The sequence below is a fragment of the Staphylococcus equorum genome, from assembly GCF_029024965.1.
In the GTDB taxonomy this organism is placed as follows: domain Bacteria; phylum Bacillota; class Bacilli; order Staphylococcales; family Staphylococcaceae; genus Staphylococcus; species Staphylococcus equorum.
The window spans coordinates 865074-1095759 of sequence record NZ_CP118982.1; the positions used below are offsets into that span (position 1 = coordinate 865074).

Genomic DNA, 230686 nt, shown 5'->3' on the forward strand with positions numbered 1-230686 from the left:
GATGGAGATGGCTCAGTGGTAGACGACGTATCAAAATTACCACAAGCCAAATATCAAGTAGCATTACCAGCGGAATCATCTGGTTTCGTAACTGAAATTGTTGCGAATGAAATGGGCGTTGCCTCGATGATGTTAGGCGCAGGTAGACAAACAAAAGACGATGATATCGATTTAAGTGTTGGTCTTGTACTGCATAAAAAAGTAGGCGACAGAGTCGATGAAGGCGAACCTCTATTAACAATACACAGTAATCGCGAAAACGTTGATGATGTAATAGAGAAATTGAACCAAAGTATCACAGTAAGTGAACAAGGTGCAGAACCAACATTGATTCATAAAATTATTACTGAATAGGAGTTGAGATAATGACTACACCATTTAAACGAGTCCACTTAATTGTGATGGACTCAGTAGGCATAGGGGAAGGCCCTGATGCAAAAGCTTTTAACGATGAAGGCAGTCATACATTAAAACACACGTTAGAAGATTTTAATCAGTCATTACCTAATCTTCAAAAATTAGGTTTAGGTAATATTGAACCACTACCTGTAATTGAAAAAGAAGTAAAACCACAAGCTTTTTACACTAAAATGAGTGAAGCCTCTGTTGGTAAAGATACAATGACAGGGCATTGGGAAATTATGGGCTTAAATATCATGCAACCTTTTAAAGTATATCCTGAAGGGTTCCCTAAAGAGTTGATAGATGAAATTGAGTCATTAACTGGTCGTAAAGTAGTAGCTAATCGCCCTGCTTCTGGAACGCAAATTATAGATGAATGGGGCGAACATCAAATGAAGACTGGAGACTTAATAGTCTACACTTCAGCTGATCCAGTTCTCCAAATTGCTGCCCATGAAGATATTATTCCGTTAGAAGAACTCTATGATATCTGTGAAAAAGTAAGAGAATTGACCAAAGATCCAAAATATTTAATTGGTAGAATTATTGCCAGACCTTATCTTGGTGAACCAGGTTCCTTTAAAAGGACATCTAATAGACACGACTATGCTTTAAAACCTTTTGGCAGAACAGTTATGAATGAATTACAAGATGGTGGCTATGATGTCATTGCCTTAGGAAAAATAAATGACATTTTCGATGGCGAAGGTGTGACTGAAGCGGTTCGTACAAAAGATAATATGGACGGTATGGACAAATTAATAGAAACAGTACAACGTGATTTTAATGGACTAAGCTTTTTAAATCTTGTGGATTTTGATGCCTTATACGGACATCGTCGTGATAAAGCAGGTTATGCACAAGCGATTAAAGATTTTGATGAGCGTTTACCTGAACTTATCGAGCATTTACAAGAAGATGATTTAGTAATTATCACTGCTGACCATGGTAATGATCCAACTGCTGAAGGTACAGATCATACAAGAGAGTACATCCCAGTTTTAATGTTTAGTCCGAAAATTGCTGAGTATCATGAATTATCGGTAGATGCTACATTTAGTTCGCTAGGTGCAACGATTGCTGATAATTTTAATGTGAAATTACCAGAGTACGGAAGAAGCTATTTAAAAGAAATGGGCATTGAGTAATGAAGAAAATAATTAGAATTTTATTTGGCATTGGTTTTAGCGTAGCTGGCGTGCTTCATTTTAAAGATGAAGAAAATTTCAGAAATATTGTACCTGAATATTTACCATTTAGAAAAGCCGCAGTTTTAATCACAGGTGTGTTTGAAATCGTGTTTGGTTTATTATTATTAATCAAGCAGCCTTCAACATGTTTGAAAAAAACGATAAATGCTTTTCTATGGGCTGTATTCCCAGCTAATATTTATATGGCACGTAAAAATTTACCACTAGCTGGTAAGCAATTACCTAAATGGGCTTTGTATGGCCGTTTACCATTACAATTTATCATGATAAAAATGATTAGTAAGCTATAATCGGTTAAATAAAGAAAGTGGCTGTTAGTATCCTTATTGGGAATCTAACAGCCACTTTTTTATGCAATATAATTAAGTTAGGAATAAATGAACTCACAGTTATCTTAAGATAATTATTGGTTAGTATGATTATTTGTTTTCTCCGTATACATCTTGCCATACTGATTTTTGATCTAAGAAAGTTTGTGCAATTTCTTTAGCGCCTTCAAGAGAATGACTTGCTGCCCAGCCACATTGTACTTCGTTACAAGCAGGTACTTCTGTAGCGTTTAATACATCATTGATTGTTTGTTCGATGATGTTTAAGACATCTGCATAATCATCATGGTTAATGAATGAAACATAGAAGCCAGTTTGACAACCCATTGGGCTAATATCAACTACTTTATCTGAATGATTTCTAATATTCTCGGCCATTAAATGTTCTAAAGAGTGTAAACCAGGCATTTCCATATGCTCTTTGTTTGGCTGTTTGAAACGGATATCATATTTATGGATAACATCACCGTTAGCGCCCTCCATTTTACCAGCTAGTCTAACAAATGGTGCAGATACTATCGTATGATCTAAATTGAAGCTTTCAACGTTCATTTTTGGCATGTCATATCCTCCTAATATTATAAGTAAGTTAATTGTAACAAGACCGCAATGTATTTACAATTTCTGAAACGGGTATAAATATAAAGTGGTAAAATACTAATTTATTTAAAATTCAGAAAAGTAATGACAGAAGACGAGAAACCCGATAGAATAAATAATAATTAAACACGATATAAATATTTAGCATGATATGTGGTGTTATCTATAAAATTACTTAATGCATAGTGTATGGAAGTTGAAAGTGTTTTGGTAATTCAGGAGGTAGAGTGCAAACGATGGAGAAAAAACAAATTATTTTAGATTATATAGAAAATGAAAATCATAAATACTTAGAAATAAGTCATCAGATACACCAAAGACCAGAATTAGGAAATGAAGAGATTTTTGCTTCGAGAACTTTGATTGAAGATCTAATAGCACATAATTTTGATGTGGAAACTGATATAGCAGGACATGCAACAGGATTTATTGCACGATATGACTCAGGTATAGAAGGGCCTACAATTGGATTTTTAGCAGAATACGATGCTTTGCCAGGTTTAGGACATGCTTGTGGTCATAATATTATAGGTACTGCGAGTGTATTAGCGGGTACTGCATTGAAACAAGTGATTGATAAGATTGGTGGTAAAATTATTGTCTTAGGATGTCCTGCAGAAGAAGGCGGTGAAAATGGCAGTGCTAAAGCGACTTATGTTAAAGCAGGTGTTATAGATGAGTTGGATATTGCACTCATGGTCCACCCTGGAAATGAAACATATCGAACGATTGATACATTGGCTGTCGATGTTTTAGATATAAAATTTTATGGTAAAAGTACGCATGCATCTGAAAACGCAGATGAAGCGAGAAATGCTTTAGATGCGATGATTTCTTATTTTAATGGGATAGCGCAATTAAGACAACACATTAAAAGACGCCAACGTGTGCATGGTGTGATACTTGATGGTGGTAAAGCAGCGAATATTATACCTGATTTTACACATGCGCGTTTTTATACGAGGGCTACGTCTCGAAAAGAGCTAGATGTTTTGACTGAGCGGGTTGGACAGATAGCAAAAGGTGCAGCACTACAAACAGATTGTGACTTTGAATTTGGACCAATACAAAATGGGGTTAATGAATTTATTAAAACGTCTAAATTAGATGACTTATTTGCGAAATATGCCACTGAAATGGGTGAAGCAGTTATAGATGATGATTTTGGATATGGTTCTACAGATACTGGGAATGTCAGTCATTGTATACCAACGATTCATCCTCATATCAAAATTGGTTCACGAAATTTAGTTGGTCATACACATCGTTTCCGTGAAGCAGCAGGTAGTACCCATGGTGATCAGGCATTAATTAGAGGTGCGAAAATTCTCGCTTTAATGGGGCAAGAACTCATAGAAAATAAACCATTGTTTGAAGAAATCATCGAACAATATCAATATACAAAGGGGCACAAAAAATGACAAATCAAAGCTCTCTAAGACCTACATTAACACTTAGTGATCTTTACGATTCACATATTGTTTATACTTCTAGACCGTCTTATATATCGAATCCTTGGTTGGAACCCGAAGTACATCAATCTAATTTTTTGACTGGTAGAGAGCTGATTATTGCTAATGAGATGCCTGTAATCGTACACGCAGCAAGTGTAACTGATAAATTAAAAATGCTATTTGAAGCAATTGGTAAAGCTATGCCAACCAATACGCTTAAATTTCAAGATCAAAGTAGCTATGAACAATTGATACAAGATTTGGCACATGATTATAAAAAAGTTTACTTTCAATACATTCATGGTGAAGATATTTTGAATAAAAAGTATTACGCGTTGGATAAGGATATTTTTGTAGCTTTAAATAATAAAGCACGTATACCAGAATGGACAAACCATAAATATCTACCTATAAGAGAAGTTGTTGATATAGATAATTTTGTAGAAGCTGTAGCAAAATGGGAGTATCCATTTGTATTGAAACCTGGAGACGACCTACCAACAGCAGGTGGATATGGTGTGATGATTTGTTATAATGATGCTGATTTAAAACAAGCAAAATTGCGTATTGAAAATGCTAAAAACGAAACAGATACGATGATTATCGAACAAAAAGTAGAAGCAGTTGCAAATTATTGTGTTCAATATGCATATTCGAAGTATACTGGTGTGCGTTATATTGGGACTTCTGAACAGTTAACCAATAAATATGGGTATTATAATGGAAACGAAAATGTACAAGATGTGCCTGATGCTGTAATTCAAGCGGGTAAAGAGATTATGGAAGTCGGCGTTTCGAAAGGATATTTTGGAATAGCTGGTTTTGACCTTTTGGTAGATAGCAACGATGACATTTTTGCGATAGATTTGAACTTTAGACAGAATGGCTCAACAAGTATGTTATTGCTAGAACCGTTTCTTCAAGAAGGGTACCATAAATTTTATAGTTATTTGTCACATGTAGATAATTCAAAATTTTTCAACACAATTATGAAGTATGTAAATAAGGGTGTATTATTTCCGTTATCTTATTATGATGGGGATTGGTTTGATAATGAAGTTGTTAAATCAAGGTTTGGTTGCATATGGCATGGGGAAAGCAAATCATATGTGGAAAAAATGGAGCAACAATTTTTAAATGATTTAGAAGAAAAATAGAACAATTACTCACAAATATAATGAAACTCTCTAGTAAATTACATTAGACGTTAATTGACTAGAGTATAAGAGTCATTTATATTTTAAGTATGGGTAAATATTATAAATGAATTGAAGGTGCTATGATGTCTTATAAACAAAATTCATTTTTCCAAGAAATTTTAGTCAATGAAGTCTTTTACGTAGCTACAAAATCAAAAGAATTAATTAGACATGAAGTATTGGGAAAAAATGTAGTATGTGCGTGGTCGGAAAAATCTAAAGCGGAAACATTTTTGAAGAAGCTTAATATTGACTACAGCAATATAAAGAAAATTGATATAGACCGTTTTGTAACATACGAAATGGATAACTTATTTGAAGAAGGCGAAGAAGTACTCATTGATGCTACTGGTACTACAGATGGCGAATTGATTAATATTGTAGAAATTACAAATGAGTTAATGTCTGATTTAGACAATATTCGTTTGAAAGAATTTGTAAACGATGTTGCTAAAGAGGATGCAGTCTTTGGTTTATCTAATCAAAAAGAAAAGCATTTTATATTGATTAGTGATGATGAACATCAAAGACCACAAATTATGCCTGTTTGGAGCATTAAAAGTAGAGCTGAAAAGGTAAGGAACGAAGACTTTGAAGAATGTGAAATTATCGAAATCGAAGGTGAAGTATTCGCTGAATGGTTAGATAATTTACGAGATGATGATAAAGCTGTAGCAATAGACTTGAAATCTGGTGTTGTAGGCACAGTTGTATCTGCTCAAAAAGTGATTGACCAACTTACATTTTAATTATTTCTAAATGCGTTTCAATGCGCTAGTATTTTGTTTTTATATTATTTGAATAATGATTAATTATGATGAGTTGTTTTGAAACTATAGATAGAAATTTGGGACATTTGTATTTTGAATTACTAGTAAAAGCAGTTTTCTACTGAAAAACGTAGAAAGCTGCTTTTTTCATGTTGATATTTATAAATGAATTGCACCTAACGCACCAGAGAATGCACCATGTTCAATATAATAAGGTTTAAACCCGCGAAGTATTGTATAATCTGTAACAACTTTTTTTAATAAATCATTATTATGAAAAGATGAACCAATATAAGCGACATTTTCAGTATTATTTTCTCTAGCAACAGTAATAGACATTGTGGTAATAACTTCCCCAACAACACCTATAACAGATGCTAATTTATCAGCATCTGTAAAATTGGCATCCAAATTATGTAGGACATGGCCAAAGTTTGCTGCTGTAAGGTCACCTGAGATAGGTGGTTCACTGTCCTTATAAATATGTTTAACTTTCAAGTCAATAATCTCTCTATTTCCATTTTGAGCTGTATCAGTTAATTGTTTATAATCTTTAATACCAGTTAATAAATATCCAAGCCCTTGAATCATTCCACCACCTGCGCCAACGCCACCTACACGTTGTTGATGATTACCGTCTGAAAAGTGTAATGAAGTGCCGGTACCGACGTTAGTAAAGATGTAATCATCTAATAAATGCTCTTGTTCTACTAAAAGTATTTCTAAACCTTTTGCAGCTGCATCAAATTCGACAAAAATACGCGAAGGACAAGTTAAGTGTTCTTGTATTAATGCAGCTTGTCCACCAGTTAAACTAATGCTTTCACAATCTTGTTGATTTAACCATGAGATAACTTCATCAATTTCAGTAGTTGATTTTGTTGTATATACACGTTCCCCGTTATTGTCTTGAACTATCTTAATTAGAGTTCCACCAGCATCAATGCCAATCTTCATTTCTATTCCCCCCCAAATAAATTTACATTATAACTAATATTATAATAAAATGGGGGGAAATCAAATATGAAATTAAAAGGAGCGTTCTTTTATGATGCAATTAAGTCCGTTTATTAAAGTAGACGACGTTGATGAAGCTGTGAATTTTTATAAAAATGCGTTTGGTGGAGAAGAAAAAATATTAAACGAAACAAATGGACTACGACTGCATACAGAATTGCATGTGAATGCAACAGTGATATTACATATATCAAGTACATACGGAAAAGAATGGCATAATGATAATACTAATATTATTTTGACCTTTGACGATTTAGAAGTGCAACAACAAGTATATAACGCTTTGAGTAAATTAGGTGATCCACATATGCCGCTTGAAAAAACATTTTTCAATGCTATGCATGGTCAAGTTAAAGATCAATTTGGTGTGAATTGGCTCATGAATTGCTTTTTAAACTAAACCGTTTAATATAGGTTATAATTAGTTAGAAAGTGGTATTAATAAATAATTACTAAGTTTTAAATAGGGGATAGGATATGTTTATTAAAAAACAATTTGAAGGAATTACAGTTCAAGTGTATGAAGATAAATATAAAGATGCACTTTATAATTTTAAATTGAATGAACGCCAACAAATTTATTCATCTTTGCCGAGTGATGTTTTAGAAGATGCGTTGCACGATAAAGATAGAATTGCAAACATCGCATTGAATAAAAAAGGGGAAGTTGTAGGATTTTTCGTTTTGCATCAGTATTATCAACATGAAGGCTACGATACACCAAAACAAGTGATTTATGTTAGATCACTATCTGTTAACCAAAATTTTCAAGGTTATGGTTATGGTACTAAAATGATGATGTATCTTCCACAATATGTTCAATCTTTATTTCCAGATTTCAACCACTTATATTTAGTCGTTGATGCGGAAAATGAGAGTGCTTGGAATGTTTATGAACGTGCAGGTTTCATGCACACTGCAACTAAAGAAGAAGGACCACTAGGAAAAGAAAGATTATATTATTTAGACTTAGATTCAAACCATGTATCATCATTGAAATTAAAGCCAAATACGGAAGATGTGCCGTTCAACATTCATATTATTGATTTATTTAAAGATGGAAACAAAGTAGGATTTATTGCAGTAGAAAAACATGAACAACGTATGAATATTTCTTCTGTAGAGGTTAATAAATCAGAAAGACACAATGGTATTGCGGAAAGTGCTTTGAGACAACTTTCTACATATATCAGAAAGTATTTTGATGATGTCAGTCTGTTGACAATTACACTATATGGTGAGAATAATGAATTAAAACCGTTATGTATCAATAGTAACTTTGTTGAAATCGAGTCTGCGGATGATTTTAAAGTATTTGAAAAGCATATAAATTATTAATAGAGATTGCGAAATCACAAATTGTCATTTATAATTTACATTTGTTATTATTACTTAAGATGAACTTAGTACGAATTTGGATAAATGCCTTTGAAAGGAAGAATAAATAATGAGAATTCAAGATTATACAAAAGAAATGGTTGATGAGAAATCATTTATCGATATGGCCTATACGCTATTAAATGAAAAAAATAGTACTATGAATTTATACGATATCATCGATGAATTTAAAGCGCTTGGACATTATGAAGACCATGAAGTAGAACATAGAATTGTACAATTCTATACAGACTTAAATACTGACGGTCGTTTTTTAAACGTTGGAGAAAATATCTGGGGATTACGTGATTGGTATTCAGTAGATGATATTGAAGAAAAAATTGCGCCAACAATTCAAAAATTCGATATATTGGATGATGACCCAGAAGAAGATAAAAATTTAAAATTACTTGGTGAAGATGAAACTGATGACGATGATGACATCCCAGCTGTAACTGATGACCAAGAAACTTTGAATGATCCTGAAGAACCAAAAGAAGACGAAGTTGAAGAAGAAGGCATTGTTATTGATGAAGATGATGAAGACTTTGATGATGAAGACGAAGAAGAAGATGAAGACGAAGAAGAAACTGAAAAATAATTATTTGAGATTTAATTGACTTTTCTCGTGAAAATGATAAAATTTTATTCGGGCTCCTTTAATTAGGACGACGTGTATAAATATTATACGCTCCCCCTTACAACGATGTGAGAGGGAGCGATTTTTTTATTTAAATGACTATAAAAAATTTATGAATTCTTTGAAATTAGGTAATTGCTTAGAGCAATAATTTATACATATGAAAATAATAAATGATAATTATAATATGTAAAACACGCTATTACACAAAAAAATAAGCAATTGATTTTAAAAATTCGATGTCAATATCGGTATTGATTGAAAAAACTGTTTTAATAACTAGGAGGCAGAACATGACAAAATTTATTTTTGTAACTGGTGGAGTTGTTTCTTCATTAGGAAAAGGTATCACAGCAGCATCTTTAGGAAGACTATTAAAAGATAGAGGGCTAAAAGTAACAATCCAAAAATTCGATCCATATTTAAACGTAGATCCTGGAACGATGAGTCCATATCAACATGGTGAAGTTTTTGTTACTGATGATGGTGCAGAGACAGACTTAGATTTAGGACACTATGAACGATTTATAGATATTAACTTAAATAAATATTCTAATGTTACAGCTGGTAAAGTGTATTCTCACGTATTGAAGAAAGAACGTCGTGGTGATTATTTAGGAGGAACAGTACAAGTTATCCCGCATATCACAAATGAAATTAAAGAACGTTTACTTTTAGCAGGAGAAAGCACAAATGCTGATGTTGTTATTACTGAAATCGGTGGAACAACAGGGGATATAGAATCATTACCATTTATTGAAGCTATTAGACAAATTCGCAGTGACTTAGGTCGCGAAAATGTAATGTATGTACACTGTACATTATTACCATATATTAAAGCTGCTGGAGAAATGAAAACGAAACCAACACAACATAGCGTAAAAGAATTACGCGGTTTAGGTATTCAGCCTGATTTGATTGTGGTTCGTACAGAATATGAATTAACACAAGATTTAAAAGATAAAATCGCTTTATTCTGTGATATCGACAAAGCAAGTGTAATCGAATGTCGTGATGCAGAATCACTATATGAAATTCCTTTACAGTTAAGCAAACAAGATATGGAAAACATAGTGATTGATCGTTTAGAACTTAATCCAAAATACGAAACACAGTTAGATGAATGGCAATATTTACTAGACACAGTGAATAATTTAGATGGCAAAGTGACAATTGGTTTAGTTGGTAAATATGTAAGTCTTCAAGATGCTTATTTATCGGTTGTTGAATCATTAAAACATGCAGGTTATCCATTTAAAAAAGATATTGAAGTAAGATGGATTGATTCTAGTGAAGTGACAGATGATAATGTGTCAGAAATATTATCAGATGTAGATGGTATTTTAGTCCCAGGTGGATTTGGATTCCGTGCAAGTGAAGGAAAAATTTCTGCGATTAAATATGCACGTGAAAATAACGTACCGTACTTTGGTATCTGTCTAGGTATGCAATTAGCAACAGTTGAATTTGCTAGAAATGTACTTAACCTTGAAGGTGCGCATTCAGCAGAATTAGATCCAAACACGCCGTATCCAATTATTGATTTACTACCTGAACAAAAAGATATTGAAGATTTAGGCGGTACGTTACGTTTAGGACTTTATCCTTGCCATATTAAAGAGGGTACATTAGCACACTCAATTTACAATGAAACTGATATTGAAGAAAGACATCGTCATCGTTATGAATTTAACAATGAATATAGAGAACAATTAGAAGCAAACGGTATGGTATTCTCAGGTACGAGCCCTGATGGTCGCTTAATTGAAATGGTGGAAATTCCTGAAAATGACTTTTTCGTAGCTTGTCAATTCCATCCTGAATTTTTATCAAGACCTAACCGTCCACAACCAATTTTCAAAGCGTTTATTGAAGCTTCTTTAAAAAATAAACAATCTAAATAAAATAAAAATGACGCATGTTAGCTAAGTAATTAAAGGTTACAGTTAGCAATGCGTCTTTTTTTATATCCTTAATTGTTAAATGTCATTATACATTAACGATAATTGAATTTTTTATAAAGGTTTCAAAATTCGTGTTATTTGATTCAAACGATTTCATAATTATATTTTTATAATTACTGTAAAATAAGATGTATAGTATAACAAATTTACAAAAATTAGAAGAAAAATGTCTATTTTTAAGGTTTTAAAAAGAAAAAAACAATTAAAAGCGCTTACAATTGTTTAGAAGAATGCAAAAGGTTTCTAATTTTGATATAATTAGATTGTAAAAATATGTGCTTAAAGCACCAAGGAGGAACTTTCATGCCTTTAGTTTCAATGAAAGAAATGTTAATAGACGCAAAAGAAAATGGTTACGCAGTTGGTCAATACAACTTAAATAACTTAGAATTTACACAAGCTATCTTAGAAGCTTCACAAGAAGAGAATGCTCCAGTTATTTTAGGTGTATCTGAAGGTGCTGCTCGCTATATGGGTGGTTTCTACACGGTAGTTAAAATGGTTGAAGGGTTAATGCACGACAAAGAAATCACTGTCCCTGTTGCAATCCACTTAGACCACGGTTCAAGCTTTGAAAAATGTAAAGAAGCAATTGATGCTGGATTTACATCAGTAATGATCGATGCTTCTCATGGTTCATTTGAAGACAACGTTGAAATCACTTCAAAAGTGGTTGAATATGCGCATGAACATGGCGTATCAGTTGAAGCTGAATTAGGTACTGTAGGCGGACAAGAAGACGATATTATCGCTGAAGGTGTTATCTATGCAGATCCTAAAGAGTGTCAAGAACTTGTTGAAAGAACAGGCATCGATACATTAGCACCAGCATTAGGTTCAGTACACGGACCATATAAAGGTGAACCTAAATTAGGATTTAAAGAAATGGAAGAAATTGGTGCTTCTACAGGATTACCGTTAGTATTACACGGTGGTACTGGTATCCCAACTACAGATATCCAAAAAGCTATTCCTTTCGGCACAGCAAAAATTAACGTTAATACAGAAAACCAAATCACTTCTGCTAAAGCAGTACGTGAAGCTTTAGACAAAGATAAAGAAGTATATGATCCTCGTAAATATTTAGGACCAGCACGTGAAGCAATCAAAGCAACAGTTATTGGTAAAATTAAAGAGTTTGGTACATCTAACCGAGCAAAATAATTTAATCTATATTACAAATGAGACTGAGACATGTAATTATGTCCCAGTCTTATTTTTTTATGTTATAATTGCTATCGTTTGGTAAAGAGGTTATTATTAAATCCAAACTATTTACATAAATCTCAAACAAAATATATATAATTATGATTTAAAACATAAAATAATGGGAAATAAAAACTATAGTAAATAATTTATATGTAACTTGCATCACTTAATTTTAATTTTAAAAAGTTTTAGTAGACTGATGTACTTTGCAAACTGGAAAAAGTAATTTATAATGCAAATAATGATTGAAAGTCAAAGGAGAACAAGCGAATGGCTCAAGAAGTGATAAAAATTAGAGGTGGACAAACACTTAAAGGTGAAGTGGATATCCACGGTGCTAAAAACAGTGCAGTAGCAATTATACCTGCAGCAATCCTGGCTGAAGATAAAGTAACAATTGAAGGTCTTCCAGAAATTTCTGATGTAGAAACATTGGTTAGTCTATTAGGGGATTTAAATATTAAAACAGAATTAGATGGTATGACATTAAAGGTCGACCCTACTGACATTGAAAATGCACCATTACCTAATAATAAAGTCGAGTCTTTACGTGCCTCTTATTATATGATGGGTGCAATGTTAGGTAGATTTAAAAAATGTGTCATTGGTTTACCTGGAGGTTGTCCATTAGGACCAAGACCTATTGATCAACATATCAAAGGTTTTAAAGCTTTAGGCGCGAAGATTGATGAATCAAGTGAGACTTCTATGAAAATTGAAGCTGACAAATTAACTGGTGCAAATATATTTTTAGATATTGTGAGCGTTGGTGCAACAATTAATATTATGCTTGCAGCTGTACGAGCTGAAGGGCATACTGTCATTGAAAACGCAGCTAAAGAACCAGAAGTTGTAGACGTAGCAACGTATTTAATTGGTCTAGGTGCAGATATAAAAGGTGCAGGTACAAGTACGATTAAGATTAATGGTGTGGATCGTCTTCACGGTTCTCATCATCAAGTTATTCCAGATAGAATAGAAGCTGGTACGTATATGTGTATAGCTGCAGCTTGTGGTGAGGATATTCAAATTAATAATATTATCCCAACACATGTTGAACCATTAACTGTAAAGTTAAAAGAATTAGGCGTGGATATTCAAGTTGGCGATGATAGTGCTAAAATTAAACGTAGTGCGCCTTATTCAAGCGTCGACATTAAAACTTTAGTTTATCCTGGATTTGCTACAGACTTACAACAACCTATTACACCGCTATTATTTATGGCAGATGGTGTATCCTTTGTGACCGAAACAATATACCCAGCGCGTTTTAGACACGTTGATGAATTAAAAAACATGGGTGCCAATATCAATGCAGATGATGGTACGGCAACTATTAAGCCATCTAAATTAACAGGAGCAGAAGTATATGCGAGTGACCTACGAGCAGGCGCATGTCTTATTGTTGCAGGACTTTTAGCAGAAGGTGTTACTACAATTTACAACGTAAAACATATTTATCGTGGCTACACTAATATTGTGAGTACTTTAGAATCATTAGGTGCAGATATTTGGACTGAAGAAATTTAGAAAATGTGGTATACTAAATATACTAAGCACTTGAAATATATTTTAGTAACTCAGATTATAGAATAAAAACGATATGAGGTGATGACCATGGAGGTTTGCCCTTATCTTGAAGAGACCTTTAAAATAGTAGGTAGAAGTTGGAATGGTCTAATTATTAATTATTTGTCTAGGTGTCCAGAAAAATCTGCTCATTTTTCGGATATGAAACGTGATTTGAAAACAATTACACCACGTGCACTTAGTATAAAATTAACAGACCTAAGTGAATGGGGTCTTGTAGAGAAAAAAATAGTATCTACAAGCCCGATGAACATATTATACCAACTTACGGATAAAGGTGATGCACTAGCGGCAGCATTAGTACCAATGGAAAAGTGGGCGCAAGATTTTATTGAACTTGAAAATCAATAATATCAATGTCTATGAACGAAGATTTAAAGCGTTATAATAAGAGAAGAAGTCTATGACATGTCATAGACTTCTTTTTTTGTTTTTAAAAAAAGAAAATATATATATATTTTCTTTTAGCTTATAAATTGTGAGGTTCAAGGTTTTTGTTGGGACTAATTATTAATGTGAAATGATTAGAAAACGCTTAATAACAACGTTTGTCGTCATATAACGTGAGCATTAATGTTTAAAAATACAGAATCTCGGTTAAAATATAATTATCAACACAAATTAAGGAGTGAATTATTGATGAGAAATTTCACTAAACAATATATTAACGGAGAATGGATTGAAAGCACTAGTGGAGAAACACTAGAAGTTATTAATCCAGCGACAGAAGAAGTAGCAGGTACAATTGCGAAAGGTAATAAAGAAGATGTTGATAAGGCAGTAGACGCTGCAGAAAATGTGTATCTAGAATTTAGACACAGCTCAATAGAAGAAAGAAGAACATTATTAGATAAAATAGTACAAGAATATAAAAATAGAAAAGATGATCTTATAGAGGCAATTACAGACGAATTAGGTGCGCCTTTATCAGTATCAGAAAAAGTACATTATCAAATGGGACTAGATCACTTTGAAGCAGCACGTGATGCATTAGATAATTTTGAATTTGAAGAACGTCGTGGTGATGATTTAGTTGTGAAGGAAGCTATTGGTGTTTCTGGCTTAATCACACCTTGGAATTTCCCAACGAATCAAACTTCATTGAAATTATCTGCCGCTTTTGCAGCAGGAAGTCCAGTCGTATTAAAACCATCTGAAGAGACACCATTCGCCGCAATTATTTTGGCTGAAATTTTTGATAAAGTAGGCGTGCCAAAAGGTGTGTTTAACTTAGTGAATGGTGATGGACAAGGTGTAGGTAATCCATTAAGTGAACATCCGAAAGTAAGAATGATGTCGTTCACTGGCTCTGGTCCAACTGGTTCAAGCATTATGAAAAAAGCAGCTGAAGATTTCAAAAAAGTGTCACTTGAATTGGGCGGTAAATCACCATATATTATTTTAGATGATTCAGATATTGATGGTGCAGCAAGTGCAGCAACTGGTAAAGTTGTTAGCAATACTGGTCAAGTTTGTACAGCAGGTACTAGAACATTAGTACCAGCAAGTCTAAAAGAAGAATTCTTAACAGCTGTAAAAGAAAAATTCAGTCAAGTTAAAGTCGGTGATCCACGCGAAGAAGGCACTCAAGTTGGTCCAATCATTAGTAAAAAACAATTTGACCAAGTACAATCATATATCGATAAAGGTATTGAAGAAGGTGCAGAATTATTCTATGGTGGACCTGGCAAACCTGAAGGCTTAGAAAAAGGTTACTTTGCTCGCCCAACAATATTTAATAATGTTGATAATAGTATGACAATCGCGCAAGAAGAAATTTTTGGCCCAGTGATGTCAATTATCACTTACAATGATTTAGATGAAGCAATTAAAATTGCAAATGATACTAAATATGGCTTAGCTGGATATGTATACGGTAATGATAAAGACACATTACACAAAGTAGCACGTTCAATTGAAGCTGGTACAGTAGAAATTAATGAAGCTGGCCGTAAATCGGACTTACCATTTGGTGGTTATAAACAATCTGGTATTGGACGCGAATGGGGCGACTACGGTATCGAAGAATTCCTAGAAGTTAAGTCCATTGCTGGCTATTATAAATAATAAAGTTTAGCAGTAATTAAATAATTTAAATGAAGCAAGGCAGTTTAACTGTCTTGCTTTTATAATTTATAAAAACTGAAATACATTTTGTAATTAAATAAGAAATTTGCTATAGTTATAAAAGTAAGTAGCGTAGTACGTTGCGTTATTTAAAAACTTATTTATGAAATGGGTGCAAGATAATGCCTGATAAAGTACGAACATCACCTCAGTATGAATCGTTCCACGAATTATACAAAAATTACACTACAAAAGATCTCACTCAAAAAGCAAAATCTCTAAAACTAACAAATTATAGTAAACTTAATAAAAAAGAACTTGTTCTTGCAATTATGGAAGCGCAAATGGAAAAAGACGGTAACTATTATATGGAGGGTGTATTAGATGACATCCAACAAGATGGCTATGGTTTCCTTAGAACAGTTAATTATTCAAAAGGTGAAAAAGATATTTATATCTCTGCCAGTCAAATACGACGTTTTGAAATCAAACGCGGCGATAAAGTTACTGGTAAAGTAAGAAAACCAAAGGATAATGAAAAGTATTATGGTTTGCTACAAGTTGATTTTGTTAACGACGAGAATGCAGAAGAAGTTAAAAAAAGACCTCACTTTCAAGCGTTAACGCCATTATATCCTGAAGAACGAATCGTTTTAGAAACAACGAAGCAAAATTTTTCGACTCGTATTATGGATTTAATTACGCCAATTGGTTTGGGCCAACGTGGACTTATTGTTGCACCACCAAAAGCAGGTAAAACATCTCTATTAAAAGAGATTGCTAACGCTATTGCTATCAACAAACCAGATGCAGAATTATTTGTATTATTAGTCGGAGAACGTCCAGAAGAAGTAACAGATATTGAACGTTCTGTTGAATCTGCTGAAGTTGTGCACTCTACATTTGATGAGCCACCACAACACCATGTTAAAGTTGCAGAACTTTTATTAGAACGTGCAAAAAGACTTGTTGAAGTAGGAAAAGATGTCATTATTTTAATGGATTCAATTACAAGGTTAGCTCGTGCATACAACCTTGTCATACCACCAAGTGGACGCACATTGTCTGGTGGTTTAGACCCTGCGTCATTACACAAGCCAAAAGCATTTTTCGGAGCTGCAAGAAATATTGAAGCTGGTGGCAGTATGACGATACTAGCTACAGCGTTAGTTGATACAGGATCACGTATGGACGATATGATTTACGAAGAATTTAAAGGAACGGGTAACATGGAATTACATCTAGATCGTAAATTGGCAGAGCGCCGAGTATTTCCAGCTATTGATATCGGTCGTAGTTCAACGCGTAAAGAAGAACTACTTATTTCTCCAAAAGATTTAGAATCATTATGGCAATTACGTAATATGTTTACAGATTCAATTGATTTTACAGAAAGATTTGTACGCAAATTAAAACGTACAGAAAATAACCAAGAATTTTTTGAACAATTACAAAAGGCTGCTAAAGAAAGCACTAAAACAGGTAAACCAATTATTTAAGTTGAAATTAGCAAAGTGTTATCAAGCTAATATATGATTTAGGGTTGCGTTTTGGTTTTAAAGCAATTATAATTATCAAGTATTGGGTAAAAACTCACAAACAACTCTGTTCCAGATGGTTCAGGGCAAAGGAGCTGAAAATAATGAGAAAAAATATTCATCCTGAATATCACAGTGTAATCTTTTTAGATACAACTACGAATTTTAAATTCCTAAGTGGTTCAACAAAATCTTCAAAAGAGACTATGGAATGGGAAGATGGCAACGAATACCCAGTTATTCGTTTAGACGTTTCATCTGATTCACATCCATTCTACACAGGACGCCAAAAATTCGCTGCTGCGGATGGCCGTGTGGAACGTTTCAACAAAAAATTCGGAATCAAATCAAGCGACGAGTAATCGTTGTTATAAGGCATTCTCATTATATGAGAATGCCTTTTTGTTTTTAGAAATATAAGTCTCTAATTGAGAATATTACAGTTTTAATAGTTTTTATACATAAAAATAACTCAATATCTTGAAGAAATAGCATATTTCAATTAAAAAAATATGCTATAATGAATCGATTATGTTTTGAAAAAGGTGGAACGCATAATGTATGAAACTTATCATTCCGGGTGGATTGAATGTATTACTGGAAGCATGTTTAGTGGTAAATCTGAAGAGTTAATTCGTCGATTAAGACGAGGCCTTTATGCTAAGCAAAAAGTAGTTGTATTTAAACCGGCTATAGATGACCGCTATCATAAAGATAAGATTGTTTCTCATAATGGCAACGCTATTGAAGCAATTAATATTTCAACAGCGGCTGAAATACTTAAGCACGATTTGTCAGATACAGATGTTATAGGTATCGATGAAGTGCAGTTTTTTGAAGAAGGTGTAGTTAATATTGTTGAACAATTAGCTAAAAAAGGCCATAGAGTCATTACAGCGGGACTAGATATGGATTTCCGAGGGGAACCGTTTGAACCTATACCACACCTACTAGCAGTAAGTGAAGAAGTGACTAAACTACAAGCTGTTTGTGCTGTTTGTGGTGCATCTTCAAGCCGCACACAAAGGTTGATTGATGGTAACCCAGCAAAAATAGATGATCCAGTTATATTAGTTGGTGCAAATGAAAGTTATGAACCAAGATGCAGAGCGCATCATATTGTTGCACCAAGTAATAATATGAAGGAGGAAATGTAGTGTTTGATCAATTAGATATCGTAGAAGAAAGATATGAACAATTAAATGAATTATTAAGTGATCCAGATGTAGTAAGTGATCCAGATAACTTAAGAAAATATTCAAAAGAACAATCAGATCTACAAAAAACTGTAGAAGTATACCGTAATTATAAACAAGTCAAAGAAGACATTGTTGAAATAGAAGAAATGTTAAAAGAAACAAAAGACAGTGATGAAATTGAAATGTTAAAAGAAGAACACCAATCACTTAACAATCAAGTTCCGAAACTAGAAGAAAATCTTAAATTTTTACTTATTCCGAAAGATCCTAACGATGAGAAAGACGTTATCGTGGAAATACGTGCTGCTGCTGGTGGAGATGAAGCTGCAATTTTTGCTGGGAACTTATTTAGAATGTATTCTAAATACGCTGAAGCACAACGTTATAAAACAGAAATTGTAGAAGCCGCTGAAAGTGACCATGGTGGTTATAAAGAAATCAGTTTTTCAATTTCAGGATCAGGTGCTTACAGTAAGTTGAAATATGAAAATGGCGCCCATCGTGTACAACGTGTACCTGAGACCGAGTCAGGTGGACGTATTCATACATCGACTGCTACAGTTGCAGTACTACCAGAAGTTGAAGATGTAGAAATTGAAGTGCGTAATGAAGATATTAAAGTAGATACTTACCGCTCTAGTGGTGCGGGTGGACAACATGTCAATACTACGGATTCAGCTGTACGTATCACACATGTGCCGACCGGAATCATTGCTACGTCTTCAGAAAAATCACAAATTCAAAACCGTGAAAAAGCTATGAAAGTTTTGAAAGCACGTTTATTTGATATGAAATTACAAGAAGAGCAACAAAAATATGCTGCCCAACGTAAATCAGCAGTAGGTTCTGGTGATCGTTCAGAACGTATTAGAACGTATAATTATCCTCAAAGTCGAGTGACTGACCACCGTATTGGTTTAACGATTCAGAAGTTAGATCAAGTTATGGAAGGAAAATTAGACGAAGTGATAGATGCATTAACTTTAGCTGAACAAACTGATAAATTGAAAGAACTTAACAATGGTGAATTATAAAACACGACTTTCTAATGCAAAAATGAAATGCTTTGAACTAGATATTGAAACAACTCGAGCAGAATGGTTAATGTTAGATTTATTGCAATGGAGTAAAGCGGATTATTTGATGCATAAGGATGAGGTAATGTCGGACATACATTTAGAATTATATAACGACGCTGAAGTTAGAATGTTAAAAGGTGAACCGATTCAGTATATTGTTGGAAGCCAATCATTTTACGGTGAGACATTCAAGGTGACTGAAGATTGTTTAATACCTAGACCTGAAACTGAGGAAGTCATGTTACACTTTTATAACGAGATTCATTCTGATGATACAATTGTTGATATTGGTACAGGTAGTGGTAATATTCCAATTATACTAAAAAAGATGAATCAATCATTAACTGTCTATGCTACAGATTTATATGCTACAGTATTAGCAGTAGCACAAGAAAATGCCCTTAGCCATCAAGTAGATATTAACTTTTTGCAGGGTGATGCATTAGCACCTTTAATAGAAAGAGGTATAAAAGTGAATGGTCTAATTTCTAACCCGCCTTATATTGATGATAATGAGGCTGTACTGATGGATGACACAGTATTGAAATATGAACCACATTCTGCATTATTTGCAGAAGATAATGGGTATAAGGTTTATGATGCAATATTAAACCAATTGCCAAAAGTACTTCTGCCGAATGCAAAGGTCGTTTTTGAAATTGGTTATAAACAAGGTCAAACATTGAAGCAAAAAATACAATCTAAATATCCTTCATTAGATGTTCAAATTATAAAAGATATTAATAATAACGATAGAATTATTTCTTTCGAGTGGTAATAAGAAGTTATGTACTGAACATGATAAATCATGAGAGTGCATAACTTTTTATTTTATTCTAAAATAAAATCATGAGAAGAAAGGGCGGGGCTAAATGGAAACGAAGATTTGGGATTTACGACAGTATAAAAATGAAATCAATCAATTTCCGGATATAAATGAAATCAAGCACATCTTTGAACAAGGAGGCTTGATTGCAATACCAACAGAAACAGTATATGGTCTTGGTGCAGATGCGAGAAATGCAGAAGCAATCAAAAAGATATATGAAGCGAAAGGTAGACCTTCAGATAACCCTTTGATTGTGCATATACATGATTTAAAACAAATAGAGCATTTTACACATGATATAACAAACGAAATTAAATTATTGATGAAGCATTTTTGGCCTGGACCAATTTCTTTTATATTACCGCTTAAAAAAGGATATTTGTGTGAAAGTGTAAGTGGTGGTTTATCATCAATTGCTGTTAGAATGCCAAGTCATTCAATCGGCAGACAAATTTTGCAATTCGTAGATATACCCATAGCAGCACCGAGCGCAAATTTAAGTGGTAGACCGTCACCTACAACATTTGAACATGTTTATTCAGATTTAAATGGTCGTATTAATGGTATGGTAAATGGTGATCAAAGTGAAGAAGGATTGGAAAGCACTGTATTAGATTGCACACAGTTTCCATTTAGAATCGCTAGACCTGGTTCAATTACGAAACCGATGATTGAAGCGGTGTTACCTCATAGTGTATCTACAAGAAAGACTTTGGATAGCGATAAGCCAATTGCACCAGGGATGAAATATAAACATTATGCGCCAGATACACCGTTACAAATTGTTCAAGCATTCAATATAAAGCCTTCAGAAGAAAAAGATTGGAGCCAAACAGCATTTATCGTTCCAAGTGATAAGCGAGATTTCGTGCCTGACGGGTCTATTTTTATAGAATTATGTAAAAATGAAAATGATATTAAAGGGGCAAATCATAACCTTTATAAAATATTGCATCATATTGATCAAGATGAACAAATTAAAACAGCATATATTTATGGTTTTGATATTACTGACCATACCATAGCGATTATGAATAGAATGATGAAAGCTGCAAGTCAAACTATTGTTAAAGGAGACCAACTATGAGAATAATATTTGTTTGTACTGGTAATACGTGTAGAAGTCCGATGGCTGAAAGTATTGCCAAAGCGAAAATGCCTGAATATATCATAGAATCACGAGGTGTTTTTGCTCAAGATGGCCAGCCTACGTCTCAGAATACACTAAGTATCATAAATGAACATCATTTACCATCACCTAGTAATGCTAAACGTTTTACAGCGGAGGATTTAAATGCAGATTTAATATTAACAATGTCACAATCTCACAAAGAAACGATACAACAAGTATATGGAGAGACAGAGAAAATTTTTACTATCACTGAATATGTTCAACGAGAAGGAGAAATCACTGATCCATATGGTGGATCGTTATATGATTATAATAAAATATATAATGAATTAAATTTGTTGATAGATACTTTAAAAAATAAAATATTAAAGTAATAATTTTGTTAAATTAGTATGAGTGAGTAGCTAAATACGTTATAATAAAATACGTATAGCAAAATTGCTATCGTCTAATCTTGTATGTCTCATAGCATTGAGGTGTTTAAATACTTTTTTTAAATCATTATTTTAAAAGGGGTGGGAGAATGGAAGATCTAAAGTTATTGTTAAATGAATTAAAGACTAAATCTTTCTTTAAAGCAAATGAATTATGTGTGATTGGTTGTTCTACATCCGAAGTAATTGGTGAACGTATAGGTAGTGTAGGTTCTATGGATGTAGCACAAGAAATATTTGAAGCATTAAAGCAAATTGAGAATGATACAAATGTTTCTTTTGTATTTCAAGGCTGTGAACATATTAACAGAGCAATAACAATTGAAAGGTCTAAGTTCAACCCCCTTACGATGGAAGAAGTGTCTGTAATACCAGATGTTCATGCAGGTGGTAGCTTAGCAACTTATGCTTACCAACATATGCAAGATCCAATGGTTGTTGAACGAATAATAGTGCCAAAAGGTATTGATATTGGTCAAACATTAATTGGCATGCATATTGCGCATGTAGCCATTCCAGAACGTACAAGTGTTAAACAGATTGGTGAGGCAGTTGTTACAATCGCTTCTTCAAAACCTAAGAAAATTGGTGGCGAAAGAGCAAAATATAACTAATACAGAACGAGGAGGATTTACCTATGTCATTTATTCAAGAGCAAGATAAAGAAATATATGAAGTGATTCAAAATGAATTTAACCGTCAAAATAACAATATAGAGCTGATTGCTTCAGAGAACTTTGTTTCGGAAGCAGTTATGGAAGCGCAAGGTTCAGTATTAACGAACAAATATGCTGAGGGCTATCCGAACAGAAGATACTATGGTGGATGTGAATACGTGGATGTGTCTGAAACATTAGCTATCGAACGTGCCAAACAACTTTTTGGTGCTGAACACGTTAACGTACAGCCACACTCTGGGTCACAAGCAAATATGGCAGTTTATCTAGTAGCATTAGAACATGGTGATACTGTATTAGGTATGAATTTAAGCCATGGTGGTCATTTAACACATGGTTCGCCTGTTAACTTTAGTGGACAATTTTATAACTTTGTTGAGTATGGCGTAGACAAAGAAAATGAACAAATTGATTATGATGAAGTGTTAAGATTAGCTAAAGAAAATAAACCTAAATTAATTGTCGCAGGTGCATCTGCTTATTCTCGAGCTATTGATTTCAAACGATTCAAAGAGATTGCAGATGAAGTAGGGGCAAAATTAATGGTAGATATGGCGCATATTGCAGGTTTAGTTGCAGTTGGTTTACATCAAAACCCTGTTGAATATGCAGATTTTGTAACTACTACAACACATAAAACATTACGCGGCCCTCGTGGTGGAATGATTTTATGTAAAGAAGAGTACAAAAAGCAAATTGATAAAAAAATATTCCCTGGTATTCAAGGCGGACCGTTAGAACATGTTATTGCTGGGAAAGCAGTTGCTTTTGGTGAAGCATTACAAGGCGACTTCAAAACATATCAACAACAAGTAGTTAATAATGCTAAAACATTAGCAGATACATTAACTAAAGAAGGCTATAGAGTCGTTTCAGGCGGTACAGATAATCATTTAGTATCATTAGATGTTAAAGGTTCAGTAGGTATCACAGGTAAAGTAGCTGAAGAAACATTAGATGCTGTAGGTATTACTTGTAACAAAAATACAATTCCGTTCGATCAAGAAAAACCATTTGTAACAAGTGGTGTTCGTTTAGGTACACCTGCTGCAACAACACGTGGATTTGACGAAGCTGCTTTTGAAGAAGTTGCAAAAATTATCAGTTTAGTTTTAAGAAATCCAGAAGATAAAAAAGCTTTAGACGAAGGAAAAGAAAGAGTTAAAGCATTAACTACAAAACATCCTTTATACAATTAAAATTGGAGGAAGTAAATTATGGGCAAAGTACATGTTTTTGATCACCCACTTATTCAACACAAATTAAGTTACATTCGAGACGTACATACAGGGACTAAAGAATTTAGAGAATTAGTAGATGAAGTTGGTATGTTAATGGCATACGAAGTGACAAGAGATTTAGAATTACAAGATGTAGAAATAGACACACCAGTAACTAAAATGGTAGCTAAAAGATTAACGGGTAAAAAATTAGCATTTGTACCAATTTTAAGAGCTGGCTTAGGTATGACACAAGGTATTTTAAACTTAGTACCAGCAGCGAGAATAGGTCATGTGGGTCTATATAGAGATCCTGAAACACTTGATGCAGTTGAGTACTTTGTGAAATTACCACAAGATATCGAAGAAAGAGAAATTGTAGTCGTAGACCCAATGTTAGCTACAGGTGCTTCAGCAATTGAAGCAATCAATTCTCTTAAAAAACGTGGCGCGAAAAACATTCGTTTTATGTGCTTAGTTGCTGCGCCTGAAGGTGTAGAAAAATTACAAGAAGCACATGAGGATGTAGATATTTTCATAGCTGCATTAGATGAAAAATTAGATGACCATGCATATATTACACCTGGTTTAGGTGATGCTGGAGACCGTTTATTCGGAACAAAATAGTTTTACCCAGGAGTGGAGTAGAATGAAGAAGATAATGACTGTGTTCGGGACACGTCCTGAGGCAGTGAAAATGGCGCCGCTTGTATTAGCATTGCGAGATGATGCTGAGTTGGAACCGATAGTAGTAGTTACTGCGCAGCATAGAGAAATGTTAGATTCTGTACTGGAAAGCTTTCATATTACACCAGATTACGATTTGGATATTATGAAGCAAGGCCAATCATTATCTGAAATTACTTCTCGTATATTGACTAGACTAGAGGACGTTATTAAGGAAGAACAACCAGATATGATACTTGTGCATGGTGACACCATGTCAACTTTCGCTGGAAGTTTGGCAGCATTATATAATCAAATTCCTATAGGCCACGTGGAAGCAGGGTTAAGAACTTGGGATAAATATGCTCCATTTCCTGAAGAAATGAATAGGCAAATGGTAGGGGTAATGGCAGATTTGAACTTTGCCCCTACTAATAATGCTGCAGAAAATCTTATTGCGGAAAATAAACCGTCAGATACTGTAGTGGTTACTGGAAATACTGCAATTGATGCTATGAAGACTACCATACATGAACATTATCAATCTGATATTATCGACAGACATAAAGATAAACGCATTATTTTACTAACTGCTCATAGGCGTGAAAATATTGGAGAGCCTATGGAACATATTTTTAAAGCAGTAAGAGATATTGTCGATAAATATGAAGATGTAGTAGTCGTTTACCCTGTACATAAAAATCCAAAAGTAAGAAGTATTGCAGATTTATACTTATCTAATCATGATCGAATTGAATTGATCGAACCATTAGAAGTAGTAGACTTTCATAATTTTGCGCATCAGTCTTATTTGATATTAACGGATTCAGGTGGAGTTCAAGAAGAAGCGCCATCTCTAGGTAAACCGGTATTAGTTTTAAGAGAAGCAACTGAAAGACCAGAAGGTGTAGAAGCAGGCACACTGAAAATTGTTGGTACAAATGCACAAATGATTTTTGATGCTACGCAGGCATTATTGGAAGACGAGCAATTGTACAAAGCAATGAGTGAAGCGCGCAACCCTTATGGCGATGGAAATGCATCAAATAGAATTTGTGAAAATATAAAGTATTATTTTCATCTAATTCCCCAAAAACCTAGTTTTTTTAAATATTAATAGTGGTAAATGTGTCATTTTTGTGACAAGTGTGCAAAAAATTAAACTACATTTTGAATAGAATTGACACCTTTACCGCCCTATATTATTATTAAAACTGTATGATTGAAATGGTTTTCATCATTGAATGAAAAAATGAAGTGAGGCACAGTAATGAAACGTTTCAACATCAATTTTCAACAGTATATACAATTTTATTTATATGGTATAGTTGTACTGTTATTTGTGTTTATTTTCACAAGTTCGCCATTTATTTTAGGACTTATCATAGGCATGATTGGATCACTTATTAATACTTTTACTTTCGAGTTTTACTTAGCGAAAGCTAAACAAAAAGATAATATACATATTTCAACGGGCAACGTTTGGAGATATTTGATTGTGATTCTTGCATGTTGTACTTGGTATTTTTATAAGGACTATATAAATATAATTGGTGTGGTTGTTGGTTTAATGATTTCTTATGTGTTAATGGTTTTGAAACCGTTTTTGCACAAGGAATAAAATCTTAATATGAAAGAGGTGAGAAAGCATGGATCATAAAGACCCTCTAGTCAGTTGGAATGTGTTCGGTCTAGACATCGTGTTTAATCTATCATCAATTATGATGTTGGTTATTACAGCGCTTATTGTTTTTGTCATAGCTATTATTTGTACACGCAACCTCAAGAAACGTCCATCTGGTAAGCAAAACTTTATAGAGTGGGTTTTTGACTTTGTAAGAGGAGTTATTGAAAGTAACATGGCATGGTCTAAAGGTGGTCAATTCCATTTCCTTGCTGTTACATTAATATTCTTCATATTTGTCAGTAATATGATTGGATTACCTTTTCAATTAATTTCAGGTCATACACTGTGGTGGAAATCACCAACAGCTGATGCAACTGTTACTTTGACATTGTCAACTTTAGTTATCCTTTTAACACACTATTACGGTGTTAAAATCAAGGGTCCAAAAGGATACTTCCAGAACTATACTAAACCTATATTCTTATTACCTATTAATATCTTTGAAGAATTCACTTCAACATTGACATTAGGTTTACGACTATACGGTAATATCTTTGCAGGTGAGTTACTACTTGGATTACTAGCAGGTTTAGTTATCGGTTTCCCAGCATGGGGATGGTTGATTGGTATCCCAGGTTTAATTGTTTGGCAAGGGTTCTCAATATTTATTGGTACGATTCAGGCTTATATTTTTGTAATGCTTTCAATGGTATACATGTCCCATAAAGTTCAGGACAGTCATTAATTTAAAATTTAAAAAAGAAAAATTAGGAGGATTTATAAATGAATTTAATCGCAGCAGCAATCGCAATCGGCTTATCAGCACTAGGTGCAGGTATTGGTAATGGTCTTATCGTTTCAAGAACAGTAGAAGGTGTAGCACGTCAACCAGAAGCACGTGGTCAATTAATGGGTATTATGTTCATTGGTGTTGGCTTAGTTGAAGCATTACCAATCATCGGTGTAGTTATCGCTTTCATGTCACTATAATTAAACCAGTTTTATGGCGAAGTCTTGTAGGCTTTCGCCGTTCGTTTTTATCAATATGACTTATAATTATAATGAATGAAAGGAGTGTCTATGTAAGTGACTGCTACGACAAATATGTTCGTACTTGGTGCGGCTGACACTAGTGGTGTTCAGTGGGGAACAATTCTTGTTACCCTTGTAACTTTTCTTATATTAGTAGCTTTATTGAAAAAATTCGCTTGGGGTCCATTAAAAGGTGTAATGGATCAACGTGAACATGATATTAATAAAGATATAGATGATGCTGAACAAGCTAAATTAAATGCACAGAAGTTAGAAGAACAAAACAAACAAACGCTAAAAGAAACACAAGATGAGGTTCAAAAGATTTTAGAAGATTCTAAAGTCCAAGCTCGCAAACAGCATGAAGAAATTATTCATGAAGCAAATATTAGAGCAAATGGTATGATTGAAACAGCACAGAATGAAATCAACAGTGAAAAAGAACGTGCAATTGCTGATATTAATAATCAAGTTTCTGAACTTTCAGTATTGATTGCATCGAAAGTACTGCAAAAAGAAATATCAGGCAAAGATCAAAAAGAATTAGTTGAAAAGTACATTAAAGAGGCAGGCGATAAATAATGGCTATCATAGCAAAAAAATATGCCAAGGCTTTATTTGATACTGCTAAAGACACAAACAATCTTGAAATGATGTACGAAGAATTTTCAACAATCAACACAGCAGTACAACCTGAAACAAAAAAATTACAAGCATTGGATGCAGATCCACAAAAAGATGTACAACAGCGTCGTAGTTTTGCAAAAGTAGTGTTTGGTCATGCCAATCAATACTTGCAAAACATGTTAACGATTCTTGCAAGTAACCGTCATCTTTCTTACATTCATGAAATCTATATAGAATTTGAAGCTTTATTTAATCAACATCACAATCAAGAATATGCTGTAGTTGAATCAGTGTATGAATTGTCAGATGAAGATTTAGAACGCATTGATACGATAATTAAATCACGTACAAATTACTCTAAAATCATGATTACAAATAAAATCAATCCAGAGCTTATCGGCGGGGTTCGAGTTAAAGTTGGAACGAAAGTCATGGACGCAAGCATTAAAAATGACCTTGCACAATTAGAGAAACAATTTATTAGAGTGAAATAAAAACTTAAGGAGTGACATAGATGGCCATTAAAGCTGAAGAAATCAGTGCATTACTTCGCTCACAAATAGAAAATTATGAGTCAGAAATGGCTGTTACTGATGTAGGTACAGTACTACAAATAGGTGATGGTATAGCATTAATCCACGGATTAAATGATGTTATGGCTGGTGAGCTAGTAGAATTTAATAGCGGCGTTCTAGGTTTAGCACAAAACTTAGAAGAGTCAAATGTAGGTGTCGTAATTTTAGGCCCTTACGATGACATAAAAGAAGGGGACGAAGTAAAACGTACTGGACGTATTATGGAAGTTCCTGTTGGTGAAGAATTACTTGGCCGTGTTGTTAACCCATTAGGACAACCAATAGATGGACAAGGTCCTGCTAACACAACAAAGACACGCCCAGTTGAGAAAAAAGCAACTGGTGTAATGGATCGTAAATCAGTTGATGAACCATTACAAACGGGTATTAAAGCGATTGACGCATTAGTACCAATTGGCCGTGGACAACGTGAATTAATAATAGGTGACCGTCAAACTGGTAAAACAACAGTTGCAATTGATACGATTTTAAACCAAAAAGATCAAGATACGATTTGTATTTATGTTGCAATCGGTCAAAAAGATTCAACTGTACGTACGAACGTTGAAAAATTACGCCAGGAAGGCGCGTTGGATTATACAATTATTGTTTCTGCTTCTGCAGCTGATCCGGCACCAATGCTTTATATTGCACCGTATTCTGGTGTAGCTATGGCTGAAGAATTCATGTTCGATGGTAAGGATGTATTAATAGTTTATGATGATTTAACAAAACAAGCTGCGGCTTATCGTGAATTATCATTACTATTACGTAGACCTCCAGGCCGTGAAGCTTACCCTGGTGACGTGTTCTACTTACATAGTAGATTGTTAGAAAGAGCAGCAAAATTAAACGATGAATTAGGTGGCGGTTCAATTACTGCATTACCAATTATCGAAACACAAGCTGGCGATATCGCAGCATATGTACCAACAAACGTTATTTCAATCACTGATGGACAAATTTTCTTACAATCAGATTTATTCTTCTCTGGTGTAAGACCTGCAATCAATGCTGGTCAGTCAGTATCACGTGTTGGTGGTTCTGCACAGATTAAAGCAATGAAAAAAGTTGCCGGTACTTTACGTTTGGACTTAGCGTCGTTCCGTGAATTAGAATCATTTGCTCAATTTGGTTCTGATTTAGATGAATTTACTGCACAAAAATTAGAACGTGGTAAACGTACTGTAGAAATTTTAAAACAAGATAAAAACCAACCACTACCTGTAGAGAATCAAGTATTAATTATTTATGCTCTAACTAAAGGTTATTTAGATGATATTCCAGTTGAAGACATCACTCGTTTTGAATCAGAATTAAATCAATGGGCGAAATCAAATGCCTCTGAATTATTAGACGAAATCAAAACTTCTGGTGCTTTACCTAACGAAGATGCATTTGAATCAGCTATTACTGAATTTAAAAAAAGTTTCAGTAAAACAGAAGCATAGTAGTTATAGTAAATAAAAGGTGGTGAGATAATGGGATCTCTTAAAGAGATTGATACACGTATAAAATCAACTAAAAAAATGAAACAAATTACGAAAGCAATGAACATGGTTTCAAGTTCAAAATTGCGTCGTGCTGAAAGAAATACAAATCAATTCAGACCTTATATGGAAAAAATGCAAGATGCAATTACTGCGGTTGCTGGTGCAGATAAAAATTCAAATCACCCAATGTTACAACAACGTGAAGTGAAGAAAAGTGGCTATATTGTCATTACAAGTGATCAAGGATTGGCAGGCGCATATAATGCAAATGTATTGAAGCATTTAGTTAACGATATTGAGAATAAGCATGCTAGTAAAGATGAATATTCAATTTTAGTCTTAGGACAAACTGGTGTGGATTTCCTTAAAAATAAAGGTTATGAAGTTCATGATTCACTTGTTGAAGTACCTGATCAACCTTCATTTAAAGAAATACAAGCTATCGCTAAAAAAGCGGTAGATTTATATAGCGATGAAGCAGTAGATGAGGTTAAAATCTATTATAGTCATTTCGTCAGTGTATTAGAAAATACACCTTCCATGAAAACTGTACTTCCATTGTCTCCAGAAGATTCAAGTTTAGGACATGGTCAAATGTCTTCATATGAATTTGAGCCAGACAAAGAAGCAATCTTAAGCGTTATTCTACCTCAATATGTAGAGAGTTTAATATATGGAACGATTTTAGATGCGAAAGCAAGTGAGCATGCGACTCGTATGACTGCTATGAAAAATGCATCTGATAATGCGACAGAGATTATTGATGATTTATCAATTGAATATAACAGAGCTAGACAAGCAGAAATCACTCAACAAATTACTGAAATTGTTGGTGGATCAGTTGCGCTTGAATAATTATTAAAGGAGGCAAAAAAGCATGGGATTAGGCCGTGTAACACAAATTATGGGTCCAGTAATTGATGTTCGCTTTGAGCACAATGAAGTTCCAGAAATTAACAATGCTTTAACAGTCGACGTTGAAAGAGATGAAGGTACTGTCACGCTTACATTAGAAGTTGCATTACAACTTGGCGATAATGTAGTACGTACGATTGCAATGGATTCAACTGATGGTGTTAAACGTGGTACAGAAGTTCGAGATAGTGGTGAAAGTATCAGCGTACCAGTTGGAGATATTACATTAGGTCGAGTATTCAACGTACTTGGCGATACAATTGATTTAGATGAAAAAATCGAAAATTCAGTTCGACGTGATCCAATTCATAGAGAAGCACCTGCATTCGATGAATTATCTACTAAAGTTGAAATTTTAGAAACAGGAATTAAAGTTATCGATTTATTAGCACCATATATTAAAGGTGGTAAAATCGGTTTATTCGGTGGAGCCGGTGTTGGTAAAACTGTATTAATTCAAGAATTAATTAATAACATTGCTCAAGAACATGGTGGTATTTCTGTATTTGCCGGTGTTGGTGAACGTACACGTGAAGGTAATGACTTATACTTCGAGATGAGTGATAGTGGTGTTATTAAGAAAACTGCAATGGTATTCGGTCAAATGAACGAACCGCCTGGTGCACGTATGCGTGTAGCATTATCTGGTTTAACAATGGCAGAATATTTCCGTGACGAACAAGGACAAGATGTATTACTATTCGTTGATAACATTTTCAGATTTACACAAGCTGGTTCAGAAGTATCAGCATTGTTAGGTCGTATGCCTTCAGCTGTTGGATATCAACCAACATTAGGTACGGAAATGGGACAATTACAAGAACGTATTACATCAACAAACAAAGGTTCGGTTACTTCAATCCAAGCGGTATTCGTACCTGCCGATGACTATACTGACCCTGCGCCAGCAGCAGTATTTGCTCACTTAGATGCAACTACAAACTTAGAACGTAAATTAACTGAAATGGGTATTTATCCAGCGGTTGATCCGTTAGCATCTACTTCAAGAGCACTTGACCCAACGATTGTTGGACAAGATCATTATGAAATAGCACGTGATGTACAATCTACTTTACAAAAGTATAGAGAGTTACAAGACATCATTGCTATTTTAGGTATGGATGAATTATCGGAAGAAGATAAACTAACTGTAGAACGCGCACGTCGTATTCAGTTCTTCTTATCACAAAACTTCCACGTAGCAGAACAATTCACTGGTCAAAAAGGTTCTTACGTTCCAGTTCAAAAAACTGTAGAAGGTTTCAAAGCAATTTTAGATGGCGATTATGACCATATCCCTGAAGATGCATTCCGTCTTGTTGGTAGTATGGAAGAAGTAATTGCTAAAGCTAAAGACATGGGTGTTGAAGTTTAAAAATTAGGAGGTATGGATAATGAACACATTAAGCCTAAATATTGTCACTCCTAATGGTTCTGTTAACAACCGAGAAGATGTTAATCTTGCAGTGTTCCAAACTACTGCAGGTGAGATCGGTGTCATGTATGGACATATTCCAACAGTTGCAGCACTTGAAATTGGCTATGTCAAAATTAATTTTGATAATGGTTCAGAATATATTGCAGTGAGTGAAGGTTTTGTTGAGGTTAGACAAGATAAATTATCGGTTATTGTACAAACTGCAGAACCTGCTAACGAAATAGATGTAGCTAGAGCAGAGTTAGCTAAATCTAGAGCAGAATCTCATATAAATAATGAAGAAGATAATAGTGATATTAGTAGAGCTAAGCGTGCGTTAGAACGTGCTAACAACCGTATTCGTGTCGCTAACTTACAATAAATATTATTTGAAATTTGAAGTTCCTAATAGAAGGAACTTCATTTTTTTTTGATTATAAAACGCATTAATATCCTCGCATTTCATTATTTTATTGAAGGATGTCCTATAAATAAACGATTTTAATTCCTATATAGAATATTTTATTACGAGATATACATAAAATATTTTTATCTTTATATTTAATATGAATATCTTTTATGCTATTAGGGAATAGCAAAATATAACATTTAGTTATATTAGGGGATTTACCGTTGTTCTTAAGTATCTTTTAGAGCCAATTTCGTGTAAAATAGTTGAATAGTATGAAGTGAGGAGCATGGCTTATGGAGTATTTAGGACAGTTCTCAGTTGTACATCTTATCTTACATGTGCTTTGTATTTGTGTTGCTTATTGGGCACTTAACTCAATAAGGTTAGATCAATTTTTTAAAAAAGGGTATCCAGTTCAAGTTCAGATATGTATGATATTTTTAGCAATATTATTAGGTACAGCAGTAAGTAATTTTATTGTAGATTTACTACAATTTTCAACTCAAATAAAATATTTAGCACAATAATTCAAATATCTGTATATTTGTTTGGTTTACAGATATAATAATTTAAGAGTACATAAAAAAGATGAATTTTAATGAAATATAAAAGTAGTTAAGTGGAGGATTTAAGATGGATATGATAGAGATTAATGGTGGAAATAGATTAACTGGTGAAGTGAAAGTATCAGGTGCAAAAAATGCTGTATTACCAGTATTAACTGCTTCACTATTAGCATCAAAAGGTGTTAGTAAACTTATGAATGTACCAGCACTTAGTGATGTGGAGACGATTAATAATGTAATTTCAACATTAAATGCAGATGTTTCATACAATAAAGAAGAAGAATCTGTCACTGTTGATGCCACAAAGGAATTAAATGAAGAGGCACCATATGAGTATGTGAGCAAAATGAGAGCAAGTATACTTGTAATGGGTCCATTATTAGCTCGTCTAGGTCATGCAAAAGTTGCGTTGCCAGGTGGTTGTGCAATTGGTTCAAGACCTATCGAACAACATATCAAAGGCTTTGAAGAGTTGGGTGCTGATATCCATATGGATGGTGGTTTTATTTATGCCAGCACTGAAAATGGATTGAAAGGTACATCAATTCACTTAGATTTTCCAAGTGTAGGAGCGACTCAGAATATCATTATGGCTGCATCATTAGCTGAAGGTAAAACAGTGTTAGAAAACGTAGCACGTGAACCAGAGATTGTTGATTTAGCAAACTATATCAATGAAATGGGCGGTAATGTAGTAGGCGCAGGTACAGATACGATAACTATTCACGGGGTTGAAGCATTACATGGAGTAGAACATTCAATTATCCCTGACAGAATTGAAGCAGGAACGCTACTTATTGCAGGAGCAATTACACGTGGTGATATAATTGTAAACGGAGCTATCAAAGAACACATGACAAGTTTAGTTTATAAATTAGAAGAAATGGGCGTAAACTTAGATTATCAAGGTGACACGATACGTGTTACAGCAGAAGGCCCATTAAACCCTGTAGATATTAAAACACTACCTCACCCAGGTTTTCCAACTGATATGCAATCGCAAATGATGGCATTGTTACTTACAGCAGACGGTCATAAAGTAGTGACTGAAACAGTTTTTGAAAATAGATTTATGCATGTTGGAGAATTCAAACGCATGAACGCTAAAATACAAGTTGAAGGTAGAAGCGCAAAAATTGAAGGTAAAAGTGAACTTCAAGGTGCTCAAGTAAAAGCAACAGATTTACGTGCAGCAGCGGCCCTTATTTTAGCAGGACTTGTAGCTGATGGAACAACCCAAGTTACTGAGTTAATACACTTAGATAGAGGTTATGTTGATTTACATGGTAAATTAAAATCTTTAGGTGCCGATATCAAACGTACACAAAAATAATACTTCAATGTATTAATATAAAACTCGCAACGAAAGAAGATTTGGAGGAAGCAAATAATGGAGACAATTTTCGATTATAATCAGATTAAAGATATTATTCCACACAGACAACCATTTTTATTAATTGATCGCGTGATTGAATACGAAGAAGGCGAACGATGTGTAGCTATTAAACAAGTTTCTGGAAATGAGCCGTTTTTCCAAGGGCATTTTCCTGAATTTGCAGTTATGCCAGGCGTATTAATTACCGAAGCCTTAGCACAAACAGGTGCGGTAGCTATTTTAAATAGTGATGCAAATAAAGGCAAACTTGCATTATTTGCAGGAATCGATAAATGTCGATTTAAGAAACAAGTCACACCAGGTGATACTTTACAATTAGAAGTTGAAATTACGAAGATGCGTGGACCAATTGGAAAAGGGACTGCGAAAGCAACTGTTGATGGTCAACTTGCATGTAGTTGTGAATTAACATTTGCAATACAAGATAAAGCATAAATAAAAATGCCTTAAGGATTTGTGAATTCCACTAAATCCTTAAGGCATTTTTGTGTTTAATATTTACTTTACTTTTCGAATTTTTCATCTTTAAGTCTTGGTTTAGATTGCATCATACGATTAAATGATTTTTTCAGTTCTTCACCAGTTAAGCCTTCATCAATCAACTGTTCTAATAAGCTTTCTGCATAAACTTGTCTCAAAGTATAGATGTGACATTCAAATACTACAGAAATAGTGTCATCTAATTGGCTAATATTTTTTATTGTTGCGTCAAATAGCGCAGGGTCATTAGCTGGACGTGTAATGACAACACGAATATCTAAGAGATCTTCATTATTCATATATTGTTTCATGGTTTCATAATGGAAGTCTGAAATGACGATTTCAAGCAACCAGCCAGTACCACTATTTTCTTTATTTATAATGACTCCATCTTCTAATTCATATTCAGTAACTCCGCCATTTTCTGATACGATTTGAAATCGAACGGCTTTAAATGTTTTCATCGTCTTCACATCCAATTGATTAATTTAAAATCTACTATAATTGCATTTATATAATCATTATAACGTAATTTCAAAAGAGAAAGGTGAAATTTGTAGAAATTAGTAGTAATTTACTTTTTGGTTTATGAAAATATGAGTTTTGACTCAATTTATAAATTTAATTATGATTAAAACACAAAGGAGGTGACCTATGATAAATAACATCGTCATTGTAGGAAGATTAACAAAAGATCCCAAAATTTATGAAAAGGAGGGGAAGAAGTTAGCTACCTTTTGTGTAGCAGTAAATAGAAATTATAAAGATAAAGATCAAAATACAGTCTGTGATTATTTGTATTGTAAAGCATTTGGTAAAATTGCTGACAATATTGAAAAGTATATCAATCAAGGATCACTTGTAGGTATTACTGGACAAATGCAATCACGTAAATTTGAAAAAGAAGGACAGATGCATTTTGTATCAGAAATTTATATCGAAACAATTAAATTCATGTCTCCACGAACTAAAAATGAAACGGATGAACTTTTTGAACCATTCCCATTAGAGCAAGATCATGAATCATTCAACGAAATTAATATTCAAGAAAATGATATATACGAAATTGTATAAAACTCCCACTTAAAACTTATCCCACATTAAACTATTCCAATTAATATACATTAAATCCTACTATCAATTATACTTCTTTCAGGCTATTCCTCTTAATAATGCCCAATCTAGAGGAATAGCTTTACATATTATATCTATCCATATATACATCTAAAAAATAAGTGAACGTAAAAGTACTGTAAAATTCAATTCACAAAACTTCTTGAAAATGCGATTTATAGCATTTACATAATACAGAATAATCAGTTTAATTACGAAAATATTACAAGGATATAAAGTCAATTATAGTACAAAAGGTTATCATGGTAGTACTTATATGCTTAAATATACATAAAAATGAGTATTGGTGATGTAATTAGGTTGTAAAAAAAAGGTTTGTTTTTTTATTTCACTGTAACCTACAAAGAACTTTTGAATGATATAGTTGTACTTGCAAATTAATCATAAAATAAATTAATCACCTTATAGGAGGACTTTTTAACAATGAAAAAAACAGTAATCGCATCAACTTTAGCACTAGGATTAGGCGTAACAGGAGCAGCAAATTCAGCTGACGCTTCAGAACAAGGCGTAGACAAAGCAGAATTAGCTCAATTAGCTCAATCAAACTCAGAACAATTAAATGAAGCACCTGTACAAGAAGGCGCTTATGACATAGATTTCAATTATAATGGTACAGACTATAGCTTTGAATCAGATGGTACAAACTTTAGCTGGAGCTTTGGCGGAGGCTCAACTGAAGCACCTGCTCAACAAGAAGCACCAGCTGAACAAGCAGCAGAGCCAGCACAACAATCAGCACCAGCTGAACAAGCTGCAGAACCAGCTCAACAAGAAGCACCAAAAACTGAAGCAACTCAACAACCACAACAAGAATCTACTTCAAAAGAATCAAGCTCAAGTGAAGCTTCAAGTGGTTCATCAGTAAATGTTAACTCTCATTTACAAGCAATCGCTCAACGTGAATCAGGCGGCGATCTTAAAGCTGTTAACCCATCATCAGGTGCAGCAGGTAAATATCAATTCTTACAAAGCACTTGGGATTCAGTAGCTCCAGCAGCTTACCAAGGTGTATCTCCAACAGAAGCACCTGAATCAGTACAAGATGCTGCAGCAGTTAAACTTTATAATGAAGTTGGCGCTTCACAATGGGTTACTGCATAATTTAGTCAGTAATTAACTATAAATACTATAAACGTATGCCAATAAAGTCACCGACTTTGTTGGCATTTTTTTGTCCACGATTTCCACTAATACAACTACAGCTTGTAGTTACTGTGTCATCGCTATAATATTTACAACATAGACGCTTCATTGAAGTACGTTCTTTTGCAATGTCACACTACATTTGTTATGTTTAAAGAAATAATATATGAAAATCTACTAGGGGAGCCTTTATGGCTGAGATGATTTAGTTCAGACCCTTACGACCTGATTTGGTTAATGCCAACGTAGGAAAGTAGTTTAATTTATAATTGAATTGCTTAGCCTTTCTATTAATTAACTACATTCTTACTTGGAATGTAGTTTTTTAATATTTAGGAGGACTTAACGTGTTATTTTCAAAAGAATTAAAAATAGATGCCAAGCCAATTATTGATGACATTTATAATGACCCATTTATACAAGAAATGTTACAAGGTCATTTATCTAAGGATGCTACTAAATTTTATTTAAGAGCAGATGCATCTTATTTAAAAGAGTTTGCTAATATTTACGCATTACTCATACCTAAAATGGAGCAAATGGAAGATGTAAAATTTTTAGTTGAACAGATACAATTTATTGTTGATGGAGAAGTAGCGGCACACGAAATATTAGCTGAATATGTAAATGAACCTTACAATGAAATTGTACAAGTGAAAGTTTGGCCACCGAGCGGCGATCATTATATTAAACACATGTATTTTAATGCTTTTGCTAAAGAAAATGCAGCATACACAATTGCTGCCATGGCGCCTTGTCCATACGTATATCAAGTTATTGCACAACAAGCGTTACAAGACCATACTTTAAATACCGATTCTATTTTGGCAAAATGGTTTGAATTTTATAGTACCGAAATGGATGAACTTGTGCATATTTTTGATAATTTAATGGATAAATTGACACAAAATTGCACAAAACAAGAGAAAGCTGACATCAAAGATTGTTTCTTACAGAGTACAGTTCATGAACGCAAATTTTTTAATATGTCATTCATTGAAGAAGAATGGCTTTATGGAGGGGTTAATAATGAATAAACCTAAAATTGCTTTAACTATAGCAGGCACTGACCCAACGGGTGGCGCAGGTGTCATGGCAGATTTAAAATCATTTCATGCTTGTGGCGTATACGGTATGGCTGCGATAACGAGTATCGTAGCGCAAAACACAAAAGGCGTTCAACATATTCATAACATAGAAACAAGTTGGTTATCCGAGCAATTAGAAAGTATCTTTGATGATGAGTTACCTCATGCGCTGAAAACAGGCATGATAGCTTCAAAAGAAATGATGGAATTAATACAATATTATTTAAAGCAATATCCAGAGATTCCTTATGTAATAGATCCTGTAATGTTAGCTAAAAGTGGTGACTCGTTGATGGATGAGGATGCTAAAGCTGACTTGCAAAATATTCTATTGCCTTATGCTACTGTGGCAACACCAAACTTGCCCGAAGCAGAGGAAATAACAGGATTAACGATACAAGACGAATCATCAATTTATAAAGCAGGCGACATTTTCATTAATGAAATTGGCAGTAAAGGTGTTGTTATCAAAGGTGGACATTCAGAGGATTTAGACTTCGCTAAAGATTATTTATTCACTAATGAAAATGTATATACTTTTGAAGAACCTCGATTTGATACAAAACATACGCATGGTACAGGGTGTACTTTTTCGGCAGTGATTACTGCAGAATTAGCAAAAGGTAAAACAATATATGAAGCAGTGAAAAAAGCAAAACAGTTCATTTCTTTAAGCATTAAACACACACCTGAAATTGGTCAAGGTAGAGGACCAGTTAATCATTTTGCATATATGAAAGAGGTAGGATTAGATGATGAATAATTTAGAAGTACTCAGAAATAGTAACCCGTTAGTTATTTGTTATACAAACGATGTTGTTAAAAATTTTACAGCAAATGGCTTATTAAGTTTAGGAGCAAGTCCAGCAATGAGTGAAGCACCAGAGGAAGCGTCAGATATGTTAACTCACGCGAATGCTTTACTGATTAATATTGGCACGCTGACTAAAGATAAAGAGTCAGACATTTTAAAAATTGCGAAGGTAGCTAATCAAATTGGAACACCAATCGTCTTTGATCCTGTTGCTGTAGGTGCATCACAATACCGCAAAGATTTCTGTGAGACATTTTTAAGTGAGGTTAAGGTAGCAGTTATCAAAGGTAACGCCTCAGAAATTTTAACACTAATTGATAATGATACACAGATGAAAGGTACAGATAGTGATATAAATCTGGATGCTGTGACTATTGCTAAAAAAGCTCATACACAATTCGGGACAGCGATAGTTATCACAGGTAAAGAAGATATTGTAATGCATGAAGATAAAATTCTGAAACTTGCTAATGGTTCGCCTATGCTTGCAAAAATCACAGGTGCAGGTTGTTTATTAGGCGCTGCGATAGCGAGCTTTTTAGAATCCAAGCAGCAGCCACAATTAAATCAATTGGTAGAAGCAGTGACTATATATAATATTGCTGCTGAACAAGCTGAAAAAAATTCGGTTAACCGAGGGCCTGGCACATTTATGGTTGAATTAATAAATGCCCTATATCAAGTCACATATGATGATTATTTGAATTTAATACGCAGTCAAGAGGTGCAATAATGTTTGATAAAAGTAAGCTAAAACTTTATTTTATTTGTGGCACGCAAGATGTTGCAGAAGGTGAATCGATTATTGATGTTGTAACTGAAGCTTTAGAAGCAGGTATAACACTATTTCAGTATAGAGAGAAAGGGGAAACTGCATTAGTAGGTGATGATAAGGTGGGGATGGCAAAACAATTACTTTCGTTGTGCCATCAATACGATGTACCTTTTATAGTAAATGATGATGTGAGTTTAGCTAAAGATATTGATGCAGATGGTATTCATGTAGGGCAAAATGATTTAGAAGTAAATGAATTTGCACAACAATTTGAAAATAAAATCATTGGTCTGAGTGTAGGTGATGTTGAGGAATACTTAAATTCTGATTTGAAATATGTCGATTATATGGGTGTTGGTCCAATGTTTGCTACGACATCTAAAGATGATGCAAGTTTGCCAGTTGGTCCAGAAATGATTACACAATTAAGACATTACGTTAATGATTTTCCGATTGTTGCGATTGGTGGCATCAATTTAGATAATACACCATCTATAATTCATGCTGGGGCAGATGGTATATCAATTATTTCGGCTATTGCTAAAAGTCAAAATATAAGTGAATCAGTAAGACAATTTTTAAAAACTGTTGAATAATGTATAAAAATTTCTTTTTTTGTTTTCTACTTCCCTATGAGTATGATAAAATAAATTCTATGTGAATAAATCATTAGAGGTGGAAAAATGAAGAAGAAAGCGCTACTCCCTTTATTATTAGGTGTAATGGTCTTTTTAGCAGGTTGTGACTATTCTAAACCTGAAAATAGAGATGGGTTTTTCTATAATACGTTCGTAAATCCAATGGACAGTCTTATACATTGGTTAGGAACTAGTTTTAATAACGATTATGGACTAGCAATTATTGTCATTGTATTGGCGATGCGTATCATATTATTACCATTCATGTTATCGAATTATAAAAACAGTCACATGATGCGTGAAAAAATGAAAGTTGCTAAACCGGATATTGATGCAATTCAAGAAAAGGTTAAGCGTTCACGTACGCAAGAAGAAAAAATGGCAGCTAACCAAGAAATGATGGAAGTTTACAAGAAATATGATATGAATCCGATGAAGAGCATGTTAGGTTGTTTACCAATCTTGCTTCAAATGCCAATCATCATGGGTCTTTTCTTCGTATTGAAATATCCTTCAAGTGGTGGTTTCACTGAACACCCTGATTTCTTATGGTTTAACTTAGCTCAACCAGATATTTGGATTACGATTATAGCAGGTGTCTTATACTTCTTACAAGCTTATGTTTCAAGTAAGAGTATGCCAAACGAACAGCGTCAAATGGGTTATATGATGATGATTATTTCGCCAATTATGATTGTGTGGATTTCATTAAGTTCTGCATCAGCATTAGGTCTATACTGGTCAGTCAGTGCCGCATTCTTGATTGTACAAACACAAGTGGCGAATATGCATTATTCTAAACTTGCTAAAAAAGAAGTAGCACCAATGATTGAAGCTATGGAGAAAAACAAAGCTGAAACAGCGAGCAAAGGTAAAAACACACAAGTTGTTTCTAAGAAAAATAAGAAAAAATAAATTATTTAAATTCTAAATAAATTTGTAATGAAAAGTCATCGTAGTTTTAAACTACGATGACTTTTTTGTATTATTTGAAATACCATTCATTAAAAAATTGAGTTACAAATACTTCCATATATTCGTGTCTCTGTTGTGCAAGTCGTTTAGCGGTTGGTGTATGCATTAAAGCTTTAAGTTTAAACAGTTTTTCATAAAAATGTTTAATAGCTGATGCTGGAACATTTTTATTATCGATTTCTTTGTTAGACAAAGTATCGTTGTATGCTCCTTCAATCCACATGGGTTCTCCAAAATGACCAGCATATTGGAAAGTACGAGCAATTCCAATTGCTCCGATAGCATCGAGGCGATCAGCATCACGTACAATTTGGCCCTCTATTGATAATGAAATATCATTATTTTCTCCATTTTTATAACTCATATGTTCAATAATATGTAGAATAGCTTCTTGCTGTTGTATTGGCAGCTGAAGTTGTGTCAAAAATTGTGTTAATCTATGTTTTGCTTGACTAGTGTCGGTAAGTTTAGCGTCAACCGTATCATGTAATAAACTAGCTAGTTGAATGGTTAATAAATTTCCAACTTGCTCTTGTTGCGCAATGTAGTTTGCCATTTTAACGACGCGCAATACGTGAGCGACATCGTGGCCAGTTGCATCCTCTTTATGAAATGACTCCATATATATATGCGCTGAATTGACTATTTCTTGCGGATTCATCTAAACGCCTCTTTTCATAGAAATAAAGTTATATAAGCTAGTGATTTAGTATAATCATTTACTTTATAATAAAGAAAGTCCAAAGTAATATTGATGTTCATCGATTACTTTGGACAGAGTTAAATTATTACAAAATAGGTGATATAAGTCTTGCAATACCTTCTTTAAATTTAATCCACAAACTTCGCTTCTCATACTCCTCTTTTGTTAGTCGATAGGATAAGGCTAAATCTTTTTCAAAAGTGGCTTTAAGTTCTTTCGTTATGAATGTGTCATAAATAAAAGCATTAATTTCAAAATTTAAAGTAAAGCTTCTGTGATCCATATTTGTAGTACCCACACTCGCAACTTCGTCATCTATAAGCAGTATTTTTGAATGTAAAAATCCATTATCGTAATGGAAAATATTGGCACCTGCATCTAACAGTGATGCTACGTTATTATAGGTAGCCCAATATACAAATGGATGGTCAGGTTTATTAGGGATCATGATATTCACATCTACGCCACCTAATGCTGCGATTTTTATCGCGTCTAAGAATGATTGGTCAGGAATAAAGTAAGGAGATTGAATATGAATAGATTGTTTAGCAGAAGTAATCATTTTCAAATAACCATATTTGATTTGCTCCCATTCTTCGTCTGGCCCGCTAGATGCGATTTGGACACCAATTGTACCTCCAGAATCCACATCAGGAAAATAACGTTCAGCGTATTTCAAATTATCGCGTGTTGATTGAACGTTCCAATCAAGCATAAAACGTAATTGAAGTGCATTGACAGCATCGCCAACAATTCGTAAATGTGTATCTCTCCAGTAACCAAATTTTTTCTTTAATCCTAAATATTCATCACCAACATTAAAACCACCAATGTAACCAATATGTCCATCGATAATCACTAATTTCCGGTGATTTCGATTGTTCACTCTTAAATTGATTAATGGCAATTTAGAAGGGAAAAAGGCTTCTACTTTACCACCTTTGTTTCGAAATGATTTAAAATCTTTAAGTGATAAACTACGTGAGCCCATGTCATCATAAAGCATCTTCACTTCTAACCCTTGCTCAAGTTTTTGCTCGAGCGCTATTAAAATACGTTTACCTAAGTCGTCATTTCTAAAGATATAGTATTGGATATGGATATAATCCTTTGCCTCGTTTATATCTTTAATAAGTGCATCAAACTTTTCTCTACCATCTGTAAAGATATCAATATCATTATCTGTTGTTAAAAAGGCAGCATTATTGTATAACAACATTTGAACCATATCTTTAAATTTAACAATTTGATGATTACCTTTTGAAAATTCATCGTTCTTTAAGGCTTCTAATTGTTCATTAACAATCATTTCAATACCTATTTTATCTTCTTCATCTAAGGTGAAAATACGGTCTCGCTGAATTTGTCGTCCAAACAATAGATAGATGATAAAGCCTAATATAGGTATGAAGACTAACACTAACAGCCACGCCCACACGGCACCAGCCGAACGTCGTTCCATAAAAATAATTGTGAAGGCAAAGATAAGGTTTAATATAAATGCGCCAAGAAAAATGATGTTAAGAATAACGTTTGTGTTGTTAAACGTTAAAGAAAATATATCTATCATATTGAACCTCCAAAATGCATTTCAGTTAATTAAAGTACTATAAAAGTCTTAATTATTGTAACATGAATATAAGGTTTTATCATTTGACTAATACCGCCTAGGGGTATATCATATAATTGAAATTATTAGGAGGCGTGTAATATATGGCGGAAATACAAAAAGCGCATCACTCAGAACAAATTAAATCTAATTTAAAATCAAGATTAAATCGTATAGAAGGCCAAGTGAGAGCAATTAATCGCATGGTAGATGAAGATGTTTATTGTGATGACGTGCTCACACAAATTAGAGCCACTCGATCGGCTTTAAATGGTGTTGCTACTAAATTATTAGACCATCATATGAAAAGTTGTATTATGGAAAAAGTAGAGCAGGGTCAACAAGAAGAAGCTATGGAAGAACTATTGGTTACATTTCAAAAATTAATGAAGGATTAGGCAAGGTGAACGTAGTGGTAACAAAAGTTATTTATATTTCCGGTATAGAAAATGAAACACAACAAAAACATATTGAACAGCAGCTTAAGCAATTACACGGTGTACACCAAGTCAACATAGAAATAGAAAGCAATAATGGCAAAATTTTCATTGATTTTGAAACCCCTGCAAGTTTAAATAATTTAGAAAAAGAAGTTTATGATTTAGGATATGAAATTTTATATTAAATTGAAATATTAAAAAAGAGTACAGTTTCACTTTAACTGTTTTTTTGTTACTTTTGAAAACTTATTTTACAAAGGAAAATTATTTTTACGATGTAATTATACAATAAAATTGACTAAATATTTGACTATAATAAAAAAATTTTGAATATAATGTAGTATTTAGTAATTAAATAGGGTAAGATATAGTAGAAGCAAGTAATTTAGGGGTGATGATATGAGTAAAGATAACGAAAAGATTCAAAATGTAGTTAAACTATTATCATCATTAGGGGTAAACATAAAGAAAACCAAATCAAGATTAGAAGTTATGCAGACTTTGCCGACAACTGTGAAAGCCGCTAACGAACTGAAATAGTAAAGTTACCTAACTAAGCGATTGGAGCAGTGTGCTCCAGTCGTTTTTTTGTTATACAGAAACCTGTTTTATTTAATAATTGGTAAAAAAATAACTGTTACGATCATTGAGATGATTGTAACAGTTATTTTTTAGAAGTAAAAATTAAAATGATTTTATTTTTGAGCTTGTTTTTGAACGTCAGGTGAGTACTGTTTTGGTTGATGATAAGAAATAGATAATAATACACCAATACCACACATTAAACTCCATAAGGAACTACCACCATAGCTTATAAATGGTAATGGAATACCAGTGATAGGTAATAATTGTATTGTCATACCTATATTTTGTAACACGTGGAATAGAATTAGTGCTGTGTAACCAATAATAAATAATTTGCTGAATGGTGATTCAATTTTAGTTGCAAGTCTAACTAGGTGAAACATTAGTCCTAAAAACACTAGAATTAAAATAACTGAGCCAATGAATCCAAACTCTTCTCCAATAACGGAGAAAATAAAATCAGTATGATTTTCAGGGATATATACTTCACCTTGATTGAATCCCTTACCAAATAGTTGACCAGATCCAATGGCTTTAAGTGATTCTGTTAAATGATAGCCGTCGCCACTACTATAAGTATAAGGATCTAACCATGAACTAATGCGTCCGAGTTGGTAAGTTTTAATACCCAAACTATTCTCTATAAGTGATGGCTTGAAAATAATAGATAAGATGATACTTGATGCTAAGAGAAATACTGTAATAAATAATGGTGCAATTATTTTCCATGTGATACCACTCACTATAATTACACCAACAATAATGGCGCAAATAACAAGCGTTGTGCCCAAGTCGTTTTGCAGTAGGATAAGGCCCATAGGAATAATGGAAATACCAAAAATTTTCAGCAGTAATTTAAAATCTGTCTCCAATGATTTATTGAAAGTAAATTGATTATGCTTTGAGATTAGTTTAGCAAGCGCCAATATCAATACTATTTTCATAAATTCTGAAGGCTGTACGCTGATTGGACCTAGTTTATACCAACTCTTTGCACCATTTATAACAGGTGTGAACGGTGTTTCTGGAATAATGATTAATATAAATAAGGCTGCGCAAAAAAGAAAGTACAGTAAATATGTATATTTCATTAGTTTCTTAGGTGAAACTAACATGATTAAAAATGCTATGAATCCGCCAAGGACATAATACAGAACTTGCCTAATGCCAAAGTTGGCGCTATATTGACCGCCACCCATAGCTGAGTTGATTATTGTTACACTAATAATTGCTAACAATACGAGGAAGCCTACTAAAGTCCAGTCGACTCGCCGTATCCAATGGTTGTTTTTTAATTGACGTGAAGTACTCATTTCTTACTCCTTTGAAAAGCTTAGTTTTCTTTAACTTTGTAATATATATAGATTTTACCGAACTTTAATGTATATTGCTAGAAGTAGGGTGCCAAATTGAAAAATTATAATAAGATAACTATATATTGATGAGTTAAAGTTATTACTTTTAATCCATTGTAAAGTGCCATATACTAAATTGAAAAATAAAAAGTTTTTATACTACTTAACAAATGCAAAAAAATATTAAATCGTGATATGATGTAGTTTAAGAATTGTATATGGAGGCTAAAGTATGGCTAAAGAAAATGTATGTATCGTATACGGAGGAAAAAGTGCGGAACACGATGTTTCAATATTAACAGCACAAAATGTCTTAAACGCAATAGATAAAGATCAATATCAAATAGACATCATTTACATAACAAATGAAGGTGACTGGAAAAAGAAAGAAAATATCGTAGACACTATAAATGAAATAGACACTTTACGTTTAACAGATGTTGCTGCAGGTGAAATCTCTCAACTACTTAGTATAGGTAGCACAGGGAACGCCTATAGTGCAGTTTTCCCAGTATTACATGGACCGAATGGTGAAGATGGTACAATTCAAGGTTTGTTTGAAGTATTAGATATACCATATGTAGGAAACGGTGTTTTAGCTGCCTCAAGTTCGATGGATAAACTTGTTATGAAACAATTATTCGCGCATAGAGGATTACCTCAACTACCTTATGTGAGCTTTTTAAGAAGCGAATATCATAAATATGAAAGTAACATTTTGAAACTTGTACATGACAAGTTAGAATATCCAGTATTTGTAAAACCAGCAAACTTAGGTTCTAGTGTTGGTATTAGTAAATGTAATAATGAAGAAGAATTGAAAGTTGGTATTGAAGAAGCATTCCAATTTGACCGTAAATTAGTAATTGAACAAGGTATTGATGCGAGAGAAATAGAAGTAGCTGTACTTGGTAATGACTATCCTGAAACGACTGCGCCAGGTGAAGTGATTAAAGAAGTAGCATTCTATGATTACAAAGCTAAGTACAAAGATGGAAAAATAAAATTAGATATTCCTGCTGATTTAGATGAAGAAGTACAAACAACATTAAGAAATATGGCAGTCGAAGCATTTAAAGCGACAGATTGTTCTGGTTTGTTACGAGCTGATTTCTTTGTCACTGAAGACAATCAAATTTTTATTAACGAAACAAATGCAATGCCAGGTTTTACTGCTTTTAGTATGTATCCAAGACTTTGGGAAAACATGGGTGTAACATATGCTGAATTAATTGAAAGATTAATTGAATTAGCGAAAGAAAAGCATGAAGATAAGAAACAAAATAAATACAAAATTGACTGAGGCGAATGAATAATGATTGAAGTAACTTTAGAACAAATCAAAGAATGGATTCCATGTGACATTGATAATGAATATTTAGATCATACGATTAAAGGTGTTTCTATTGATTCACGTGTAATTAACAATCAAAATTTATTCATTCCTTTTAAAGGTGAAAATGTAGATGGACATAAATACGTCGCACAAGCACTGAAAGATGGGGCAGGTGCAGTATTTTATCAAAAAGATGTAACTTTAGATAAAAATATAGACGGTCCAGTGATATGGGTTGAGAATACACTTAAAGCGTTACAACAATTAGCTAAAGCTTATTTAGAATTTGTTGGGCCTCAAGTCATTGCAGTAACAGGCTCAAATGGTAAAACGACTACCAAAGACATGATTGAAAGTGTTTTAAAACCACAATTTAAAGTTAAAAAAACACAAGGCAATTACAATAATGAAATCGGATTACCATTAACAATATTAGAATTGGATCAAGATACTGAGATTTCAATTTTAGAAATGGGAATGTCTGGATTCAATGAAATTGAGTTATTGTCAAATTTAGCCGAACCCAATATAGCAATAATTACTAATATTGGTGAATCACATATGCAAGATTTAGGTTCTAGAGAAGGTATTGCCCAAGCAAAAGCTGAAATTATCACAGGCTTAAGATCAAATGGCGTCTTTATTTATGATGGTGATGAGCCATTATTAGAATCTCACGTTACGAAAATACTAGATGCAGATATAGTAAGTATTGGTAAAGACAAAGACAACACACTTGTTTGTCAGAATGAAGATATTGAAAATGCAAGTATCGTATTTAATATTAACGGGGAAGAAAGATTCGATTTACCTATTTTAGGTGAACATAATATGAAGAATGCAACAATTGCTATCGCTGTTGGTAAAAGGTTAGGCTTGAGCCATGACATAATTTTTAATAACTTACGTAAAGTAGAACTTACAGGTATGAGAATGGAACAACATTATACCAGTGACAATAAATTAGTCATTAATGATGCATATAACGCGAGTCCTACAAGTATGAAAGCAGCAATTGATACGCTTTCAATTATGAAAGGTAGAAAAATTATTGTACTTGGAGATGTTTTAGAGTTAGGTCCAGATAGTCAGATGATGCATGAAAATGTAGGTCGATACTTAGAAGGTAAAAATATTGATGCATTATTTACTTTTGGGGCAGCTTCAAAATTTATTAGTAACACGGGCAAAGCGCATGTAACACAAGCAGAACATTACGAAGATAAGCAAGCATTGATAACAACTTTACAAAATTATGTTCAATCTGAGGATAAAATTTTAGTCAAAGGTTCTAGAGGAATGAAACTAGAAGAGGTTGTCGAAGCTTTAATTTAAACATTAACAAAATAACGAGTTGTTAGAATTTGATTAGAAGTCTAACAGCTCGTTTTTATTTTGCTAAAACGGGAAAACTTATAAAAGACAACAAGTATTTATAAAGTTATCACACTTAAATGTAATTGACATACTCATATTGAAAAAATAACGACGTTTCATAATTTCATTAAAGAAACATACAGTTAAGCTTAATGTCGGTACCAATGTAATTTCAGTTAAAGAATTTCTTGAATTTAATTTAAATAAGGAGTGAATAAGCCATATCTTACAAGTAAAATATTCTGACAATTAACAGAATAAATAAATTAATAAATTTTTTTAAGAGGGTATAAAGTAAGTTTACAGAATAAAGTTAAACGCTTACAACCTATATATTTCGGTATTTTTGGTGTTTTAAAACATTTTAAAACAAGCAAAGTTATTGCATTTAATCAAATTTGGTTTATTGCGATTATATACTTGAGGTGGTACTATTAAGAAGTTGAAGAAACTTAAGTGAACATATATGTATAGAAATACAGATAAATAAAGGAGAATTATATTGCAAAAATTTAAAGAATTAGGGCTCTCAGATAAGATGGCAGAAACCCTAGCATCAATGGGGTTCGATGACGCCACTCCTATACAAAAAGAGAGTATCCCTCTTGCCTTAGAAGGCAAAGACGTTCTTGGTCAAGCTCAAACAGGCACAGGTAAAACTGGTGCGTTTGGTATTCCACTTGTTGAAAAAGTGGCAGACAAAGAAGGCGTACAATCATTAATCCTTGCACCAACAAGAGAATTAGCTATGCAAGTAGCTGAATCAATCAGAGAATTTGCTAAAGGTCAAAACGTACAAGTTGTTACTGTATTTGGTGGTATGCCGATTGACCGTCAAATCAAGTCACTTAAAAAAGGACCGCAAATCGTTGTAGGTACACCAGGTCGTGTGATTGATCACCTTAACCGTCGTACATTAAAAACTAATGATGTTCATACGCTTATATTAGATGAAGCGGATGAAATGATGAACATGGGCTTCATCGATGATATGAAATTTATCATGGATAAAATTCCAGCTTCACAACGCCAAACAATGTTGTTTTCAGCTACAATGCCAAAAGCTATTCAAACATTAGTTCAACAATTCATGAAAACACCAGTAATTGTTAAAACAATGAATAACGAAATGTCTAATCCACAAATCGAAGAATACTATACAATCGTAAAAGAATTGGAAAAATTCGATACATTTACGAATTTATTAGATGTGCACCAACCAGAATTAGCTATTGTATTCGGCCGTACTAAACGTCGTGTAGATGAATTAACAAGTGCGTTAATCTCTAAAGGCTACAAAGCTGAAGGTTTACATGGTGACATTACTCAAGCGAAACGTTTGGAAGTATTGAAAAAATTCAAAAATGATCAATTAGATATCTTAGTTGCAACAGATGTTGCAGCACGAGGACTTGATATTTCAAACGTAAGTCATGTTTATAACTTTGATATTCCTCAAGATACTGAAAGTTATACACACAGAATCGGCCGTACTGGTCGTGCTGGTAAAAAAGGTGTAGCAATCACATTTGTGAACCCAATTGAAATGGATTACATCCGTCAGATTGAACAAGCAAACAAGAGACAAATGACTGCAATGAGACCACCTCATCGTAAAGAAGTGCTTAAAGCGCGTGAAAACGATATTAAAGGTAAAGTTGAAAAGTGGATGTCTAGAGAAAATGAACCAAGATTACAACGTATTGCTTCAGAATTAATTGAAGAATATAGTGATGTTGATTTAGTTGCTTCATTATTACAAGAATTGGTTGAATCAAATGATGAAGTTGATGTTCAATTAACATTTGAAAAACCATTATCTCGTGGTAAAGGTGGTCGTCAAGGCCGCGGACCAAAACGTGGCGGTCAAGGCAACAATAAACGTGGTAATAAATTTGATAACAAAAATCGTCGTTCAAAAGGCGGATTCAACAATAATAAGAAGAACGAAAAGTCTTCTGATAGAAACAATAGCAATAAGAAATCAATGAAAGGTCGCACATTCGCTGACCACAAAAAATAAAAATAATTTATCATATATGAAATTTAGGTTTAATCATTCCACTCATGTGGGATGATTTTTTTGTTTTTTAAGAAAAGCTATTCTAATAATAAATATTAAGTGCAATATATTTAATATTAGAATAGATATTTATAAATTTTAAATGAGGAATGAAATGACTATAAAAGCTATGTTATAATAAATTGAAATCTTAATTAAGGAGTGTATATATGACTAACGACCAACTATTTAACAGAAGTCCTAAACAAGCTATGAAGTATTACTACATAATCGAAGGACTGGAATTTATTGTTAGTTTGATCGTTTCGGTTATTTTAATATTTTTATGGAGTCACTTTAATTGGTGGCATTTCATTGTATATTTAATCGTTGCTTTTATAGTGTTTGATTTTATGTATTTATTGGTTAGACCCTGGATTAAATTTAAATACACATATTATAGAATTAAGGAAAATTATATAGAAGTAAAATATGATTTCTTCTTTAAATCTAAAAAAATAGTGAAATTGGAACGCACACAGTTTATTGAAAGGCAGACTAACCCGATTTTGAAGAAAATGGGACTGTCTAAAACTACATTAATTACTGCTGGTCATAAAGTTAGTTTTCCTCTGATGTCTACGGATGATGCGAAGTCATTCGAATTACTAACACTCAATTACTTGAGAGGAGCTGATTTTGATGTATAATCCTCAAAAGTTACATCCTATTTCTTATTTAACTGGTGTTATTGAAGCTATTAAGCAAAATATCTTTTTGATTATTATTTTTCTAGTATTTAATATTCAGGATTTTGATTTTACAAATATAACTTCGTACATATTTCCAGCTATCGTTTTTGCTTTCTTTTTATTTTCATTTGTAGCTCAAGTATTAAAAGTTTATAACACGACATATTGGATTGAAAATGATCATTTTGTTTTAGCAACGGGTATCTTTACTAAAGAAAGAAAAGAACTTAATATCCGTCGTATACAAACATTAGATACATCACAAGGCATTATAAATCAAATCGTAGGTGGTATGAAATTACAAATCAAAACACCGAGTGATGGTATTGATTTAGACACTGTTTCTAAAAAACAAAGTGAGTTAATACAACGTACGATTAAAGAAAAACAACGAGAATTAACTAGTCAAAATGAAGAACCAAATTTAACTAGCATACCTGAACCAGAGGATAATGGAGATAATCCGGAACAACTATCAGAACCTGTGCGCTTATATAAGCTTAATTTTAAAGAATTACTGTTTATGGCATTAACGAGTGGAGCTATAGGCGTGGCGTTTGCAGCCATTTCGCCGATAATTGGTGCCTTTTCAGAAGTGATACCATGGGAATGGCTCACTGGTGAATTTGCTCGGATTTCTCAAGCGATTTTTGTGATTGTGTTAATAATGGTTGCGACTATCATTATCGCAAGTTATATATTGGGTACATTGATTGTAATTATAAAAAACTATAACTACACAGTGACACAAAATGATAATCAATTGAATATCCGATATGGTTTATTTAATGTTAAAAATATCACGGTGCCAACTGATAGAGTTCAAGCTGTAGTTGAAAGACAATCTTTCTTAAGAAAACTATTCGGTTTTACGTCTATACATTTTGTGATTACGAGCGATATGAATGGTAATGATAAAGAGGATATTTCATTAGATGGAAATGTTATGATTTTACCTTTTATTAAACGAAAAAAAGCATTCGAAATCATTAAATCACTTATCCCTAGTATGGCATTTGAAAATGCGGAAAAGGGTATGCCTTGGAGAGGTTTCCATAGGCACTTTTGGCAAGAAACAGTCATACTGCTAGTGCTTGCAACTATTGTTAATTATTTCTGGTTACCTTGGTCATTTCTTATCGCAGCGATTATGATTTTACTACTAATTATTCATAGCCTTATAGTTATTAAATCATCTGGATTAAAAGTACAAAATGATGAACTTGTAGTACGTAATGTAACTATGTTTGGATTCAAAAATACGTATTTCAAGCATGATAAAATACTAGGTATGGAAATTAAACGAAATCCATTTTTAATAAATAGTGATTTAGGTAATTTCAATTTTATCATTGCAAAAGCTGCGGGTAGTGAAGCAATCGGTTTGAAATTTAATAATTATAAAGAAGTTGAAACACTTCAAAATTGGTATTTGAGAGGTGAGCATTATGAATGAATATAATTATATGGATAAATCTGGAAAAACAGTCATGCGTCTCTCGGCATATATTGTAACTGTAATATTTGTATTAATTTTAGCAGTTGTTTATATAGTTAATAGACTGTGGTTGCAATGGCTTAACTCCAATACGATGATGTGGGTTTTAATTATTGGTATAATTATTATTGTAATTCAATTGCTACTAGGTGCTATTTTAATTCCTGCGTACCGGTACCAAATCTTTAGATACAAACTAGGTGAAAATGAAATCACTGTAAGAAATGGTTTATGGTTTGTTTCAGTAATCAATATCCCATTATTCAGAATTCAAAATGTCGATACACACGAAGGTATTTTAATGCGCAAATATAAATTAGCAAGTTTAACGTTATCGACAGCAGGCGGAAATACTGAAATTAAACTTATCGACAAAGATATAGCGGCTACATTAAAGTACAAAATAAAAAATGTTAATAAAGCAATTGATGTAACAGAAAATGAAGCTTCAGAAATTGAACATTATAAAGATAGTGATTTAAAATAGATCAATATCTTTATATGAGCGAGGGGAGATTTATGATACACGGTATAGGTGTAGATTTAATAGAGATAACAAGAATAAAAAAACTTTATAGCAGACAAGAGAAATTGCTAGAACGTATATTAACTACCAATGAACAACAAAAATTTAATTGTTTCAAAAATGAACAACGTAAAATGGAATTTCTTGCAGGTAGATTTGCTTGTAAAGAGGCTTTTAGTAAAGCGCTAGGTACGGGGCTAGGAAAAACAGTAGCATTTAATGACATTGATTGTTTTAACGATGAAAATGGTAAGCCTTGTATTACCTATGAAGGCTTTAAAGTGCATGTAAGTATAACACATACGGAACATTATGCTATGAGTCAAGTCATTTTAGAAGTTTAATTTATTAAAAATTTTCTAAATTCCAGTATGTTTAATTTGGTTATCCTATCATCATTGTTATAAAATTGATTTATTATAAAAAATTAGTGAAAGTTATTTAATGAAATAGGAGGTACATGCTTAATGTCTGATAAGTATTATAGATCGACGTACTTGAATGTAGATTTAAATGCTATTGTTTCGAATTTTCAAGTGTTTCAAACATTACATCCAAACAAAACAGTTATTCCAGTAGTTAAGGCGAATGGTTATGGACTTGGTAGCATTAAAATTGCACGTCAATTAATGGAAAATGGAGCTGAGTTTTTCGCTGTTGCAACATTAGATGAAGCAATTGAACTTCGTATGCATGGAATTAATGCAAAAATACTTGTACTTGGAGTTATTCCAACATATAACATAAACAAAGCAATACAACATCGAGCAGCAATTACGGTGCCATCTAAAGTATGGCTCGCTGAGGCTATTGAAGAAATTCCAACCGATAATAAAAAAGATTTGTGGCTTCACGCTAAATTAGATACTGGCATGGGTAGGTTAGGAATAAAAGATGTGGATGAGTACAAAGAAGTTATTGATTTGATTCAATCACATGACCATTTAGTTTTTGAGGGCGTGTTTACACATTTCGCATGTGCTGATGAACCGGGTGATTCGATGAATAAACAACAAGCCTATTTTGAAGGAATTGTTGAGCAGGTAGAAAAGCCCAATTATATACATTCTCAGAATTCTGCAGGCGCATTAATGAAAGACAGTCAGTTTTGTAATACGGTTAGAATAGGCATATCATTATATGGCTACTATCCTTCAGAGTACGTTAAATCAAAAGTGAAGATACATTTAAAACCAAGTGCACAATGGATTAGTGAAGTCGTTCAAACTAAAGTATTGCAAACTGGAGAATCTGTGAGTTATGGAAGTATATATACAGCAAAAGAACCTACAAAAATTGGAATTATTCCAGTAGGATATGCAGATGGTTATCCAAGAATGATGACAGGATTTAGTGTGAATGTGAATGGGTACCAATGTGAAGTAATTGGAAAAGTGTGCATGGATCAAACAATAATTAAAATTCCTGAAGAAGTTAATACAGGTGATAAAGTCATTTTAATGGATCACCATAGTGATAGTCGACAATCAGCAGAAGCTCTGGGACGACAGCAACAGACCATTAATTATGAAGTGTTATGTAGACTAAATAGAAGGCTTCCTAGAATTTATCATGGGACGCAAGACTTAGAAATTCGCAATGAATTACTAAAATAGTATAGTCACTTAATGTAAAATTTGTTATTATAAGTCTAACAACGAATCTCAATATATTCTATTTTAGTAACATGGAGGTCTTTATTCATGGCAAGTTTTAATCAAAGCAGAAACCATAGTATTGAACAACTATTAAAAGAAGGCTATTCACAAATGGCCGATTTAAATCTCTCCCTTGCAGCAGAAGCATTTCCATTTGAATGTGAAGCTTGTGATTGCAATGAAGTTTACCTCAGCTCTAAGAATAACAATGAATGATGAGAAGAGGAGACGTTTATTTAGCTGATTTATCACCAGTTCAAGGGTCTGAACAAGGGGGAATAAGACCTGTCGTTATCATACAGAATGATACTGGAAATAAATATAGTCCTACCGTAATTGTAGCTGCAATTACAGGTAGGATAAATAAAGCTAAAATACCTACACATGTAGAAATAGAAAAAAGTAAATATAAGCTTGATAAAGATTCTGTAATACTGCTTGAGCAGATTAGAACTTTAGATAAAAATAGGCTGAAAGAAAAATTAACATACCTTTCTGAAAGTAAAATGAAAGAAGTTAATGTTGCCATAGATATAAGCTTAGGATTACATAATGTTAGAAATAGTAAATCATGATTTTCAAAGGTTTAAGAAACAGTTAATAAAATAGTGAATTATATATCGATTCCCTATAACATGTAATTACCACTTAATTAGTAATTTAATTGTGATTGGAAAATTAAGAATTTTAGTTTTGTGGTTTAATACCTTTGAGTGGGATGTTTTAATTTGAAAAGCTTTAGGTTATCCTAAAGCTTTTTTAGGTATTTGGAGCGTGTTTATCATATATAGCGAGTAGCCAATACAAGCAAGTACAAAGCTAGGATAGGCTCGTTCATTATAAAAGATATTTTTACTTACATACATAGTACGTTTAAATCTGTTATAACCGATGTATGCGGTTTATATTTGTATTTTTAGGAGGAATTACTACATGGAAGAATTCAAAAATCAATATAAAGCGCTAATTGACGAAAGTTTACACACTTTAGATGCTACGGATCTAAAGAAAAAGTGTGAAAGCTTTACCGATGAAGTGATAAAAAGAGATTTATTACCAGAAGATATAGTTGAAATTCATAGAGATTATGTCAGAGTTTTAAATTTAAATGAAACTCAAATTTTAGAAACTTTTAATGTGCTTAAAGAAGTAGTAAGAGGGTTTGGGTATAGTTATAGAGATTATCAACAATTAGTAAACCGTCTACAATATCATGATAAAGAGATTGATTTAGCCTCTCGTTTACAGCAAACAATGCTTAAAACGGATATTCCTCAATTTGATAGCATACAAATCGGTGTTATATCAGTAGCAGCGCAAAAAGTAAGTGGTGACTATTTTAACTTAATAGATCATAAAGATGGCACGATGAGTTTTGCAGTGGCAGACGTTATAGGTAAAGGTATACCAGCTGCGCTTGCAATGAGTATGATAAAATTTGGTATGGACTCTTATGGTCATTCTCAACTTCCGAGTGACGGTTTAAAGCGTCTCAATCGAGTAGTAGAAAAAAACGTTAATCAGAATATGTTTGTAACAATGTTTTACGGACTATATGAAGAGTTAAACCATTTGTTATATTGTAGCTCTGCTGGACACGAACCAGGATATGTATATAGAGCAGAGACTGAAGAATTTGAAGAAATCAGCGTTAGAGGCAGAGTGTTAGGTGTCAGCGAGCAAACGAGATATAAACAACAAGAAATCCCTGTATATTTAGATGACTTAGTTATTATATTTACAGATGGCGTTACAGAAGTTAGAAATGAAGCAGGAGATTTCTTAGACAAAAAGCATCTTTTAACGATGATTCACAAGTATAAGCACATGCATCCACAAGATATCGTTCAACTTCTATATGAAGCGATTTTGAAAATACAAAATCCTGACAAAAGAGATGATTTAACAATTCTAATTATAAAAAGAGTTAATTAGTTTTAGCATAATTAAGGTTAAGTTATTTAATTTAAGGGTATGGAAGTTATTACGAGACTATAATTAGGAGTGTAATGTTATGAATCTTAATATCGAAACAGTAACACATGATACTCATTACGAGGTTAAAGTTGGCGGAGAACTGGACGTTTATACTGTTCCAGAATTAGAAGAAGTTTTAGTGCCGATGAGACAAGAAGGAACTCATGATTTACATGTAAATTTAGAAAATGTGAGTTACATGGATTCAACAGGATTAGGCGTATTCGTAGGTACATTAAAAGCGTTAAACCAACATGATAAAGAATTATATATATTAGGTGTTTCAGATCGAATAAGTCGACTATTTGATATAACAGGATTAAAAGATTTGATGCATGTTAATGAAGGAACGGAGGTCGAATAACATGCAACTTAAACAAGATTATATAGAAATGCGTTTGCCAGCATCTGCAGAGTATGTGAGTTTGATACGTTTAACACTGTCAGGCGTTTTTTCACGTGCAGGTGCTTCATATGACGACATTGAAGATGCGAAGATTGCAGTGAGCGAAGCAGTAACGAATGCAGTAAAACATGCATATAAAGATGACCCAGAAGATGTGGGAATGATTAATCTATGCTTTGAAATTTTCGATGATAAAATCAAGATTGTAATTTCAGATCAAGGTGAAAGTTTCGATTATGAAGAGACAAAAGCACAATTAGGGCCATATAAAGAAAACGAAAACATAGATTTCCTAAGAGAAGGCGGTCTTGGTCTGTTTTTAATTGAATCTTTAATGGATGAAGTTACAGTTGATAAACAATCAGGCGTAACAATCAGTATGATAAAGTATATTAAAAAAGAGCAGGTGCGAAATAATGGCGAAAGAGTCGAAATCAGTTAATGATGTATCACCTGAACAAATTAACCAATGGATAACGCAGCATCAAAATGACGAAAATAAAGATGCTCAAGATAAACTCGTAAGACATTATAGAAAGTTAATCGAATCATTGGCATATAAATATTCAAAAGGTCAATCTCATCACGAAGACCTCGTTCAGGTTGGTATGGTTGGTTTGATTGGTGCAATAAACCGATTTGACTTATCCTTTGATAGAAAGTTCGAAGCCTTTTTAGTACCAACGGTCATTGGTGAGATTAAACGTTATTTACGTGATAAAACATGGAGTGTCCATGTACCAAGAAGAATCAAAGAGATTGGACCTCGCATCAAAAAAGTGACTGATGAATTAACGAATGAGTTAGAACGTTCTCCTTCGATTGCAGAAATAGCGGATCGTCTTGAAGTAAACGAAGAAGATGTGTTAGAAGCAATGGAAATGGGTCAAAGTTATAATGCGTTAAGCGTTGACCATTCGATTGAAGCAGACAAAGATGGTTCTACAGTTACTTTATTAGATATTATGGGTCAACAAGATGACAATTATGATTTAACTGAAAAACGTATGATATTAGAAAGAATTTTACCAATATTAAATGAAAGAGAAAGACAGATTATTCAATGTACATTTATTGAAGGTTTAAGCCAAAAAGAAACTGGAGAAAGAATTGGGTTAAGCCAAATGCATGTTTCAAGATTGCAAAGAACAGCAATCAAGAAATTACAAGAAGCCGCTAATCAATGATTGAATAAAATATAAGGCAGCATTCCTATAAATTAGGGAGCTGCCTTATTTTAATTTTTATACTAGTTGCATCACTTTAATTAAAGCATGATGTTTTGAACAGTGGTTACTATTAAATATGTTAAAATGTTAAAGGAAGTAAAATAAAAAAGAAATAAATGAGCGGAGGATTCTATGGATAGTAATCTAATACAATCTATAAGAGAGAAATACAATTTCACAACAAAACAAATTAATTCAGTGTTATCACTCCTAGAGGATAAAAATACAGTACCTTTTATAGCGCGCTATAGAAAAGAGCAAACAGGTGGATTAGATGAAGTAGAAATTAAACAAATAGATGATGAATATCAATATATGGTTAACCTTCAAAAAAGAAAAGAAGAAGTTATACATAATATAGAAGAACAAGGTTTATTAACAACAGACTTAAAAAGTGATATTTTAAAACAAACAAAACTCCAACGTGTTGAAGATTTATATAGACCATTTAAACAAAAAAAGAAAACGAGAGCAACGGAAGCAAAGAGAAAAGGCTTAGAACCATTTGCAAAATGGCTAAAGCAATCTAACTTAGACACAACAATCGAAAACAAAGCGCAACAATTTTTAAACGAAGAAATAGAAACTATTGAAGCTGCTATAAAAGGAGCACAAGATATCATTGCAGAATTAGTTTCGGATGCACCTAAATATAGAACTAAAATCCTTAAAGATACTTTTCAACATGGCAATATCATTACACAAAAGAAAAAGAATGCTGAAGACGAAAAAGAAATATTTTCAATGTATTATGATTACAGCGAACCAGTGAAAAAAATTGCTAACCATAGAGTCTTAGCTGTGAACCGTGGAGAAAAAGAAAAAGTATTATCAGTAAAATTAGAAATGGATACACAAGGCATTGAAAACTTCATTCGCAAAAATGAAATAACTACAAATCATGAGGGTGATTATATAATTGAAGATGCCATTAAAGATAGCTTAAAAAGATTAATTATGCCTTCTATCGAAAGAGAAATAAGAGGAGATCTAACAGAAAAAGCTGAAAACCATGCTATTGATGTCTTTAGTGAAAATTTAAGGAATTTATTGTTACAACCACCATTGAAAGGTAAACAAATACTTGGGGTAGATCCAGCATTTAGAACAGGTTGCAAACTTGCAGTTATTAATCCTTTCGGTACATTTGTTGCAAAAGGCGTGATGTATCCGCATCCTCCAATTAATAAAAAAGCAGATGCTGAGAAAATATTCGTTAAATTTGTAAAAGATTATGACGTAGAACTGATAGCAATAGGTAACGGGACAGCTAGTCGCGAAACTGAACAATTTGTAGCATCTATGATTCAAGAACATCATTTGAAGGTGCAATTCATTATTGTGAATGAAGCGGGTGCGTCAGTATATTCTGCATCAGAAGTCGCTAGAACAGAATTCCCAGATTTCCAAGTTGAAGAACGTAGTGCAGTTTCAATTGGTAGAAGAGTGCAAGATCCATTGAGTGAACTTGTTAAAATCGACCCTAAATCAATAGGTGTAGGTCAATATCAGCATGATGTTAATCAGAAAGCACTTGAAGCGGCGTTAACATTTGTGGTTGAAACAGCAGTAAACCAAGTAGGTGTGGATGTTAATACTGCTTCACGCTCACTACTCCAATACGTTTCTGGTCTATCACCAACGATTGCACAAAACATAATTAACTATCGTGAAGAAAACGGAGCAATCAAACATAACAAAGATATTGCGAAAGTTAAGCGTTTAGGCGCTAAAACATTTGAGCAAAGTATTGGGTTTTTAAGAATTGTCGATGGTAGCGAACCATTAGATAATACTTCGATTCACCCTGAGAGCTACAGAGCAACGTATCAATTATTAAATGAAATCAATATGAAAGCTGAAGATCTTGGCACAGAAGATTTGAAATCAGCATTAAATCACTTAAACATTGCGGAAATGGCTGAGAAATTGAATATAGGTCAACCGACATTAGAAGATATTTTAAAATCGTTGATTGCTCCAAATAGAGATCCTCGTGATGAATTTGAAACGCCTATTCTAAAATCAGATGTTTTATCAATCGAAGACTTAGCAAAAAATATGAAGTTAAGTGGTACAGTTAGAAATGTTGTAGATTTTGGTGCTTTTGTAGACATCGGAGTTAAACAAGATGGACTTGTACATGTATCTAAACTATCTAAGAAGTTTGTGAAGAATCCAATGGATATTGTTAGCGTTGGAGATATAGTAGATGTTTGGATACTTGATATTGATGATAAAAAAGGTAAGGTATCATTAACTATGATTGATCCACATGGATAATGAAACCCTTCAAAGATTGACAGAAACTATATCTGAAACGCACTTTAAGCGCTCATTTAAGCATAAAGCTTATTTTAATAAACGCTTAAAAACAACAGGCGGTCGCTACTTATTACAAACTCATAATATTGAAATTAATGATAAGCAGTATACTAAATTTGGTGAAAAAGCAGTTCAAGATATTATTAAACATGAATTATGTCATTATCATTTGCACATACAAGGAAAGGGGTATCAACATAAGGATAAGGATTTTAAAGCGTTGAGTAAGTTAACAGGTGCTCCAAGGTTCTGTTCAGCTGTAGAAAAATATGAAGACCGAGCAAAGTATATTTATAAATGTAATACATGCGGTGCTCAATTTCCGAGGATACGAAAAGTTAACACGACAAAAATGATGTGTGGACATTGTAAAGGTAAATTGGTTCAACATGACATTGTGCAATCATAGTAGTTGTTATAAAAAGGCGAGCTAAAACGATTAGTTTTAGCTCGCCCTTTTTATTTTGAATTAAAATATAGATGGAATTTAAGTAATAAAGGTCTATTTAGGTGAATTTTAATGTGTATTTTAACATCAATAGTTAAATCCAACTTATAACTAGATCATTTTACTCATTTTTGTTTGCTTTTTCTGTTGACGATGAGTCGATTATATTATAAGATAATAAACGTTGCGAAATTAATAGGCAATTGAGTTAAGCAACTATTAATTTTATTAAATTAACTTTAAAAACGTGTTGACAAAACATTAAAGGTATATTACAATATACAATGTTAACTTGATAAACAAACCGTTTTGCGAGCGGCCGTGGCGGAACGGCAGACGCGCTAGGTTGAGGGCCTAGTGGGAGAAATCCCGTGGAGGTTCAAATCCTCTTGGCCGCATCAAAAATATTACATATAAATAAAATGCGGGTGTAGTTTAATGGTAAAACCTCAGCCTTCCAAGCTGATGTTGTGGGTTCGATTCCCATCACCCGCTCCAATAGAAACATTAATGAACATTGAAAACTGAATTGCAATATGTCAACGTTAATTCCGAACACAACATTAAATTGTTGGTTCAAACGTGTTAGAGATAACACACAAATTAGTATTTTATGAGCTAATCAAACATCATAATTCATTTATGGAGAGTTTGATCCTGGCTCAGGATGAACGCTGGCGGCGTGCCTAATACATGCAAGTCGAGCGAACGGATAAGGAGCTTGCTCCTTTGAAGTTAGCGGCGGACGGGTGAGTAACACGTGGGTAACCTACCTATAAGACTGGAATAACTTCGGGAAACCGGAGCTAATGCCGGATAACATTTGGAACCGCATGGTTCTAAAGTAAAAGATGGTTTTGCTATCACTTATAGATGGACCCGCGCCGTATTAGCTAGTTGGTAAGGTAACGGCTTACCAAGGCAACGATACGTAGCCGACCTGAGAGGGTGATCGGCCACACTGGAACTGAGACACGGTCCAGACTCCTACGGGAGGCAGCAGTAGGGAATCTTCCGCAATGGACGAAAGTCTGACGGAGCAACGCCGCGTGAGTGATGAAGGTTTTCGGATCGTAAAACTCTGTTATTAGGGAAGAACAAATGTGTAAGTAACTGTGCACATCTTGACGGTACCTAATCAGAAAGCCACGGCTAACTACGTGCCAGCAGCCGCGGTAATACGTAGGTGGCAAGCGTTATCCGGAATTATTGGGCGTAAAGCGCGCGTAGGCGGTTTCTTAAGTCTGATGTGAAAGCCCACGGCTCAACCGTGGAGGGTCATTGGAAACTGGGAAACTTGAGTACAGAAGAGGAAAGTGGAATTCCATGTGTAGCGGTGAAATGCGCAGAGATATGGAGGAACACCAGTGGCGAAGGCGACTTTCTGGTCTGTAACTGACGCTGATGTGCGAAAGCGTGGGGATCAAACAGGATTAGATACCCTGGTAGTCCACGCCGTAAACGATGAGTGCTAAGTGTTAGGGGGTTTCCGCCCCTTAGTGCTGCAGCTAACGCATTAAGCACTCCGCCTGGGGAGTACGACCGCAAGGTTGAAACTCAAAGGAATTGACGGGGACCCGCACAAGCGGTGGAGCATGTGGTTTAATTCGAAGCAACGCGAAGAACCTTACCAAATCTTGACATCCTTTGAAAACTCTAGAGATAGAGCCTTCCCTTTCGGGGGACAAAGTGACAGGTGGTGCATGGTTGTCGTCAGCTCGTGTCGTGAGATGTTGGGTTAAGTCCCGCAACGAGCGCAACCCTTAAACTTAGTTGCCAGCATTTAGTTGGGCACTCTAGGTTGACTGCCGGTGACAAACCGGAGGAAGGTGGGGATGACGTCAAATCATCATGCCCCTTATGATTTGGGCTACACACGTGCTACAATGGACAATACAAAGGGCAGCTAAACCGCGAGGTCATGCAAATCCCATAAAGTTGTTCTCAGTTCGGATTGTAGTCTGCAACTCGACTACATGAAGCTGGAATCGCTAGTAATCGTAGATCAGCATGCTACGGTGAATACGTTCCCGGGTCTTGTACACACCGCCCGTCACACCACGAGAGTTTGTAACACCCGAAGCCGGTGTAGTAACCATTTATGGAGCTAGCCGTCGAAGGTGGGACAAATGATTGGGGTGAAGTCGTAACAAGGTAGCCGTATCGGAAGGTGCGGCTGGATCACCTCCTTTCTAAGGATATATTCGGAACATCTTCCTTGAGAAGATGAAGAGGAATGACATTGACATATTGCATTCAGTTTTGAATGCTCATTACGAGTATTCATTGCGTTATTTTGTACATTGAAAACTAGATATGTAAGTAAAATTTATGATTTTACCAAGCAAAACCGAGTGAATTAGAGTCTTAAAAAGCTTGAATTCAAAAAAATAGAAATAATCGCTAGTGTTCGAAAGAACACTCACAGATTAATAACATTTTAGGTTTTCAACCGATTTTATCGTGTTGAAGGTCGAAAAGATTAAGTTATTAAGGGCGCACGGTGGATGCCTTGGCACTAGAAGCCTACGAAGGACGTTACTAACGACGATATGCTTTGGGGAGCTGTAAGTAAGCTTTGATCCAGAGATTTCCGAATGGGGAAACCCAACACGAGTTATGTCGTGTTATCGATATGTGAATACATAGCATATCTGAAGGCAGACGCGGGGAACTGAAACATCTTAGTACCCGCAGGAAGAGAAAGAAAAATCGATTCCCTGAGTAGCGGCGAGCGAAACGGGAAGAGCCCAAACCAACGAGCTTGCTTGTTGGGGTTGTAGGACACTCTATACGGAGTTACAAAAGAACAAATTAGACGAATCATCTGGAAAGATGAATCAAAGAAGGTAATAATCCTGTAGTCGAAAGTTTGTTCACTCTTGAGTGGATCCTGAGTACGACGGAACACGAGAAATTCCGTCGGAATCCGGGAGGACCATCTCCCAAGGCTAAATACTCTCTAGTGACCGATAGTGAACCAGTACCGTGAGGGAAAGGTGAAAAGTACCCCGGAAGGGGAGTGAAATAGAACTTGAAACCGTGTGCTTACAAGTAGTCAGAGCCCGTTAATGGGTGATGGCGTGCCTTTTGTAGAATGAACCGGCGAGTTACGATTTGATGCAAGGTTAAGCAGTTAATGTGGAGCCGTAGCGAAAGCGAGTCTGAATAGGGCGTTGAGTATTTGGTCGTAGACCCGAAACCAGGTGATCTACCCATGACCAGGCTGAAGTTCAGGTAACACTGAATGGAGGGCCGAACCGACTTACGTTGAAAAGTGAGCGGATGAGTTGTGGGTAGCGGAGAAATTCCAATCGAACCTGGAGATAGCTGGTTCTCTCCGAAATAGCTTTAGGGCTAGCCTTAAGTAATGATTATTGGAGGTAGAGCACTGTTTGGACGAGGGGCCCTTATCGGGTTACCGAATTCAGACAAACTCCGAATGCCAATCAATTTTATCTTAGGAGTTAGAACGCGGGTGATAAGGTCCGTGTTCGAAAGGGAAACAGCCCAGACCACCAGCTAAGGTCCCAAAATATATGTTAAGTGGAAAAGGATGTGGCGTTGCCCAGACAACTAGTATGTTGGCTTAGAAGCAGCCATCATTTAAAGAGTGCGTAATAGCTCACTAGTCGAGTGACACTGCGCCGAAAATGTACCGGGGCTAAACATATTACCGAAGCTGTGGATTGTCCGTAAGGACAGTGGTAGGAGAGCGTTCTAAGGGCGTTGAAGCATGATCGCAAGGACATGTGGAGCGCTTAGAAGTGAGAATGCCGGTGTGAGTAGCGAAAGACGGGTGAGAATCCCGTCCACCGATTGACTAAGGTTTCCAGAGGAAGGCTCGTCCGCTCTGGGTTAGTCGGGTCCTAAGCTGAGGCCGATAGGCGTAGGCGATGGATAACAGGTTGATATTCCTGTACCACCAAATTTCGTTTTAAGCGATGGGGGGACGCAGTAGGATAGGCGAAGCGTACTATTGGATTGTACGTCCAAGCAATGAGACTGAGTGTTAGGCAAATCCGGCACTCTTAAGGTCAAGTTGTGATGGGGAGAGGAAATTGTTTCCTCGAGTCGTTGATTTCACACTGCCAAGAAAAGCCTCTAGCTAGAATTTTGGTGCCCGTACCGCAAACCGACACAGGTAGTCAAGATGAGAATTCTAAGGTGAGCGAGCGAACTCTCGTTAAGGAACTCGGCAAAATGACCCCGTAACTTCGGGAGAAGGGGTGCTCTTTAGGGTTAACGCCCAGGAGAGCCGCAGTGAATAGGCCCAAGCGACTGTTTATCAAAAACACAGGTCTCTGCTAAACCGTAAGGTGATGTATAGGGGCTGACGCCTGCCCGGTGCTGGAAGGTTAAGAGGAGTGGTTAGCTTCGGCGAAGCTACGAATCGAAGCCCCAGTAAACGGCGGCCGTAACTATAACGGTCCTAAGGTAGCGAAATTCCTTGTCGGGTAAGTTCCGACCCGCACGAAAGGCGTAACGATTTGGGCACTGTCTCAACGAGAGACTCGGTGAAATCATAGTACCTGTGAAGATGCAGGTTACCCGCGACAGGACGGAAAGACCCCGTGGAGCTTTACTGTAGTCTGATATTGAAATTCGGTACAACTTGTACAGGATAGGTAGGAGCCTTTGAAACGTGAGCGCCAGCTTACGTCGAGGCGTTGGTGGGATACTACCCTTGCTGTGTTGGATTTCTAACCCGCACCATTTATCATGGTGGGAGACAGTGTCAGATGGACAGTTTGACTGGGGCGGTCGCCTCCTAAAGAGTAACGGAGGCGCTCAAAGGTTTCCTCAGAATGGTTGGAAATCATTCATAGAGTGTAAAGGCATAAGGAAGCTTGACTGCGAGACTTACAAGTCGAGCAGGGTCGAAAGACGGACTTAGTGATCCGGTGGTTCCGCATGGAAGGGCCATCGCTCAACGGATAAAAGCTACCCCGGGGATAACAGGCTTATCTCCCCCAAGAGTTCACATCGACGGGGAGGTTTGGCACCTCGATGTCGGCTCATCGCATCCTGGGGCTGTAGTCGGTCCCAAGGGTTGGGCTGTTCGCCCATTAAAGCGGTACGCGAGCTGGGTTCAGAACGTCGTGAGACAGTTCGGTCCCTATCCGTCGTGGGCGCAGGAAATTTGAGAGGAGCTGTCCTTAGTACGAGAGGACCGGGATGGACATACCTCTGGTGTACCAGTTGTCGTGCCAACGGCATCGCTGGGTAGCTATGTATGGACGGGATAAGTGCTGAAAGCATCTAAGCATGAAGCCCCCCTCAAGATGAGATTTCCCAACTTCGGTTATAAGATCCCTCAAAGATGATGAGGTTAATAGGTTCGAGGTGGAAGCATAGCGATATGTGGAGCTGACGAATACTAATCGATCGAAGACTTAATCAAATTTAAAAGTGTTTTGTTTGGCATTATCAAATTTTACTTACTATCTAGTTTTGAATGTATAATTTTTTATACAGTTCATTGTCTGGTGACAATGGCAAGGAGGTCACACCTGTTCCCATGCCGAACACAGTAGTTAAGCTCCTTAGCGCCGATGGTAGTCGGACTTACGTTCCGCAAGAGTAGGACGTTGCCAGGCAATTAGGGACCCGAAAGGGTCTCTTTTTTTATGCGCAAAAGGAGCTTAACTTCCAAAAAATCTGGTTTAAGCCATGAGCACATAAGCTGAAGCTCATGTGTAAGAACTACTAATCCCAATGATTTTGAGAAGTAGTTCTTTAGAAGCTGACGAACTGAGTGAAAGACGAGACGAGCTTACAAGCGGTAAGTGAGTGAGGGAAATATTAAGTGTTTACAAGAGCTGTGGCTCTTGCATAAGCACTACTAATCTTGCAGGCAAGAAAGTAGTGCTTTAAAGCTTCTTAGCGTCGATGGTAGCCGACTTACGTTCCGCAAGAGTATGACGTTGCCAGGCAATTAGGGACCCGAAAGGGTCTCTTTTTTTATGTGCAAAAGGAGCTTAACTTCCAAAAAAATCTGGTTTAAGCCATGAGCACATAAGCTGAAGCTCATGTGTAAGAACTACTAATCCCAATGATTTTGAGAAGTAGTTCATTAAAAAAAGCTTAGCGCAATAGCTAAGCTTTTAAATAAGAAGTGAATAAAGCATTTTATTTTCGTTAATGTAAATATTTGAAGCATCGAACTCATTTACATTCTTTTTCAAGTTATTCAAATCTTTATGGTTATTTAATTGAATGCCTATGATAACTGTACCGGTGTTTTGAGATGATTTTTTTAGGTACTCGAATTTAGTAATATCGTCTTTAGGTCCAAGTACATCATTTACAAATTCTCTTAAAGCGCCGGGACGTTGGGGAAAGTTTAAAATGAAGTAATGTTTCATTTCTTCGAAAAGTAATGAACGCTCTTCAATTTCTTTCATGCGGTTAATATCATTATTACCACCACTCACAACACAAACAACTGTTTTACCTTTGATTTCTGCTTGATAATTATCTAAAGCGGTAATACTTAATGCACCAGCAGGTTCTGCGATAATGGCCTGTTTAGAGTACATATCCAAAATGGTTGAACATACAGCACCTTCATGTACTTGAACATAATCATCAACAACTTTTTTAGAGATGTCATATGTTATCTGACCAACTCTTGCAACTGAAGCACCGTCAACAAACTTATCAATGTCAGGTAATGTTACGATTTGATTTTCTAAAACAACTGATGTATACATACTGCTTGCGCCAGCAGGTTCTACGCCAACAATAGATGTTTGAGGTGAATTTTCCTTGAAGTACGTACCAACACCAGAAATTAAACCTCCGCCTCCAATTGCGGCAAATAAATAATCAAATTGTATATTTTCTTCTTGAGATTGATCAATGATTTCTTTAGCAAGTGTACCTTGCCCTGCAATAGTATAGATATTGTTAAAAGGATCAATGAAATTCATTTTGTTATCTTCTGTATAACCGAGCGCTTCTTTTAAACAATCATCAAAAGTATCACCTGTAAGAATGACTTCGACATTTTGTCCACCAAAGAATTTAACTTGGTTAATCTTTTGAAGTGGGGTAGTGACAGGCATAAAGATAACTGCATCTAAGTGTAATTTATTAGCAGTATAAGCCACACCTTGTGCATGGTTGCCTGCACTTGCACATGTGATGCCCATTTCTCTGTCTTCTTTATTTAAGGCTACAATTGCGTTGTAAGCGCCTCTAAGTTTAAAAGATCTGACCCATTGTAGGTCTTCTCTTTTTAAATATACATTACAGTCATATTTAAGTGATAAATAATGATCCTTTTGTAATGGAGTCTCTTTAACAGTATCTTTTATTTGTAAGTAAGCTTCATCGATATCTTTTGAAGAAACAGTTGTTTTTACAGTCATATGTTTCACACCTTTGTTAGTTTAGTATCTTTAAAAATTTTTTGCTCTTTCGTAAGATTTAATCTCATCTTCATATTGCAATGTTACTGCAACATCATCAAGTCCTTTTACGAGTTTGTTTTTCCAAGTTTCATCGATATCAAAAGTAAATATTTTGTCTGGAGAAGAAACAGTTTGATTTGGTAAATCTACTGTGATCGATTCTGATTGTGCTAAATGTTTTCTCGCTTCTTCATCTAATACAATAGGTAACATCGCATTTTTAGTACAGTTCATATAGAATATATCACTGTAACTGCCAGCAATAATTATGTCAAAACCGTAGTCTTTAATCGCCCAAGCAGCATGTTCACGACTTGAGCCACATCCGAAATTATCTCCAGTAATTAAAATCGATGCATCTTTATATTCTGGTTTATTTGGATTGAAGTCTGGATTATCAGATCCGTCATCTAAATAACGCCATTCATCGAAAGCAAATGGTCCAAATCCTGATTTTGAAATACGTTTTAAATGGACTTTAGGTATAATTTGATCGGTATCGATATTGTCATGAAATAATGGTACGACTTTACCTGTATACGTAGTGATTGGTTTGATTTCCATATTATACAACCACCTTTCTAACATCTACAAATTTACCATTAATTGCTGCGGCTGCTGCCATAGCAGGAGAAACAAGGTGTGTTCTTGCACCTTTACCTTGGCGACCTTCAAAGTTACGATTACTTGTCGAAGCACAATGAACACCATTAGGTACTTGGTCTGGATTCATACCTAAACACATTGAGCAACCGGGCTCTCTCCAATCAAAACCTGCTTCTTTAAAAATTTTATCTAGTCCTATTTTTTCTGCTTCTTTCTTAACTGTACGAGAACCTGGAACAACGATTGCTGTAATATTAGGGTGGACTTGATTTCCTTTAACAATATGACTCGCTTCAACTAAATCTGAAAGACGAGCATTTGTACAAGAACCTAAGAAGACATAACCCAAATCAATATCCTCAGCTTTTTGACCAGGTTTTAAATCCATATAATTATATGCACGTTCGTCATTAACATCTTCTATTTCTGGGAAAGGTGTGCTAAAACTCACTCCCATTTCAGGACTAGTTCCCCAAGTCACTTGAGGTTCTAAATCTGAGACATCCATTTCAATGACTCTATCAAATTCGGCATCGTCATCTGTGTAGAGTTCGCGCCATTCATCAACAGAATTATCAAAGTTTGTTGCGTATGGACGGCCTTTAACATATTCAAATGTTGTTTCATCTGGCTCCATCATGCCATATTTAGCACCAGCTTCAATTGCCATGTTACAAATTGTCATTCTAGCTTCCATACTCAAACTACGAATCGCTTCTCCAGAAAATTCTAGAGCATAACCTGTCCCAAAATCAACGCCATACTGACTAATCAAATGTAAGATAATATCTTTGGCATATACACCAGTCGGCAATTTGCCTGTTACATCAATTTTTAGATTTTTAGGTTTAGTTTGCCATAGCGATTGTGTAGCAAATACATGCTCTACTTCACTTGTACCAATACCAAAAGCAATTGCTCCGAAAGCACCATGTGTAGCAGTATGAGAATCACCACAAACAATTGTTTTACCTGGCTGGGTTAAACCTGTTTCAGGACCTACCATATGCACAATACCTTGTTCATCAGAACCCATATCAAATATATGGACACCGAATTCTTTAGCATTATTTTGCAATGTAGTAATTTGCTTGTTTGCGATTTCATCTTTGATATTAAAGATATCTACGGTTGGTACGTTATGATCAAGTGTTGCATATGTTAAGTCTGGTCTACGCAATTGTCTGTTTTGGAGTCTCAGACCTTCAAATGCTTGAGGAGATGTGACTTCGTGTATAAGATGCAAATCTATATATAATAACTGTGGGTCACCTTCTTTACCAGTCAAGACATGTTTATTCCAAACTTTATCAAATAGTGTTTTACCCATATGACATCTCCTCCTTTTTATAGATTTTCTTTTACGAAATTAATAATATCTGACGTATTATAATTTCCATTGAGATCACGGGTTGTTTTACCTTCTTTAATGAGTTGATAAATTACTGTTTCTAATTTTTCAGCTGCTTGTGGTTCATTTAAGCTTTCTCTAAGACACATAACAACTGATAAAAGCATACCGAAAGGGTTTGCGATATCTTGGTTTGCAATATCTGGTGCTGAACCATGAATCGGTTCGTAAAGTCGTGGGCCTTGTTCACTAAAACTTGCAGAAGGTGATAAACCTAGTGAACCCGGTATTACAGATGCTTCATCACTTAAAATATCACCAAATAAATTTTCCGTAACAATGACATCAAATTGTGATGGGTTAGTAATTAAATGCATTGCACAAGCATCTACAAGCAAATGGTTAACTTCTACTTCAGGATAATCTTGTGAAACTTCATTTATTACTCTACGCCATAATTTACTAGAAGAAAGCACATTTTCTTTATCAACAGATGTTAATTTTTTATTTCTTTTTTGAGCTAAATCAAATCCAACTCTAGCAATGCGTTCAATTTCTGATCTGGTATAAGTAAGAGAATCAAGTGCATCGTCATCACCCAATTTCTTAGGTTCACCAAAATAGATACCGCCAGTGAGCTCTCTTACTAAAATGAAATCTGTGCCTGCAACACGCTCTTCTTTAATCGGAGATAAATGGCTCGTACCATTTGTTACTGTAGTAGGGCGTATATTAGCGAATAAGCCTAACGCTTTACGTATGCCTAATAAACCTTGTTCTGGTCTATTATTAGGATCAGTCCATTTTGGTCCACCTACAGCGCCTAATAAAATTGCATCAGCATTTTGACATGCATTTAGTGTCGATTCAGGAAGTGGTTTACCATGGTGATCTATAGCAACACCACCAAAATCATGTGATTCTAAGTCATAATTAAAATTAAAATCTTGGCTTAATTGTGCTAATATTTCTAGTGATCCTTTCATAATTTCAGGACCAATACCATCACCTGGTAGGGCTACAATCTTATAACTCATGAATGAATACCTTCTTCCGTAGCTGAATTAGCAGCATATTTAGCATGTGCTTCAACATATGATTTACATGACGCAAGTAAGATATCATGGTCAATACCGACACCTGTAACAATTTGATTATCAATCTTAATTTGTACATGTACTTCTGCTTGTGCATCAGTGCCTTCAGTAACAGAATCAATACGATATTCTATTAACTCAGTGTTGAGGTCAAAAATACGATCTATTGCATTGTACACGGCAACAATAGAACCAGTGCCAATACTTGAATCTTGATACGTATTACCGTCTTTATCTTTAATGACGACTACAGCACTTTGAAGTCCATTTGAAACAAATTGTAGCTGTAAAGTTTCAACTTGATATATCGCATTTTGTTCGTGTTCTGTACCTTGAATTAAAGCATGAATATCACGGTCTGTAACTGCTTTTTTCTTATCTGCAATTGTTTTAAACTGTTTAAATAATACTTTTTGTTCTTCTGGCTCAACATCGTAACCCAAATTAATTAATTTTTCAGCAAAAGCATGTTTGCCTGAAAGTTTACCTAAAGGTAATTCTGTTGTTTTAACACCAACAAGTTGAGGTGTCATAATTTCATATGTTTCAGGGTTTTTAATTATGCCATCTTGATGGATACCTGATTCATGACTAAAGGCGTTTTGACCGACAATGGCTTTGTTTCTAGGAACTCGAATTCCTGCAAATCTAGCAATTAAATCTGAGGTTTGTTTTGTTTCTTCAAGGTTAATTCTAGATTGATTGCCATAATGATCTTGTCGAACGTAAAGGCCAAGTGCTACTTCTTCAAGTGCTGCATTACCTGCACGTTCCCCAATACCATTTAAAGTACCTTCTATTCGTTTGGCTCCATTTTCAATTGCAGCCATACTATTTGCAACTGCAAGCCCAAGATCATCGTGACAGTGCGCACTATAAATTACTTCATGGTCTGTTTTGATAGATTCTTGTAGTGTTTTGAAAATTTGACCATATTCAGAAGGGTAACTGAAACCTACAGTGTCAGGTACATTGATTACACTTGCTCCGGCATCAACAGCTGTTTGAACACATTCTATTAAAAATGGTAGTTCTGTTCTTGTTGCATCTTCTGGGGAGAATTGAACTAAATCAAAATATTTTTTCGCATAGCTTACATGTTCTGTTATAGATGCTAAAACTTCTTCCTTAGACATCATAAGTTTGGAATCGCGATGAATCGGGCTTGTTGCGATAAAGACATGAATTCTTGGTTTTGCTGCTTCTTTAGTTGCTTCATATACTGCATCAATATCTTTTTTCACACAACGGGCTAGACCACATACAGCAGTTGTTGTTAATGCTTTTGAGATTGCTTCAACTGATTTAAAACTACCATTACTTGATGCAGGGAACCCAGCTTCTATAATATCTACGCCCCATTTTTCAAGTTGGTTTGCTATCTTCAAACGTTCATCGAATGAAAAGTTTACACCAGGTGTTTGTTCGCCGTCTCTAAGTGTTGTATCAAAAATTTGAATATGGCTACTCATTTTCAACATCTCCTATAAATGAATTTTAGACTCATATAACCGTAAGTAATGAAGAAACACACTTTTATGAGAAAAGTAGCTGCATTTTTAAGCAATCATATATCCCTAATTAAGTGTGATTCTCCAATTACGATTAATTTAAAGGTTGAATCTAATTATTTTTCAATGCTTTTAGATTTAATGAATGGCATCATTTCACGTAGCTCTTTACCAACCGCTTCGATTTGATGTCCATGTTGTTCTTCGCGTAGTTTGTGGAACTCTTCAAAATTATTTTCATTATCTTTAATGAAACGATTACTGAATTTTCCTTGTTGGATATCTTCCAGTACTGCTTTCATATTATCTTTAACGTCTGGTGTAATGATACGTGGTCCAGATACATAGTCACCAAATTCTGCTGTATTTGAAATTGAATAACGCATGTTTTCCATACCACCTTCGTATAATAGGTCTACGATAAGTTTCATTTCATGTAATACTTCGAAATAAGCAATCTCTGGTTGATATCCAGCTTCAACTAAAGTTTCGAAACCAGTTTGTATTAATTTAGTTGTACCACCACAAAGGACAGCTTGTTCACCAAATAAATCTGTTTCAGTTTCCTCTTTGAATGATGTTTCTAATACACCAGCACGTGTAGCACCGATACCTTTAGCATAGCTTAAAGCTAAGTCTGTAGCTTCTCCACTTGCATCTTGTTCTACTGCGAATAGGGCAGGGACTGCACTACCTTCAGCAAAAGTACGACGAACTAAATGTCCTGGGCCTTTTGGAGCTACTAAGAATACGTCAACGTTTTCTGGTGGGTTGATAACATCAAAATGAATATTAAAGCCATGAGCAAAAACTAATGCATTATTTGCTTCTAGATTTGGTTCGATTTCTTCTTTATATATTTTTCCTTGAGCTTCATCTGGTAGAAGTACCATAATGACATCAGCTTGTTTTGCTGCTTCATTTACAGGATATACTTCGAAGCCGTCATCTTTTGCTTTATCAAAAGAACGTCCAGGTCTGATACCAATGATTACGTCATAGCCATTGTCTTTTAAGTTTTGTGCATGAGCATGACCTTGAGATCCATAACCTAAAACCGCTACTTTTTTACCTTGTAATGCATCTTTCTTTACTGTTTCATCATAATAAACTGTTGTCATAATATAATCCTCCATGTGATTTGAATTTTTGTTAAAACATTAAAACTTAAGCTAAATAATACCTGCCGAACCCGTACGTGAGACTTGTTCGATTTTATATGATGATAGATCGTCTAATAAATTATCCATCGTATATTGTGGACCTGAGGCTTGAAGGTACGTATAAGTTTCTTCATTTTTTAATATAGAGACTAGCGCATCATAAGGTTTGATTAAATTTTGTAATTCTTGGTGATTGTTTGGTGTTTGTAATTTCACAAGTACCAACTCTCTATTGTAGGTATTTGTATCTGTTATATCTTCAACCTCAATTATATTGATTTGCTTTTCAAGCTGTTGAAGTAGTGTGCGTAACACGTCTGTATCAGGTATTTCTGCTACAAAAGTAATGTTAGAAATACCTTCTTCTAGCGTAGGTGTTGCGGAAAGGTTAACGATATTAAATTGTCTTCGTACGAAAATACTGGTTAATCTATTCAATGTACCTGCTTTATCTCTCACTTTTGTTCTAAATGTTCTTCTCATAATAGACCCTCCATCTCATGGTTTGCTTTACCACTTGGTACCATAGGAGAGACAATTTCAACTGGTGAAATACGAATGTCAATTAAAGCTGGTCCGTCATGTTGGAAAGCCTCATCCAATTTTTGTTCTAAGTGTGTTGGATCATCTATAAGATAGGCTTTTACATTATATGCCTCAGATAGCTTAATAAAGTCTGGCTGTCCATTAAACACAGAATGTGAAAAACGTTTATTAAAGAATTTATCTTGCCATTGTTTCACCATACCCAGCGTACCGTTATTTACGATTACGATTTTAATATCTATGCCATATTCTTCTAAAATACCCATTTCTTGGTTTGTCATTTGAAAGCCACCATCGCCCACAAATGCTACGACTGGTTTGTCTGGTTTAGCTAATTTAGCACCAATTGCTGCAGGTATACCAAAGCCCATTGTGCCTAAACCACCACTTGTAACAAGTTGACCATGATTTTTGAATGGGTAGTATTGTGCAACCCACATTTGATGTTGTCCTACGTCTGTAGTTACGATTGCATCACCATTAGTAATTTCTCCGATATATTCAATTGCGCGTTGTGGTTTTGAAAATACACCATCTTCATCATCACTGTATGCAAATGGTTGCTGTGTTTTATTTTCGTTACATGTTTCTAACCAATCTTCGTGTCGGATTGAATAACTGTCGAAATCGAGTAGAAATTCTAATGTCGCTTTACAATCGGCAACAATACCCAAATCTACTTTAATAATTTTGTTGATTTCAGATGGATCGATATCAACATGAACGATTTTAGCATTTGGTGCGAATTCATCAGGGTTACTAGCTAATCTGTCGTCAAAGCGGCTTCCGAAGTTAATAAGTAAATCACATTCAGTTAATGCCATATTACTTGCGTATGATCCGTGCATACCACCCATACCTAAAAATAGGGGGTGTTCGTATGGAATTGCACCGAGACCAAGTAATGTACTTACTACTGGTAATTGGTGTCTACTTACAAATTCAGTGAATAAATCGTTTGCTTTGGCATGGTTGATGCCTGCACCTGAAAGTACTAATGGTTTTTTTGCACTTTTCAAAAAGTCTCTCAATTTTTGTATATCATCTTTTTTCGGTTTATTAGGTATTGTGTAACCAGGTAACTCTAATTCATTAGTAACTTGGGCATTTGTTGATAGGACACCCATATCTTTAGGAAAATCGATTACCACAGGACCTTTTCTTCCAGTATTAGCGATATGAAAAGCTTCATGAATAATTTTTGGAATATCCTGTACATTTTTGACTTGATAGTTGTGTTTAGTAATAGGTGTTGTCATGGAGAGTAAGTCTGCTTCTTGGAATGCATCCTTACCAATACCAGGTGTTGCGACTTGGCCTGTGATTACTACTAAAGGTAAAGAGTCGCTGTAAGCATCAGCAATACCGGTAATCGCATTTGTAGCTCCTGGACCACTTGTAACAACTACTACGCCTGTATTACCAGATACACGTGCATAACCTTCAGCTGCGTGCGTTGCACCTTGTTCGTGACGGGCTAAGATGTGCTTTATTCTTCCATCATATAGTGTGTCATAAAGAGGGAGAACAGCACCTCCTGGATAACCAAATATAAAATCAACACTCTCATTTGCCAATGATTCAACTAATAATTCTGAACCAGATCTCATTTCATCAATTGTCTCTTGTTCTAGCTTAACTTCAGGTTCAATTGGTTCTACTGCTTCCAAAGATTCAAAATTTTCTGATTTTTCTATTTCAAGTGTTTCAGTATGTTTAGACATTGTGCTCACTCCTTAAATGAGATTTTCGGGAACTTGCATTACGCCACCAGTATTAGCACTTGTAACAAGTGCGGTGTAACGTGCAAGATAACCAGTTTTCACTTTTGCTTTAAATGGTTTCACATCTTCTTTTCTATCGTTTAAAGTTTCATTTGATACTTCGACATTCAACGTTCGGTTAGTTAAATCAATAGTAATTTCATCACCATCTTTAATTAGTCCAATAGGTCCACCAGAAGCCGCTTCAGGTGATATATGTCCTACAGCAATGCCTCGAGTTGCACCTGAGAAACGGCCATCTGTAATTAATGCGACATCTTTACCTAATCCTCTTCCTACAATTGAAGAGGTAGGTGCTAACATTTCAGGCATGCCTGGACCACCTTTAGGACCTTCATATCTTATTACGACAACATGGCCTTCTCGAACAACGTGATTATCAATTGCTTCTACTGCATCATCATGCGAATCAAAACAAATTGCTTTACCTTTAAATACTTTAATTGAAGGATCTACACCACCTACTTTAATGACGGCACCATTTGGAGCTAAATTACCGTATAGAATTGAAAGCCCTCCTTGTTTGTCGTAAGGGTTATCTAGATGTCTAATTACATCGCTATTTAAAATTTCTTTACCTTCATTATTTTCACGAAGGGTCTTGCCTGTCGCTGTGATTCTATCTGGATGTAAGGTACCTTCTCTTTTAAACAGTTCATTAATAATTGCTGGCACACCACCTGCTTCATGTACATCATGCATTGAATAAGAAGAACTAGGTGCAATTTTTGAAAGGTAAGGTGTTTTCTTAGCAATTTCGTTAATTCTTGTTAAGTCATAATCGATGCCAGCTTCGTTTGCAATTGCTAATGTGTGAAGCACAGTGTTTGTAGAACCACCCATTGCCATGTCTAACGCAAAAGCATCATCAATTGCTTCACTTGTTATGATATCTCTTGGTTTAATATCATTTTTAATATTATCTACTAATTTGAATGCGGCTTCTCTAATCATTTCTCTACGTTGATCACTGACTGCTAATGCTGTTCCATTATATGGAAGGGATAAGCCTAAAACTTCCATTAAACAATTCATTGAATTCGCAGTGAACATACCAGAACAAGAACCACATGTTGGACAAGCATTTTGTTCCATATCTAAAAATTCATCTTTTGAAATCGAACCATCTTTAAAAGCACCAACTGCTTCAAACATTGAAGAAAGTGTTAATGCTTTACCTTCTGAAGATAATCCTGCTTTCATAGGACCACCAGAACAAAAGATGGCTGGAACATTGGTTCTGACTGATGCGAGGATCATACCTGGTGTAATCTTGTCACAGTTAGGAATATAGAATACACCGTCAAACCAATGCGCGTTAATTACTGTTTCAGCAGAATCAGCAATGATTTCTCGTGAGGGAAGGGAATATCTCATTCCTATATGACCCATCGCGATACCATCATCTACACCGATTGTGTCAAATTCAAAGGGAATAGCACCTGCTTCACGAATTGCTTCTTTGGCAATGTCTGCTAATTCTCTTAAGTGGACATGTCCTGGGACAATGTCAATATATGAATTACAAATTGCCACGAAAGGCTTGTTCATATCTGTTGGTTTTTCTAATGCACCTGTAGCATGCAAAAGACTTCTTGCTGGAGCCTGCTGATCACCTTTTTTGATCATATCGCTTCTCATACCATTTCCCCCTTAAAATTGAAAATAAAAAAACGTCCCAATAAATTATTGGGACGCTTTCAAGTCCCATTCAACTAGAAAGAGGACTTAAACGTTTAGTAAATTCTTCACTAAAGTTCCAGTCCTAATAGCATAATAAAATGACTAAATTATTTGAAGTTGTTGGTTTGTATTGCATATGGTTTTTGGTCATTTTATTATACTCCTCTCGAATGAATGGTTTTTATTTAATTGAATTGTCTAAAAATTCGATAAATTAAATTTACTACATCGGCAAGGTCATGTCAATGACTTTTTCGAATTATCTCTAAATTCACACAATTACAAAAAAGAAAGAACTTGTTTTACTATGAAGTAAAATAGGCAAAAATTTGTTAAACTATAAGAGTTATTTATATAGAGCAGATAAATTGAAGTAATGTATTGTGATTAACTCAAATAAAAATTGCGAATAGTTACTATAGAAAGAACTGAGTTTTTATAATGGAGTACAAGAGAAGTGTTAAAGGAACGCCTGAGCTAAAGCTCATGCATAAGAGCAACTCATCCCAATAATTTGGGGAATTAAAAAAGGAACGCCTGAGCTAAAGCTCATGCATAAGAGCAACTCATCCCAATAATTTGGGGAATTAAAAAAGGAACGCCTGAGCTAAAGCTCATGCATAAGAGCAACTCATCCCAATAATTTGGGGAATTAAAAAAGGAACGCCTGAGCTAAAGCTCATGCATAAGAACTACTAATCTTGCAAGCAAGAAAGTAGTTCTTTAAAGGAGGGGAATATGATTAAGATAAAGGATTTAGATGGAATGGCGGTTTTTGCTACAACGTTAGCGAAGTATTTATCAGCTGGCGACCTTGTATTGCTTAATGGTGATCTAGGTGCTGGGAAAACAACATTAAGTCAATTTATTGGAAAAGCGTTAGGTGTAAAAAGAAATATTAATTCACCAACCTTCAATATTATAAAATCATATCAAGGATCAAATTTGAGATTACATCATATGGATTGTTATAGATTAGAAGACTCTGAAGAGGATTTAGGCTTTAATGAATATTTTGAAGATGAAGCAGTTATTTTAATTGAATGGAGTCAATTTATTTCTGAGTTTTTACCACCGTCTTCTTTATCTATTAATATAACGACATTAAATGAATCGGAAAGAAATATAGAATTAGAAGCACAAGGTGTACATTATGCAAAAATAAAGGAGGAGGTTGAACGTGAACTATCTGTTGATTGATACGTCAAATCAGCCATTGTCAGTTGCTTTAATGCAAGACGATAAGGTGTTAAGTGAATTGAATTCAAATGAAAAAGTAAATCATTCAGTACAGTTAATGCCAGCAATCGAACAAGTTATTGCTGAAAGTAAAGTATTGAAAGAAAATATCGATGTCATTGTAGTTGCACAGGGACCAGGTTCATATACTGGTTTAAGAATAGGTGTAACAGTTGCAAAAACTTTAGCATACGCTTTAAATGCTGAGTTGTATGGTGTGTCATCACTCAAGGCACTTGCCGCAACGATTAAAGAAGACACGAGATTAATTGTACCTGTGTTTGATGCAAGAAGAGAAGCGGTTTATACAGGTGTATACCAATATGAAGAGAATCAATTAGTTCAAGTTGAACAAGACCAGTATCTACCTATTGAAGAATTATTGGATTTATTGCACAAGACTGGACAATCCTATGTGTTTGTAGGGACAGATACTGAGAATTTAGAAGAATTATTAGATAGTACCTGTGTTGCGAATGTGCCACTAGCTAAAAACATGAAACCACTTATTGAAACAGCAGAAAATATACATCAATTCACACCAAACTATATTAAAATATCAGAGGCTGAGAGAAATTGGTTAAACCAACAGAACAAGAGTTAAATATACGTTTAATGAACACAAAAGATGTGCCACAGGTATTTGATATAGAAAGAAATAGTTTTAATGACAGTAGTTGGTCGATTGATGCATTTTATCACGAGGTAGAGCAAAATGAATTTGCAAATTATTTTATTATTGAATTTAATGAGAAGATAATTGGTTATATTGGCTTATGGATAGTAATTGATCAAGCACAAATTACAACCGTCGCTATTGATAATGAATATAGGGGTTACGGTTTAGGCCAACTTTTATTAAAATATGTAATGAATTTTGTCCGAGAAAAATGTGAAATGATGAGTTTAGAAGTGCGTGTAGATAATGATATAGCACAACACGTTTATACAAATTTAGGTTTTAAATATGGTGGTAAGCGAAAAAATTATTATGGTGAAGGCGAGGATGCATTAGTTATGTGGGTGAATTTTAATGAGTGAAGCAACATTAGTATTAGCAATTGAATCGAGTTGTGATGAAACAAGTGTAAGTATTATTAAAAATGGTACAGAAATACTCAGTAATATCGTATTGAGTCAAATTGAGAGTCATAAACGTTTTGGTGGCGTAGTACCAGAAGTAGCAAGTAGACATCATGTTGAAGGAATAACAACAACGATTGATGAATCGTTAGTTAAAGCAAATGTAACAATGCATGATATAGATGCAGTTGCTGTAACTCAAGGACCAGGATTGATTGGTGCATTATTAGTGGGCATTAATGCGGCAAAAGCCTTAGCATTTGCTTACGATAAACCTTTGATACCTGTTCATCATATTGCTGGTCATATATATGCGAACCATTTAGAAACACCCTTACAGTTTCCTTTAATGGCATTAATAGTCTCAGGTGGACATACAGAATTAGTATATATGAAAGACCACTTGAGTTTTGAAGTTATAGGAGAGACAAGAGATGACGCTGTCGGTGAGGCTTATGATAAAGTAGCGAGAACAATTGGATTAAGTTATCCGGGCGGCCCACAAGTAGATCGTCTAGCAGCAGAAGGAAAAGATAATTATCAATTTCCTAGAGTATGGCTTGAAAAAGATAGCTATGACTTTAGCTTTAGTGGTTTGAAAAGTGCAGTAATTAATAAATTGCATAATTTAAAACAAAAAGATGAAGAAATTAACAAAGCAGACGTAGCAACAAGTTTTCAAAATAGCGTTGTAGAAGTTTTAGTCGGCAAAGCTATTTCAGCTTGTGAGCATTATGATGTTAAACAACTGATTGTTGCAGGTGGCGTGGCAAGTAATAAAGGTTTGCGAGCAAATTTAGCAGAAGCTTGTGAAGCCCATAACATTACACTTTGTATACCGAGCCCTAGTCTTTGCACAGATAATGCTGCCATGATTGGTTCAGCTGGACATTATTTATATCAGGCTGGCGTAACTGCTGATATGACATTAAATGGCTTTAATAGTATGGATATTGAACAATTTTCAGTTAAATATTAGTTAATATTTAAAAAGATGAATATATGAACAACATAAGGCTAAATATATTTTCTAAAAATAATAACACCAACGATTGAATGATGATATGCTCTCTTTTAAGTTTTTACTTTTTAAGTGTCTACTTGGATGGGCTCAGTTCATTTTGACAATCGGTTGGTGTTTTTTAATTTATATTTGAGAAATAAGGGTATAGGTAATTTAGTGAATCATTATCTAATGACGATAGAATCTAAGGTTATTTACAAATATCATTTTTAAAGGAGGATATTTTAATGAAATCAGTTCAATATTTTAACTTTCAAAATAGTTTAGCAGCGTTGAATTTTTATGAGAAACACCTAGGGGCCACTGACATACAGCGTGTTGGCGGTGATCATGAAATGTTTGCAGATATGCCAGAGGAATATGATATTGATAAGAATTTTACTATGAATGCATCATTTAAAATTTTAGGTGAAACATTCTATTGTAGTGATACAATGAAAAATAAAAAAATTGATAATAGTGGTGCGATTGTGGCTTTCACTTTTGATTATTCAAATGAAGCGGACAAACAGCAAGCAAAAGCTTTTTTTAATAAAGCAATAGAAGGTGGATGTGAAGCTACGATGCCATTAGATAAGACAGAGTGGTCTGAACTATATGGTATGTTTAATGATCCATTTGGTGTGACTTGGATGATCAATGCAGAATAAATTATAAAAAGCTAAGGCTGAGACATGTAATTATGTCCCAGCTTTAGCTTTTTGATTAATTGGTTTTTGAGATGAAAGATTTTGCACGTTTATAGATTTGTTCTGGAAATTGCATAATGCGTAACAACTTTGACATGATTACATAGGTAAAAAATGAAATCAGTTGAACATTATAGTTTATACAGAATGTCAATAGGGAACGTGCGTACTTATCAACAAATAGTGCATAACTTGTGGATAAGTGGTGGTTATGTGTGTGGATATAGGTTAATATCTGAAAATTGAAAACGATAATAGTTACATATTACTTGTGGACAACTAGGATAACTCTGTGGATAGCTATTGTAACAGTAATGGTATTGTGAATAGAATGAGCATAAAAAAAGAGCTAAAGTAGAAAATTTTACTTTAGCTCAATTGCACTTATAGCGATTATATTAACAATTCTTGTAATTCTGCCCATTCATCCATAACTTGTTCTAATTTTTGTTCGGCTATTTCTTTTTCAATTGCTAAATCATTTGCCTTTTCTGGATTAGAATACACATCAGGCTGTGTGAGTTGTTCGTTTATATTATTTATTTCTTGTTCATATATTTCAATATTTGTTTCACATTGTTCTATTTTACGTTCAACTTGTCGTTGCTCTCGTTTTTGTTGTTTTTGGTCAACGTAATTATGATTTTGTGATGCACTTACTTCTGTTTTTGTAGGGTTATCCAATTCTTTTTTCGCTTGAATCGCTGCTTTTTCTTCTAATTTTTCAATGTAATACTGATAATCACCTAAATACATTGTTCCACCAGTAGTGTCCAAATCATAAACTTTATTTGCAAGTTCGTTTATAAAATAGCGATCATGTGACACAAATAAAATTGTGCCTTTAAAATCTGACAATGCTTGTTCAAGCATCTCTTTAGAGTCTATGTCTAGATGGTTAGTTGGTTCATCTAAAATAAGTACATTGTTACGCTCTAGCATCAGTAGAGCAAGTTGAAGACGCGCTTTTTCTCCACCAGACAAGTCATTGATGATTTTTTTGACATCATCTTGTACAAATAAGAAACGACCTAAGACAGCTCGAATATCTTTTTCATTCATTGTTGGATATTGGTCCCATAAATAATCAAGGATTGTTTTGTTTGATTTAAATTCAGCTTGTTTTTGATCGTAATAACCAACTTTTAAATTTGCACCTGTAGTAATTTCTCCACTAATCTTTTGTTGGAGACCGGCGACTGTTTTGATTAAAGTAGACTTCCCAATACCATTAGGACCAATGATTGCAATATGGTCTCCCTTCGTGGCTTCGATATTAATGCCTTTTGTTATGGCTTCCTCATATCCAATTTCTAGATTTTTAATATGAAATACATCGTTTCCAGTATTTCTATCAAAATCGAATTGGATATTGGCGCTTTTAGCATCAATCATAGGTTTGTTAACTCTTTCCATTTTTTCCAACATTTTCCTTCGGCTTTTTGCCATGCCCGTAGTTGAAGCACGAGCGATGTTTTTCTCTACAAATGTTTCAAGTTTTTTAATTTCAGCTTGTTGACTTTCATATTCTTGCATACGTTTTTCATAATATTTATCTCTTTGCTCTATAAATTGTCCATAGTTACCTACGTAATGTTGTACATCGCCGAGCGCAACGTCATAAATTTGATTGACAATTTTATCTAAGAAATATCTATCGTGACTGATAATGACGATAGCGCCTTTGAAATAATTAAGATAACTTTCCAACCATTGCGTTGTTTCCATATCTAAATGGTTTGTAGGTTCATCAAGTAATAGTAAATCAGGTTCGCTAAGTAACATTTGGGCTAAAGATAACCTAGTCTTTTGACCGCCACTAAAATCATTAATAGGACGATTAAAATCCGCTTCACTAAAATTCAAACCGTGTAGTACAGTTTTAATCTTACTTTCATATTGATAACCTTCTTGTTGTTCAAATTGATTAGATAAAGACTCATAGCGATCGATGTGTGTCTTATATGACTCAGTATCATATTCATCAGCATGTTGCGCTAACCAGTCCGTCTCAAATTTCATTTCTAATTCTAATTTTTTCATACTTTCAAATGGTTTCGACATTTCATCAAAAACAGTTTGATTCGTATTTAAAGTCATTTGTTGTGTTAGATAACCAAGCTTGAGATTTTTGCTTTTTGAAACTTGACCGCTATCATATGTCTCGACGCCAGCAATGATTTTCATTAAAGTAGATTTTCCGGCACCATTACGTCCAACGATACCAATACGTTCACCAGTTTTAACTTCAAAATCTACATTATTAAAAATATCTTCTCCGTCGAATGATTTAGTTAAGTCATTGAGTTGTAATAATATCATCCGATTTGCACCTCTCTATTCATTATCATTCTACAGTATTCAACGCGTGGTTAAAACTATCATTGTTTATTTTTATTATTCAATAATGTATAATGTTGTAGTGATTATAAGATAAATCAGCAATAGATAATGAAATAGGGGGACATGGTCTTGGCTAATCAAAGCGAAAAGATTCCTCGTGCCACATTGAAACGTTTACCGTTGTATTATAGATTCGTCAATACTTTGAAATCTAAAGGCATAGATAGAGTTAATTCAAAAACTATAAGTGAGGGTTTGAACATTGATTCTGCAACGATTCGTCGTGATTTTTCATATTTTGGTGAATTAGGCAAGAAAGGCTATGGCTATAATATAGATAGCTTATTACATTTTTTTAAAAATGAGATAAGTGAAAATGACGAGATAAAAATTGCAATTGTAGGTGTTGGGAATTTAGGGAAAGCATTATTAACATACAACTTCTCAATACATGATGAGATGACAATAACGGAAGCTTTTGATATACGAGATGAAATTATAGGGACGCAAATAGGGAAAGTAACAGTCAGTCCGTTTGATAAAATTACGGATATATTAGCACAAGAACATATTGATGTAGTGATTTTAACTACACCTGAAGAAGTAGCGCAGCACGTTGCTGATACTTTAGTAAAAACAGGTGTAAAAGGTATTTTGAACTTTACACCAAGTCGTGTTCTGACACCATCGGATGTTCAAGTACATCATATTGACTTGGGTATTGAATTACAATCTTTACTATTCTTTATGAAAAATTATAGTAACAAATAAAGCGTATGAAAATAGGCTAGCTTTTTTATTTACACGAGATACACGTTAAGTGGTGAGTGTTTAAAAAAGCTAGTTTTTGTATTTAGTTATACGATTACTAACAACTACAGTTATTTTCACAATTAACACTTTATAAAATATAAGCAAATGGGCTTGATATTTAATGAAAAGTTTAATATGATAAATCATATTGATTTTATCGGGAAAGAGGTAATAATATGACGTGGTTAGTAATCAGTGGACTAATCGTTGGTGCGCTTTTAGGCTTTGTTATGCAAAGAACGCGATTTTGTTTAGCTGGTGGATTTAGAGATATGTACGTTCAAAAAAGCAATAAAATGTTTTATGCATTGTTAATTGCAATTTCCGTACAAAGTATTGGGTTATTAATTTTAACATCAACAGGCTTAGTAGAAATTCCAGAATCTACGTATCCAATTATTGGAACTGTAATAGGTTCATTTATATTTGGTATTGGTATTATTTTATCTGGAGGTTGTGCTACAGGTACGTGGTATAGAGCTGGAGAAGGTTTAATAGGTAGCTGGATGGCACTTATTGCCTATGGTTTCACTGCAGCGGCAACAAAGTTTGGTTTGCTGTTACCATTAATGAATGGTGTGAACAAACCGACAAATGTAAATTCAAGTATGGCACAAACGACAGGTATACCAACATGGGTTTGGGTCGCGTTACTTACAATCATCACGATTCTTCTTGTTGTAAAAACGTTACGTAAACCAAAACCTAAATTTGCTATACCAAAATTAAAGCAAAAATATACAGGTATAAGACATTATTTATTCGAGAAAAAATATCACCCATTTGTTGCAGCAATTGCTGTTGGGCTAATTGCTTTAATCGCGTGGCCTGTAAGTGAATCAACAGGAAGAATGTATGGACTTGGTATTACAACACCATCTGCAAATATAGTTCAGTTTTTTGTAACTGGTGACTTGAAATTGATAGACTGGGGTGTATTCCTTGTTCTAGGTATATTCGTTGGTTCTTATATTGCTGCGAAAGGTGCTAAAGAATTCAAATGGAGAATGCCTGATAAAAAGACAATACGTAATAGTGTTATCGGTGGCGTATGTATGGGATTTGGCGCTTCTGTAGCTGGCGGTTGTTCAATAGGTAACGGTTTAGTAGAAACTGCAACGATGTCATGGAAAGGTTGGATTGCACTTGCGTCTATGATTTTAGGAGCTTGGTTTATGAGTTACTTTATATTTATAAAACCAATGAAAAAAGCGCAACGCCAACAAACTAGTGAAAATACGATTTCAACACAAACACAAACGACTTAATTATATTAGGGAGGAATTTAATTATGGTACATGAATTAGGAACGGTAGGAATGGTTTGCCCATTTCCATTAATAGAAGCACAAAAAAAAATGGATACAATGAATAACGGTGAAGAATTGAAAATAGACTTTGACTGTACTCAGGCAACAGAGGCACTACCTAATTGGGCAGCTGAAAAAGGATATCCGATAACAAACTATGAACAATTAGATGATGCTTCTTGGACGATTACAATTCAAAAAGCTGAATAAGTGAAAGACCAACCAACTTGCTATTATTAGGTTTAAACACCTAAGGTATCAGGTTGGTTTTTATTTTAAATAGTATTTAAAGCGATTGCAATATGATAGAATTAATCATATTGAGAATAGCTTATTGATGAGAGTGAGAGAATATGAAAAATATATCTGATATTGCAAAAATTGCTGGCGTATCAAAGAGTACAGTTTCAAGATATCTTAATAATGGCTCGGTAAGTTTAAAAACTAAGCAAAAGTTGGATAAAATCATTCAAGAAAATGATTACCAACCAAATCAGTTTGCCCAAAGTCTGCGAGCGCATAGAACCAATATGATAGGTGCGATTATACCTAGAATGAACTCTTACGCAGTAGATGAAACAATCAAAGGCGTGAAGACAGTTTGTGATGATTTGAACTATAGATTATTGCTTAATTATACAAATATCGATACAGAACTGGAAATTGATGCATTAGAAACATTTTATAGAAGTAAAGTCGATGGAATTATATTAATGGCTACAGAAATTACAGATAGACATATTGAAGTGATTAATAAAATTGATGTCCCTGTTATTATCGTCGGTCAAGAACATAAGGACTTGCACTGTATTATCCATAATGATTTTCATGCAGGTTATATGGTAGGCGAAGGACTCGGATTAAAAGGTTTTAAAAACATTCAATTCTTTGGAGTTACAGAAACCGATGTTGCTGTAGGTATACATAGAAAAAAAGGCTTAATCAGTGGCTTAGCGAAATATAATGTCAAACCACATATTTCGCAAACCTCATTTAATTACAATGAGGCAATGATTGATGTATCAAAAGAATTGCAAACTCAACCTAATTATGACGCAGTTGTAGGAGCAACAGATTCTATCGCATTAGCTGTACATAAAATCACCTCAGAAGATACTACACAAAATGGTGACAAATTTATCGTTGGTTTTGGTGGTGATCCAGTTACAGAAATTGTCTCGCCTTCAATTCATACAGTTAATTATCATTTTGAATATGCTGGTGAAGTAGCAATGAGCAAACTCAATCAACTCATTCAACATCAACCTATAGAGCAACGTATCTCTATTGATGTGGGTCTTTCATTTAAAAATTAACTGAAGCATGATATTATATAATAAAGCGTAATGGAACCGGTACCAAAATGTAGAATAAAGTTTGAATATTGGATAGTAGGAGGAAAATAGTAATGGCTGAGTGGACAAGAGATGAACGTTATCAAAAATATGAAGACGTTGATCAGCAAACATTAGATGATTTATCAGCTAAAGTTAATGAGTCTAAGTATAGACAAACGTTTCATTTACAACCTAAAACAGGATTATTAAACGATCCTAACGGATTGATATACTATGACGGGACGTATTATATATCACATCAATGGTTTCCGTTAGGACCAGTCCATGGCTTGAAATATTGGTATACATATACAAGTAAGGATTTAGTACATTTTGAAGATGTGGGAACATCATTAAAGCCAGATACTAAAGATGATAGTCATGGTGTTTATAGTGGTAGTGCATTTGAATATAATAACCATATGTATTATATGTATACGGCAAATCATCGCGATGAAGATTGGAATAGAATTTCTACGCAACATATTGCAAAAATAAATGCAGAAGGTGAAGTTGAAAAGTTTCCTAAAGCGGTCATTGCTGAACCGCCATTTGGATATACACAGCACTTCAGAGACCCTAAAGTATTTTCAAAAGATGGTGTCTATTATGCTGTCATTGGAGCTCAAAATGAACAAGGTCAAGGTAGAGTGATTCAATATCGTTCAACAGATATTGTGAATTGGGAATTTCAAGGTGAAGTTCATACGAATCTAGATTCATTTGGTTATATGTGGGAATGTCCGGATTACTTTAACTTGGATGGATATGATATGTTGTTATTTTGTCCACAAGGTATTGATGAAGAAGGTGAACGATTTAAGAATATCTATCAATCAGGTTATATTATGGGACAATACGACATTGATAATTTAACAATGAATCATGGCGACTTTTTTGAACTTGACCACGGCTTTGATTTTTATGCGCCACAAACGTTTATAGATGAACATGGACAGCGAGTATTAATTGGCTGGATGGGATTGCCGGAAATTAATTATCCATCTGATGTTGATGGATGGGCACACTGTCTAACTATTCCACGTGTACTATCGATTGAAGCAGGTAATTTAAAACAACGACCTGTAAAATCCCTTGAACAATTAAGAACAAATAAAGAAACAGCACTAGGATATGCGAATAAATTCACGAGACAATTGTATCCATATGAAGGAAGACAATATGAATTGATTATCGATATTTTAGAAAACGATTCAACTGAAGTATATTTTGAAGTGCGTACGTCTAAAACACAAACAACACTGATTACTTATAATAAGAAAGAACAAAAGTTAACGTTAGATCGTAGTGAAAGTGGTTTGTTACCAGACCCAGTCGACAGTACAACAAGAACAACCTATCTGGATACACCTTTAACACAGTTACAATTATTTATCGATACATCGAGTGTCGAAATATTCTGCAACGATGGTGAACGTGTCATGACTTCTAGAATTTTTACAGACGATGAAGCTACAGGCATTAAAACATCAACAGAATCTGGACAAGTATATTTAAAATTCACAAAATATGATTTAAAGGATGAGGAAGTATGAAACGACTACTTGCTATAGGTGAAGCGTTAATCGATTTTATACCTAATACGACGGACTCTAAATTGAAAGATGTTGAAGGCTTTTCGCGCCAAGTGGGAGGCGCACCTTGTAATGTAGCATGTACGACGACTAAACTAGGTGGCAAAGCTGAGATGATTACTCAATTAGGAAATGATGCATTTGGTGATTTAATAGTTGAAACGTTAGAAAACTTAGATGTCGGTACACAGTATTTAAAACGTACGGATGAGGCTAATACTGCATTAGCTTTTGTAAGCTTAACTAAAGACGGTGAAAGAGACTTTTCCTTTTATCGTAAACCTTCTGCTGATATGCTTTACCAAACTGAAGCGGTAGCAGGAATTGATGTAATGGAAAACGATGTGCTACATTTTTGTTCGGTGGATTTAGTAGAAAGTCCTATGAAGTATGCACACAAAGCATTGATTGATAAAGTTAAAGTAGCAGGGGGAACAGTTGTATTTGATCCCAATGTTCGCTTGCCATTATGGGATAGTGAGGACGCGTGTAAAGAGGCAATACAATCATTTATACCACTAGCAAATATTGTTAAAATTTCTGATGAAGAATTGACTTTTGTTACAGGTCAGAGTGACGAAGTACAAGCAATTCAATGGTTATTTCAAGGTGATGTAGAAGCGGTTATTTATACTAAAGGTGCTGGCGGAGCTATGATATATTTGAAGGACGGTACAGTCATTAGGCACCAAGGGTTTAAAGTACAGCCGATTGATACGACAGGTGCCGGAGATGCTTTTATTGGAGCATTGATTAGTAGAATCGTAACCTCAAATACAAATGATATAAATCAATTGTTAAAAAATGAAGGTCAAAGTATTTTAGAATTTAGTAATTATGTAGCAGCAATGGTTACTACAAAATACGGCGCTATAGAGAGTATTCCGAATTTAAGTGAAGTAAATAAAGCATTAAATAAACAGTGAAAAAAGACTTAGCATAATTTGCTAAGTCTTTTTTATATTATATTTTTTTTACATTTCTTACTGAAGCAAAGCAATGTTCTTGGTTTTTGAAATAAACAATGCGAGATTTTGAATCAATAGATTCAATATTATGTCTGTTAACAACGAAACTGTTATGACATCTAAAGAATCTATCATCAAGTTGGTTAAGTTCTTTAAGGTTACCATAGAATTCAATTTGTCTATTGTCTAAGTGCGCAATCAATCGATGAGATTTAGTAGAGGACTCAAAAAACATAACATCATCATATTGAACATATACTGAATTACTTCCACGTTTTAATTCAATTGTTTCAACAGTGCTTTCTTTAGAAAGTAATTTTAACCTAGATTCTGAAGTTTCTAAACAATCAATGATTCTAGATTTTAATTCATCTGGATCATCTTTAAAAATAAAGTCCATCGCTGCTACTTTATAAACAAAAGTAAGATATGTAAGCTCGCTATGACTTGTAACAAAAATGATATTACCTACAGGATCGTGCTTGCGAATTTCACTAGCAAGCTTGATACCGTTAATGTCGGCTTCCAATTGTATATCTAAAAAGTAACACCCTATATCACTTAAATCTTTAGAACGTTCTAAAACTTCATAAGGATCGGCAGTTGCAACTTCAATTTCCATCGGTTTCTCTTCAATCATGATGTAGTTGTTGATAATCGAAATCATATTCTCACGTTGTCTTTCATCATCTTCACATATGAATATCTTCATATTTTCACACCCTTATGAATCAGTATTTAATATTTCTACTTTTTGAATAAAATAGTTATTATCAATTGTTGTATCTAATAAAACATTAGAAGTCGTATCAGTCAACTCTTTTAATGTTGAAAGCCCAAGCCCACGATTTTTACCTTTTGTAGAGAAATTCTCTTGGAACAGGGTATGTACTCGAGGCATATCAGTATCACATTTATTCATAACTATAAACATCACTGAATCATCTTCATTTTTGATAAAAGCAATTCGAATAAGCGGGTCATCCACTATTTTTTCAGAAGCTTCGATCGCATTATCAAGTAAAATGCCAATAACCCTACTCAAATTAATAATAGGCATTTCTATTTTTTCGATTGTTTCAGGAACTTCTATGCTAATTCTAATATTCTTTTCTTGAGCTTGTAATATTTTTGTTGTTAATAATCCTTTGATTTCACGAACTTTTAGGTTTTCAATACCATTAATTTTAATGGCATTCATTTGCATACTGTCTTGCATAGGCAAAATTTCTTCATGGAAATATTGATCTAAACCTTCCATATCATTTTCTCTAATAAAATCCGACATCGTTGATAATATGTTGACGTAGTCATGTCTAAATTTACGCATTTCATGATTAATTTTTTCTATTTGTAAAGTATACTTATAGTAATTCTCGATTTCACGCATATTACGCTTGTATTGAATCTGACGAATGATACTGAAAGAAATCGTAACAATAAGTACAGCAGTCGTTATGATTAATACGGCATACATAACCACTAAAAACTTTATATCTCCAAAAGAAAGAACACGATCAGGTAAATAAAAATAAATTAATAACAATACTGTTAATAGAAAAACACAAACAATAATTAAATAGATTTTATTTAATGATAAACCGGAAGTGGTTAATAGTTTAAAGAGAAATCTTCCAAGTATTGAAAAAACCATAATTATAGCAACGAAAATTATATAGTATATAAAGTTAAATATATAATTCTCTGAAATTAAATCTTGCAATGATGTTGCTAACCAAATTGAAAGGAAGTTGGCCATATACAGGATGAAAAAGCTAACGAGTACAGATACGACACCCATGAAGCGATTTTTAAAATACATAAAGACAACACTTGCTAACAATAAAAATAACATCGATTTTGTATCAAAATAAAAGAATAAAATGGTTGAAGGGATTATAATCCCAATAATGGTAATATAATCCCTCAAAGTATAAGTTACATTTGTTAAAATTTTAATGATTATGAAAAGCAAAACTGCTTGAAATATTGATAACATGATTGTGTTTAAAATAGCCATACTCTACACACTTTCTAAGACAATTATTCGTATAATTCTGTAATTTCTTTAGGTACTTCTGTCTCATCAAAATATCCATAACAAGGTCTTGCCCCGGCTACTGCACCTAGTACTGTGAAAAACTTCGCGATTATACTAAAAATAGATTCAAAGATATGCATAATTAAACATCCTCCTTAGGGAAAAATATAGGTAGTTGAGCGATAGCAATCAAAATAATGCCTAAAAGTACTAATTGTTGATAAGGCTCACTGAAAAACATTGATATTACTACTAATAATAAAGTTACAATGACTGTCTTTAATTTCTTACCTTTTACTAATCGTTGTGGTATAGGCTGCTTTTTCGTAGCAGCAGGTGCGTATATCATTAATATAATGAAACCAATTATTGCTAATGGATACATAATTAGTGAAGACACTCCCATATACCCGATTAACCAAGGTAATAAAACAAATAAAGATAAATTCTGCACATGACATGCAAAAGAAGATTTTGCATGTGCACCGTGTGCATATTGCCTAATTAAAAAGTACGATAAATGGACAGTTAGTGTGTAAAAAAAGAGATGGCAAAGGATCGAAACGCCATAAGTTATTATTGTTTTGGTTACATTGCCTACAAATACTTGCATACCTAAACGCATCTTTAAATAATCAATATGTTCTAAGTTGTTACGTTGTTGTAGATATTTAGCAAAACGGTCAATTTTGCTATCTATAGACTTTAACATTGGGCTTCTCTCCTCAGTCGTATTATACAATTTTAATTAAGTTTTATGCGTCTTATTGCGTAACTGTATATTTTGTGTTCCTAACTGTTGCTAATCTTTATCTCTTTAATTTTAACATAAAAAAGTAAACATTTAGGAATGAAATATGACGAGTTAGGGATTTTTTAACGAATAACCTCAAAATCATGGTTAAATGTACTTGTATCACAAAGAAGTGATAGCATTTTACAAATCATTTAATCAATTTTTGTTTGAATTTTGATTTGAATGATGAAGTTAATTAAGCTTTTGAGCAGGAGCTTAATTGACACGCTGATATTGTAACTGTACTTTCTTCGTATAGTTGTTATAGTTACAAAAATTAGTTATCGTTTTTCAATTTTAATACAAACAAGAGGAGGCTGATGTAGTGACAAAAGATATCTCAGCAGCAATTAGTGATTTCGTAAAATAGTACTTACTGAGTACACAACGCGCTTATTAACTTAAGCATTCCCAATTTAGATTTGCAGAACCTTCCCAGTCTCGAATCTAATATCATTTTAACATTGTCTATAACAGAGACAATTTAAAATATTAACATGTAAGCTATCGTAAACATCATTCAATTTATCATTAAAATCGGTAAATTCACTAATTTTTTTCATAATTAATAACATCCCCAAAAATAGATAGAGAAATAACTGTAAAAACATTCCCTTAATAATAAGTTACAAAAACCGTGAGCCCCTCCCAAGCTCACGGTTTTTATTATGAAATTATTTATATAGATGTGGTCTTAAATTTTTGAATACTGGAATAGTATTGCGTTGATTCGTTACTTCATCTAAATCAATGTCACAAGTTAAATGATCTGGTTTTTCTTCTAATTCTGCTATAACTTCACCATTAGGGTTAATTACAATAGAATGACCTGCATATTCAGTCTTACCATCATCTCCACAAGCATTACAACCAACTACAAATATATCATTTTCGATGGCACGTGCTTTTAAGAGGGCAGTCCAATGATTCAATCTTACCGCGGGCCATTGTGCAACATAAAAAGCGATTTGTGCATCTTTACGCGCTGGATAGCGAAGTAATTCAGGAAAGCGTAAATCGTAACAAGTAATATGTGCAACTTTAGCGCCATCTGATAGAGTGAAGGGTTCTGGAACTGCATTACCGGGTGTTAAAAATGAAGGTTCATCTAACATCGGCACAAGATGTACCTTGTCATAACTGTTTATTAAATAACCATTTTTTGAAACGGCAAAAGCAGTATTGTAGATGTTATCTTTCATACTATTTGAAACAGAACCTGCAATTACATCAACTTTATATTGGATTGCTAATTTTGATATAAACTCAAAACTTCTTGATAATTGATTATCAGCAAGTTCTTTTAGTTGCGGTAGGGCATAACCGTTGTTCCACATTTCCGGTAAAACTACGATATCTGTCTTTGCTGTGACATACTCGGCAAACCAATTCGTAATTGTTTCTTCATTTAATGCAACATTCGCTGGTTCCACTTTAAATTGAAAGATTTCTATATTCATCTCGATCGCCCCTTAAATTGTTGTTAGCATAAATATACTAGATATATTCAGAAAATTCAAAATTGGAAGGGGGCAATGAAATTACAAAATACCACGTGAGACGCGTGGACACTCAAAATAGAAATATTCAAATAAAAAAACCAGTTCATTTTAAATGAATTGGTTTTATAAATTGGAAAGGGTTTATCCCCTAAGCGCTTGTATTATTGTTAATGTTAAAAAAATTAAACAAACTATTTTCTTACTAAGAAGCGTTTGCTTACATCATGAAATTCTTTTTCTCCAGCTTCATCACGCACGTTACCAAAAGGCATTTGAGCTACAAGATTCCAAGTAGTAGGAATATCGAACGCTTCAGTTACTGCTACGTCTACAAGTGGATTATAATGTTGTAATGATGCGCCAATACCTTTAGTACCTAATGCAGTCCAAATTGCAAATTGGTGCATTGCATTTGTTTGGTTTGACCAAATTGCAAAGTTCTCAGCATAGTTAGGCATTTGATTTTGTAAACCTTCGACAACGTCTTGATCTTCAAAGTATAGGATTGTACCATATGAATGTTTGAAGTTATCAATTTTGTCTGAAGTTGCTTGGAATTCACGATCAGGACCCATTGATTTTTTTAATTCTTCTTTTGTTATATCCCAAAATTTATTATGGTTATCGTTTAATAACAATACAATACGAGTTGATTGAGCATTAAATGAAGATGGAACATGTTTAATTGCATGTTCGATGATACCTTCTACCTCTTTATCAGATATTGAAATTTCTTGTTCTAAACTATATATTGTACGTCTTGATTCTACTGCACTTTGAAATACATCTAGTGTATCTTCTTTTTTACTAAAAAATCCCATTCGGAAAACTCCTTCATATCAATTTATTTTATATATCTAGTATAATAATTATACCTTGATTTGTAAATAGCTTTTTACAATAAATTTCAAATAGATTAATTTCTTCTTTCAAAAGCCTAATTTTAATGAAAAATAGGACGATTTCTAATATACTAATAGGGAATATAAGAAAAATTATTTGGAGGTGAGATTATGAAAAATTATATTTCACATAAGTTTATTGTATCTAGCTTTGCAATTGCACTAAGTGCTACATTAATTTCTAAGCCAACACAAGGGGCAGAGAAAGATCTAAATGAATACAATAAGAATACGACTATGAAGAATGCTGATTTAGACCATAAGCGTATCAATATATCAGATATAGATAAAAATGTGCAAAATAGCACTCAGCTAGTAAATAATTCAAGTGAGAATGAAGTATCTTCAAATTCTGACCAAACTGATAATAAAACCAGTAGTGATGCTATAACGATTTCATCATCCGAACAATCAAATGATAGTAACTCTAACGATAGTGAGCCAGACACTACTACTAACCCAGTTAAGTCAGATGAAGACAATCAATCATCGGATTCAAACAATACAGGAGACAGTGACAACGGAACTGAAGAGAAACCATCATCGGAACAACCAAATGGCAGTGATTTGGACAATAGTGATTCAGACACTACTACTGAGCCTGAAAAGCCAGAAGAAGATAATCAATCATCAGGTTCTGACAAACCAGAAGATAATGCCGACGATTCAGAAGAGAAACCTAAACCAGAACAACCAAGTGAAGACGAAGACGATAATACAACAGAACCATCAAACCCTGATAATCCACAGGACGGTGGAGATGACTCAGAAGAGAAACCTAAACCAGAACAACCAAGTGAAGACGAAGATGATAATACAACAGAACCATCAAACCCAAATAACCCACAAGGCGGCGGAAATGACTCAGAAGAGAAGCCTAAACCAGAACAACCAAGTGAAGACGAGGATGATAATACAACAGAACCATCAAACCCAAATAACCCACAAGGCGGCGGAAATGACTCAGAAGAGAAGCCTAAACCAGAACAGCCAAGTGAAGGTGGAGACGATAATACAACAGAACCGTCAAACCCCGATAACCCACAAGGTGGTGGAGATGACTCAGAAGAGAAACCTAAACCAGAACAACCAGGAGAAAGTGGAGACGATAATACAACAGAACCGTCAAACCCCGATAACCCACAAGGTAGCGGTGATGACTCAGAAGAGAAACCTAAACCAGAACAACCAAGTGAAGGCGGAGGAGATAACAATACAACAGACCCCCCGAAACCTAATAAACCACTGAGCCCCAACATACCATCTGGATCAAACCATCATAACCAGGGTAGTAAAAATAATATATCAGACAGTTCAGTGAATCATTCAAACTCGGGAAGTTCTCAAAATGAACACACATCTTCAAACAAATATAATGGTGAGAATCAAAATGCAAATAAGCAATATGCGCAATCAAATAAAAAGATAGCAGGCAGTAACAATAATGCTGTGACTTATGGAGATTTGAGTACAGAGAAAACAAGTCAAAATTCAAATCAAGGTGACAGCAGATTAGTTAATAGATTTAATCAAATGTCTCCAGGTTCTTTTAAATACAATCCTTTTATTTTGAACCAAGTTAAACAGCTTAATAATAATGTTGATAGTGTATCTGACAAAGATATTACTTCTATTATAAGACGTCAAAGTTTTTCAGATAATGCGTTTTTAAATGAGTTACAAAAGGGAACAAATTATTTTAAATTTCAATATTTTAACCCATTAAAATCAAGAGATTACTATAAAAATTTAGATAAGCAAGTTTTGGCATTGATTACTGGAGAAATAGGTTCTATGCCTGACTTAAAAACGCCAGAAAACAAAAGTGCCGCATCTGGTAAATATGAATATCATTCAAGTAGTGATGAAGAATCGACGCGTACAAACGATAAGAAATCGAAAGACACAATTGATATTAAATTCGAACGGACATTATTTGCTTTAATCACTGCAATAACGATAATATTTATAGGTGTAGTGGTAGGATATTTCGTTTATCTCAGAAACAAAAAAGTAAATGAATAGCTTTTGATATATAACGTTTCATAGACAAATAAAAAATGGAAGGACTCATGTAATAAACATTGAGTTCTTCCATTTATTTTATATAACTTAAAATTTAATTAAAACATGAAGTTAAATATAAATGATGCAGATTCTTGTAGTTCTTTTATTTTTTCAGGACCAAAGTAAATTTGTACAATAGCGACAAAGCCATTTTGCATTATGTGTACTAGGATAGGTACCCATATACGTTTTGTATATACATACAATGCTGAGAAAATAAAGCCCATACCAAAATAGATGATAAAGAATGATGGGTCTGCATGTGCAGCACTAAAGATAATTGAACTCACAATTCCGGCAATGAGAAATTTAAAAGTTTTATTACCTTTTAATATGTTGTATAACTCACCAAATATTACTTTTCTAAATACGAACTCTTCTAGAATAGGTCCTACAACTGAAATTAATATGATAAACATCGGGATTTCTTGTGCTATTTTCATCAATCTTTCCGTATTAGGGCTAGATTGAGGTGCGCCGAATACATACATATTTATCATTCCTGCAACAACTTGATAAATCATAACAATCATATAACCTACGATTGCCCAAAGTATTACATACCTTTTCTTTTCTTTAGGTTGTAACTCTAGTTGGGTAGGATTGGCAATGAAAAAGTTTATTAGTATGATGAGTAAAGTAGCTATAATAAACAAGATCACTTGTGTATAAATATTAGCAAAGAGGATTTCCTTGCCACTTAAATTGTTAAATAAGCCAGCCATTTGTAAGAAAATCGGACCAAACTGAGCAAGGCCATAAATAACTAATGTCAAAATGGACACCCATAAACGAGACATAATGAACCTCCAAAAATTAGAATATATTCTATTTTATCGCAAAATAGCTTTTCACACAAAATTTAGTGTAATGGTTTTAACTTGAAATATTGACCAACTTTGATTATTATAGAAAGTGTATTAGCACTCACAATGATTAAGTGCTAAAAATTTTAGTATTTTAAGGAGGAACAATCAATGTTAAAGCCATTAGGTAACCGAGTAATTATTCAAAAAACAGAACAAGAGCAAACAACTAAAAGTGGTATCGTTTTAACTGATAGCGCTAAAGAGAAATCAAATGAAGGTACGATAATTGCAGTAGGTGCAGGACGTATTTTAAAAGATGGTTCTCGAGTTGCTCCTGAAGTGAATGAAGGCGACAATGTTGTTTTCCAACAATTTGCTGGAACTGAAGTTAAGCGTGGAGACGACACATACTTAATCGTTAGCGAAGACGATATATTAGCAGTAATAGAAGAATAATCAAAATTAAAACTAAAAAATATACAAATAATACGAACATCATGGAGGTAAAGTAATATGGCGAAAGATTTAAAATTTTCCGAAGACGCACGTCAATCTATGTTAAGAGGTGTAGATAAATTAGCTAACGCCGTGAAAGTTACAATTGGACCAAAAGGGCGTAATGTTGTATTAGATAAAGAATATACATCACCACTAATCACAAATGACGGTGTTACAATTGCAAAAGAAATTGAATTAGAAGATCCATATGAAAATATGGGAGCGAAATTAGTACAAGAAGTTGCCAACAAAACGAATGAAATCGCAGGTGATGGAACAACTACAGCTACAGTATTAGCTCAAGCAATGATACAAGAAGGCTTGAAAAACGTAACAAGTGGTGCAAATCCTGTAGGTTTACGTCAAGGTATCGATAAAGCTGTAGACGTAGCTATTGACGCATTACAAGAAATCTCTCAAAATGTTGATAATAAAAATGAAATTGCGCAAGTTGGATCAATTTCAGCAGCAGATGAAGAAATTGGTAAATATATTTCAGAAGCTATGGAAAAAGTAGGTAACGATGGTGTAATTACAATAGAAGAATCAAGTGGTTTTAATACTGAACTTGAAGTCGTTGAAGGTATGCAATTTGATCGTGGCTACCAATCCCCTTATATGGTAACTGATTCAGATAAAATGGTTGCAGAACTTGAAAAACCATATATTTTAATTACAGATAAAAAGATTTCATCTTTCCAAGATATTCTGCCATTATTAGAACAAGTTGTTCAATCTAACAGACCTATCCTAATCGTAGCAGATGATGTAGAAGGTGACGCACTAACAAATATCGTATTAAACCGTATGCGTGGCACATTTACTGCAGTGGCAGTTAAAGCACCTGGATTCGGAGATCGTCGTAAAGCAATGTTGGAAGATTTAGCTATCTTAACAGGCGCACAAGTGATTACTGATGACTTAGGCTTAGATTTAAAAGATGCAACAATTGACATGTTAGGTACTTCAAGTAAAGCAGAAATCACTAAAGATAATACAACAGTGGTTGATGGTAATGGAGACCAAAATAATATCGATGCACGTGTAAGCCAAATTAAATCTCAAATTGAAGAAACGGATTCTGAATTTGATAAAGAGAAATTACAAGAGCGCTTAGCTAAATTAGCTGGAGGCGTAGCTGTAATAAAAGTTGGTGCAGCAAGTGAAACAGAATTAAAAGAGCGTAAATTACGCATTGAAGATGCTTTAAACTCTACTAGAGCTGCTGTTGAAGAAGGTATTGTAGCCGGTGGTGGTACAGCATTCATGAATATTTATGACAAAGTTTCTAAAATTGAAGCTGAAGGCGATATTGCAACAGGCATTAATATTGTATTAAAAGCATTAGAATCTCCAGTTCGTCAAATTGCAGAAAACGCTGGTTTAGAAGGTTCGATTATTGTTGAAAGACTTAAAAATGCTGATGTAGGTGTTGGTTTCAATGCAGCTACAAATGAATGGGTGAATATGTTGGATGCAGGTATTGTAGATCCAACTAAAGTTACACGTTCAGCGTTACAACATGCAGCAAGTGTAGCAGCAATGTTCTTAACAACTGAAGCGGTTGTTGCGCATATTCCTGAAGAAAGCAGTAATGATGCACAAGCAGGTATGGGCGGCATGCCAGGGATGATGTAAAATAGCCCTCAAACGTTGATTTGAAGGCATTTAGTAATTGTGAATGACATAATTTTGACATAAAAATTTAAAATAATTCTTTACTGACGTCTTCCATTAAGTTACTTAACTTAGTGGAAGACTTCTTCTTTATGATGAATGTTCTATAGTTTGATATACATATCTATAGAGACTATATTGTAACAAAGGAGGAATTTATTATGTTAAAAGATATCAATGAAATTGTTGTCCCAGATAGTAAAATAATCCAAGAAGCACAAGAAGTAGTCCATGAATACGGTAATGAGTTAATATGGAACCATTCGAATAGAGTATATTTATTTGGTGAAGTTAAAGGCATGCAAGATAATTTGAAATATGATAAAGAGCTTTTATATATGTGTTCGCTCTTCCATGATTTAGGGTTAACGAACCAATATAGTAGTGATGATCTGAGGTTTGAAGTAGACGGCGCAAATGCAGTCCGCCAATTTTTAGATACACACAATTATAACGACCAAGATTTACAACTTGCTTGGGATTCAATTGCATTACATACAACGATAGGTGTGGCTGAGCATAAAGAAAATAATGTTGCATTATTATATCACGGTGTTGGTATGGATGTTATGAGTGACAATTGGGACCAATATTCAGATGAAATTAGAAAAGCTATCGTAAATAAATTTCCTCGAGGTAATTTTAAAAAAGATGTATTAACAGCTTTTTATGAAGGCTTTAAGCATAAACCTGAAACAACTTTTGGTAATATTAAATCTGATGTGGTGAAATATTTTGAGCCAGAATACCCTCAAAATAATTTTTGTTCTTGTGTCCTACGCTCAAAATGGGATGATTAAAAATACGCTGTACTTTAGTAATATTTAATCACTAAATCTTAAAGTAAAAACAATTGAATTTGAAAGCGATATAGAGCACTATTTAACAGTAGTATTTAAATATTTTTAGTATAAAACGTATAAAGTGAGTAAAAACAACTTATTGAGGGTAGAGAAAGTAAGCATAAATATTATTCACTACTTATAATTATTATTTATGTGAAGCTTTTTTAAGAAAGGGAGATTAACTATGACAAAAAAATCAGTGTACGATGTGATTGATACAGGTATTAATTATTTAATATCAGATTATGACAAATGGAACATTGAAAGTATATTAGATAATGAAAGTGAACTCTTCCCTAATACGCTACATTGGCAATATGGACACGTGTTAACTATTTTTGAATCTGCGCTATCTTTAAGTGAACAAAATGAAGTCGACATCCAAAAATATACGCGCTTATTTGGCTATGGTTCTAATCCAGCTGATTGGGGCGACGAAGATATCCCAAGTGTGGATGAAATTATCGAAAATTTAAAAACGTTACCTGAACGTGCCAAAAAATTAACTGACCAACAATTAGAAGTTGAATTAACTGAAACGATTGCTGGTTGTAGTACGTTAGATGAGTTGTTAATTTTAAATGCAATTCATGTACCACTACATGCTGGTAAAATTGAAGAAATGGCACGTGTACTGAAACAGCAACGTTAATATAAATAAAAAGGATGAAATCACCGTTTATAAGCGATTTCATCCTTTTTATTATTTGTTTTAATTTTTTAGGTCTTCAATAGCTTTAGCGATAGAATCAAATACATGTGGAATGTCATCTTTTTCTACACAACTAAAAGCAATGCGAATGTCGGTTGAATTAAGGGCAATAATACCAATAGAGTATTTATTAATTAAGTGTTGGCGTAACTGTTCAGGGTCAACGTCTTTAACTTGTAACGCCATAAAATAGCCTGAGTTAAAATCATAGGCTTGCCAGTATGATGTGTATTTCTCATCATATACAACAGATTTCGTTACTTCATATCTAGCTTGTAACGTGTTGATATTGTGTTGAATTTCTTTATCAAAAGTTTCGTGATTTTCGAGCACGTATTTAACTGCACTTTGCGAAGGTAATGGGCCGCTTGAAATGTTACTTCGAATTAATCCTTTGATTTTAGCTTCTAATACTTGTTTTGTTGTATCGTTTCCGACACCAAAACTGATGAAACCTACACGTAAGCCCCATGCAAAGAATTCTTTTGTTGCACCATCTAAACGAATTGGTAATAAGTTATCTAAATGTAAATTCGTTAATGCTGTGAATAATGACTGTGTATAAACATCTTCGTAAAAGAGTCCGTAGTATGCATCGTCAACTAAAGCGATAACGTTTGTACCACGTTCTGCTAATGATTTTACTGCAGCGACGATAGTATGAACTTCATCTTTTGTTGGTGTATAACCAGTTGGATTATTTGGATAATTTAATATTAAAATGACTTTTTCTTTATTATAATTTTCTAGAGTATTAACTAAATTTTCTGTTGTAAAATGTCCAGCTTCGTCAAAAATATCATACGTTTCGATTTCAGCACTATGTCTTGTACTATAAACGAGTTTATAGTTGCCCCAATTATGCGTTGGGAGTAAGAGTGTATCACCACTATCGACGAACATGTCACCAACTAATGATAAGCCATGTGTTAAAGCATTAGTAAGGATTGGTCTTGTCATGTCTTTCGCATCTAAATCTGGGTTTTCTTTTAATGTTTTTTGTTGCCATAAATCACGAAGAGATTCTAAACCTTGTGGCGGAGCATAAGGGAAGATTTCATCTGGTTCTAAATAATCGAAGATGTCATTTAAAGTATTTGCGTACATCTTACTATCTTTATATGTTGCCATTCCTATCGTGGCATTATATTGTGTGGATTTTGCTTCCGCCGATTGAGATAATATACCTTTCGGATAATACATTAATTTTCCTAGGTCGGAAAGCATGTCTGCAACTTCTGGATTTGATTTAGATAATTGCTCGTTTAAATCTAAAGCTAAAGGATTCATAGTTGGTCAACCTCTCTTTACTTTTTCAATGATAACCTTATATTATCTTGAAATTGCTTAAAATTAAAGTCTTGTGACTGTTTTAGACAGAAAATTTCAAAATTTAGCCATTTATACGAACACATGTTCTGTTTTGTGTTAGAATACGGATAGGCCATCAAAAATCCTACATGGCACTTTTTTCTGTGGGAGGTGTAGTATGATAGCGTGGTGGCAAGAAATAATTACAACTTTATTAACAGGTAGCTTACTTGTTGTATTCCGTGTTTGGTTAGAGAGTAAATGGAAGGACAAATAGGTGGCCTTACACAAAAAACCCCAAGTCTGATGACGCAGACTTGGGGTTGTGTAGTATAATCCGTGGATACATTTACAATTTTATCATCATAGGTAATAGACTGCAAACAATATATTTAAATGTCAATCATAAAAGTAGTTACATAAGTATCAATAATTTTTCTGAAATGAATTGCTTTTAGAAATTAATGCCAAAGTTTGATACAATGATATTGTTTGAGGTGATGAGAGTGAAACATTTAACTAAAATATTTGTCATAATGGCAATGATATTACTCGTTGTAGGCTATTATTTACAGGCTATTGGTCATGAAGATTCTGGTATTAAATTATTAATTGCTGCAATCATGTTTATGATTTGCGCTTTTATTGATCGTAATAATAAGCGTAAGAAAAAAGATAAACAAAATAAATAACATTGTTTAAACATGCTATAAGTGAGATGAAGCGATATGCAAAATCTTACTTATAGCTTTTTTATGTTAACTCGTCCTTTTCAATGAGTAATTATATGGATGTTTGAATACATTTATACTTTACAAGTGTGTATACATTGTATATAGTGTGTATATACAGTTGTAAGGGAGGACGTCCATGAAAATACTTTTGAAAAATAGTGGTGAACAGCCAATCTATGAACAGATTAAGCAACAAATCAAAGAAAATATTTTAAAAGGATACGTTGCTCCTGGTGAACACTTACCTTCGATGAGGGAATTAGCACATGATTTGAGCGTTAGTGTTATAACTACAAAGCGCGCATATGAAGATTTAGAAAAAGATGGTTTTGTCTTTACTATTAGAGGTAAGGGTACATATGTGAAAGAGCAAGATAGTTCAATTTTAAAAGAAAAACAGTTCATGGTGATTGAAACAATGGCTAAAACAATAAGCAAAGAAGCAAAAACCATAGGCATGCCACTTTCAGAATTACAAGAAATCTTAGAAATGATTTTTGAGGAGGACGATGAATGAACGCAATCGAATTAAATGCTGTAAATTATCAGTATAAAGAATTCAAGTTAAATGATATTAGTTTTCGTGTTCCTCAAGGATTTATAACTGGATTTATTGGCGCAAATGGTGTTGGTAAAACGACCATTATTAGAATGATTATGGATTTAATTGAGCCTGATGGCGGAGATGTTTTAATTTTTAATCAAAAAATGAAAGCGCACCCTGAAGCTATTAAAAATAAAATTGGTTTCGTTTATTCCGAATTGTACCTCAATGATAAATGGAATATCCAAAAAATTGAACAGTATGTTTCACCATTTTATAGTACATGGGACCATCAGTTATTTACATATTATCTTGAAAAATTTGATTTACCTTATAAACGCAAAATCAAAACATTCTCAACTGGTATGAAGATGAAGTTGTCTATTGCTATTGCTTTTAGCCATCATGCTGAATTGTTTATCTTAGATGAGCCAACATCAGGGTTAGATCCAATCGTTCGAAATGAAGTTTTGGATGTAATCCAAAAAGAACTCATTGATGAAAATAAAACAGTATTTATTTCCACTCATATCATTTCCGATTTAGAAAAAATCGCTGATTACTTAGTGTATTTAAAAGATGGTGAAATTGTACTAAATCAATTTTTGGATGACATTTTGAATAGATTCAAAGTAGTTAAAGGTGACATGCAGCAATTGGATGAAGAATTAATTCAATTAACACACTATATAGAAGAAAACAAAACAGGATATATCGCCCTTACAGAACATGCTAATATATTTAATGAAATTTTTGGAAACAAGATTGCAATAACTAAGCCAACGATTGAAGATTTAATGGTTTACCTTGAAAAAGGAACCCAGAAGACTGAACAAAAAAATTATGAGACTTAACAACTGGGGGCATTAGATGAAAAATTTACTTATTAGAAATTTAAAATTACGTAAATGGACAATCGTAATATATGCAATGTTATTATTGTTTTCTCCACTGCAATTAATCATAATACCTAATAGTATTTTTACTAATGCGTTATATTCTGCAGTTGCGATGATATTACTTTTTGTTTCTATACTAGATTCTGGTCATGTTTTTCGTTTTAATAGTAAGCTTGGGCACAGAATGGCTTATGACTTTTTTGGCAGTTTACCAGTTTCTAAAAAGTCGTTATTGAATGCTAATTATTTAACAGTTATTATTTTTACATTAGTTGGGGCAGCAATATTATCTTTATATACTATGCCGAATTCTCATGTATCAACGAGTAATATTGATTTTAACATTTCAATGCCATTTTCATACATTGCGGTAAATTTCTTTGCAGTACCTATAGCTTTCAAAAAATATACAGAACAAAAATCTGATTACATTTCTTATATAATTTATTTACTTACAATGGTTATTTTAATACCTGTCATAATCGTGCTACTTGTAGTTGGAATATGTACATTATTTAATTATAGTCTGGGTATATTAAATTATTTTGAAACTATTTTTAATTATGGATTTTTAACTTTAAGTATTTTTTGCTTTGTAGCTAGCTACATCATTCAATATAAAAAATTAATTTAATAATAAAAGGAGGCGCATTTATGGAATTAAAAGATATAACAAAAACGTATGGCAATAACAATGTTTTAGACCATATCAATTTTGATTTTGGACAAAGCCAAATTGTAGGTCTAATTGGTAAAAATGGTGTCGGCAAAACAACATTAATGAAAGTCATGAATGGAAATATTATCAAATATAAAGGGGAGGTAAAGGTAGGTAATAAAGACAATATCGGTTACCTTATTGAACATCCTAAATTGTATGATAATAAATCAGGTTTATATAATTTAAAATTATTTGCCAATGTATTAGGTAAGGGTTTTGATAAAAAATATGCAAATCAAATTATTGATGCTTTTGGTATGAGACCTTATGTGAAGAAAAAAGTTAAAAAGTATTCAATGGGAATGAAACAAAAGTTAGCCATAGCTGTTTCATTAATGAACAAACCCAAGTACCTCATTTTAGATGAGCCAACAAATGGTATGGACCCTGACGGATCAATTGATGTATTGAAAACAATTCAATCACTTGTGCAGGAACTGGATATGAAAATTTTGATTTCTAGTCATAAGCTTGAGGATATTGAATTAATTTGCGATAGAGCAGTGTTTTTACGAGATGGTAATTTTGTTCAAGATGTTGATATGAAAGAAGGGGCACCAACGGATTCTACAGTATTAATCTTAGAACAAAGCAATTTCAATAGTGCTTTAGAATATTTAAATGAAAATTTCGATGTGATTCAATCTAAAAGAGAAAATGGAGAAATCATTATTAAAGCACAATCAAGTTATCAAAAAGTGCTTAAAGGTTTATCAGATATTGATATTTTCCCTGAGTTTATTGAAACACGTAAGAGTTCTTTACGTGATACTTACTTCAATATTAATCAGAAAGGTGGCCAATAATGAATAGTTTACAACTCGTAAAATACGACATTTATAGCATTATTAGAAGTCCATTAACATATTTAGCATTACTCTTAACAATACTTCCATTAATTGGTTTTACAGTTTTATTTGTTCAGCAATCTGATAAAATAGACGGCAATATGTTACTTTCTATAGGTAGTTGGTTCTTTTCTATCATGGGCTTACTATTTGTAATCAAGACAATCACCCGTGATATTTCACAAGGTACGATTCAATTATATATGAATAAAACATCAAGTCGTGTGGGCTACGTTATCGCAAAAGTGATTTCAATTATACTGATTGCCATAATTATTACAGCAATACTTGTTGGATTTGTATTAATCGTGCAACAAATTGTTGACGGTGAAAATATAAAAGTTGATAAAATCTTTGAGTTACTTTGGTTCTTCATTCTATTCCATTTATTCTTTGGATTATTATTATATTTATTTTCATTAGTTGTACCAAAAACAGCATTAATCTTTACTTTAGGTATATTCTTAATATTACTTGTTCCTTTTGCTGAACCATTTATACCTATGATTCCTAAATTTGGTGACAATATTCAAGATGCATTGAAATATATTCCATTTAGTTACTTAACTTCTAAAACGACAACTGGTGATTATACATTCTCTAATTGGCAATGGTTTATTACTTCAGCATCTATTGTAGTACTATTTATCGTTAATATATTCTATGTATCTAAAAAAGATATTTAAAATAAAGATAACCGAAGTTTGAGTCATAAAAAAAGAGACGTATGAATTAACGGTTATAATACCTTAATTCATACGTCTTTTATTAATTTATAATTAGTTTATCTAGAATTGAATCATAAACATATTTCCACATTTGTGAGTCTGTTTTAAAGCGATTAGAAATAATTGCATATGATTCAGTCGATTTATCTTCAAATGTAGGATCATCTTTTGCAGGCAGTTTGGAACGTGTTTCCTCTACAAAATGTTGTACTTGTCTTGCGCGAGGTCCCCAAACTGTTTGTTGTTCAAAATCATCATTTAAAAATACAAATATAGGTATCGATCTCGCAGTACCATTTGTTAAGTATTGATCGATTAAGTCAGTGTTTTCATCACGATGAAAAACACGAGCTTCTAAATTTAATGCTTCACTAATATGTTTAAGAATAGGGATGTTCATCATAGCATCTCCACACCAGTCTTCAGTGATAACTAGAACTTTGCTATAGTTTGATGCTTTAATTTTTTCAAGACGACCATCATCCTCTGGTGTTGAGAATGAATTATATATTGATAGTAAATTCTCTTTGTTTTCAGTCATTGCTTCAATATATTGATCAAGCGGTTGACTGTTTTTGAAATACGTTTCTAAACTTGTCATAATAGTTCCCCCTTTAATTGATTAGATATTATTATATCAATATTTTAATATGAAAGAAAATTATTAATACATATAAAAGTAATATGTTTTAAGATTTCTTCAGGGATGAAAGTGACAAATACCTATGCTATATTTAATTAGTAAAGTAGAGTGTGGTGACAACATTGAAAATGCATAGACTACATAAGCGTCTTATATTTTGTGTGTTTATAACAATGGCTTTTGGAACATTGTTACTGGTTAACTATATCAAGCAAGAACACTCGACTGATTTATCAAAACTATCTATTAATCGTGTCAAAATAGGGTCTGAAATTAATATTGACGAATACGTTGAACAAGACGAAGTCATTTTAAAAAAGTATCGTCTTTATTTAAAAAGAGAACATCCTAATTTAATTTTCAAAGTGAATAAAAAGGATACACGACTTAAAGGTATAACTTTAACTAACGATACTACAGTTCAAACTAATTTTAATGGAACAATCAATAATAATGTTGGAAAAGTTACACAGATACTAGGAACACGTTATAAACAAAAAAAGTTGCGCAAAGGCTTTAATGCTATAATATATAAAGATAAGAAAAATCAAATAAAGTTATTTATTATTTATAAACATGATAAAATAAAGAAAGTTGAAATATATAAGAAATAAAAAATTAAAAATGACATTCCTAATAGGGTATGTCATTTTTGATTTTATATATACGTTTTGCTTCGAATCTTAAGTTTGAATGGCGGTAGATATTTTGGATAAAATCACTTTTTTAAATGAATTAGAGCAAGAATTAGATAAATTACCAAGAAGTGAACGCGATAAAGTGATGTATGAATATGAGGAATATTTTTTTGATCAAGAAAGTGAAGGTAAAAATGAATATCAAATCATTGGTGCCCTTGAATCACCTAAAAAGATAGGCAAAGAGCTAATGGCTAGAAACGCGATTGTATCTGCGGAATTTCGCCCTAATATAAATACAATTGTGAGAGCAATTATGGCATCTCTGGGTATGGGGATATTATCATTAATCATTATTTTAATCCCTATGATATTTGTTGGCATTTTCATGTTTATACTATTACTAGTTGCATTATTTTTCTCGCTTAGTCCGCTATTATTGATTATCAACGGCATAATTAATGATAATTTTAGTTTTGCTATAAGTAACTATTTATTTGCGATTTCCTATACAGGGTTAGGTCTTTTATTATTTGTTATTATTGCAAAATTTGCTCAATTCGTTTATAGAGTGATTTTAAAATACTTACGTTGGAATATTAAAACAATTAAAGGAAGTGCAGTCGAATGAAGAAGTTATTTTTAAGCGGCTTAACATTATTTCTCGTGTGCTTTCTTTTAGCTTGTGTCGCTTGGTTTGGATTTGAAAAACAAAACAACCAACTCAATTCTGTTGATAAAGAAGTTAATGATAAAAATATAGAAAATTTAAACATAGATAGTCAAAATAGTGAGGTTCAAGTTAAGCAAGGTGACGAATTTTCAGTGACCTATAAAGGGAAAAAGAATATTGATATTACGCATAAAAACAAGACATTACATGTTCATGAGACTGATAATACAGATGATCATTATGGATTGAATTTTAATCCGTTCCGACAGTTTGATGATGAGATGGTAGTAACAGTGCCAGATAAAAAACTAAATCATTTAAATGTATCTAGTAAGACGAATATTATAAATATTGATAGTATTAATGTAAAAGATGCATATATTTCAATGAAAGCTACTGGTGCAGCACGTGTGTTTTTAAGTAATGTAGCATTAGACAAACTGTATTATAGAGGTTTGAATTCACCCATTGATATAAAGAGAAGTCAAATTACTAATGCGAATATTAAAACGAAACAGGCGAGTATAACGAGTAAAAAATCATTGATTGAAAAGTCAGTGTTGTTAGCTGACCATGGTAAAATTGATTTGAGTCGAATGGATATTGCATCACATTTTAGAGCTTCTACGCAATATGGTGATATTTTCATGTCATATAATGAGGACCCTCAAGATACGTTGCTAAGATTGAATCCATCTGATGGAACTTCTGAAGTTATCAATAACAATTTTGAAGATAATAAAGTAGGCTCAGGAAAGCATATTTTAGAGTTCTATACAGATCATGGGGATATTTATATAAATTAAATTTATACTGTCATGAATAGAAAGAGTCAGAAAGTACATTTAATTGAAATGCTTAAAGTGAAAAAATAGCTATACACCTTTAAATTAAAAGGGTATAGCTATTTTTAATTTGGAAATAATTACAAATTACTACAAACTAACCACTTAATAATCATAAAAATAACGAGTCGATGTTAGATATAATGAACGATCTAAATCAAGTTACCCAACAGCAAAATGGTGAAAGTAAATGACTAATAAAATAATATAAAAATATGTTAGAATAAAAAAGTGAGAAAGTTGGATAGATGGTGGCTAATCTTAGTATAAAGTGAGGTGGTGCTTATGAAAGTACCGACAAAATCTTTAGAAAGGAGACGCCTTGTGTGGTTCCAATTGTAGAAGCACTACACTTAATGTTAGGTTTCGGTACTTTCATCGTTACCTTATTAGGTTTAGTGGTTGCAATTGTTAAATTAAGCCATAAAAAATAACCATCTCTAACTTTGGCGAGGATGAGATGATTATTTAATCATTATTAAATTCCAGCCACCGTCTTTTTAACGGGCTCATTAGGGCGATACACTTATGGTGTGTTGCCCTTTTTCTATATATAAATTACCACAACATAAAAATATTATCAAATTTTTATGTCGTATTATTATTGTTAGAAGGAAAACAATGTGGTTGTAAAAATAGCTGTATCCCTTGATATTGAAAGTATATAGCATTTGTTGATTTGAAAATCATTACAATATACCACAATCTAACTACTCATTAATCATAATAATAAAGGATCAAATGATTCAATATAACTATCTAAATTTGATAACGCATCAAATTCCATTTTTTCAGTTACATGAGTATAGATATTTAATGTGGTTGTTATATTTATGTGTCCAAGTACCTGTTGTACTAATTTTACTGGCGCTTCCATTATACCTTGTACCATTTTAAATCTAACCCATTCTTATAGAGGCGTTATTTTATATTGCCTGTTCTCAAAAGCAAATGATTCATTTGACGATGCTTATCATTTAACTTAGTTAATAAATTCGATACAATGCATAAATTATATATCAGAATACTACGTATATACCACCTTAATATTGAATTTGTACGTAATATTATGAGGTTTTAAGTTATCCACACATACTAAGAATACTGAAATGAAAGGATTTGACAAAATATAAATGCAAGCACTTTAATTAAGTACTTTCTGGCTCTTTTTATAGTGTGATGATTTAAAATGATAAATATTAATATGTGGCAAAGGTTAAATCAGTGTCAAGATGGCCGTTAATTGAAGTAATATCTAATGATTCGCCATCGAGCCATTTGCCAAAGTCTATTATGGTAGGTGCTTTATTTTCCCCTAAAGTGATATGTGCTGTTAATGATTGTGGTTCATACATACTTGTATGAATTGTACCGGACCAACTTTTGAATAATTTACTATAAATTTCATATTCCGGATTATTAAATAAATTAAATGCGCTCATTTTATCTAGTGATGTAGGTGCTTGTTTTAGAAGGCGATTTAAACGCTCTTTAGATTCTTTTGTAAAATTTCTATTCTCATGTGTTAATAATTTGAAATGATTCGTACAAGTACGATCGTAACGAACATCAACGGAGCGAGGAGAAACTTCGACAATCGCATGATTCAAATGTTTATCCATGACAATGTAACTAAAAGAGCTTCTATGTGGAAGTTCTTTTAGTAATTGTATGGCTTCAGGTACATCTTTACAATATTGTAATATAAGCCTGCCGACCATATAGCAGACGAAGCCATCACCTGGGTGCTTTCTGTGCATGAAATTGTAGCCCATGGATAGACCAGATTCATTCATTCCGTCCATTCTCCCGGTTACACGTGATGTAGGACCTATTTGTGCTAATCCGCCATCAGTAGGTTGGAACAATAAGTAACGACCATCATAAGTTGCAGGGTGGTAATCATAGTTTCGAACCATATAATCTTGACCTAAAAAGACCGTACAGCCACTGTTTTTCAACGGTGTGAATCGATAGTGCGCAAAGTTAAGAATCATTTGACGAGTAGGCAAATTAAGTACTTCTTGCATACCTCTAATTTCTTCCCAAATTTGCGGTGCGTACGTTTGGAAAATGTCATATGTTTCTTTGATATGGATATCAAAGCGGGGCATACGTTTTTTCCATTCTTTCTCTCTATTTTTAAGTAAGGGTGTTTGCTGCATCCACTGTGCTGTTTGTACACCTAAATCAAAGTGTGAACCTCGATGTGTTAAGATGTCTGATTTTACTGATTGCATAGTTTAAAACTCCTATTTATGTGTGTAATCTTACAAAAATGTAACTTCATTGTAACGCTCTGTTAATTGCATTACGTATGACCAGTAGTTATGCTTAAATTAACATCAAGGGACGATTCAGATAGACAAATTCAATGAGGTGATTATTATGTCAAATTATTATGATGCTTTCAAAGATGCAGTCTCCACTTGGTGGGGTCAATAAGATGAGAATAACTAACATTGAATTGGCTAATATTTAACGATATTAGCCCTTTTTTACATATATTGGTAATAAATATAACATCTATCTTTATTCTGATGAGAAGAAAATGTTAAAATAAATAAGACATATTGACTAAAAATTATTGATTTTGCATTACTCCAATAATATCATAAATTCACTTTTTAATATTTAGATTAAAGTAATGGAAAGTGGGTATATATTTATTGATGCTTTCAAGTATGCTATCATTATTGATAGATATGTTAATAATTTATTGAGGTGAATCAGAATGTGTAATTTTATTAAAGGTTTATTTAAATTTGTATTAGGTACAATTCTTACTGTGTCAATAGCAGCAGGTGTTGGTGCAGTAGTTTTCGCTTATATCTTTAAAAAAGATTTCGAAGATATTGAAAGTAAAACAAAAGAAATAGTTTCAGATATTGAAACGAATAATTAAGTTATTGATAGAGCACTTTAGAGTGTTCTCATACTGTCGACAAAGTCTTAGGGCTTCTGTTGGCAGTATTTTTTTTTAGCCACCGTTCAACGAAGTTGTTACGGTGGCTTATGCAGTCGGAAAGACTGCGAACATAGATCCGTTCAACGAAGTTGTTACGGTGGCTTATGCAGTCGGAAAGACTGCGAACATAGATCCGTTCAACGAAGTTGTTACGGTGGCTTATGCAGTCGGAAAGACTGCGAACATAAATCCCGTTCAACGAAGTTGTTACGGTGGCTAATGCAGTCGGAAAGACTGCGAACATAAATCCGTTCAACGAAGTTGTTACGGTGGCTTATGCAGTCGGAAAGACTGCGAACATAAATCCCGTTCAACGAAGTTGTTACGGTGGCTAATGCAGTCGGAAAGACTGCGAACATAGATCCGTTCAACGAAGTTGTTACGGTGGCTAATGCAGTCGGAAAGACTGCGAACATAGATCCGTTCAACGAAGTTGTTACGGTGGCTAATGCAGTCGGAAAGACTGCGAACATAAATCCCGTTCAACGAAGTTGTTACGGTGGCTAATGCAGTCGGAAAGACTGCGAACATAAATCCCGTTCTTCAAGTATAGAAAAGCAGTTAACTATTGTCTTGAGTTATTCTAGTTATATCAAATAATGAAAGTTTAATTGTTTCCTGTGTATGGATTAGGTAACCTTCTAAAAACATATGAGTCATATCTATATTTTTAATTTTTATATGAGTCGTTTCCAACCATCCTGCTTTATAGTATTCGATGTGAATATAGGAATCTGTATGTAACGCTTGATGAAGATGTAAATTTAAGTCATTTAATTGATCGTCTGATAATATAGGACGGTCAATTTTATTTTGATCTACTAAATATTGTTGAATTGTTTCGAATTGTTCTGGCAAAGTTGCAAATGGCGCCCATTTAACCATGCCACGACCTTGCGGGATATTGGCATTAAGAAATTCTCTTGGTATATTTCTATAGTCATTTTCATTTTGATATTTTTTCGGAATCATAAAATCACCTCAACACAATAATAGAACATATGTTCGTGTTATTGCAAGAAGTTTTTCTTTATTTCAAGTTAATAAAGCATGAATCTTAATGTGATAGAAATTGATAATAATCATTATATTGTCATTTAGTATAGATATTTATTAAAATGAAACTACAATAATATGGAGGGGTTTACATGACGACAACAGGTTATATTGGTACGTATACGAAAAAAGAGGGCAAAGGCGTTTATCGTTTTGAATTAGATGAACAAACTGGAAGTGTAACAGAAGTTGAAACAGGATATGAATTAGAAGCATCCACTTATGTAAATCAACATAATTCATTTTTATATGCTGTAACACGTGAAGGAGATAATTGCGGTGTTGCTAGTCTTAAAATAGAAGAAGATGGTAAACTCAAATTAATAAATAAATGTCTTGCTTCTACAAAAGGTAGCGGCTGTTATGTAGATGTATCACCAGACGGAAAGTTTGTTTTTGAGTCTGTTTACGGTGCTGGATTAGCGCGCTTATATGAAGCGAATCCTGAAACAGGTGAAATCATACGTTTGATTCAAGAGTTAGAGCACAATTATCCAACTGGGCCACACGAAAGACAAGATCAGCCACATGTGCATTTTATTAGTACAACACCAGATGAAAAATATGTTGTTGCAATCGATTTAGGTACAGATAAAATAGTAACATACGAATTTAATGATCATGGTTTTAGTGAACATGCAGTGAGTGATTTTGAACCAGGGGATGGACCAAGACATATTACTTTTCATGAAAATGGGAAGTTTGCTTATGTTGTCCATGAGTTATCAAATGTCGTAAGTACAGTAAAATATGAAGACGGAAAATTCACAGAAGTCCAACGACATTCAACAATTCCAGAAAATTTTGAAGGTGATACAAAATTAGCGGCAGTAAGACAGTCACACGATCAAAAATTCTTATACATCACGAATAGAGGGCACGATAGTATTGCCATTTTTAAAGTAAGTGATGATGGTTCAACGATTTCATTCGTTGATATTGTATCAAGTGGTGGCGAATTTCCACGTGATTTCAACATTACTGACTCAGACGATTTCTTAGTTTGTGCACATCAAGAAGGTGACTATACATTGACGGTTTTCAAACGTGATAAAATTACGGGAGAATTAGAAAAAGTCGATCATCACGAATCAGCACCAGAAGGCGTTTGTGTACAATTTTTAAAATAAAGACAATTGAAAATAATTAAAAAAATAACCTAGTATGGATAATACACTGCCATACTAGGTTATTTTCTATTTGTTGAAAAATGTTTTGATGTATTTAAATTTCCCTTTATATGGTGGGAATATAAGGCTTGATTCAAGTCTTGTAGATTTAAATACATAAGATTTATCATGACTAAACGTATCAAAACTATATTTACCATGATATTGTCCTATACCCGAGGCACCGACACCACCAAAAGGTAAGTTTGGGTTTGCGAGGTGCATCAACGTATCATTAATCGCGCCACCACCAAATGAAATTTCATGAAGTACACGTTCTGTTGCATTTTCATCTTCGCTAAATAAATATAAGCTGAGTGGCTTAGGTTTAGTGCGTATTAAATCAATTGCTTCATCAAAGTCATCATAAGGAATGATTGGTAAAATAGGGCCGAAAATCTCATCTTCCATTATTTTAGCATCGAAAGTAATACCATCTAAAATGGTTGGAGCGATGTATTTATCATCTGCATCAGATTGACCGCCAAATGCAATTTCTGTTTTATGAACATTTAATAAATGGTCTAAACGGTCGAAATGTTTTTGATTAATGATACGACCGAAATCTGGACTATCTTGTATAGATTTACCGTAAAATTCAGTGATGGTATTTTTGAGTGCCGCGATGAGTTGGCTTTTGACTTTTCGGTTAACTAAAATATAGTCTGGTGACACACAAGTTTGACCAGCGTTCGTAAATTTTCCGAAACAAATGCGTTCGCTTGCTACTTTGATATTTGCTGATTCATCTACAATCGCAGGAGATTTACCCCCTAATTCTAAAGTGACAGGCGTTAAGTTTTCGCTAGCTGCACGATAGACAATACGTCCTACTTTTTCGCTGCCAGTGAAAAAGACATAATCAAAAGGTAGGTGTATGAGCGATTGTGTAGTTTCTGCGTCGCCTTGACATACACTAATATATTCAGGGTTGAATACATCTTCAATAATTTGCTGTACTATATCTGCAACGTGTGGTGTGAATTCTGATGGTTTAAGTATAGCTGTATTTCCCGCTGCTATTGCACCAATTAATGGTTCAATGAGTAATTGGAAAGGGTAATTAAAAGGCCCGATAATTAAGACCGTACCATAAGGCTCTTTCATGATATAACTTTTAGTAGGGAATAAATAAAGGGGCGTGTTAACTTGTTTTCTTTTCGCCCAATTTTTAAGTTCTTTGCGTGCTGACTTAATGCTTTTTAAAGTGAATCCAATCTCGGTTGCATAAGCTTCCACTTTGTTTTTTCCTAAATCTTTTTGAAGTGCGTCGAGTAATTCATTTTCATGATTTTTAATACTTTTACCCAAGAGTTTGAGTTGTTTTTTTCTAAACTTAAGATCTTTGGTTTCGTGAGTATTAAAATATTGTTTACTATTATGGAAAGTTTGCTCTATTGAATTCAAATGATATTCCTCCTAGTATGAGATGTCGCTATGCTTATGCAAATGGATAAAAAACTGGAACATATTTACTATGTTCCAGAATACTGAGCGGCTAGGTGTTTAGTTTCTTTGTCCACTCAGTGTTTATCATATACTATTAAACGACTTCGTTTAAAGCTTCTGTAATTTGAGGTACAACTTGTTTTTTACGAGAAACTACTCCAGGTAAGAATGCAGTATTGTTTTCAAGTTCAACATTGAAAGCTTTACCTACTTTGTCTGTTTCAGGTCCTACTACTAAAATTTTAGAATCACTATTAATGATGTCAGTCACGACTAACACAAATAAATCATATTTTTCATTTGCACTTGTTTCTAACATAGCTTTTGTTAATTCTTCTTGACGTGCAAAGACTTCATCAATATCCACAGTATTAACTTGTCCAATATGAGTTGAATAATCTCCCATGTTGAAAGATTTTGCATCCATAGATAAGATATCTGAAATTGATTTGTCTGTTGTAGACGCACCTGCTTTTAACATATCTAAACCGTAAGATTCTAAGTCAACATTGGCGATCGCTTTCAATGCTTCTGCAGCTTGCACATCTTCTTCAGTACATGTAGGTGATTTGAATAATAAACTATCTGAGATAATTGCAGAAATCATTAAGCCAGCAATTTCAGGTTTAATTTCAAAACCGCGTTCTTTATACATTTTGTATAAAATTGTTGCTGTACAACCAACTGGTTCAGCACGGTAATATAAAGGTGCTGCAGTTTCAAAATTAGAAATTCTATGGTGATCTACAACATGTTGAATTGTAGCGTCAGCAATTGAATCTGCGCTTTGTTGGAATTCATTATGGTCAACTAAAATAACATTTTGATCAGCTAGATTATCGTTAAGTAATTCTGGCGCTTCTACTTTGAAATGATCTAAAGCAAATTGCGTTTCAGGACCTATTTCGCCTAAACGGTAAGACGCAGCCTCCGAATTACCTGTTTGTTGTTCAAAATCTGCCATGATGATGGCAGATGCAATAGCATCTGTATCTGGATTTTTATGTCCGAAAATATAAGTTTTTGCCATATCTAAATTCTCCTTATTTATATAGTTAATATTATTTTATCATGAGTTTGCATAGTTATTCTACTTCAGCACCTAAGGAATTTTTAAAATGATCTAAAGCCCAATCATGACCTGTTGAATTAAATGAAGCAACGCCTTTATGTGAAATACTGATAGAATAACCTAAATTATAGGCAGTAATCGCTGTATGTAATACACAAATGTCAGTACATACACCAACAATTTCTAAATGTGTTACATTTCTTTCCCGAAGCAAAATATCTAACGAAGTACCGCAAAAAGCATCATAACGTGTTTTATCTAAAAAATGTATGTGATCATTAAATAATATATTTTGATAGATATCATTTACTTTGCCGTAAAGCTCTCTCCCAGATGTTCCTAGAATATTGTGAGGAGGGAAGAGCTTGTTCTCAGGATGATAACTATTTTCTTCAAAATGTAAATCCATCATAAAGAAAATGTTCTGCTGTTTTTTATTATATACTTCAATTCTTTCCACAATATAATGTTCAATTTGTTGGCCTGGAATGCCACAAGTCATTTTTCCGTTATTTGCAACAAAATCATTTGAATAATCCACTACAATAAGTGCACTTTTTTTCATAATTTGTGAACACTCCTAATATTAAAGATAATAAGTATTATATACTAAGTAGATAAATCAATAAAGCTACAACAAACGCGTTTGAAAATCCTTAATTAAGTTTATTATAAAGTATTGAGAAAGAGAGGGATTGTCCTATGATGATTAATGCAAAGGAATTTGGATTAAAAGGTAAAAGTAAAAGCGCAGATACACGAGCAATGCAACGTGCATTGAATTATGCAAAAAAATATCCTTCGACAACAATATATGTACCTAAAGGTGAGTTTCATATACGCAAGTCACTGGTTATTTATGAGTCTACAACATTATTGCTAGATAAAAGCGCAGTTCTTAAAAGATGTGGGAAAGATGCCTTACTAAAAAATGGTAGAAGATTTAAACCTTACTATGGTTATAACGGCAACAGCCATATTTATATTGCAGGAGGAACATTTGATATGAATGGCTATGATTTCCCTTATAATAATACAGCAATGTGTATAGGACATGCCCAAGATATTCAAATTGTCGATGTGACCTTTAAAGATATTATAGGTGGTCATGGACTGGATGCATGTGGGGTAAATGGATTATATATAAATAATTGTAAATTTTTAGGATTCAATGATAGTGATGGGACAAGAACTTTTTCAGAAGCAATTCAGTTAGATATTCAAGTACCAGGTGCGTTTCCTAAATTTGGGACGACAGACGGAACGATTACAAAAAATGTAATAATAGAAAATTGTTATTTTGGCAATTCAGATACGCCTACGATGCAGTCCTGGAACAGGGCGATTGGTTCTCATGCAAGTCGTTATAATCAATTTTATCAAAATATCCATATTCGTTTTAATACATTTGAAGGGATAAAGCAATATGCACTAACACCTTTAAAATATAAAGATACGTATATTCATCATAATATTTTTAAAAACTGTGCTGGTGGTGTTCGTTTTTTAGCAGTTAAAGATGGTAAAAATGCAAAAGATTTAAAAGGGAAACAAAGATCAACTCAAGCAGGGTGTAATTTAAATATTTATCGAAATAAATTTGTTGGAACGATAGAGAAATATGCAATTCGGATTCAAAGTTATAATAATATAAAACATAAAAATATTTTTATTGCTCAAAATGAGTTTGATGAATCGCCGCCTAAAATGTATTTGAAAGACATTAAAAATTTATTTTTATCTTATGATGATAAAATTTAAAATAATGTTAAGTCTAATTAAACATGATTAGAATGCTACATTGACATTATAAAGGCTGTATTTGTAAGCGGTTTAGCATTGATATTTCATTAAGATTATATTATGTTATAAACTAAGAAATGTTATGAATATTCAGAAAAGTAACTTTAGAGGGGGACGAATATGAACAATTTGAACAAAGGGGATATGAGAAGGTCACAATATTTAATGTTTTTTTCTAACAAGAAAGAAAAGAAGTCTTATAACAGTGGACAATTAATAGGCTTAATATTGGGGCCACTATTATTTGTTTTAACATTACTATTTTTACAGCCTGAAGGTTTATCAAGTAAAGGTATATTTGTTTTAGCAATAACACTTTGGATTGCAACGTGGTGGATTACTGAAGCTATTCCGATTGCAGCAACGAGTTTGTTACCATTAATATTGATGCCAATTGGACATGTATTAAGTCCAGAAGAAGTTTCATCACAATATGGTAATGATATTATCTTTTTATTCTTAGGCGGTTTCATTTTAGCGATTGCCATGGAAAGATGGAATTTACATACCCGAGTTGCTCTAACGATTATCAATACATTAGGGACAAGTACAGGAAAGATTTTACTAGGATTTATGATTGCGACAGCCTTTTTATCCATGTTTGTGTCGAACACTGCCGCTGTTATGATTATGATTCCGATTGGTTTAGCAATTATTAAAGAAGCCAGTGAATTAAAAAATAAAGGCATTAAAGATTCAAGTATTACTAAGTTTGAGCAATCCATAGTTTTAGCAATTGGTTATGCCGGTACAATCGGTGGTCTTGGCACGTTAATTGGGACACCGCCTCTGATTATTTTAAAGGGACAATATCAATCTGCATTTGGTGAAGAAATTAGTTTTGCTAAATGGATGATTATTGGTGTACCAACGGTTATTGTTTTACTATTCTTAGTTTGGGCATACATACGATATATAGCTTTTAGACATGATATGAAAGCATTACCAGGTGGTAAAGCGTTAATTAAAAGAAAATTAGATGAATTAGGCAAGATGAAATATGAAGAGAAAGTAGTTCAAGCTGTGTTCATGCTTGCTAGTTTCTTATGGATAAGCAGAGAGTTTTTACTGAAAAATTGGACATATACTTCAGAAATAGATGATGGAACTATAGCTATGTTTATTGCAGTCTTGCTCTTTTTAATTCCTGCTAAAAATAAAGAACAACATAAACGTATTATAGATTGGGATGTGGCTAAAGATTTACCATGGGGTGTATTAATTCTCTTTGGTGGGGGCCTAGCGCTAGCGGAAGGGATATCATCAAGTGGTTTAGCAGCATGGCTTGGCGATCAGTTGAAACTGATAGAAGGTGTGAGTCCTTTAATCATTGTAATAGTCATTACCGTATTTGTACTGTTCTTAACTGAAATTACATCTAATACTGCAACTGCAACGATGATATTACCAATTCTTGCAACATTATCAGTTGCTGTAAACGTTCATCCGTTATTGCTGATGGCACCTGCTGCAATGGCGGCGAACTGTGCATTTATGTTGCCAGTAGGTACGCCACCGAATGCAATTGTATTTGGTACAGGACGTATTAGTATTAAAAGAATGGCGTCTGTCGGCTTTTGGATAAACATGCTAAGTATTATCGTTATAGTACTCGTTGTTTACTTCCTAGTACCACCAGTATTAGGTATAGATGTAACCAAGCCATTGCCACTTAAATAATAATATAGATAAATAAAACTCTCCATTTCTAAATAATGAAATGGAGAGTTTTTGGTTTGTTTAATTGAGTTATATAAAAATAAACTTAACTTAATTTATTAAATGAACCAATAATTGAGACTTGGAAGTCTAGCGTGTTTAAAATTTTAATAACCTTAGCCAAATCTTCATTGATTGGTGTGTCTGCTTGTACAAAAAAGTGGTACATTCCGAGTTGTGTTTTTAAAGGTCTAGACTCAATCCAAGACAAGTTAATATTAAATAAAACAAAAGTATTTAATATGCTTGCTAATAAACCAGGTTTATCAAATTGAGGCGTGATGAGCAATAATGTATCGCTCGCATCCTCTACATCCTCGATGCTACTCGGTTGGTTACTAACGACTAAAAAGCGCGTTACATTATGTGGGAAGTCTTGTATGTTTTCCTCAATAGGTGAATAGCCGTATGCTTCACCACTACCTAAAGGTGCAATGGCACCAACGTGATTAGTTATTTTTTCCAAACTTTTGATTGTACTGTCTACATAGTCATACGTGAACCCTTGCTTTTGTATGTACTGACTCGTTTGACTAATCGCAGGCGCAATAGAATAAACTTTTGAGATATCATTTACTGTAGCACCTTGAGAACCATACAACGCGAATTGAATATCTAAATGAAGTTCACCTTGCGCAAAAATATTTTGTTGTGTTAATGCATCTGCGACAATATTAATCGTCCCTTCAATTGAATTCTCAATTGGTACTACGGCGATACTGTTATCATCGTTAGAAACAGCTTGTACTACTTCGTACAGGTTAGATTTGGCTTCAAAATCCATTTCAGATTCTGATTTATATTGTTTTGCTGCTAAGTATGAAAAGGTCCCTTTTGGGCCTAAATAATAAAGTTTCATGTGACGTTACCCCTTGTTTATATGTGTAAGGATAGAGTGTTTAATGGAATGGACAACCCGTAGATGTTGATTTCTTATAAAAGAAATTAGGTTCTCGAATTTCATTTTTATAACCATGATGATAATTTGCCACCAATGTTGGAGATAACGAAGGTGATAACCATGACCATTTACCAGTAACATCTCTTCCTTCTTTTGTTTCATTCTTTTCAAATCGTTCAAACTGCTTAGAAGCAGTCAAATGATCAACAATAGAGACGCCTTCATTTTTAAAGGAATGATACACTGCATCATTTAGTTCGACAAGTGCACGATCTTTATTGAAAGAATTATTCTTAAGTGTATCAAATTCAAATGCTTCTGCAACACTTTCTAGCAAATTATAACGATAACTATCTGTAAAATTACGAACAGCAATCTCATTTACCATATACCAACCGTTAAATGGTGCTGTTGGATATGTAATGCCGCCAATTTTTAAATCCATGCTTGATATAATAGGAACGGCATACCATTTTAAACCGAGTTGTTTTAACTTTGGATAGCGGTCATGTGTTATAGGAACTTCCTTAATTAATTCTGGGTTATAACTATGATATTTTAAATTACCTTCAGGCATTTTATAAATTAAAGGTAAGACATCAAAGTGAGTATGTTCTCCTGTCCATCCAAGATGTTCAGCGAGTTGCGTTATACTTCGTTCAGCAGGGTCGCCTTGATCTGAATAACCTGCATATCTGATTAATTGATTATTATAAATTTGTGGTGGTTGATGCTGTGAAAAGATAGTGATATAAGGTTTGATTTTTCCATTATTTGTTGCAGTTGTTATGTGATTTTCAATTGTAGCTATAAATTCATCTTCAGTTTGAATATCTCTTGCGTCTGCAACAGTTAATGAATTCCAAAAAAATCGACCAATACAACGATTAGAATTCCTCCAAGCCAATTTAGCACCATAAGTAAGTTCTTCAATTGTATGTTCATACGTGCCATTTGTTTGAATAGCAATTTCAATTTCTTTAATTCTATCTAATGTAACATGTTCATCGTAACTTAATTCTTTATGCATTGTTTTAATAAATGATTTAGCTTCATTTAACATATAAACACCTCACTTAGTATTATAAGTGATTACAGTTAATTTATAATTATAAAACTATAAATGTCACTACTTTGTCGTTAGTAATGTCACACTTTTATCAAAATTTAAAATAATGAACAATAGCAAACTGAAAATGTTGTACGAATGCTATTAAATAGGATGGTATTTCAGGTGCTAACAACGTTTCTTTTATGCTAAACTAATAGAAAAGCTGATTGGAGAGATTTTTGTGTACCAATACGAAGACGATACATTAGTATTGCATAATGATTTATATCAAATAAATATGGCTGAAAGTTATTGGAATGATGGTATTCATGAACGATTAGCAGTCTTTGATTTGTATTTTAGAAATATGCCATTCGACAGTGGCTATGCGGTTTTTAATGGATTAAAGCGTGTGATTGAATATATAAATCAATTTCATTTTTCAGAATCAGATATAGAATATTTAAAATCTATTGGCTATCAAGAGGATTTCTTGAGTTATTTAAAAGACTTGAAATTTACTGGTAATATTCGCTCAATGCACGAAGGTGAGCTTTGTTTTGGTAATGAACCATTAATGAGAGTAGAAGCGCCACTAATACAAGCTCAATTAATAGAAACGATGCTATTAAATATAGTGAATTTCCATACTTTGATTACAACAAAGGCGAGTCGTATTCGACAAGTTGCGCTGGATGATATGTTAATGGAATTTGGTACACGCCGTGCGCAAGAAGCGGGCGCAGCATTATGGGGAGCCAGAGCATCATACATTGGTGGCTTCAATTCTACAAGTAATGTAAGAGCAGGAAAGTTATTTGGCATTCCAGTATCTGGTACACACGCCCATGCAATGGTGCAAACATATGGTGATGAATATATTGCTTTTAAAAAATACGCCGAGCGACATAAGGACTGTGTGTTTTTAGTAGATACATTCCATACGCTAAAATCTGGTGTTCCGACAGCAATTAAAGTTGCAAAAGAATTAGGGGACAAAATTAATTTCGTAGGTATTCGATTAGATTCAGGAGATATTGCTTACCTTTCTAAAGAAGCGCGACGTATGTTAGATGAAGCTGGATTTACAGATGCCAAAATTATTGCTTCAAACGATTTAGATGAACAGACAATCACGAGTTTGAAATCACAAGGTGCAAGAGTTGATTCATGGGGTGTAGGTACTAAATTAATTACAGGCTATGACCAACCAGCACTTGGTGCAGTTTATAAGCTCGTTGCTGTTGAAGATAGTTCTGGCGCATATGTTGATCGTATTAAACTCTCAAATAATGCAGAAAAAGTAACGACGCCAGGCAAGAAAAAGGTATACCGTATCATTAATAAAAAAACGAACAAAGCTGAAGGAGACTACATTACATTGGATCACGAAGATCCGTATGAAACGACGCCGCTTAAACTTTTTCATCCTGTCCATACCTACAAGATGAAATTTATAAAATCATTTATAGCGAAAGATTTGCATCATGATATTTATAAAGACGGTAAATTAGTATATGATTTACCAAGTGAACAAGAAGCACAAACTTATTTGAAAGAAAATCTTACCTATTTATGGGATGAAAATAAGCGTCATCTTAACCCACAAGAATACCCTGTAGATTTAAGTACAGCATGTTGGGAAAATAAACATAAACGTATATTTGAAGTCGCAGAACATGTAAAGGAGATGGAAGAAAATGAGTAATTTACAAGAAATCATTGTTAAAGAAATGAATGTCCAACCAATGATTGACAGTGAACAAGAAGCGCGTAGCATAATTCAATTTATTAAAAGCTATGTACAATCTCACTCTTTTATCCAATCTTTAGTGTTAGGTATTTCAGGTGGCCAAGATTCCACTTTAGCTGGTAAACTGTGTCAAACTGCAGTTAATGAGTTAAAAGAAGAAAAAATTCATTGCCAATTCATTGCTGTTAAATTACCATATGGTGAACAAAAAGATGCAGCCGAAGTGGAAGATGCATTGAAGTTCATCCAACCGGACGCAGTAGTAACGATTAATATTAAATCAGCTGTAGATCAGAGTGTGCAATCACTAAAAGATGCTGGTATTTCACTTACTGATTTTCAAAAAGGAAATGAAAAAGCACGTGAACGTATGAAAGTACAATTCTCAATTGCTGCAAATAAACAAGGTATAGTAATCGGTACGGATCATTCGGCTGAAAGTGTAACGGGTTTTTATACGAAATATGGTGATGGTGCTGCTGATATTGCACCGCTATTTGGTTTGAACAAACGCCAAGGTAGACAATTATTAAAGTATTTAGAAGCGCCGAAGCACTTATATGAAAAGGTGCCTACTGCAGATTTAGAAGAAGACAAGCCACAATTACCAGATGAAGAGGCACTAGGTGTGAGTTATGATCACATAGATGATTATTTGGAAGGCAAATCAGTACCAGATGATGCACAAGAAGTTATTGAGCGTCATTATATTAAGAGTGCACATAAAAGAGAATTAGCTTATACAAGACACACATGGCCTAAAAATTAACTGCTATAACCGTAAGTTTTTAGTGACAAAATATAAACTTACTGATAGAATTACTTGAATTTAATGTAACAGAAAGGAAAATGGACATGTCAGTGATAACATCTACGCCATGGTTAATGGTTTTAGCCATTTTTATAATCAACGTTGCTTATGTAACATGCTTAACGATGAGAACGATATTAACCCTTAAAGGTTATCGCTATGTTGCTGCAATCGTGAGCTTCTTGGAAGTCCTTGTATATGTTATTGGTTTAGGTATGGTAATGTCTAGTTTGGATCAAATTCAAAATGTACTTGCATACGCCTTTGGTTTTTCAATAGGTATTATTGTTGGTATGAAGATTGAAGAAAAACTAGCACTTGGTTATACAGTAGTCAATGTAACTTCATCTGAGTATGAGTTAGACTTACCAAGACAATTAAGAGATTTAGGGTATGGTGTGACACATAATACTGCATACGGCCGAGATGGCAAACGCTTGATTTTACAAATACTTACACCGAGACGTTTTGAAGCTAAATTAATTGAGACGATTAAACAAATTGATGCAAAAGCATTTATGGTCGCATATGAACCGCGTACAATTCATGGAGGGTTCTGGGCGAAAGGTGTTAAAAGTAAAAAACTTAAACAATATGATACGGATGAAGTTGAAAGCATATGAAAAAACAACAAAAATTCAAAGTCGAAGAACACGAGTCAATTCAAGATTGTTTGGGTCGCATGCGTGAAGCTGGCTATACACCAGTTAAACGTTTTGAAAAGCCTGTTTACAAAGAAAATAAAGACGGCAGCGTAGAGGTACTTAAACAAGAAATTGAGTTCGTAGGCAAATTACAAGAATGATAAATATGGGAGCCTGATACATGTATTTATGTTTCGGGCTCTTTTTTTAATATTTTGATTCTAAATAATTTCTATAGTAGGCTTAAAAGGCTTATACATTTCAAAGTAATTCTGTTAAACTAGTATTGAAAAGAATAAACACGAACTTTAAAGTGAAAATGAACTTAAATGTGCATGTTTTGAGGTTTGTGAACTAAAACTTATGTAAGATAGGAGCTAATTTCAATGATTGAACGCTATTCTAGAGAAGAAATGTCTAATATTTGGACTGATCAAAATCGCTATGAAGCTTGGTTGGAAGTAGAGATACTTGCTTGTGAAGCTTGGAGTAAACTAGGGGATATACCTGAGGCAGACGTCAAAAAAATACGTGAAAACGCCAAGGTTGATGTTGAACGTGCACAGGAAATCGAACAAGAAACGCGTCATGATGTAGTCGCATTTACTAGACAAGTTTCTGAAACACTTGGTGAAGAACGTAAGTGGGTTCATTATGGTTTAACTTCAACTGATGTAGTAGATACTGCGTTAAGTTATGTGATTAAACAGGCAAACGACATTATTGAAAAAGATTTAGAAAGATTTATTGAAGTATTAGCGAAAAAAGCAAAAGATTACAAATATACATTAATGATGGGTCGTACACACGGTGTGCATGCTGAACCAACAACGTTTGGTGTCAAAATGGCGCTTTGGTATACAGAAATGCAACGTAATTTAGAACGTTTTAAACGCGTAAGAGAAGAAATTGAAGTTGGAAAAATGAGTGGTGCAGTAGGGACTTTTGCTAACATACCACCTGAAATAGAAGCACATGTGTGTGAAAATTTAGGCCTGGGTGCAGCTCCAGTATCAACACAAACGCTACAACGTGATCGTCATGCTTATTATATTGCGACACTTGCACTTATCAGTACTTCAATGGAAAAATTTGCCGTGGAAATACGTAATTTACAAAAAACTGAGACACGTGAAGTAGAAGAAGCATTTGCTAAAGGACAAAAAGGTTCATCAGCAATGCCACACAAACGTAATCCAATTGGTTCTGAAAACATTACAGGTATTGCACGTGTGATAAGAGGTTATGTGACAACAGCTTATGAAAACGTTCCGTTATGGCATGAACGAGATATTTCTCATTCTTCAGCCGAACGAATTATGCTCCCAGATGTTACGATTGCATTAGACTACGGCTTGAACCGTTTTACAAATATTGTTGATAGACTTACAGTATTTGAAGATAATATGCTTGGAAATATTGATAAAACGTTTGGTTTAATCTACTCACAACGTGTATTATTAGCTTTAATTAATAAAGGTTTGGCACGTGAAGAAGCATATGATAAAGTACAACCTAAGGCGATGGAGTCTTGGGAAACTAAAACACCATTTAGAACATTAATAGAACAAGACAATTCAATTACAACATTATTATCTGAAGCAGACTTAGATGAATGTTTCAATCCAAAACACCATTTAAACCAAGTTGACACTATTTTTGAAAGAGCTGGTTTAGAATAATCAGGAATAATTGAATTTTTCAAGGGAAATCGTTACACTTTAATGTATTAGTACGTTAAACTGAGATTAAATTGAAAGATACAGGGGTTGTTTTGAATGCAAATAGAAAAATTAAGAGGAAAAGCATTAGATGAATTGTTCGATGCGATTTTGACGCTTGAAAATAGAGAAGAATGTTATGAATTCTTTGATGATTTATGTACTGTTAATGAAATACAGTCATTGTCACAACGATTACAAGTCGCAAAAATGATTAAACAAGGCTTCACTTATGCGACAATTGAACAAGAATCTGGTGCATCAACTGCAACAATTTCTCGTGTGAAAAGATCGTTGCAATGGGGCAATGATGCTTATACCGTAATTCTAGATCGCATGAATATTGAAACGGCTGATTAGATAATTTTATATGAGAAGTAAGGTTAACTATTTAAGTTAACCCTAGCTGTCGATAGAGTATAATACTTTGTCGGCAGCTTCTTTATGTTTTGTAAAGTGATAGAATGGTAATTGAGACGTATCAACTACATCTTTGTTAAATGCATTCTTTGAAAATATTATTATATGTACACATGTTGGAGGGGAAATTACTGTGTTTAAGAAGTGGATAATTGTAATTGCGACTTTATTATTTATCGGTATTGTCATACGAATGTTGCTTATTATAGCTTCTAATCATCAACAACCTATGCATTCAAATATCATCGAACCTAAAAATGCATTACCAATTATTGTTGAAAGGCAAGGCGTGACGAAAGTGAATGGGCATGTCATTGTTAACAAAACATATCAATTACCGCAATACTATAAACCTGGTGAAAATAAAAAAGCCAGACATAAATTAAATGAAATGTTAGATAAAGCTGAACAAAAAGAATTAGATTTAAAATATATTAGTGGCTATAGAAGTTATAAAGATCAACAAAAAGTAGTGAAATCATATCTTGAAAATGATGGAAAAAAAGTCGCGAAACAATATACTGCTAAACCAGGACATTCAGAACATCAAACAGGATTAGCATTCGATGTAGGCACGCAAAGGTCACTCGAAAATTTCCACGAAGATTTTGAACATACAAAAGAAGCACACTGGTTAGCTCAAAACGCTTCTAAATATGGATTTATTATTAGGTATCCTAAAGGGCAATCAAAGCACACTGGCTATGCATATGAAGCATGGCATTTGCGATATGTAGGACCTGAATTAGCTGGAATTATAGACAACCAAGATACAAATTTAGAAAGTTATTACCAGTTAAATTAAATAATTACCGTAAAAAGGAAACTAAATTATAAAAATCATCTCAGAAATATTGGGGTGGTTTTTTTCGACATCATTTTAGAACTCACAGACTAAAAATGATATAATCATATGTATGTTTAAAAAAGGAGTAACATATCATGTATGACATTAAAAAGTGGAAACATATTTTTAAATTAGACCCTGCAAAGTTAATATCTGACGAAGAATTAGAAGCAATTTGTTTATCTAATACGGACGCAATTATTATAGGTGGAACAGATGAAGTTACTGAAGATAATGTGTTTCATTTAAAGCGACGCTTAAACCAATTTTCATTACCCATAGCATTGGAAATTTCAAATGTAGATAGCGTAATGCTTGGCTTCGACTTTTATTTCGTGCCTACCGTGTTAAACAGTTCAGATGTTAAATATCATAATGGCATATTGTTAGATGCACTCAAGTCATTCGGACAAATAATTGATTTTGATGAAGTCATATTTGAAGGCTATGTCGTACTTAATCCTGATAGTAAAGTCGCGAAAGTGACGCAAGCAAATACAAACTTAACGGATGAAGATATTGAAGCTTATGCATTAATGATTAATGATATGTACAAATTACCGGTTATGTATATAGAATATAGTGGTACATATGGAGAAGTAGAAATAGTAAAAGCAGCAGCAAATCAATTAACAGATACACAACTATTTTATGGTGGTGGTATTAGTGATTATAATGAAGCAAAACAAATGGCTTCAATCGCAGACACTATTATAGTTGGAGACATTATATATAAAGATATAGAAAAAGCATTAAAAACAGTTGAGATAAAGGAGTCACATAAATGAACGCATTAGTTAATAAGATGAATGAGGAACAAAGCCAAGCAGTACGTACAACAGAGGGGCCATTGCTTATAATGGCAGGTGCAGGTTCAGGCAAAACACGTGTCTTAACACATCGTATAGCATACTTGCTTGATGAGAAAGACGTGTCTCCATATAACGTATTAGCCATCACATTTACAAATAAAGCTGCCAAAGAAATGAAAGCACGTGTTGAGACATTAGTTGGAGAACAAGCTCAAGTGCTATGGATGTCTACATTTCACTCTATGTGTGTGAGAATACTTCGAAGAGATGCAGATAGAATTGGTATAGAACGCAATTTTACAATTATTGATCCAACTGACCAAAAATCAGTAATTAAAGATGTATTAAAAAATGAAAATATCGATAGCAAAAAGTTTGAGCCTAGAATGTTTATAGGCGCTATTAGTAATTTGAAAAACGAATTAAAAACGCCGGAAGATGCACAAAAAGAAGCAAATGATTATCATGCACAAATGGTTGCTACTGTTTATAAAGGTTATCAACGTCAACTTTCAAGAAACGAAGCACTAGATTTTGATGATTTGATTATGATTACAATACGTCTATTTGAACGAGTTCCAGAAGTATTAGATTATTATCAAAACAAATTCCAGTATATTCATGTGGATGAGTATCAAGATACGAATAAAGCACAATATACATTAGTTAAACTCCTTGCAAATAAATTTAAAAACCTTTGCGTTGTAGGTGACTCAGATCAATCTATATACGGATGGCGTGGCGCAGATATACAAAATATCCTTTCTTTTGAAGAAGATTATCCAGAAGCAAAAACGGTTTTCCTAGAGCAAAACTATCGTTCTACAAAAAATATTTTAAATGCGGCTAATGAAGTAATTAAAAATAATTCAGAGCGTAAACCTAAAGGATTATGGACGGGCAATACTGACGGCGATAAAATACATTATTATGAAGCAACAACTGAACGAGATGAAGCGGAATATGTTGTACGCGAAATTATGAAACATCAGCGTAATGGAAAGAAATATAAGGATATGGCTATTTTATATCGTACGAACGCACAGTCACGTGTACTTGAAGAAACGTTTATGAAATCAAATCTTCCTTATACAATGGTTGGCGGTCAAAAATTCTATGATAGAAAAGAAATTAAAGATTTATTAAGTTATGTACGAATCATTGCCAATAGTAATGATGATATTAGCTTGCGTCGTGTAATAAACATTCCAAAACGTGGTATTGGACCAACTTCAGTAGATAAAATTCAAACTTATGCAATGCAAAATGATTTAAGCATGTTTGATGCATTAGCTGAAGTAGACTTTATTGGATTATCTAAAAAAGTAACGCAAGAATGTATTAATTTTTATGATGTAATGCAAAATCTTATCAAACAACAAGAATTTCTTGAAATTACTGAAATTGTTGAAGAGGTGCTAGTTAAATCAGGTTACCGTGATATGTTAGAACGTGAACAAACGTTAGAATCTAGAAGTAGACTTGAAAATATTGATGAGTTTATGTCTGTTCCCAAAGATTATGAAGAGAATACACCATTAGAAGAACAGTCATTAATTAACTTTTTAACAGATTTATCTTTAGTTGCAGATATAGATGAAGCGCAAATTGAAGATGGTATCACGTTGATGACAATGCACTCTGCTAAAGGTCTAGAATTTCCGATTGTATTTATCATGGGCATGGAAGAGTCTTTATTCCCACACATTAGAGCAATTAAGAGCGATGAGGAACATGAAATGCAAGAAGAGAGACGTATTTGTTATGTAGCTATCACACGTGCTGAAGAAACATTATATTTAACACATGCAACATCAAGAATGTTATTTGGACGACCACAATCCAATATGGCTTCTAGATTTTTAAGAGAAATACCTGAAGATCTATTGGAAAATGAAACTAAATCTAAAGCAAAAGCTAAAACACAAGGCACTAGCTTCCGTTCAGCAACAAAAGAACCAGCTAAAAGAGGTTATAGCCAACGTGCTACAGCTACTAAAAAAACACAAGTGTCTTCAGATTGGAAAGTTGGAGATAAAGTTGTTCATAAATCATGGGGCGAAGGCATGGTTAGTAATGTAAAAGAAAAAAATGGTTCTGTAGAATTAGATATCATCTTTAAATCAGAAGGACCGAAACGCTTACTTGCACAATTTGCACCAATTGAGAAAAAGGGGGAATAAAATGTGGCTGATTTACAATCACGTGTCGATGAATTGCATCAATTGTTAAATCGCTATAGTTTTGAGTACTATGTTCAAGATAATCCATCAGTGCCGGACAGTGAATATGATAAATTGTTGCATGAGTTAATAGACATTGAAGATGCTCACCCAGAATATCGAACGCCTGACTCTCCAACGGTAAGAGTCGGTGGTTCTGCTCAATCAACTTTCGAAAAGGTAAGACATAATACCCCGATGCTCAGCTTAGGCAATGCATTTAATGAAGAAGACTTAAGAAAATTCGATCAACGTATACGCGAACGTATAGGTGACGTAGAATACATGTGTGAATTGAAAATAGATGGCTTAGCAGTATCTTTGAAATATGAAAATGGCCGATTTGTACAAGGGTTAACACGTGGAGATGGTACTACAGGTGAGGATATTACAGAAAATTTAAAAACGATTCATGCTATCCCTTTGAAAATCAAAGAAACTAGAACATTTGAAGTTCGCGGCGAAGCATATATGCCTAGACAATCATTTTTTAATTTAAATGAAGCAAAAGCTAAGAATGATGAACAAGCGTTTGCGAATCCGCGAAATGCTGCTGCCGGTTCACTTAGACAATTAGATTCAAAGCTCGCAGCTAAACGTAAACTAAGTGTTTTTCTATATAGTGTCAATGATTTTACTCAATTTAATGCGAATACGCAAAGTGAAGCGTTAGATGAATTAGATGAGTTAGGCTTTAAAACGAACCAAGAACGTCAACGTGTACAAACGATTGATGATGTGATTGCATATATTGAACATTGGACTGAAAAAAGAGAAGCATTACCATATGATATTGATGGTATTGTAATTAAAGTGAATATGGTAGCACATCAAGAGGAACTTGGCTTCACTCAAAAATCACCGCGTTGGGCGATTGCATATAAATTCCCAGCAGAAGAAGTAATTACAGATTTAGTGGATATTGAATTAAGTATAGGTAGGACAGGTGTCGTCACACCTACAGCTATTCTTGAACCAGTAAAAGTTGCTGGAACTACTGTTTCTCGCGCTTCTCTACATAATGAAGATTTGATTCATGACAAAGATATTAGAATTGGCGACAGTGTAGTAATTAAAAAAGCAGGGGATATTATACCTGAAGTTATTAAAAGTGTATTAGATAGACGTCCAGATAATGCGGAAGTTTATCATATGCCAACACATTGTCCAAGTTGTGAACATGAATTAGTACGCATAGAAGGCGAAGTAGCTTTGCGTTGTATCAATCCTAAGTGCCAAGCACAACTTGTGGAAGGCATGATTCATTTTGTTTCTCGACAAGCAATGAATATCGACGGTTTAGGTACAAAAATCATTCAACAACTGTATGATAATGAAAAAATAAAAGACATTGCAGATATTTTCTACTTAACAAAAGAAGATTTATTACCGCTTGACCGCATGGGAGAGAAAAAAGTAGATAACTTGATTAATGCTATTGAAGTGTCTAAAAACAATTCTTTAGAAAAGCTATTGTTTGGTTTAGGTATCAGACATCTTGGCGTAAAAGCAAGCCAAGTCATAGCTGAAAAATACGGCACAATGGATAAATTATTCGAAATAACAGAAGAAGACTTTGTTGGTATACATGACATCGGGCACAAAGTAGCCCAATCTGTAGTCACGTATTTAGAAAATGAAGATATTCGTGCACTTATTAATAAATTAAAAGAAAAAAATGTTAATATGACATATAAAGGTATAAAGACAAGTGATTTAGAAGGCCACCCAGACTTTAAAGATAAGACAATTGTACTTACTGGTAAGTTATATCAAATGACTAGAAACGAAGCTTCAAAATGGTTAGAACTTCAAGGTGCAAAAGTTACGAGCAGTGTAACTAAAAGTACAGACTTAGTTATCGCTGGTGAGGATGCAGGCTCCAAATTAACAAAAGCTGAAAAATTTGATACAGCAATATGGTCAGAAGAAGACTTTGTTCAGAAGCAAAATGAAATCGAGGGATAGAGGAGATAATGCATGAAACGGAAGGTTATACTATTCATCTCAGCAGTTTTTTTATTATCAGCATGTGGCAATGATGATGATAACAAAAGCAAAGAACAATCTAATGAAAATGAACAACAACAGCAGCAAGATTCTGGTTCTGTAAAAGATATTGCAACGGATAAAAATGTAGCAGGTGACAATTACAGAACAATATTACCATTTAAAGAAAGCAAAGCACGTGGCGTATTACAAGAAAATATGGCAAATAGTTATAATGGTGAAGATTTCGAGAGTGGTCTATTAGATTTAAGTAAAGAAGTCTTTCCAACTGAAGATTATTTATATCAAGATGGCCAATATCTAGATAAAGATACGATTAACGCATATTTAGGACCTAAATATACTAAAGCTGAAATCGATGATATGGATGAAGACGAACGTAAAGAGAAAAAAGCAAATGAGAATTTAGGATTAAATCCATCTCATAATGGTGAAACAGATCCTGAAAAAATTGCAGAAAATTCACCAGCATATCTTTCTAATATTTTAGAACAAGATTTTTATAATAGTGGCGATACAAAAGGTAAAAAAATTAAAGGTATGACGATTGGTTTAGCGATGAACAGTACATATTATTACCAAAAAGAAAAAGATGGAGAGACCTATAGTAAGAAATTGGATGACAAAGAAATTAAAAAACAAGGTAAGAAAATGTCTGAAGAAATACTTACTAGATTACGCGAAAATAAAGAACTGAAAGATATTCCAATTCATTTTGCTGTTTATAAACAATCTGGAGAAAACTCAATTATACCTGGCGAGTTTATCGCTGGTACGACAGTTGAAGGTGATAAAACACGTATTAATGAATGGAAAGATATTCAACAGAAAACTGCTTTATTACCATCTGGAGAGGCTGCAGATTTAGATGAAAATTTAAACTCTGATTTCAAACAGTTTAATGATAATCTCCAAACATATTTTAATAATTTCACTCAAGCAGTAGGTACTGTTAAATTCGATAATAAAGAAGCTAAGCAATTATCTGTAGATGTACCAATTGATTATTATGGTAAAGCCGAAACTATAGGTATTACGCAATATGTCACTGAACAAGCAAGAAAATATTTCGATGATATAGATGAGTATGAAATTCACATCAAAGATGGTAATAACCCTAAAGCACTAATCAGTAAAACAAAAGAAGATAAAGAACCACAAGTTCATATTTATAAAAACAACAACTAATTTTTAGTCATCTTTGTGAGGGTGGGACTATGAAATCAAATTTAAAATTTTGATTTCTGTCCTGCTCTTTTTATTTTAAAGCTTTCCGATTTTGAAAGTGCATGCTTGCCTGAGGTATGGCTCGAGCCTGTAGTCTCTCGCTCATACTATTCCCCTAGGCGTAAGCCCTTTACAAAATCGGTTTATTACATAAATTTATACAAAAAATTTTAGTATAGAGAATTTACCTTAACATATCTTTAAAACGAGATGGTTTATGTTTTAGAATTATAATCTGACTCAATAGATACTATCATTGGAACTGAGATACTAATCACTAACAATGAAGGGTTATATTTTGATTTCTATCCCGCTCTTTTTTTGAAACATGAATGGTTATACAAGAGGATTCAAAATAGCGTAAAGATAAATATTAAGTAATTTTATGATTTCACTCGATATTTGCTAAGTGTTAAACGCTTACAATTTTTATAGACTAAATTCTTTTTTTAGAAATAATAGAATTATTATACATATAAAAGTGATAAATACTTATATCCATATTGAAAACATAGCTATAAAAGGGTTGTGAAAATATATAGTTTTTGAAAAAGTTTAAAAATAAATCACTGTAATTTACTGTTATTATCGAAAAGCTTAGATTTTTGGGCGGAATTTTGGTACAATTTTGTAATGAATGAGTAAAAAGGAGGCTTTTATTTAATGGCTAAAGTTACACGTGAAGAAGTAGAGCATATAGCAAATTTAGCTAGACTTGAAATTACTGAAGATGCAACTGCAGAGATGCAAGAAACATTAGAAAGTATTTTAAACTTTGCTAATCATATAGATTCAGCAGATACAAGTGAAGTAGAACCAACATATCACGTATTAGATTTACAAAACGTATTACGTGAAGACAAAGCAGACGAGGGTATTCCTCAAGAGCTTGCATTAAAAAATGCTAAAGAGACGGAAGATGGACAATTTAAAGTCCCATCTATCATGAATGAGGAGGACGCTTAAGATGACCATCCGTTATGAATCTGTGGAAAATTTGATCAACTTAATAAAAAACAAAGAAATTAAGCCTTCACAAATTGTGAATGATATTTATGATGCAATAGAAGAAACTGATCCAACAATCAAATCATTTCTTGCATTAGATAAAGAAAATGCAGTTAAACAAGCGCAAGAATTGGATGAATTACAAGCTAAAGACCAAATGGAAGGTCAACTTTTTGGTATTCCTATGGGTATAAAAGACAACATTATTACTGAAGGCGTTGAAACAACTTGCGCAAGTAAAATGTTAGAAGGATTTGTGCCTATTTATGAATCAACAGTAATGAATAAATTACGAAATGAACAAGCAATACTTATTGGTAAACTAAACTTAGATGAATTCGCTATGGGTGGTTCAACTGAAACTTCATACTTTAAAAAGACAGTTAATCCATTTGATCACACTGCAGTACCTGGAGGTTCATCAGGTGGTTCAGCAGCAGCCGTAGCAGCAGGATTAGTTCCGTTCAGTTTAGGTACAGATACTGGTGGTTCAATTCGTCAACCAGCGGCTTACTGTGGCATCGTAGGTATGAAACCTACATATGGTCGCGTATCACGTTTTGGATTAGTTGCGTTTGCATCATCATTAGACCAAATCGGACCACTTACACGTAATGTTAAAGATAATGCTTTAGTATTAGAAACAATTACTGGTTTAGATGAAAATGACTCTACAAGTGCACCAGTTGAAGAGTCAGATTTCACTACTGATATCGGTAAAGATATTCAAGGTCTTAAAGTTGCGTTACCAACAGAATACCTTGGTGAAGGTGTATCAGAAGATGTTAAAGCTTCTGTTAAACAAGCTGTTGAAACACTAAAAGAATTAGGTGCAACAGTTGAAGAAGTGTCATTACCAAACACTAAATATGGTATCCCTTCTTATTATGTTATTGCTTCATCAGAAGCTTCATCAAACTTATCTCGCTTTGATGGTATTAGATATGGTTACCATTCACCTGAAGCGAACTCATTAGAAGACTTATACAAAATGTCTAGAAGTGAAGGCTTTGGTGACGAAGTTAAACGTCGTATCTTCTTAGGTACTTTTGCATTGAGTTCTGGTTATTATGATGCATTTTATAAAAAATCACAAAAAGTAAGAACATTGATTAAAAATGATTTTGACCGCATATTTGAAAACTACGATGTTATTGTAGGACCAACGACACCAACACCAGCGTTTAATATAGGTGAAGAAATTGATGATCCGCTTACAATGTATGCGAATGATTTATTAACAACACCAGTAAACTTAGCTGGATTACCAGGTATTTCTGTTCCTTGTGGTAAATCAAACGGACGTCCAATTGGTTTACAATTTATTGGAAAACCATTTGATGAAAAGACGTTATATCGTGTCGCTTATCAATATGAAACAAAATTCAATTTTCATAATGAATACGAAAAATTATAAGGAGTGGAAATCATGCATTTTGAAACAGTTATTGGACTAGAAGTCCATGTTGAGTTAAAAACAGAATCTAAAATGTTCTCTGCATCACCAGCACATTTTGGAGCAAAACCTAACTCAAACACAAGCGTAATTGATCTTGCATATCCTGGTGTATTACCGGTTGTAAATAGACGCGCTGTTGATTGGGCTATGAGAGCTTCAATGGCAATCAATATGGATATTGCAACAGAATCTAAATTTGACCGTAAAAACTATTTCTATCCAGATAATCCAAAAGCATATCAAATTTCACAATTTGATCAACCTATTGGTGAAAATGGTTATATTGATATTGAAGTTGACGGTAAGACAAAACGTATAGGCATTACACGTCTTCACATGGAAGAAGATGCTGGTAAATCAACGCATAAAGATGGATACTCTTTAGTAGATTTAAATAGACAAGGTACACCATTGATTGAAATTGTTTCTGAACCAGACATTCGTTCACCAGAAGAAGCATATGCATACTTAGAAAAACTACGTTCTATTATTCAATATACTGGTGTTTCTGACTGTAAGATGGAAGAAGGCTCACTACGTTGTGATGCTAACATCTCATTACGTCCATATGGTCAAGAAGAGTTTGGTACAAAAGCAGAGTTGAAAAACTTAAACTCATTTAGTTTTGTACGTAAAGGTCTTGAATATGAAGAAAAACGTCAAGAAGAAGAACTGTTAAATGGTGGGGAAATCCTACAAGAAACACGTAGATATGATGAGTCAACTGGTAAAACAATTTTAATGCGTGTTAAAGAAGGCTCTGATGACTATCGTTACTTCCCAGAACCAGACATTGTGCCATTATATGTGGATGAAGCTTGGAAAGAGCGTGTGCGTCAAACAATCCCAGAATTACCAGACGAAAGAAAAGAAAAATATGTGAACAACTTTGGCTTACCTGCTTATGATGCGCATGTTTTAACACTTACAAAAGAGATGTCTGATTTCTTCGAAAGTGCTATTGCTGAAGGTGCAGATGCTAAATTAACTTCTAACTGGTTAATGGGCGGCGTGAATGAGTATCTTAATAAAAATCAAATTGATTTATTAGATACAAAATTAACGCCTGAAAACTTAGCTGGAATGATTAAGTTAATTGAAGACGGTACAATGAGCAGTAAAATCGCTAAAAAAGTATTCCCAGAACTTGCTGAGAATGGTGGGGACGCCAAACAAATTATGGAAGATAAAGGTTTAGTTCAAATTTCTGACGAAGCTACACTTTTAAAATTCGTAAATGAAGCGTTAGATAATAATGCACAATCAGTTGAAGATTACAAAAATGGTAAAGGTAAAGCAATGGGCTTCTTAGTTGGTCAAATTATGAAAGCTTCAAAAGGCCAAGCCAATCCTCAATTAGTAAATCAATTATTAAAACAAGAATTAGATAAAAGATAATTAAAAATGCGTTGGATTTTAGTGTAATGTAAGGATTAGATAATGCATTACAACAATAGATATAGCAGAACCTGTAGAACGTTTTTGTCTACAGGTTCTTTTACTATTCATACGATATTATATATATTCTGTAAAATTTGGCCTAAATGCTTTTATCATTTATCTAAATCATATAATATAGATATTGAGTATAAGAAGTCGAGGGATAAAATATGAGAAAACGAGCTAGAATCATTTATAATCCAACATCTGGAAAAGAATTGTTTAAACGTACCTTGCCAGATGTTTTAATTAAATTAGAAAAAGCAGGGTTTGAGACAAGTGCATATGCAACTGAAAAAGTTGGAGACGCAACTTCTGAAGCAGAACGCAGTTTAGAACAAAACTATGATGTATTAATTGCTGCCGGTGGTGACGGTACGCTTAATGAAGTCATAAATGGTATTGCAGAGCAGCCGAACAGACCAAGTATAGGTATTATACCTATGGGTACAGTAAATGATTTTGGACGTGCGCTACATTTACCAAATGACATTATGAGTGCAATTGATGTGATTATAGAAGGCCATACAACTCGGGTTGATATTGGCAAGATGAATAGTCGTTATTTCATAAATTTAGCAGCCGGTGGTCAATTAACACAGGTTTCTTATGAGACGCCAAGTAAACTGAAATCCATTGTTGGACCGTTTGCCTATTATATAAAAGGCTTTGAAATGTTACCCCAAATGAAAGCTGTTGATGTTCGTGTAGAATATGACAATGAAGTTTTTCAAGGGGAAGCATTGTTGTTCTTATTAGGTTTAACGAATTCAATGGCTGGTTTTGAAAAATTAGTGCCAGATGCTAAATTAGATGATGGTTATTTTACATTGATTATCGTTGAAAAAGCAAATCTTGCTGAATTAGGACATATAATGACACTAGCCTCTAGAGGAGAACATATAAAGCATCCTAAGATACATTATAAGAAAGCTAAATCCATTAGCGTATCATCATTTGTAGATATGCAGTTAAACGTAGATGGTGAATATGGTGGTAAATTACCAGGTAATTTCTTGAATTTAAAACAACATATCGAAGTATTTACGCCAAGTGATGTTAATAATGATGAAATAGTCGAACAATAAAAGTACGCTTCGTATAATATTACAAATTCAACTTGAAGAACTTAAGCGTTTCAAGTTAAAATGAATAGTCGAAAAAATTAAAGATACAGAATAAACTGAGAGGTTAGGTAAAGACATCAAATATCCTAACCTCTTTTAGTGTGGGGTGATGTTATGAATGCAATTCAAAAAAATGAGATCATAGAAGGAAAAGTTATAGATTTAACACATGAAGGGCATGGTGTTGTTAAATTAGATCGCTATCCTATATTTGTACCAAATGCGTTGATAAATGAAACAATAGAATTCAAAGTGATAAAAGTTAAGAAAAATTTTGCAATAGGTAAGCTACTTGAAATTAAAAAAGAAAGTGAAGAACGTGTAGAACCACCATGTGTTTATTACCATAAATGTGGTGGATGTCAGCTACAACATATGACCTATCAAGCACAGTTGAATATGAAAAAAGAGCAAGTTGTCAATTTGTTCCACCGTAAAGCAGATTTTAAGGATACAATTATCCACGATACGATTGGTATGGATAATCCGTGGTTTTATCGTAATAAATCTCAAGTACCAGTTGGAAAGAACAATGAAAATAAAGTGATTACAGGATTTTATCGTCAAAGAAGTCATGACATTATAGATATGGATGAATGTTTAATACAAGACAATATGCATCAAGACGTGCTAAATCAACTCAAATTATGGTTCAATGAATTAAATATCAGTATATATAATGAGCGTAAAAAGCAAGGTCTTATGCGTCATGTCGTAATTAGAACAGGACACCATTCTAGAGAACTGATGGTTGTATTTGTTACAAATGGGAAGAAATTCAAACAAAGTGATGTACTTACAGAAAAATTAGTAGCAGCATTTCCAGAAATAGTGAGTGTCAAACATAACGTGAATGATACACATTCGAATGTCATCATGGGTGAAACGTCATATACGCTATATGGTAAAGATGAAATTCAAGATACACTTTCAGATGTAACATTCAAAATCAGTGATCAATCTTTTTATCAAATCAATTCTATTCAAACTGAAAAATTATATCAACGTGCAATTGAATATGCTGAACTTAAAGGTGAAGAAACAATACTAGATACTTATTGCGGTATAGGTACGATTGGATTATACATGGCACCAAAAGCGCAACATGTCTATGGTGTTGAGATTGTCCCAGAAGCGATTGCAGACGCAAAGCAAAATGCGACCTTAAACCAGTTCGAAAATACAACTTTTGTCTGTGGTAAAGCTGAAGAGGTTATTCTAAAATGGAAAGCACAAGGCATTAAACCAGATGTAGTAATGGTTGATCCACCTCGAAAAGGCTGTGACGAAACTTTCTTGGAAACACTTTTAGAATTGAACCCAAGAAAGATTGTCTATATTTCTTGCAATCCATCAACGCAACAACGTGATGCGCAACAATTAGCACAACGATATAAATTAACACAAATTACACCAGTAGATATGTTTCCACATACCACGCATGTTGAAACAGTAGCACAATTTGAAAGACGCTAAATTATAATATTTTATATTTAGGTGATTATACGTGAATATAGGATTTGTGTGAATTTAATTAATAAGTTGTTTACTAATTATTGCAAAATATTGCAGAACAAGTAAGTTTGTTAAAATTCAATTACAAGCAACTAACTTACTTGAAAAGCCCATCATTAGTGGTTACAATCGTTGTATAGTCTAGGTAATAACGATGACGATGACACGGAGGGTTGACACATGTTCAAGATTGATTTGTTCTCTAGCAAGAAAATGTTAGAAGGATTTATACTTTTTCAATTTACAATAGTGATGGTTAGTATATTATTATCTTATAAATTTGCTTTTTCATTTACACACATTATAGAACAAAATATTATATTAAATTTAGTATACGGTATATTAGGATTTGCAGTTGTTTATTTCTTACATGAATTTATTCATAATATAATGTTCCGCTTGTTGTCAAAAGGCAACAAACCTACTTTTCGAATCCGCCAAGGTTTAATTACTACCCATATGCCAAATGTATATTTTAAAAAATGGCAATATATCACTATCATGTTAGCTCCCTTAGTCGTTATTACAACAGTGTTGATTATATTATTCTCATTTTTTGCATATTCATCTATGATATTTATTGCGAGTCTTCATATTGGATATTGTGTAATGGACATGTATTTCTTAACAGGCGCACTTAATAACAAAGTGCAATATATTGAAGATACAGAAGAAGGTATTATATTTTATTCAGATAGTCCAGTGCCACAAATACAGACTCAAAACGAAGTGAAATAATTGAATTTATAAATTTTAAAAACTGAGTTAGTTGTTTACTTACAGAGAGATGCTGATGATTGCGTTTAGCAGTCGTTTGTTCTGATAAGAGATGACTGACTCTTTTTTCGTGTTACTTGAGCAAATTTAAAGAAAATACATATTTTAAAAGGTAAGATTAAACTAATATTATTCATTGTATATAGACGATGAAGGAGCTGAGTGCATTGTCAGAAAGACGTATTATCCATATTGATATGGACTATTTTTTTGCGCAAGTAGAAATGAGAGATAATCCAAAGTTAAAAGGGAAGCCTGTGATTGTAGGTGGAAAAGCAAGCGGTAGGGGCGTAGTTTCAACAGCCTCATATGAAGCTAGAAAATATGGTGTACATTCTGCAATGCCCACTGCACAAGCGCATAAGTTATGCCCAAATGGTTTTTATGTTACTCCAAGATTTGAAGCATATAAAGCAGCTTCAGAAAAGATTATGAAGATATTCAAAAGTTATACTGATGTTGTAGAACCATTATCATTAGATGAAGCGTATTTAGACATTACACATCTAGTTAGAGCAGATTTACCCGCATCAAGTATTGCTCAATATATACGTAAAGATATTTTTGAAGCTACACAACTAACTTCTTCAGCTGGGGTATCTTATAATAAATTTTTAGCTAAATTGGCGAGCGGAATGAACAAGCCGAATGGGTTAACAGTAATTGATTATCGTAATGTACACGAGATATTAATGGAATTAGATATAGGCGATTTCCCTGGCGTGGGTAAAGCCTCTAAACAGAAAATGCACGATAACGCAATATACAATGGTAAAGATTTATACGAACAAAGCGAAAGAGAATTAATAAGACTTTTTGGTAAACGAGGCCATGGGCTATATAACAAAGCGAGAGGTATAGATTATAATCCTGTTAAACCAACAAGAATAAGGAAATCAGTTGGTACAGAGCGTACTTTTGCGACGGATATGAATGATGATGATCAAATATTACAAAAAATTTGGGAATTGAGTCATAAAACAGCAGAACGGTTAGCTAAATTACAAAAATCCGGTAAGACAGTTACAGTAAAAATAAAGACGCACAAATTTGAATCATTATCGAAACAGCGAAGCTTAAGAGACTCTGTCAGAGATGAAACGGATATTTATAATATAGCTTATACTTTATATACAGAATTAAAAGATCCAGATGTACCCATTAGACTAGTAGGTGTAACAGTAGGTAATTTAGAAAAAGCATCTTATGAAAACATGACAATTTATGATTATATTTAAAAAGTGAGTTCAAATTTGAAGCTAAGTTTATTAATCTTTATCCTTTAAATCTTTGCCATAAATATTAAGCATACTACTTAAATCATCATAGTGTTTTAAAAGGCGAAATGTGATCATTGCACAAGCTTTTGCATCATTTAATGCATCATGATGACCATGAAAATCTAAATTATAATATTGCATCATATAATTCAAGCCGTAGCGGTGGTTCTCTATTGTTCTTCTTGATAGTTGTAATGAACAGAAGTATTTCATATTTGGCGTATCACTACCTATAGCTTTAATACTTTCATGCAGGACACTCATATCAAAAGCAGCATTATGTGCGACAACTGGTAGGTCGTCAATGAATTGCATCATAAAAGGGTATACTTTTTCAAACGTAGGTGCATCATAGACCTCATTCGGTTGTATACCATGTACAGCAATATTTTGTTGTGAAAAGTAATCGTTTGGATTGACTAATGTGTAAAATGATTCAGTGATTTGGTGATTAACAACTTTAACCATACCGACTGAACAGATACTAGTACGTTTACCATTGGCAGTTTCAAAATCAAGGGCAATAAATGCGTCAGAATTCATTAAGCAAGGTTCCTTTCTCATGTGTGAATATGATATGACTTTATATAAATATGTGCTTAGAGTCAAGTTAATCAGATTTTAACAAGCCAAATTACAAGCCTATAATAAACATAAAAACTCATCCCAGATTTATATTGGGATGAGTTTTTTGAGACAATAAACTTAAGTTTTAATATGAAGATTACTCTTCGTCAAATGAACGTGCAGCTAATTCTTTCTCGTATAGGTAAAGTGTATTGCTGTCATCACCGATACGTTTTAGGTAATCAAGGTGTGTTTCAAACATAGCTTCTTCTTCTACTTGTTCATCTAAGAACCAATTCAAGAATGAAATAGTGGCATAATCTTTCGCTTGATTAGCTAGATCTGATAAATTATAAAATCTACGTGTAACATCTTGTTCTTGTGCTAAGCCATCTTGAAATGTTTCCAAGATACTAGAGAAATCTGATTTTGGCGCAGGAATCGTTGCAAATAAAGCGTGTTCTCCACGGTCATTGATATAATCATATATTTTTTTACCATGGAATCTTTCTTCTTTTGCTTGTTGAACATAGAAATTTGCAAAACCTTCGTATGATTCTTTGTCGCAAAAAGCGGCCATTGCCATATACGCATGTGCTGCAAAATATTCATGGTTCATTTGTTCATTTAATGCATTTAACAATTCTTTGTTTAACATAAGTAATAGCCTCCATGTATGTTTTTTTTCAGTATAGCAAATCTATTCTCATTAGTAAATAATAATGATTATAATCTGGAAAAAGACATGATTATTTCAATTGAGAATTGTTTGGAATACAACTTAATCATGTTATAATATTTGAGTGAAGAGTGAAGGAGGAAGTACATGAGACATTGGACTGCAACCCACTTAGCAAAATTGGCTAAGCAAGCAAGTAAAGCTGCTGGGAAAAAGGGCACAGACTTGCCAGGTCAAGTTGCTAGAAAAGTGGATAAAAATATTTTAAGAAAATTAGCATCACAAGTTGATGAAATTGTCTTTATAAGTGGCACAAATGGGAAAACAACCACTTCAAATTTAATTGGCCATACATTAAAAGTAAATGATGTCGACATCATACATAATAATGAAGGCGCAAATATGGCTGCAGGTATTACTTCAGCATTTATTTTGCAAATTAAACAAAGTACAAAAATTGCAGTCATTGAAATTGATGAAGGCTCGATTCCAAGAGTACTCAATGAAGTAACACCAACAATGATGGTGGTTACTAATTTCTTCCGTGATCAGATGGACCGTTTTGGGGAAATAGATATTATGGTAAATAATATTGCAAATGCAATTAATAATAAAGGGATTAAGTTATTGTTAAATGCGGATGATCCATTTGTGAGTAGATTGAAGATAGCTAGTGATACAGTTGTATATTATGGGATGAAAGCACATGCACATGAATTTGAACAAAGTACAATGAACGAGAGTCGCTATTGTCCAAATTGCGGTCGTTTATTACATTATGATTATATTCAGTATAATCAAATTGGGCATTATCATTGTGAATGTGGATTTAAACGCGAAGATACTAAATACGAAGTGTCTGAATTTAATTTAAATCCATTCATTAATTTAAATGTAGGAACTGCTACATTCAATATGAAAATCGCGGGAGACTTTAATGCTTATAATACGATTGCAGCTTATACAGTACTAAAAGAATTAGGACTCAATGATGAAGGTATAAAACGTGGATTTGAAACATATACGTCGAATAATGGACGTATGCAGTACTTTAAAAAAGACAGTAAAGAAGCAATGATTAATCTTGCCAAAAACCCTGCCGGAATGAATGCTAGCCTTTCTATAGGAGAACAACTAGAAGGTAGTAAAGTTTATGTTTTAGGATTGAATGATAATGCAGCTGACGGTAGAGATACTTCATGGATTTATGATGCTGATTTTGAAAAATTAGCCAAACAACAAATCGAAGTAATTATTGTTACAGGGCTTCGTGCAGAAGAATTGCAGTTAAGATTAAAATTAGCAGGTGTAGAAGCACCAATCATTTTAGAAAGAGACATATATAAAGCGACAGCAAAAACGATGGACTATAAGGAAAGCTTTACAGTAGCTATTCCTAACTATACTTCTCTAGCACCTATGTTAGAACAATTAAATCACTCTTTTGAGGAGGACAAAGCTAGATGAATGAATTAACTGTTTATCATTTTATGCCTGATAAATTAAATTTATACAGTGATATTGGGAATATTATCGCGCTAAGACAACGTGCAAAAATGCGTGATATTAAATTAAATGTTGTAGATATAAATGAAACAGAGGGCGTTACTTTTGATCAATGTGATATTTTCTTTATTGGTGGCGGTAGTGATAGGGAACAGGCACTAGCTACTAAAGAATTAAGCAAAATCAAAACGACATTAAAAGAAGTAATTGAAGACGGTATGCCTGGTTTGACAATTTGTGGTGGCTATCAATTTCTAGGAAGTAAATATATTACGCCTGATGGTACTGAGCTTGAAGGACTTAATATTTTAGATTTTTATACTGAGTCACAGAAAGACCGTCTCACTGGCGATATTGTAATTGAGAGCGACACATTCGGTACAATTGTTGGTTTTGAAAATCATGGTGGCCGCACATATCATCCATATGGCACATTAGGTAATGTCACACATGGTTATGGTAATAATGATGAAGATGCTAAAGAAGGTATACATTATAAAAACCTATTGGGAACTTATCTACATGGACCAATTCTACCTAAGAACCATGAAGTGACTGATTACTTACTAGAAAAAGCATGTGAACGTAAAGGTATACCATTTACGCCTAAGCAGGTAAATAACACTGAAGAAGAAGCTGCCAAACAAGTAATCGTTAATCGTGTAACACAAAAATAGAATAAGCTTAATAAAACAAAGTGGCTGTTAGAAATCCAATTGGAAATCTGACAGCCACTTTTTAAATTTTACTGCATAAGACTTATATACGCTAAGTGTTATGCAAAACGATGGTCTAATATACGATAGATTAATAGAATTTCATAAATAAGGTGACTTTTTAATTGATTATCATCAAATTCGTCTAAGCCCTTAACAGAAGTTTTCAATAATGAAGCAGATTGTTGTTGTCGTTCAAAAGATCCAGTTGTGTATATGTCATTAATACTTTGAGCAATATTTAAGATAGAGATTTTTTCTTCATTCGTAAATTGGATATGCGTGCCTTTAGGTAAATAGACTAAGTTTGATAAATGGGTGATGAACAATCTGTTTGTATGTGTACGTGTTGTTAATGATTTTAAACGTATCCATTCTGAATCATGATGTTTGTGATAGCTCAGTTCATCCTTTTGATAAGAAAGTAATGTCTCAACTTTTTGATTTAAATCTAACAATACATTTAATTGTTGGTAGGGTGCGCCTTTAGTAAATTTGCCTAACAGTAACTGACGCATACGGTGATGAAAAAGCCCGTACATTTTAGACTCTACGTCATTTATTGAAGATTCAAGTTGGTCATAATATTTTGGTGGGAACACAACAAAGTTGACTAAACCTGCAGTAACCAGACCAATAATTGCAGTTAATAATCTTGAGAAAAAGTTAAAGAAATAAGCATCATGTATACCGGGTATCATAGCCATTGCTGTTAATGTTGCAACAGTTGTTCCAGCTTGAAGTTTTAACTTAGTACAAAATATTATTGTAAATGTAGCACTAAAAGCATATGCAAAAGCAGATTTGTCCCCAAAAACAAATGTGAAAATAACTGCAAAGAGCGCTCCAATTACTGTAGCTGGCAGTCTACGATATCCTTTTTTTAATGATGCCTTTGCAGTGGGTTCAATTGTGACAATAGCAGTTAAAATTGCGAAAATAGGATTTAAATCTAATGCTAAACAAAAAAAGGCAGTTAAAAAAGTAGCCAACCCCGTTTTAATCGTTCGTGCACCTATAAGTCCTTTATACCAATTGTTGCTCATAAAAAAACTCCTAGTCATGTTATGTATCAAAAGAGAATTAACACGAATTACAAAAAGTAGCCATGTTATTCATATAATCAAAATGTTAAACTATACGTGTTCAAATATTCTAATTTATTATATCAAAAAAAGTCTGCTATAATAAGGAAGAATATAATTTACAAAAAGGAACGGGATAATATGATCGTAAAAACAGAAGAAGAATTAACAGCTTTAAAAGAAATTGGTTATATTTGTGCATTAATTAGAGATACTATGCAAGCAGAAACGAAGCCAGGTATCACAACAAAAGAGTTAGACGATATTGCAAAAGAGTTATTTGAAAAACATGGCGCACTTTCTGCTCCAATCCATGATGAAAAATTTCCTGGACAAACATGTATTAGTATTAATGAAGAAGTAGCGCATGGTATTCCAGGCAAACGTAAAATACGCGAAGGTGATTTAGTGAATATCGATGTTTCAGCATTGAAGAACGGCTATTACGCCGATACAGGCATTTCATTTGTCGTTGGCGAAGCAGACAATCCATTGAAACAAAAAGTCTGTGACGTAGCGTTAGAAGCATTTGATGCGGCTATGACAAGAGTTAAAGTAGGTGGGAAGTTAAGTCAAATCGGTAAAGCAGTCCATGCTACTGCACGAAAAAATGATTTAACAGTTATTAAAAATTTAACAGGTCACGGCGTAGGACAATCACTTCATGAAGCACCAAGCCACGTGATGAACTATTATGATCCCAAGGATAAAACTTTACTTAAAGAGGGCACAGTGATTGCAGTTGAACCGTTTATTTCTTCAAAAGCAACATTTGTGACAGAAGGCAAAAATGAATGGGCATTTGAAACAAAAGATAAAAGTTTTGTTGCTCAAATTGAGCATACTGTCATCGTTACCAAAGATGGACCAGTGTTAACTACTAAAATAGATTAGATAGTGTTTCGGTCTAAAGTCCTAATATAAGATGGTTCCGGAGCCTATACCAATGGTTCCGGATATTTTTTATAATAGAGTCTAATCGATCATGAGGTGATTCTATGAATTATATTACGTCTTATTTAGAAAAAATGACAAAACACACATTTCGCACAAGCATAGTGGAGTACCAACGATTTCTTGATAAAAAATTGAGAAGTGTTGAAATGTATATTAAATACTTAATTGAAAGAAAAGGTAATGTAGGCAGTTTAATTGATAGACTGACATTATCATTAGAAAATAAATATATTGATATGTTGGATAAAGAGTACATTGATTGTGCTGAAGAGATAGAACATAAAGATATTGAGCAAATAAAATGTGAATTAAATGAAATGGAAGCAGACTACGCTCGTATTGAAGCCGATTTATCACAACAAGCAACAGAGAGAGCTAATATTGAAACTGAGTGTGATCTAATCGAACGCATTAGTTTAGTCGCTTGAAGAAAGGTGGCGAAACATGACTCATAAATATATATCGACTGAGATGTTAATTGTTTTTACAACATTATTGATTATTGCCAATTTTTATTATATATTCTTTGAAAAAATTGGTTTCCTACTCGTGTTATTACTTGGCTGTATCTTAGCCTATGTCGGTTATTTGTATTTCCATAAAATACGGGGACTTTTATCATTTTGGATTGGTGCTTTGTTGATTGCATTCACTTTATTATCCAACAAATACACAATTATCATTTTATTTATCTTTTTAATAATGCTAATTATAAGATATATTATTTATAGGTTTAAACCATTTAAAGTAGTCGCTACAGATGAAGCAGTTGAGTCCCCAAACTTCATTAAACAAAAATGGTTTGGAGAGCAACGCACACCAGTATATGTATATAAATGGGAAGACTTACAAGTGCAACATGGCATAGGTGATATTCATATAGATATGTCTAAAGCTGCTAATATTAAAGAAAATAATACTGTAGTGATACGACATATTATAGGTAAAGTACAAATTATTGTACCTTTAAATTATAATATTATTTTAAACTTCACTGCCTTGTATGGGAATGCTTATGTTAATGAAACTTCTTATAAAGTAGAAAATAATAACATTAAAATCGTGGAAGAAACGAAAGAAGAAAACTATGCTGTAAACATTTATGTTTCGACGCTAATTGGCGATATTGAGGTGATTTATAAATGAATCACTACATAAGAGCAATAGGATCCATGTTGATATTAGTTTATAGCACATTTTTTGCTCTGTTTTTTATCGATAAAGTATTTGTAAACATAGTATATTTTCAAGGTATGTTTTATACACAAATTTTTGGAATACCAGTTTTACTATTTTTAAACTTATTAGTTATTTTTCTTTGTATTATTGTAGGATCGGTATTAGCATATAAAATAAATCAACAAAATCACTGGTTACAAGACCAAATAGAACGTTCTATTGAAGGTCAAACAGTAGGTATTAATGATCAAAACATTGAATTATATAATGAAACAATTGAATTGTATCAAACGTTAGTTCCATTAAATCAAGAAGTTCACAAATTACGTATGAAAACGCAAAACTTAACAAATGAATCATATAATATAAATGATGTGAAAGTTAAAAAGATTATAGAAGATGAACGACAAAGGCTTGCACGTGAATTACACGATTCAGTAAGTCAGCAATTATTTGCAGCGAGTATGATGCTTTCAGCTATTAAAGAAACACAGTTAGAAGCACCTTTAGATCAACAAATTCCGATATTAGAAAAAATGGTACAAGATTCTCAGTTAGAGATGAGAGCTTTACTATTACATTTAAGACCTATTGGATTAAAAGACAAATCATTAGGTGAAGGTATTAAAGATTTAGTCGTTGATTTAAAGAAAAAAGTACCTATGAAAGTTGTACATGATATTGAAGAATTTGAAGTACCTAAAGGTATTGAAGATCATTTGTTCAGAATTACGCAAGAAGCTTTATCTAATACTTTGAGACATTCAAAAGGTACCAAAGTAACAGTAGAATTGTTTAATATGGCAGATTACTTATTATTACGCATTCAAGACAATGGTAAAGGGTTCAATGTTGATGATAAGGTAGAACAAAGTTATGGTTTAAAAAACATGAGAGAACGTGCGCTTGAAATTGGTGCAACGTTTCATATTGTTTCTTTACCAGATTCAGGTACAAGAATTGAAGTAAAGGCACCATTAAATAAGGAGGATTCACATGACGATTAAAGTTTTGTTTGTTGATGATCATGAAATGGTTCGAATTGGAATTTCTAGTTACTTATCTACACAGCCAGATATTGATATTGTAGGGGAAGGTCAGTCAGGAAAAGATGCGATTGAAAAGGCTCATCAACTAAATCCAGATTTAATCTTAATGGACTTGCTTATGGACGATATGGATGGTGTCGATGCTACCGAGCAAATTAAAAAAGACTTACCCCATATTAAAGTTGTAATGTTAACAAGTTACATTGAAGATAATGAAGTATATCGTGCTTTAGATTCTGGCGTAGACAGCTATATTTTGAAAACGACTAGTGCTAGTGATATAGCCGAGGCTATTCGTAAAACGTATAAAAATGAGTCTGTATTTGAAGCTGAAGTGCTTGTGAAGATGAGAAATAGAATGAAACAACGTGCCGAATTATATGAAATGTTAACGGAACGAGAAATGGAAATTCTATTACTTATCGCAAAAGGTTACTCAAACCAAGAAATTGCGAGTGCATCACACATAACGATTAAAACAGTAAAAACACATGTAAGTAATATATTAAGTAAATTAGAAGTACAAGATAGAACACAAGCAGTTATTTATGCATTCCAGCATAATTTAATACAGTAATGAATTCTATTTTAAGTATTTCCAAAAGGCTAAAACCGAAACGTAGATGATAGACATTTACGTTTCGGTTTTAGTCTTTTTACGTGCTTTAAGGGCTCTATACTAAACAGGACTGATATAAATTAGAAAGCAAAAATAGCTGATAGACATCATGATTTAGATACCTATCAGCTATTTAGCAAAGTTTATATTAAATTATAATTTTTTGTTGTTTGAGTCTGAAATATTATGATTGGAATCAGTAGCATGTGTGGATTCATTTTCAGCATTGATATCAGCTTCGCTACCAACGTGAGTTGTTTCGTTCTCTTCTATCTCAGCCATTGTATGTTCCTCTGGTGTTTTACCAGCGACTACTTTACGTTGGTGGATAATCGCGTTGATTTCAGCGCCGATAATAATAATAAAGCCTGTAATGTATAACCATAACATTAAAATAATGATACCAGCGATACTACCGTATGTTTTAGAATAGTTAGCAAAATTTGATATATATATACCAAATAAGAATGAGCCACCTAAAAATACAATCGTAGCGAATATTGCACCTGGTATTACAGATTTCATTTTAATTTTAACATTTGGCGCTAACGTATATAAAACCATAAACGCTATGAAAATAATGATTAATGGTAATACCACACGTACTAAATTAAAAATCCATTTAATTTGATCACCTAAACCAAGTGGGCCAAATAAAAGCGAACCGATTTGTTCTCCAAAGGTAGGTAATATCAGCGCGATAGGTAAGACGATAATCATAGCAAGTGTAAATAACACACTAAATAATTTAGAAACAATAAAGTTTCTACTATCTTCAACGTCATATGCGACGTTGAAAGAGTTCATAATTGCTGTCATACCGTTTGAAGCAGACCAAAGTGCTAAAATCAAACCTACAGATAATATACTGCCACTAGCATTACTCATAATATCACCAATGATTGATGATACTTGTCCTGCATAATCTGGTGGGACGTGCTCTTTAATCATATCTCTAATCGTTGATTGTTCAACACCTATTACAGGTACTATTGATAATAAGAATAGGAGCATAGGGAACAGTGACAACATGAAGTAATAGGATAATTGTGCAGATAAACCGGATGCATCATCTTTACCTATTCTATAAATAAGATAAGAGAAAAAATTAGGGTTTTTTGTATATTTTGCTGGTTTATTGATACGTGATACAAAGAATTCTTGATTGTCTTTCTTAGGTGATTTTGATTTGAATTCATTAGGCGTGATATACGTACGATCACGCCCGATTTGTTCATCTTTTGATTTCTTAGACTTCTTATCTTCATCCTTTTTAGTTGAGTTTAGAAACTTTGAAGTTGTTTTCTCTTTTTTAGACATATCAAATCTCCTTATGTATTGATATTTTCAGTATATTGTTTAATATACTTTAAAAGTTAAAGAAGGTAAATAACTGTTTATATTCTTTTTTAAAAATTGTTTTTAGATTTTTAAAATATCGCACATTACAAGTTATATACAAAAGACAATACCTAAACATGTAATATTAGGTATTGCCTTAATTTAATTATTTAAACATGTGGAATCAAAAATACTATACTATAAACAAATTAATTGTTTAAGCGATTGTTTTTACGCTCAACGAATGTATTTTTCGCATCTTTTAAAGAACGTTCTAATTCTGGATTATTACGGCGAATTTCTTCTACCACATCTTTCCAATATACTATCTCGTCTTTTACGTTGTTGATCGCTGAAGGTTTTTGAGAACGATTGCCTTCTTTTCTATCTTTAATTGATTGTTTTAATGATTGGCGAGTTGATTTGTCAGCCAATGTTGCTGCGCCTCCAATTACGGCACCTAATAGAATTCCTGGAATTAATTTATTTTGCATGATGTTTTACCCCTCTCTTAGATTTGCATCTTTAACTATAAAATCAATTAAGTTATCACAAGATGATTGTACCATTTTATAAACACCTTCGAAATTATTTGTATAATAAGGATCAGGTACGTCAGTCTCATTCATATCACTAAAGTCTAATAGTTTATACAATTGTCCATTAATGTTTGAATTGATCTGTTTAATATTCTCTACATTACTTTGATCCATTGCAATGATATAATCAAAGTCATCATCAGCTTTAAATAGTTCACTGATCATGTTATCAAAGGGTATATCATTTTTAGTGAGAATATCTTGCGTACCCTCATGAGGTGGCTGACCTAAGTTCCATTCACCTGTACCTCTAGAGGTTACGTTTAAACCTGTTATCTTTCGATCTAGTAATCTTTGTCGCATAATAGCTTCTGCCATTGGTGAGCGACAAATATTGCCTAAACAAACGAATGCTACTGAAATCATGTGACTACCTCCAAATTATATATTGCTAATTCCCATTTTAAAGCTTTTTTAATCATTTCTAAAGCATTATTGTGATAAAAGTTTTACAAGAAACGTAAATTTGATAAAATAAGTTGATAAAAGGGGTGAACGAAGTGACAAATACTAATGAACAAATGATAGTAGAAATAAGAGAACGTTTAAATCTTGTGAATCAAAGCTTGATTGATCCAGATAAATATGAAGAAGCAGATAAGCAAGAAATAGCTGAAATTCATGAATATGTAACATCAAAAGCGTCATTTACACCAAGTGAAGCAGCTGCAATTGCAGACGCACTTGGTCAAATACGCAAATAAAAGGAGTGTATAAATATGACTCAATTACAAGAAAAATTAAAACAATACGCCGAACTTTTAGTTGGTGTAGGAATGAATGTACAAGAAGGTCAACCAGTATTTATTCGCTCAAGTGTTGATGCTATTGAATTAACACATTACATAGTAGAAGCTGCATATAAACGAGGTGCATCTGATGTTAAAGTTGACTATAGTGATGATCGACTTTCTCGCCTAAAATTCGAATATGAACCAGTAGAACATTTTGAAAGTAATGAAGTGAAAGATTATGAAGTGGCTAAGCGCATGGATTATGTAGATAGAGGCGCTGCAAATTTAGCACTCATAACACAAGATCCTGATTTATTAAATGGCATTGACCGTGATAAATTATCAACTTTCCAAAAACAGTATGCTACTGCATATAAAGGATATATGGAAGCAAGTCAGAAAAACCAATTTCCATGGTGTGTGGCAGCCTATCCATCAAAAGCTTGGGCAAGTCGTGTTTATCCAGAACTATCAGAAGAAGCAGCTTACAACACGTTCATTGATGAAGTATTAGATATCGTTCGCGTAGATGGAAATGATCCAGTGGCTAATTGGAAAGACCATGTTGCTAATCTAAGTAAACATGCAGATAAATTACAAAGTAAAAATTATAAAGCACTTCACTATATTTCTGAAGGTACAGATTTAGAAATTGGTTTACCAGAAGGTCATATATGGGAAGATGCAACAAGTTATGCGAGTGGTGGTCAAGCCTTTGTAGCTAATATTCCAACTGAAGAAGTGTTCACTGCACCTCATAGATTAAAAGTAAATGGCTATGTGACGAATAAATTGCCATTAAGTCATAATGGTAATATTATAGATGGTTTTACATTAACTTTTAAAGATGGAGAAGTAATTGATTATAAAGCTAAGCAAGGCGAAGAGGTTTTACGTGATTTATTAAATACAGACGAAGGTGCTAAGCGATTAGGTGAAGTTGCACTAGTACCTGATGATTCACCGATTTCTAACCGCAATACCATTTTTTATAATACATTGTTCGATGAAAATGCATCTTGTCACATTGCATTAGGCTCAGCTTATGGTTTTAATATAGAGGGTGGTACAGAAATGACTACAGACGAAAAGTTAGCACAAGGATTAAATGATTCACTTATTCATGTGGACTTTATGATTGGTAGTAAAGATTTAACGATTTATGGCGTGACACAAGAGGATGAAAAAGAACTCGTCTTCGAAAATGGTAACTGGTCAAAATAGAGAGAGAGGGATGAGTTGTCAGTGTTCTGAAATAGTCTACTATATTCAGAGCACTCACTTTTTGTCTGATAAAAGAAAAGGGATTGATTAAATTATGGAAAGACCAAAACGTAAATCGATGTCTGAAGCACGAAGTATTAAAGAGAGACAAGTATTCCCACAGGAAACGAATCATTTAAAGACAATGTTTGGCGGTATGTTGATGGCGAACATTGACGAAATTTCTGCTATAACAGCAACGAAACATAGTAATTCACAGGTGGTCACAGCTTCAACTGATTCGGTAGACTTTTTAAAACCAATTAAAACAGGTGCTGTAGTTTCTTATGAAGCTATGGTCTCATATGCGGGAAAATCTTCGATGGAAGTCTGTGTTCAAATTATTATAGAAGATGTGCTTAAAAATGAAAGACATTTAGCAGCATTAAGTTTTTTAACATTTGTAGCACTCGGTGAAGATGGTAAGCCAATAGAAGTACCTCAAGTATATCCAGAATCACAGACAGAAAAGTGGTTTTATGATACGGCACCTGCTCGAGTCAAGAGAAGGAAAGAACGTAGAGAAGAAAGTAAAAGCACGATTGAGTTCTTATCAAGCGTGCAACAATTAGGATAATACAAATCGAGGGTGCAAATCGGATTAATACAAGCCGATATGCACCTTTATCACTTTATATATTTTTTTAAAATGGCAGTGATTTATGCCGATTACTGAGTAGTTAATAAAGCACTAGCTAAAAACTACAAGATAAGATTGTGCCTGAGCACAACGAGCACAAAAAGAGTGTCAACAAAGTCAGAGACGCGTTGACACTCTGAAACACTACACTTAGTATTTCGTTATAATATTATTCTGCTACTATCAAAAGTTGTTAATTCCATGTTAGGATAATAATATCTTATAAAAAGGAGTCTCATTAGATAATGAATGAAAATCAAACAATTGATCAAATAAAAGAAAGATTAGAAAAGTTTATTGACGATATAGACCAAGTTAATCCAAACGAAGTAAAAGTGGAAGACATTGATGAGTGGATTGGTTTATTAGATCAGTTAGAAGAAAAAGTAAAAACTGTATCAAACACATCTGAATAAGTTCAGTCTGTCCATAAGTGAGATTGAGCTACTGTATGTTTAACTTTTCTTAATTTCGTCTATACATAATGTAGAACGCAAATAGGAAAGGTGATTATACATGGCTAAAAAAGTAGCAATCATAGTAACAAATGAATTTGAAGATGTTGAATTAACAAGCCCTCAAGAAGCAATTGAAGAAGCGGGGCATGAAACAGTAATTATTGGCGATACAGCGAATAGTGAAGTTGTTGGTAAACATGGTGCAAAAGCTACAGTAGAAGTTAGTATTGCAGATGCTAAGCCAGAAGATTACGATGGATTATTAATTCCAGGTGGATTTTCTCCAGATCATCTACGTGGTGACTCAGAAGGTAGATATGGTACATTTGCTAAGTATTTCACAAAAAATGATGTTCCAACATTTGCAATTTGCCACGGACCTCAAATTTTAATAGATACTGATGATTTGAATGGACGTACTTTAACAGCAGTGTTAAATGTCCGTAAAGATTTATCTAACGCAGGCGCACAAGTTGTAGACGAATCTGTAGTTGTAGATAAAAATATAGTTACGAGTCGTACACCTGATGACTTAGATGATTTTAATAGAGAAATTGCAAATCAATTAACAGATTAATTGAAATTTATTAATTAACGTAAACTTTGGACGTGATTGTCCATAATATATAACTGGAAAAACGTATGGTAATGATTATATTTTATAGGTTGAATTTAAAGTTCAATCTTTTAGATATATTCTGACGCTATGGGTTTTTCCAGTTTTTATATTTTACAATGATAATTATCGCGATAGTATATATGGTGAGGATGGGACATAAATAGATATCCCATCCTCATATCTTATGGTTGTATAATGCTTAATAAACCCAAACATATATGAAATATGCTTACAATGAAACTCTATGCGTAGCGTGACATACACCCTTGGACTGATATTTTCAATTTGGTGTAGATAAACATTTAAACTATTGATAAACTCACTTATAATGATATGAGAGCAACATAAAGGAGCTAGCGCATGAAAAGAAGCGATCGTTATAAGCAAACTAAAAAACAAACCAGTCAAAAAAATTCAAATATACCGCAGCATAATACCTATTTCCAACCAGTAAATAAACCACCAAAAAAGAAAAAAGGAAAAGGTTTGTTGATAAAGATATTAATACCTATCATCATTTTAATCGCTGCGTTTATAGCTACAATGTATGCATTTTCTTTACGAGCAGATGTTGATGAATTGAGAAGTATTGAAGATAAAGAAACATTCGTCTCAGTTTCAAATATGCCAGACTATACTAAGGGTGCATTTATAGCAATGGAAGACGAAAGATATTATAAACATAATGGATTTGATTTCAAAGGTACGTCACGCGCACTATTTTCAACAATAAGTGAGAATAGCGTGCAAGGTGGAAGTACCATTACGCAACAAGTAGTGAAAAACTATTATTATGATAATGAACAATCACTAACAAGAAAAATCAAAGAATTATTTGTAGCACATCGCGCAGAAAAAACGTATGATAAAAATGAAATTTTAAGTTTTTATGTAAACAACATTTATTTTGGAAGTGATCAATACACTGTTGAGTCAGCAGCAAATCACTTTTTTGGGGTAACAACAGATAAAAATAATCCTAATTTACCTCAAATATCTGTATTACAAAGTGCAATTTTAGCTAGTAAGATTAATGCACCAAGTGTATACAATGTGAATAACATGTCGGATAATTTTATCAATCGTGTAAAAATAGATTTAGAGAAAATGAAACAACAGGATTATATTACTGATGAGCAGTATGAAAATGCAATCCAAGAACTCGGCGTGTAATAAACTAAGAGAATAGAATACTACAGTCTAAATTCAGTAGGTGCATGATTTATACATGTTTCAGCCTCAATTATTAAATTGTCAGTAGTTGACAGAATTGAAAATGCGCTTATATCAAGCTATTAAAGAACTACTACTTCGTTTATGAAGACAAGTAGTTCTTATGTAAGTGTTTTAGCTTTTTCTAATCAGTTTTGTGGGAGTGGGAATACGAAATCAAATTTTGATTTCTATCCTACTCCTTTTTTGATGTTATAATTTAAATATACATACAGGGATTAATAGCAATTTCAAATATGCTATACACTATAATTCCATTCATAATCAATATAAGTTATTCTTATAAGTGGAGTGAATAATATGCCTAAAATAACAAAGATAGAAGTGCAAAAAAAGAATAAAGAACGTTTTAATCTATATTTAGATGATGAATTTGAAATGGGAATCGATATTGATACCTTTGTCTATTTTAATTTAAACAAAGGTCAAATTGTTGAAGCTAAAGATATGGAAGAAATCCAAAGCTATGAACAATACAGGCAAGCAGTTAACGCAGCTATTCAATATATTTCATATAGAAAAAGAACTGACCATGAAGTAATAAAACATCTTACAAAGAAAGAAATTTCAGAGTCAGTTATTGCTAAAGTCATAGATTACTGTCATGAGCAAAAGCTCATAGATCATAATGATTATGCGAATAGTTTAAAAAACACCATGATCTTAACGACAGATAAAGGTCCTGGAATATATAAACAAAAATTACGAGAAGCTGGTATTGAACAATTAATTATTGATGAATATAGCCAGATTTATGAACAGGAGCAATCTATGGAAGATATATTAAAAGTTGCAAATAAAATTTTGAAACAGAAAAAAGGGCCATTAGTAAAAAGAAAAGAGAAATTAACACAATCATTAATGCAAAAAGGTTATTCTTTTGAGAAAATTAAAGAAGTAATGGATGAAATGGATTTTTCACAACCTGAAGAACAATTAGATGAGTTATTACAAAACGAATTAGAAAAAGCATATAATAAATATTCAAGAAAATTTTCAGGTAGAAAATTAATTAATAAAACAATAGAAGCACTTATGAGAAAAGGCTATAAATATGATAAAATTAAAGCTAAATTAGAAGAGAGTGGAATAGTAGATGGAACAGAAGAAATTGAGTGAAATGAGTGAAATTGAATTACGTCATGAGATACAAGGTTATAAAGAGAAAATGCGTAAAGCAGAAATGAATGGCATTTTTAATGAATATGACGTATATGCAAGTAAAGTAATTATTGCAGAAAGCTATCTAGTAGATAGAAACAAAGTAGAATTAGGTAAAATATACAAATTAAATGATGGCACAGAAAGCTATTTCAAAGTTGAACGGTTAAAAGGCGTTTTTGCGTGGGGCTTTAGAATTAAAAGTTCAGAACCTGAAGAAGGTTTACCACTCGCATTATTAAAATTGTAGAAGGATGAAGATAGGATGGGTAGTTCAATTATATTAAAGTTACTAAATGTAACTCATTATTATAGAAATAAAAAATCCTCCAAATGGTATTTACCATTTGGTTATGATGAAGAAGATATAGAATTGAATAATTTTAACCTCCATATCTATCAAGGTGAAGCTTTAGGGATAATAGGTGAACCGGGTTCTTCTAAATCATTAATAGGGCGTTTATTAAGTGGTGAAATACAACCCGATAAGGGAAAAGTCGTTATAAAAAGAGACTTGTTTTTTGCTGATATTGAAGATAAATTATTGCAACATACTTCTGTAAATGAGTTTGTGGCTAATGCAGTCATATTGTTTCAATATAAAACTTCGGATCATAAAGTAGAGCAAATTATAAGGTATGCACACCTTGAAGATAAAGCGGATGTTAAAGTTAACCGATTAACTGATTCACAATATGCACAATTATTATTTGCATTAGCAAGAACTTCAAAAGCAAGTATTATTATTTTTAATCATATATTACAATTTTTAGATGAATCTTTTATCGAAAAAGCAATTGGACTTACAGAAGAATACATAAATCAAAATTCAACAATTGTGATGATCGATGATGATGTTCAACGTATAGCTCAGACGAGTAATTACATTGCCTGGGTCTCTCATGGTCAACTTAGAATGGAAGGCTCTTTAAATCAAGTATTACCAGTATTTAAAGACCATGAGAAAGATAGATTGTCATTGGAAGATGAACAAGAGAAGGCGAACTTTGATGTTGATTGGAAAAAAAGTAGAACAAGAACGCCGGAATTAACATACAATTTCAAACGTATAGAAAGATATAATCATGTGAAACCACCTGTTGCATTCGTTAGATTTTGGACGTGGCTTTCAGTATTTGTAGTTGGCTTATTATTTATGGCAGTTTTAATGTTTAATAATGTTGGGAAGTTACAGATTGGACAAAATATTGATCAAGCCTCAATACAAAACCAAAATAAAGATCCATATGAAGAAATGCTAGGTTACGCTATCGTATTAGATGAATCTATTACTGTGGAAGATATGGAAAATGGAAATAAACAAAAAATAAATCAGTATGGTTTTGTAACAATTACTGCTGAAAATAATGAGAATTATAGAATTGATGTAGACAATAAACATTATAAGGTTGCTAAAAATAAAGTGCGATTCTTTGAACCAGCAGCTTTATATGAAGAACATAGTTCTAAATCATTAGCACCATACATGCATAATAACTATATTAATTTTTATGAATTTTTCAACAGTCATTTGCATAAAAAACATAGTACAGTAACAGAAGGGCTTGTTCCAGAAAATAATAAGGACAATCGCTTTGTAGTACCTATAGTACAACAACCTATTTCTATGATTTTTAATGACGAAAATAAACTTAAAGGCTTTACATTCCCTATTAAGAAGAAGGAAGAATTAAAAGAAAAGTTCGATATTGAAAATAATTTCTGGATTACTAAATCTGGAGAAGGCTATTTTATGGCTGATTTAAAAAATAATAAATGGATATATATTGAATTGTAGGTGTAAAGAATGATTGATAGTATAATTAGTTTTTTTAAAAACGTGCCATATCTTAGCACACAAGCATATCACCGATTAAAATCACAGTGGGTATGGCTTGTCATACCATTTTTATCAAGCTTGGCATTGCTATTTTTATTAATGTTAATATTTAAAATAAAAGGCACTGAAGAACTAATTCAAGCTCGTGCCTATTTTAGATTGGCTGGGTTAACAACTTTTGCTTATATTTGGATTGCTGTATATCGAAGCTATAACACTTACAAAATTGATTACTTTACTGGTAAGCTATTTAACTTGAATCCAATATTTCAAAATGTTGTTATAGCAATCATTACGAGTATAACAATGTTTATAACTTTAATTATTATGATATATGCAACACCTGTTAATATTGAAAGTTCTATACCCTCTACGTTTTATTACGTTGTAATGTCGATGCTATTCATGATACTTGTATCGACAATATTAGGTCTTTCAGCTATTGTTCGTCGCAAAATCAATGTCATGTTTTATGTGATTTCATTAGTGATGTTTTTTATTGTTCCAATACTCTTTATACCAACAAGTAATACGACACTGATCTCGCACATATTAATGTTGAATCCACTATATTACCTTATTGAAGGTGTTTCACAGTCGGTCGTACTTGGTGCGTTAAGCTTGAATAATATACCTTATCATTTATATTATATATTATTTTTAGCAATACTTTGTGTAGTTATTTTTGCTAAATATCGAATAATGGCACACAGAAAATATTTGTACGCAATTCCTGATGAAACCATTGTTTCGCATTCAGATACAGATGAAAATATGATTGAAGCGGATGACTTAAACGAAAAAGATTAAAGATTATGGATTATTAATTAAACTAAAATAAGAAAAGAACTGGAAAGATTCGGTATCAATCAACGAATCTTTCCAGTTCTTATTGTATTTAGAGGTATTAAATTCTTTAACGTGTTACTTTGCAAATAATTTTTTCTGTAATTTATCTTCGCTAAAGACCCAGCCGATATAAGAATGATCGATAGTCATTTCATCGTCTAAATGGGCAATAGCTACAAAAGAATAATGTCCATTTTTTAAATAACGTAAATCAATTAATCTGATTTCGGTTGTTTCATCATCTAATTTTCTAGCTTCCCAACGATAAATAGTTGAGAAGTTAAGGAATGTTTTAATATTTTTATCACCTTCAACATATTGCATTAAATCATCACTTGGAAATGGGTGACGTTTTGATTTGTCACTAAATACAATGTTTCTACCAAAACTACGTCCCACATAATCATGTTCTTCAGTTTGTATTGCAACACGCCATTGCATGAAGCGAATTGTCGGAGCTACAAATACTTTTACTGGATTATGTTCTTGTTGAATTTGTTTTAGAGCTTGTTGTTTAATCACAGCTTGCATTCTAAAGCGAATGATATAATATACTACAAGAATAGCGATAATTGGGAAAAACACAAGATATGGATGAATCCCAACTAACCAAAGCAGTATTCCGATACACCACAAGATAAATATAATTGGATCAAACGTATTAATTACACTGAGTTGTATCCATTTGTTAGTAATAGGCCTTAGCGCTTGTGTACCATAAGAATTGAAAATATCTACAAACACATGTAGAAATACTGCAAGCTGAGCCCATAGCCAAACATGTGTTATATCAACGTTTTTGAAAAATGTAAAAATTAATAAAGTAATTAATAAAGGCCATAATATCGTAAAGGGTATTGAATGTGTAATACCTCTATGATTTGATATATAGGTAGCGTTATCTTTTAATTTAAAAACAGTGTCGCCATCAGGTATTAAAGAGCCAACTACTAATGTGGTAGCTGTGGCTACAAATGATCCTGCCATTGCCGGGTCTTGAGTAGCTAAAGCTGTTAAACCGATACCCATGACAATATGTGTGCCTGTATCCATAAGTATTCAACTCGTTTCATGTCAATAATATATATTCATTATAATCTAATATCATAAATAATAAAAATAACATACTAAAATTTATTTTGAAATTTTTAAGAATTACTAATAGAAAGAGATGTGTAAAATGTTTAATGAGTCAAAATTCAAGAATAATCTCGTTACATGGTTTGACGAACATCAACGTGAAATGCCCTGGAGAGAAACCTCTAATCCATATTATATATGGTTGAGTGAAGTAATGTTACAACAAACCCAAGTTAAAACGGTTATAGATTACTATCATAGATTCATTCATCGCTTCCCAACTATTACTGAGTTAAGTCAAGCACATGAAGATGAAGTGCTCAAATATTGGGAAGGCTTAGGCTATTATAGTAGAGCACGTAATTTTCACACGGCAATAAAAGAAGTACATGAAAGTTACAACGGTGTCGTACCAGACGAACCGGTGACATTTGGAAAGTTAAAAGGTGTAGGCCCTTATACACAAGCAGCAGTTATGAGTATTGCTTTCGACAAACCTTTAGCAACTGTGGATGGAAACGTCTTTAGAGTATGGTCACGACTAAACAATGATGAGAGAGATACGAAATTGCAATCAACACGTAAAGCATTTGAGAATGAATTACAACCATACGTTGAGCAAGATGCCGGTACATTTAACCAAGCAATGATGGAATTAGGTGCATTGGTATGTACACCGAAAGCTCCATTATGTTTATTCTGTCCGGTTCAAGATCATTGTGAAGCATTTGAACAAGGGACTGTTCAATCATTGCCTGTAAAAACAACAAAAGTTAAGAAGAAACATATAAAACAGCATGTTTATCTTCTTCAAAATGAAGATAATGCTTATTTAATTGAAAAACGTACACAAAAATTATTGAATAATATGTGGGAATTTCCAATGTACGAAGCAGAGGAAGATAAGCATATCAACACAGTATTAGGGACACAAGTGATATTTGATCAAACACCTGCATTTAAATTAAAACATCAATTTACACATATCACATGGGATATTGAAGTGTTTATATCTCAAGAAAATGTGCATAAAGATGACATTATTTTACCAGAGAATATGGTGTGGATGCAGTTAACAGAAAAAGAAGACTTTAATTTTCCTGTAAGTATGACAAAAATATATAATTTCATAACTAAACATTGTTAGATTCGGTGTTGTATCTTGAGGTATGTTATAATTCTATATGTGAAATTAAGAAAAGGTGGTGTGGAGCATGGTAAAAGAATCCATACCTAAAGAAGGTCAGACAATTAAGATTCAAAGTTATAAACATGATGGTAATATTCATCGTGTTTGGTCTGAAACTACTATATTAAAAGGTACGGAAGATGTTGTTATCGGTGGGAATGATCATACGCTCGTCACAGAAAGTGATAGTCGTACATGGATTACGAGAGAGCCTGCAATTGTATATTTTCATTCTGAATATTGGTTTAACGTGATATGTATGTTTAGAGAAGATGGCGTTTATTATTATTGTAATTTATCTTCACCATTTGTTTGTGATGAAGAAGCTTTAAAATATATCGATTACGATTTAGATATTAAAGTATATCCAAACGGTAAATATCATTTACTAGATGAAGATGAATACGAGCAGCATATGAAACAAATGAATTATTCATCTGATATCGACGTGATTTTAAGAAGAAATGTAGATATTTTACAGCAATGGATTGAACAGAAGAAAGGTCCGTTTGCTCCAGACTTTATTAAAGTTTGGCGAGAACGATACAAAAAAGTTAGAAATTATTAAGCAGATTTAATGTTTTTAATTTAATTATCATTTATAGTGATATGAATGTGAACAATACAAACAAGAAAAAATTAAGTTTGCTATAAAATATTCGTATTCGCAAATGAAATTGTCAAACAACTTTAGATAGTGCATAAATTAGCAGCCTAGTTGGACCATCAACATAGGCTGTTTCATTTGCAAATATAGTGTGGGGAGGAATCGTTTTATGATTCGCAGATATTTACAATTTGTTCGACCATATAAATGGCGAATCATTGCCACTATACTTGTAGGTATTCTAAAATTTGGTATTCCGATGCTGATTCCATTATTAATTAAATATGTCATTGACGATATTATCAATAATGGTGCGATAACAGTAGAAGAAAAAATCACAAAATTATTAGTTGCAATGGGTATAGCAGCGTTTATCTTTGTGATAGTAAGACCACCAATTGAGTTTTTAAGACAATATCTAGCACAGTGGACAAGTAACAAAATTTTATATGATATACGTAAAAAGCTTTATCATCATTTGCAAGCTTTGAGTTCAAGATTTTATGCGAATAACCAAGCAGGTCAAGTTATTTCAAGGGTTATTAATGATGTTGAGCAAACTAAAGACTTTATATTAACTGGTTTAATGAATATATGGCTTGACTGCATAACTATTATTATTGCATTAACTATTATGTTCTTCTTAGATGTCCAGTTAACTTTAGCCGCACTGATTATATTCCCTGTATATATTTTAACTGTGTATTTCTTCTTTGGTCGTTTGAGAAGTTTAACAAGAAAGAGATCACAAGCATTGGCAGAAGTACAAGGATTCTTACATGAACGTGTACAAGGGATGTCAGTTATAAAAAGTTTTGCGATTGAAGATAATGAAGCAGGAAACTTTGATAAACATAACCAAAATTTCTTACAAAGAGCGTTTAATCATACGCGTTGGAATGCTTATTCATTCTCAGCAATTAATACGGTTACAGACATTGGACCTTTAATCGTTATTGGTACAGGAGGGTTCTTAGCAATCAATGGATCAATAACAGTAGGTACTTTAGCTGCTTTCGTGGGCTATCTTGAACAACTATTTGGTCCTCTTCGTAGATTAGTTTCTTCATTTACAACATTGACACAAAGTTTTGCGTCAATGGACCGTGTATTCCAACTTTTAGATGAAGATTACGACATTAAAAATAAAAAAGGTGCACTGCCAATAGAAATAAAACAGGGACACATCGAATTAACTAATGTTAAGTTTAAATATGATCAAAATGAAGCAAATATCCTTAAAGATATTAATTTAGAAATTAATCAAGGTGAAACTGTGGCATTTGTTGGTATGAGTGGTGGAGGAAAATCTACTTTAATCAATTTAATACCTAGGTTCTATGATGTTACCGAAGGCGAAATAAAAATTGATGGTACCAATATCAAGTCATATTTAACAGGTAGCTTGAGAAGACAAATTGGCTTAGTTCAACAAGATAATATATTATTCTCGGATACAATTAAAGAAAATATATTATTAGGTAAACCAGATGCTTCAGATGAAGAAGTTATTAATGCTGCTAAAATGGCCAATGCGCATGATTTTATCATGGAATTATCTCAAGGTTACGATACAGAAGTAGGCGAAAGAGGGGTTAAACTCTCTGGTGGACAAAAACAACGTGTTTCTATTGCCCGTATTTTCCTAAATAATCCGCCAATTATTATTTTAGATGAAGCGACGAGCGCACTTGATTTAGAAAGTGAGTCTATTATTCAAGATGCCTTGAGTGTATTAAGTGCAAATCGTACAACACTGATTGTTGCACATAGATTATCTACAATCACACATGCTGATAAAATTGTTGTTGTAGAAAATGGTGAAATTGTTGAAAGTGGTTCACATTCAGCATTATTAGCTAAAAAAGGTGCATACGAACATCTATATAGTATTCAAAATTTATAGTCAGTAAATATTTAAAAGCGCACTCGGTATTTTAATGTATACTGAGTGCGCTTTTGTGTTAAACGATAAAAATACCCTCTGAGCAGATGGAAATTAAGCTCAAAGGGTATTTTATTTATAAATCGAAGTCTTCTTCTAGTATATCAATTTCATTATCATTTCGATGGTACGTGAAGAAACTAATACGTAGTCTATCTAAATGTTCTAAAATATAACGATATTCTTCAATTGCTGAAATAATTTGCATAATATTAGTATATGAGTACATTGATTGATAAGGATTTTGAATGATTTCTTTTTGAAATGCATCCATCAAATCTTTCTTCTGTGGATTTGAAATCTGACTATCAAGTTGATCTACATCATACCGTGCCTTTTTTGAAAGACTGATGAAGATTTGTTCGTGATATGCAATCAATGTGTCGATTTCTAATTTAATCTGCAAAAGTAATTCATTATTTAAATTATGAAGGTCATTTTGATAACGATTCATTTTTCTCAACACTTCATACGCTCTCCGAGTGCTACGGACTAATTCTTTAAAAAGAATTTTTTTCCTATTTTGTGCATACAGTTGCTTTTTAGTCCATGGTTTTTCTTCTGAATAATAACCTAAAGTTTCTTCGAGTTTATCAATACGAGTAACAATTAACCCTCTATCTTCTTTAATATGATGATACTCAGAGGTGTCATTTAAAACCAATTTAAACCATACAAAAATATCAGAACAGATATTCAATGAATTATAGTAAATTTTAGATTCAAATTTAGGTGGTAGAAATAAAAGGTTTACTGCTGAAGAACTAAGCACACCAACCATAACAAGTACAAATCTATAAAAGGCAGAAACATAAAAGTTACCAGTATGTTGTCCCATAATAATTAAAGCAGTTATACTTGCTAGCGTAGCAACATGTTCCAATTTGAAACGAAACAGGATTGCAATTAATAAAATTACTGTAACACCCATGATTACAATATTATTACCAAATATCGTAACCATCACTACTGCTAAAACAGCACCAACAAGGTTACCTATTGCTCGTTCCCCAATTGTTTTTATTGAACGAAAAACACTTGGTTGCATTGCAATGACAGCACTGACTGCAGCAATGGCTTTTAAACCAGCTTCATCAGGTAATAGAGAAGCGATAAACAAAGCAAGTATAATTGCGATACCTGTTTTGAGAATACGGGCTCCTAATTTCAAATGTACCGCTCCTTAATATATTTAATAAAATAATGTTTATACTTGTTATACAACGATTGGGTGTAAAATTCAAGTTTATACCATTTGACTAAATGCATAATCTACCGCTTTTAATGTTGAATCAATGTCTTCATCCGTATGTTCAGTAGTTAAAAACCAAGCTTCAAATTTAGAAGGAGCAAGATTAATACCTTGGTTTAGCATTAATTTAAAGAATTTAGCAAATGCGTCTCCATCAGTATTTTCAGCCTGAGTATAATTTTCTACTGTTTCATCTGTAAAATATAATGTTAGGGCACCATACACTCTATTTACTGTAGCAGTAATATTATGTTTTTTAATTAATGAAAGCAAACCATCCTCTAAACGTTTACCTAATGCATCTAATTTTTCATAAACGCCATCTTGCTCTAATACTTCTAGAAGTGCAATACCAGCTTTCATGGATAGTGGGTTTCCTGCCATGGTACCAGCTTGGTATGCTGGACCTAAAGGTGCTACTTGTTCCATAATATCTTGCTTTCCTCCATATCCACCTATAGGTAAACCGCCACCAACAATTTTACCGAAGGCTGTTAAATCAGGATATACATTATAAAGATCTTGTGCGCCACCGTAATGGAAACGGAATGCTGTAATGACTTCATCATATATAACTAAGCTTCCATTATTATGAGTAAGTTCATTTACTTGTTCTAAGAAACCAGGTTTAGGTTTAACCATGCCAAAATTACCAACAATAGGTTCAACCAATACGGCAGCAATATCTTCACCCCAATAGTCAATAGCTTCCTTATAAGCATCAATATCATTGAAAGGAACTGTGATTACTTCTTGAGCGACACTTTCAGGAACACCAGCAGAATCAGGTGAACCTAGTTGAGAAGGCCCACTACCCGCAGCAACTAAAACTAAATCAGAGTGACCGTGATACTGACCAGCAAATTTGATAATTTTAGTTCTTTTAGTATAAGCACGGGCGACACGGATTGTAGTCATAACTGATTCTGTACCTGAATTAACAAATCTAATCTTTTCTAATGAAGGCATAGCATCACGTAATTTTTTAGCAAATTCAATTTCTAGTTCTGTAGGCGTACCATATAATACACCTTGTGCAGCCTGTTCTTGAATAGCTTTAGTAATATGTGGATGTGCATGACCAGTAATAATAGGGCCATAAGCTTGTAAATAATCAATGTACTTATTTCCATCTACATCAAACAAATATGCACCTTGACCAGAGCGCATCATAACTGGTGCGCCACCGCCAACTGCCTTATATGAGCGAGAGGGTGAATTGACTCCTCCTAGAATATACTCATTAGATAATTTTTGAAGTTTTTCACTTTCAGTAAATTTCATACATATCAACCTCTTTTAATTTAATAATTTCGTCTATTATCGTATCATAAAATTAAGAATAAAAAGGAATAGGGTGAGTTAAATGTTAAGAAAAGGCGATCAATTTCCATCATTTAAACTAGAAAATCAAAAGGGAGAGTTTATTTCTAATGAATCTATAAAAGGAAGTAAAGCTGTACTTTACTTTTATCCAAGAGATAATACACCTACATGTACTACTGAAGCATGTGATTTTAGAGATAATTTAGCAATCTTTAATGATTTAAATGCCAAAGTGTATGGTATTAGTGGAGATAGTAAAAAGAAACACGAAAATTTCAGCCAAAAACTAGATCTAAACTTTGATTTATTAGTGGACGAGAATTATGAACTGTCAGAAGAAGTGGGTGTCTATCAATTGAAGAAATCATTTGGTAAAGAATCGATGGGGATTGTAAGAACTACATTTGTTATTGATGAAGATGGTATTATAATAGATGTAATTGAAAAAGTTAAAGTTAAAACACAAATGGATGAACTAAAAGAAATCTTGGGGTGAACATAGATGAAAGCTGTCAGTTTGAAACGAATGGGAGATTTAGAATCTAAATTAATAGAAGCATATCCAGCTGTCGAATTTGTATTTACAAAGGGTGTTTCTGAAATAGAAGAACAAGATAAGAAAGATTTAGATATAATATTCGGCTATGATGGTAAACTTAATCAATCATTTTTAGAAAATTGTCCAAACCTTAAATGGATGGCATGGTATTCAACAGGTGTGAATAGTTTACCTTTAGATTATATTGATAAACATAATATATTACTTACTAATGGTAAAGGTATACATGCCAAGCAAATGTCAGAATTTATTATAGCTTATATACTAGATGACTATAAAAAAATGAGGACTTCCTATATTAATCAACAAAATAGATATTATGATTCAAAACTTACGGGCTCAAGAGTGAGTGGAGAAACAATTTTATTTCTAGGTACAGGAAGTATCGCTCAATATACGACAAATATTGCAAACGCAATGAATATGAAAGTCATTGGTATCAATACAAATGGTCATTCAGTAGAGGGATTTAGTAAAACCTTCGCATTAAATGAACTTTCTAATGCTTTAACCGAAGCGGACATAATTGTTAACACGCTACCTGAAACTGAGCAGACTATACACCTCATAACAAAAGCGCATTTCGAATTAATGAATGAAACAACATTATTTATAAATGTAGGCAGAGGGACAATTGTTGATGAAAGTGTATTAATTGAAGCTTTAAAAGAAAAACAAATTAGACACGCATATATAGACGTGTTCGAAAATGAGCCTTTAAATCCAAGTAATGAATTATATTCATTAGATAATATTACTATTACTGCCCATATCACAGGTAACGGCAAAGAAAATATGAGTGAGGTTACGGATATATTCATTAAAAATCTCAACCATTTTCTCAATAAGGGGTTTTTAATTGAGAATGAAGTGGATCCTAAACAAGGCTATTAAAGACTTTTAAGCAATGAAGATTGACATTTCACACATCAAACAGTTATATTTATATTAAGTAATAATTATTCTTAAATAGAAAGATGGTGAGTGAAATGAGTGCAGAGATGGAAACAGTTGAACATCAACTAGAACATTCAATTGCGTCTTTAAGAAATAACGGTATTAGAATAACACCTCAACGACAAGCAATATTGAAATTTTTAATTGCTTCAGAGACACATCCTACAGCCGATGAGATTTATCAAGCACTTTCACCTGATTTTCCAAATATAAGTGTTGCTACAATATATAATAATTTACGTGTTTTTAAAGATATTGGTATAGTAAAAGAATTACCATACGGAGATTCTTCAAGCCGTTTTGACTTCAGTACACATAATCATTATCACGTTATCTGTGATAATTGTGGAAAAATAGTGGATTTCCATTATCCACAACTTGATGAAGTAGAACAATTAGCGCAGCACGTAACAGACTTTAATGTAACGCATCACCGTATGGAAATATATGGGTTATGCAAAGACTGCCAAGATAAAAGAAACAGCCAATAGAAGAAAGAAAACATTATCTAGTATCTAGTTATACTAATGATATAAGAAAAGGGAAAACTCATTTTTAAAACAAATGAGTTTTCCTTTTTCTTTGTTCTTACTTCTTTATATTGAATATGTTGAATGATGCTAAACTAGAAAAGTTGAGTACATACGGTAGTGGTGCCGTTTCTTATTGGTATGCATTCTAGTTCCTTCTATAGATAACAGAAGGTAAAACAACTTCATTAAGTTAAGAAATATGCCGATATATTTACACTAAATAAACTTTTAATACATAAAAACAATAAATAGACATCACAAAGGTAAAATTTAACTAAAAAGATTGCTGAAAATTATTGACGGTTGTGAATAAACTTGATATTATAAAAAAGTCGTCGAAACAAGACACAATAGCAAAACAACCGAGTCAACGAAGTTTTTACAAAGTGTAAATTTGACACTTGTTAAATCAGTTAAAAGGATATACAATATTAAATGTTGAGTTAAAAACGCAACAAACTTAATAAATAAAAAAAGAAATTTATTATTGACTTAACAAAAACTTAATGTTATAATTATTTCTTGTAACGCATTAACGCAGTAATGAACATTGAAAACTGAATTGCAATATGTCAACGTTAATTCCGAACGCAACATTAAATTGTTGGTTCAAACGTGTTAGAGATAACACACAAATTAGTATTTTATGAGCTAATCAAACATCATAATTCATTTATGGAGAGTTTGATCCTGGCTCAGGATGAACGCTGGCGGCGTGCCTAATACATGCAAGTCGAGCGAACAGATAAGGAGCTTGCTCCTTTGAAGTTAGCGGCGGACGGGTGAGTAACACGTGGGTAACCTACCTATAAGACTGGAATAACTTCGGGAAACCGGAGCTAATGCCGGATAACATTTGGAACCGCATGGTTCTAAAGTAAAAGATGGTTTTGCTATCACTTATAGATGGACCCGCGCCGTATTAGCTAGTTGGTAAGGTAACGGCTTACCAAGGCAACGATACGTAGCCGACCTGAGAGGGTGATCGGCCACACTGGAACTGAGACACGGTCCAGACTCCTACGGGAGGCAGCAGTAGGGAATCTTCCGCAATGGACGAAAGTCTGACGGAGCAACGCCGCGTGAGTGATGAAGGTTTTCGGATCGTAAAACTCTGTTATTAGGGAAGAACAAATGTGTAAGTAACTGTGCACATCTTGACGGTACCTAATCAGAAAGCCACGGCTAACTACGTGCCAGCAGCCGCGGTAATACGTAGGTGGCAAGCGTTATCCGGAATTATTGGGCGTAAAGCGCGCGTAGGCGGTTTCTTAAGTCTGATGTGAAAGCCCACGGCTCAACCGTGGAGGGTCATTGGAAACTGGGAAACTTGAGTACAGAAGAGGAAAGTGGAATTCCATGTGTAGCGGTGAAATGCGCAGAGATATGGAGGAACACCAGTGGCGAAGGCGACTTTCTGGTCTGTAACTGACGCTGATGTGCGAAAGCGTGGGGATCAAACAGGATTAGATACCCTGGTAGTCCACGCCGTAAACGATGAGTGCTAAGTGTTAGGGGGTTTCCGCCCCTTAGTGCTGCAGCTAACGCATTAAGCACTCCGCCTGGGGAGTACGACCGCAAGGTTGAAACTCAAAGGAATTGACGGGGACCCGCACAAGCGGTGGAGCATGTGGTTTAATTCGAAGCAACGCGAAGAACCTTACCAAATCTTGACATCCTTTGAAAACTCTAGAGATAGAGCCTTCCCCTTCGGGGGACAAAGTGACAGGTGGTGCATGGTTGTCGTCAGCTCGTGTCGTGAGATGTTGGGTTAAGTCCCGCAACGAGCGCAACCCTTAAACTTAGTTGCCAGCATTTAGTTGGGCACTCTAGGTTGACTGCCGGTGACAAACCGGAGGAAGGTGGGGATGACGTCAAATCATCATGCCCCTTATGATTTGGGCTACACACGTGCTACAATGGACAATACAAAGGGCAGCTAAACCGCGAGGTCATGCAAATCCCATAAAGTTGTTCTCAGTTCGGATTGTAGTCTGCAACTCGACTACATGAAGCTGGAATCGCTAGTAATCGTAGATCAGCATGCTACGGTGAATACGTTCCCGGGTCTTGTACACACCGCCCGTCACACCACGAGAGTTTGTAACACCCGAAGCCGGTGGAGTAACCATTTATGGAGCTAGCCGTCGAAGGTGGGACAAATGATTGGGGTGAAGTCGTAACAAGGTAGCCGTATCGGAAGGTGCGGCTGGATCACCTCCTTTCTAAGGATATATTCGGAACATCTTCCTTGAGAAGATGAAGAGGAATGACATTGACATATTGCATTCAGTTTTGAATGCTCATTACGAGTATTCAACATCGAAATGGGCCTATAGCTCAGCTGGTTAGAGCGCACGCCTGATAAGCGTGAGGTCGGTGGTTCGAGTCCACTTAGGCCCACCATTTAGAATTTTATAAGCACTATGGGGGCTTAGCTCAGATGGGAGAGCGCCTGCTTTGCACGCAGGAGGTCAGCGGTTCGATCCCGCTAGTCTCCACCATAAAGAATTTAATTTGTACATTGAAAACTAGATATGTAAGTAAAATTTATGATTTTACCAAGCAAAACCGAGTGAATTAGAGTTTTAAAAAGCTTGAATTCAAAAAATAGAAATAATCGCTAGTGTTCGAAAGAACACTCACAGATTAATAACATTTTAGGTTTTCAACCGATTTTATCGTGTTGAAGGTCGAAAAGATTAAGTTATTAAGGGCGCACGGTGGATGCCTTGGCACTAGAAGCCTACGAAGGACGTTACTAACGACGATATGCTTTGGGGAGCTGTAAGTAAGCTTTGATCCAGAGATTTCCGAATGGGGAAACCCAACACGAGTTATGTCGTGTTATCGATATGTGAATACATAGCATATCTGAAGGCAGACGCGGGGAACTGAAACATCTTAGTACCCGCAGGAAGAGAAAGAAAAATCGATTCCCTGAGTAGCGGCGAGCGAAACGGGAAGAGCCCAAACCAACGAGCTTGCTTGTTGGGGTTGTAGGACACTCTATACGGAGTTACAAAAGAACAAATTAGACGAATCATCTGGAAAGATGAATCAAAGAAGGTAATAATCCTGTAGTCGAAAGTTTGTTCACTCTTGAGTGGATCCTGAGTACGACGGAACACGAGAAATTCCGTCGGAATCCGGGAGGACCATCTCCCAAGGCTAAATACTCTCTAGTGACCGATAGTGAACCAGTACCGTGAGGGAAAGGTGAAAAGTACCCCGGAAGGGGAGTGAAATAGAACTTGAAACCGTGTGCTTACAAGTAGTCAGAGCCCGTTAATGGGTGATGGCGTGCCTTTTGTAGAATGAACCGGCGAGTTACGATTTGATGCAAGGTTAAGCAGTTAATGTGGAGCCGTAGCGAAAGCGAGTCTGAATAGGGCGTTGAGTATTTGGTCGTAGACCCGAAACCAGGTGATCTACCCATGACCAGGCTGAAGTTCAGGTAACACTGAATGGAGGGCCGAACCGACTTACGTTGAAAAGTGAGCGGATGAGTTGTGGGTAGCGGAGAAATTCCAATCGAACCTGGAGATAGCTGGTTCTCTCCGAAATAGCTTTAGGGCTAGCCTTAAGTAATGATTATTGGAGGTAGAGCACTGTTTGGACGAGGGGCCCTTATCGGGTTACCGAATTCAGACAAACTCCGAATGCCAATCAATTTTATCTTAGGAGTTAGAACGCGGGTGATAAGGTCCGTGTTCGAAAGGGAAACAGCCCAGACCACCAGCTAAGGTCCCAAAATATATGTTAAGTGGAAAAGGATGTGGCGTTGCCCAGACAACTAGTATGTTGGCTTAGAAGCAGCCATCATTTAAAGAGTGCGTAATAGCTCACTAGTCGAGTGACACTGCGCCGAAAATGTACCGGGGCTAAACATATTACCGAAGCTGTGGATTGTCCGTAAGGACAGTGGTAGGAGAGCGTTCTAAGGGCGTTGAAGCATGATCGCAAGGACATGTGGAGCGCTTAGAAGTGAGAATGCCGGTGTGAGTAGCGAAAGACGGGTGAGAATCCCGTCCACCGATTGACTAAGGTTTCCAGAGGAAGGCTCGTCCGCTCTGGGTTAGTCGGGTCCTAAGCTGAGGCCGATAGGCGTAGGCGATGGATAACAGGTTGATATTCCTGTACCACCAAATTTCGTTTTAAGCGATGGGGGGACGCAGTAGGATAGGCGAAGCGTACTATTGGATTGTACGTCCAAGCAATGAGACTGAGTGTTAGGCAAATCCGGCACTCTTAAGGTCAAGTTGTGATGGGGAGAGGAAATTGTTTCCTCGAGTCGTTGATTTCACACTGCCAAGAAAAGCCTCTAGCTAGAATTTTGGTGCCCGTACCGCAAACCGACACAGGTAGTCAAGATGAGAATTCTAAGGTGAGCGAGCGAACTCTCGTTAAGGAACTCGGCAAAATGACCCCGTAACTTCGGGAGAAGGGGTGCTCTTTAGGGTTAACGCCCAGGAGAGCCGCAGTGAATAGGCCCAAGCGACTGTTTATCAAAAACACAGGTCTCTGCTAAACCGTAAGGTGATGTATAGGGGCTGACGCCTGCCCGGTGCTGGAAGGTTAAGAGGAGTGGTTAGCTTCGGCGAAGCTACGAATCGAAGCCCCAGTAAACGGCGGCCGTAACTATAACGGTCCTAAGGTAGCGAAATTCCTTGTCGGGTAAGTTCCGACCCGCACGAAAGGCGTAACGATTTGGGCACTGTCTCAACGAGAGACTCGGTGAAATCATAGTACCTGTGAAGATGCAGGTTACCCGCGACAGGACGGAAAGACCCCGTGGAGCTTTACTGTAGTCTGATATTGAAATTCGGTACAACTTGTACAGGATAGGTAGGAGCCTTTGAAACGTGAGCGCCAGCTTACGTCGAGGCGTTGGTGGGATACTACCCTTGCTGTGTTGGATTTCTAACCCGCACCATTTATCATGGTGGGAGACAGTGTCAGATGGACAGTTTGACTGGGGCGGTCGCCTCCTAAAGAGTAACGGAGGCGCTCAAAGGTTTCCTCAGAATGGTTGGAAATCATTCATAGAGTGTAAAGGCATAAGGAAGCTTGACTGCGAGACTTACAAGTCGAGCAGGGTCGAAAGACGGACTTAGTGATCCGGTGGTTCCGCATGGAAGGGCCATCGCTCAACGGATAAAAGCTACCCCGGGGATAACAGGCTTATCTCCCCCAAGAGTTCACATCGACGGGGAGGTTTGGCACCTCGATGTCGGCTCATCGCATCCTGGGGCTGTAGTCGGTCCCAAGGGTTGGGCTGTTCGCCCATTAAAGCGGTACGCGAGCTGGGTTCAGAACGTCGTGAGACAGTTCGGTCCCTATCCGTCGTGGGCGCAGGAAATTTGAGAGGAGCTGTCCTTAGTACGAGAGGACCGGGATGGACATACCTCTGGTGTACCAGTTGTCGTGCCAACGGCATCGCTGGGTAGCTATGTATGGACGGGATAAGTGCTGAAAGCATCTAAGCATGAAGCCCCCCTCAAGATGAGATTTCCCAACTTCGGTTATAAGATCCCTCAAAGATGATGAGGTTAATAGGTTCGAGGTGGAAGCATAGCGATATGTGGAGCTGACGAATACTAATCGATCGAAGACTTAATCAAATTTAAAAGTGTTTTGTTTGGCATTATCAAATTTTACTTACTATCTAGTTTTGAATGTATAATTTTTTATATATTTCATTGTCTGGTGACAATGGCAAGGAGGTCACACCTGTTCCCATGCCGAACACAGTAGTTAAGCTCCTTAGCGCCGATGGTAGTCGGACTTACGTTCCGCAAGAGTAGGACGTTGCCAGGCAATTTTATACGGAGGATTAGCTCAGCTGGGAGAGCATCTGCCTTACAAGCAGAGGGTCGGCGGTTCGAACCCGTCATCCTCCACCATTTATTTTTAATAGCCGGCCTAGCTCAACTGGTAGAGCAACTGACTTGTAATCAGTAGGTTGGGGGTTCAAGTCCTCTGGCCGGCACCATGTTTTGAGCCATTAGCTCAGTTGGTAGAGCATCTGACTTTTAATCAGAGGGTCAGTGGTTCGAGCCCACTATGGCTCACCATTATTTTAATATCGCGGGTGTGGCGGAACTGGCAGACGCACTAGACTTAGGATCTAGCGCCTCACGGCGTGGGGGTTCGACTCCCTTCACCCGCATATGCAGAAGTAGTTCAGCGGTAGAATACGACCTTGCCAAGGTCGGGGTCGCGGGTTCGAATCCCGTCTTCTGCTCCATTATTTTGCCGGGGTGGCGGAACTGGCAGACGCACAGGACTTAAAATCCTGCGGTGAGAGATCACCGTACCGGTTCGATTCCGGTTCTCGGCATTATCCCATAAAAATAGAATTATGCGCCCGTAGCTCAACTGGATAGAGTACTTGACTACGAATCAAGAGGTTACAGGTTCGACCCCTGTCGGGCGCACTATTTTACGGGAAGTAGCTCAGCTTGGTAGAGCACTTGGTTTGGGACCAAGGGGTCGCAGGTTCGAATCCTGTCTTCCCGATATCCTTAAAATAATATGGGGGCTTAGCTCAGATGGGAGAGCGCCTGCTTTGCACGCAGGAGGTCAGCGGTTCGATCCCGCTAGTCTCCACCATATATTTAAATGCAATCTAAATTACAACGGCGGCGTAGCTCAGCTGGCTAGAGCGTACGGTTCATACCCGTGAGGTCGGGGGTTCGATCCCCTCCACCGCCACTAATTATTAGTTGTAAATTATATTTAGGACCTTTAGCTCAGTTGGTTAGAGCTAACGGCTCATAACCGTTCGGTCGCAGGTTCGAATCCTGCAAGGTCCATATAATTTTTTTGGAGGAATACCCAAGTTCGGCTGAAGGGATCGGTCTTGAAAACCGACAGGAGCTTAACGGCTCGCGGGGGTTCGAATCCCTCTTCCTCCGCCATTTTTATAATAATTGAATATAATTTATTTACCTAATATTTTTGGAGGAATACCCAAGCCCGGCTGAAGGGATCGGTCTTGAAAACCGACAGGGGCTTAACGGCCCGCGGGGGTTCGAATCCCTCTTCCTCCGCCATTAATATTATTACCGCGGGATGGAGCAGCGGTAGCTCGTCGGGCTCATAACCCGAAGGTCGGTGGTTCAAATCCGCCTCCCGCAATTTTATATTTTAGGTCCCGTAGTGTAGCGGTTAACACGCCTGCCTGTCACGCAGGAGATCGTGGGTTCGAATCCCATCGGGACCGCCATTATTGTTATGGTTCAGTAGCTCAGTTGGTAGAGCAATGGATTGAAGCTCCATGTGTCGGCAGTTCGACTCTGTCCTGAATCATTTTAATGCAAGCCGGCCTAGCTCAACTGGTAGAGCAACTGACTTGTAATCAGTAGGTTGGGGGTTCAAGTCCTCTGGCCGGCACCATCTTTTTGGAGGGGTAGCGAAGTGGCTAAACGCGGCGGACTGTAAATCCGCTCCTTCGGGTTCGGCAGTTCGAATCTGCCCCCCTCCACCATATAACTTTAATTTAATAGGGGCATATTTCAACGGTAGAATACAGGTCTCCAAAACCTTTGATGTGGGTTCGATTCCTACTGCCCCTGCCATGGCGGTTGTGGTGAAGTGGTTAACACATCGGATTGTGGTTCCGACACTCGTGGGTTCGATCCCCACCATCCGCCCTTTGTATTTTTGGGCTATAGCCAAGCGGTAAGGCAACGGACTTTGACTCCGTCACTCGTTGGTTCGAATCCAGCTAGCCCAGTTTTTATTGGCGGCATAGCCAAGTGGTAAGGCAGAGGTCTGCAAAACCTCTATCACCGGTTCAAATCCGGTTGCCGCCTCCATCAATATGCGGGAGTAGTTCAATTCTTAGAACACGTTCCTTCCCGGAACGAGGTATAGGTGTAAGTCCTATCTTCCGCTCCAAATTTAATTATATCCCATGCGGGAGTAGTTCAACTTTTAGAACACGTTCCTTCCCGGAACGAGGTATAGGTGTAAGTCCTATCTTCCGCTCCAAATTTAATATTATTTTCATGCGGGAGTAGTTCAACTTTTAGAACACGTTCCTTCCCGGAATGAGGTATAGGTGTAAGTCCTATCTTCCGCTCCATTGATACTTCCACATAGGGAGTTTTTTATTTATTTAATTGGGCCGGCGTGGCGGAATTGGCAGACGCGCGGGACTCAAAATCCCGTTCCATTGATTTGGAGTGTCGGTTCGATCCCGACCGCCGGTATATATAACGTACTTAGATGTACATGTTAAGCAATCTCATAAGATGGGGTTGCTTTTTTATGTTTAAAGTTTGTTAAATGCTAATGCCTTTAATTATTTACTCAATTGCTTAATATCACTTTATAACATAGGCTATGCAATATTAATATAATTAAAGTAAATATTGTAGTTTTTGGTAAAGTATAATATTATTAGTCTAATGTTATATTTGGAGGAAAATTCAATGGTTAAAACTAAATCAACCAAAATTAAAACAACTAAACCAAATGGAAGGCAATTTTTTGCTAATATCTTACAAGCTGTTGGTGCAGGGGTAGTTATTGCGTTAATACCTAATGCATTATTAGGTGAACTATTAAAGTTCTTTAAAGAAGGTAATGAATTATTAGAAACAATATATCAATTAGTAGTTTTGATTCAATCATTTATGGCTTTTATTATAGGTGTGTTAGCTGCACATCAATTTAAATTTAATGGTGCAGGGGCTACGATGATAGGTGTTTCTGCTATGTTAGGTAGTGGAGCTGTTAAAATTACTCCTGATGGATTTATACTAAATGGTATTGGTGATATTATTAATACTATTTTGGTTGTAATTATTGCTTGCTTTTTATACTTAATATTACAGAATAAATTGGGTTCATTAGAAATGATCTTGTTACCAGTCATTATTCCTGTAGTAAGCGGGATTATTGGTCTATATACATTAGGCTATGTATCTAATGTTACAAAAGGTTTAGGTCATATAGTGCATTCATTCACTGAACTCAATCCATTATTGATGTCAGTGTTAATATGTGTGACTTATTCATTGCTGATGGTAACGCCAATATCGGTTGTAGCTATTGCAACAGCTATTAGTCTATCTGGACTAGGTAGTGGTGCAGCTAATATGGGAATTGTTGCAGCCTGTGTTACATTCCTATTTGGATCAATAAGAGTTAATGGTGCTGGTGTGAATCTTGTATTAATTATTGGTGCAGCTAAGATGATGATACCTGTCTATTTCAGACATTTAATTATCGCGATACCTTTAACAATTAATGGTATTATAGGTGGCTTGATTGCTTACTTTATTGGTATTGAAGGTACACCGATGTCAGCTGGTTTTGGTTATACCGGACTTGTAGGACCAATTAACGCCTTTAACCGTATGTCTGGAGATCCAACAATGAATATCATATTATTAATTTTTGGTTATTTCATTATTCCTTTTGTTGCAGCATTTTTTGTTCATGAGTTATGTAAAAAATTCATTGGTAAATATACTGATGACATATACAGTTTTGAAATTCCTAAACAGTAATTTTAATTGACCTAATGTATATTAGGTCTTTTTTTATACATAAATAATGCATATTTTGTCTTTTCTATAAAAAAATCACTATTATAGATAGCTTTTGTATAAAAAGTTATTGAATAATATTACGTTATTATGTATAATAATTAATTATATAGAGAGGGGTTAACCAAGATGAAACACACTATTAAACTATTTATGGTCTTTATTATATTTATTAGCGCCATAATTACATACATAAATCCTGATGCTCAAGCAGCAGAAGAAGATCAATGGGATAAAATTAAAGAACGTGGAGAATTGAGAGTAGGTTTATCTGCAGATTATGCACCTTATGAATTTGAACATAATGTGAATGGTAAATCTGAATATGCCGGTATTGATATTGATTTGGCAAAGAAAATTGCAAAGGACAATGATGTAAAGCTAAAAATTGTTAATATGCAATTTGATAGTTTGTTAGGAGCAATTAAAACTGGGAAAATCGATTTAATCATTTCTGGAATGACACCAACACCTGAACGTGAAAAAGAGGTAGATTTCTCAAATCCATATATGACGGTTGAACAAAAAATGATTGTTAAAAAGTCTGAGGCAGATAGATTTCAAAATATAGATGATTTTGCTAATCAAAAAATTGGTGTACAAAAACAAACACAACAAGAAAAAATTGCTCAAACAGAAATTGAAAATGCACAGATACAATCTTTAACGAGAGTACCTGAAGTAATCATGTCATTAAAGAGTGGCAAAATAAACGGGATGGTTATTGAAGGACCAGTTGCAGAAGCTTACTTGAAACAAAATGAAGATTTAGCATTTGCAGATGACGTGAAATTTAATGAAGGTACGAAACAAACAGCAATTGCAGTACCTAAAAATTCCCCTGAATTAATGGAAAGACTTAATGCTACTATTAAAGATGTTGAAGATAAAGGTTTACTAGCAGATTATAAAGCATCAGCTGCAGAAGCAATGAAAAAGGACGAAGGAAATTTCTTTACTAAATATGGAAACTTCTTTATAAAAGGTATTCAAAATACGATACTCATTTCAATTGTGGGAGTAGTGCTAGGTGCAGTGTTTGGTGCATTTATTGCGTTATTAAAACTAAGTAAAGTTAGAGTTTTAAGATGGTTAGCTTCCGCCTATATTGAATTCTTAAGAGGCACACCATTGCTCGTGCAAGTATTTTTAGTTTATTTCGGTACAACTGCAGTATTAGGTTTAAATATTTCTGCATTAATTTGTGGTATGATCGCGCTTGTAATTAACTGTTCTGCATATATTGCTGAAATTATTAGAGCCGGTATAAATGCAGTAGATAAAGGACAAACTGAAGCTGCACGTAGTTTAGGATTATCTTATGGCCAAACTATGAAATCAGTTATATTACCACAAGCTATTAAAAATATTTTACCTGCCTTAGGTAATGAGTTTGTAACAGTAATTAAAGAATCTTCTATAGTATCTGTAATCGGTGTTAGTGAAATTATGTTTAATGCACAAGTTGTTCAAGGTGCCTCATTTGATCCGTTCACACCATTGATCATAGCAGCTATACTGTATTTTATTCTCACATTTACATTATCTAGAATTATGTATTTCTTTGAAGGGAGATTGAAAGTTAGTGATTAATATTAAAAACTTATACAAGTCATTTGGTAAAAATGAAGTTCTAAAAGGTATTGATTTTACTGTAAATCAAGGCGAAGTAGTAGCAATCATAGGTCCTTCAGGTAGTGGGAAAAGTACCTTACTGCGTTGCATGAATCTACTAGAGACGCCAACAAGTGGTGAAGTTATATTTAAAGACAATAATTTAACGAGTAAAGATACAGAATTAGAAAAATTGCGTCAACAAATGGGGATGGTATTTCAAAATTTCAATTTATTTCCGCATAAAAAAGTAATAGATAATGTTATTTTAGCGCCTAGTTTATTAAAAAAAGGGAATCAAAATGACTTGAAAAAAGAGGCCCAGTTGTTATTAGAAAAAGTGGGTCTAGAGGATAAATCTGATGCATATCCAGCACAATTATCTGGTGGTCAAAAGCAAAGGGTAGCAATTGCTAGAGCATTAGCGATGAACCCTGAAGTTCTATTGTTTGATGAGCCGACATCAGCGCTTGATCCAGAGGTTGTAGGAGACGTATTGAAAGTTATGAAAGATCTAGCTAAAGAGGGTATGACAATGGTAGTTGTAACCCATGAAATGCATTTTGCTAGAGATGTAAGTGATAAAGTAGTATTTATGGCTGATGGTGTCATCGTTGAGTCTGGGACACCAGAAGAAGTCTTTGACCACCAACAACATGAAAGAACGAAAAACTTCTTATCAAGAGTTTTGTAATTATTTAATAATAAGACTGAATTGGTAACATAGGATTGTTTAAAATCAATCTTATGTTATTGATTTGGTCTTTTAATTTTTTATATTTAAATTATAATAAAAGTATTATAGCTAATACTCTAAAGCCATACGAATGTGTTAAACTGTAGAATGTATGTTTTTAAGGTGGGGTGTATGAAAATGGATTTAAACCAATTAAAACAAGATGTTATAGACTATGCCCATTCAATTGGTATTGATAGTATTGGTTTTACGACAGCTGATCCTTTCGATGAAATGAAGCAAAAGTTAGTGGATTATCATGCAAAAGGTTATGCATCTGGTTTTGAAGAATCTGATATAGAGTTAAGAACAGAACCGAAATTAAACTTGCCAACAGCGAGATCTATTATAGCAATCGGCGTTGGTTATCCAAATAAATTAAAAGGTGCGCCTAAAAGTGTCCGTGGAGACAGAAGAGGTATGTTTGCCAGAGCTTCTTGGGGGCAAGATTATCATACTATTATGAGAAAACGGTTAGATAAATTAGGTGAGTATTTACAATCTAGAGTAGAAGACGTTGAAATTAAATCAATGGTAGATACGGGAGCATTATCTGATCGTGCTGTAGCAGAACGTGCAGGGCTTGGGTTTGTAGGAAGAAATGGCTTTGTCATCAATCCTGACCTTGGCACATGGACGTATTTAGGCGAGATGCTAGTTAGTATACCTTTTGCTCCTGATGACCCGTTAATCGATAGCTGTGGCGATTGTACGATTTGTGTCGATCGTTGTCCAACAGGAGCACTCGTTGGAGATGGACAGTTAAATAGTCAGAAATGTATTAGTTTTTTAACTCAGACGAAAGGCTATCTCGAAGATGAATATCGTTATAAAATTGGTAATAGACTTTATGGATGTGATACATGTCAACAAGTGTGCCCGAAAAATAAAGGGATTAACACACAACATGACGATATAGTATTAGAACCTGAAATTTTAAAACCAAGACTCGTGCCTTTATTAAAAATGAGTAATAAAGAATTTAAAAATACTTATGGTCATTTAGCAGGAGCATGGAGAGGTAAGAAACCGATTCAACGTAATGCAATTATTGCTTTAGCACATTTTAAAGAAGAAACAGCAATACCAGAATTACAAGATGTTGCGTTAGATGATCCAAGACCTATGATCAGAGCTACAGCATATTGGGCGATAGGACAAATTCAAGGCGAGGCTGCTAGACCATTTGTTGAACAACATTATGAAAATGAACTAGAAGAGGTTCAAATTGAAATGTTAAAAGGACTTGAAACGAGGAGCGAAAAATAGAATGACAAATCACATAGTATTATATCAACCACAGATACCAGGTAATACAGGCAGTATAGCAAGAACATGTGCAGGCACATATACACATTTACACTTGATTAAGCCACTTGGTTTCAGTACAGATGACAAGATGTTAAAGCGTGCTGGATTAGATTATTGGGAAACTGTTAATATTACTTATCATGAAAGTATCGAAGACTTTTTTGAAGCAACAGAGGGCACTTATTATTTATTAACTAAATTTGGAAAGAAAACATATTCAGATTTTGATTTTACTGATACTGCTCATGATCATTTCTTTATTTTCGGACGTGAAACGACAGGATTACCTGACTGGGTGAAAGAAACGTATCAAGAAACGGCATTACGTATTCCTATGAATGATAATATTAGATCATTAAACTTATCTAATACAGCATCATTACTTATTTACGAAGCATTACGACAACAAAGTTTTCCAGAATTACATTAATAAATGCGCTAAATGAATGAAAATAATGTGGTAGATTTGTATAATAGAGATAAGTCTTATAACTTAGCATTTAGTTAATTAAATTGATACATTAGTGATGTTGTGGTTTATCTCCATTACATCAAGGGTATTAATAAAAATAATGCTAGAACGCGTCTTAATAAAAAAGAGGAGTGTAATTACTATGGCAATGAACTTTAAAGTTTTAGAAAACGAAAAAATTGTAGCTGAATATGCTGCAGATATATTAAGAAAACAATTTAACAACAATCCGACGACTATTGCAGGTCTACACCTTTCTAATGATAATTCACCAGTATTAGATGAATTAAAGAAAAATGTAGATAATCATCCTGTAGACTTTAGTCAAATCAACATTTTAGATTATGACGATAATAAATCTTATTTTGAAGCTTTAGGTGTACCTGAAGGTCAAATTTATAATGTTTCATTTAATGAAGACACTGAATCATTTATCAGTGATAAAATTAAAACAAAAGAAAATAAAGGTAAATTGATTACACAAGTACTATCAATTGATACTAATGGTAAATTGAACGTAAGTGTAAAACAAGGTCTATTTTCAGCACGTGAAGTTATATTAATTATCACTGGCGCTGACAAAAAAGAAATTGTTCACAAATTATATGAAGAAAATGGTAAAACAAACTTTGAACCTTCAGATTTAAAAGCACATCGCATGGTAAATGTGGTTTTAGATGAAGCGGCAGCAGAAGGATTACCTGAAGATGTAAGACATTATTTCACAGCACGTTTTGCTTAATATAAAAATGTGAGGTGATAGGTATGGCAAACGAAAAAGATAATAAACATTTACAAAATGATGCATTTGAACCTGAAAATGAAATGGTCAGTGACTACGAAGATGTAGTAGAACTTGGTAAGGAAATGGAACAAATTTCCGAGGAAAATGATGAAGCTAAGTTAGATAAATCACATGATCCAGAAGTTCGTTCAGATTTAAAAGATTAGTTTTAATTTAGCTCTTTGTTGAATTTGTTATTCACAAAGGGCTATTTCTATGTCTTTTTATAGCAATCGAGACTTTAAGAAGATGAAAATTTAACTTTTTGATTTTCAAATAACACGATAAATTATTTTCAATTTAAAAAGAAATGCCAAGTTAAAAGTGAATGTGTTATTATTATATCATTATTGGATTTAAGGAGACTTATACATATGTTAAGTAAGTATTGGAAATACATTATGATTAGTGCTGTCATTGTTAATTTAATTTCTATTAAAGGCTTTCCTATGGCAATTGGTGCACTCTACTTACCCGTGTTATTTAAAGTTATAAAATTGCAGATAAATTTATCGCGTGGACTTGTTGATCAAGTTAATGCTTCTACGTTTGTTAAAGGTAATCAAACAGGAATTATTATAAGTGTGATATGTTGTATTGTAATAACTGTATTGTTATTTAAACCATTAGGAGATTTTTATAATGGTTTAACTGGGTTCTTAGGTACATTAGTTACGATTAGTCCTGTTACTATGGTAATCGGTGCGATTCTACTCATATTAACAGCAGTAGGCGTAATACAAGCAGCAAAAGTACAATTCAACAAAATAAACATTACTAAAGAAAGTTAAATTTCATAGTGTTAGATGATTTATAAAAAATACCGTAAAATCTTATTGATTTTGACGGTATTTTTTTATGGAAAAGTGAAGTGTTCTAGTTAATAAAGTAAAATAATAACTCATAAATACAGTTTAAAATAAAATAATATGTAAACGCTCTATAATACGATTGCCCCTTTAAAATAATTAATGCTATACTAAAGCTGAATAACGAATAATGAAGGGGAGAATTTGAAATGTCAGTTAGAATTGAACATGATACATTCGGTGAAATTGAAGTACCTGCAGATAAATATTGGGGTGCTCAAACAGAAAGAAGTAAACGCAATTTTCCAGTAGGTAAAGAACAAATGCCAATTGAAGTTGTTTACGGATTTGCTCAGTTAAAAAGAGGGGCAGCTTTAGCTAACAATGAATTAGGAAAACTATCAGATGCTAAAAAAGATGCCATTGTTTATGCTTGTGACCGTGTCATTAATAAAGAGCTAGATGAACATTTTCCATTAGTGGTTTGGCAAACAGGTAGTGGCACACAAAGTAATATGAACGTAAACGAAGTTGTGAGCTATGTAGCTAATGAATATTTAAAATCACAAGGCAGTGATGAAACGATTCATCCGAATGATGACGTTAATAAATCACAAAGTTCAAATGATACATTCCCAACAGCAATGCATGTTGCATTATATAATGAAGTAGAAACAAAACTTGAACCAGCTTTAAAAGCGTTGCGTGATACTTTTAAAGAAAAAGAAGAACAATTTAACGATATTATAAAAATTGGACGTACGCATTTACAAGATGCAACGCCTATTCGTTTAGGACAAGAAATTAGTGGATGGCGTTTCATGCTTGATAAATGTGAAACTTTATTAGGCGAATCAAAAGCACACATTTTAAATTTAGCGATTGGCGGTACAGCTGTAGGTACAGGTATTAATGCACATCCAGAATTTGGCGATAAAGTAGCTAAATTCATTTCAAAAAATACAGGTTATGCATTTGTATCATCTGAAAATAAATTCCATGCTTTAACAGCACACGACGAAGTGGTTCAATTACATGGTACTTTAAAAGCATTAGCAACTGACTTGATGAAAATTGCTAATGATATAAGATGGCTAGCATCAGGCCCGCGTGCAGGGCTTGCTGAATTATCTATTCCTGAAAATGAACCAGGTTCATCTATTATGCCAGGAAAAGTAAATCCGACACAATGTGAAATGTTAACAATGGTAGCAGTACAAGTTATGGGTAACGATACTGCAGTAGGTATTGGAAGTTCTCAAGGTAATTTTGAGCTTAACGTATACAAACCTGTCATTTTGCATAATACATTACAATCAATTTATTTATTAGCAGATGGTATGCAAACATTTAATGAAAATTGTGCAGTTGGTATTGAGCCAATTCATGAAAATATAGATAATTATTTAAACCAATCATTAATGCTAGTGACTGCTCTAAATCCACATATTGGATATGAAAATGCTGCAAGTATTGCTAAAAAAGCACACCGTGAAGGTCTTACATTAAAAGAATCTGCGATACAATCAGGTCATGTGACCGAAGAACAATTTGAACAGTGGATCAAACCTGAAGACATGGTTGAACCAAAATAAAAAATACTTTAAAAAGCCAACGCTTCTTTAAATAGAAGGCGTTGGCTTTTTTTGTAATATATTAATATGATTTAAATTTCATCGTCCATACTTACTGAAATTGTTTCTTGCGTAAGTGGGTGGATAAATTCAATTTTATAACTATTTAATTGAAGTTGTCTTAGTGTTGAATTACCGTATAATGGATCACCAATTACTGGATGGCCAATTTCAGCTAAGTGAACACGAATTTGATGGGTCCTACCTGTATCTAATTTTAAATCTACTTCGCTTACATCTTCTTTAATCATTTTAGAATTAATAATATGTGTAATTGCAGTTTGTCCAGTAGGTGACACTCTACGTTTATTTGAGTGGAATTTATCTTTGCCAATTGGCATATCAATCGTTTGTGGTTTGATAGGTAATAAACTGTGCACATTTGCTTTATAAATACGATCAATTTCATTTTCTTCCAACATACGGTCTAAAATTTTCTTCATTAATGGATTTTTAGCAACAATCAATAAACCAACTGTTTCTTGGTCTAAGCGGTGTATTGGCTCAACGTAATCACTCTTGACTGTATAGATAACGTGATTCATGAGTGTATTACTCTCTTTTAAATCATTCGGGTGTGTTTTAACACCTTTTGGTTTCATTACAACAGCGATATCGTCATCTTCGTAATAAATCTGAGCGTATCGATAACTTGGTAAATAATTGCTTACTTCTTCTGGTGTAGGAATATAAGCTATGTCACCAGTGTTTACTTTAGACATTAATGTTGCTGGTTCATCGTTAATTGTAATTAACTTAGACATATTTAAATTATGTAAGTCTTTTTTAGGTAAGTGCAATTGTTGAAAAATTTCTCTCAATGTTAATTGATTATATTTAATAGGGATTTCAAATTTCATAGTATCCTCCTTGATTATCATATATAATCATACCATAAACAACGTGTTAAAAATATTAGACATAGTAATTCTATGAAATTTATTTTATTGTTAATTAAATCATTTTGTAGGTTAATCGTAACTATATTTTTCAATTAGTTTATGAGTCTGTATAATATATGTAAAGTAATATTGTATAAAAGAATGGACTGGTTAAATGGAAAAACCGACTAGACTTGCTTTATTAAAAGAAATTGCAGAATTTTTAAATGTAGAAACAGAAACATATAGTATGATGCAAGGTGCATTGAAGTCTTTAATTCAAGGAAGCGAGTTTACAACAGGCTGGATTTTCTTTATTGATGATTCAGGTCAACATGAGCTTGTATCTCATATAGATTTACCAGGCGCATTAGCCAAACAAAATTGTAAATATATGTGTGAAGGCACGTGCTGGTGTGTTCAAGCTTATCAAAATAAGAAATTGACCAAAGCTTCTAATATCATTAATTGTTCGCGTATCAACCTTGCAAACCGTGCATATCATGATGAAACAGATGGTGTCACACATCATGCAACTGTACCGCTAAGGTCAGGGGAAGAACAATTCGGACTATTAAATGTTGCTACACCACATACAACGCATTATAGTGAAGAAGATTTAGAAATGCTTGAGTCTGTAGCATTTCAAATTGGCTCTGCAATCAAACGTATTTGGCTAACGGATCAAGAAAAAGAAGCAGCTCGCATAAGTGAACGAAATCGCTTAGCAAGGGATTTACATGATTCAGTGAATCAAATGCTTTTTTCTGTAAAATTAACAGCCCATGCAGCTGAAGGAATTACTAATGAAGAAGTATCACGCAAGGCTTTTCAAGTGATAGAACAAACAAGTCAACAAGCTGTTAACGAGATGCGAGCTTTGATTTGGCAATTAAAGCCAGTTGGATTAGAACAAGGTTTAGTTAACGCACTGAAAAAATACAGCACGCTTTTACAACTTGAATTAACTGTTAAAGTAGATGGTCTGATCAATCTGCCAAGTATAATTGAAGAAAATATTTATCGTATTATACAAGAAGCAATGAATAATATAAAAAAACATGGTGGTACCAAACAAATAGATTTATCATTGATTCAAAAAGATGGTTATTTAACTATTGATATAGTAGATCAGGGCAAAGGATTTAATATTAATAAATCCAATCCACCAGACTCTCATGGTTTAAGTAATATGAGACAACGTACAAAATTGATTAATGGTAAATTAGAAATAGATTCAACTCAAAATAAAGGCACTACAATTCATATAGCAGTTCCATTATAGTTTTTTGAAAGGAAGTTTAACATGCATCGAATTATACTCGTGGATGATCATCATATCGTAAGACAAGGATTAGAATTCCTATTATCTACTGTTGATGATATAGATGTTATAGGAGGGTTTTCAGACGGTAAATCTTTCTTTGAATATTTAGAAACAAATGAATTACCTGATATTGTATTATTAGATTTAGTTATGCCAGAAATGAATGGTATTGAAATTACAGAAATGATGAAAAAGTCGTATCCAGAAGTGAAAATTTTAGTCCTTACAAGTTATGTGGACGATGAACATGTCATTTCCGCAATTGATAAGGGTGCAGATGGATACGAGATGAAAGATGTAGAGCCAGACCAATTAATAAAAACGATTAAGAAAGTACTTTCAGGCGAGAAAACGATACACCCTCAAGCGCAAAGTGTCATCGAAGCGGTGAGTAAAAAGCCACATTTTACTAATAAATTATCAAAGCGTGAATCTGAAGTGCTAGCAGAGATGACTAAAGGTAAAACAAATAAAGAAATTGCAGAATCATTATTTGTTTCTGAGAAAACTATAAAAACACATGTGAGCCATATTTTTAACAAACTTCAAGTAACTGATCGCACACAAGCAGCGATATATGCGATGCAAAACAATCTCATTTAATATAGCGAATCAACAGTGTCGGAAGCGGATTCATTTTTTTGTAATTATTTTCAAATTTTACTTTTATTTATATAAAATTACTATATAATACAGAGTAATAAACAATAGGGGGATAATGCAATGAAAACAAAAAACCTTTCAATGAAGATTGTCATAGCATTAATATTAGGTATTGCCATTGGTTCAATTTTTAATATGTTTGCACAGTCTGCATTCGTAATTAATGTTGATAAATACGTGTTTAATGTTATTGGACAAATTTTCTTGAATTTAATATTTATGTTAGTAGTGCCAGTAGTATTTGTATCAATCGTTTTAGGAGTGGTAGGGGTTGGGGACCCGAAACTACTTGGTGGTATAGGTTTAAAAACAATTACATTCTTTTTAGCAACTACAGCTTTAGCAATTACCATTGCTATGGCTTTGGCATTGATATTTAATCCAGGAGAAGGTAAATCTGATTTATTAAATAGTGAAGATGTTTCTAGTTATCAAAAAACTTTAGATAAAGAAGAGGGCTCACAAAGTGCTGCAGCCAGTCAATCGTTCGATCAAACTTTAATTAATTTATTTCCAAAGAATCCATTACAATCAATGACTGATGAAAATATGCTTCAAATTATCACATTTGCTATTTTTATTGGGGTCGGTCTTATTATGGTTGGTTCCAAAGCACAAATGGTACATAAATTTTTTGAACAAACCAACGAAGTACTCATGTACATTGTGACAATGATTATGAGTGTCTTTGCACCAATTGGTACGTTTGGTTTAGTTGCACATGCATTTACAGGAGCAGGTTTTGGTGCTATTAAACAATTAGGTATGTACTTCTTTATCGTATTGTTAGCACTCGCAATTCATTTCTTTGTAGTTTATGGATCGGCAGTTAAATTCATAGGAAAAACAAGTCCATTGAAATTTTTCAAAGCATTTATTCCAGCGATTTCGCTTGGATTTAGTGCTTCTAGTTCGACAGCAACGTTACCAGTATCACTAAGATGTACGAAGAAAATGGGAGTGAGGCCTGAAATTGCATCCTTTGTTCAACCTTTAGGTGCGACAATTAATATGGATGGTACAGCAATTATGCAAGGGGTAGCAACTATCTTTATTGCTCAAATTTCAGGCGTGGATCTCTCAATTGGTCAACTTATTACTGTAGTAGTGATTGCAGTTGTAGCATCAATTGGAACTGCAGGTGTGCCAGGTGTTGGTTTAATTATGTTAGCAATGGTGTTAAATGCAGTGGGACTAGATCCAGCAGCAATCGGTATTATTTTAGGTATAGATAGATTGTTAGATATGACAAGAACATCTGTAAATATTACAGGTGATGCAGCTTGTGCTATGATTATTTCAAATCAAGCAGACAGAAAAGATGCTAAAAAAGCTCAAGCATAATTAGTTAATGGTATTTTAATAAAGAAGCCTCCCATTCAAACAATTGAATGAGAGGCTTCTTTAAATGCCAATTTAAAAATATGTATAGTTATTAATTTAGATGAGAACAAAATACTTTGATTTCTAAGTAAGAATGACTTCAGACTTTAATTTTTATTAACGGAGTTGTAAATTTCTATAAATTGTTTGGCATCTTTACGATTCACTTGATCGAAAATCCACGATTCGCCATCGTTATCTATTATAACAATGCGGAATGGAGAAAATGAAAAACCAAATTTAATATTTTTAATATCTTTAAAGTGAAAAGTATCTTTAATTTCTGTTCCTTTCAGTACACCACTTGCTTTAAAGCAAATTTTATCATTTAGAAGTGTTAAAGTACCTGGAATTGCTTGAGCTGTAAAAACTTTCATAGCAGCGTATAGCGAAAACTCTGGATGGTGAGCTTTTAATGTCATAATAAACCCTCCGTCTTTAGTGAAATTTTTTCTAGTATATCATTTTTAAATGTATGCAACAAATAAGGAATTAACTTAATATAAATTGAAATTACAAATTCAAATCGAAACAGAAAGTTTTTCAGAATATATTTATATAAAAACTTTAAAAATTCTGAATATTTTGTTAGTGTTATAACCATGTTGCAAGGTAATCAAAATAAATTACAACATATTAAGGAGGAATTTTCTATATGGATACATTAAATTTTGTGAAAAGTAAGGGGTTAGTAAGTTTAATGGTTGCTGCTTTGATTATTTCGTTAGTAGGTGTCTTCAATAGTGCAAGTGCTGCAAGTATAGATAATCCTGTAGAAGTGAGCAAGAAGGATGATAGTACAGTACATCTTAAATTAAAAGAGGGTATCAAGGGTACTCAAGCTGAAGATGGGGCGGTTACGCTTACTGATGAAGATGGAGAATCTAAAGAATTACCTACGGAAGTAGAAAAAGACGGAGAAACAGTTAAGATAAAATATACAGAAACTGACGATGGATATGATATGGAAGTTTTAAGTAAAGAGACTACTAGTACGCAAGCAGCTTCAATTTAACAAGTTTTTGTTTTAAAATGGATTAACTCTCTAAATATAAATTTTAAGAGATTAGAACATAAGTAATCATGATGAAGTAAATCATTTAAACTAAAAAAGAGCCTTTATAGGCTCTTTTTTAGTTTATTAATTTTATTGATACTCTCTAGTTTTATATTGCTATTACTGTTTGTACTATTAATTAAATACGATTGTTTTATTTCCTTTTGTAACAATTACTTTGTGTTGTACATGGTATTCCACAGCTTGTGCTAATACACTTGATTCAACATGACGACCAATTTTTCTTAAGTCCTGGACATTATAACGATGATTAATGCGCGTCACATCTTGATCAATGATAGGGCCTTCATCTAAGTCAGAAGTTACATAGTGACTCGTAGCTCCTACAAGTTTCACCCCACGTTCCCAAGCTTGTTTATAAGGATTTGCTCCAATAAATGAAGGTAAGAAGGAATGATGAATATTGATGATTTGATTTGGGTATTGGCTCACGAAATGATCACTTAGAATTTGCATATATTTTGCTAATACAATGAGTTCAATTTCGTGTTTAGCACAAATATCTAAAATGTCTTTTTCAACTAAATCTTTTGCATTATTACTAGGTACGTAATAAAAAGGAATATTAAACGTTTCTGCAAAATGTCTATTATTTTCGTGATTACTGACAACACATACAATTTCCGCAGGTATTTCTCCACGTTTCACTCTCAGTAAAACTTCATTAAACGCATGGTCTTCTTTTGAAACAAATAATGCGATTTTAGTTTTATGACTATTATCGAATAAATTAAATTCGATATCATTTTCACTTAGTGTTTTTTCTAAAGCTTCTTTTACTAAGGGTACTTTATTAAATTCAAATCTTAAATATAATTTTCCATCCGCATCTTGTGCATGACCATATTCAGTAAAATGATCTAAATGTAAAATATTAGAATCATATTGTGAAATGATATTTGTGATTAATGATGTAATTCCAACTTTGTCTGAACATGTAGCTAGTAATATGTATTTATCTTCCATTTTAAGCACCTCTAATTTTGAAAAGTAACTCAGAGTATAATGAAAATTCAGAAAAAAGTAAACGATTATAGCTCAATTTGATAACTTTTAAAATTTTTTAATCTTTTTCTATGCGTAAATAGGTAAAGTAGGCTATAATGATAAATAGTGTTTTTATCTTAAAAGAGTAATAAGTAATTTAGGAAAATGACACTTTTCACAAAAATAATACGCTTACAATCAAAATGTTTTTGTTTGTAACTTATTTATAAGATATAAGATTGATTATTTTGATAATTGCGCCAATGATAAAAAACGATGAAAATTTCATTTCACTCTTTTATTTTCTTGAAAATTGTATTAAGATGTAATTTGTGTTTCAAGAAGCGTGTATTATTGCAATTTCTTGTGTCCGGATAAAATATTCTTTTATGAAAGGTAGATTAAAGTAATGGATAGACAGCAATTCACAGATTTAATTCAAACAAAATTTAAAATGGTACGTATTGAAGCAGGTTATACGCAAGATACGATGGCCCAAACTATTGGTCTTTCAAAAAAGACATTAGTACAAATAGAAAAAGAGAGAGTATTACCTAACTGGACTACGTGTGTGTCAATTTGTGCATTATTCAGAGATTCAGATGTTTTAAATAGTACTTTTGGTTGTGATCCTTTAGAAATGGTACAAACGATTTCTCGTAATCATTGTGCATACCCTAACCATTCAACAACAAGTGACATATACTGGAATACGATTGATAGCCGCAACGGATTTATCTTACAAAGTAATAAAGTAAGTGATATCTATCGTGTGCTTAATAATGAAACGCAACCAATATTTGGAACGTCTAAATTAAGAGAAGCTGAAACATACTTCGGCAGAATATCAAAAGAAGAATTAATGCACGTATAATATTAATTCATTTTGTGATAGGAGAATCATTATTTATATAATTGGGTGACATGGGACTTTAAATTGTATATGAATGATTTAGTCACTTTACTCTACTTGACCTAAACAAAGATTTAGGTCTTTTTTTATTTGGTTGTTTTGTAACTTTGTTATAGTTACTGGTGATATTTAAGATAAATTAAGTAACTAAATTTGAAAAGCAAGATATTTTTATTACACATTTTTATAGTAAGTATTATACAATGTAAAAATGATTGTAATTTAAAATAGTCTTTCAATAAAACAGAAATAAAGTATAGAATTCAAAGGAGAAATCATCTATGCAAACTTTTTTAATAATTGTATTTATGATGGTGATTGGGTCATTGATAGGTGGAGTAACAAATATTTTAGCAGTTAGAATGCTATTTCATCCATTTAAAACCTATTATATTTTTAATAAACGTGTACCCTTTACACCTGGATTAATACCAAAACGTAGAAAAGAAGTCGCTGATAAGATTGGTCAAGTTGTTGAAGAACACTTATTAACGGAAAGTTTAATCCAATCAAAATTAAATGCACCATCTTCAAGACAAGCAATTGAAGAAGTATTACTCAATCAAATTCAAAAATTAAAACAAGAAAATATGACATTGCAATATTTTGCTGATAAGTTAGATTTAGATATTACGCAGTTAGCAAATGAAAAATTAGACTTAGTGATTTCAAATAAATTAGATGAATTTTATCAAGATAATCAAACTACACCTATCAAGCAGATTATTCCTGAAGAAATAGAAGCTAGCATTGATAGTAAAATAGATTTAGTTCCTGATTTATTATTTGAAAGAGCAAGTGTGTACCTCAATTCAGAAAAAGGTGCGGCTGATATTGCATCTATGTTGGAGACTTTCTTCAACGAGAAAGGTAAAATAGTTGGCTTATTACAAATGTTTATGACTAAAGAGAGTATTGCTGATCGTATTCAGCATGAACTTATTCGTTTAACTAAACATCCTAAAGCTAAGGCAATTGCAAAACAGGTCATTGATAATGAATATGAGACTGTGAAAGCTAAAAATTTAAATGAACTTGTTAGTGAAAGTCAGTACAATTCATTTAAAACTTCTGTAACTGAATTAGCCGTTGGTTATTTAGATGTAGATAAAGTATCAAAACAATCGTTTAATACTTTAATGCCAAGCTTTATTCATTTCTTAGAAAGCAAAGTTTGTCAAAAACTAACAGATGTTATTATAGAGAATATATCTAAACATATATCTCCAATCATGAAAAAGATTAATTTAAGACAAATGATTGAAGAACAAATTAATACATTTGATTTAGCTTATATAGAAAAATTAATTATTGATATCGCAAATAAAGAACTGAAATTAATTATGCTTTTAGGTTTTTTATTAGGGGGCATAATAGGGCTATTACAAGGCGTAATTGCAATTTTTGTATAACATATTAAATTATGTTATTGTAATACCGATGTGGTTTTCACACATATACAAAAAAGGAGTGAAGCATAGTGGCAGTAAATTTACACGATCATGCAAATCAATTAGAACAAGCTTTAAGAGAAAGTGATGAATACCAAGCTATTCAAAAAGCTTATGCAAATGTTAAAGAAAATAAAGAGTCAAAAGAATTATTTGACGAATTCCGCGAAACTCAATTAGAATTCCAACAAAAACAAATGCAAGGTGAAGAAATCGGTGAAGAAGAGCTACAAAAAGCACAAGAACAAGCTCAAAAAATCGAAAATGATTCAAACATTTCAGAATTAATGGCTGCTGAACAAAACATGAGCCAAATCTTCCAAGAAATCAACCAAATCATTGTTAAACCTTTAGACGAAATCTACGCTGACTAATATCAATTAATCAGATTTTTGATTTCCAGCTACAATACATTTTATGTATTGTAGCTTTTTTTGTTTTATCGACTGAATCTTAGACAATGTGGTAAAATATAGAGATACAAGGTATTCGCATGCACACATCTTAAAATTTGAATAAGTAACCAATTCATTTATAGATTGTCTCGCATGTATCATCTTAAATAAACCTTTAGATAAAGGAGAACTGTACTGTATGGTGAAATTTATTCATTGTGCTGACTTACATTTAGATAGCCCATTTAAGTCAAGAAGCTATTTAAGTCAGTCGATTTTTGAAGATATGCAAAAAAGTGCGTACGAAAGCTTTAAAAAAATAGTAGATTTAGCATTGAATGAAGAAATAGATTTTATGATTGTTTCTGGTGATTTATTTGACCAACAGAACCGGACATTACGTGCAGAAGTGTTTTTGAAAGAGCAATTTGAGCGCTTATCTAAAGAACAAATATTCGTATACATTTGTCACGGCAATCATGATCCATTATCTTCAAGTATTGGTACAGAATGGCCAGATAACGTTTCAGTGTTCTCAGAAAATGTAGAAACTTATCAAACAATTACTAAAAATGGTGAAGAAATCTACCTTCACGGGTTTAGTTATCAAAATGATGCAAGTTACGAAAATAAATTAGATGCTTATCCATCAAGCCAAGGACAAAAGGGAATCCATATTGGCATACTTCATGGTACATATAGTAAATCTAGCACTAAAGACCGTTATACAGAATTCAGATTAGAAGATTTAAACAATAAGCTGTATCATTATTGGGCATTAGGTCATATTCATGAGCGTCAACAATTAAGTGATATGCCTCAAATTCACTATCCAGGGAATATACAAGGCCGACACTTTAAAGAATTAGGCGAAAAAGGTTGTTTGTTAGTAGAAGGTGACGATCTAAATCTTGAGGCTAAATTCGTACCTACACAATTTATTCGTTTTGAAAAAGCAACGCTTGAAACAGATAAAACATCTAAACAAGGTCTTTTTGAAGCAATTCAAACTTTTAAAACACAAGTGAGAAAAAAAGGTAAATCGATTTATCAATTAAAGGTTATTGTTAATTCTGATCAAATGATACCTGAACAAGACGCGTTACAAGTTCATGAAATGATTAGTGATTACGAAGAAAATGAACATAACTTTGTATTTATTGAAAATTTAACAATCAATAATAAATATGAAGATCAAAATACATTAGTGAAAGAATTTTCGCCAGAATTAATCGATGACAACACTGTGTATGATAAAGCTATGAACGATTTGTATTTAAATCCAAAAGCTTCTAAATATCTTGAAAATTATAGTGATTTTGATCGACGTGGTTTGATTGAACATGCCGAAGAATTATTAAAGTCAGATATGAGGGAGGAATAATATGAAAATTAAATCGTTAGAGATATATGGTTATGGCAGATTTATACAAAGAACAATCGAATTTGATGAGACTTTCACTGAAATATATGGTGAAAACGAAACTGGAAAGTCTACGATACAAGCTTTTATTCACTCCATTCTATTTGGTTTTCCAACAAAGAAAGAAAATGAACCACGATTAGAACCACGATTAGGTAATCAATATGGCGGTAAATTAACTTTGATTCAAGACGATGGTACATTAGTTGATGTTGAGCGTATAAAAGGTAGTGCAGTGGGCGATGTGAAAGTTTATTTACCTAATGGCACGATTAAAGATGAAAATTGGTTGAAAAAAGAATTGAATTTTATTTCTAAACGTACATACCAAGGTGTTTTTTCTTTTGATGTACTTGGACTACAAGATATTCATAAAAATATGGATGAGACTCAATTACAAAATTATTTATTACAAGCGGGTGCATTAGGTTCTACAGAATTTACTAGTATGCGTGGCATTTTAAATGAGAAAAAAGAAATGTTATATAAAAAAAATGGACGTAATCCAATTATTAATCAGCAATTAGAACAGTTGAAAGAATTAGAGGGTCAAATTAGAGTCGAAGAGTCGAAGTTAACTACTTATAAAAGACTTGTAGATGATAAAGATAAATCAGAACGCAGGTTAGATAATATAAAGCAAAATCTAGCACAGTTATCAAAAATGCATAACGAGAAACAAAAAGAACTCACTTTGCACGAACAAACACAAGAGTGGAAAACGCTAGAATCTCAACTTAATATTGAACCAGTACTTTTCCCTGAACAAGGTGTTGATCGCTATGAATCTGCAAAAATTCAAACCCAAAACCTTAAAAGAGATTTAGGCTTGAGAGAAGAAAAGTTAGCACATCTTAAATCAGAAAACGAAAAAATTAATGTTCCGAAACAAAGTGATATAGATGCTTTCAATCACTTACACCAACAAGAGAATGAAATTAAACAAAAAGAATACGAACTTAAAGCTATTGAAAAAGACATCCAAGATAAAGAACGCGAAAAGACAGGCCTGAAGTCCAATATTGGTTGGCATGATGTGCATCATCAAGCTGACAGTTCAGAAGCAATGAAAAGTTTTGTAAGTAATCAAATTAAAAACAAACAAGAACAAACTGCATTTGTACAACAATTAGAACGTAATATCGAAGAGAATAAAATTGATCAAGAGACCAATGCTACGGAAATAGATGCTTTAGAAGCAGATATTGTACCTGAAGAAAATTTTGAAAAGAAAAAACAATATAATAAACAAGTTTTCGAGCTTCAAGAAAAGAATAACCTTTACCAAAAAATGAAAGAGGCTTTTGATAAAGATCAACAAGAAAATGAGAAAAAACAGAATCTATTACGCATAAGTTTAATTATCTTAGCAGTAATAAGTATAGGACTAACGATTTTCTCATTCATATCTGCGAACATACTCTTTGGCGTTGTATTTGCGATATTGTCAGTCATATTTATCATAGGCGTTTTCTTTGTAAAATCTAAAGAAATAGGTCATAGTGAAACTTTCTCAAAAGAAATAGATGATTTGCAACGACAAATTACGCATTTAGAAGATAATTATGATCTCGACTTTGATTTGGATGATCAGTACCGAGTGCGAGAACAGTTGCATAGTACAGTTAAGACAAAAGAAGCACTTGATAAAAAAGCTGAATATTTAGCAACGAGTTTAGAACAAGCTCAAAAACAGTACCAAGAAGCCCAAGACAGTATTCACAAAGTTAAATCAGATTTACATTTATCTGATAAAATGTCAGATGAACTGATCATTGATAGTATTGGCACAATGAATAAGATTAAAGACCATGATAAACACATCGATGAACTTAAAGAACAAGCGCGTCATTTACGTGAGTCATTAGAAGCCTTTTATGCGCATGCTAAAGAAATTACAAATAATCAATTTACGTATTTTAATGATTTATCATTATTCCATGACATTAGACAGTGGCTCAAAGAAGAAACAACTAATCTTGAAAAATGGAATAGAAACGATGAGCAAATCAAATTAATTGAGAGTGAAGTATCGCAACTACGCAATCGATTAAATGAAAATAATAATGTGATCACACAGTTATTTGGCTATGTTAATGCTTCTGATGAAGAAACTTATTACCAACACCATGTACAATATCAAAATTACCAACAACAAATGACTAGGTTTAACGATTTATCGAAATACCTAGAGAATCAAAATTATAATTATGATTTAAGTTCAAGGTTAAGTGAAAAGACTTATGCGCAATTAACGCACGAAGATGAAGTCTTAGCACGACAAGTAGACGAATATAATGATCAATATTTAGAAATGCAGTCAGAAGTTAGTGACTTAAACGCAAAAATAACTGATATGGAGACAGACAAGACATTAGCTGATTTAAGACATAGATTCCATATTCTTAAAAATAAAGTAAATGACGAAGCAAAAGATTGGGCAAGTCTGAGTTACTTACAATCTTTAGTAGAAGGTCACATTGCACAAATTAAAGATAAACGTTTACCAGAAGTGATAAGAGAAGCAACTGAGATATTTACGCATTTAACAAATGGTCATTACGTACAAGTGACTTATGCAAACGATGAATTAATGGTGAAACAGCAAAATGGTCAAATGTATGAACCAGTAGAACTTAGTCAGTCTACTAAAGAAATACTTTATATTTCATTACGTTTGAGTTTAATCAAAACGTTAAAACCATACTATCCATTTCCTATTATTATTGATGATGCATTTGTACATTTTGATAAGCAACGCAAAGAAATAATGATGAATTATTTAAGACAAATGCCAAAAGACTATCAAATTTTATTCTTTACATGTGTGAAAGATACAAGTGTGCCTTCAAAACAAATCATTACTTTGAATAAATTCGAGGAAGGCGGTAAATAATGAGAAACGTAGAAAATTTAAAGCCTGGAGATTCTGTAGATAACTTTTTTCTAATTCACAAAGCAATACAAGGTGTGACAGCTCAAGGTAAAGATTATATGACACTACATTTGCAAGATAAAAGTGGAGATATAGAATCTAAATTATGGACGGTTTCAAAAGAAGATATGAAAATATTAGAGCCTGAACAAATCGTCCATGTTACTGGTGATGTTATCAATTATCGTGGTAGAAAACAGATGAAAATCAATAAAATAAAGTTAGCAAAACCAGAAGATAATATGAAAACTCAAGATTTTGTTGATGGTGCACCATTAACACCAGATGAAATTCAAGAAGAAGTTTCACATTATATGCTAGATATTGAAAATGCTACATTACAACGTATTACTCGTCATTTGATACGTAAGCATCAGGAAGCATTTTTCACATTCCCAGCTGCAAGTACACATCACCATAACTTCTCTAGTGGTTTAAGCTATCATGTATTAACGATGTTGCGTGTTGCAAAATCTATATGTGATATTTATCCTTTACTTAACCGTAGTTTATTATATAGCTCAATTATTTTACATGATCTAGGCAAAGTAAGAGAATTAAGCGGACCAGTTGCTACATCGTACACAGTAGAAGGTAATTTACTTGGTCACATCTCCATAGCAAGTGATGAAGTTGCAGAAGCGGCAAGAGAGTTAAATCTTGACGGAGAAGAAGTACTTTTATTACGCCATATGATTTTAGCACATCATGGTAAGATGGAATATGGTTCGCCTAAGTTACCGCATATGAAAGAAGCAGAAATATTATTCTTTATTGATAATATCGATGCAAAAATGAATATGTTTGAAAAAGCATATAAGAAAACGGATAAAGGTCAATTTACTGAACGTATTTTTGGTCTAGAAGGCAGACAGTTTTATAATCCAACGTCACTAGACTAATCTCGTTATTGTTTATATAAGAGGGTAGTTTGGAGCATCAATAGCTCATCCTCAAATAATATATAAAAAAGGCTGATAGAATCTCTTTTGGGATCTATCAGCCTTTTTGAATTTGTGTTAGCTATTTCAGGGTCTCTGTGATGGATTTTTATTGTCCTGTAGACATCCCAGCGCCACCTTGTTGCATAGCTTGTTGTTGCTGCTGTTGCTGTTGTTGTTGTTTTATTTTTTCTGGGTTTAAAATTGAATCTTCAATAGCTTTTTTGATATCTCTATCTTTATAGTCTACATTATATTCATCTAATAACTCTTTGTATGCATCTGTTAATAATTTAGGCTCTTTTTGTACTTTAGATTGTAATAATTGAGATTTAAGTTTATCTTTTTGTTTATCAAAGTCGTCTTCTTTGTCTGCTTTAATAATGTGATAACCATAATCTGTTTTCACTACTTTAGAAATTTCTCCTTCTTTAAGTTTAAAGAGGGCTTTTTCAAATTCATCTTCCATTTGGCCTTTCATAACATAGCCTAAGCTACCGTCTTTTTTAGCTGATGATTTATCTCCTGATTCTTCTTTTGCAATTTCTCCGAATTTGTCTGGATCTTTATCGACTTGTTTTTTGATTTTTTCTGCTTTTGCTTTTGCATCTTTATCTGATAAACCTTCTTTATCATCTTCGTTTTCTTTCACTTTAATTAAGATATGAGAACCTTTTTTAGTGTTTTCTTTGATTTCTTTATCTGATACTTCGACTTTATCATTAAGTAATTCTTTTTGATAAGCTTGTGTTTTCTTCTGTTCTTTATAATCACTTATAGACATTTTTTGCTGTTTTAACATACTTTCAAATTGTTCTTTACCGCCATATTGTTTCTGTTCTTTTTCGACTTCTTTATCAATATCTTTCGTATTAACTTCGTCTTTATATTTATCTGCTAGTAATTTGTTTAATAAGATTGAGAATGAACTGTTGGCAATTTGTTCATCGCCCATTTTGCTCATGACATCTTCTACTTTAACGTCTCCAGCTTTTGATGAAATAATTGTATCATCTTTTGAATCTGTTGCACTACTACCACAAGCACTTAATAGCAACGCGCTTGCTGTAACCGGAAGTATAACTTTTTTAAATGTTTTCATGGTTGGAAACTCCTTTTGTAATAATAACAACGTAAATATAACATATTATGCTGTGTTCACCAATAAGAAACCCTGTTTCTAGGACTATAGTATTAGTAAATTTATAAAAAAATAGATTATTAAAATTAATTTGAATTAAAAACAAAAAAGTGGGATAGAAATCAAAATTTAAAATTTGATTTCTATCCCATCCACAATACTTATTAGGTATCTGATAGTTATTATGCAATATCCCATTTACATGTGTAACATAGCATACTGGATTTATGTCAAAATCACTTCACTTTATTGTTCATACTTAGTGTCAACTTTATTTAAAATATTAATGCCTGTTTGATGTTCTTCTATATATGAACCTTCATTGGAAAATAGTATTATTTTTAAATAAAGAAAATCCATTACTGAATAACCCATATTTAATGCAAGAATAAACATAAAGTAATGACCAAATTGTGGGAATTGTATGCTGGCATATGCACAGATGCTCGTAATAATGATTACAGGTGTAATTAAATCAAAACAAAAATAATATTTATTAACAGGTGTGTTCACATACGTATTATAAAAAGGTACGGATTTATGTCGCACTAATTTATATTTTTTGAAAGATTTATAATAAGGAAACAGAAATACTAAATGAATTGCTTTATGAATAGGGTATAAGATCACCACTAATACTAAAAATACTAAAAAATATTGATCTGTTAATTTCGTATTGGAAAAAAAATACAAAATCTCATAGGCAATCAAGAATGTAATGATCGTTGTGACTAAACTTAGAAATGCTATTCTAGGTAAGCCGAAACGTGCATTAATATCAATTTGGCGTGTACATAGATACATAACTAAATCATGCTCCTCTACTTAATAAATAACAGCACTTATATACTTTCGTATTATCTATCCTAACAGGAAAAAGGTCAAGATAATTTTGAATATGAAATAGGGCGTATATTAAAGAAGAAATAAGCGATCAATTGAATACTTTTATAGAAGGTTTTATCAGTATATAAAAAGAGCTGTAAACCTCATTATGGACAATGCTTAGGTTTACAGCTCTGTGTTTAGGCTTGATAGATGTTTAGCATAAAATCAATTGAATAACTGTAAGTTATTTATCTTTTTCAAAAGTTTTACTAATTTCTTCGCCACGATTTTGTAAATTCTCGATATGAGATTGTAATTTTTCAATGTTAGGATTGATATCAGATTTGAAATCACCAATCATTGTTTTTACCTCATCACCAATTGTACTGCCAAATTCTGTACTTTCAGATTTAATTTGAGAGATATAATTCGTAATATCATTTATACTTTGCTTAATGGTATTAATTTCTCTATCAACTTCTGATTCAGCGCCGGCAGGTCTTTTTGTTTGTGCATTAAATTGGTTAGACTCTCTTTTATCGCGGTTCATCAAAGCAAAGCCAAGACCAGTTGCAACGCCAGCACTAAGACCTAATAATATTTGAGCTGTTTTCATAAAAATTCTCCTCATTTCTAAATAATATCGCATTCTTTAATATGGTTTATATACCCCATATGAGATAAAATAAGCATATTTAGTCGAATTGAGCTGCTATTTCTTGTGCGAGTTTAGCTTTTTGGTCATCATCAATCGTCTCTTCATGCGTTTCCCATTTATAGCCAAAGCCATCCACATCGTTTTCATATCTTGGTAAAAAGTGGAAATGAAGATGGAAGACAGATTGATCGGCAAATTCACCATTATTCTGTATAATATTTAATCCATCAGGGTTAAATGCTTTTTTAATCGCATTGGCTACTTTAGGTAATGCTGCGCCAATATGTTTCATCGTTTCAGTATCTGTTTCGAAAATATTGGCTGATGCTTTTTTAGGAACTAATAGTGTGTGACCTTTTGTAACTTGAGAAATGTCTAAAAATGCGTAAACATAATCATCCTCGTATACTTTATGGCTAGGTATGTCACCATCAATAATTTTACTAAAGACTGTTTCTGACATGAATCTTCACTCCTTGTAAGATTGTTACTGACTATTATAGCATTAGTATATTATTTCCGTCATTTTTCGCAGTAAATTTATGCCTATAGACTGATTTTTGATACAATATAATTTGTGGAGGTGCCATATGACAGTAAAAATAGAACATTTAACAGGCGGTTATGGTAAACGACCTGTAATTAAAAATATAAATTTCGAATTAACCCAAGGTGAAATTGTTGGGCTTATTGGATTAAACGGAGCAGGTAAAAGTACGACAATTAAGCACATGCTTGGCTTGCTGACACCTATGGAAGGTGAAATGACAATTTCTAATACAAATATAAAGCAAGATGTTGAAACTTATAGAAGGAAATTATCTTATATTCCAGAGGCTCCGGTTATTTATGAAGAATTAACATTGCAAGAACATATCTACATGACAGCTATGGCTTATAATATTAGCAAAGAAGCTGCAATGGAAAAGGCACAACCTTTATTAAAAACATTTCGCTTAGAAGATAAATTGAATATATTTCCAAGCCATTTTTCTAAAGGTATGAAGCAAAAAGTGATGATTATCTGTGCTTTTATTGTAGATCCAGAATTATACATTATTGATGAACCATTTCTAGGATTAGATCCTTTAGGCATTCAATCCATGTTAGATTTAATGGTTGAGAAAAAAGACGAAGGTCGTACGGTATTAATGAGTACACATATTTTAGCGACTGCAGAAAGATACTGCGATAGATTCTTAATTATGGACGAAGGGCAAATTGTAGCATTCGGAAACTTAGATGAACTAAGAGCACAAACAGGTTTAAAAGGTAAAACGCTAGATGAAATATATATCCATGTCACACAAGGTGGCCAACAAACATGAACCAAAATGCGAAACAATTATTTAGTACAAGAAAACAAGAGATAAGCAAAGAAAAACAATACTATAATAAATTCATATTTAATGGTCATTTCTCTGTATTTCTTGTAATTATGTTTGGTGCCTTTCTAGTAGGCTATGGTGATTGGCTACAATCTATACCAAAGCATTTTAATTACGCTTTGGTTGCTAGTATCGTCGTAGCATTAACATCAATGTTTCCAATTAGAACGTTGCTTAAAGATGCAGATAGACTTTTTCTATTACCATTTGAAAAACACATGTCGGAATATATGAAACATAGTTTAATATATAGTTACTTTTCTCGAATAGGGATACAAGTAGTAATACTAATTGTGTTATTCCCATTGTTTTTTGTGATTAATAATCAAACTTTTGGTTTTTATATTTTGTTTGCTGTATTAGCACTCATTTTTCCATTATTAGGGCTATTACTAAAATGGCAATGGTATAAATACCGATTAGAACGTTGGTCTCTTTATGTATTACTCTTTATTATTTTCACATCTGGATATTACTTAGCATTAGAGCCGAAACAACTATCAAGTATTACTTCTGTTTTTATCCTAATCGGCATAACAATGTTGATTCGTTATCAAAATAAGACACATTTATATCCTTGGGAAAAAATGATTAAATCAGAACATCAACATCATATGAATTATTATAAATTCGTTAATATGTTTACGGATGTAAAACATCTTAAAGAAACAGCGGTAAGAAGAAGTTATCTAGATCCATTGCTAATTACGCCTAAGCGTAAAAGGTTTAATTCAAATTATATGTATCTTTATTTATTTATAAGAAGTTTTGTGCGCGGTAAAGATGCTTTTAATATCATTTTAAGATTAGTAATTCTTGCGCTTGTTTTAATGTTTTGGTTAGAACAACCCATTATCATGTTAATTATTGGTAGCTTGTTTATGTACATTATCTTATTACAAATGGCACAATTTTATACACAACAAGCTTATGGTTTGTGGCCACAAGTATGGCCGGTTACTGAATCAAAAGTAATAAAAGGATATGAACAATTCTTATATAGATTAATGTTAATTGTAGGAGCGTTATTTATTATCGTTTATGCTTTTGTATTTCCACTCTATAGTTACTTTGGTTTGTTATTCTTCCTTGTAGGTTGGCTAACAATAATAAATGTCATTAAAAAACTTAAATATCAAGAAACATTGTTAAGAGATTAAAAAAAGTCGTTTCTCGGTGCGATAGATAGTTTATCCATCGCATAAGAAACGACTTTTTATTTTAAAAATTGTAATTTTCAATATTAATTATCATCAATCGGGAATAAATGTCTTTCGAAATAACTCGAATGTTGACGACTTGAGCCGAAGAACTGGCTTAATGCCAACTTATCAAAGTTGTCTTTGAATAAAGATGAAGCTCTAAAATCTTCATAAGCATTTCTACTTTCGAAGCCAAAGTAAATCTTATATGTTAAACCTTGTTCCGGTTTTAAGAAACGATAACTTCTATAACCAGCAAATTGATTGAAATCAGTAGAAAAGCCTTCCAATTTTTTCTCTAATTGATATGCATGATCTTCTGAAGTCGGAATAAATATTACTGAATAAAAGTTATTCTCATCTAAATCACCCTCAGCCTTTAGAACTTCATAAACTAAAGGTTGTTTTAAAACGGATTGATTATCTGTTTCTTCTATGATTACTGAAGAGTCAGAAGCTGAAAATTGTAATAAGTTATGACTAGGGTTATTTAGTCTGATTTGATTCAGATAACCAAACGTACCATAAGATGCATAAATTTTCATAAGATTTCCCCCTTGCTTTGTTTAAGAAAGTGCATATAACTATTATACTGTACTATAGATATATCTATTTTATCAAATAAATATAACAATAGTCTTTGATAACATTATAATAGATTTCTAAAAGAAAACAATAGTCAAATGATTAAGATAACAAAAGTAGACTGTTTGTCTTTTTTATGACATTTTAACACAATGAAATACGGCGTATATAACAGTATGGTATTATAAATAAGAATGATTATAATGTAGGAGGATTCAAGGTGCATAATAAAAATAATACAATCCTAGATATGATAAATGGTGAGGCGGTAAACCACACACCAGTATGGTTTATGCGTCAAGCTGGTAGATCACAGCCTGAATATAGAAAGTTGAAAGAAAAGTATTCTTTATTTGAAATTACACATCAACCAGAGCTATGTGCTTATGTGACACATTTACCAGTTGATAATTATAATACAGATGCAGCGGTGCTGTATAAAGATATTATGACACCACTTCAGCCGATTGGTGTAGATGTGGAGATAAAATCTGGTATCGGTCCAGTAATTCACAATCCTATAAAAAATATACACGACGTTGAAAAGTTAGGGAAGATTGATCCTAAGCGAGATGTGCCTTATGTTTTAGATACAATAAAAATATTGACTGAAGAAAAATTAAATGTGCCATTAATTGGTTTTACAGGAGCACCATTTACATTAGCAAGTTATATGATTGAAGGTGGACCTTCAAAGAATTATAATTTTACTAAGGCGATGATGTATAGTGACGAAGAAACTTGGTTTGCACTTATGGATCATTTAGTAGATATGTCCATCACGTATACATCTGCTCAAGTTGAAGCTGGAGCAGAGATAATTCAAGTGTTTGATTCTTGGGCTGGGGCGTTAAATGTAAAAGATTATCGTTATTATATTAAACCAGCGATGGAGAAACTTATTAATGGTATAAAAGCGAAGCATGATGTACCTGTAATATTATTTGGTGTAGGTGCGAGTCATTTAGCACATGAGTGGAATTCATTACCAATCGATGTATTAGGTTTAGATTGGAGACTTTCTATCAAAGAAGCTGGAAATCTGCATATCACTAGAACCTTACAGGGCAATTTAGACCCATCATTGTTATTAGCACCATGGGACGTTATTGAAGAAAGATTAAAACCAATATTAGATCAAGGAATGGAACATGGACAGCACATTTTCAATCTTGGACATGGCGTCTTTCCTGAAGTTAAACCTGAGACACTTAAACGTATAACGACATTCGTTCATGATTATACGAAGAGATAGTAGACATAAACACACGTCACCAAGAGTAACAATTTATTATGTCATATACATCTAAAATTTATTATACAAAAGGATGATTTAAAAATGACAAAAACAATAGGCTTATTAGTTATGGCATATGGCACGCCATATCAAGAAAGTGATATTGAGGCTTACTACACAGATATTAGACATGGCAAAAAACCTACAGAAGCAGAATTACAAGATTTAAAAGATAGATACAAACATATCGGTGGGTTATCACCATTAGCTAATACAACAAATCGTCAAGCTGAAACACTTTGTGATGCACTAAACGAAGCATACAGTGATGTTGAATTTAAATTATACATTGGTTTGAAACACATACACCCGTTTATAGAAGATGCGGTTAAATCAATGCATGAAGAAGGTATAGAAGAAGCTGTTACAGTAGTGTTGGCTCCACATTATTCTAGTTTCTCAGTAGGTTCATATAATACAAGGGCTCAAAAAGAAGCGGATAAATATGGCATTACATTTAAACATGTAGAGCACTATTATCAACAACCTAAATTCATTCAATATTGGACAGAAAAAGTGAATGAATCATTAGCGGAAATTCCACAAGAAGAACATGATGAAACTGTATTAGTTGTATCAGCGCATAGTTTACCGAAAGGACTTATTGAGCAGAATAATGATCCTTATCCAAATGAATTACATCATACAGCACAATTATTAGAAGAACATTCTAATATTATCCATGTAGCTGAAGGATGGCAATCTGAAGGTAACACTGGTACACCGTGGTTAGGACCAGATGTTCAAGACTTAACTAGAGCATTATATAATGAACATGGCTATAAAAATTTCATTTACACTCCTGTTGGTTTTGTATGTGAACATTTAGAAGTGTTATATGACAATGATTATGAATGTAAAGTAGTCTGCGACGAATTAGGCGTTAACTATTTCCGTCCGTCAATGCCTAATACGGACCCTTTGTTTATTGGAGCAATCGTTGATGAAATCAAAAATGTTTATTAAAGGAAGCGTGAACTGTTTTGACTAAAAGTATTGCGATTATTGGTGCTGGTATTACAGGTTTATCAAGTGCATATTTTATAAAACAACAACGACCTGATATTGATGTCACTATATATGAAGCGTCTAATAGAACTGGTGGTAAAATTCAAACATATAGAACTGAAGGATACACTATCGAACTTGGGCCAGAATCTTATTTAGGACGCAAACAGATTATGACAGATATTGCTAAAGAGGTTGGTTTAGAAAATGACCTTATTACAAACCAAACAGGGCAGTCTTATATATATGCTAAAAATAAATTATTCCCCATCCCAGGTGGGTCAATTTTAGGTGTACCAACTGATGTTAAGCCCTTTTTAAAAACAAAACTAATTTCTCCTACAGGTAAATTAATAGCTGGGTTAGATTTATTTAAGAAATCGATAGAAATAGAACATGATATTTCAGTCGGATCATTTTTCCGCCAGCGCTTAGGAGATGAAGTGTTAGAAAACTTAATAGAGCCTCTAATGGGTGGCATTTACGGTACGAATATAGATGACTTGAGTTTGATGAGTACTTTTCCAGAATTCAAGCAAAGAGAAGAACAATTTGGTAGTTTAATTAAAGGTATGCGATATGAAAAAGTACAGCGACAGAAACAACGTCAACTATATCCAGGAGCGCCAAAAGGCCAATTCAAGCAATTCAGACATGGCCTGAGTTCATTTATAGAGGCTTTAACTAAATATGTATTAGATCTTGGTGTCCAAATAGAGTTTAATACGCCTATTCAAGATATTATCGTTGCTCAAAAATCTTATGAAATCGTTACGGCAGAATCGAAAATAGAATATGATGGTGTCTTGGTTACTACGCCACATCAAACATTTATGCAATGGTTTGGCAATGATCCTTCCTTTGACTATTTCAATACTATGGATTCTACGACTGTTGCAACAGTCGTATTAGCTTTTGATGAGCAAAATATTGAAAACACATATGACGGTACAGGATTTGTCATTGCGCGTACAAGTAAGACGAGTATCACTGCTTGTACATGGACAAGTAAAAAATGGCCATTTACAACACCAGAAGGTAAAGTACTTATTCGTGCATACGTAGGTAAACCTAATGACACGGTCGTGAACGATCACACAGACGACGAAATAGTAAATATTGTTAAAAAAGATTTGAGTCAAATGATGACATTTAAAGGTGCGCCAGATTTCAGCATCGTGAATAGATTACCTAAAAGCATGCCACAATATCATGTAGGTCATATAGATCGTATTAAAGAAGTACAAGCTCATATTAGAACAAGTTATCCAAGGCTACGTATTACTGGCGCCTCATTTGAAGCAGTAGGATTACCTGACTGTATTCAACAAGGCAAAAATGCTGTAGAAGAATTAATAGCAGAACTATAATAAAACTTTGAAGAGTCGTTTTTCGATATAATAAGTTGTTATATCGAAATAACGGCTTATTTTTATATTTTTAATTGTTGGATAATTTAATATTTATAACAATTGTGAGATACTTAATATATAGCGTAGTAGAAGCGGATACGGTAGCAAAATAACAATGATTTATGAGCTATTGTACAGGAGGAATATTTATGACAGATATTATAATTGTACATTCCAAAATTGGAGATGCTACAAACCATTGGTATCAATGGTTAGCTAATAACCTTATTTTAGAAGGTTATAATGTAACATTATTTGATTTACCAGTAGAAGAAAATGATAATCTTGAGCAGTGGGTGGAAAGAATGAAAGACCAAATCACTGTTAAAAAATATGAAACATATTTTATAACACATGGTTTTGGTACTTTAGCATCATTAAAGTACATAGAAGAAACGAATATAAATCATATAGAAGGTCTGTTTAGTGTTGCAGGTTTCATGGATGACGCGGAAGAAATAGATGCATATATTGATCCTGAAACAAAAGCAATCGACTATGAGATTGTTAAAAATAAAGTAGATCAATTCTATGGTTTGTGTTCTAAAAATGATAAATATGTATCTTACTTAGAAACTAAAAGATTAATGGATACATTAAATGGTGTGTGTAAAGTAACAGAGAATGGTGGCCATTTTATGGAAGATGACGGCTTTACCACATTCACAATTTTACACGGAAAAATGCAAGGTATCATGAGTAAGTAATTTAGTATTTAACATTAAAGAACATTATTTAATTAGTTATTGTTCTTTAATGTACAATATTTATTGTAATGACATCACAACAAATGTAGTATTTAAGCGTGAAAACAATAGAATTTTGTATAAATAAGGAACTAAAGATAAAATATTATTATTATATTCCTTTTTTACACAAAATAGTTTTTAAAAGTTATTGACTAAAGCGTTAGGAATTTATATACTAAGTAAGTATTGATTGATAGGGGATGTACAAACATCAATTATCGCATTAAAGTTTTAATTCCTGATTAAGCCAATGTAAATTACTTTTAAAAAGTTGTTGACATTAAGTAAAGATTCATGGTATATTAATTGGGTAGGCGTCATTAATAATATTACCGCGGGATGGAGCAGCGGTAGCTCGTCGGGCTCATAACCCGAAGGTCGGTGGTTCAAATCCGCCTCCCGCAATTTTTATTTTAGGTCTCGTAGTGTAGCGGTTAACACGCCTGCCTGTCACGCAGGAGATCGCGGGTTCGATTCCCGTCGAGACCGCCATTATCATTATGGTTCAGTAGCTCAGTTGGTAGAGCAATGGATTGAAGCTCCATGTGTCGGCAGTTCGACTCTGTCCTGAACCATTTTTTAATATTGCTTTGGCGGTTGTGGTGAAGTGGTTAACACATCGGATTGTGGTTCCGACACGCGTGGGTTCGATCCCCATCATCCGCCCCATAATGATTAATTAAGCGGGTGTAGTTTAATGGGAAAACCTCAGCCTTCCAAGCTGATGTTGTGGGTTCGATTCCCATCACCCGCTCCATTTAAATTATTCCACAGTAGCTCAGTGGTAGAGCTATCGGCTGTTAACCGATCGGTCGTAGGTTCGAGTCCTACCTGTGGAGCCATATGGCCCCGTGGTCAAGCGGTTAAGACACCGCCCTTTCACGGCGGTAACACGGGTTCGAGTCCCGTCGGGGTCATACAAACAGAAGTGAAATATCGCTTCTGTTTTTTTATATTATATTGGAGAGTTGTCCGAGTTGGCCGAAGGAGCACGCCTGGAAAGTGTGTAGACGTCACAAGCGTCTCGAGGGTTCGAATCCCTCACTCTCCGCTATTTACATAAGTTGAACTTTTTTGAAACACCGTAAACCTGATATAATAGGGTTTCGGTGTTTTTACTTTCAATAGACTACTATAAAAATTGTAATCCCCATAATTAATATTAAAAAATATGTTGTCAAACTATAACTTTCATTAAATTAAATAAGGATTTACTTTTATCAGAAATTATTATATTATTGTTGTGGACACCCTAGGGTGTTGTCAGATAGAGTGGGTCTAACGTACACCTTAGGGTGTGGGTTCAGACAAACTCTCAGACGTAACCATCTCTTCGGAGATGGTTATTTTTTTGTTACATTCAAGTCTTTTACAATCTGAAATATGTGAAATAGTAATACAAAATGAGGTTATACAAGAAGAGTGTAAACAAACAAATTGTGATTCTTAACCTTAGAAATTATACTGAATTAGAATAATCATGATTATGGGGGTTCATTTTTGGAAAATAGAATAGATTATTATGAAATTGCTGGAGAAGAAATGGCATTAATAATGGATTTGGAAAAACAATTAAAGAAAACATCTATTAATAGAAAGTTAAGAGAGTTGATTAAGATACGTGTCTCTCAAATAAATGGTTGTGCTTTTTGTATTGGTATGCATACTGCAGATGCTAGAAAAATGAAAGTATCAGAAGAAGAAATCTATTTATTAAATGCATGGCATGAAACAAATATATATTCTGATAAAGAGAAACTGGCTTTTGAACTTACAGAAGCAGTAACGAATATTACTGTAAATGGTGTTTCAGAGGAACTATTTAACGAAGTTCGTAAACTGTATACAGAAGAGGAGTACACAGACTTAATATTAATCATTAATCAAATCAATATGTGGAATAGATTGTCTATTTCTATGGGGAACAAACACATCATATAAGTCATAACTTTATAGAAATCATAAATAAAGGAGGATCAATAACTTCATATTGATCCTCCTTTATTATTTAGTGAATTTTAATCGTCTTGTTCATTATTTAGTACATCACCACTTTTAGCATCGATTGTGATTTCGTGCTTAGTGCTGTCATCTTTTAGGTCTAAATCGTAAACGAGTTTGCCATCATCTTCAGATAGGGACCATTCTTTGATGTCGCCATCAAATTCTTCTTGTCCTTTTTTAATAGCTTCTTTATAGTCGATGGCATCATTATATTTAAATGTTTCATTTTCATTTTCTGAATCTTCATTTTCAGTTTCCTTATTTAAAACCTCTTTGTTTTTATCAGAAATGATAACTTCTGATTCTTCACCATTTTTTTGTTGCTCTATTTTATAAGCCCATTCACCATTACTCTTTTCATAAGTAATGCCTTTTAAGTCTTGTCCACTATACTCATCTTGTGCTTTTTTAATAGCATCTTTGGGGCTTGTTTTGATTTTATCTAAAGCAATGACTTGTTTATCTGTATCTTTATTACTAGAATCCTCAGATTTAGTATCGCTCTCTGAATCTCCATTACCACATGCTGTAAGCAAAATACCTGACAGTGCTACCGCAGTCACCAATTTTAACTTCATTTTTAACACTCCTTGTAAATGATTCAATCATTAATCTATACCCAGTAATAATACTTTCAAACTATAATTTTAAAAAATAATTTTTTGAGAATTTTAGTGTGATAAAATTTATATTTTTTAGTATTAATAATTAAAAATGATAAATTAAATAAGTTTTCATTTACAATATTCCGATTTTGAAAGGACATGTTTGTCTTGTTTTTTATAATATGATCAATTAGCATTGCCAATGTAAACTGAGATGTTAATCACAAACAATGATATCACTCAAGCAGTTAATAAGACTGTTAAAGCAATTCCAGTAATAGAATTTTATGAATCTATTCACTTATATGGTTCATTATCTTACCGCCTTAAAGAAATTTAAAATCTACAAGATACACGGAGAAGAGGGGTATTATTAAAATTAAAGTCTCCTTTTAAATCATGAATGTTTATATGGATTTTTAAATTGCTAATACTTGCTATTTTATACCCATTCATCATTAATATTGGTGTTTTATTTTTGTTCCATTTAACTGAAAATGTAATTTGCTCATAATTCGTGAATATCCATTCAATTTTTTCTTTGTTTAGTTTTAAATCTTCTTGCTTCAATGCTAAGTAATGTCTATTTTCATAATTAAAGTTTTCCAATTATATCTTTAACCACCTTTTAATATTTTATCTGCAGTCATCACAGCTAATAGGTTATTTTGACGTATAGCTTCCAATTTTAAATTAAATATAGGTGTTACATATGTATCTGCGGTTCTAGGAACTTCATTTATAGTTTTTGATAAATATTTAATCCATTCTTTTTTCTCTTTGTAACTCATTTTACTAATTGAAAAATGCTTATTCTGTCCATGTCTCAATAGCCTTGTTGTATACTTCGCTGCAAGTTTGTCACGGAGTACTCGTTTTTTGTATACTTTACTGCAATATATTGCGTTATAGATATTGCTTATAGTAGAAAAATATTGTTTCGGTGTGCTTTTTTTAGTAGACAGATGATTTTTAGACGAGAAATCATTCACAACAATGTAGTATTCATAATCAGTTTTAATAGAATAATTTTTTGAATTCATAAGGAATTCTATAGTGAAAAGTTGATCCTCTGCAGTTTTAGCATTTGTTTTAAAACGAATTTTATTTTTATGTATAATATTACTTTTAAACATTTTTAAAACTGATAATGCATAAAACAAACTGTTTTCTATAATATCCGCTTTTGGCACATTACCATTCTCAAACACTGCTTTCGGAACACCTCTACCTTTTCCTTCCACACCATACTTACCAATAATTAAATCACTATTATTTTCTTTCCCATATATGTAAAGATCCTCTAACGCTCTTTCATGCAAGTAATCATCAGAATCTAAGAAGAAAATGTACTCTGAATTACTCATGCTTATGCCTTTGTTTCTTGGAGCACTTGCGCTTCCTGTATTTTTATTTAATCTTTTAAATTTTATTAAATGCTTATAATTAACCCAATATGATTTAATAGTTTCAACAGTTTCAATATCATTTGAATGATCATCTATAATTATTAATTCAAAATCTTTATGACTCATAGTTTGATTTAGAATTGAATCGATAGTACGAGAAATCATATTCCCGTTATTATATGTAGGCATGATCACACTAACCTTTTTCATAAGAAATCACTCCTTTAAACTAAAATAGCAAAGTTAAATAGGAGATGGAATAAGGTTCAGAAAAGTGTAAAAAATATAACTGCAAATGTAAAAAAATAGATGTATGAAAATTCAAAAGCGATTTGAAATAAAACAAACTTTAAAAAATAGAATGTGTGACTAAAAATTTAACTTATAAAACCTTTGCGTAGTCATAACATTAAAGTGAAGATTTGGACCATGTTAAATAATAATAAAAGCGTTATAATATAATATGAGATGGAGGAATGTAGGCGTGGAATTTTGGTTGAAAAAACAAGCAGAACTAAATGGTGAAAAGGTGTTTATAGATGACGGCACAAAGCAAATTTCATTTAATAAGACCTATCAATATGCTTCGAGATTAGCATATCAATTAAAACAGTTATATAAGCCAAGAATTGGATTATATATCGATAATTCGATAGCATCTGTCATTTTAATTAATGCAGCGTGGCTAGCTGGTATTGAAATTGCTATGTTAAATACAAGACTGACTAAGAAGGAAATGCTTGCACAAATGGTATCAATTGAAGTTGATACTGTGATAGCACGAGAGCCAATACAATTAAAAGGTATTCATATAGTTAATTTTGAAAACTTATGGACTCATTTGGATGATAATCAATATGAAACATCATTTTCAATAGAACGTATTGCATCGATTATGTTTACATCAGGGACAACGGGACCTCAAAAAGCTGTGCCACAGACATTTAGCAATCATTATGCAAGTGCAAGTGGTTGTAAGGAAAGCCTTGGGTTTGATCAGAATACGAAATGGCTATCCGTATTGCCTATCTATCATATTTCAGGATTAAGTGTAGTGTTAAGAGCATTAATTGAAGGCTTTACAGTTCGTATAGCATCTAAATTTAATTCTGCAGCTATGTTAAAGATTATAAAAGAAGAATTACCTACACATGTGTCACTCGTGCCCCAAACATTAAAATGGTTAATGGATGAAGGATTTGATCAACCTTATCAAGTTCAAAAGATATTACTTGGCGGCGCGAAACTCTCTAGTGCTCTGATTGATCAAGCACTTCAAAATAGACTGCCAATATATAATTCTTTCGGTATGACAGAAACGTGTTCACAGTTTTTAACTGCTTCACCAGAGATGTTAACACATCGTTATGATACAGTAGGTAAACCGAGTGCAAATGTTGATGTGAAAATTAAAGCCCCAAATTCACAAGGTCATGGTGAATTGTTAATCAAAGGTGATAATGTTATGCAAGGTTACCTATATCCTGAAAATAAGCAAGACATCTTTGAAGCAGGCTATTTTAATACTGGTGATATTGCAGAAATAGATGACGAAGGTTATGTCATGGTTTATGATCGCAGAAAAGATTTAATAATCAGTGGTGGAGAAAATATCTACCCTTATCAAATTGAGTCGGTTGCTAAGAATTATTTGGGCATAGAAGATGCAATGTGTGTCGGCGTAGAAGATGATACCTGGGGGGAAGTCCCATATTTATATTACGTTGCGAATATAACAATATCTGATGCGCAATTATTAGAGCATTTCAAACAAAATTTAGCAAAATATAAAATACCTAAGCAATTTGTACGCGTTGAATCATTACCTTATACATCAACAGGAAAGTTACAGAGAAACCGTTTGAAACTTTAAATTCGAGGTGGATATGAAATTACAAGCAGTGAAATTATACGAATATAATGCTAGTTTTAAACATGCTATTGTGACGCCGAAAATTAAATTGAGTTGTCGGAAGGTATTAATTATTGAATTAATTACTAATACGGGGCAACATTATTTTGGAGAATGTAATGCTTTTGAGACGGATTGGTACTCACCAGAAACGATAGAAGTTGTGCGCCACCAAACTGAGAAATGGATTAAACAATATCAGAATGAAACGTTTAATCATTTTGGAGAGGCACAAGCAACATTAGATAATTTGATGGCATTTCCAGCTACAAGAAGCATGCTGGTAATGGCTTTTTATCAAATGTTTTATGAAATGCATTCATTTAATGTTCCATATGGCGCAACAGTCAGTGGTTTGACTGAAGGGAATTTAAAGCAACTTGTAGATACCCAACCACAACGTGTTAAAATAAAATGGTCACAGCATATACTACAAAATATTGAAATGTTAAAACAATTAGACTTTCAACCGAATATCGCAATAGATGCGAATGAATCTATTCAAGAAAATGAGTCACACAAGTTAAAACAACTTGCTAATAAATCAATACTCTATATCGAAGAACCTTTTAAATCATTAGATAAATTAGAGGCTTTTACTAAATCTGAACTGCCACCAATCGCAATAGATGAAAAAGCATTATCTCAAGATGAAATTATGAAAATCATTGCTAATAATCCTATTAATGTAGTTGTGTTGAAACCTTTTAGATTAGGTGGAGTAGATAAAGTATTAGAAATCATTAACGTTTTAAAAGCAAAAGATATCAAAATCGTTATCGGTGGTATGTATGAATATGGATTAAGTAGATATTTCACCGCATTGTTAGCTCAATTTGCTGACTATCCAAGTGATATCACACCAAAAGGTTATTATTTTAAAAATGATATAGTAAATAATGCAGGCATATTAAAAGGAGATTCAATATATTTTGAACCTCCTGAAGTTAATACAGCACAATTAAAGCGCGTTTATTAATCTTTTTTCTTTTCTTTTTTCTTTAATGGTACTGGGTCAAAGCCACCCTTATGAAGTGGATGACATTTCGAAATTCTTTTAACACCTAACCAGGTACCCTTAAATGCACCATAGACTTGTATCGCTTCTCTCGTATATTCAGAGCAAGTAGGATAGAAACGACATGTAGCAGGTGTCATTGGCGAAATGAAACGTTGGTAAATACGTATAAGTCCTAGGAACAATGTTTTCATTATAATTTTGCCTCCAACAAATAACTTAGCATAGACAGTTTAACATAATTAAAGGGAGAAGGATGAACGTGAAGTTTAAAGATAGCGAAAATGATGATGTGTTTTTATCATATAAAAATGACGAAAATCATGCTGATGGTAACCATGTCCTGATTATACCTATATATCAAGGACAATTGCTGTTTACCAATCATAAAATAAGAGGTATAGAGTTTCCTGGTGGCAAAAAAGAATTAGGAGAATCCAGTGAAGTAGCAGCAGCTAGAGAATTGTTCGAGGAAACAGGTGCAACGATAAAAAAGTGTAATTATATTGCGCAATATCGTGTAGTAAGGCAAAATGGATTAAGCTTTACTAAAGATGTATTTATGGTTGTCGTTAAGGATGTAGAGCAACAACAAGACTATTTAGAAACAAATGGACCTTTATTTTATAATAATGTTTATGATATTCCAGAAGAACGCAAAAGCTACTTATTGAAAGATGCAGCAATTTTACAATGTTTAGAGAGAGTGATGGAGCTTGGATTTTATTCATAGAAAACGTATGCCAGTTGAATCATCAACACATTTTTTTGAAGAAGTCACATATCATGTGGATGCTTTAAAAGTGCGTGGTCTCTTAATGGCACCTATAGCTAATGTAGAAAGAATTGTTATTTATTTGCGAGGTGGAAAAGGGCAAGTAGGTATGGTACGTACAGGACGTTTAATGCAATTTGCAAACGATCATACATTAGTTTTCGGTCCTTATTATCGTGGGAATAATGGCAGTGAAGGTAAAGATGCATTTTACGGTGCGGATTTAAACGACGTTACTGTTGCTATTAAAATATTAAATTGTATGTATCCAAAAGCACATATTCATATGGTTGGATTTTCTAGAGGTGGTCTACAAGGGTTATTAACGTTTCAAGATTTACCGATATCTAGTTATATAATTTGGGGTGGAGTCTCTGATATATATTTAATGTATGAAGAACGTGTTGACTTAAGAGGAATGCTTAAACGTATGATTGGTCATCCTAAAAAGAACGCTGATGCGTATAGGCAACGAGATGCAGTTTCCCAAATTACTAAGGATAGCCCACCAATTTTAATAGTACACGGTGGAAAAGATTATCAAGTTGGTATTCATCAAGCATATTATTTAGCGGAAAAATTAGAGCGTATAGGTGCGACTTATCGTACGTTTTATCAAATGGAAGAAGGGCATATTCCTAGGCCGTTTGCATTAAAATCTACATTGTCGACCATCAAACAATGGATGACAGATGTTGAAGCCCAGCATATTAAACAAAATTATAATGAACAATAAAAAGCATGAACTACAAATTCTTTCGTAGTTCATGCTTTTTTTATTTATTTAACTTATTTGAAACCGCCATTGTTAGCTAAATCTTCTACTTCTGTACCGAATTTTTCAAAATTATGTTTAAAACGATTAATTAAATCTTGAGCTTGCTCTCTATATGCTTCTGGCTTACTCCAAGCATTAATAGGGTTTAATAATGTCTGAGGTACACCTTCAATTTCTAATGGGATATCTAATCCGAACATATCATCTTTAATATATTCTATTTCACTTAATTGTCCAGTAATAGCTTGGTTTACCATTTGTCTTGTATAGTTAAGGCTGATACGACGTCCGAGCCCATATTGGCCACCAGTCCAACCCGTGTTAACTAGATAAACGTCTACGTCATGTTCATCAATTAAATCTCCTAATAGGTCTGCATATACTTTTGCGTTGAGAGGTAAGAATGGTGAACCGAAACAAGTTGAGAATGATGGTTCTGGCTCTGTAACACCACGTTCTGTACCAGCTAATTTAGCTGTGAAGCCGCTTAGGAAATGGTACATTGCTTGATCTTTAGATAATTTAGAAATAGGTGGTAATACACCAAAAGCATCAGCAGTTAAGAAAATAATTGTATTCGGATGTGCTGCTTTAGAGGGTGTCACGATATTATCGATATGATCAATTGGATAAGCGGCTCTTGTATTTTCAGTGTAATAGTTATCATCGAAGTCTACATCACCATCTTCATCGACAACTACGTTTTCTAAAATAGTACCATATTTAATTGCGTCGTAAATTTGTGGTTCCTTTTTATATGAAAGGTTAATTGCTTTAGCATAACAGCCGCCTTCAATATTGAAAATGCCGTTTTCATTCCAACCATGCTCATCATCACCAATCAGTTTACGTGTTGGGTCAGCAGAAAGTGTTGTTTTACCTGTACCGGATAATCCGAAGAACAAAGCAACATCACCTTTATCGCCAACATTAGCTGAACAGTGCATGCTCATGATTTTATCTTTAGGGAGTAAGTAGTTCATTACTGAGAATATGCCTTTTTTCATTTCTCCAGCATATTCAGTGCCACCAATCAATATTACTTTATGTTTGAAAGAGGTAATTATAAATGTTTCGGAGTTTGTGCCGTCAACTTCAGGAACTGCTTTAAAAGAAGGTGCTGAAACAATAGTGAAATCAGATTTGATTTCGCTAGCTTCTTCTCTAGTACTTGGGCGAATGAACATATTTTGTGCGAATAAATTATGCCAAGCTAATTCATTAATCACTGTGAGTTCTAATTGTGAATCTTCATCACTACCTGCATAACCCTTAAATACATAAAGTTCATCTTTTTTGTTTAAATGGGCTAAAACTTTATCATACAAATTTAAGAAAGTTTCTTCTTCGATAGGTTGATTTATGTTACCCCAATCGATGTCATCTCTATAAGATGGTTCATTTACAATAAACTTATCTTTTGGAGAACGACCTGTGTATTTACCTGTTTTAGCGTTAATTGCTCCAAGTTCAGTCAATGCGCCTTCATCATTATTTAAAATTTTGTTATACAACTGTGTTGTAGATAATTGAAATAATGATGATGGTTTGTCCAATATACTTTCAATCTTGCTTGTGTATGTGTATGTATCTACCGCCATACTAATCCCTCCAACGCTATTTAGTTAATGTAAGCCTTTACAATTAAAGAGTATAACACATATGTATTATTAGTCCACATCATATTAAAAGGAAATTTAAATAAATAATAATAATTGTTAAATTGACAATATATCATAGATTAGGTACTATAGGACTTAACGGATTCTCTTATCCTGAGTGGCGGAGGGACATGGACCCAATGAAGCCCAGCAACCTCTTCTTAATACGAAGAAAGGTGCCAAACCGTTTGCAGACATATATCGTCTGAACGATAAGAGCGAATGGACGTATAAGGGCCTTCTCTCTATTTAATATAGTGATGAAGGCCCTTTTTAATGAGCTCAACAGAGAGAGAATTTTCGTAATTTAAAACTAAAGGAGCAAATTATGACATACAATAGAAGATTATTTACTTCAGAATCTGTAACAGAAGGGCACCCAGATAAAATAGCGGATCAAGTATCTGATGCAATATTAGATGAGATATTAAAAGACGATCCTAATGCAAGGGTAGCTTGTGAAACTACGGTAACTACTGGTATGGCGTTAATTTCAGGTGAAATATCTACAACAACTTATGTTGATATTCCAAAAGTAGTAAGGGAAACAATTAAAGAGATTGGTTACACACGTGCAAAATATGGGTATGACAGTCAAACTATGGCCGTATTAACAGCAATTGATGAGCAATCTCCTGACATCGCGCAAGGTGTTGACACAGCATTAGAGTATCGTAATGATGTTTCTGAAGAAGAAATTGAAGCAACTGGTGCTGGCGACCAAGGCTTAATGTTTGGTTATGCTACGAATGAAACGGATACGTATATGCCTTTACCAATCTTCTTATCACATCAACTCGCTAAGAAATTATCTGATGTGCGTAAAGATGAAATATTAAAATATTTACGCCCAGATGGGAAAGTACAAGTAACAGTTGAATATGATGAACAGGATAAACCACAACGTATAGACACTATCGTTGTTTCTACGCAACATGCAGAAGATACTGAATTGCAACAAATACAAGATGACATTAAAGCGCACGTCATTTATCCAACAGTGCCTGAAAATCTATTAGATGAAGACACTAAATTTTATATTAATCCTACTGGTCGTTTTGTGATTGGTGGTCCTCAAGGAGATGCTGGACTTACTGGTCGTAAAATTATTGTAGACACATATGGTGGTTATGCACGTCATGGCGGCGGTTGTTTCAGTGGTAAGGACCCAACAAAAGTTGACCGTTCTGCTGCCTATGCTGCACGTTATGTAGCTAAAAATATTGTAGCGGCTAAATTAGCAGACAAATGTGAAGTACAATTAGCATACGCAATTGGGGTTGCTGAACCAGTTTCAATTTCTATTGATACATTTGGAACAAGTAGTGTCAGTGAAAATGAATTAGTGGAAGCGGTACGTAAGCATTTTGACTTAAGACCTGCTGGCATTATTAAAATGTTAGATTTAAAACACCCAATCTATAAACAAACAGCTGCCTATGGTCACTTTGGCCGTACAGATATCTTATTGCCATGGGAAAAATTAGATAAAGTAAACTTATTAAAAGATTCTGTAGAAGTATAATAAACTAAAATTTAATTTTATGGACTTTTCTATCGAATGATGAGCTATTATCTATTATAATTAAGTTACTGAACACATAAAGGAGCGTTTTTGTTATGAATTCATTAGGGCCAATAGAAATTGGTTTAATCGTGGCAATCATCGTAGCAGTCATTTGTTTGATATTATTTATGCTTGCTTTAAAAAGTAAAAAGAAAGCGCAAAAAAAGGCTGAAGAGCAATATAAATCTAGAGAACAAAAATTAAGCGATGAACATGAGGAAGAGTTGGAAAAAGAAAGAATAGAAAATAAAAAAACTGTAACAAAACAAAAGGAAGAATATGCAGCTACAGTTAGTTCTAAAGACAGAGAAATTGATGCCTTGAAATTATTTTCTAAGAACCATAGTGAATATGTAACTGACATGAGATTGATTGGTATCCGTGAACGTCTTGTAAATGAGAAAAGAATTCGTCCTGAAGATATGCATATTATGGCTAATATATTTTTACCTAGAAATGAATTTAGCGACGTTCAACGTATTAGCCACTTAGTACTGACACGTACTGGTCTATACATCATAGATTCACAGTTATTGAAAGGGCATGTATATAATGGCGTTAGCGCAGCCCAATTCAAAGAACAACCAATGATGGAGCAGGTATTTAATACTTTATATCTTGATAAGCACACGCCACAAACGCTTGTATTAGATAAGAATGAAGATGCGGAATCATTATCGTTTGTAAATTATACATCGCATTTAAATGAAATAGAAAAACTTGCCGGTGATATTCAAACAGAACTTAATTTAAAATTCACACCAACTACTATTTTATACTTCAATCCTAAAAATGAAGGTGCTGTAACGATTTCAAATTATGCACAAAGTTCAAATACTAAGGTACTAGTGGGTGCAGAGCAACTTGATGAGTTCTTTAATAAATTTGTATTCCACGGTCGAATTCAATACAATGTTGAAGATTTGCAACGTGTTATGGATGAAATAGAAACATTTAATTAATGTGAAATACTTAATTTTAAAAAGATAGGTAACCATACAGGTTATCTATCTTTTTGTTGGAGTTTTAAATGCACAAACAATGTGTTTTATGGATTAATACAATATAATTTGGTTATTTAAAGTCCTTTTAATTTATAATTTAAAGAAAATTGATTAATATAATAGTTATCTAAATAGAAAAGGGGATTTTAATTTGGAAAATGTAACTTTTTATAATGGCAATGAAATGCCAATTGTTGGTTTAGGTACTTTTCGTGTCGAAAACAGTGACGAATGTAAAATGTCAGTAAAACATGCGATAGAAAATGGTTACACACATATAGATACTGCAATGGTGTATGAAAATGAAGAAAAAGTAGGGGAAGGTATTGCAGAAGGTTTAGCAGCTATAGGTAAAAATAGAAGTGATTTGTTTATCACATCTAAATTATGGTTAGCAGATTATGGCCGTGAAAATGTTACAGATGCTTATGAAACGAGTTTAAAGAAACTTGGATTAGATTACCTAGACTTGTATCTCATGCATTGGCCGGGTACAGATGAAGCTTTAATGATAGACACTTGGCAAGGTATGGAAGACTTATATAAAAATGACAGAGTAAAAAATATTGGAGTAAGTAATTTTGAAACGGCGCATTTTGAAGCCTTGTTAGCCCAAGTTTCTATTAAACCTGTGATAAACCAAGTTGAATTCCATCCATATTTATTGCAAGAATCATTAAGAAGATATTTAGAAGTACAGAATATTCATATGGAATCATGGTCACCACTTATGAATGCGCAAATTTTAGAAGATGATACTGTAAGAAATGTTGCAACTGAAGTAGGAAAATCACCAGCACAAGTGATTATTCGTTGGAACATAGAACATGGTGTTGTAGTAATACCTAAATCAGTGACACCTTCTAGAATAGAAGAAAATTTAAATGTATTTGATTTCCAATTAACATCAGCACAAATTGAAAAATTAGATAAACTCAATGAGGATAGAAGAATCGGTCCAGATCCATCTGAATATAGTGGACACTAGTATTAAAAGAAGTGACCGTTACAAATTCGCAATTCCTAAATAAAAAAGCCCAATCTATTAGTTTTTTTAATAGATTGGGCTTTTTAACTATTTTTCTTTTGAAGGTGTGTGCTTAACTATTTTATAAAAGAGATGGTGATTGAGTTTATTAATAATTATTGTATTTATATGCATCTGAATTTCAATTAATCGGCTAAATCATGATGTATCCTAATAAACAGGCTGAAAATGACACGGCATATTGTAGTAAAGAATAAATTAAAAAAATAAATATGTTCTTTTCAGTTATTAATAATTTGACTAACTCTGAAGATAAAGTAGAAAATGTCGTTAATCCGCCGAGAACGCCGACAATTGCAAAGGGATGGACCCAATCTATATTTAATGTCATACCCATCAATAAACCGATTATTAAACTGCCTAATATATTAACGATTGGCGTTGCAATAGGTAACTTACTACTAAATCTACTTGTACAAACGTTAGTAATCACTCCTCTGATTACAGCTCCGAGACCGCCACCTAACATAACTAACAGTAATTGTGTCATGATAAACGAGCCCCCAATTTTACCCCGAAATAACAGACGAGTATACCTATAATATAACTACTTAAAGCGTATAAAATCATTAATAAATATGCCTGTTGTTCTAAAAATGAAAC

The 230686-nt window shown here is 33.6% G+C and carries 226 protein-coding genes, 38 tRNA genes, 6 rRNA genes and 2 riboswitches (2 of these 272 only partly in view); of the genes, 213 read left to right on the plus strand and 57 right to left on the minus strand.

All coding sequences use genetic code 11. The features are described 5' to 3' along the window. The 3 genes in view from PYW44_RS04040 to PYW44_RS04050 are tightly spaced (at most 11 nt apart) and all read left to right on the plus strand, a layout consistent with a single transcriptional unit that may run on beyond the window. Window positions 1-354, plus strand: partial view of a pyrimidine-nucleoside phosphorylase gene (locus tag PYW44_RS04040; protein ID WP_021339793.1) — the end only. The gene continues 948 nt to the left of window position 1, outside the view; the window shows 354 of its 1302 coding nt (coding positions 949-1302); its start codon lies beyond the left edge, outside the window; it ends in the stop codon at window positions 352-354. Window positions 355-365: 11 nt separating this feature from the next. Then, a complete protein-coding gene (gene deoB, locus PYW44_RS04045; RefSeq protein ID WP_021339792.1) occupies window positions 366-1550 on the plus strand; it encodes a phosphopentomutase in 1185 nt (394 codons plus the stop codon). Further along, a complete protein-coding gene (locus PYW44_RS04050; RefSeq protein ID WP_002507049.1) occupies window positions 1550-1903 on the plus strand; it encodes a DoxX family protein in 354 nt (117 codons plus the stop codon). The genes deoB and PYW44_RS04050 overlap by 1 nt, the downstream gene beginning before the upstream one ends. Window positions 1904-2032: 129 nt before the next feature. Here the strand turns inward: PYW44_RS04050 and PYW44_RS04055 are convergent, their stop codons facing one another. Next, complete coding sequence (locus PYW44_RS04055) at window positions 2033-2503, minus strand: S-ribosylhomocysteine lyase (protein ID WP_107521024.1); 471 nt, start codon at window positions 2501-2503, stop codon at window positions 2033-2035. 275 nt (window positions 2504-2778) lie between these two features. On the opposite strand from PYW44_RS04055, the gene PYW44_RS04060 reads away from it, so the two are divergent. The 3 genes from PYW44_RS04060 (at window position 2779) to PYW44_RS04070 (ending at window position 5944) form a co-directional block, all read left to right on the plus strand. After that, window positions 2779-3963 (plus strand): M20 family metallopeptidase, encoded by a 1185-nt coding sequence (locus PYW44_RS04060; RefSeq protein ID WP_031266098.1) that lies wholly within the window; start codon window positions 2779-2781, stop codon window positions 3961-3963. Further along, complete coding sequence (gene ldmS / locus PYW44_RS04065) at window positions 3960-5153, plus strand: L-aspartate--L-methionine ligase LdmS (protein WP_021339790.1); 1194 nt, start codon at window positions 3960-3962, stop codon at window positions 5151-5153. The genes PYW44_RS04060 and ldmS overlap by 4 nt, the downstream gene beginning before the upstream one ends. Before the next feature lie 125 nt (window positions 5154-5278). Further along, entirely contained in the window at window positions 5279-5944 is a 666-nt protein-coding gene (locus PYW44_RS04070) for a DUF2750 domain-containing protein (protein ID WP_021339789.1), read from the plus strand. Window positions 5945-6124: 180 nt separating this feature from the next. Here PYW44_RS04070 and coaW read toward each other — a convergent pair whose 3' ends face one another. Then, a complete protein-coding gene (gene coaW / locus PYW44_RS04075) occupies window positions 6125-6922 on the minus strand; it encodes a type II pantothenate kinase (RefSeq protein ID WP_021339788.1) in 798 nt (265 codons plus the stop codon). Window positions 6923-7013: 91 nt separating this feature from the next. On the opposite strand from coaW, the gene PYW44_RS04080 reads away from it, so the two are divergent. The 31 genes from PYW44_RS04080 to fabZ all read left to right on the plus strand — a co-directional run bounded on the left by PYW44_RS04080 (window position 7014) and on the right by fabZ (window position 35098). Beyond that, window positions 7014-7382, plus strand: coding sequence for a VOC family protein (locus tag PYW44_RS04080; RefSeq protein ID WP_002507055.1), 369 nt, complete (start codon window positions 7014-7016; stop codon window positions 7380-7382). A 77-nt stretch (window positions 7383-7459) separates the two neighbouring features. Further along, on the plus strand, window positions 7460-8320 hold the full coding sequence (locus PYW44_RS04085; RefSeq protein ID WP_021339787.1) for a GNAT family N-acetyltransferase: 861 nt from the start codon (window positions 7460-7462) through the stop codon (window positions 8318-8320). Between the two features lie 109 nt (window positions 8321-8429). Then, a complete protein-coding gene (gene rpoE / locus PYW44_RS04090) occupies window positions 8430-8960 on the plus strand; it encodes a DNA-directed RNA polymerase subunit delta (RefSeq protein ID WP_021339786.1) in 531 nt (176 codons plus the stop codon). Window positions 8961-9292: 332 nt separating this feature from the next. Next, entirely contained in the window at window positions 9293-10903 is a 1611-nt protein-coding gene (locus PYW44_RS04095; RefSeq protein ID WP_021339785.1) for a CTP synthase, read from the plus strand. Window positions 10904-11266: 363 nt separating this feature from the next. After that, window positions 11267-12127 (plus strand): class IIb fructose-bisphosphate aldolase FdaB, encoded by an 861-nt coding sequence (fdaB, locus tag PYW44_RS04100; RefSeq protein WP_002507059.1) that lies wholly within the window; start codon window positions 11267-11269, stop codon window positions 12125-12127. A 315-nt stretch (window positions 12128-12442) separates the two neighbouring features. Further along, complete coding sequence (locus tag PYW44_RS04105; protein WP_021339784.1) at window positions 12443-13702, plus strand: UDP-N-acetylglucosamine 1-carboxyvinyltransferase; 1260 nt, start codon at window positions 12443-12445, stop codon at window positions 13700-13702. A gap of 87 nt (window positions 13703-13789) precedes the next feature. Next, a complete protein-coding gene (locus PYW44_RS04110) occupies window positions 13790-14113 on the plus strand; it encodes a winged helix-turn-helix transcriptional regulator (protein ID WP_002511426.1) in 324 nt (107 codons plus the stop codon). A gap of 288 nt (window positions 14114-14401) precedes the next feature. After that, the gene (locus tag PYW44_RS04115) at window positions 14402-15829 is read left to right on the plus strand and encodes an aldehyde dehydrogenase family protein (protein ID WP_002507062.1); all 1428 of its coding nucleotides are present in this window, start codon (window positions 14402-14404) and stop codon (window positions 15827-15829) included. Between the two features lie 182 nt (window positions 15830-16011). Beyond that, window positions 16012-17328 (plus strand): transcription termination factor Rho, encoded by a 1317-nt coding sequence (gene rho, locus PYW44_RS04120; RefSeq protein ID WP_002507063.1) that lies wholly within the window; start codon window positions 16012-16014, stop codon window positions 17326-17328. Window positions 17329-17471: 143 nt separating this feature from the next. Then, window positions 17472-17729 (plus strand): type B 50S ribosomal protein L31, encoded by a 258-nt coding sequence (locus tag PYW44_RS04125; protein ID WP_002507064.1) that lies wholly within the window; start codon window positions 17472-17474, stop codon window positions 17727-17729. A 195-nt stretch (window positions 17730-17924) separates the two neighbouring features. After that, the gene (locus PYW44_RS04130; RefSeq protein ID WP_002507065.1) at window positions 17925-18524 is read left to right on the plus strand and encodes a thymidine kinase; all 600 of its coding nucleotides are present in this window, start codon (window positions 17925-17927) and stop codon (window positions 18522-18524) included. Further along, window positions 18524-19600: a peptide chain release factor 1 gene (gene prfA, locus PYW44_RS04135; protein ID WP_002507066.1), complete on the plus strand. Its 1077-nt coding sequence runs from the start codon at window positions 18524-18526 to the stop codon at window positions 19598-19600. Before PYW44_RS04130 ends, prfA begins: the two co-directional genes overlap by 1 nt. Next, window positions 19587-20423: a peptide chain release factor N(5)-glutamine methyltransferase gene (gene prmC / locus PYW44_RS04140; RefSeq protein ID WP_021339783.1), complete on the plus strand. Its 837-nt coding sequence runs from the start codon at window positions 19587-19589 to the stop codon at window positions 20421-20423. Before prfA ends, prmC begins: the two co-directional genes overlap by 14 nt. A 94-nt stretch (window positions 20424-20517) precedes the next feature. Beyond that, complete coding sequence (locus PYW44_RS04145; protein ID WP_021339782.1) at window positions 20518-21561, plus strand: L-threonylcarbamoyladenylate synthase; 1044 nt, start codon at window positions 20518-20520, stop codon at window positions 21559-21561. Continuing rightward, the gene (locus PYW44_RS04150; protein ID WP_021339781.1) at window positions 21558-21980 is read left to right on the plus strand and encodes a low molecular weight protein arginine phosphatase; all 423 of its coding nucleotides are present in this window, start codon (window positions 21558-21560) and stop codon (window positions 21978-21980) included. The genes PYW44_RS04145 and PYW44_RS04150 overlap by 4 nt, the downstream gene beginning before the upstream one ends. A 149-nt stretch (window positions 21981-22129) precedes the next feature. Beyond that, window positions 22130-22654, plus strand: coding sequence for a TIGR01440 family protein (locus tag PYW44_RS04155; protein ID WP_021339780.1), 525 nt, complete (start codon window positions 22130-22132; stop codon window positions 22652-22654). Between the two features lie 23 nt (window positions 22655-22677). Next, window positions 22678-23916 carry a serine hydroxymethyltransferase gene (gene glyA / locus PYW44_RS04160; RefSeq protein ID WP_021339779.1) on the plus strand — a complete coding sequence of 413 codons (1239 nt, stop codon included), beginning with the start codon at window positions 22678-22680 and terminating at the stop codon, window positions 23914-23916. An 18-nt stretch (window positions 23917-23934) separates the two neighbouring features. Beyond that, entirely contained in the window at window positions 23935-24564 is a 630-nt protein-coding gene (upp, locus tag PYW44_RS04165) for a uracil phosphoribosyltransferase (protein WP_002507072.1), read from the plus strand. A 22-nt stretch (window positions 24565-24586) separates the two neighbouring features. Continuing rightward, window positions 24587-25720, plus strand: coding sequence for a non-hydrolyzing UDP-N-acetylglucosamine 2-epimerase (gene wecB / locus PYW44_RS04170; RefSeq protein WP_021339778.1), 1134 nt, complete (start codon window positions 24587-24589; stop codon window positions 25718-25720). A gap of 153 nt (window positions 25721-25873) precedes the next feature. Then, window positions 25874-26224, plus strand: a complete 351-nt coding sequence (locus PYW44_RS04175) for an ATP synthase subunit I (RefSeq protein ID WP_021339777.1) — start codon at window positions 25874-25876, stop codon at window positions 26222-26224. Window positions 26225-26252: 28 nt separating this feature from the next. Beyond that, window positions 26253-26975: a F0F1 ATP synthase subunit A gene (gene atpB, locus PYW44_RS04180; RefSeq protein WP_002507075.1), complete on the plus strand. Its 723-nt coding sequence runs from the start codon at window positions 26253-26255 to the stop codon at window positions 26973-26975. A 38-nt stretch (window positions 26976-27013) separates the two neighbouring features. Next, a complete protein-coding gene (gene atpE / locus PYW44_RS04185) occupies window positions 27014-27220 on the plus strand; it encodes a F0F1 ATP synthase subunit C (RefSeq protein ID WP_002507076.1) in 207 nt (68 codons plus the stop codon). A gap of 96 nt (window positions 27221-27316) precedes the next feature. Next, window positions 27317-27844, plus strand: coding sequence for a F0F1 ATP synthase subunit B (locus tag PYW44_RS04190; protein ID WP_021339776.1), 528 nt, complete (start codon window positions 27317-27319; stop codon window positions 27842-27844). Next, complete coding sequence (locus PYW44_RS04195) at window positions 27844-28383, plus strand: F0F1 ATP synthase subunit delta (protein ID WP_002507078.1); 540 nt, start codon at window positions 27844-27846, stop codon at window positions 28381-28383. Before PYW44_RS04190 ends, PYW44_RS04195 begins: the two co-directional genes overlap by 1 nt. Before the next feature lie 20 nt (window positions 28384-28403). Further along, window positions 28404-29915, plus strand: a complete 1512-nt coding sequence (atpA, locus tag PYW44_RS04200) for a F0F1 ATP synthase subunit alpha (RefSeq protein ID WP_002507079.1) — start codon at window positions 28404-28406, stop codon at window positions 29913-29915. A 30-nt stretch (window positions 29916-29945) separates the two neighbouring features. Next, window positions 29946-30812: an ATP synthase F1 subunit gamma gene (gene atpG / locus PYW44_RS04205; RefSeq protein ID WP_002507080.1), complete on the plus strand. Its 867-nt coding sequence runs from the start codon at window positions 29946-29948 to the stop codon at window positions 30810-30812. 22 nt (window positions 30813-30834) lie between these two features. Next, window positions 30835-32247 carry a F0F1 ATP synthase subunit beta gene (gene atpD / locus PYW44_RS04210; protein ID WP_021339775.1) on the plus strand — a complete coding sequence of 471 codons (1413 nt, stop codon included), beginning with the start codon at window positions 30835-30837 and terminating at the stop codon, window positions 32245-32247. Between the two features lie 19 nt (window positions 32248-32266). Beyond that, complete coding sequence (locus PYW44_RS04215) at window positions 32267-32671, plus strand: F0F1 ATP synthase subunit epsilon (RefSeq protein WP_002507082.1); 405 nt, start codon at window positions 32267-32269, stop codon at window positions 32669-32671. Window positions 32672-32994: 323 nt separating this feature from the next. After that, window positions 32995-33228, plus strand: a complete 234-nt coding sequence (locus tag PYW44_RS04220; RefSeq protein ID WP_002507083.1) for a DUF1146 family protein — start codon at window positions 32995-32997, stop codon at window positions 33226-33228. Window positions 33229-33334: 106 nt separating this feature from the next. Continuing rightward, a complete protein-coding gene (murA, locus tag PYW44_RS04225) occupies window positions 33335-34600 on the plus strand; it encodes a UDP-N-acetylglucosamine 1-carboxyvinyltransferase (RefSeq protein ID WP_021339774.1) in 1266 nt (421 codons plus the stop codon). A gap of 57 nt (window positions 34601-34657) precedes the next feature. Continuing rightward, complete coding sequence (fabZ, locus tag PYW44_RS04230) at window positions 34658-35098, plus strand: 3-hydroxyacyl-ACP dehydratase FabZ (protein ID WP_002507085.1); 441 nt, start codon at window positions 34658-34660, stop codon at window positions 35096-35098. 68 nt (window positions 35099-35166) lie between these two features. On the opposite strand, the gene PYW44_RS04235 is transcribed toward fabZ, so the two are convergent. Then, complete coding sequence (locus tag PYW44_RS04235) at window positions 35167-35607, minus strand: YwpF-like family protein (RefSeq protein ID WP_002507086.1); 441 nt, start codon at window positions 35605-35607, stop codon at window positions 35167-35169. A 190-nt stretch (window positions 35608-35797) separates the two neighbouring features. Between PYW44_RS04235 and PYW44_RS04240 the strand changes: the two genes are divergently transcribed. From PYW44_RS04240 to yidC, 7 genes are all read left to right on the plus strand, one after another. Next, a complete protein-coding gene (locus PYW44_RS04240; RefSeq protein ID WP_021339937.1) occupies window positions 35798-36217 on the plus strand; it encodes a single-stranded DNA-binding protein in 420 nt (139 codons plus the stop codon). 483 nt (window positions 36218-36700) lie between these two features. Then, window positions 36701-37381, plus strand: a complete 681-nt coding sequence (locus tag PYW44_RS04245; protein WP_002507088.1) for a transglycosylase family protein — start codon at window positions 36701-36703, stop codon at window positions 37379-37381. Window positions 37382-37592: 211 nt separating this feature from the next. Further along, window positions 37593-37692: riboswitch (TPP riboswitch) on the plus strand. 78 nt (window positions 37693-37770) lie between these two features. Further along, on the plus strand, window positions 37771-38460 hold the full coding sequence (tenA, locus tag PYW44_RS04250; RefSeq protein WP_021339938.1) for a thiaminase II: 690 nt from the start codon (window positions 37771-37773) through the stop codon (window positions 38458-38460). Next, window positions 38453-39274, plus strand: coding sequence for a bifunctional hydroxymethylpyrimidine kinase/phosphomethylpyrimidine kinase (gene thiD / locus PYW44_RS04255; protein ID WP_021339939.1), 822 nt, complete (start codon window positions 38453-38455; stop codon window positions 39272-39274). Before tenA ends, thiD begins: the two co-directional genes overlap by 8 nt. Beyond that, window positions 39267-40058: a hydroxyethylthiazole kinase gene (thiM, locus tag PYW44_RS04260; protein WP_031266140.1), complete on the plus strand. Its 792-nt coding sequence runs from the start codon at window positions 39267-39269 to the stop codon at window positions 40056-40058. Before thiD ends, thiM begins: the two co-directional genes overlap by 8 nt. Further along, window positions 40058-40696 (plus strand): thiamine phosphate synthase, encoded by a 639-nt coding sequence (thiE, locus tag PYW44_RS04265; RefSeq protein WP_021339941.1) that lies wholly within the window; start codon window positions 40058-40060, stop codon window positions 40694-40696. The genes thiM and thiE overlap by 1 nt, the downstream gene beginning before the upstream one ends. Window positions 40697-40783: 87 nt before the next feature. Next, entirely contained in the window at window positions 40784-41653 is an 870-nt protein-coding gene (gene yidC, locus PYW44_RS04270; RefSeq protein ID WP_002507093.1) for a membrane protein insertase YidC, read from the plus strand. A gap of 70 nt (window positions 41654-41723) precedes the next feature. Here yidC and PYW44_RS04275 read toward each other — a convergent pair whose 3' ends face one another. Continuing rightward, complete coding sequence (locus tag PYW44_RS04275) at window positions 41724-42374, minus strand: HD domain-containing protein (RefSeq protein WP_021339942.1); 651 nt, start codon at window positions 42372-42374, stop codon at window positions 41724-41726. A 127-nt stretch (window positions 42375-42501) separates the two neighbouring features. After that, window positions 42502-43986, minus strand: coding sequence for a cardiolipin synthase (cls, locus tag PYW44_RS04280; RefSeq protein ID WP_021339943.1), 1485 nt, complete (start codon window positions 43984-43986; stop codon window positions 42502-42504). A gap of 143 nt (window positions 43987-44129) precedes the next feature. Here cls and csoR point away from each other — a divergent pair, with 143 nt between their 5' ends. The 3 genes from csoR to PYW44_RS04295 all read left to right on the plus strand — a co-directional run bounded on the left by csoR (window position 44130) and on the right by PYW44_RS04295 (window position 45005). Continuing rightward, window positions 44130-44423 (plus strand): copper-sensing transcriptional repressor CsoR, encoded by a 294-nt coding sequence (csoR, locus tag PYW44_RS04285; protein ID WP_002507096.1) that lies wholly within the window; start codon window positions 44130-44132, stop codon window positions 44421-44423. 5 nt (window positions 44424-44428) lie between these two features. Then, window positions 44429-44650, plus strand: coding sequence for a putative copper chaperone CsoZ (gene csoZ / locus PYW44_RS04290; protein ID WP_021339944.1), 222 nt, complete (start codon window positions 44429-44431; stop codon window positions 44648-44650). A gap of 214 nt (window positions 44651-44864) precedes the next feature. Continuing rightward, complete coding sequence (locus PYW44_RS04295; RefSeq protein ID WP_002507098.1) at window positions 44865-45005, plus strand: Lmo0850 family protein; 141 nt, start codon at window positions 44865-44867, stop codon at window positions 45003-45005. A gap of 155 nt (window positions 45006-45160) precedes the next feature. On the opposite strand, the gene rodA is transcribed toward PYW44_RS04295, so the two are convergent. After that, the gene (rodA, locus tag PYW44_RS04300; RefSeq protein ID WP_002507099.1) at window positions 45161-46363 is read right to left on the minus strand and encodes a rod shape-determining protein RodA; all 1203 of its coding nucleotides are present in this window, start codon (window positions 46361-46363) and stop codon (window positions 45161-45163) included. Window positions 46364-46637: 274 nt separating this feature from the next. Here rodA and PYW44_RS04305 point away from each other — a divergent pair, with 274 nt between their 5' ends. From PYW44_RS04305 to rrf (PYW44_RS04405), 21 genes are all read left to right on the plus strand, one after another. Further along, on the plus strand, window positions 46638-47708 hold the full coding sequence (locus tag PYW44_RS04305) for a D-alanine--D-alanine ligase (protein WP_002507100.1): 1071 nt from the start codon (window positions 46638-46640) through the stop codon (window positions 47706-47708). 12 nt (window positions 47709-47720) lie between these two features. Further along, window positions 47721-49076, plus strand: a complete 1356-nt coding sequence (locus PYW44_RS04310; protein ID WP_021339945.1) for a UDP-N-acetylmuramoyl-tripeptide--D-alanyl-D-alanine ligase — start codon at window positions 47721-47723, stop codon at window positions 49074-49076. Window positions 49077-49620: 544 nt separating this feature from the next. After that, window positions 49621-51141 (plus strand): degradosome RNA helicase CshA, encoded by a 1521-nt coding sequence (cshA, locus tag PYW44_RS04315; RefSeq protein WP_021339946.1) that lies wholly within the window; start codon window positions 49621-49623, stop codon window positions 51139-51141. A gap of 209 nt (window positions 51142-51350) precedes the next feature. After that, a complete protein-coding gene (locus tag PYW44_RS04320; RefSeq protein ID WP_021339947.1) occupies window positions 51351-51830 on the plus strand; it encodes a PH domain-containing protein in 480 nt (159 codons plus the stop codon). Beyond that, a complete protein-coding gene (locus PYW44_RS04325) occupies window positions 51823-53328 on the plus strand; it encodes a PH domain-containing protein (RefSeq protein WP_021339948.1) in 1506 nt (501 codons plus the stop codon). Before PYW44_RS04320 ends, PYW44_RS04325 begins: the two co-directional genes overlap by 8 nt. After that, window positions 53321-53857 carry a PH domain-containing protein gene (locus tag PYW44_RS04330; protein ID WP_002507105.1) on the plus strand — a complete coding sequence of 179 codons (537 nt, stop codon included), beginning with the start codon at window positions 53321-53323 and terminating at the stop codon, window positions 53855-53857. Before PYW44_RS04325 ends, PYW44_RS04330 begins: the two co-directional genes overlap by 8 nt. A gap of 32 nt (window positions 53858-53889) precedes the next feature. Continuing rightward, entirely contained in the window at window positions 53890-54240 is a 351-nt protein-coding gene (acpS, locus tag PYW44_RS04335; RefSeq protein WP_021339949.1) for a holo-ACP synthase, read from the plus strand. A 123-nt stretch (window positions 54241-54363) separates the two neighbouring features. Then, window positions 54364-55512, plus strand: a complete 1149-nt coding sequence (gene alr / locus PYW44_RS04340) for an alanine racemase (RefSeq protein WP_021339950.1) — start codon at window positions 54364-54366, stop codon at window positions 55510-55512. 87 nt (window positions 55513-55599) lie between these two features. Continuing rightward, the gene (gene mazE / locus PYW44_RS04345) at window positions 55600-55770 is read left to right on the plus strand and encodes a type II toxin-antitoxin system antitoxin MazE (RefSeq protein ID WP_002507108.1); all 171 of its coding nucleotides are present in this window, start codon (window positions 55600-55602) and stop codon (window positions 55768-55770) included. Then, a complete protein-coding gene (locus PYW44_RS04350; protein WP_002511418.1) occupies window positions 55767-56129 on the plus strand; it encodes a type II toxin-antitoxin system PemK/MazF family toxin in 363 nt (120 codons plus the stop codon). Before mazE ends, PYW44_RS04350 begins: the two co-directional genes overlap by 4 nt. Before the next feature lie 358 nt (window positions 56130-56487). Continuing rightward, window positions 56488-57489, plus strand: a complete 1002-nt coding sequence (locus PYW44_RS04355) for a SpoIIE family protein phosphatase (protein WP_002507111.1) — start codon at window positions 56488-56490, stop codon at window positions 57487-57489. A gap of 79 nt (window positions 57490-57568) precedes the next feature. Next, complete coding sequence (locus tag PYW44_RS04360) at window positions 57569-57895, plus strand: anti-sigma factor antagonist (protein WP_002511417.1); 327 nt, start codon at window positions 57569-57571, stop codon at window positions 57893-57895. A gap of 1 nt (window position 57896) precedes the next feature. Next, window positions 57897-58379: an anti-sigma B factor RsbW gene (rsbW, locus tag PYW44_RS04365; protein ID WP_002507113.1), complete on the plus strand. Its 483-nt coding sequence runs from the start codon at window positions 57897-57899 to the stop codon at window positions 58377-58379. Continuing rightward, entirely contained in the window at window positions 58354-59124 is a 771-nt protein-coding gene (sigB, locus tag PYW44_RS04370; RefSeq protein WP_002507114.1) for an RNA polymerase sigma factor SigB, read from the plus strand. Before rsbW ends, sigB begins: the two co-directional genes overlap by 26 nt. Before the next feature lie 174 nt (window positions 59125-59298). Then, the gene (locus tag PYW44_RS04375) at window positions 59299-61449 is read left to right on the plus strand and encodes a Tex family protein (protein ID WP_071562670.1); all 2151 of its coding nucleotides are present in this window, start codon (window positions 59299-59301) and stop codon (window positions 61447-61449) included. After that, on the plus strand, window positions 61442-61900 hold the full coding sequence (locus PYW44_RS04380; RefSeq protein WP_021339952.1) for a SprT family protein: 459 nt from the start codon (window positions 61442-61444) through the stop codon (window positions 61898-61900). The genes PYW44_RS04375 and PYW44_RS04380 overlap by 8 nt, the downstream gene beginning before the upstream one ends. A 354-nt stretch (window positions 61901-62254) precedes the next feature. Further along, window positions 62255-62337 (plus strand) — tRNA-Leu (locus PYW44_RS04385). A gap of 26 nt (window positions 62338-62363) precedes the next feature. Continuing rightward, window positions 62364-62437 (plus strand) — tRNA-Gly (locus tag PYW44_RS04390). A gap of 141 nt (window positions 62438-62578) precedes the next feature. Then, a 16S ribosomal RNA gene (locus tag PYW44_RS04395) occupies window positions 62579-64131 on the plus strand. A 288-nt stretch (window positions 64132-64419) separates the two neighbouring features. Continuing rightward, window positions 64420-67343: ribosomal RNA gene (locus PYW44_RS04400) — 23S ribosomal RNA — on the plus strand. Between the two features lie 81 nt (window positions 67344-67424). Continuing rightward, a 5S ribosomal RNA gene (rrf, locus tag PYW44_RS04405) occupies window positions 67425-67539 on the plus strand. Together the 16S, 23S and 5S rRNA genes with 2 tRNA genes alongside form the textbook arrangement of a ribosomal RNA operon. A 507-nt stretch (window positions 67540-68046) precedes the next feature. On the opposite strand, the gene ilvA is transcribed toward rrf (PYW44_RS04405), so the two are convergent. From ilvA to ilvD, 9 genes are all read right to left on the minus strand, one after another. Continuing rightward, window positions 68047-69315: a threonine ammonia-lyase IlvA gene (gene ilvA, locus PYW44_RS04410; protein WP_021339953.1), complete on the minus strand. Its 1269-nt coding sequence runs from the start codon at window positions 69313-69315 to the stop codon at window positions 68047-68049. A 30-nt stretch (window positions 69316-69345) separates the two neighbouring features. Continuing rightward, on the minus strand, window positions 69346-69921 hold the full coding sequence (leuD, locus tag PYW44_RS04415; RefSeq protein WP_002507118.1) for a 3-isopropylmalate dehydratase small subunit: 576 nt from the start codon (window positions 69919-69921) through the stop codon (window positions 69346-69348). Window position 69922: 1 nt separating this feature from the next. Further along, entirely contained in the window at window positions 69923-71293 is a 1371-nt protein-coding gene (gene leuC, locus PYW44_RS04420; protein ID WP_021339954.1) for a 3-isopropylmalate dehydratase large subunit, read from the minus strand. A gap of 17 nt (window positions 71294-71310) precedes the next feature. After that, window positions 71311-72351, minus strand: a complete 1041-nt coding sequence (gene leuB / locus PYW44_RS04425) for a 3-isopropylmalate dehydrogenase (RefSeq protein WP_071563056.1) — start codon at window positions 72349-72351, stop codon at window positions 71311-71313. Then, window positions 72348-73883 carry a 2-isopropylmalate synthase gene (locus PYW44_RS04430; protein WP_021339956.1) on the minus strand — a complete coding sequence of 512 codons (1536 nt, stop codon included), beginning with the start codon at window positions 73881-73883 and terminating at the stop codon, window positions 72348-72350. The genes leuB and PYW44_RS04430 overlap by 4 nt, the downstream gene beginning before the upstream one ends. 155 nt (window positions 73884-74038) lie before the next feature. Continuing rightward, window positions 74039-75058 (minus strand): ketol-acid reductoisomerase, encoded by a 1020-nt coding sequence (ilvC, locus tag PYW44_RS04435; protein WP_071563057.1) that lies wholly within the window; start codon window positions 75056-75058, stop codon window positions 74039-74041. Between the two features lie 36 nt (window positions 75059-75094). Continuing rightward, a complete protein-coding gene (ilvN, locus tag PYW44_RS04440; RefSeq protein WP_002507123.1) occupies window positions 75095-75568 on the minus strand; it encodes an acetolactate synthase small subunit in 474 nt (157 codons plus the stop codon). Beyond that, window positions 75565-77355: a biosynthetic-type acetolactate synthase large subunit gene (gene ilvB / locus PYW44_RS04445; RefSeq protein ID WP_021339958.1), complete on the minus strand. Its 1791-nt coding sequence runs from the start codon at window positions 77353-77355 to the stop codon at window positions 75565-75567. The genes ilvN and ilvB overlap by 4 nt, the downstream gene beginning before the upstream one ends. 12 nt (window positions 77356-77367) lie before the next feature. Further along, window positions 77368-79056 (minus strand): dihydroxy-acid dehydratase, encoded by a 1689-nt coding sequence (gene ilvD / locus PYW44_RS04450; RefSeq protein WP_115075969.1) that lies wholly within the window; start codon window positions 79054-79056, stop codon window positions 77368-77370. Between the two features lie 780 nt (window positions 79057-79836). On the opposite strand from ilvD, the gene tsaE reads away from it, so the two are divergent. From tsaE to PYW44_RS04475, 5 genes are all read left to right on the plus strand, one after another. After that, window positions 79837-80298, plus strand: a complete 462-nt coding sequence (gene tsaE / locus PYW44_RS04455; protein WP_021339960.1) for a tRNA (adenosine(37)-N6)-threonylcarbamoyltransferase complex ATPase subunit type 1 TsaE — start codon at window positions 79837-79839, stop codon at window positions 80296-80298. Then, the gene (gene tsaB, locus PYW44_RS04460; RefSeq protein ID WP_021339961.1) at window positions 80279-80941 is read left to right on the plus strand and encodes a tRNA (adenosine(37)-N6)-threonylcarbamoyltransferase complex dimerization subunit type 1 TsaB; all 663 of its coding nucleotides are present in this window, start codon (window positions 80279-80281) and stop codon (window positions 80939-80941) included. The genes tsaE and tsaB overlap by 20 nt, the downstream gene beginning before the upstream one ends. Continuing rightward, a complete protein-coding gene (gene rimI, locus PYW44_RS04465; protein WP_002507128.1) occupies window positions 80914-81378 on the plus strand; it encodes a ribosomal protein S18-alanine N-acetyltransferase in 465 nt (154 codons plus the stop codon). The genes tsaB and rimI overlap by 28 nt, the downstream gene beginning before the upstream one ends. After that, on the plus strand, window positions 81371-82399 hold the full coding sequence (gene tsaD / locus PYW44_RS04470; protein WP_021339962.1) for a tRNA (adenosine(37)-N6)-threonylcarbamoyltransferase complex transferase subunit TsaD: 1029 nt from the start codon (window positions 81371-81373) through the stop codon (window positions 82397-82399). Before rimI ends, tsaD begins: the two co-directional genes overlap by 8 nt. Window positions 82400-82671: 272 nt before the next feature. Continuing rightward, window positions 82672-83094, plus strand: a complete 423-nt coding sequence (locus PYW44_RS04475; RefSeq protein ID WP_021339963.1) for a VOC family protein — start codon at window positions 82672-82674, stop codon at window positions 83092-83094. A 432-nt stretch (window positions 83095-83526) separates the two neighbouring features. Here the strand turns inward: PYW44_RS04475 and PYW44_RS04480 are convergent, their stop codons facing one another. Then, window positions 83527-85455, minus strand: a complete 1929-nt coding sequence (locus tag PYW44_RS04480; RefSeq protein WP_021339964.1) for an ABC-F family ATP-binding cassette domain-containing protein — start codon at window positions 85453-85455, stop codon at window positions 83527-83529. Window positions 85456-85599: 144 nt separating this feature from the next. On the opposite strand from PYW44_RS04480, the gene PYW44_RS04485 reads away from it, so the two are divergent. The 6 genes from PYW44_RS04485 (at window position 85600) to PYW44_RS04510 (ending at window position 91456) form a co-directional block, all read left to right on the plus strand. Continuing rightward, window positions 85600-86247: a redox-sensing transcriptional repressor Rex gene (locus PYW44_RS04485; protein ID WP_031266148.1), complete on the plus strand. Its 648-nt coding sequence runs from the start codon at window positions 85600-85602 to the stop codon at window positions 86245-86247. A gap of 218 nt (window positions 86248-86465) precedes the next feature. Further along, window positions 86466-87557 carry a YeeE/YedE family protein gene (locus tag PYW44_RS04490; RefSeq protein WP_002507134.1) on the plus strand — a complete coding sequence of 364 codons (1092 nt, stop codon included), beginning with the start codon at window positions 86466-86468 and terminating at the stop codon, window positions 87555-87557. 23 nt (window positions 87558-87580) lie between these two features. Then, window positions 87581-87808 (plus strand): sulfurtransferase TusA family protein, encoded by a 228-nt coding sequence (locus PYW44_RS04495; RefSeq protein WP_002507135.1) that lies wholly within the window; start codon window positions 87581-87583, stop codon window positions 87806-87808. Between the two features lie 143 nt (window positions 87809-87951). Further along, window positions 87952-88914: a LacI family DNA-binding transcriptional regulator gene (locus PYW44_RS04500; RefSeq protein WP_021339966.1), complete on the plus strand. Its 963-nt coding sequence runs from the start codon at window positions 87952-87954 to the stop codon at window positions 88912-88914. 92 nt (window positions 88915-89006) lie between these two features. After that, window positions 89007-90491 carry a sucrose-6-phosphate hydrolase gene (locus tag PYW44_RS04505; RefSeq protein WP_021339967.1) on the plus strand — a complete coding sequence of 495 codons (1485 nt, stop codon included), beginning with the start codon at window positions 89007-89009 and terminating at the stop codon, window positions 90489-90491. Beyond that, window positions 90488-91456, plus strand: coding sequence for a carbohydrate kinase family protein (locus PYW44_RS04510; protein WP_021339968.1), 969 nt, complete (start codon window positions 90488-90490; stop codon window positions 91454-91456). Before PYW44_RS04505 ends, PYW44_RS04510 begins: the two co-directional genes overlap by 4 nt. A gap of 37 nt (window positions 91457-91493) precedes the next feature. On the opposite strand, the gene agrA is transcribed toward PYW44_RS04510, so the two are convergent. The 6 genes from agrA to PYW44_RS04540 all read right to left on the minus strand — a co-directional run bounded on the left by agrA (window position 91494) and on the right by PYW44_RS04540 (window position 96658). Next, window positions 91494-92210 (minus strand): quorum-sensing response regulator AgrA, encoded by a 717-nt coding sequence (gene agrA / locus PYW44_RS04515; RefSeq protein WP_002507139.1) that lies wholly within the window; start codon window positions 92208-92210, stop codon window positions 91494-91496. A 12-nt stretch (window positions 92211-92222) separates the two neighbouring features. Beyond that, window positions 92223-93518 (minus strand): quorum-sensing sensor histidine kinase AgrC, encoded by a 1296-nt coding sequence (gene agrC, locus PYW44_RS04520; protein ID WP_021339969.1) that lies wholly within the window; start codon window positions 93516-93518, stop codon window positions 92223-92225. 23 nt (window positions 93519-93541) lie between these two features. Continuing rightward, window positions 93542-93679: a cyclic lactone autoinducer peptide AgrD gene (gene agrD / locus PYW44_RS04525; protein WP_021339970.1), complete on the minus strand. Its 138-nt coding sequence runs from the start codon at window positions 93677-93679 to the stop codon at window positions 93542-93544. A gap of 2 nt (window positions 93680-93681) precedes the next feature. Continuing rightward, entirely contained in the window at window positions 93682-94251 is a 570-nt protein-coding gene (locus PYW44_RS04530) for an accessory gene regulator AgrB (protein ID WP_021339971.1), read from the minus strand. 758 nt (window positions 94252-95009) lie between these two features. Continuing rightward, complete coding sequence (locus tag PYW44_RS04535; RefSeq protein ID WP_021339973.1) at window positions 95010-95795, minus strand: carbon-nitrogen family hydrolase; 786 nt, start codon at window positions 95793-95795, stop codon at window positions 95010-95012. Window positions 95796-96028: 233 nt separating this feature from the next. Next, window positions 96029-96658 (minus strand): nitroreductase family protein, encoded by a 630-nt coding sequence (locus PYW44_RS04540; protein WP_021339974.1) that lies wholly within the window; start codon window positions 96656-96658, stop codon window positions 96029-96031. 192 nt (window positions 96659-96850) lie between these two features. Here PYW44_RS04540 and PYW44_RS04545 point away from each other — a divergent pair, with 192 nt between their 5' ends. Next, window positions 96851-98764: an SdrH family protein gene (locus PYW44_RS04545; RefSeq protein ID WP_115075970.1), complete on the plus strand. Its 1914-nt coding sequence runs from the start codon at window positions 96851-96853 to the stop codon at window positions 98762-98764. A gap of 98 nt (window positions 98765-98862) precedes the next feature. Here the strand turns inward: PYW44_RS04545 and mroQ are convergent, their stop codons facing one another. Then, on the minus strand, window positions 98863-99606 hold the full coding sequence (gene mroQ, locus PYW44_RS04550; RefSeq protein ID WP_107513846.1) for an intramembrane glutamic endopeptidase MroQ: 744 nt from the start codon (window positions 99604-99606) through the stop codon (window positions 98863-98865). A 177-nt stretch (window positions 99607-99783) separates the two neighbouring features. Here mroQ and groES point away from each other — a divergent pair, with 177 nt between their 5' ends. The 4 genes from groES (at window position 99784) to PYW44_RS04570 (ending at window position 103287) form a co-directional block, all read left to right on the plus strand. Beyond that, entirely contained in the window at window positions 99784-100071 is a 288-nt protein-coding gene (gene groES / locus PYW44_RS04555; protein WP_002507147.1) for a co-chaperone GroES, read from the plus strand. A 57-nt stretch (window positions 100072-100128) separates the two neighbouring features. Next, on the plus strand, window positions 100129-101751 hold the full coding sequence (groL, locus tag PYW44_RS04560) for a chaperonin GroEL (RefSeq protein WP_002507148.1): 1623 nt from the start codon (window positions 100129-100131) through the stop codon (window positions 101749-101751). A gap of 200 nt (window positions 101752-101951) precedes the next feature. Then, window positions 101952-102590, plus strand: a complete 639-nt coding sequence (locus PYW44_RS04565; RefSeq protein ID WP_002507149.1) for an HD domain-containing protein — start codon at window positions 101952-101954, stop codon at window positions 102588-102590. 229 nt (window positions 102591-102819) lie between these two features. Next, window positions 102820-103287 carry a bacillithiol transferase BstA gene (locus tag PYW44_RS04570; protein WP_002507150.1) on the plus strand — a complete coding sequence of 156 codons (468 nt, stop codon included), beginning with the start codon at window positions 102820-102822 and terminating at the stop codon, window positions 103285-103287. Window positions 103288-103347: 60 nt separating this feature from the next. Here PYW44_RS04570 and PYW44_RS04575 read toward each other — a convergent pair whose 3' ends face one another. Continuing rightward, entirely contained in the window at window positions 103348-104637 is a 1290-nt protein-coding gene (locus PYW44_RS04575) for an aminotransferase class I/II-fold pyridoxal phosphate-dependent enzyme (RefSeq protein ID WP_115075971.1), read from the minus strand. A gap of 202 nt (window positions 104638-104839) precedes the next feature. Between PYW44_RS04575 and PYW44_RS04580 the strand changes: the two genes are divergently transcribed. The 7 genes from PYW44_RS04580 to pmtD all read left to right on the plus strand — a co-directional run bounded on the left by PYW44_RS04580 (window position 104840) and on the right by pmtD (window position 109090). Next, entirely contained in the window at window positions 104840-104935 is a 96-nt protein-coding gene (locus tag PYW44_RS04580) for a Trp-rich small protein (RefSeq protein WP_230456587.1), read from the plus strand. Window positions 104936-105164: 229 nt separating this feature from the next. Next, window positions 105165-105350 carry an SE1626 family protein gene (locus PYW44_RS04585; protein WP_002507152.1) on the plus strand — a complete coding sequence of 62 codons (186 nt, stop codon included), beginning with the start codon at window positions 105165-105167 and terminating at the stop codon, window positions 105348-105350. A 178-nt stretch (window positions 105351-105528) separates the two neighbouring features. Further along, the gene (gene pmtR / locus PYW44_RS04590; RefSeq protein ID WP_115075972.1) at window positions 105529-105909 is read left to right on the plus strand and encodes a PSM export ABC transporter transcriptional regulator PmtR; all 381 of its coding nucleotides are present in this window, start codon (window positions 105529-105531) and stop codon (window positions 105907-105909) included. Continuing rightward, window positions 105906-106790, plus strand: a complete 885-nt coding sequence (gene pmtA / locus PYW44_RS04595; RefSeq protein ID WP_064782802.1) for a phenol-soluble modulin export ABC transporter ATP-binding protein PmtA — start codon at window positions 105906-105908, stop codon at window positions 106788-106790. Before pmtR ends, pmtA begins: the two co-directional genes overlap by 4 nt. Window positions 106791-106806: 16 nt before the next feature. Beyond that, entirely contained in the window at window positions 106807-107469 is a 663-nt protein-coding gene (gene pmtB, locus PYW44_RS04600; protein WP_021339980.1) for a phenol-soluble modulin export ABC transporter permease subunit PmtB, read from the plus strand. A gap of 20 nt (window positions 107470-107489) precedes the next feature. Next, on the plus strand, window positions 107490-108362 hold the full coding sequence (gene pmtC / locus PYW44_RS04605; RefSeq protein ID WP_002507156.1) for a phenol-soluble modulin export ABC transporter ATP-binding protein PmtC: 873 nt from the start codon (window positions 107490-107492) through the stop codon (window positions 108360-108362). Then, window positions 108362-109090: a phenol-soluble modulin export ABC transporter permease subunit PmtD gene (gene pmtD / locus PYW44_RS04610; protein ID WP_002507157.1), complete on the plus strand. Its 729-nt coding sequence runs from the start codon at window positions 108362-108364 to the stop codon at window positions 109088-109090. The genes pmtC and pmtD overlap by 1 nt, the downstream gene beginning before the upstream one ends. An 82-nt stretch (window positions 109091-109172) precedes the next feature. On the opposite strand, the gene PYW44_RS04615 is transcribed toward pmtD, so the two are convergent. Then, the gene (locus PYW44_RS04615; RefSeq protein ID WP_002507158.1) at window positions 109173-109733 is read right to left on the minus strand and encodes a thioredoxin family protein; all 561 of its coding nucleotides are present in this window, start codon (window positions 109731-109733) and stop codon (window positions 109173-109175) included. Between the two features lie 215 nt (window positions 109734-109948). Here PYW44_RS04615 and PYW44_RS04620 point away from each other — a divergent pair, with 215 nt between their 5' ends. The 4 genes from PYW44_RS04620 (at window position 109949) to PYW44_RS04635 (ending at window position 112365) form a co-directional block, all read left to right on the plus strand. Further along, window positions 109949-110389: a hypothetical protein gene (locus PYW44_RS04620; RefSeq protein WP_231111012.1), complete on the plus strand. Its 441-nt coding sequence runs from the start codon at window positions 109949-109951 to the stop codon at window positions 110387-110389. Window positions 110390-110468: 79 nt separating this feature from the next. Beyond that, complete coding sequence (locus PYW44_RS04625; protein WP_002507160.1) at window positions 110469-111044, plus strand: HAAS signaling domain-containing protein; 576 nt, start codon at window positions 110469-110471, stop codon at window positions 111042-111044. Then, window positions 111041-111892 (plus strand): DUF4097 family beta strand repeat-containing protein, encoded by an 852-nt coding sequence (locus PYW44_RS04630; protein ID WP_021339982.1) that lies wholly within the window; start codon window positions 111041-111043, stop codon window positions 111890-111892. Before PYW44_RS04625 ends, PYW44_RS04630 begins: the two co-directional genes overlap by 4 nt. Window positions 111893-112257: 365 nt before the next feature. Beyond that, window positions 112258-112365, plus strand: a complete 108-nt coding sequence (locus PYW44_RS04635; protein ID WP_002511402.1) for a putative holin-like toxin — start codon at window positions 112258-112260, stop codon at window positions 112363-112365. A gap of 287 nt (window positions 112366-112652) precedes the next feature. Here PYW44_RS04635 and PYW44_RS04640 read toward each other — a convergent pair whose 3' ends face one another. Both PYW44_RS04640 and PYW44_RS04645 read right to left on the minus strand, forming a co-directional pair. After that, complete coding sequence (locus PYW44_RS04640) at window positions 112653-112823, minus strand: tyrosine-type recombinase/integrase (RefSeq protein ID WP_021339983.1); 171 nt, start codon at window positions 112821-112823, stop codon at window positions 112653-112655. A 307-nt stretch (window positions 112824-113130) separates the two neighbouring features. Next, on the minus strand, window positions 113131-114171 hold the full coding sequence (locus PYW44_RS04645; RefSeq protein ID WP_021339984.1) for a C45 family autoproteolytic acyltransferase/hydrolase: 1041 nt from the start codon (window positions 114169-114171) through the stop codon (window positions 113131-113133). 494 nt (window positions 114172-114665) lie between these two features. On the opposite strand from PYW44_RS04645, the gene PYW44_RS04650 reads away from it, so the two are divergent. After that, complete coding sequence (locus PYW44_RS04650) at window positions 114666-114836, plus strand: hypothetical protein (protein ID WP_002507168.1); 171 nt, start codon at window positions 114666-114668, stop codon at window positions 114834-114836. 624 nt (window positions 114837-115460) lie between these two features. Here PYW44_RS04650 and PYW44_RS04655 read toward each other — a convergent pair. Next, window positions 115461-115871, minus strand: coding sequence for a YolD-like family protein (locus PYW44_RS04655; protein WP_002507169.1), 411 nt, complete (start codon window positions 115869-115871; stop codon window positions 115461-115463). Window positions 115872-116047: 176 nt separating this feature from the next. Here PYW44_RS04655 and pglS point away from each other — a divergent pair, with 176 nt between their 5' ends. Beyond that, window positions 116048-117085, plus strand: a complete 1038-nt coding sequence (gene pglS / locus PYW44_RS04660) for a 6-phosphogluconolactonase (RefSeq protein WP_021339833.1) — start codon at window positions 116048-116050, stop codon at window positions 117083-117085. Window positions 117086-117151: 66 nt separating this feature from the next. On the opposite strand, the gene PYW44_RS04665 is transcribed toward pglS, so the two are convergent. The 3 genes from PYW44_RS04665 to PYW44_RS04675 form a co-directional block, all read right to left on the minus strand. Beyond that, the gene (locus PYW44_RS04665) at window positions 117152-118531 is read right to left on the minus strand and encodes an aldehyde dehydrogenase (RefSeq protein WP_002507171.1); all 1380 of its coding nucleotides are present in this window, start codon (window positions 118529-118531) and stop codon (window positions 117152-117154) included. Between the two features lie 136 nt (window positions 118532-118667). Next, window positions 118668-119603, minus strand: coding sequence for a manganese-dependent inorganic pyrophosphatase (locus PYW44_RS04670; RefSeq protein ID WP_021339832.1), 936 nt, complete (start codon window positions 119601-119603; stop codon window positions 118668-118670). Window positions 119604-119658: 55 nt separating this feature from the next. Further along, window positions 119659-120210: a cysteine hydrolase family protein gene (locus PYW44_RS04675; protein ID WP_021339831.1), complete on the minus strand. Its 552-nt coding sequence runs from the start codon at window positions 120208-120210 to the stop codon at window positions 119659-119661. Between the two features lie 137 nt (window positions 120211-120347). Between PYW44_RS04675 and PYW44_RS04680 the strand changes: the two genes are divergently transcribed. Together PYW44_RS04680 and PYW44_RS04685 are read left to right on the plus strand one after the other, a co-directional pair. Beyond that, window positions 120348-121406, plus strand: coding sequence for a glycosyl hydrolase family 28-related protein (locus PYW44_RS04680; protein WP_021339830.1), 1059 nt, complete (start codon window positions 120348-120350; stop codon window positions 121404-121406). Window positions 121407-121568: 162 nt separating this feature from the next. After that, window positions 121569-123128: an SLC13 family permease gene (locus tag PYW44_RS04685; protein ID WP_021339829.1), complete on the plus strand. Its 1560-nt coding sequence runs from the start codon at window positions 121569-121571 to the stop codon at window positions 123126-123128. An 85-nt stretch (window positions 123129-123213) separates the two neighbouring features. Here PYW44_RS04685 and PYW44_RS04690 read toward each other — a convergent pair whose 3' ends face one another. Then, window positions 123214-124026, minus strand: a complete 813-nt coding sequence (locus tag PYW44_RS04690; protein WP_002507176.1) for a prephenate dehydratase — start codon at window positions 124024-124026, stop codon at window positions 123214-123216. Window positions 124027-124066: 40 nt separating this feature from the next. Next, complete coding sequence (locus PYW44_RS04695; protein WP_021339828.1) at window positions 124067-125131, minus strand: nitric oxide synthase oxygenase; 1065 nt, start codon at window positions 125129-125131, stop codon at window positions 124067-124069. A 229-nt stretch (window positions 125132-125360) separates the two neighbouring features. On the opposite strand from PYW44_RS04695, the gene PYW44_RS04700 reads away from it, so the two are divergent. From PYW44_RS04700 to dinB, 18 genes are all read left to right on the plus strand, one after another. Beyond that, the gene (locus tag PYW44_RS04700) at window positions 125361-126827 is read left to right on the plus strand and encodes a nicotinate phosphoribosyltransferase (RefSeq protein ID WP_002507178.1); all 1467 of its coding nucleotides are present in this window, start codon (window positions 125361-125363) and stop codon (window positions 126825-126827) included. Next, a complete protein-coding gene (gene nadE, locus PYW44_RS04705; protein WP_021339827.1) occupies window positions 126820-127641 on the plus strand; it encodes an NAD(+) synthase in 822 nt (273 codons plus the stop codon). Before PYW44_RS04700 ends, nadE begins: the two co-directional genes overlap by 8 nt. An 86-nt stretch (window positions 127642-127727) precedes the next feature. Next, window positions 127728-128306 carry a DUF2179 domain-containing protein gene (locus PYW44_RS04710; protein WP_002507180.1) on the plus strand — a complete coding sequence of 193 codons (579 nt, stop codon included), beginning with the start codon at window positions 127728-127730 and terminating at the stop codon, window positions 128304-128306. Further along, complete coding sequence (locus tag PYW44_RS04715; RefSeq protein WP_002507181.1) at window positions 128303-128488, plus strand: NETI motif-containing protein; 186 nt, start codon at window positions 128303-128305, stop codon at window positions 128486-128488. The genes PYW44_RS04710 and PYW44_RS04715 overlap by 4 nt, the downstream gene beginning before the upstream one ends. A 225-nt stretch (window positions 128489-128713) precedes the next feature. After that, window positions 128714-130009, plus strand: coding sequence for an adenylosuccinate lyase (gene purB / locus PYW44_RS04720; protein ID WP_002507182.1), 1296 nt, complete (start codon window positions 128714-128716; stop codon window positions 130007-130009). 96 nt (window positions 130010-130105) lie between these two features. Next, on the plus strand, window positions 130106-130408 hold the full coding sequence (locus PYW44_RS04725; RefSeq protein WP_002507183.1) for a YerC/YecD family TrpR-related protein: 303 nt from the start codon (window positions 130106-130108) through the stop codon (window positions 130406-130408). Window positions 130409-130601: 193 nt separating this feature from the next. Beyond that, the gene (locus PYW44_RS04730; RefSeq protein ID WP_064782808.1) at window positions 130602-131273 is read left to right on the plus strand and encodes a M15 family metallopeptidase; all 672 of its coding nucleotides are present in this window, start codon (window positions 130602-130604) and stop codon (window positions 131271-131273) included. Between the two features lie 137 nt (window positions 131274-131410). Next, window positions 131411-132103 (plus strand): heptaprenylglyceryl phosphate synthase, encoded by a 693-nt coding sequence (gene pcrB / locus PYW44_RS04735; RefSeq protein WP_021339825.1) that lies wholly within the window; start codon window positions 131411-131413, stop codon window positions 132101-132103. After that, on the plus strand, window positions 132100-134310 hold the full coding sequence (pcrA, locus tag PYW44_RS04740; protein ID WP_002507186.1) for a DNA helicase PcrA: 2211 nt from the start codon (window positions 132100-132102) through the stop codon (window positions 134308-134310). The genes pcrB and pcrA overlap by 4 nt, the downstream gene beginning before the upstream one ends. Before the next feature lie 3 nt (window positions 134311-134313). Beyond that, window positions 134314-136317 (plus strand): NAD-dependent DNA ligase LigA, encoded by a 2004-nt coding sequence (ligA, locus tag PYW44_RS04745; RefSeq protein WP_021339824.1) that lies wholly within the window; start codon window positions 134314-134316, stop codon window positions 136315-136317. Between the two features lie 12 nt (window positions 136318-136329). After that, window positions 136330-137547 carry a CamS family sex pheromone protein gene (locus PYW44_RS04750; protein WP_056935768.1) on the plus strand — a complete coding sequence of 406 codons (1218 nt, stop codon included), beginning with the start codon at window positions 136330-136332 and terminating at the stop codon, window positions 137545-137547. A gap of 702 nt (window positions 137548-138249) precedes the next feature. Further along, window positions 138250-138552 carry an Asp-tRNA(Asn)/Glu-tRNA(Gln) amidotransferase subunit GatC gene (gatC, locus tag PYW44_RS04755; RefSeq protein WP_002507190.1) on the plus strand — a complete coding sequence of 101 codons (303 nt, stop codon included), beginning with the start codon at window positions 138250-138252 and terminating at the stop codon, window positions 138550-138552. A gap of 1 nt (window position 138553) precedes the next feature. Continuing rightward, window positions 138554-140011: an Asp-tRNA(Asn)/Glu-tRNA(Gln) amidotransferase subunit GatA gene (gene gatA, locus PYW44_RS04760; protein ID WP_002507191.1), complete on the plus strand. Its 1458-nt coding sequence runs from the start codon at window positions 138554-138556 to the stop codon at window positions 140009-140011. 12 nt (window positions 140012-140023) lie between these two features. Next, on the plus strand, window positions 140024-141451 hold the full coding sequence (gene gatB, locus PYW44_RS04765; protein WP_002507192.1) for an Asp-tRNA(Asn)/Glu-tRNA(Gln) amidotransferase subunit GatB: 1428 nt from the start codon (window positions 140024-140026) through the stop codon (window positions 141449-141451). A gap of 212 nt (window positions 141452-141663) precedes the next feature. After that, on the plus strand, window positions 141664-142581 hold the full coding sequence (locus PYW44_RS04770; RefSeq protein ID WP_115075974.1) for a diacylglycerol kinase: 918 nt from the start codon (window positions 141664-141666) through the stop codon (window positions 142579-142581). Window positions 142582-142734: 153 nt separating this feature from the next. Beyond that, window positions 142735-144096, plus strand: coding sequence for a 23S rRNA (uracil(1939)-C(5))-methyltransferase RlmD (gene rlmD, locus PYW44_RS04775; RefSeq protein WP_021339821.1), 1362 nt, complete (start codon window positions 142735-142737; stop codon window positions 144094-144096). A 219-nt stretch (window positions 144097-144315) separates the two neighbouring features. Then, window positions 144316-144873, plus strand: a complete 558-nt coding sequence (locus PYW44_RS04780; protein WP_021339820.1) for a DUF3267 domain-containing protein — start codon at window positions 144316-144318, stop codon at window positions 144871-144873. Window positions 144874-145079: 206 nt separating this feature from the next. Beyond that, window positions 145080-146150, plus strand: coding sequence for a DNA polymerase IV (gene dinB, locus PYW44_RS04785; protein WP_021339819.1), 1071 nt, complete (start codon window positions 145080-145082; stop codon window positions 146148-146150). 30 nt (window positions 146151-146180) lie between these two features. Here the strand turns inward: dinB and PYW44_RS04790 are convergent, their stop codons facing one another. Both PYW44_RS04790 and ftnA read right to left on the minus strand, forming a co-directional pair. Beyond that, entirely contained in the window at window positions 146181-146735 is a 555-nt protein-coding gene (locus tag PYW44_RS04790) for a 3'-5' exonuclease (protein ID WP_021339818.1), read from the minus strand. Window positions 146736-146916: 181 nt separating this feature from the next. Continuing rightward, a complete protein-coding gene (gene ftnA / locus PYW44_RS04795) occupies window positions 146917-147417 on the minus strand; it encodes an H-type ferritin FtnA (RefSeq protein ID WP_002507198.1) in 501 nt (166 codons plus the stop codon). A gap of 168 nt (window positions 147418-147585) precedes the next feature. Between ftnA and murT the strand changes: the two genes are divergently transcribed. Together murT and gatD are read left to right on the plus strand one after the other, a co-directional pair. Then, window positions 147586-148905 carry a lipid II isoglutaminyl synthase subunit MurT gene (gene murT / locus PYW44_RS04800; RefSeq protein ID WP_021339817.1) on the plus strand — a complete coding sequence of 440 codons (1320 nt, stop codon included), beginning with the start codon at window positions 147586-147588 and terminating at the stop codon, window positions 148903-148905. Then, the gene (gene gatD / locus PYW44_RS04805) at window positions 148902-149621 is read left to right on the plus strand and encodes a lipid II isoglutaminyl synthase subunit GatD (protein ID WP_002507200.1); all 720 of its coding nucleotides are present in this window, start codon (window positions 148902-148904) and stop codon (window positions 149619-149621) included. The genes murT and gatD overlap by 4 nt, the downstream gene beginning before the upstream one ends. Before the next feature lie 98 nt (window positions 149622-149719). On the opposite strand, the gene PYW44_RS04810 is transcribed toward gatD, so the two are convergent. Further along, window positions 149720-150706, minus strand: a complete 987-nt coding sequence (locus PYW44_RS04810) for an FUSC family protein (RefSeq protein ID WP_021339816.1) — start codon at window positions 150704-150706, stop codon at window positions 149720-149722. A 180-nt stretch (window positions 150707-150886) separates the two neighbouring features. Here PYW44_RS04810 and map point away from each other — a divergent pair, with 180 nt between their 5' ends. The 5 genes from map (at window position 150887) to vraR (ending at window position 154507) form a co-directional block, all read left to right on the plus strand. Beyond that, window positions 150887-151639: a type I methionyl aminopeptidase gene (gene map, locus PYW44_RS04815; protein WP_002507202.1), complete on the plus strand. Its 753-nt coding sequence runs from the start codon at window positions 150887-150889 to the stop codon at window positions 151637-151639. A gap of 104 nt (window positions 151640-151743) precedes the next feature. Then, a complete protein-coding gene (locus PYW44_RS04820; protein ID WP_002507203.1) occupies window positions 151744-152130 on the plus strand; it encodes a hypothetical protein in 387 nt (128 codons plus the stop codon). A 16-nt stretch (window positions 152131-152146) separates the two neighbouring features. Further along, window positions 152147-152848, plus strand: coding sequence for a cell wall-active antibiotics response protein VraT (gene vraT / locus PYW44_RS04825; protein WP_002507204.1), 702 nt, complete (start codon window positions 152147-152149; stop codon window positions 152846-152848). Then, the gene (gene vraS / locus PYW44_RS04830; RefSeq protein WP_002511392.1) at window positions 152845-153888 is read left to right on the plus strand and encodes a sensor histidine kinase VraS; all 1044 of its coding nucleotides are present in this window, start codon (window positions 152845-152847) and stop codon (window positions 153886-153888) included. The genes vraT and vraS overlap by 4 nt, the downstream gene beginning before the upstream one ends. After that, a complete protein-coding gene (gene vraR / locus PYW44_RS04835; RefSeq protein ID WP_002507206.1) occupies window positions 153878-154507 on the plus strand; it encodes a response regulator transcription factor VraR in 630 nt (209 codons plus the stop codon). Before vraS ends, vraR begins: the two co-directional genes overlap by 11 nt. 195 nt (window positions 154508-154702) lie before the next feature. Here the strand turns inward: vraR and PYW44_RS04840 are convergent, their stop codons facing one another. The 3 genes from PYW44_RS04840 to PYW44_RS04850 form a co-directional block, all read right to left on the minus strand. Beyond that, window positions 154703-155869 carry a YihY/virulence factor BrkB family protein gene (locus PYW44_RS04840; RefSeq protein WP_002511391.1) on the minus strand — a complete coding sequence of 389 codons (1167 nt, stop codon included), beginning with the start codon at window positions 155867-155869 and terminating at the stop codon, window positions 154703-154705. A 230-nt stretch (window positions 155870-156099) separates the two neighbouring features. Next, a complete protein-coding gene (locus PYW44_RS04845) occupies window positions 156100-156384 on the minus strand; it encodes a hypothetical protein (RefSeq protein WP_002507208.1) in 285 nt (94 codons plus the stop codon). A 6-nt stretch (window positions 156385-156390) separates the two neighbouring features. Beyond that, a complete protein-coding gene (locus tag PYW44_RS04850) occupies window positions 156391-156855 on the minus strand; it encodes a low molecular weight protein-tyrosine-phosphatase (RefSeq protein WP_002507209.1) in 465 nt (154 codons plus the stop codon). 155 nt (window positions 156856-157010) lie between these two features. Here PYW44_RS04850 and PYW44_RS04855 point away from each other — a divergent pair, with 155 nt between their 5' ends. The 10 genes from PYW44_RS04855 (at window position 157011) to PYW44_RS04900 (ending at window position 165247) form a co-directional block, all read left to right on the plus strand. Next, on the plus strand, window positions 157011-157193 hold the full coding sequence (locus PYW44_RS04855; RefSeq protein WP_226956897.1) for a DUF1128 family protein: 183 nt from the start codon (window positions 157011-157013) through the stop codon (window positions 157191-157193). A gap of 15 nt (window positions 157194-157208) precedes the next feature. After that, window positions 157209-158447 (plus strand): aminopeptidase, encoded by a 1239-nt coding sequence (locus PYW44_RS04860; RefSeq protein WP_064782814.1) that lies wholly within the window; start codon window positions 157209-157211, stop codon window positions 158445-158447. Window positions 158448-158541: 94 nt separating this feature from the next. Then, a complete protein-coding gene (locus tag PYW44_RS04865; protein WP_002511389.1) occupies window positions 158542-159063 on the plus strand; it encodes an acyl-CoA thioesterase in 522 nt (173 codons plus the stop codon). Window positions 159064-159371: 308 nt separating this feature from the next. Then, complete coding sequence (locus PYW44_RS04870; protein ID WP_002507213.1) at window positions 159372-159542, plus strand: SE1561 family protein; 171 nt, start codon at window positions 159372-159374, stop codon at window positions 159540-159542. 100 nt (window positions 159543-159642) lie between these two features. Further along, complete coding sequence (locus tag PYW44_RS04875; protein ID WP_002507214.1) at window positions 159643-160161, plus strand: type 1 glutamine amidotransferase domain-containing protein; 519 nt, start codon at window positions 159643-159645, stop codon at window positions 160159-160161. A gap of 402 nt (window positions 160162-160563) precedes the next feature. Continuing rightward, window positions 160564-161376, plus strand: a complete 813-nt coding sequence (sgtB, locus tag PYW44_RS04880; RefSeq protein ID WP_002511388.1) for a monofunctional peptidoglycan glycosyltransferase SgtB — start codon at window positions 160564-160566, stop codon at window positions 161374-161376. Between the two features lie 360 nt (window positions 161377-161736). Further along, entirely contained in the window at window positions 161737-162555 is an 819-nt protein-coding gene (gene recX / locus PYW44_RS04885) for a recombination regulator RecX (RefSeq protein WP_021339814.1), read from the plus strand. Next, on the plus strand, window positions 162533-162847 hold the full coding sequence (locus PYW44_RS04890; RefSeq protein WP_002507217.1) for a YfhH family protein: 315 nt from the start codon (window positions 162533-162535) through the stop codon (window positions 162845-162847). Before recX ends, PYW44_RS04890 begins: the two co-directional genes overlap by 23 nt. 15 nt (window positions 162848-162862) lie before the next feature. Further along, entirely contained in the window at window positions 162863-164395 is a 1533-nt protein-coding gene (locus PYW44_RS04895; RefSeq protein WP_002507218.1) for an ATP-binding cassette domain-containing protein, read from the plus strand. A 9-nt stretch (window positions 164396-164404) separates the two neighbouring features. Continuing rightward, a complete protein-coding gene (locus PYW44_RS04900; protein ID WP_002507219.1) occupies window positions 164405-165247 on the plus strand; it encodes a hypothetical protein in 843 nt (280 codons plus the stop codon). 114 nt (window positions 165248-165361) lie between these two features. On the opposite strand, the gene PYW44_RS04905 is transcribed toward PYW44_RS04900, so the two are convergent. Beyond that, complete coding sequence (locus PYW44_RS04905) at window positions 165362-166339, minus strand: metal-dependent hydrolase (protein ID WP_021339813.1); 978 nt, start codon at window positions 166337-166339, stop codon at window positions 165362-165364. Window positions 166340-166466: 127 nt separating this feature from the next. Here PYW44_RS04905 and mutY point away from each other — a divergent pair, with 127 nt between their 5' ends. The 3 genes from mutY (at window position 166467) to PYW44_RS04920 (ending at window position 170068) form a co-directional block, all read left to right on the plus strand. After that, window positions 166467-167513 carry an A/G-specific adenine glycosylase gene (mutY, locus tag PYW44_RS04910; protein WP_002507221.1) on the plus strand — a complete coding sequence of 349 codons (1047 nt, stop codon included), beginning with the start codon at window positions 166467-166469 and terminating at the stop codon, window positions 167511-167513. A gap of 67 nt (window positions 167514-167580) precedes the next feature. Beyond that, on the plus strand, window positions 167581-168123 hold the full coding sequence (gene ntdP, locus PYW44_RS04915; RefSeq protein ID WP_002507222.1) for a nucleoside tri-diphosphate phosphatase: 543 nt from the start codon (window positions 167581-167583) through the stop codon (window positions 168121-168123). A 208-nt stretch (window positions 168124-168331) separates the two neighbouring features. After that, window positions 168332-170068 (plus strand): ABC transporter ATP-binding protein, encoded by a 1737-nt coding sequence (locus tag PYW44_RS04920; RefSeq protein ID WP_002507223.1) that lies wholly within the window; start codon window positions 168332-168334, stop codon window positions 170066-170068. A 115-nt stretch (window positions 170069-170183) separates the two neighbouring features. On the opposite strand, the gene PYW44_RS04925 is transcribed toward PYW44_RS04920, so the two are convergent. Continuing rightward, window positions 170184-171278, minus strand: a complete 1095-nt coding sequence (locus PYW44_RS04925; protein WP_002512520.1) for an FUSC family protein — start codon at window positions 171276-171278, stop codon at window positions 170184-170186. Between the two features lie 75 nt (window positions 171279-171353). Continuing rightward, on the minus strand, window positions 171354-172643 hold the full coding sequence (locus PYW44_RS04930; RefSeq protein WP_002507225.1) for a glutamate-1-semialdehyde 2,1-aminomutase: 1290 nt from the start codon (window positions 172641-172643) through the stop codon (window positions 171354-171356). An 82-nt stretch (window positions 172644-172725) separates the two neighbouring features. Between PYW44_RS04930 and PYW44_RS04935 the strand changes: the two genes are divergently transcribed. The 43 genes from PYW44_RS04935 (at window position 172726) to fumC (ending at window position 191618) form a co-directional block, all read left to right on the plus strand. Then, window positions 172726-173181 carry a peroxiredoxin gene (locus tag PYW44_RS04935; RefSeq protein WP_002507226.1) on the plus strand — a complete coding sequence of 152 codons (456 nt, stop codon included), beginning with the start codon at window positions 172726-172728 and terminating at the stop codon, window positions 173179-173181. 6 nt (window positions 173182-173187) lie between these two features. Continuing rightward, a complete protein-coding gene (locus PYW44_RS04940) occupies window positions 173188-174138 on the plus strand; it encodes a phosphoglycerate dehydrogenase (protein WP_002507227.1) in 951 nt (316 codons plus the stop codon). Window positions 174139-174233: 95 nt separating this feature from the next. Beyond that, window positions 174234-174692 carry a peroxide-responsive transcriptional repressor PerR gene (perR, locus tag PYW44_RS04945; protein WP_002512518.1) on the plus strand — a complete coding sequence of 153 codons (459 nt, stop codon included), beginning with the start codon at window positions 174234-174236 and terminating at the stop codon, window positions 174690-174692. A 714-nt stretch (window positions 174693-175406) separates the two neighbouring features. Beyond that, window positions 175407-176959: ribosomal RNA gene (locus PYW44_RS04950) — 16S ribosomal RNA — on the plus strand. Window positions 176960-177063: 104 nt separating this feature from the next. Further along, window positions 177064-177140, plus strand: a tRNA-Ile gene (locus PYW44_RS04955). Between the two features lie 22 nt (window positions 177141-177162). Further along, window positions 177163-177238, plus strand: a tRNA-Ala gene (locus PYW44_RS04960). Between the two features lie 196 nt (window positions 177239-177434). Beyond that, window positions 177435-180358, plus strand: a 23S ribosomal RNA gene (locus PYW44_RS04965). An 81-nt stretch (window positions 180359-180439) separates the two neighbouring features. Beyond that, window positions 180440-180554, plus strand: a 5S ribosomal RNA gene (rrf, locus tag PYW44_RS04970). A 10-nt stretch (window positions 180555-180564) separates the two neighbouring features. Further along, window positions 180565-180640, plus strand: a tRNA-Val gene (locus PYW44_RS04975). A 13-nt stretch (window positions 180641-180653) separates the two neighbouring features. After that, window positions 180654-180729: transfer RNA gene (locus PYW44_RS04980), tRNA-Thr, on the plus strand. Window positions 180730-180735: 6 nt separating this feature from the next. Then, window positions 180736-180811: transfer RNA gene (locus tag PYW44_RS04985), tRNA-Lys, on the plus strand. 13 nt (window positions 180812-180824) lie between these two features. After that, window positions 180825-180906 (plus strand) — tRNA-Leu (locus PYW44_RS04990). A gap of 3 nt (window positions 180907-180909) precedes the next feature. Continuing rightward, window positions 180910-180984, plus strand: a tRNA-Gly gene (locus PYW44_RS04995). A 7-nt stretch (window positions 180985-180991) separates the two neighbouring features. Beyond that, a tRNA-Leu gene (locus PYW44_RS05000) sits at window positions 180992-181077 on the plus strand. Window positions 181078-181100: 23 nt separating this feature from the next. Further along, a tRNA-Arg gene (locus PYW44_RS05005) sits at window positions 181101-181174 on the plus strand. An 8-nt stretch (window positions 181175-181182) separates the two neighbouring features. Further along, window positions 181183-181256, plus strand: a tRNA-Pro gene (locus PYW44_RS05010). Between the two features lie 17 nt (window positions 181257-181273). Beyond that, window positions 181274-181349, plus strand: a tRNA-Ala gene (locus PYW44_RS05015). A 28-nt stretch (window positions 181350-181377) separates the two neighbouring features. After that, window positions 181378-181451, plus strand: a tRNA-Met gene (locus PYW44_RS05020). A 27-nt stretch (window positions 181452-181478) separates the two neighbouring features. Beyond that, window positions 181479-181552: transfer RNA gene (locus PYW44_RS05025), tRNA-Ile, on the plus strand. Between the two features lie 12 nt (window positions 181553-181564). Further along, a tRNA-Ser gene (locus PYW44_RS05030) sits at window positions 181565-181657 on the plus strand. Between the two features lie 42 nt (window positions 181658-181699). Further along, a tRNA-Ser gene (locus PYW44_RS05035) sits at window positions 181700-181792 on the plus strand. A 13-nt stretch (window positions 181793-181805) separates the two neighbouring features. Continuing rightward, a tRNA-Met gene (locus tag PYW44_RS05040) sits at window positions 181806-181877 on the plus strand. 12 nt (window positions 181878-181889) lie between these two features. Beyond that, window positions 181890-181965, plus strand: a tRNA-Asp gene (locus PYW44_RS05045). Between the two features lie 10 nt (window positions 181966-181975). Further along, a tRNA-Phe gene (locus PYW44_RS05050) sits at window positions 181976-182048 on the plus strand. A gap of 11 nt (window positions 182049-182059) precedes the next feature. Beyond that, window positions 182060-182135 (plus strand) — tRNA-Thr (locus PYW44_RS05055). Window positions 182136-182142: 7 nt separating this feature from the next. Continuing rightward, window positions 182143-182226: transfer RNA gene (locus PYW44_RS05060), tRNA-Tyr, on the plus strand. A 17-nt stretch (window positions 182227-182243) separates the two neighbouring features. Continuing rightward, window positions 182244-182317: transfer RNA gene (locus PYW44_RS05065), tRNA-Trp, on the plus strand. Between the two features lie 2 nt (window positions 182318-182319). Continuing rightward, a tRNA-His gene (locus PYW44_RS05070) sits at window positions 182320-182392 on the plus strand. 11 nt (window positions 182393-182403) lie between these two features. Next, window positions 182404-182475 (plus strand) — tRNA-Gln (locus PYW44_RS05075). 8 nt (window positions 182476-182483) lie between these two features. Further along, window positions 182484-182557, plus strand: a tRNA-Cys gene (locus tag PYW44_RS05080). Between the two features lie 7 nt (window positions 182558-182564). After that, window positions 182565-182639 (plus strand) — tRNA-Gly (locus PYW44_RS05085). 18 nt (window positions 182640-182657) lie between these two features. After that, window positions 182658-182732: transfer RNA gene (locus tag PYW44_RS05090), tRNA-Gly, on the plus strand. A 19-nt stretch (window positions 182733-182751) separates the two neighbouring features. Continuing rightward, window positions 182752-182826 (plus strand) — tRNA-Gly (locus PYW44_RS05095). Window positions 182827-182867: 41 nt separating this feature from the next. Beyond that, a tRNA-Leu gene (locus tag PYW44_RS05100) sits at window positions 182868-182953 on the plus strand. 222 nt (window positions 182954-183175) lie between these two features. Continuing rightward, window positions 183176-184258, plus strand: coding sequence for a PTS sugar transporter subunit IIC (locus tag PYW44_RS05105; protein ID WP_002507229.1), 1083 nt, complete (start codon window positions 183176-183178; stop codon window positions 184256-184258). A gap of 168 nt (window positions 184259-184426) precedes the next feature. After that, on the plus strand, window positions 184427-185890 hold the full coding sequence (locus tag PYW44_RS05110) for an ABC transporter substrate-binding protein/permease (RefSeq protein WP_021339991.1): 1464 nt from the start codon (window positions 184427-184429) through the stop codon (window positions 185888-185890). After that, window positions 185883-186605 carry an amino acid ABC transporter ATP-binding protein gene (locus PYW44_RS05115; protein WP_002507231.1) on the plus strand — a complete coding sequence of 241 codons (723 nt, stop codon included), beginning with the start codon at window positions 185883-185885 and terminating at the stop codon, window positions 186603-186605. Before PYW44_RS05110 ends, PYW44_RS05115 begins: the two co-directional genes overlap by 8 nt. A 180-nt stretch (window positions 186606-186785) precedes the next feature. Then, window positions 186786-187916 (plus strand): tRNA epoxyqueuosine(34) reductase QueG, encoded by a 1131-nt coding sequence (gene queG, locus PYW44_RS05120; RefSeq protein ID WP_031266153.1) that lies wholly within the window; start codon window positions 186786-186788, stop codon window positions 187914-187916. Window position 187917: 1 nt separating this feature from the next. Further along, the gene (gene trmL, locus PYW44_RS05125; protein WP_002507233.1) at window positions 187918-188388 is read left to right on the plus strand and encodes a tRNA (uridine(34)/cytosine(34)/5-carboxymethylaminomethyluridine(34)-2'-O)-methyltransferase TrmL; all 471 of its coding nucleotides are present in this window, start codon (window positions 187918-187920) and stop codon (window positions 188386-188388) included. A 184-nt stretch (window positions 188389-188572) separates the two neighbouring features. Then, window positions 188573-189172, plus strand: coding sequence for a 6-phosphogluconolactonase (locus PYW44_RS05130; RefSeq protein WP_021339989.1), 600 nt, complete (start codon window positions 188573-188575; stop codon window positions 189170-189172). Window positions 189173-189195: 23 nt separating this feature from the next. Beyond that, entirely contained in the window at window positions 189196-189381 is a 186-nt protein-coding gene (locus PYW44_RS05135) for an SAS053 family DNA gyrase inhibitor (protein WP_002507235.1), read from the plus strand. A 207-nt stretch (window positions 189382-189588) separates the two neighbouring features. After that, window positions 189589-190005 carry a hypothetical protein gene (locus PYW44_RS05140; RefSeq protein WP_002507236.1) on the plus strand — a complete coding sequence of 139 codons (417 nt, stop codon included), beginning with the start codon at window positions 189589-189591 and terminating at the stop codon, window positions 190003-190005. A gap of 227 nt (window positions 190006-190232) precedes the next feature. After that, window positions 190233-191618 (plus strand): class II fumarate hydratase, encoded by a 1386-nt coding sequence (gene fumC / locus PYW44_RS05145; RefSeq protein WP_021339988.1) that lies wholly within the window; start codon window positions 190233-190235, stop codon window positions 191616-191618. Window positions 191619-191689: 71 nt separating this feature from the next. On the opposite strand, the gene PYW44_RS05150 is transcribed toward fumC, so the two are convergent. After that, window positions 191690-192517: an RluA family pseudouridine synthase gene (locus PYW44_RS05150; protein ID WP_002507238.1), complete on the minus strand. Its 828-nt coding sequence runs from the start codon at window positions 192515-192517 to the stop codon at window positions 191690-191692. A 196-nt stretch (window positions 192518-192713) separates the two neighbouring features. Here PYW44_RS05150 and PYW44_RS05155 point away from each other — a divergent pair, with 196 nt between their 5' ends. The 3 genes from PYW44_RS05155 (at window position 192714) to PYW44_RS05165 (ending at window position 195872) form a co-directional block, all read left to right on the plus strand. Continuing rightward, window positions 192714-193823, plus strand: a complete 1110-nt coding sequence (locus PYW44_RS05155) for a GAF domain-containing sensor histidine kinase (RefSeq protein ID WP_115075975.1) — start codon at window positions 192714-192716, stop codon at window positions 193821-193823. Window positions 193824-193844: 21 nt separating this feature from the next. Then, window positions 193845-194468, plus strand: a complete 624-nt coding sequence (locus PYW44_RS05160; RefSeq protein WP_002507240.1) for a response regulator — start codon at window positions 193845-193847, stop codon at window positions 194466-194468. Between the two features lie 120 nt (window positions 194469-194588). Beyond that, window positions 194589-195872 carry a dicarboxylate/amino acid:cation symporter gene (locus tag PYW44_RS05165; RefSeq protein WP_021339986.1) on the plus strand — a complete coding sequence of 428 codons (1284 nt, stop codon included), beginning with the start codon at window positions 194589-194591 and terminating at the stop codon, window positions 195870-195872. A gap of 146 nt (window positions 195873-196018) precedes the next feature. On the opposite strand, the gene PYW44_RS05170 is transcribed toward PYW44_RS05165, so the two are convergent. Then, window positions 196019-196333: a hypothetical protein gene (locus PYW44_RS05170; protein ID WP_002507242.1), complete on the minus strand. Its 315-nt coding sequence runs from the start codon at window positions 196331-196333 to the stop codon at window positions 196019-196021. Window positions 196334-196566: 233 nt separating this feature from the next. On the opposite strand from PYW44_RS05170, the gene PYW44_RS05175 reads away from it, so the two are divergent. Then, window positions 196567-196926 carry a hypothetical protein gene (locus tag PYW44_RS05175; RefSeq protein ID WP_002507243.1) on the plus strand — a complete coding sequence of 120 codons (360 nt, stop codon included), beginning with the start codon at window positions 196567-196569 and terminating at the stop codon, window positions 196924-196926. Between the two features lie 177 nt (window positions 196927-197103). Here the strand turns inward: PYW44_RS05175 and purU are convergent, their stop codons facing one another. Beyond that, window positions 197104-197955, minus strand: a complete 852-nt coding sequence (gene purU / locus PYW44_RS05180; RefSeq protein WP_021339008.1) for a formyltetrahydrofolate deformylase — start codon at window positions 197953-197955, stop codon at window positions 197104-197106. Between the two features lie 430 nt (window positions 197956-198385). Here purU and xdrA point away from each other — a divergent pair, with 430 nt between their 5' ends. From xdrA to yhaM, 6 genes are all read left to right on the plus strand, one after another. After that, the gene (xdrA, locus tag PYW44_RS05185) at window positions 198386-198850 is read left to right on the plus strand and encodes an XRE family transcriptional regulator XdrA (RefSeq protein WP_002507245.1); all 465 of its coding nucleotides are present in this window, start codon (window positions 198386-198388) and stop codon (window positions 198848-198850) included. 320 nt (window positions 198851-199170) lie between these two features. Then, the gene (locus PYW44_RS05190) at window positions 199171-200301 is read left to right on the plus strand and encodes a DUF445 domain-containing protein (protein ID WP_021339009.1); all 1131 of its coding nucleotides are present in this window, start codon (window positions 199171-199173) and stop codon (window positions 200299-200301) included. A 68-nt stretch (window positions 200302-200369) separates the two neighbouring features. Then, window positions 200370-200714: a YlbF/YmcA family competence regulator gene (locus PYW44_RS05195; protein WP_002507247.1), complete on the plus strand. Its 345-nt coding sequence runs from the start codon at window positions 200370-200372 to the stop codon at window positions 200712-200714. 220 nt (window positions 200715-200934) lie between these two features. Beyond that, window positions 200935-202119, plus strand: a complete 1185-nt coding sequence (locus PYW44_RS05200) for a metallophosphoesterase family protein (RefSeq protein ID WP_021339010.1) — start codon at window positions 200935-200937, stop codon at window positions 202117-202119. 1 nt (window position 202120) lies between these two features. Continuing rightward, window positions 202121-205054, plus strand: a complete 2934-nt coding sequence (locus PYW44_RS05205) for an ATP-binding protein (RefSeq protein WP_115075976.1) — start codon at window positions 202121-202123, stop codon at window positions 205052-205054. Continuing rightward, window positions 205054-205995, plus strand: a complete 942-nt coding sequence (gene yhaM / locus PYW44_RS05210) for a 3'-5' exoribonuclease YhaM (RefSeq protein WP_002507250.1) — start codon at window positions 205054-205056, stop codon at window positions 205993-205995. The genes PYW44_RS05205 and yhaM overlap by 1 nt, the downstream gene beginning before the upstream one ends. A gap of 148 nt (window positions 205996-206143) precedes the next feature. Here the strand turns inward: yhaM and prsA are convergent, their stop codons facing one another. The 4 genes from prsA to PYW44_RS05230 form a co-directional block, all read right to left on the minus strand. Then, a complete protein-coding gene (gene prsA, locus PYW44_RS05215) occupies window positions 206144-207136 on the minus strand; it encodes a peptidylprolyl isomerase PrsA (protein ID WP_021339012.1) in 993 nt (330 codons plus the stop codon). A 285-nt stretch (window positions 207137-207421) separates the two neighbouring features. After that, window positions 207422-207979: a DUF3267 domain-containing protein gene (locus PYW44_RS05220; protein ID WP_002507252.1), complete on the minus strand. Its 558-nt coding sequence runs from the start codon at window positions 207977-207979 to the stop codon at window positions 207422-207424. A 268-nt stretch (window positions 207980-208247) separates the two neighbouring features. After that, on the minus strand, window positions 208248-208619 hold the full coding sequence (locus tag PYW44_RS05225) for a YtxH domain-containing protein (protein ID WP_002507253.1): 372 nt from the start codon (window positions 208617-208619) through the stop codon (window positions 208248-208250). Between the two features lie 79 nt (window positions 208620-208698). Continuing rightward, window positions 208699-209124 (minus strand): HIT family protein, encoded by a 426-nt coding sequence (locus tag PYW44_RS05230; RefSeq protein WP_002507254.1) that lies wholly within the window; start codon window positions 209122-209124, stop codon window positions 208699-208701. A 127-nt stretch (window positions 209125-209251) separates the two neighbouring features. Here PYW44_RS05230 and ecsA point away from each other — a divergent pair, with 127 nt between their 5' ends. Then, window positions 209252-209989 (plus strand): ABC transporter ATP-binding protein EcsA, encoded by a 738-nt coding sequence (gene ecsA / locus PYW44_RS05235; protein ID WP_021339014.1) that lies wholly within the window; start codon window positions 209252-209254, stop codon window positions 209987-209989. Continuing rightward, window positions 209986-211209 (plus strand): ABC transporter permease EcsB, encoded by a 1224-nt coding sequence (ecsB, locus tag PYW44_RS05240; protein ID WP_021339015.1) that lies wholly within the window; start codon window positions 209986-209988, stop codon window positions 211207-211209. Before ecsA ends, ecsB begins: the two co-directional genes overlap by 4 nt. An 83-nt stretch (window positions 211210-211292) precedes the next feature. Here ecsB and PYW44_RS05245 read toward each other — a convergent pair whose 3' ends face one another. Next, entirely contained in the window at window positions 211293-211796 is a 504-nt protein-coding gene (locus PYW44_RS05245; protein WP_021339016.1) for a signal transduction protein TRAP, read from the minus strand. Between the two features lie 260 nt (window positions 211797-212056). Between PYW44_RS05245 and hemE the strand changes: the two genes are divergently transcribed. From hemE to PYW44_RS05310, 13 genes are all read left to right on the plus strand, one after another. After that, window positions 212057-213091 (plus strand): uroporphyrinogen decarboxylase, encoded by a 1035-nt coding sequence (gene hemE / locus PYW44_RS05250; RefSeq protein ID WP_021339017.1) that lies wholly within the window; start codon window positions 212057-212059, stop codon window positions 213089-213091. Window positions 213092-213175: 84 nt separating this feature from the next. Further along, window positions 213176-214099 (plus strand): ferrochelatase, encoded by a 924-nt coding sequence (gene hemH / locus PYW44_RS05255; RefSeq protein ID WP_064782817.1) that lies wholly within the window; start codon window positions 213176-213178, stop codon window positions 214097-214099. A gap of 17 nt (window positions 214100-214116) precedes the next feature. Continuing rightward, window positions 214117-215511, plus strand: a complete 1395-nt coding sequence (hemY, locus tag PYW44_RS05260; RefSeq protein WP_021339019.1) for a protoporphyrinogen oxidase — start codon at window positions 214117-214119, stop codon at window positions 215509-215511. Between the two features lie 191 nt (window positions 215512-215702). Continuing rightward, on the plus strand, window positions 215703-216260 hold the full coding sequence (locus tag PYW44_RS05265) for an RBBP9/YdeN family alpha/beta hydrolase (protein WP_021339020.1): 558 nt from the start codon (window positions 215703-215705) through the stop codon (window positions 216258-216260). Between the two features lie 375 nt (window positions 216261-216635). Further along, window positions 216636-216707 (plus strand) — tRNA-Met (locus PYW44_RS05270). A gap of 11 nt (window positions 216708-216718) precedes the next feature. After that, window positions 216719-216794: transfer RNA gene (locus PYW44_RS05275), tRNA-Asp, on the plus strand. Between the two features lie 10 nt (window positions 216795-216804). Further along, window positions 216805-216877: transfer RNA gene (locus tag PYW44_RS05280), tRNA-Phe, on the plus strand. A gap of 18 nt (window positions 216878-216895) precedes the next feature. Then, window positions 216896-216971: transfer RNA gene (locus PYW44_RS05285), tRNA-His, on the plus strand. Window positions 216972-216985: 14 nt separating this feature from the next. Beyond that, window positions 216986-217059, plus strand: a tRNA-Gly gene (locus PYW44_RS05290). 10 nt (window positions 217060-217069) lie between these two features. Next, window positions 217070-217144, plus strand: a tRNA-Asn gene (locus PYW44_RS05295). Between the two features lie 3 nt (window positions 217145-217147). Continuing rightward, window positions 217148-217219, plus strand: a tRNA-Glu gene (locus PYW44_RS05300). 45 nt (window positions 217220-217264) lie between these two features. Continuing rightward, window positions 217265-217353 (plus strand) — tRNA-Ser (locus PYW44_RS05305). Window positions 217354-217802: 449 nt separating this feature from the next. Continuing rightward, a complete protein-coding gene (locus tag PYW44_RS05310) occupies window positions 217803-218243 on the plus strand; it encodes a carboxymuconolactone decarboxylase family protein (protein WP_002507262.1) in 441 nt (146 codons plus the stop codon). A gap of 77 nt (window positions 218244-218320) precedes the next feature. Here the strand turns inward: PYW44_RS05310 and PYW44_RS05315 are convergent, their stop codons facing one another. Continuing rightward, window positions 218321-218884 carry a PepSY domain-containing protein gene (locus PYW44_RS05315; RefSeq protein WP_002507263.1) on the minus strand — a complete coding sequence of 188 codons (564 nt, stop codon included), beginning with the start codon at window positions 218882-218884 and terminating at the stop codon, window positions 218321-218323. Window positions 218885-219125: 241 nt separating this feature from the next. Here PYW44_RS05315 and PYW44_RS05320 point away from each other — a divergent pair, with 241 nt between their 5' ends. Next, window positions 219126-219251, plus strand: a complete 126-nt coding sequence (locus PYW44_RS05320; protein WP_002507264.1) for a hypothetical protein — start codon at window positions 219126-219128, stop codon at window positions 219249-219251. On the opposite strand, the gene PYW44_RS05325 is transcribed toward PYW44_RS05320, so the two are convergent. Next, window positions 219248-219520, minus strand: coding sequence for a hypothetical protein (locus PYW44_RS05325; RefSeq protein ID WP_002507265.1), 273 nt, complete (start codon window positions 219518-219520; stop codon window positions 219248-219250). The two genes, PYW44_RS05320 and PYW44_RS05325, sit on opposite strands and share 4 nt — an antisense overlap. A gap of 8 nt (window positions 219521-219528) precedes the next feature. Next, the gene (locus tag PYW44_RS05330; protein WP_021339021.1) at window positions 219529-220530 is read right to left on the minus strand and encodes a glycosyltransferase family 2 protein; all 1002 of its coding nucleotides are present in this window, start codon (window positions 220528-220530) and stop codon (window positions 219529-219531) included. A 274-nt stretch (window positions 220531-220804) separates the two neighbouring features. Between PYW44_RS05330 and menE the strand changes: the two genes are divergently transcribed. Then, window positions 220805-222193 carry an o-succinylbenzoate--CoA ligase gene (gene menE, locus PYW44_RS05335; protein ID WP_021339022.1) on the plus strand — a complete coding sequence of 463 codons (1389 nt, stop codon included), beginning with the start codon at window positions 220805-220807 and terminating at the stop codon, window positions 222191-222193. A 13-nt stretch (window positions 222194-222206) separates the two neighbouring features. After that, window positions 222207-223211, plus strand: a complete 1005-nt coding sequence (gene menC / locus PYW44_RS05340) for an o-succinylbenzoate synthase (RefSeq protein ID WP_115075977.1) — start codon at window positions 222207-222209, stop codon at window positions 223209-223211. Here menC and yidD read toward each other — a convergent pair. Further along, entirely contained in the window at window positions 223208-223444 is a 237-nt protein-coding gene (gene yidD, locus PYW44_RS05345; RefSeq protein WP_002507269.1) for a membrane protein insertion efficiency factor YidD, read from the minus strand. The genes menC and yidD overlap by 4 nt on opposite strands. Before the next feature lie 62 nt (window positions 223445-223506). On the opposite strand from yidD, the gene ytkD reads away from it, so the two are divergent. Together ytkD and PYW44_RS05355 are read left to right on the plus strand one after the other, a co-directional pair. Beyond that, complete coding sequence (gene ytkD / locus PYW44_RS05350; RefSeq protein WP_002507270.1) at window positions 223507-223983, plus strand: RNA deprotection pyrophosphohydrolase; 477 nt, start codon at window positions 223507-223509, stop codon at window positions 223981-223983. Continuing rightward, on the plus strand, window positions 223967-224761 hold the full coding sequence (locus PYW44_RS05355; RefSeq protein ID WP_021339025.1) for an alpha/beta hydrolase family protein: 795 nt from the start codon (window positions 223967-223969) through the stop codon (window positions 224759-224761). Before ytkD ends, PYW44_RS05355 begins: the two co-directional genes overlap by 17 nt. 53 nt (window positions 224762-224814) lie before the next feature. Here PYW44_RS05355 and pckA read toward each other — a convergent pair whose 3' ends face one another. After that, window positions 224815-226404, minus strand: a complete 1590-nt coding sequence (gene pckA / locus PYW44_RS05360; protein WP_115075978.1) for a phosphoenolpyruvate carboxykinase (ATP) — start codon at window positions 226402-226404, stop codon at window positions 224815-224817. A 166-nt stretch (window positions 226405-226570) separates the two neighbouring features. Next, window positions 226571-226683: riboswitch (SAM riboswitch) on the plus strand. A 109-nt stretch (window positions 226684-226792) separates the two neighbouring features. On the opposite strand from pckA, the gene metK reads away from it, so the two are divergent. The 3 genes from metK (at window position 226793) to PYW44_RS05375 (ending at window position 230023) form a co-directional block, all read left to right on the plus strand. Continuing rightward, window positions 226793-227989 (plus strand): methionine adenosyltransferase, encoded by a 1197-nt coding sequence (gene metK / locus PYW44_RS05365; protein WP_002507273.1) that lies wholly within the window; start codon window positions 226793-226795, stop codon window positions 227987-227989. A gap of 95 nt (window positions 227990-228084) precedes the next feature. Beyond that, window positions 228085-228993 (plus strand): nuclease-related domain-containing protein, encoded by a 909-nt coding sequence (locus PYW44_RS05370; protein ID WP_115075979.1) that lies wholly within the window; start codon window positions 228085-228087, stop codon window positions 228991-228993. 193 nt (window positions 228994-229186) lie between these two features. Beyond that, window positions 229187-230023 carry an aldo/keto reductase gene (locus PYW44_RS05375; RefSeq protein ID WP_115075980.1) on the plus strand — a complete coding sequence of 279 codons (837 nt, stop codon included), beginning with the start codon at window positions 229187-229189 and terminating at the stop codon, window positions 230021-230023. 193 nt (window positions 230024-230216) lie between these two features. On the opposite strand, the gene PYW44_RS05380 is transcribed toward PYW44_RS05375, so the two are convergent. Both PYW44_RS05380 and crcB read right to left on the minus strand, forming a co-directional pair. After that, entirely contained in the window at window positions 230217-230573 is a 357-nt protein-coding gene (locus tag PYW44_RS05380; RefSeq protein WP_021339027.1) for a fluoride efflux transporter FluC, read from the minus strand. Continuing rightward, window positions 230570-230686, minus strand: the final stretch of a protein-coding gene (crcB, locus tag PYW44_RS05385; RefSeq protein WP_021339028.1) for a fluoride efflux transporter CrcB. It continues 249 nt past the right edge of the window; the window shows 117 of its 366 coding nt (coding positions 250-366); its start codon lies off the right edge, out of view — the gene reads right to left on this strand; the stop codon is at window positions 230570-230572. Before crcB ends, PYW44_RS05380 begins: the two co-directional genes overlap by 4 nt.

Excerpts from the sequence above, each read along its gene's own strand:
- PYW44_RS05315 (WP_002507263.1), bottom strand. The coding sequence starts at position 218,884 with ATGAAGTTAAAATTGGTGACTGCGGTAGCACTGTCAGGTATTTTGCTT.
- thiD (WP_021339939.1), top strand. The coding sequence starts at position 38,453 with ATGAATAAACCTAAAATTGCTTTAACTATAGCAGGCACTGACCCAACG.
- perR (WP_002512518.1), top strand. The coding sequence starts at position 174,234 with ATGAGTGCAGAGATGGAAACAGTTGAACATCAACTAGAACATTCAATT.
- leuD (WP_002507118.1), bottom strand. The coding sequence starts at position 69,921 with ATGGAAATCAAACCAATCACTACGTATACAGGTAAAGTCGTACCATTA.
- thiE (WP_021339941.1), top strand. The coding sequence starts at position 40,058 with ATGTTTGATAAAAGTAAGCTAAAACTTTATTTTATTTGTGGCACGCAA.
- rlmD (WP_021339821.1), top strand. The coding sequence starts at position 142,735 with ATGAATGCAATTCAAAAAAATGAGATCATAGAAGGAAAAGTTATAGAT.
- mazE (WP_002507108.1), top strand. The coding sequence starts at position 55,600 with ATGGCAAGTTTTAATCAAAGCAGAAACCATAGTATTGAACAACTATTA.
- PYW44_RS05205 (WP_115075976.1), top strand. The coding sequence starts at position 202,121 with ATGAAAATTAAATCGTTAGAGATATATGGTTATGGCAGATTTATACAA.
- PYW44_RS05140 (WP_002507236.1), top strand. The coding sequence starts at position 189,589 with ATGTTAAGTAAGTATTGGAAATACATTATGATTAGTGCTGTCATTGTT.
- PYW44_RS05380 (WP_021339027.1), bottom strand. The coding sequence starts at position 230,573 with ATGACACAATTACTGTTAGTTATGTTAGGTGGCGGTCTCGGAGCTGTA.
- pglS (WP_021339833.1), top strand. The coding sequence starts at position 116,048 with ATGACGACAACAGGTTATATTGGTACGTATACGAAAAAAGAGGGCAAA.
- ecsB (WP_021339015.1), top strand. The coding sequence starts at position 209,986 with ATGAACCAAAATGCGAAACAATTATTTAGTACAAGAAAACAAGAGATA.
- PYW44_RS04195 (WP_002507078.1), top strand. The coding sequence starts at position 27,844 with ATGGCTATCATAGCAAAAAAATATGCCAAGGCTTTATTTGATACTGCT.
- PYW44_RS04855 (WP_226956897.1), top strand. The coding sequence starts at position 157,011 with ATGATAGTAGAAATAAGAGAACGTTTAAATCTTGTGAATCAAAGCTTG.
- PYW44_RS04485 (WP_031266148.1), top strand. The coding sequence starts at position 85,600 with ATGGTCTTGGCTAATCAAAGCGAAAAGATTCCTCGTGCCACATTGAAA.
- PYW44_RS04095 (WP_021339785.1), top strand. The coding sequence starts at position 9,293 with ATGACAAAATTTATTTTTGTAACTGGTGGAGTTGTTTCTTCATTAGGA.
- PYW44_RS04620 (WP_231111012.1), top strand. The coding sequence starts at position 109,949 with ATGGCTTTTGGAACATTGTTACTGGTTAACTATATCAAGCAAGAACAC.
- PYW44_RS04695 (WP_021339828.1), bottom strand. The coding sequence starts at position 125,131 with ATGTTAAATGAAGCTAAATCATTTATTAAAACAATGCATAAAGAATTA.
- PYW44_RS04475 (WP_021339963.1), top strand. The coding sequence starts at position 82,672 with ATGAAATCAGTTCAATATTTTAACTTTCAAAATAGTTTAGCAGCGTTG.
- thiM (WP_031266140.1), top strand. The coding sequence starts at position 39,267 with ATGAATAATTTAGAAGTACTCAGAAATAGTAACCCGTTAGTTATTTGT.
- PYW44_RS04895 (WP_002507218.1), top strand. The coding sequence starts at position 162,863 with ATGGGTAGTTCAATTATATTAAAGTTACTAAATGTAACTCATTATTAT.
- PYW44_RS04295 (WP_002507098.1), top strand. The coding sequence starts at position 44,865 with ATGAGTAAAGATAACGAAAAGATTCAAAATGTAGTTAAACTATTATCA.
- csoR (WP_002507096.1), top strand. The coding sequence starts at position 44,130 with ATGGCGGAAATACAAAAAGCGCATCACTCAGAACAAATTAAATCTAAT.
- ntdP (WP_002507222.1), top strand. The coding sequence starts at position 167,581 with ATGGTAAAAGAATCCATACCTAAAGAAGGTCAGACAATTAAGATTCAA.
- PYW44_RS04115 (WP_002507062.1), top strand. The coding sequence starts at position 14,402 with ATGAGAAATTTCACTAAACAATATATTAACGGAGAATGGATTGAAAGC.
- pmtB (WP_021339980.1), top strand. The coding sequence starts at position 106,807 with ATGAAAAATTTACTTATTAGAAATTTAAAATTACGTAAATGGACAATC.
- PYW44_RS04500 (WP_021339966.1), top strand. The coding sequence starts at position 87,952 with ATGAAAAATATATCTGATATTGCAAAAATTGCTGGCGTATCAAAGAGT.
- alr (WP_021339950.1), top strand. The coding sequence starts at position 54,364 with ATGTCTGATAAGTATTATAGATCGACGTACTTGAATGTAGATTTAAAT.
- PYW44_RS04305 (WP_002507100.1), top strand. The coding sequence starts at position 46,638 with ATGGCTAAAGAAAATGTATGTATCGTATACGGAGGAAAAAGTGCGGAA.
- PYW44_RS05155 (WP_115075975.1), top strand. The coding sequence starts at position 192,714 with ATGGAAAAACCGACTAGACTTGCTTTATTAAAAGAAATTGCAGAATTT.
- PYW44_RS04175 (WP_021339777.1), top strand. The coding sequence starts at position 25,874 with ATGAAACGTTTCAACATCAATTTTCAACAGTATATACAATTTTATTTA.
- PYW44_RS04935 (WP_002507226.1), top strand. The coding sequence starts at position 172,726 with ATGTTAAGAAAAGGCGATCAATTTCCATCATTTAAACTAGAAAATCAA.
- PYW44_RS04505 (WP_021339967.1), top strand. The coding sequence starts at position 89,007 with ATGGCTGAGTGGACAAGAGATGAACGTTATCAAAAATATGAAGACGTT.
- fabZ (WP_002507085.1), top strand. The coding sequence starts at position 34,658 with ATGGAGACAATTTTCGATTATAATCAGATTAAAGATATTATTCCACAC.
- pcrA (WP_002507186.1), top strand. The coding sequence starts at position 132,100 with ATGAACGCATTAGTTAATAAGATGAATGAGGAACAAAGCCAAGCAGTA.
- PYW44_RS04650 (WP_002507168.1), top strand. The coding sequence starts at position 114,666 with ATGTGTAATTTTATTAAAGGTTTATTTAAATTTGTATTAGGTACAATT.
- acpS (WP_021339949.1), top strand. The coding sequence starts at position 53,890 with ATGATACACGGTATAGGTGTAGATTTAATAGAGATAACAAGAATAAAA.
- PYW44_RS04085 (WP_021339787.1), top strand. The coding sequence starts at position 7,460 with ATGTTTATTAAAAAACAATTTGAAGGAATTACAGTTCAAGTGTATGAA.
- PYW44_RS05135 (WP_002507235.1), top strand. The coding sequence starts at position 189,196 with ATGGCAAACGAAAAAGATAATAAACATTTACAAAATGATGCATTTGAA.
- PYW44_RS05110 (WP_021339991.1), top strand. The coding sequence starts at position 184,427 with ATGAAACACACTATTAAACTATTTATGGTCTTTATTATATTTATTAGC.
- PYW44_RS04690 (WP_002507176.1), bottom strand. The coding sequence starts at position 124,026 with ATGAAACTTTATTATTTAGGCCCAAAAGGGACCTTTTCATACTTAGCA.
- PYW44_RS04750 (WP_056935768.1), top strand. The coding sequence starts at position 136,330 with ATGAAACGGAAGGTTATACTATTCATCTCAGCAGTTTTTTTATTATCA.
- ilvN (WP_002507123.1), bottom strand. The coding sequence starts at position 75,568 with ATGAGAAGAACATTTAGAACAAAAGTGAGAGATAAAGCAGGTACATTG.
- menC (WP_115075977.1), top strand. The coding sequence starts at position 222,207 with ATGAAATTACAAGCAGTGAAATTATACGAATATAATGCTAGTTTTAAA.
- PYW44_RS04350 (WP_002511418.1), top strand. The coding sequence starts at position 55,767 with ATGATGAGAAGAGGAGACGTTTATTTAGCTGATTTATCACCAGTTCAA.
- ilvD (WP_115075969.1), bottom strand. The coding sequence starts at position 79,056 with ATGAGAAGCGATATGATCAAAAAAGGTGATCAGCAGGCTCCAGCAAGA.
- PYW44_RS04790 (WP_021339818.1), bottom strand. The coding sequence starts at position 146,735 with ATGAATTCTGACGCATTTATTGCCCTTGATTTTGAAACTGCCAATGGT.
- PYW44_RS04920 (WP_002507223.1), top strand. The coding sequence starts at position 168,332 with ATGATTCGCAGATATTTACAATTTGTTCGACCATATAAATGGCGAATC.
- queG (WP_031266153.1), top strand. The coding sequence starts at position 186,786 with ATGGATTTAAACCAATTAAAACAAGATGTTATAGACTATGCCCATTCA.
- PYW44_RS04355 (WP_002507111.1), top strand. The coding sequence starts at position 56,488 with ATGGAAGAATTCAAAAATCAATATAAAGCGCTAATTGACGAAAGTTTA.
- mroQ (WP_107513846.1), bottom strand. The coding sequence starts at position 99,606 with ATGTCTCGTTTATGGGTGTCCATTTTGACATTAGTTATTTATGGCCTT.
- map (WP_002507202.1), top strand. The coding sequence starts at position 150,887 with ATGATCGTAAAAACAGAAGAAGAATTAACAGCTTTAAAAGAAATTGGT.
- PYW44_RS04430 (WP_021339956.1), bottom strand. The coding sequence starts at position 73,883 with ATGAGTAGCCATATTCAAATTTTTGATACAACACTTAGAGACGGCGAA.
- tsaD (WP_021339962.1), top strand. The coding sequence starts at position 81,371 with ATGAGTGAAGCAACATTAGTATTAGCAATTGAATCGAGTTGTGATGAA.
- PYW44_RS05190 (WP_021339009.1), top strand. The coding sequence starts at position 199,171 with ATGCAAACTTTTTTAATAATTGTATTTATGATGGTGATTGGGTCATTG.
- PYW44_RS04810 (WP_021339816.1), bottom strand. The coding sequence starts at position 150,706 with ATGAGCAACAATTGGTATAAAGGACTTATAGGTGCACGAACGATTAAA.
- PYW44_RS04245 (WP_002507088.1), top strand. The coding sequence starts at position 36,701 with ATGAAAAAAACAGTAATCGCATCAACTTTAGCACTAGGATTAGGCGTA.
- PYW44_RS04875 (WP_002507214.1), top strand. The coding sequence starts at position 159,643 with ATGGCTAAAAAAGTAGCAATCATAGTAACAAATGAATTTGAAGATGTT.
- rodA (WP_002507099.1), bottom strand. The coding sequence starts at position 46,363 with ATGAGTACTTCACGTCAATTAAAAAACAACCATTGGATACGGCGAGTC.
- PYW44_RS04130 (WP_002507065.1), top strand. The coding sequence starts at position 17,925 with ATGTATGAAACTTATCATTCCGGGTGGATTGAATGTATTACTGGAAGC.
- PYW44_RS04070 (WP_021339789.1), top strand. The coding sequence starts at position 5,279 with ATGTCTTATAAACAAAATTCATTTTTCCAAGAAATTTTAGTCAATGAA.
- PYW44_RS04780 (WP_021339820.1), top strand. The coding sequence starts at position 144,316 with ATGTTCAAGATTGATTTGTTCTCTAGCAAGAAAATGTTAGAAGGATTT.
- PYW44_RS04870 (WP_002507213.1), top strand. The coding sequence starts at position 159,372 with ATGAATGAAAATCAAACAATTGATCAAATAAAAGAAAGATTAGAAAAG.
- atpD (WP_021339775.1), top strand. The coding sequence starts at position 30,835 with ATGGGATTAGGCCGTGTAACACAAATTATGGGTCCAGTAATTGATGTT.
- PYW44_RS04850 (WP_002507209.1), bottom strand. The coding sequence starts at position 156,855 with ATGATTTCAGTAGCATTCGTTTGTTTAGGCAATATTTGTCGCTCACCA.
- PYW44_RS04930 (WP_002507225.1), bottom strand. The coding sequence starts at position 172,643 with ATGAAATTTACTGAAAGTGAAAAACTTCAAAAATTATCTAATGAGTAT.
- gatD (WP_002507200.1), top strand. The coding sequence starts at position 148,902 with ATGAATGAATTAACTGTTTATCATTTTATGCCTGATAAATTAAATTTA.
- PYW44_RS04360 (WP_002511417.1), top strand. The coding sequence starts at position 57,569 with ATGAATCTTAATATCGAAACAGTAACACATGATACTCATTACGAGGTT.
- glyA (WP_021339779.1), top strand. The coding sequence starts at position 22,678 with ATGTCATTTATTCAAGAGCAAGATAAAGAAATATATGAAGTGATTCAA.
- mutY (WP_002507221.1), top strand. The coding sequence starts at position 166,467 with ATGTTTAATGAGTCAAAATTCAAGAATAATCTCGTTACATGGTTTGAC.
- PYW44_RS04530 (WP_021339971.1), bottom strand. The coding sequence starts at position 94,251 with ATGTTAAAGTCTATAGATAGCAAAATTGACCGTTTTGCTAAATATCTA.
- PYW44_RS04490 (WP_002507134.1), top strand. The coding sequence starts at position 86,466 with ATGACGTGGTTAGTAATCAGTGGACTAATCGTTGGTGCGCTTTTAGGC.
- PYW44_RS04510 (WP_021339968.1), top strand. The coding sequence starts at position 90,488 with ATGAAACGACTACTTGCTATAGGTGAAGCGTTAATCGATTTTATACCT.
- PYW44_RS04670 (WP_021339832.1), bottom strand. The coding sequence starts at position 119,603 with ATGGCAAAAACTTATATTTTCGGACATAAAAATCCAGATACAGATGCT.
- PYW44_RS04820 (WP_002507203.1), top strand. The coding sequence starts at position 151,744 with ATGAATTATATTACGTCTTATTTAGAAAAAATGACAAAACACACATTT.
- PYW44_RS04125 (WP_002507064.1), top strand. The coding sequence starts at position 17,472 with ATGAGAAAAAATATTCATCCTGAATATCACAGTGTAATCTTTTTAGAT.
- ftnA (WP_002507198.1), bottom strand. The coding sequence starts at position 147,417 with ATGTTAAACAAAGAATTGTTAAATGCATTAAATGAACAAATGAACCAT.
- atpE (WP_002507076.1), top strand. The coding sequence starts at position 27,014 with ATGAATTTAATCGCAGCAGCAATCGCAATCGGCTTATCAGCACTAGGT.
- PYW44_RS04060 (WP_031266098.1), top strand. The coding sequence starts at position 2,779 with ATGGAGAAAAAACAAATTATTTTAGATTATATAGAAAATGAAAATCAT.
- PYW44_RS04080 (WP_002507055.1), top strand. The coding sequence starts at position 7,014 with ATGATGCAATTAAGTCCGTTTATTAAAGTAGACGACGTTGATGAAGCT.
- PYW44_RS04570 (WP_002507150.1), top strand. The coding sequence starts at position 102,820 with ATGACAAAAAAATCAGTGTACGATGTGATTGATACAGGTATTAATTAT.
- PYW44_RS05265 (WP_021339020.1), top strand. The coding sequence starts at position 215,703 with ATGACAGATATTATAATTGTACATTCCAAAATTGGAGATGCTACAAAC.
- trmL (WP_002507233.1), top strand. The coding sequence starts at position 187,918 with ATGACAAATCACATAGTATTATATCAACCACAGATACCAGGTAATACA.
- PYW44_RS04685 (WP_021339829.1), top strand. The coding sequence starts at position 121,569 with ATGAACAATTTGAACAAAGGGGATATGAGAAGGTCACAATATTTAATG.
- tsaE (WP_021339960.1), top strand. The coding sequence starts at position 79,837 with ATGATTAAGATAAAGGATTTAGATGGAATGGCGGTTTTTGCTACAACG.
- PYW44_RS04535 (WP_021339973.1), bottom strand. The coding sequence starts at position 95,795 with ATGAATATAGAAATCTTTCAATTTAAAGTGGAACCAGCGAATGTTGCA.
- xdrA (WP_002507245.1), top strand. The coding sequence starts at position 198,386 with ATGGATAGACAGCAATTCACAGATTTAATTCAAACAAAATTTAAAATG.
- PYW44_RS04050 (WP_002507049.1), top strand. The coding sequence starts at position 1,550 with ATGAAGAAAATAATTAGAATTTTATTTGGCATTGGTTTTAGCGTAGCT.
- cls (WP_021339943.1), bottom strand. The coding sequence starts at position 43,986 with ATGATAGATATATTTTCTTTAACGTTTAACAACACAAACGTTATTCTT.
- PYW44_RS04215 (WP_002507082.1), top strand. The coding sequence starts at position 32,267 with ATGAACACATTAAGCCTAAATATTGTCACTCCTAATGGTTCTGTTAAC.
- purU (WP_021339008.1), bottom strand. The coding sequence starts at position 197,955 with ATGGAAGATAAATACATATTACTAGCTACATGTTCAGACAAAGTTGGA.
- PYW44_RS04890 (WP_002507217.1), top strand. The coding sequence starts at position 162,533 with ATGGAACAGAAGAAATTGAGTGAAATGAGTGAAATTGAATTACGTCAT.
- PYW44_RS04860 (WP_064782814.1), top strand. The coding sequence starts at position 157,209 with ATGACTCAATTACAAGAAAAATTAAAACAATACGCCGAACTTTTAGTT.
- pmtC (WP_002507156.1), top strand. The coding sequence starts at position 107,490 with ATGGAATTAAAAGATATAACAAAAACGTATGGCAATAACAATGTTTTA.
- groES (WP_002507147.1), top strand. The coding sequence starts at position 99,784 with ATGTTAAAGCCATTAGGTAACCGAGTAATTATTCAAAAAACAGAACAA.
- hemH (WP_064782817.1), top strand. The coding sequence starts at position 213,176 with ATGACAAAAACAATAGGCTTATTAGTTATGGCATATGGCACGCCATAT.
- ldmS (WP_021339790.1), top strand. The coding sequence starts at position 3,960 with ATGACAAATCAAAGCTCTCTAAGACCTACATTAACACTTAGTGATCTT.
- leuC (WP_021339954.1), bottom strand. The coding sequence starts at position 71,293 with ATGGGTAAAACACTATTTGATAAAGTTTGGAATAAACATGTCTTGACT.
- PYW44_RS04900 (WP_002507219.1), top strand. The coding sequence starts at position 164,405 with ATGATTGATAGTATAATTAGTTTTTTTAAAAACGTGCCATATCTTAGC.
- upp (WP_002507072.1), top strand. The coding sequence starts at position 23,935 with ATGGGCAAAGTACATGTTTTTGATCACCCACTTATTCAACACAAATTA.
- PYW44_RS04655 (WP_002507169.1), bottom strand. The coding sequence starts at position 115,871 with ATGATTCCGAAAAAATATCAAAATGAAAATGACTATAGAAATATACCA.
- rsbW (WP_002507113.1), top strand. The coding sequence starts at position 57,897 with ATGCAACTTAAACAAGATTATATAGAAATGCGTTTGCCAGCATCTGCA.
- vraR (WP_002507206.1), top strand. The coding sequence starts at position 153,878 with ATGACGATTAAAGTTTTGTTTGTTGATGATCATGAAATGGTTCGAATT.
- yidC (WP_002507093.1), top strand. The coding sequence starts at position 40,784 with ATGAAGAAGAAAGCGCTACTCCCTTTATTATTAGGTGTAATGGTCTTT.
- ilvA (WP_021339953.1), bottom strand. The coding sequence starts at position 69,315 with ATGACTGTAAAAACAACTGTTTCTTCAAAAGATATCGATGAAGCTTAC.
- prmC (WP_021339783.1), top strand. The coding sequence starts at position 19,587 with ATGGTGAATTATAAAACACGACTTTCTAATGCAAAAATGAAATGCTTT.
- PYW44_RS04320 (WP_021339947.1), top strand. The coding sequence starts at position 51,351 with ATGACTAACGACCAACTATTTAACAGAAGTCCTAAACAAGCTATGAAG.
- atpB (WP_002507075.1), top strand. The coding sequence starts at position 26,253 with ATGGATCATAAAGACCCTCTAGTCAGTTGGAATGTGTTCGGTCTAGAC.
- PYW44_RS04645 (WP_021339984.1), bottom strand. The coding sequence starts at position 114,171 with ATGCAATCAGTAAAATCAGACATCTTAACACATCGAGGTTCACACTTT.
- agrD (WP_021339970.1), bottom strand. The coding sequence starts at position 93,679 with ATGCATATCTTTGAATCTATTTTTAGTATAATCGCGAAGTTTTTCACA.
- atpG (WP_002507080.1), top strand. The coding sequence starts at position 29,946 with ATGGGATCTCTTAAAGAGATTGATACACGTATAAAATCAACTAAAAAA.
- PYW44_RS04640 (WP_021339983.1), bottom strand. The coding sequence starts at position 112,823 with ATGGTACAAGGTATAATGGAAGCGCCAGTAAAATTAGTACAACAGGTA.
- PYW44_RS05165 (WP_021339986.1), top strand. The coding sequence starts at position 194,589 with ATGAAAACAAAAAACCTTTCAATGAAGATTGTCATAGCATTAATATTA.
- PYW44_RS04565 (WP_002507149.1), top strand. The coding sequence starts at position 101,952 with ATGTTAAAAGATATCAATGAAATTGTTGTCCCAGATAGTAAAATAATC.
- PYW44_RS04575 (WP_115075971.1), bottom strand. The coding sequence starts at position 104,637 with ATGAATCCTTTAGCTTTAGATTTAAACGAGCAATTATCTAAATCAAAT.
- PYW44_RS05230 (WP_002507254.1), bottom strand. The coding sequence starts at position 209,124 with ATGTCAGAAACAGTCTTTAGTAAAATTATTGATGGTGACATACCTAGC.
- PYW44_RS05130 (WP_021339989.1), top strand. The coding sequence starts at position 188,573 with ATGGCAATGAACTTTAAAGTTTTAGAAAACGAAAAAATTGTAGCTGAA.
- PYW44_RS04680 (WP_021339830.1), top strand. The coding sequence starts at position 120,348 with ATGATGATTAATGCAAAGGAATTTGGATTAAAAGGTAAAAGTAAAAGC.
- PYW44_RS04865 (WP_002511389.1), top strand. The coding sequence starts at position 158,542 with ATGGAAAGACCAAAACGTAAATCGATGTCTGAAGCACGAAGTATTAAA.
- PYW44_RS05175 (WP_002507243.1), top strand. The coding sequence starts at position 196,567 with ATGGATACATTAAATTTTGTGAAAAGTAAGGGGTTAGTAAGTTTAATG.
- PYW44_RS04845 (WP_002507208.1), bottom strand. The coding sequence starts at position 156,384 with ATGCAAAATAAATTAATTCCAGGAATTCTATTAGGTGCCGTAATTGGA.
- PYW44_RS04155 (WP_021339780.1), top strand. The coding sequence starts at position 22,130 with ATGGAAGATCTAAAGTTATTGTTAAATGAATTAAAGACTAAATCTTTC.
- PYW44_RS04275 (WP_021339942.1), bottom strand. The coding sequence starts at position 42,374 with ATGAATCCGCAAGAAATAGTCAATTCAGCGCATATATATATGGAGTCA.
- murT (WP_021339817.1), top strand. The coding sequence starts at position 147,586 with ATGAGACATTGGACTGCAACCCACTTAGCAAAATTGGCTAAGCAAGCA.
- PYW44_RS04630 (WP_021339982.1), top strand. The coding sequence starts at position 111,041 with ATGAAGAAGTTATTTTTAAGCGGCTTAACATTATTTCTCGTGTGCTTT.
- vraT (WP_002507204.1), top strand. The coding sequence starts at position 152,147 with ATGACTCATAAATATATATCGACTGAGATGTTAATTGTTTTTACAACA.
- PYW44_RS04240 (WP_021339937.1), top strand. The coding sequence starts at position 35,798 with ATGATAAATAACATCGTCATTGTAGGAAGATTAACAAAAGATCCCAAA.
- gatB (WP_002507192.1), top strand. The coding sequence starts at position 140,024 with ATGCATTTTGAAACAGTTATTGGACTAGAAGTCCATGTTGAGTTAAAA.
- sigB (WP_002507114.1), top strand. The coding sequence starts at position 58,354 with ATGGCGAAAGAGTCGAAATCAGTTAATGATGTATCACCTGAACAAATT.
- PYW44_RS05245 (WP_021339016.1), bottom strand. The coding sequence starts at position 211,796 with ATGAAAATTTATGCATCTTATGGTACGTTTGGTTATCTGAATCAAATC.
- PYW44_RS05370 (WP_115075979.1), top strand. The coding sequence starts at position 228,085 with ATGAATTCATTAGGGCCAATAGAAATTGGTTTAATCGTGGCAATCATC.
- PYW44_RS04220 (WP_002507083.1), top strand. The coding sequence starts at position 32,995 with ATGGAGTATTTAGGACAGTTCTCAGTTGTACATCTTATCTTACATGTG.
- PYW44_RS04675 (WP_021339831.1), bottom strand. The coding sequence starts at position 120,210 with ATGAAAAAAAGTGCACTTATTGTAGTGGATTATTCAAATGATTTTGTT.
- PYW44_RS04905 (WP_021339813.1), bottom strand. The coding sequence starts at position 166,339 with ATGGATACAGGCACACATATTGTCATGGGTATCGGTTTAACAGCTTTA.
- purB (WP_002507182.1), top strand. The coding sequence starts at position 128,714 with ATGATTGAACGCTATTCTAGAGAAGAAATGTCTAATATTTGGACTGAT.
- fdaB (WP_002507059.1), top strand. The coding sequence starts at position 11,267 with ATGCCTTTAGTTTCAATGAAAGAAATGTTAATAGACGCAAAAGAAAAT.
- PYW44_RS04495 (WP_002507135.1), top strand. The coding sequence starts at position 87,581 with ATGGTACATGAATTAGGAACGGTAGGAATGGTTTGCCCATTTCCATTA.
- PYW44_RS04055 (WP_107521024.1), bottom strand. The coding sequence starts at position 2,503 with ATGCCAAAAATGAACGTTGAAAGCTTCAATTTAGATCATACGATAGTA.
- ytkD (WP_002507270.1), top strand. The coding sequence starts at position 223,507 with ATGAACGTGAAGTTTAAAGATAGCGAAAATGATGATGTGTTTTTATCA.
- leuB (WP_071563056.1), bottom strand. The coding sequence starts at position 72,351 with ATGAGTTATAAGATTGTAGCCCTACCAGGTGATGGTATTGGTCCTGAA.
- PYW44_RS04330 (WP_002507105.1), top strand. The coding sequence starts at position 53,321 with ATGAATGAATATAATTATATGGATAAATCTGGAAAAACAGTCATGCGT.
- PYW44_RS05105 (WP_002507229.1), top strand. The coding sequence starts at position 183,176 with ATGGTTAAAACTAAATCAACCAAAATTAAAACAACTAAACCAAATGGA.
- PYW44_RS04110 (WP_002511426.1), top strand. The coding sequence starts at position 13,790 with ATGGAGGTTTGCCCTTATCTTGAAGAGACCTTTAAAATAGTAGGTAGA.
- agrC (WP_021339969.1), bottom strand. The coding sequence starts at position 93,518 with ATGGCTATTTTAAACACAATCATGTTATCAATATTTCAAGCAGTTTTG.
- sgtB (WP_002511388.1), top strand. The coding sequence starts at position 160,564 with ATGAAAAGAAGCGATCGTTATAAGCAAACTAAAAAACAAACCAGTCAA.
- ilvB (WP_021339958.1), bottom strand. The coding sequence starts at position 77,355 with ATGTCTAAACATACTGAAACACTTGAAATAGAAAAATCAGAAAATTTT.
- PYW44_RS05150 (WP_002507238.1), bottom strand. The coding sequence starts at position 192,517 with ATGAAATTTGAAATCCCTATTAAATATAATCAATTAACATTGAGAGAA.
- PYW44_RS04725 (WP_002507183.1), top strand. The coding sequence starts at position 130,106 with ATGCAAATAGAAAAATTAAGAGGAAAAGCATTAGATGAATTGTTCGAT.
- pckA (WP_115075978.1), bottom strand. The coding sequence starts at position 226,404 with ATGGCGGTAGATACATACACATACACAAGCAAGATTGAAAGTATATTG.
- PYW44_RS04105 (WP_021339784.1), top strand. The coding sequence starts at position 12,443 with ATGGCTCAAGAAGTGATAAAAATTAGAGGTGGACAAACACTTAAAGGT.
- fumC (WP_021339988.1), top strand. The coding sequence starts at position 190,233 with ATGTCAGTTAGAATTGAACATGATACATTCGGTGAAATTGAAGTACCT.
- vraS (WP_002511392.1), top strand. The coding sequence starts at position 152,845 with ATGAATCACTACATAAGAGCAATAGGATCCATGTTGATATTAGTTTAT.
- PYW44_RS04545 (WP_115075970.1), top strand. The coding sequence starts at position 96,851 with ATGAAAAATTATATTTCACATAAGTTTATTGTATCTAGCTTTGCAATT.
- gatA (WP_002507191.1), top strand. The coding sequence starts at position 138,554 with ATGACCATCCGTTATGAATCTGTGGAAAATTTGATCAACTTAATAAAA.
- PYW44_RS04840 (WP_002511391.1), bottom strand. The coding sequence starts at position 155,869 with ATGTCTAAAAAAGAGAAAACAACTTCAAAGTTTCTAAACTCAACTAAA.
- murA (WP_021339774.1), top strand. The coding sequence starts at position 33,335 with ATGGATATGATAGAGATTAATGGTGGAAATAGATTAACTGGTGAAGTG.
- PYW44_RS04480 (WP_021339964.1), bottom strand. The coding sequence starts at position 85,455 with ATGATATTATTACAACTCAATGACTTAACTAAATCATTCGACGGAGAA.
- PYW44_RS04235 (WP_002507086.1), bottom strand. The coding sequence starts at position 35,607 with ATGAAAACATTTAAAGCCGTTCGATTTCAAATCGTATCAGAAAATGGC.
- prsA (WP_021339012.1), bottom strand. The coding sequence starts at position 207,136 with ATGAAAACATTTAAAAAAGTTATACTTCCGGTTACAGCAAGCGCGTTG.
- PYW44_RS04615 (WP_002507158.1), bottom strand. The coding sequence starts at position 109,733 with ATGACAAGTTTAGAAACGTATTTCAAAAACAGTCAACCGCTTGATCAA.
- PYW44_RS05160 (WP_002507240.1), top strand. The coding sequence starts at position 193,845 with ATGCATCGAATTATACTCGTGGATGATCATCATATCGTAAGACAAGGA.
- PYW44_RS04375 (WP_071562670.1), top strand. The coding sequence starts at position 59,299 with ATGGATAGTAATCTAATACAATCTATAAGAGAGAAATACAATTTCACA.
- PYW44_RS04325 (WP_021339948.1), top strand. The coding sequence starts at position 51,823 with ATGTATAATCCTCAAAAGTTACATCCTATTTCTTATTTAACTGGTGTT.
- PYW44_RS04715 (WP_002507181.1), top strand. The coding sequence starts at position 128,303 with ATGAAAAAACAACAAAAATTCAAAGTCGAAGAACACGAGTCAATTCAA.
- PYW44_RS04710 (WP_002507180.1), top strand. The coding sequence starts at position 127,728 with ATGTCAGTGATAACATCTACGCCATGGTTAATGGTTTTAGCCATTTTT.
- ecsA (WP_021339014.1), top strand. The coding sequence starts at position 209,252 with ATGACAGTAAAAATAGAACATTTAACAGGCGGTTATGGTAAACGACCT.
- PYW44_RS05320 (WP_002507264.1), top strand. The coding sequence starts at position 219,126 with ATGTTAATCACAAACAATGATATCACTCAAGCAGTTAATAAGACTGTT.
- PYW44_RS04150 (WP_021339781.1), top strand. The coding sequence starts at position 21,558 with ATGAGAATAATATTTGTTTGTACTGGTAATACGTGTAGAAGTCCGATG.
- PYW44_RS04380 (WP_021339952.1), top strand. The coding sequence starts at position 61,442 with ATGGATAATGAAACCCTTCAAAGATTGACAGAAACTATATCTGAAACG.
- groL (WP_002507148.1), top strand. The coding sequence starts at position 100,129 with ATGGCGAAAGATTTAAAATTTTCCGAAGACGCACGTCAATCTATGTTA.
- coaW (WP_021339788.1), bottom strand. The coding sequence starts at position 6,922 with ATGAAGATTGGCATTGATGCTGGTGGAACTCTAATTAAGATAGTTCAA.
- PYW44_RS05330 (WP_021339021.1), bottom strand. The coding sequence starts at position 220,530 with ATGAAAAAGGTTAGTGTGATCATGCCTACATATAATAACGGGAATATG.
- rho (WP_002507063.1), top strand. The coding sequence starts at position 16,012 with ATGCCTGATAAAGTACGAACATCACCTCAGTATGAATCGTTCCACGAA.
- yhaM (WP_002507250.1), top strand. The coding sequence starts at position 205,054 with ATGAGAAACGTAGAAAATTTAAAGCCTGGAGATTCTGTAGATAACTTT.
- atpA (WP_002507079.1), top strand. The coding sequence starts at position 28,404 with ATGGCCATTAAAGCTGAAGAAATCAGTGCATTACTTCGCTCACAAATA.
- pmtA (WP_064782802.1), top strand. The coding sequence starts at position 105,906 with ATGAACGCAATCGAATTAAATGCTGTAAATTATCAGTATAAAGAATTC.
- PYW44_RS04770 (WP_115075974.1), top strand. The coding sequence starts at position 141,664 with ATGAGAAAACGAGCTAGAATCATTTATAATCCAACATCTGGAAAAGAA.
- PYW44_RS04145 (WP_021339782.1), top strand. The coding sequence starts at position 20,518 with ATGGAAACGAAGATTTGGGATTTACGACAGTATAAAAATGAAATCAAT.
- gatC (WP_002507190.1), top strand. The coding sequence starts at position 138,250 with ATGGCTAAAGTTACACGTGAAGAAGTAGAGCATATAGCAAATTTAGCT.
- yidD (WP_002507269.1), bottom strand. The coding sequence starts at position 223,444 with ATGAAAACATTGTTCCTAGGACTTATACGTATTTACCAACGTTTCATT.
- PYW44_RS04625 (WP_002507160.1), top strand. The coding sequence starts at position 110,469 with ATGGCGGTAGATATTTTGGATAAAATCACTTTTTTAAATGAATTAGAG.
- pcrB (WP_021339825.1), top strand. The coding sequence starts at position 131,411 with ATGTATGACATTAAAAAGTGGAAACATATTTTTAAATTAGACCCTGCA.
- nadE (WP_021339827.1), top strand. The coding sequence starts at position 126,820 with ATGAGTAATTTACAAGAAATCATTGTTAAAGAAATGAATGTCCAACCA.
- wecB (WP_021339778.1), top strand. The coding sequence starts at position 24,587 with ATGAAGAAGATAATGACTGTGTTCGGGACACGTCCTGAGGCAGTGAAA.
- metK (WP_002507273.1), top strand. The coding sequence starts at position 226,793 with ATGACATACAATAGAAGATTATTTACTTCAGAATCTGTAACAGAAGGG.
- ilvC (WP_071563057.1), bottom strand. The coding sequence starts at position 75,058 with ATGGAGGATTATATTATGACAACAGTTTATTATGATGAAACAGTAAAG.
- pmtD (WP_002507157.1), top strand. The coding sequence starts at position 108,362 with ATGAATAGTTTACAACTCGTAAAATACGACATTTATAGCATTATTAGA.
- recX (WP_021339814.1), top strand. The coding sequence starts at position 161,737 with ATGCCTAAAATAACAAAGATAGAAGTGCAAAAAAAGAATAAAGAACGT.
- pmtR (WP_115075972.1), top strand. The coding sequence starts at position 105,529 with ATGAAAATACTTTTGAAAAATAGTGGTGAACAGCCAATCTATGAACAG.
- PYW44_RS04540 (WP_021339974.1), bottom strand. The coding sequence starts at position 96,658 with ATGGGATTTTTTAGTAAAAAAGAAGATACACTAGATGTATTTCAAAGT.
- PYW44_RS05200 (WP_021339010.1), top strand. The coding sequence starts at position 200,935 with ATGGTGAAATTTATTCATTGTGCTGACTTACATTTAGATAGCCCATTT.
- agrA (WP_002507139.1), bottom strand. The coding sequence starts at position 92,210 with ATGAAGATATTCATATGTGAAGATGATGAAAGACAACGTGAGAATATG.
- PYW44_RS05220 (WP_002507252.1), bottom strand. The coding sequence starts at position 207,979 with ATGTATCTATGTACACGCCAAATTGATATTAATGCACGTTTCGGCTTA.
- PYW44_RS04940 (WP_002507227.1), top strand. The coding sequence starts at position 173,188 with ATGAAAGCTGTCAGTTTGAAACGAATGGGAGATTTAGAATCTAAATTA.
- PYW44_RS05170 (WP_002507242.1), bottom strand. The coding sequence starts at position 196,333 with ATGACATTAAAAGCTCACCATCCAGAGTTTTCGCTATACGCTGCTATG.
- rpoE (WP_021339786.1), top strand. The coding sequence starts at position 8,430 with ATGAGAATTCAAGATTATACAAAAGAAATGGTTGATGAGAAATCATTT.
- deoB (WP_021339792.1), top strand. The coding sequence starts at position 366 with ATGACTACACCATTTAAACGAGTCCACTTAATTGTGATGGACTCAGTA.
- PYW44_RS04310 (WP_021339945.1), top strand. The coding sequence starts at position 47,721 with ATGATTGAAGTAACTTTAGAACAAATCAAAGAATGGATTCCATGTGAC.
- PYW44_RS05225 (WP_002507253.1), bottom strand. The coding sequence starts at position 208,619 with ATGAAAACAGCTCAAATATTATTAGGTCTTAGTGCTGGCGTTGCAACT.